The organism is Pigmentiphaga humi, from assembly GCF_900606115.1.
GTDB lineage: Bacteria > Pseudomonadota > Gammaproteobacteria > Burkholderiales > Burkholderiaceae_B > Pigmentiphaga > Pigmentiphaga humi.
Genome location: NZ_UWPJ01000039.1, coordinates 113,676 through 286,411, shown reverse-complemented (window position 1 = coordinate 286,411; position 172,736 = coordinate 113,676). Strand labels below are relative to the sequence as shown.

165 protein-coding genes and 3 pseudogenes (1 of these 168 only partly in view) are annotated in these 172,736 nt (G+C 64.3%); 59 read left to right on the top strand and 109 right to left on the bottom strand.

What is annotated here, in order from left to right:
* The 8 genes from PIGHUM_RS23015 to PIGHUM_RS22980 all read right to left on the bottom strand — a co-directional run.
* The coding region (locus PIGHUM_RS23015) for a copper-binding protein (RefSeq protein ID WP_124082018.1) at positions 1–290 on the bottom strand (290 nt) is incomplete at its 3' end.
* 17 nt (positions 291–307) lie between these two features.
* Positions 308–1,693, bottom strand: a complete 1,386-nt coding sequence (locus PIGHUM_RS23010) for a multicopper oxidase family protein (RefSeq protein ID WP_124082017.1) — start codon at positions 1,691–1,693, stop codon at positions 308–310.
* Positions 1,694–1,709: 16 nt separating this feature from the next.
* Entirely contained in the window at positions 1,710–3,113 is a 1,404-nt protein-coding gene (locus PIGHUM_RS23005) for a TolC family protein (RefSeq protein WP_124082016.1), read from the bottom strand.
* Entirely contained in the window at positions 3,110–3,508 is a 399-nt protein-coding gene (locus PIGHUM_RS23000; RefSeq protein ID WP_124082015.1) for a hypothetical protein, read from the bottom strand. Before PIGHUM_RS23000 ends, PIGHUM_RS23005 begins: the two co-directional genes overlap by 4 nt.
* Positions 3,509–3,615: 107 nt before the next feature.
* Positions 3,616–4,074 carry a hypothetical protein gene (locus PIGHUM_RS22995; RefSeq protein WP_124082014.1) on the bottom strand — a complete coding sequence of 153 codons (459 nt, stop codon included), beginning with the start codon at positions 4,072–4,074 and terminating at the stop codon, positions 3,616–3,618.
* Between the two features lie 46 nt (positions 4,075–4,120).
* The gene (locus PIGHUM_RS22990; protein ID WP_124082013.1) at positions 4,121–6,526 is read right to left on the bottom strand and encodes a heavy metal translocating P-type ATPase; all 2,406 of its coding nucleotides are present in this window, start codon (positions 6,524–6,526) and stop codon (positions 4,121–4,123) included.
* Between the two features lie 98 nt (positions 6,527–6,624).
* A complete protein-coding gene (gene ftsH, locus PIGHUM_RS22985; protein ID WP_124082012.1) occupies positions 6,625–8,649 on the bottom strand; it encodes an ATP-dependent zinc metalloprotease FtsH in 2,025 nt (674 codons plus the stop codon).
* A gap of 50 nt (positions 8,650–8,699) precedes the next feature.
* Positions 8,700–9,626, bottom strand: coding sequence for a LysR family transcriptional regulator (locus PIGHUM_RS22980; protein ID WP_124082011.1), 927 nt, complete (start codon positions 9,624–9,626; stop codon positions 8,700–8,702).
* Between the two features lie 112 nt (positions 9,627–9,738).
* On the opposite strand from PIGHUM_RS22980, the gene PIGHUM_RS22975 reads away from it, so the two are divergent.
* The 3 genes from PIGHUM_RS22975 to PIGHUM_RS22965 are packed head-to-tail and all read left to right on the top strand — an operon-like array spanning position 9,739 to position 12,704.
* The gene (locus PIGHUM_RS22975; protein WP_187697818.1) at positions 9,739–10,731 is read left to right on the top strand and encodes a Bug family tripartite tricarboxylate transporter substrate binding protein; all 993 of its coding nucleotides are present in this window, start codon (positions 9,739–9,741) and stop codon (positions 10,729–10,731) included.
* A 47-nt stretch (positions 10,732–10,778) separates the two neighbouring features.
* The gene (locus tag PIGHUM_RS22970; protein ID WP_124082010.1) at positions 10,779–11,840 is read left to right on the top strand and encodes an isocitrate/isopropylmalate dehydrogenase family protein; all 1,062 of its coding nucleotides are present in this window, start codon (positions 10,779–10,781) and stop codon (positions 11,838–11,840) included.
* 3 nt (positions 11,841–11,843) lie between these two features.
* A complete protein-coding gene (locus PIGHUM_RS22965; RefSeq protein ID WP_246013452.1) occupies positions 11,844–12,704 on the top strand; it encodes an amidohydrolase family protein in 861 nt (286 codons plus the stop codon).
* 20 nt (positions 12,705–12,724) lie between these two features.
* Here PIGHUM_RS22965 and PIGHUM_RS22960 read toward each other — a convergent pair whose 3' ends face one another.
* From PIGHUM_RS22960 to PIGHUM_RS22940, 5 genes are read right to left on the bottom strand one after another with little or no spacing between them, the layout of a single operon-like run.
* Complete coding sequence (locus PIGHUM_RS22960; protein ID WP_124082009.1) at positions 12,725–13,555, bottom strand: ABC transporter ATP-binding protein; 831 nt, start codon at positions 13,553–13,555, stop codon at positions 12,725–12,727.
* Positions 13,552–14,610, bottom strand: coding sequence for a FecCD family ABC transporter permease (locus PIGHUM_RS22955; protein WP_222929320.1), 1,059 nt, complete (start codon positions 14,608–14,610; stop codon positions 13,552–13,554). The genes PIGHUM_RS22960 and PIGHUM_RS22955 overlap by 4 nt, the downstream gene beginning before the upstream one ends.
* A 12-nt stretch (positions 14,611–14,622) precedes the next feature.
* Positions 14,623–15,630 (bottom strand): FecCD family ABC transporter permease, encoded by a 1,008-nt coding sequence (locus tag PIGHUM_RS22950; RefSeq protein ID WP_124082007.1) that lies wholly within the window; start codon positions 15,628–15,630, stop codon positions 14,623–14,625.
* Positions 15,627–16,562, bottom strand: coding sequence for an ABC transporter substrate-binding protein (locus PIGHUM_RS22945; RefSeq protein WP_124082006.1), 936 nt, complete (start codon positions 16,560–16,562; stop codon positions 15,627–15,629). The genes PIGHUM_RS22950 and PIGHUM_RS22945 overlap by 4 nt, the downstream gene beginning before the upstream one ends.
* Before the next feature lie 44 nt (positions 16,563–16,606).
* A complete protein-coding gene (locus tag PIGHUM_RS22940) occupies positions 16,607–17,605 on the bottom strand; it encodes a helix-turn-helix transcriptional regulator (RefSeq protein WP_124082005.1) in 999 nt (332 codons plus the stop codon).
* A gap of 122 nt (positions 17,606–17,727) precedes the next feature.
* Between PIGHUM_RS22940 and PIGHUM_RS22935 the strand changes: the two genes are divergently transcribed.
* Positions 17,728–19,803 carry a TonB-dependent receptor domain-containing protein gene (locus PIGHUM_RS22935; protein ID WP_160142398.1) on the top strand — a complete coding sequence of 692 codons (2,076 nt, stop codon included), beginning with the start codon at positions 17,728–17,730 and terminating at the stop codon, positions 19,801–19,803.
* Positions 19,803–20,759 (top strand): alpha/beta hydrolase, encoded by a 957-nt coding sequence (locus PIGHUM_RS22930; protein WP_160142397.1) that lies wholly within the window; start codon positions 19,803–19,805, stop codon positions 20,757–20,759. Before PIGHUM_RS22935 ends, PIGHUM_RS22930 begins: the two co-directional genes overlap by 1 nt.
* 45 nt (positions 20,760–20,804) lie before the next feature.
* On the opposite strand, the gene PIGHUM_RS22925 is transcribed toward PIGHUM_RS22930, so the two are convergent.
* The gene (locus PIGHUM_RS22925) at positions 20,805–21,377 is read right to left on the bottom strand and encodes a DUF6306 domain-containing protein (protein ID WP_246013450.1); all 573 of its coding nucleotides are present in this window, start codon (positions 21,375–21,377) and stop codon (positions 20,805–20,807) included.
* A 173-nt stretch (positions 21,378–21,550) separates the two neighbouring features.
* On the opposite strand from PIGHUM_RS22925, the gene PIGHUM_RS22920 reads away from it, so the two are divergent.
* Genes PIGHUM_RS22920 through xth form a run of 3 tightly spaced genes read left to right on the top strand, consistent with a single transcriptional unit; the run spans position 21,551 to position 22,895 of the window.
* Positions 21,551–21,799 (top strand): type II toxin-antitoxin system Phd/YefM family antitoxin, encoded by a 249-nt coding sequence (locus tag PIGHUM_RS22920; protein ID WP_124082002.1) that lies wholly within the window; start codon positions 21,551–21,553, stop codon positions 21,797–21,799.
* Positions 21,789–22,070: a type II toxin-antitoxin system RelE family toxin gene (locus PIGHUM_RS22915; RefSeq protein ID WP_124082001.1), complete on the top strand. Its 282-nt coding sequence runs from the start codon at positions 21,789–21,791 to the stop codon at positions 22,068–22,070. Before PIGHUM_RS22920 ends, PIGHUM_RS22915 begins: the two co-directional genes overlap by 11 nt.
* 45 nt (positions 22,071–22,115) lie before the next feature.
* Positions 22,116–22,895: an exodeoxyribonuclease III gene (gene xth, locus PIGHUM_RS22910; protein WP_124082000.1), complete on the top strand. Its 780-nt coding sequence runs from the start codon at positions 22,116–22,118 to the stop codon at positions 22,893–22,895.
* A 33-nt stretch (positions 22,896–22,928) separates the two neighbouring features.
* Here xth and bioD read toward each other — a convergent pair whose 3' ends face one another.
* The 3 genes from bioD to PIGHUM_RS22895 are packed head-to-tail and all read right to left on the bottom strand — an operon-like array spanning position 22,929 to position 26,178.
* Positions 22,929–24,362: a dethiobiotin synthase gene (gene bioD, locus PIGHUM_RS22905; RefSeq protein WP_124081999.1), complete on the bottom strand. Its 1,434-nt coding sequence runs from the start codon at positions 24,360–24,362 to the stop codon at positions 22,929–22,931.
* Positions 24,359–25,012, bottom strand: a complete 654-nt coding sequence (locus PIGHUM_RS22900) for an alpha/beta fold hydrolase (RefSeq protein ID WP_124081998.1) — start codon at positions 25,010–25,012, stop codon at positions 24,359–24,361. Before PIGHUM_RS22900 ends, bioD begins: the two co-directional genes overlap by 4 nt.
* Positions 25,009–26,178 (bottom strand): aminotransferase class I/II-fold pyridoxal phosphate-dependent enzyme, encoded by a 1,170-nt coding sequence (locus PIGHUM_RS22895; protein ID WP_124081997.1) that lies wholly within the window; start codon positions 26,176–26,178, stop codon positions 25,009–25,011. Before PIGHUM_RS22895 ends, PIGHUM_RS22900 begins: the two co-directional genes overlap by 4 nt.
* 100 nt (positions 26,179–26,278) lie before the next feature.
* Between PIGHUM_RS22895 and PIGHUM_RS22890 the strand changes: the two genes are divergently transcribed.
* Both PIGHUM_RS22890 and PIGHUM_RS22885 read left to right on the top strand, forming a co-directional pair.
* Positions 26,279–27,571 (top strand): adenosylmethionine--8-amino-7-oxononanoate transaminase, encoded by a 1,293-nt coding sequence (locus tag PIGHUM_RS22890; RefSeq protein ID WP_124081996.1) that lies wholly within the window; start codon positions 26,279–26,281, stop codon positions 27,569–27,571.
* A 113-nt stretch (positions 27,572–27,684) separates the two neighbouring features.
* Positions 27,685–28,596 carry a ZIP family metal transporter gene (locus tag PIGHUM_RS22885; protein WP_124081995.1) on the top strand — a complete coding sequence of 304 codons (912 nt, stop codon included), beginning with the start codon at positions 27,685–27,687 and terminating at the stop codon, positions 28,594–28,596.
* A 33-nt stretch (positions 28,597–28,629) separates the two neighbouring features.
* On the opposite strand, the gene ntrC is transcribed toward PIGHUM_RS22885, so the two are convergent.
* The 6 genes from ntrC to rph form a co-directional block, all read right to left on the bottom strand.
* A complete protein-coding gene (gene ntrC / locus PIGHUM_RS22880) occupies positions 28,630–30,147 on the bottom strand; it encodes a nitrogen regulation protein NR(I) (RefSeq protein WP_124081994.1) in 1,518 nt (505 codons plus the stop codon).
* A 51-nt stretch (positions 30,148–30,198) separates the two neighbouring features.
* Positions 30,199–31,266 (bottom strand): nitrogen regulation protein NR(II), encoded by a 1,068-nt coding sequence (gene glnL / locus PIGHUM_RS22875; protein ID WP_124081993.1) that lies wholly within the window; start codon positions 31,264–31,266, stop codon positions 30,199–30,201.
* A 96-nt stretch (positions 31,267–31,362) separates the two neighbouring features.
* Entirely contained in the window at positions 31,363–32,775 is a 1,413-nt protein-coding gene (gene glnA / locus PIGHUM_RS22870) for a type I glutamate--ammonia ligase (RefSeq protein WP_124081992.1), read from the bottom strand.
* Positions 32,776–33,101: 326 nt separating this feature from the next.
* A complete protein-coding gene (gene hemW, locus PIGHUM_RS22865) occupies positions 33,102–34,337 on the bottom strand; it encodes a radical SAM family heme chaperone HemW (RefSeq protein ID WP_124081991.1) in 1,236 nt (411 codons plus the stop codon).
* A complete protein-coding gene (gene rdgB / locus PIGHUM_RS22860) occupies positions 34,337–34,933 on the bottom strand; it encodes an RdgB/HAM1 family non-canonical purine NTP pyrophosphatase (RefSeq protein WP_124081990.1) in 597 nt (198 codons plus the stop codon). The genes hemW and rdgB overlap by 1 nt, the downstream gene beginning before the upstream one ends.
* 14 nt (positions 34,934–34,947) lie before the next feature.
* Entirely contained in the window at positions 34,948–35,703 is a 756-nt protein-coding gene (rph, locus tag PIGHUM_RS22855; protein ID WP_124081989.1) for a ribonuclease PH, read from the bottom strand.
* A gap of 189 nt (positions 35,704–35,892) precedes the next feature.
* Between rph and PIGHUM_RS22850 the strand changes: the two genes are divergently transcribed.
* The 4 genes and pseudogenes from PIGHUM_RS22850 (at position 35,893) to PIGHUM_RS22840 (ending at position 38,164) form a co-directional block, all read left to right on the top strand.
* Positions 35,893–36,810, top strand: coding sequence for a YicC/YloC family endoribonuclease (locus tag PIGHUM_RS22850; RefSeq protein WP_124081988.1), 918 nt, complete (start codon positions 35,893–35,895; stop codon positions 36,808–36,810).
* Positions 36,811–36,938: 128 nt separating this feature from the next.
* Positions 36,939–37,595: pseudogene (locus tag PIGHUM_RS22845) on the top strand (IS3 family transposase); the annotation flags it as partial.
* A gap of 24 nt (positions 37,596–37,619) precedes the next feature.
* Complete coding sequence (locus PIGHUM_RS23980; RefSeq protein WP_160142396.1) at positions 37,620–37,769, top strand: hypothetical protein; 150 nt, start codon at positions 37,620–37,622, stop codon at positions 37,767–37,769.
* Positions 37,770–37,771: 2 nt separating this feature from the next.
* Positions 37,772–38,164, top strand: coding sequence for a BrnA antitoxin family protein (locus tag PIGHUM_RS22840; RefSeq protein WP_124081987.1), 393 nt, complete (start codon positions 37,772–37,774; stop codon positions 38,162–38,164).
* On the opposite strand, the gene PIGHUM_RS22835 is transcribed toward PIGHUM_RS22840, so the two are convergent.
* A complete protein-coding gene (locus tag PIGHUM_RS22835) occupies positions 38,161–46,755 on the bottom strand; it encodes a glycoside hydrolase family 94 protein (RefSeq protein WP_124081986.1) in 8,595 nt (2,864 codons plus the stop codon). The two genes, PIGHUM_RS22840 and PIGHUM_RS22835, sit on opposite strands and share 4 nt — an antisense overlap.
* A gap of 546 nt (positions 46,756–47,301) precedes the next feature.
* Between PIGHUM_RS22835 and PIGHUM_RS22830 the strand changes: the two genes are divergently transcribed.
* Entirely contained in the window at positions 47,302–48,315 is a 1,014-nt protein-coding gene (locus tag PIGHUM_RS22830) for a trypsin-like serine peptidase (RefSeq protein WP_124081985.1), read from the top strand.
* A 42-nt stretch (positions 48,316–48,357) separates the two neighbouring features.
* Here the strand turns inward: PIGHUM_RS22830 and PIGHUM_RS22825 are convergent, their stop codons facing one another.
* Genes PIGHUM_RS22825 through PIGHUM_RS22795 form a run of 7 tightly spaced genes read right to left on the bottom strand, consistent with a single transcriptional unit; the run spans position 48,358 to position 53,791 of the window.
* A complete protein-coding gene (locus tag PIGHUM_RS22825; protein WP_281279093.1) occupies positions 48,358–49,140 on the bottom strand; it encodes a 3-hydroxybutyrate dehydrogenase in 783 nt (260 codons plus the stop codon).
* Positions 49,141–49,177: 37 nt separating this feature from the next.
* Positions 49,178–49,918, bottom strand: a complete 741-nt coding sequence (locus PIGHUM_RS24295) for an SDR family NAD(P)-dependent oxidoreductase (protein ID WP_124081983.1) — start codon at positions 49,916–49,918, stop codon at positions 49,178–49,180.
* A 29-nt stretch (positions 49,919–49,947) separates the two neighbouring features.
* Positions 49,948–50,919, bottom strand: a complete 972-nt coding sequence (locus PIGHUM_RS22815) for a Bug family tripartite tricarboxylate transporter substrate binding protein (protein WP_124081982.1) — start codon at positions 50,917–50,919, stop codon at positions 49,948–49,950.
* Positions 50,920–50,969: 50 nt separating this feature from the next.
* On the bottom strand, positions 50,970–51,743 hold the full coding sequence (locus PIGHUM_RS22810) for an HpcH/HpaI aldolase family protein (RefSeq protein ID WP_124081981.1): 774 nt from the start codon (positions 51,741–51,743) through the stop codon (positions 50,970–50,972).
* Positions 51,740–52,555, bottom strand: coding sequence for a short-chain dehydrogenase/reductase (locus PIGHUM_RS22805; protein WP_124081980.1), 816 nt, complete (start codon positions 52,553–52,555; stop codon positions 51,740–51,742). Before PIGHUM_RS22805 ends, PIGHUM_RS22810 begins: the two co-directional genes overlap by 4 nt.
* A gap of 1 nt (position 52,556) precedes the next feature.
* Positions 52,557–53,282: an SDR family oxidoreductase gene (locus PIGHUM_RS22800; RefSeq protein WP_124081979.1), complete on the bottom strand. Its 726-nt coding sequence runs from the start codon at positions 53,280–53,282 to the stop codon at positions 52,557–52,559.
* Positions 53,283–53,293: 11 nt separating this feature from the next.
* Positions 53,294–53,791 carry a cupin domain-containing protein gene (locus PIGHUM_RS22795; protein ID WP_124081978.1) on the bottom strand — a complete coding sequence of 166 codons (498 nt, stop codon included), beginning with the start codon at positions 53,789–53,791 and terminating at the stop codon, positions 53,294–53,296.
* Between the two features lie 120 nt (positions 53,792–53,911).
* Here PIGHUM_RS22795 and PIGHUM_RS22790 point away from each other — a divergent pair, with 120 nt between their 5' ends.
* The gene (locus PIGHUM_RS22790; protein ID WP_160142395.1) at positions 53,912–54,805 is read left to right on the top strand and encodes a LysR family transcriptional regulator; all 894 of its coding nucleotides are present in this window, start codon (positions 53,912–53,914) and stop codon (positions 54,803–54,805) included.
* Between the two features lie 16 nt (positions 54,806–54,821).
* Here the strand turns inward: PIGHUM_RS22790 and PIGHUM_RS22785 are convergent, their stop codons facing one another.
* Positions 54,822–58,031, bottom strand: a complete 3,210-nt coding sequence (locus PIGHUM_RS22785; RefSeq protein ID WP_246013446.1) for a DEAD/DEAH box helicase — start codon at positions 58,029–58,031, stop codon at positions 54,822–54,824.
* 27 nt (positions 58,032–58,058) lie between these two features.
* A complete protein-coding gene (locus PIGHUM_RS22780; RefSeq protein WP_124081976.1) occupies positions 58,059–58,991 on the bottom strand; it encodes a LysR family transcriptional regulator in 933 nt (310 codons plus the stop codon).
* A 104-nt stretch (positions 58,992–59,095) separates the two neighbouring features.
* On the opposite strand from PIGHUM_RS22780, the gene PIGHUM_RS22775 reads away from it, so the two are divergent.
* The 10 genes from PIGHUM_RS22775 to PIGHUM_RS22730 all read left to right on the top strand — a co-directional run bounded on the left by PIGHUM_RS22775 (position 59,096) and on the right by PIGHUM_RS22730 (position 69,047).
* Positions 59,096–60,073: a Bug family tripartite tricarboxylate transporter substrate binding protein gene (locus PIGHUM_RS22775; RefSeq protein ID WP_124081975.1), complete on the top strand. Its 978-nt coding sequence runs from the start codon at positions 59,096–59,098 to the stop codon at positions 60,071–60,073.
* Between the two features lie 13 nt (positions 60,074–60,086).
* Positions 60,087–61,343, top strand: coding sequence for a CaiB/BaiF CoA transferase family protein (locus PIGHUM_RS22770; protein ID WP_124081974.1), 1,257 nt, complete (start codon positions 60,087–60,089; stop codon positions 61,341–61,343).
* Positions 61,344–61,367: 24 nt separating this feature from the next.
* A complete protein-coding gene (locus PIGHUM_RS22765; protein ID WP_124081973.1) occupies positions 61,368–62,273 on the top strand; it encodes an SDR family NAD(P)-dependent oxidoreductase in 906 nt (301 codons plus the stop codon).
* 15 nt (positions 62,274–62,288) lie between these two features.
* Entirely contained in the window at positions 62,289–63,476 is a 1,188-nt protein-coding gene (locus tag PIGHUM_RS22760; RefSeq protein ID WP_124081972.1) for an acetyl-CoA C-acyltransferase family protein, read from the top strand.
* Between the two features lie 2 nt (positions 63,477–63,478).
* Positions 63,479–63,991 (top strand): MaoC family dehydratase, encoded by a 513-nt coding sequence (locus tag PIGHUM_RS22755; protein ID WP_124081971.1) that lies wholly within the window; start codon positions 63,479–63,481, stop codon positions 63,989–63,991.
* A gap of 61 nt (positions 63,992–64,052) precedes the next feature.
* Positions 64,053–65,441, top strand: coding sequence for an ATP-dependent RNA helicase DbpA (gene dbpA / locus PIGHUM_RS22750; protein WP_124081970.1), 1,389 nt, complete (start codon positions 64,053–64,055; stop codon positions 65,439–65,441).
* 61 nt (positions 65,442–65,502) lie between these two features.
* Positions 65,503–65,805 carry a type II toxin-antitoxin system Phd/YefM family antitoxin gene (locus PIGHUM_RS22745; RefSeq protein WP_124081969.1) on the top strand — a complete coding sequence of 101 codons (303 nt, stop codon included), beginning with the start codon at positions 65,503–65,505 and terminating at the stop codon, positions 65,803–65,805.
* 16 nt (positions 65,806–65,821) lie between these two features.
* Entirely contained in the window at positions 65,822–66,208 is a 387-nt protein-coding gene (locus PIGHUM_RS22740; RefSeq protein WP_124081968.1) for a type II toxin-antitoxin system RelE/ParE family toxin, read from the top strand.
* Between the two features lie 49 nt (positions 66,209–66,257).
* The gene (locus PIGHUM_RS22735) at positions 66,258–66,608 is read left to right on the top strand and encodes a nucleotide pyrophosphohydrolase (protein WP_124081967.1); all 351 of its coding nucleotides are present in this window, start codon (positions 66,258–66,260) and stop codon (positions 66,606–66,608) included.
* Positions 66,609–66,629: 21 nt separating this feature from the next.
* Positions 66,630–69,047, top strand: a complete 2,418-nt coding sequence (locus PIGHUM_RS22730; protein WP_124081966.1) for a DNA/RNA helicase domain-containing protein — start codon at positions 66,630–66,632, stop codon at positions 69,045–69,047.
* Between the two features lie 101 nt (positions 69,048–69,148).
* Here the strand turns inward: PIGHUM_RS22730 and PIGHUM_RS22725 are convergent, their stop codons facing one another.
* Both PIGHUM_RS22725 and PIGHUM_RS22720 read right to left on the bottom strand, forming a co-directional pair.
* A complete protein-coding gene (locus PIGHUM_RS22725; protein ID WP_124081965.1) occupies positions 69,149–70,129 on the bottom strand; it encodes an EamA family transporter in 981 nt (326 codons plus the stop codon).
* Positions 70,130–70,285: 156 nt separating this feature from the next.
* On the bottom strand, positions 70,286–70,882 hold the full coding sequence (locus tag PIGHUM_RS22720) for a carboxymuconolactone decarboxylase family protein (RefSeq protein ID WP_124081964.1): 597 nt from the start codon (positions 70,880–70,882) through the stop codon (positions 70,286–70,288).
* Between the two features lie 231 nt (positions 70,883–71,113).
* On the opposite strand from PIGHUM_RS22720, the gene PIGHUM_RS22715 reads away from it, so the two are divergent.
* The 3 genes from PIGHUM_RS22715 to PIGHUM_RS22705 all read left to right on the top strand — a co-directional run bounded on the left by PIGHUM_RS22715 (position 71,114) and on the right by PIGHUM_RS22705 (position 73,519).
* Positions 71,114–71,707 carry a LysE family translocator gene (locus PIGHUM_RS22715; RefSeq protein WP_124081963.1) on the top strand — a complete coding sequence of 198 codons (594 nt, stop codon included), beginning with the start codon at positions 71,114–71,116 and terminating at the stop codon, positions 71,705–71,707.
* 109 nt (positions 71,708–71,816) lie between these two features.
* Complete coding sequence (locus PIGHUM_RS22710) at positions 71,817–72,773, top strand: alpha/beta hydrolase family protein (RefSeq protein WP_124081962.1); 957 nt, start codon at positions 71,817–71,819, stop codon at positions 72,771–72,773.
* Positions 72,770–73,519, top strand: a complete 750-nt coding sequence (locus PIGHUM_RS22705) for an SDR family NAD(P)-dependent oxidoreductase (RefSeq protein WP_124081961.1) — start codon at positions 72,770–72,772, stop codon at positions 73,517–73,519. The genes PIGHUM_RS22710 and PIGHUM_RS22705 overlap by 4 nt, the downstream gene beginning before the upstream one ends.
* 9 nt (positions 73,520–73,528) lie before the next feature.
* Here PIGHUM_RS22705 and PIGHUM_RS22700 read toward each other — a convergent pair whose 3' ends face one another.
* The 63 genes and pseudogenes from PIGHUM_RS22700 to PIGHUM_RS22395 form a co-directional block, all read right to left on the bottom strand.
* Positions 73,529–74,434: a LysR substrate-binding domain-containing protein gene (locus tag PIGHUM_RS22700; protein WP_124081960.1), complete on the bottom strand. Its 906-nt coding sequence runs from the start codon at positions 74,432–74,434 to the stop codon at positions 73,529–73,531.
* A gap of 465 nt (positions 74,435–74,899) precedes the next feature.
* Positions 74,900–77,152 carry a DEAD/DEAH box helicase gene (locus PIGHUM_RS22695; RefSeq protein ID WP_124081959.1) on the bottom strand — a complete coding sequence of 751 codons (2,253 nt, stop codon included), beginning with the start codon at positions 77,150–77,152 and terminating at the stop codon, positions 74,900–74,902.
* An 18-nt stretch (positions 77,153–77,170) separates the two neighbouring features.
* A complete protein-coding gene (locus PIGHUM_RS22690; RefSeq protein ID WP_124081958.1) occupies positions 77,171–78,475 on the bottom strand; it encodes an ATP-binding protein in 1,305 nt (434 codons plus the stop codon).
* Positions 78,472–80,880, bottom strand: a complete 2,409-nt coding sequence (locus PIGHUM_RS22685) for a tellurite resistance TerB family protein (protein WP_124081957.1) — start codon at positions 80,878–80,880, stop codon at positions 78,472–78,474. The genes PIGHUM_RS22690 and PIGHUM_RS22685 overlap by 4 nt, the downstream gene beginning before the upstream one ends.
* 419 nt (positions 80,881–81,299) lie before the next feature.
* On the bottom strand, positions 81,300–82,913 hold the full coding sequence (locus PIGHUM_RS22680) for a Fic family protein (RefSeq protein ID WP_124081956.1): 1,614 nt from the start codon (positions 82,911–82,913) through the stop codon (positions 81,300–81,302).
* A 293-nt stretch (positions 82,914–83,206) separates the two neighbouring features.
* Positions 83,207–83,632, bottom strand: a pseudogene (locus tag PIGHUM_RS22675) (type IV toxin-antitoxin system AbiEi family antitoxin domain-containing protein); the annotation flags it as partial.
* A pseudogene (locus PIGHUM_RS22670) lies at positions 83,631–84,323 on the bottom strand (tyrosine-type recombinase/integrase); the annotation flags it as partial. The pseudogenes PIGHUM_RS22670 and PIGHUM_RS22675, both read right to left, overlap by 2 nt.
* A 397-nt stretch (positions 84,324–84,720) precedes the next feature.
* The gene (locus PIGHUM_RS22665) at positions 84,721–85,803 is read right to left on the bottom strand and encodes a reverse transcriptase domain-containing protein (RefSeq protein ID WP_124081955.1); all 1,083 of its coding nucleotides are present in this window, start codon (positions 85,801–85,803) and stop codon (positions 84,721–84,723) included.
* Positions 85,804–86,103: 300 nt separating this feature from the next.
* Entirely contained in the window at positions 86,104–86,433 is a 330-nt protein-coding gene (avd, locus tag PIGHUM_RS22660; RefSeq protein ID WP_246013442.1) for a diversity-generating retroelement protein Avd, read from the bottom strand.
* Positions 86,434–86,453: 20 nt separating this feature from the next.
* A complete protein-coding gene (locus PIGHUM_RS22655; RefSeq protein ID WP_124081954.1) occupies positions 86,454–87,518 on the bottom strand; it encodes a reverse transcriptase/maturase family protein in 1,065 nt (354 codons plus the stop codon).
* Positions 87,519–87,816: 298 nt separating this feature from the next.
* Positions 87,817–88,203 (bottom strand): diversity-generating retroelement protein Avd, encoded by a 387-nt coding sequence (avd, locus tag PIGHUM_RS22650; protein ID WP_222929318.1) that lies wholly within the window; start codon positions 88,201–88,203, stop codon positions 87,817–87,819.
* A 4-nt stretch (positions 88,204–88,207) separates the two neighbouring features.
* Positions 88,208–88,507 (bottom strand): hypothetical protein, encoded by a 300-nt coding sequence (locus tag PIGHUM_RS22645; protein ID WP_124081953.1) that lies wholly within the window; start codon positions 88,505–88,507, stop codon positions 88,208–88,210.
* Between the two features lie 64 nt (positions 88,508–88,571).
* The gene (locus PIGHUM_RS22640) at positions 88,572–89,672 is read right to left on the bottom strand and encodes a hypothetical protein (protein ID WP_124081952.1); all 1,101 of its coding nucleotides are present in this window, start codon (positions 89,670–89,672) and stop codon (positions 88,572–88,574) included.
* Positions 89,673–89,705: 33 nt separating this feature from the next.
* Positions 89,706–90,041 carry a hypothetical protein gene (locus PIGHUM_RS22635; RefSeq protein ID WP_116802428.1) on the bottom strand — a complete coding sequence of 112 codons (336 nt, stop codon included), beginning with the start codon at positions 90,039–90,041 and terminating at the stop codon, positions 89,706–89,708.
* Positions 90,042–90,061: 20 nt separating this feature from the next.
* Positions 90,062–90,979, bottom strand: coding sequence for a hypothetical protein (locus tag PIGHUM_RS22630; RefSeq protein WP_124081951.1), 918 nt, complete (start codon positions 90,977–90,979; stop codon positions 90,062–90,064).
* Between the two features lie 11 nt (positions 90,980–90,990).
* Positions 90,991–91,371: a phage tail protein gene (locus PIGHUM_RS22625; RefSeq protein ID WP_116802426.1), complete on the bottom strand. Its 381-nt coding sequence runs from the start codon at positions 91,369–91,371 to the stop codon at positions 90,991–90,993.
* 86 nt (positions 91,372–91,457) lie between these two features.
* A complete protein-coding gene (locus tag PIGHUM_RS22620; RefSeq protein ID WP_124081950.1) occupies positions 91,458–93,047 on the bottom strand; it encodes a hypothetical protein in 1,590 nt (529 codons plus the stop codon).
* Between the two features lie 3 nt (positions 93,048–93,050).
* Positions 93,051–94,547 (bottom strand): hypothetical protein, encoded by a 1,497-nt coding sequence (locus tag PIGHUM_RS22615; protein WP_124081949.1) that lies wholly within the window; start codon positions 94,545–94,547, stop codon positions 93,051–93,053.
* Entirely contained in the window at positions 94,531–94,839 is a 309-nt protein-coding gene (locus PIGHUM_RS22610; protein WP_124081948.1) for a hypothetical protein, read from the bottom strand. Before PIGHUM_RS22610 ends, PIGHUM_RS22615 begins: the two co-directional genes overlap by 17 nt.
* Positions 94,840–94,889: 50 nt before the next feature.
* Positions 94,890–97,970 carry a VgrG-related protein gene (locus PIGHUM_RS22605; RefSeq protein ID WP_124081947.1) on the bottom strand — a complete coding sequence of 1,027 codons (3,081 nt, stop codon included), beginning with the start codon at positions 97,968–97,970 and terminating at the stop codon, positions 94,890–94,892.
* A complete protein-coding gene (locus tag PIGHUM_RS22600; RefSeq protein WP_124081946.1) occupies positions 97,970–98,887 on the bottom strand; it encodes a hypothetical protein in 918 nt (305 codons plus the stop codon). Before PIGHUM_RS22600 ends, PIGHUM_RS22605 begins: the two co-directional genes overlap by 1 nt.
* Before the next feature lie 2 nt (positions 98,888–98,889).
* On the bottom strand, positions 98,890–100,452 hold the full coding sequence (locus PIGHUM_RS22595) for a hypothetical protein (protein ID WP_124081945.1): 1,563 nt from the start codon (positions 100,450–100,452) through the stop codon (positions 98,890–98,892).
* 58 nt (positions 100,453–100,510) lie between these two features.
* Positions 100,511–100,924, bottom strand: a complete 414-nt coding sequence (locus tag PIGHUM_RS22590; protein ID WP_116802419.1) for a hypothetical protein — start codon at positions 100,922–100,924, stop codon at positions 100,511–100,513.
* 10 nt (positions 100,925–100,934) lie between these two features.
* Positions 100,935–107,387 carry an SNF2-related protein gene (locus tag PIGHUM_RS22585; protein WP_124081944.1) on the bottom strand — a complete coding sequence of 2,151 codons (6,453 nt, stop codon included), beginning with the start codon at positions 107,385–107,387 and terminating at the stop codon, positions 100,935–100,937.
* Positions 107,388–107,399: 12 nt separating this feature from the next.
* Positions 107,400–111,815, bottom strand: a complete 4,416-nt coding sequence (locus PIGHUM_RS22580; RefSeq protein ID WP_124081943.1) for a defense against restriction DarA-related protein — start codon at positions 111,813–111,815, stop codon at positions 107,400–107,402.
* Between the two features lie 48 nt (positions 111,816–111,863).
* Positions 111,864–112,055, bottom strand: a complete 192-nt coding sequence (locus PIGHUM_RS22575) for a hypothetical protein (protein WP_116802416.1) — start codon at positions 112,053–112,055, stop codon at positions 111,864–111,866.
* Positions 112,052–112,540, bottom strand: a complete 489-nt coding sequence (locus tag PIGHUM_RS22570) for a defense against restriction DarA-related protein (protein ID WP_116802415.1) — start codon at positions 112,538–112,540, stop codon at positions 112,052–112,054. Before PIGHUM_RS22570 ends, PIGHUM_RS22575 begins: the two co-directional genes overlap by 4 nt.
* Before the next feature lie 75 nt (positions 112,541–112,615).
* The gene (locus PIGHUM_RS22565; RefSeq protein WP_124081942.1) at positions 112,616–112,903 is read right to left on the bottom strand and encodes a PAAR domain-containing protein; all 288 of its coding nucleotides are present in this window, start codon (positions 112,901–112,903) and stop codon (positions 112,616–112,618) included.
* Positions 112,887–113,369 (bottom strand): hypothetical protein, encoded by a 483-nt coding sequence (locus PIGHUM_RS22560; RefSeq protein ID WP_124081941.1) that lies wholly within the window; start codon positions 113,367–113,369, stop codon positions 112,887–112,889. Before PIGHUM_RS22560 ends, PIGHUM_RS22565 begins: the two co-directional genes overlap by 17 nt.
* 1 nt (position 113,370) lies before the next feature.
* Complete coding sequence (locus PIGHUM_RS22555; protein ID WP_124081940.1) at positions 113,371–113,787, bottom strand: hypothetical protein; 417 nt, start codon at positions 113,785–113,787, stop codon at positions 113,371–113,373.
* A complete protein-coding gene (locus PIGHUM_RS22550) occupies positions 113,787–114,692 on the bottom strand; it encodes a hypothetical protein (RefSeq protein WP_124081939.1) in 906 nt (301 codons plus the stop codon). The genes PIGHUM_RS22555 and PIGHUM_RS22550 overlap by 1 nt, the downstream gene beginning before the upstream one ends.
* 9 nt (positions 114,693–114,701) lie before the next feature.
* Positions 114,702–115,088 carry a hypothetical protein gene (locus tag PIGHUM_RS22545; protein ID WP_116802411.1) on the bottom strand — a complete coding sequence of 129 codons (387 nt, stop codon included), beginning with the start codon at positions 115,086–115,088 and terminating at the stop codon, positions 114,702–114,704.
* The gene (locus tag PIGHUM_RS22540) at positions 115,088–115,609 is read right to left on the bottom strand and encodes a hypothetical protein (RefSeq protein ID WP_116802410.1); all 522 of its coding nucleotides are present in this window, start codon (positions 115,607–115,609) and stop codon (positions 115,088–115,090) included. Before PIGHUM_RS22540 ends, PIGHUM_RS22545 begins: the two co-directional genes overlap by 1 nt.
* Before the next feature lie 108 nt (positions 115,610–115,717).
* The gene (locus PIGHUM_RS22535) at positions 115,718–116,320 is read right to left on the bottom strand and encodes a hypothetical protein (RefSeq protein ID WP_171943354.1); all 603 of its coding nucleotides are present in this window, start codon (positions 116,318–116,320) and stop codon (positions 115,718–115,720) included.
* On the bottom strand, positions 116,320–116,943 hold the full coding sequence (locus PIGHUM_RS22530; RefSeq protein WP_116802409.1) for a glycoside hydrolase family 108 protein: 624 nt from the start codon (positions 116,941–116,943) through the stop codon (positions 116,320–116,322). Before PIGHUM_RS22530 ends, PIGHUM_RS22535 begins: the two co-directional genes overlap by 1 nt.
* On the bottom strand, positions 116,943–117,215 hold the full coding sequence (locus PIGHUM_RS22525; RefSeq protein ID WP_116802408.1) for a hypothetical protein: 273 nt from the start codon (positions 117,213–117,215) through the stop codon (positions 116,943–116,945). Before PIGHUM_RS22525 ends, PIGHUM_RS22530 begins: the two co-directional genes overlap by 1 nt.
* The gene (locus tag PIGHUM_RS22520) at positions 117,212–117,442 is read right to left on the bottom strand and encodes a hypothetical protein (RefSeq protein ID WP_116802407.1); all 231 of its coding nucleotides are present in this window, start codon (positions 117,440–117,442) and stop codon (positions 117,212–117,214) included. The genes PIGHUM_RS22525 and PIGHUM_RS22520 overlap by 4 nt, the downstream gene beginning before the upstream one ends.
* Positions 117,426–118,211: a hypothetical protein gene (locus tag PIGHUM_RS22515; RefSeq protein WP_116802406.1), complete on the bottom strand. Its 786-nt coding sequence runs from the start codon at positions 118,209–118,211 to the stop codon at positions 117,426–117,428. Before PIGHUM_RS22515 ends, PIGHUM_RS22520 begins: the two co-directional genes overlap by 17 nt.
* 8 nt (positions 118,212–118,219) lie before the next feature.
* Entirely contained in the window at positions 118,220–119,041 is an 822-nt protein-coding gene (locus PIGHUM_RS22510; protein WP_116802405.1) for a hypothetical protein, read from the bottom strand.
* 65 nt (positions 119,042–119,106) lie between these two features.
* Positions 119,107–119,799, bottom strand: a complete 693-nt coding sequence (locus PIGHUM_RS22505) for a hypothetical protein (RefSeq protein WP_116802404.1) — start codon at positions 119,797–119,799, stop codon at positions 119,107–119,109.
* Between the two features lie 22 nt (positions 119,800–119,821).
* Positions 119,822–121,477, bottom strand: a complete 1,656-nt coding sequence (locus PIGHUM_RS22500) for a hypothetical protein (protein WP_124081938.1) — start codon at positions 121,475–121,477, stop codon at positions 119,822–119,824.
* 13 nt (positions 121,478–121,490) lie between these two features.
* Positions 121,491–122,057, bottom strand: a complete 567-nt coding sequence (locus PIGHUM_RS22495) for a hypothetical protein (RefSeq protein WP_116802402.1) — start codon at positions 122,055–122,057, stop codon at positions 121,491–121,493.
* 18 nt (positions 122,058–122,075) lie between these two features.
* Positions 122,076–123,743, bottom strand: a complete 1,668-nt coding sequence (locus PIGHUM_RS22490) for a hypothetical protein (protein WP_116802401.1) — start codon at positions 123,741–123,743, stop codon at positions 122,076–122,078.
* Between the two features lie 105 nt (positions 123,744–123,848).
* Positions 123,849–124,430, bottom strand: a complete 582-nt coding sequence (locus PIGHUM_RS22485) for a hypothetical protein (protein ID WP_116802400.1) — start codon at positions 124,428–124,430, stop codon at positions 123,849–123,851.
* A 3-nt stretch (positions 124,431–124,433) separates the two neighbouring features.
* A complete protein-coding gene (locus PIGHUM_RS22480) occupies positions 124,434–125,513 on the bottom strand; it encodes a hypothetical protein (protein WP_116802399.1) in 1,080 nt (359 codons plus the stop codon).
* Between the two features lie 2 nt (positions 125,514–125,515).
* Complete coding sequence (locus PIGHUM_RS22475; protein WP_116802439.1) at positions 125,516–125,854, bottom strand: hypothetical protein; 339 nt, start codon at positions 125,852–125,854, stop codon at positions 125,516–125,518.
* Between the two features lie 11 nt (positions 125,855–125,865).
* Positions 125,866–126,354, bottom strand: a complete 489-nt coding sequence (locus PIGHUM_RS22470; protein WP_116802398.1) for a hypothetical protein — start codon at positions 126,352–126,354, stop codon at positions 125,866–125,868.
* Positions 126,351–127,124 (bottom strand): hypothetical protein, encoded by a 774-nt coding sequence (locus tag PIGHUM_RS22465; RefSeq protein ID WP_175606809.1) that lies wholly within the window; start codon positions 127,122–127,124, stop codon positions 126,351–126,353. The genes PIGHUM_RS22470 and PIGHUM_RS22465 overlap by 4 nt, the downstream gene beginning before the upstream one ends.
* 6 nt (positions 127,125–127,130) lie before the next feature.
* Complete coding sequence (locus tag PIGHUM_RS22460; RefSeq protein ID WP_124081937.1) at positions 127,131–127,958, bottom strand: hypothetical protein; 828 nt, start codon at positions 127,956–127,958, stop codon at positions 127,131–127,133.
* Between the two features lie 66 nt (positions 127,959–128,024).
* Positions 128,025–129,602, bottom strand: a complete 1,578-nt coding sequence (locus tag PIGHUM_RS22455) for a hypothetical protein (protein ID WP_124081936.1) — start codon at positions 129,600–129,602, stop codon at positions 128,025–128,027.
* 2 nt (positions 129,603–129,604) lie between these two features.
* A complete protein-coding gene (locus tag PIGHUM_RS22450) occupies positions 129,605–130,828 on the bottom strand; it encodes a terminase small subunit (RefSeq protein ID WP_124081935.1) in 1,224 nt (407 codons plus the stop codon).
* Positions 130,829–130,832: 4 nt separating this feature from the next.
* Positions 130,833–131,465 carry a helix-turn-helix domain-containing protein gene (locus PIGHUM_RS22445; RefSeq protein WP_124081934.1) on the bottom strand — a complete coding sequence of 211 codons (633 nt, stop codon included), beginning with the start codon at positions 131,463–131,465 and terminating at the stop codon, positions 130,833–130,835.
* 2 nt (positions 131,466–131,467) lie between these two features.
* Complete coding sequence (locus PIGHUM_RS22440; RefSeq protein WP_222929316.1) at positions 131,468–131,908, bottom strand: hypothetical protein; 441 nt, start codon at positions 131,906–131,908, stop codon at positions 131,468–131,470.
* 214 nt (positions 131,909–132,122) lie between these two features.
* Positions 132,123–132,425: a Ref family recombination enhancement nuclease gene (locus PIGHUM_RS22435; RefSeq protein ID WP_124081933.1), complete on the bottom strand. Its 303-nt coding sequence runs from the start codon at positions 132,423–132,425 to the stop codon at positions 132,123–132,125.
* Positions 132,422–132,895, bottom strand: a complete 474-nt coding sequence (locus tag PIGHUM_RS22430) for a DUF1367 family protein (protein WP_124081932.1) — start codon at positions 132,893–132,895, stop codon at positions 132,422–132,424. The genes PIGHUM_RS22435 and PIGHUM_RS22430 overlap by 4 nt, the downstream gene beginning before the upstream one ends.
* Positions 132,895–133,032, bottom strand: a complete 138-nt coding sequence (locus PIGHUM_RS23975; protein ID WP_160142394.1) for a hypothetical protein — start codon at positions 133,030–133,032, stop codon at positions 132,895–132,897. The genes PIGHUM_RS22430 and PIGHUM_RS23975 overlap by 1 nt, the downstream gene beginning before the upstream one ends.
* Positions 133,029–133,808 (bottom strand): ATP-binding protein, encoded by a 780-nt coding sequence (locus PIGHUM_RS22425; protein ID WP_124081931.1) that lies wholly within the window; start codon positions 133,806–133,808, stop codon positions 133,029–133,031. The genes PIGHUM_RS23975 and PIGHUM_RS22425 overlap by 4 nt, the downstream gene beginning before the upstream one ends.
* Positions 133,805–134,749, bottom strand: a complete 945-nt coding sequence (locus tag PIGHUM_RS22420; protein ID WP_124081930.1) for a hypothetical protein — start codon at positions 134,747–134,749, stop codon at positions 133,805–133,807. Before PIGHUM_RS22420 ends, PIGHUM_RS22425 begins: the two co-directional genes overlap by 4 nt.
* Positions 134,742–135,968: a site-specific DNA-methyltransferase gene (locus tag PIGHUM_RS22415; RefSeq protein ID WP_124081929.1), complete on the bottom strand. Its 1,227-nt coding sequence runs from the start codon at positions 135,966–135,968 to the stop codon at positions 134,742–134,744. The genes PIGHUM_RS22420 and PIGHUM_RS22415 overlap by 8 nt, the downstream gene beginning before the upstream one ends.
* Complete coding sequence (locus PIGHUM_RS22410; RefSeq protein WP_242633048.1) at positions 135,965–136,471, bottom strand: phage N-6-adenine-methyltransferase; 507 nt, start codon at positions 136,469–136,471, stop codon at positions 135,965–135,967. Before PIGHUM_RS22410 ends, PIGHUM_RS22415 begins: the two co-directional genes overlap by 4 nt.
* A complete protein-coding gene (locus tag PIGHUM_RS22405; RefSeq protein ID WP_124081928.1) occupies positions 136,468–137,337 on the bottom strand; it encodes a hypothetical protein in 870 nt (289 codons plus the stop codon). Before PIGHUM_RS22405 ends, PIGHUM_RS22410 begins: the two co-directional genes overlap by 4 nt.
* Positions 137,334–137,561 (bottom strand): helix-turn-helix domain-containing protein, encoded by a 228-nt coding sequence (locus PIGHUM_RS22400; protein WP_124081927.1) that lies wholly within the window; start codon positions 137,559–137,561, stop codon positions 137,334–137,336. Before PIGHUM_RS22400 ends, PIGHUM_RS22405 begins: the two co-directional genes overlap by 4 nt.
* A complete protein-coding gene (locus tag PIGHUM_RS22395; RefSeq protein ID WP_124081926.1) occupies positions 137,558–138,022 on the bottom strand; it encodes a phage regulatory CII family protein in 465 nt (154 codons plus the stop codon). Before PIGHUM_RS22395 ends, PIGHUM_RS22400 begins: the two co-directional genes overlap by 4 nt.
* Before the next feature lie 261 nt (positions 138,023–138,283).
* Here PIGHUM_RS22395 and PIGHUM_RS23970 point away from each other — a divergent pair, with 261 nt between their 5' ends.
* The 21 genes from PIGHUM_RS23970 to PIGHUM_RS22275 all read left to right on the top strand — a co-directional run bounded on the left by PIGHUM_RS23970 (position 138,284) and on the right by PIGHUM_RS22275 (position 153,675).
* The gene (locus PIGHUM_RS23970; RefSeq protein WP_160142393.1) at positions 138,284–138,997 is read left to right on the top strand and encodes a helix-turn-helix domain-containing protein; all 714 of its coding nucleotides are present in this window, start codon (positions 138,284–138,286) and stop codon (positions 138,995–138,997) included.
* 103 nt (positions 138,998–139,100) lie between these two features.
* Entirely contained in the window at positions 139,101–139,856 is a 756-nt protein-coding gene (locus tag PIGHUM_RS22380) for a hypothetical protein (RefSeq protein WP_124081923.1), read from the top strand.
* A gap of 424 nt (positions 139,857–140,280) precedes the next feature.
* Positions 140,281–140,613, top strand: a complete 333-nt coding sequence (locus PIGHUM_RS22375) for a hypothetical protein (RefSeq protein ID WP_222929314.1) — start codon at positions 140,281–140,283, stop codon at positions 140,611–140,613.
* Between the two features lie 38 nt (positions 140,614–140,651).
* On the top strand, positions 140,652–141,125 hold the full coding sequence (locus PIGHUM_RS22370; RefSeq protein ID WP_222929313.1) for an SPFH domain-containing protein: 474 nt from the start codon (positions 140,652–140,654) through the stop codon (positions 141,123–141,125).
* A gap of 25 nt (positions 141,126–141,150) precedes the next feature.
* A complete protein-coding gene (locus tag PIGHUM_RS22365) occupies positions 141,151–142,116 on the top strand; it encodes a hypothetical protein (protein WP_124081922.1) in 966 nt (321 codons plus the stop codon).
* A gap of 403 nt (positions 142,117–142,519) precedes the next feature.
* Positions 142,520–142,915 carry a hypothetical protein gene (locus PIGHUM_RS22360; RefSeq protein WP_124081921.1) on the top strand — a complete coding sequence of 132 codons (396 nt, stop codon included), beginning with the start codon at positions 142,520–142,522 and terminating at the stop codon, positions 142,913–142,915.
* A 10-nt stretch (positions 142,916–142,925) separates the two neighbouring features.
* Positions 142,926–143,624, top strand: a complete 699-nt coding sequence (locus PIGHUM_RS22355) for an ERF family protein (protein ID WP_160142392.1) — start codon at positions 142,926–142,928, stop codon at positions 143,622–143,624.
* 6 nt (positions 143,625–143,630) lie between these two features.
* Positions 143,631–145,664 (top strand): KTSC domain-containing protein, encoded by a 2,034-nt coding sequence (locus PIGHUM_RS24040; RefSeq protein ID WP_187697817.1) that lies wholly within the window; start codon positions 143,631–143,633, stop codon positions 145,662–145,664.
* Entirely contained in the window at positions 145,664–146,038 is a 375-nt protein-coding gene (locus PIGHUM_RS22335; protein ID WP_124081920.1) for a hypothetical protein, read from the top strand. Before PIGHUM_RS24040 ends, PIGHUM_RS22335 begins: the two co-directional genes overlap by 1 nt.
* A 21-nt stretch (positions 146,039–146,059) precedes the next feature.
* Positions 146,060–146,959: a recombination-associated protein RdgC gene (locus tag PIGHUM_RS22330; protein WP_124081919.1), complete on the top strand. Its 900-nt coding sequence runs from the start codon at positions 146,060–146,062 to the stop codon at positions 146,957–146,959.
* Between the two features lie 19 nt (positions 146,960–146,978).
* Positions 146,979–147,482 carry a hypothetical protein gene (locus PIGHUM_RS22325; protein WP_124081918.1) on the top strand — a complete coding sequence of 168 codons (504 nt, stop codon included), beginning with the start codon at positions 146,979–146,981 and terminating at the stop codon, positions 147,480–147,482.
* Positions 147,479–147,673 carry a hypothetical protein gene (locus PIGHUM_RS22320; RefSeq protein WP_116802370.1) on the top strand — a complete coding sequence of 65 codons (195 nt, stop codon included), beginning with the start codon at positions 147,479–147,481 and terminating at the stop codon, positions 147,671–147,673. The genes PIGHUM_RS22325 and PIGHUM_RS22320 overlap by 4 nt, the downstream gene beginning before the upstream one ends.
* The gene (locus tag PIGHUM_RS22315) at positions 147,670–148,197 is read left to right on the top strand and encodes a hypothetical protein (protein WP_116802369.1); all 528 of its coding nucleotides are present in this window, start codon (positions 147,670–147,672) and stop codon (positions 148,195–148,197) included. Before PIGHUM_RS22320 ends, PIGHUM_RS22315 begins: the two co-directional genes overlap by 4 nt.
* 2 nt (positions 148,198–148,199) lie before the next feature.
* Positions 148,200–149,126, top strand: coding sequence for a phage Gp37/Gp68 family protein (locus tag PIGHUM_RS22310; protein ID WP_124081917.1), 927 nt, complete (start codon positions 148,200–148,202; stop codon positions 149,124–149,126).
* A complete protein-coding gene (locus PIGHUM_RS22305) occupies positions 149,126–149,695 on the top strand; it encodes a hypothetical protein (protein WP_116802367.1) in 570 nt (189 codons plus the stop codon). The genes PIGHUM_RS22310 and PIGHUM_RS22305 overlap by 1 nt, the downstream gene beginning before the upstream one ends.
* Positions 149,696–149,716: 21 nt before the next feature.
* Complete coding sequence (locus PIGHUM_RS22300; protein ID WP_116802366.1) at positions 149,717–150,022, top strand: hypothetical protein; 306 nt, start codon at positions 149,717–149,719, stop codon at positions 150,020–150,022.
* Positions 150,015–150,248, top strand: a complete 234-nt coding sequence (locus PIGHUM_RS22295) for a hypothetical protein (protein ID WP_116802365.1) — start codon at positions 150,015–150,017, stop codon at positions 150,246–150,248. The genes PIGHUM_RS22300 and PIGHUM_RS22295 overlap by 8 nt, the downstream gene beginning before the upstream one ends.
* 28 nt (positions 150,249–150,276) lie before the next feature.
* A complete protein-coding gene (gene ssb, locus PIGHUM_RS22290) occupies positions 150,277–150,786 on the top strand; it encodes a single-stranded DNA-binding protein (RefSeq protein ID WP_124081916.1) in 510 nt (169 codons plus the stop codon).
* A gap of 18 nt (positions 150,787–150,804) precedes the next feature.
* Positions 150,805–151,245 (top strand): hypothetical protein, encoded by a 441-nt coding sequence (locus PIGHUM_RS22285; protein WP_124081915.1) that lies wholly within the window; start codon positions 150,805–150,807, stop codon positions 151,243–151,245.
* 71 nt (positions 151,246–151,316) lie between these two features.
* The gene (locus PIGHUM_RS22280) at positions 151,317–153,317 is read left to right on the top strand and encodes a DNA cytosine methyltransferase (protein ID WP_124081914.1); all 2,001 of its coding nucleotides are present in this window, start codon (positions 151,317–151,319) and stop codon (positions 153,315–153,317) included.
* A 79-nt stretch (positions 153,318–153,396) separates the two neighbouring features.
* The gene (locus PIGHUM_RS22275) at positions 153,397–153,675 is read left to right on the top strand and encodes a helix-turn-helix transcriptional regulator (RefSeq protein WP_124081913.1); all 279 of its coding nucleotides are present in this window, start codon (positions 153,397–153,399) and stop codon (positions 153,673–153,675) included.
* Here the strand turns inward: PIGHUM_RS22275 and PIGHUM_RS22270 are convergent.
* From PIGHUM_RS22270 to PIGHUM_RS22250, 5 genes are all read right to left on the bottom strand, one after another.
* On the bottom strand, positions 153,617–154,864 hold the full coding sequence (locus PIGHUM_RS22270; RefSeq protein ID WP_124081912.1) for a tyrosine-type recombinase/integrase: 1,248 nt from the start codon (positions 154,862–154,864) through the stop codon (positions 153,617–153,619). The two genes, PIGHUM_RS22275 and PIGHUM_RS22270, sit on opposite strands and share 59 nt — an antisense overlap.
* A 301-nt stretch (positions 154,865–155,165) precedes the next feature.
* Entirely contained in the window at positions 155,166–156,797 is a 1,632-nt protein-coding gene (gene guaA / locus PIGHUM_RS22265; protein WP_124081911.1) for a glutamine-hydrolyzing GMP synthase, read from the bottom strand.
* A 67-nt stretch (positions 156,798–156,864) separates the two neighbouring features.
* A complete protein-coding gene (gene guaB / locus PIGHUM_RS22260) occupies positions 156,865–158,325 on the bottom strand; it encodes an IMP dehydrogenase (protein WP_124081910.1) in 1,461 nt (486 codons plus the stop codon).
* A 139-nt stretch (positions 158,326–158,464) separates the two neighbouring features.
* Positions 158,465–158,806, bottom strand: a complete 342-nt coding sequence (locus PIGHUM_RS22255; RefSeq protein ID WP_124081909.1) for an RnfH family protein — start codon at positions 158,804–158,806, stop codon at positions 158,465–158,467.
* A complete protein-coding gene (locus PIGHUM_RS22250; protein WP_124081908.1) occupies positions 158,799–159,230 on the bottom strand; it encodes a type II toxin-antitoxin system RatA family toxin in 432 nt (143 codons plus the stop codon). The genes PIGHUM_RS22255 and PIGHUM_RS22250 overlap by 8 nt, the downstream gene beginning before the upstream one ends.
* Before the next feature lie 79 nt (positions 159,231–159,309).
* Here PIGHUM_RS22250 and smpB point away from each other — a divergent pair, with 79 nt between their 5' ends.
* Entirely contained in the window at positions 159,310–159,765 is a 456-nt protein-coding gene (smpB, locus tag PIGHUM_RS22245; RefSeq protein ID WP_124081907.1) for an SsrA-binding protein SmpB, read from the top strand.
* A gap of 52 nt (positions 159,766–159,817) precedes the next feature.
* On the opposite strand, the gene PIGHUM_RS22240 is transcribed toward smpB, so the two are convergent.
* From PIGHUM_RS22240 to PIGHUM_RS22230, 3 genes are read right to left on the bottom strand one after another with little or no spacing between them, the layout of a single operon-like run.
* On the bottom strand, positions 159,818–160,258 hold the full coding sequence (locus tag PIGHUM_RS22240) for a lipocalin-like domain-containing protein (RefSeq protein ID WP_124081906.1): 441 nt from the start codon (positions 160,256–160,258) through the stop codon (positions 159,818–159,820).
* Positions 160,255–161,109, bottom strand: a complete 855-nt coding sequence (locus tag PIGHUM_RS22235; RefSeq protein ID WP_124081905.1) for an alpha/beta fold hydrolase — start codon at positions 161,107–161,109, stop codon at positions 160,255–160,257. The genes PIGHUM_RS22240 and PIGHUM_RS22235 overlap by 4 nt, the downstream gene beginning before the upstream one ends.
* Positions 161,110–161,152: 43 nt before the next feature.
* Complete coding sequence (locus PIGHUM_RS22230; RefSeq protein WP_246013437.1) at positions 161,153–161,815, bottom strand: GntR family transcriptional regulator; 663 nt, start codon at positions 161,813–161,815, stop codon at positions 161,153–161,155.
* Positions 161,816–162,055: 240 nt separating this feature from the next.
* Here PIGHUM_RS22230 and PIGHUM_RS22225 point away from each other — a divergent pair, with 240 nt between their 5' ends.
* The 5 genes from PIGHUM_RS22225 to PIGHUM_RS22205 are packed head-to-tail and all read left to right on the top strand — an operon-like array spanning position 162,056 to position 167,225.
* Positions 162,056–163,021 carry a Bug family tripartite tricarboxylate transporter substrate binding protein gene (locus tag PIGHUM_RS22225; RefSeq protein ID WP_124081903.1) on the top strand — a complete coding sequence of 322 codons (966 nt, stop codon included), beginning with the start codon at positions 162,056–162,058 and terminating at the stop codon, positions 163,019–163,021.
* A gap of 14 nt (positions 163,022–163,035) precedes the next feature.
* Positions 163,036–164,706: an FAD-dependent monooxygenase gene (locus PIGHUM_RS22220; protein WP_124081902.1), complete on the top strand. Its 1,671-nt coding sequence runs from the start codon at positions 163,036–163,038 to the stop codon at positions 164,704–164,706.
* A gap of 39 nt (positions 164,707–164,745) precedes the next feature.
* Complete coding sequence (locus tag PIGHUM_RS22215) at positions 164,746–165,786, top strand: DODA-type extradiol aromatic ring-opening family dioxygenase (protein WP_124081901.1); 1,041 nt, start codon at positions 164,746–164,748, stop codon at positions 165,784–165,786.
* Positions 165,787–165,798: 12 nt separating this feature from the next.
* Positions 165,799–166,209 (top strand): RidA family protein, encoded by a 411-nt coding sequence (locus tag PIGHUM_RS22210; RefSeq protein ID WP_124081900.1) that lies wholly within the window; start codon positions 165,799–165,801, stop codon positions 166,207–166,209.
* Complete coding sequence (locus tag PIGHUM_RS22205) at positions 166,206–167,225, top strand: amidohydrolase family protein (RefSeq protein WP_124081899.1); 1,020 nt, start codon at positions 166,206–166,208, stop codon at positions 167,223–167,225. Before PIGHUM_RS22210 ends, PIGHUM_RS22205 begins: the two co-directional genes overlap by 4 nt.
* A gap of 31 nt (positions 167,226–167,256) precedes the next feature.
* Here PIGHUM_RS22205 and PIGHUM_RS22200 read toward each other — a convergent pair whose 3' ends face one another.
* From PIGHUM_RS22200 to ppsA, 3 genes are all read right to left on the bottom strand, one after another.
* Positions 167,257–168,195, bottom strand: a complete 939-nt coding sequence (locus PIGHUM_RS22200; RefSeq protein WP_124081898.1) for an SPFH domain-containing protein — start codon at positions 168,193–168,195, stop codon at positions 167,257–167,259.
* A 58-nt stretch (positions 168,196–168,253) separates the two neighbouring features.
* Positions 168,254–168,694: an NfeD family protein gene (locus PIGHUM_RS22195; protein WP_124081897.1), complete on the bottom strand. Its 441-nt coding sequence runs from the start codon at positions 168,692–168,694 to the stop codon at positions 168,254–168,256.
* A gap of 295 nt (positions 168,695–168,989) precedes the next feature.
* Complete coding sequence (ppsA, locus tag PIGHUM_RS22190) at positions 168,990–171,353, bottom strand: phosphoenolpyruvate synthase (protein ID WP_124081896.1); 2,364 nt, start codon at positions 171,351–171,353, stop codon at positions 168,990–168,992.
* On the opposite strand from ppsA, the gene PIGHUM_RS22185 reads away from it, so the two are divergent.
* The 3 genes from PIGHUM_RS22185 to PIGHUM_RS22175 form a co-directional block, all read left to right on the top strand.
* Positions 171,352–171,555 carry a hypothetical protein gene (locus PIGHUM_RS22185; protein WP_124081895.1) on the top strand — a complete coding sequence of 68 codons (204 nt, stop codon included), beginning with the start codon at positions 171,352–171,354 and terminating at the stop codon, positions 171,553–171,555. The genes ppsA and PIGHUM_RS22185 overlap by 2 nt on opposite strands.
* A 44-nt stretch (positions 171,556–171,599) precedes the next feature.
* Positions 171,600–172,448, top strand: coding sequence for a posphoenolpyruvate synthetase regulatory kinase/phosphorylase PpsR (ppsR, locus tag PIGHUM_RS22180; protein ID WP_124081894.1), 849 nt, complete (start codon positions 171,600–171,602; stop codon positions 172,446–172,448).
* Positions 172,449–172,516: 68 nt separating this feature from the next.
* Positions 172,517–172,736 carry the 5' portion of a VOC family protein gene (locus tag PIGHUM_RS22175; RefSeq protein WP_124081893.1) on the top strand. 194 nt of this gene lie beyond the right edge of the window, so the window shows 220 of its 414 coding nt (coding positions 1–220); its start codon is at positions 172,517–172,519; its stop codon lies off the right edge, out of view.

The following is a 172,736-nucleotide window of genomic DNA, read 5'->3' as shown; positions in this document are numbered from 1 at the left end:
ACCTTATCCCCCACAGCCACCCCCTCCAACACCGCCAGCTCCTTCACCCCAAACACCATCGTCATACCCGGCATATCCAAATGCGCAATCTCGCCATGCCGAATCGTCACTCGTCCATTGGCCTTGTCGATGCGCCGGATCTCTCCTTGCGCCGTCCCCTTCACCGCGGCCGGCGCTTCGGCGCCATGCCCATGATGATCATGCCCCTGAGCATATGACCCAACCGGCCCCGAAACCGCAGCAACCACGCAAGCAACCGGCACCACAACACGTCGAATGATCTTTTCCATAACTCTCTCCTAGCTATTCAATGCCCACCATGGGCGTTAGGTTTACGCACTTTCAACGCCGCCCCGCCAGCTCCCGCCGACGCAGCCGCATCCGCCGCGCCACGCGCCGGCTCATCGACCTCCCCTCCCCACTCATAAGCCACCGTCCCCGCCGGATGCCGAAACCACCCCGGATCCGAGTAATCCCCCGGATTCTGTCCCTTCCTCACCTTGAGCACGCTGAACATCCCACCCATCTCCACCGACCCGAACGGTCCCTTCCCGCCCATCATGGGCACGGTGTTGTCGGGCAGCGGCATGCTCATCTCTGCCATGTCGCCCATGCCGCGCTCCCCCATGACCATGTAGTCGGGCACGAGGCCGACGATCTTGCGGGCGATGTCGCGGTGGTCGATGCCTATCATGTTGGGGACGTCGTGGCCCATGGCATTCATGGTGTGGTGGCTTTTGTGGCAGTGGAAGGCCCAGTCGCCTTCTTCGTCGGCGAGGAATTCGATCTGGCGCATCTGGCCGACCGCCACGTCGACGCTGACGTCGGGCCAGCGCGCGGCGGGCGGCACGGGGCCGCCGTCGGTGCCGGTGACGGTGAATTCGTGGCCGTGCAGGTGGATGGGGTGGTTGGTCATGCTGAGGTTGCCGACGCGCACGCGCACGCGGTCGCCCTGCCTGACGTTGAGGGTGTCGATGCCGGGGAAGATGCGGCTGTTCCATGACCAAAGGTTGAAGTCGGTCATGGTGGACGTGCGCGGGGTGTAGCTGCCGGGGTCGATGTCGTAGGCGTTGATGAGGAAGATGAAGTCGCGCTCGACGTCGGCGATGAGCGGATGGCGGCCGCGCGGGTGGGTGACCCATGCGCCCATCATGCCCATGGCCATCTGGGTCATTTCGTCGGCATGGGGGTGGTACATGAAGGTGCCCGGCCGCCTCGCGGTGAATTCGTAGACGTAGGTCTTGCCGGGCGGGATGGCGGGCTGGGTCAGGCCGGCGACGCCGTCCATGCCGTTGGGCAGGCGCTGGCCGTGCCAGTGGATGCTGGTGCGCTCGGGCAGGCGGTTGGTGACGAAGATGCGCACCTGGTCGCCCTCCACCACTTCGATGGTGGGCCCGGGCGATTGGCCGTTGTAGCCCCACAGGTGGGCCTGCATGCCGGGCGCCATTTCGCGCACGACGGGTTCGGCCACCAGGTGGAATTCCTTGACGCCGGCGTTCATGCGCCACGGCAGGGTCCAGCCGTTGAGGGTCGCGACGGGGCGGTACGGCCGTCCGGTCGCTGGGTGCAGCGGCGGCATGGTGCCGGCCTGGTCCTGCATGACGAGTTCGGGCAGGCGCGCGAGCGCCGCCGTGGCCACGGGGAGCGCGGCCATCGCGAACGCGCCGCCCAGGAAGTGTCTTCTCGAGTTCATGGTCGTCCTCGTTCGTTCAGTCCGCGGCCGCTGCCGATGCGGCCAGGGCGGGCAGCGCCGGCCGGCCCAGCATGGCCTGCTCCAGGTCCGCCTGGGCGATCCAGAAGTCGCGCAGGGCCGCGATGTAGCTCTCTACGCTGGCGATCTGCGCGCGCGCGTCGGCCAGCAGTTCGAATACGCCGATCAGCATGCCGTTGTAGCGAAGCAGGTTTTCTTCGGCGATGCGCTGGCGTATGGGGACGATCTCGTCGCGCACGTGGCGGGCGATGTCGTAGGCCGAGCGGTAGGCGGCGTAGGCTTGCCGGACTTCGGAGCGGGCGTCGATGGCGATCTGCGCCGCGCGCTGCAGCGACTGCATGTAGACGGCCCGCGAGCGCGCCACACGCGCCTGGCCCCAGTCGAATAGGGGAAGCTCCACCGCGACCTCGAATCCGCGCTTGGCAGGTTCCTCGTTGGAGGTGTTGTACAGCGCGCCGAGTTCCAGCACGTTGACGACGCGCGTCGCGCGGGTGAGGCCGAGGTCGTCGGCCGTTCGCAAGGTCGTCAGCCGGGCGCTCTCGACGTCCAGCCGCTGCGCCAGGGCGAACCGCTCCACGCCGGGCCGGTCGCTCACCTCCCCGGGCAGGTCCGGCAGGCGCTCGGGCAGGCGGAAATCCAGCTGATCGCCCCACAGCCCCAGCAGGCGCACCAGGCGCTCGCGGCTCGCGGTTTCGGCCTGCTGGGCCTGGGCCAGGTTGAGCGCCGCGTCCGCATAAAAGCCCTGCTCGCGCGCCTGCAGCAGGCGGTTCCAGTTGCCGGTGGTGGCCATGCGGCGCGCCAGTTCGGCGCCCGCTTCGGCGGCTTCCATCACCTGTTTGCGATAGCGCACGGTTTCGCGCGCGGCCAGCGCCTCGTAGTAGGCGATGCGCGCGCTGCCGGCCAGTTCGACCACCCGCAGGGCAGCATCGCGCTGGGCCTGCTGGAATTGCCGGGCGGCGATGCGCTGCCGCATGGGCAGCGTCAGCAGGCCGGCGAGGTTGAATTGCACGCCGCGCTCCAGTTCGATCTCGCTGCCGCGCGTCGTGCGGCCGAACGAGAAACCCGGGTTGGGCAGCCGGCCGGCCTGCACCAAGGCCGCTTCGCTGATGCCCAGTTCGTAGAACGAGGCCTGCAGCGTGCGATTGTTCAACAAGGCCAACTGGACCGCGTCGTCCGCGGACAAGGGCCGCGCCAGCAGTTCGGCCACGCGGCCGTCCAGTTCTTGCCTCTCCGCATCGGTGCGGGCCCAGGCCACTTCTTTGCTCAGCCTCTCCGAGGCGATGCCTCGTACCGGACCGAAGCCGCCGTCGTCGCTGAACGAGGCGCAAGCGCCCAGTCCGATCAGGCAGCCCACGGCCGCGGCGACGCGCAACGTGCGCGCCGCGCGATGAACGCGACTCATGGCTGCCCTCCTTCCGGCAACGGCGCGTCGTCGCAGCCGGGATGGTCAGCCGAAGACGGAAAGGACGGCGCGGCTTGCGCCGTCTCGCGCGCATAGGCGCGCCAGCCGCCGATGCGGCCGACTTCGTCGTTGGCCTCGCGCCAGGACGCCACCGTGGGCTCGCCCAGACGGCGGTAGGCGGCGAAGGCGGACTCGTAGCGCAGGCGCGGCACGGGTGTGGCGGTGTCGAGCGGATCGCTGCCCTCGGCGGCGCACCGCACCGCGGGAGGCCGCGGCAAGGCCGTCGGCGCGGCGCCTGGCGGCACCGGCTCGGCCGCGTGCGCGGCCGCCTGGACCGCTCCCGCGGCCAGGCATAGCGCCGCGTACCCGCGGCGCCAGATGATGAAACGCAACATGGAAATTCCTCTCGTATCGCAATCGGGCGATCCGCGCGTGGACGGATCGCGCGCGCTCGTCGCCGAGCGGCGCATGCAGGGCAGGAACGGAAACGGGCCCTGGGCCTTTAGGAACGAGGAGGACGATCGAGGCGATCGGCCGCCATGCGCGCGGGACGCGCGTCGGCGGTGGGGAAATACGCGCCGTCAGCGGCCATGGGCCGCTCCGGCAGCGCCAGCGGCGTGAACCAGCTCATGCAGGCGGCGCAGGCCGCGCAGTGGGACCCGCTGTGAAGATCGGCGGACGCGCCGCCAGAGCAATCGTGAACCGACGCAATATCCGGGGCATGCGTCGCGTCCAGGCCGCCATGCGGCGACGCATGGTGCGCGCCGGGATCCGGCGCATGCGCGTCATGACTCGCCACCGCCAGTTCCTTCATGCCGTGCACCGGCCCATGCGCTCCGGCATCGGCCCGCTGCGCATGGCCGTGGCCCTGCATCGCCTCGCACAGCGACATGCGCGCGGCGGCCAGCGCCTGGGCCGGCAGGGCCAGCACCAGCACGACGAAAACAGCGATTCTCAACACGCTCGACATGGCCGGAGTATAGCGTCGGGCGGCGGATGCGGCGCCGTCACGCCCGCCCCTTCCAGCGCCGCAGCAGCAGCGCGTTGGACACCACGCTGACGCTGCTGAGCGCCATCGCCGCGCCGGCGATGATGGGGCTGAGCAGGCCCAGTGCCGCCAGCGGCACGCCGACCACGTTGTAGGCGAAGGCCCAGAACAGGTTCTGGCGGATCTTGGCGTAGGTGCGCCGGGAAATGTCGATGGCGTCGGCCACCAGTGCGGGGTTGCCGCGCATCAGCGTGACGCCGGCCGCGTGCATCGCCACGTCGGTGCCGGTGGACATGGCGATGCCGACGTCGGCTGCCGCCAGCGCGGGGGCGTCGTTGATGCCGTCGCCCACCATCGCCACGACGCCGCTGCCCTGCCGCAATTCGGCGATGACCTCGGCCTTCTGTTCGGGCAGCACTTCGGCGCGCACGTCGTCCATGCCCAGTTGCCGGCCGATGGCCTGCGCCGCGCCGCGGTTGTCGCCGCTCACCAGCACGCTGCGTATGCCCTGGTCGTGCAGACTGCGCACGGCGGCGGGCGCGGTTTCCTTGAGCGTGTCGCCGAAGGCGAGCAGGCCGACCAGCGCCGGAGCGCCGTCCACCCGCGCCACCCACGACACGGTGCGGCCTTCGTTCTGCAGCTCGGCCGCCTGCGCGGCCAGCGCGCCCAGGTCCACGCCCAGCTCCTCCATGAAGCGGCCGCTGCCCAGCCGGACCTGGCTGCCTTCCACGATCGCCGCTACGCCGCGCCCGGCCACCGCGCGCACCTGGGAAGCAGGCGGCACGGCAATGTCTTCGCGCCCGGCCGCGACGATGACCGCGCGTGCCAGTGGATGCTCGCTGCCGGATTGCAGGGCGGCGCTGAGCGCCAGCAGCCCGGCGCGGTCGCCCTGCGCGGGCTCGGCCGCCACCAGCTCGGGTTTGCCTTCGGTGAGCGTGCCGGTCTTGTCGAAAGCCACCACCTTAATGTTGTGCGCGACCTCCAGCGCCTCGGCGTCCTTGATGAGGATGCCGTGGCGCGCGGCCACGCCGGTGCCCGCCATGATCGCGGTGGGCGTGGCCAGCCCCAGCGCGCACGGGCACGCGATCACCAGCACGGCCACGGCGTTCAGGATGGCGCGTTCCCAGTCGCCGGTGGACAGCCCCCAGGCCGCGAGCGTCACCAGCGCCGCAGCCACGATCACGGGCACGAACACCTCGCTGACGCGGTCCACCAGGCGCTGGATGGGCGCCTTCTTGGCCTGCGCCGACTCCACCAGCCGCACGATGCGCGCGAGCATGGATTCGGCGCCGACGGCGGTGGTGCGTACCAGCAGCAGGCCATCGGCGTTGACCGCGCCGCCGGTGACCGGATCCTGCTCGCGCTTGGCCACGGGCAGGCTTTCGCCGGTGATCAGCGATTCGTCCACCTGGCTGGCGCCTTCCACCACGACCCCATCGACGGGAATGCGCTCGCCCGGCCGCACCACGACGAGGTCGTCCACGCGCACCGCGGACAGCGGCACTTCGCTTTCTTCATTACCGCGCCGCACCCGCGCCACCTCCGGCCGCAGCGCGTTGAGCGCGCGGATGGCCTCGGTGGTCTGGCGCTTGGCCCGCCCTTCCAGCCACTTGCCCAGCAGCACCAGCGTGATGACCACGGCCGAGGCTTCGAAGTACAGATGGTGCGCCGCGCCGCTGCCGTGCCGCAGCAGCTGGTAGAGGCTCAGCCCATAGGCCGAACTCGTGCCCAGCGCCACCAGCAGGTCCATATTGCCGGCGCGGGCGCGCAAGGCCTTCCAGGCGGCGCGGTAGAAGCGCGCGCCCAGCCAGAACTGCACCGGCGTGGCCAGCGCGAATTGCACCCAACCATCGGGCATCCAGTGGATGCCGAAAGGCATCAGCAGCATGGGCAGCACCAGCGGCGCGGACAGCACCACGGCCGCCGCGATGGGCCACCATTCGGGCCAGCCGCGCGCTTTCTCGGCCGCAGCCGCCGCCAGCGCCGGGCTCGCCTCGTAGCCGGCCCGCTCCACCGCGGCGATCAGCGCCGCGGTATCGACGCGCGAGCCCAGCTGCACGCGCGCCGTCTCGGTAGCCAGGTTCACTTCTGCGCTGCTCACGCCCGGCACGCGCAGCAAGGCTTTTTCCACCCGCGCCACGCAGGAGGCGCAGGTCATGCCGGCGATGCGCAGGTCCACGCTCTCTTGCGGCACCTCGTAGCCGGCCTTCTCGATCGCGGCGCGCAGGGCCGCCGCGTCGGCGGGCGCGTCGGCCTCTACCTGGGCGGTCTCGGTGGCCAGGTTGACGGTGGCTTCACGTACGCCCGGCACCGCGCGCAGCGCGCGTTCGACCCGACCCACGCACGATGCGCAGGTCATGCCTTGCACGGGCAGGGTCCAGGTGGCCGGGGCCGAGGCGGCGCCTGATGTCGACGGGCTGCTCATGATCGTCCTTCGTCCATGGGTTGCTGATGCAGGACAGTATCAGGCTTCCCATGGTAGGAAGGTCAACGCCCCCGCGCCCGCAGCGCGGGAGGCGCCCGTCAGAGCGGCGGCACCGAGTCGGTGCTAGCCGCCACGGTGGGCAGTTCGTCCAGCTTGGGCGCCGGCGGCAGGCCGGTGGCGGCGAGGATTTCCTTCTCGTCCAGCGTCTCGCGCTCCAGCAGCGCCCGCACCAGCGCATCGAGCTGGGCGCGATGCTCGCGCAGCAGGCTCAAGGCCTTGTCGTGGCATCCGTGGATGATGTGCTGCACCTCGGCGTCCACCAGCCGCGCCGTCTCCTCGCTGCACGCCAGGCTGCCCTGGCCGCCGCCCAGGTAGGGATTCTGGCGCGGCGCAAGCTGGACCATGCCGAGCTTGTCGCTCATGCCCCAGCGCACGACCATGTTGCGCGCCAGGTTGGTGGCCTGTTCGATGTCGCTTTCCGCGCCGGTGGTGCGGGTGCCGTAGACCACTTCCTCGGCCGCCCGTCCTCCCAGCATGCCGACGATGCGCGCCAGCAGATAGGCCTCGGGGTAGTTGTAGCGGTCAGTCTGCGGCCGCTGGTAAGTCACGCCCAGGGCCTGGCCGCGCGGCACGATGGTGACCCGGTGCACCGGATCCGCGCCCGGCACCAGCAGCCCCAGGATGGCGTGGCCGCCCTCGTGGTAGGCGATGCGCTCGCGGTCGGCATGGCTCAGGATCAGCGGGCGCTCGGGCCCGAGCACGATTTTCTCCAGCGCATCGTTGAAGTCCTTCTGGCCCACCGTTTCCTGGTCGCGCCGCGCCGCCAGCAGCGCCGCCTCGTTCACCACGTTCTTCAGGTCCGCACCCGACAGGCCCGGCGTGGTGGCCGCGAGATCGGCCAGGTCCACGTCGGCGGACAGCGGCACCTTGCGGGTGTGGACTTTCAGGATGGCCTCGCGGCCGTTCTTGTCGGGCAGGTTGACCACCACGCGCCGGTCGAAGCGGCCGGGGCGCAGCAGCGCCTTGTCGAGCACGTCGGGCTGGTTGGTCGCAGCCAACACGATCACCCCTTCCCGGCCGGAAAAGCCGTCCATCTCGGTCAGGATCTGGTTGAGCGTCTGCTCCTGCTCGCTCGATCCGCCCAGCGCGACCTGGCCGCGCGCGCGGCCGATGGAATCGATTTCGTCGATGAAGATGATGGACGGCGCCTGTTCGCGCGCCTGCTTGAACAGGTCGCGCACCCGGGCGGCGCCCACGCCGACGATCATCTCGACGAACTCGGCCGCGCTCATCGAGAAAAACGGCACGCCGGCTTCGCCCGCGACGGCCTTGGCCAGCAGCGTCTTGCCCGTGCCCGGCGCGCCCACCAGCAGCACGCCCTTGGGGGCCGAGCCGCCCAGCCGGGTGTACTTGGCCGGATTCTTCAGGAAATCCACCACTTCGACCAGTTCGTTCTCGGCCTCGTCGATGCCGGCCACGTCTTCGAAGGTGACTTTTTCCCCGCCCTCCAGGTCGTAGCGGCGCGCCTTGCTCTTGCCCAGCCCGAACATGCTGCCGCCCATGCCGCCCTGCTTCGCGGCGCGGCGGTAGAGCCAGACGTAGAAGGCGATGATGAAGATGGCCGGGCCGAAACCGAAGATCAGGGTGGACAGCCAGTTGCCGGTCTGGATGGGCTGCGCGCTGATCTCGACCTTGTGGTCGATCAGGAACTGCTCGAAACCCGGATCCACGAATACCGGCAGCGTGCTTTCGAAGGTGGTCGAGGTGCGCGGCTGGGCCGGCTGCGCGCCGCTCTTGGCGGGCGCCTCGGTCGTGGCGCGCGGCCAGGTCACGGCCTGCACGAAACGCCCTTCGATGCCCTCGCCCTGGCTGTAGATGGCGGTGACGTTGCCCTTGGCGACTTCTTCCTTGAAGACCGTGTAGGGCACGGTGATGGGCTCGTCGGCGCCGCCCGAGAGATAGCGCGCCACGACGTAGTTCACCAGCAGCACGGCCAGGAAAATCAGCCACATCCGGCGCGGCGGCATGGCGGCCGGACTGCCTCCGCGTTTATCGGGGGCGGGACGCGTTCCGCCCGGGACATTGCCGTTCCTCTTGGGTTCCTGCTGGCTAGGCCACTTCATGAAAACTCCCGCGCATGCATTCCACAGGGGACAAGCATACTCCGGCGGCGCTACGGCTTGCGGCGGCGCGAACGCGCCGCGGAACGCCGCGTCCGGGCCTGCGCGACGATCACGTCGCGGAATGCCTGCACCGCCGGCGTGGGAGGCTGGCCGCGCCGCGAGATGATGCCGACCTGCCTGCCCAATACCGGTTCGACCAGGTCCACGCCCACCAGCGCCTGGCCCGAACCTCCCGACAAGGCGTGCTTGGGCACCGCGCCCACCCCCACCCCGGCCTGGATCAGGCTCAGCAGCGCGGGCACGTGCAGCACCTCGCCTATCCAGTTGGGCCGCCTGGCCAGGTGTGCCAGGCCCTGGTCGATCAGCAGGCGATTGCCGCCGCCCGCGGCCAGGCCTATGCATTCCACCTCCGCCAATTCCTCCCAGCGGACCTGCGCGCGGCCGGCGAGCGGGTGATCGGCGCGGCAGGCCAGCACGAACGGCTCGCTCGACAGTTCTTCGAATTCCAGGTCGGGTTCGCGCGTGCCGAGGTAGCCGATGCCGAAATCCGCTTCCGAACGCGAGACCGACAGCAGCACGTCGGGCGCGGGCTGGTCGAGCACGCGCAGCCGGATGCGCGGGAACCGGGCATGAAAGCCCCCCGCCGCCTGCGCGACGAAGTTGTCCACCGCCGACGGGATGCAGGCCACCGTCACCAGCCCGCGTATCCGTTCGGACAGCTCGGTCATGCCCAGCAGCGCCCCTTCCAGTTCGGACAGCACGTGCTGGGCGCGCGGCAGGAAGGAGCGCCCCATGGCATTGAGTTCGACCTTCCGGGTGCTGCGTTCGAACAGCCGCATGCCCAGCGCCTGTTCGAGTTTGTCGACCCGCCGCGACAAGGCGGGCTGGGACACGTGCAACGCCTGCGCCGCCGCGCGAAAGCTGGCCAATTGCGCCACCGACACGAAGGCCCGCAAATCCGACAGGTCGAAATTCATTCGATTATCGTATCAATTGAAAGGATTTTTGCAATTTACAGCAAAAGGCATATCGCGGACGATCCGGGGCAAGGCACCCATGAGTGCCGTCCATCGATCAGGAGCAGACACCATGAGCATTTCCCACTCCCTTTCCCGGCGCGACTTCGTCCGCCTGGGTGCGGCCACCGCCGCGCTGGCCGCCGGCGGCGCCGGCCGCGCCGCCGAGAAGTATCCGACCAAGCCCGTCACCGTGATCGTGCCCTACGCCCCTGGCGGCCAGGGCGACGTGTTCGCCCGCTTGATCGCGCCCGACCTCGGACAGGCGCTGGGCCAGTCGGTCATCGTGGAGAACCGCCCGGGCGCGACCGGCGCGCTCGGCACGCGGCAGGTCGTGCGCGCCGAGCCCGACGGCCATACGCTGCTGATGGGCCAGACCGGCGAAATCGCCATCAACGGCTTCGCCATGAAGAGCCCCGGCTACGACACGCTCAAGGACTTGCGCGCGATCGCTCTGGTCGGCAACGCGCCGCTGGTGCTGGCCGTGCCGCAGAACTCGCCGTTCGCCGACGTGGCGGCGCTGCTGCAGGCCGCGCGCGACAAGCCCGGCAGCGTCGCCTATGCGTCGTCGGGCACGGCGACGCCCGGCCACCTGGCCGCGGCGGCACTGGCAGCCGGCTCCAAGACGGAGATGACCCACATTCCCTACAAGGGCGCGGGGCAGGCGATCTCCGACCTGATCGGCGGACAGGTGCAGCTCTTCTTCGCCAGCGCCTCGTCGATCATGCCGCACATCCAGGGCGGACGCGTGCGCGCGCTCGCCGTTTCGTCGCTGGAGCCGGTCGCCGCGCTGCCCAAGGTGCCGACCATCGCGCAGACGCTGCCCGGCTTCGAGTTCAGCCTGTGGGGCGGCTACTTCGCGCCGGCCGCGACGCCGCCGGCCATCGTCGAACTGCTAGCGGGCCACATCAACCGCATCGTGCAAAAACCCGAGCTGCACAAGCGGCTCGAATCCGAAGGCAGCGCGGTGGCGCCGATGACGCCCGATCGCTTCGGCCAGTTCGTGCGCGCCGAAATGGACAAATACGCCGCCCTGGTCAAGAGCACCCAGGCGCACGTCGACTGACGCCCACAGCCCTTGGCCTTTTTCCTCATTCCCTACCGAACACCATCATGAAAATCATCGTACTTCCCGGCGACGGCATCGGCCCCGAAACCATGGCCGCCACCGTCGAGGTCCTGCGCGCGGCCTCCCAGCGCTTCGGTTTCGACCTGGAACTGGAGCAAGACGTCGCCGGCCACGACAGCCTGCTGCGGCATGGCGCCACCGTCACGCCGGCCTTGCTCGACAAGGTCCGCGCCGCCGACGGCCTGATGCTCGGGCCGATGGCGACCTTCGACTTCAAGGACGAAAGCAAAGGCGAGATCAACCCCTCCATGTTCTTCCGCAAGGAGCTGGACCTGTACGCCAACATCCGCCCGGCGCGCACCTGGAACGGCGTGCCGCACAAGGTCGACGCCTTCGACCTCGTGGTCGTGCGCGAGAACACCGAAGGGTTCTACGCCGACCGCAACGTGGCTTCCGGCGGCAGCGAAATGCTCATCACCGAAGACGTGGTGGTCTCCCTGCGCCGCATCACGCGCATGTGCTGCCGGCGCATCGCCCGCGCCGCCTTCGAGCTGGCGCGCAACCGCCGCAAGCGCGTCAGCATCGTGCACAAGGCCAACGTGCTCAAGATCGGCGACGGCATGTTCATCGATGAATGCCGCAAGGCCGCGCTGGACTTCCCCGACGTCGCCGTGGACGACTTCATCGTCGATGCGATGATGGCGCACGTGGTGCGCGCGCCGCAGCGCTTCGACGTCATCGTCACGACCAATATGTTCGGCGACATCCTCTCCGACCTGACCGCCGAGCTGTCGGGCAGCCTGGGGCTGGGCGGCTCGCTCAACATGGGCGCGCGCCACGCGATGGGCCAGGCGGCGCACGGGTCTGCGCCCGACATCGCCGGCCAGGACATCGCCAACCCGTTCTCGCTGATCCTGTCGGCCGGGCAGTTGCTGGAATGGCACGGCCGCCGCACCGGCCAGGCGGCCTGCATCGCCGCCGCCGAGGCCATCCTCCACACCGCCGCCGCGGTGGTCGAGGCCGGCGAATCCACGCGCGACGTGGGCGGCAACCTCGGCACCGCCGCCACCGGCCAGGCCTTCGCCCGGCGCCTGTTGGACGCCTGAGCCATGGCGCACGAGGCGGTAGCCGCCATCCGGCAGGCCATGCCGCCGCGGGCCTGCGATTGCCACACGCACGTCATCGGCGCGGCCGAGGCCTACCCCATGGCGCCGGACCGCCACTACACCCCGGGGCCGGCGTCGGCCGCCCGGTTGCGCCGTCACCTCGAGCAGACCGGCATGGCGCGCGTGGTCGTCGTGCAGCCCAGCGTCTACGGCACCGACAACACCTGCCTGCTCGATGCCTTGCGCGAACTGGACGGACGCGCGCGGGGCGTCGCCGTGATCGATTCCGGCTTCACGCCCGCGAGCCTGCGGACGCTGCACGACGGCGGCGTGCGGGGCGTGCGCGTCAACCTGGAAAGCGGCGGCCTGCAGGATGTCCGCGACGCCGAGCGCGCGCTGGCGGCGATCAGCGCGCAGGTCGCCGATCTCGGCTGGCATGTGCAGCTCTACGCCGCCTACGGCGTGATCGAGGCATTGGCGCCCGTGCTCGCCGGCCTGCCCTGCCCGGTCGTCCTGGACCACTTCGCCATGGCGCCCTGGTCGCCGGCGGCAGGCGCCGTGCTGGCCGATCTTCTGCGGTCGGGACGCGTCCACCTCAAGCTCTCGGCGCCCTACCGGCTGGCCAGCCAGCCGGACGCCGCGCAATGGGCCCGCATGCTGGGCGAGCAGGCGCCATCGGCCCTGCTCTGGGGCAGCGACTGGCCCCATACCGCCCGAGCCCCGGGCAAAGCGGCCCATGAAGTCAGCCCGTACCGGAAGATCGGCCCGAAGCGATTGCTGGCGGACCTGGCGCGCTGGCTGCCCACCGAGGCGCTGCGGCAAGCCGTGCTGGCGGACAACCCCGATCGTCTTTATTGGCGCTGAATCGGCAATCGGCCTGGCGCTCAGGCCCGTTCGACGCCGGCGACGATGGGCGTGCCGCTGGCCGGATCGCGCAGCAGCACGCATTTCACGCCGTACAGAGACCGCACCAGTTCCGGCGTAACGACCTGCGCCGGCGCGCCTTCGGCCACGATACGGCCGTCCTGCATGGCGACGAGATGGTCCGCGTAGCGGCAGGCGCTGTTGAGGTCATGGACCACCATGACGACGGTCTTGCCCGCGGCGGCCAGTTCCCGGATCAGTTCGAACACTTCGATCTGGTGCCCCAGGTCGAGCGCCGAGGTGGGCTCGTCGAGCAGCAGCAGCGGCGTGGCCTGGGCAACGGCCATCGCGATCCAGGCACGCTGCCGCTGGCCGCCGGACATGGAATCCAGCGGGCGATCGGCCAATTCCTCGAGATCCGCGGCGGCGAGCGCGGCGGCGACCACGTTCCGGTCTTCTTCCGACCATTGGCGCAGAATGCCCTGGTGCGGCTGGCGGCCGAACCGGATGAGTTCGGCCACGGTCAACCCGTCGGGCGCCGTGGCGTCCTGCGGCAGCAGCGCCAGGCGGCGCGCCACCTCGCGCGTGGGCAGGCGGCCGATGTCCCGTCCGTCGAGCAGCACCGCGCCGCCGGCCGGCTTGTGCAGGCGCGCCAGCCCCGCCAGCAGCGTCGACTTGCCGCAACCGTTGGCGCCGACGATCGCGGTCACGCAAGCGGGCGGAATGCGCAGGGAAAGCCCGGCGACGACCGTGGTGTCTCCATAGGCGAGGCTCAGGTCGCGCGCTTCCAGTTGCGCGCCGGCATGTTCCTGCGCGGCGAGCGCCTCGGCGCGTACGGATCGATGGTTCATAGCGAATGCCTCGCCGGCCGGCGCAAGAGTATCCATAACAGGTAAGGTCCGCCCACCACGGCCGTCACGACGCCTACCGGGATCTCGATAGGCGCGAACCAGGTGCGGCCCGCCCAATCCGCCCCGAGCATGAGCATGGCGCCCGCGAGCCCCGACGTGGCGATGGGCACGCCGCGCCTGCCGCACAGATAACGGGCGGCCTCGGGCGCCGCCAGCGCCACCAGGCCGACCGGCCCCGCCACGCTGACCGACAGCGCGCTGAGCAGCACTGCGGCCGCCAGGGTGGCCGCGCGCGTGCGCGCCACCGGCACGCCCAGCCCTTTGGCCACGGCTTCGGAAAACCGCATGGGGTCGAGCCGGCGCGCCAGGTACTTGGCCCATGGAAAAGCCAGGGCCAGCCCGGCCGCGAGAATCCACACGGCCGAAGCCGGCCGGGCGTTGAGGCTGCCGACGGTCCACGGGTAGGCCTGATTGGCGGCGTCTATGCCGGTACGGGCCAGCATCAGGTTGGTGAGCGCGGCGAAGACGGCGCCCACGCCTATGCCGACCACGACGAAGCGATAGCCGCGCGTGCCGCTGCCGCCGCCCAGGCCGAAGGCCAGCGCGGCCGCCGTCGCCGCGCCCATCAGCGCCATCGCGGGCGGCGCGAGACTGGCCGGCACCGCCACGATGGAAGCGACCGCGAACGCCGTCGCGCCATTGTCGAGGCCGATGACGCCGGGCGTGGCGAGCCGATTGCCGGTCAGCGTCTGCAGCAGGCACCCGGCCACGCCGAAGGCGAACCCCGACAGCAGCGCCGCGGCGATGCGGGGCAGCCTGAGCGCCTGCACCAGGAACACGTGCATGGGATCGCCCTGCCCCCAGGCCGCGCGCAACGCCGACCACGGCGTCAAGCCTTCGCTGCCCGCCGCCAGGATCGCGCTGCCGGCGGCCAGGAGCAATATCAGCAGCGCCGCGCCGGCCGCCCAGGCCCGCCGGTGGAGCAGCACGCGCCAGCCTTGCCACGACAGGAGCGCATATCCCGGCGGTGCGAGCGCGCCACGACTGGTTTGCACGCCGCCCATCGGTCAAAACCTCGGCAGGCGCTCGGTGCGCACGATGGCCACCAGCACCGGCGCGCCGATAAAGGCGATGACCACGCCCACCGGCAATTCGTAGGGCTTGATCAGCAGCCGGGAGAAGATGTCGGCGGCCAGCACCAGACAGGGTCCGGCCACGGCGGCGACCGCGAGGCAGCGCGGCAGGCTGGGGCCGACCAGCCGCCGGGCGACGAAGGGCACGACCAGCCCGACGAACACCAGCGGCCCCGCCGCCGCGGTTGCCACTCCGACCAGCACCGACACCGCGGCCAGCGCGGCCGCCTGGATGCGCTCGGGCCGATGCCCCAATCCGCGCGCGACGCCCTCGCCCAGCATCAGCGCCGACAATGCCCGCACGCAAGGCAGCAACGCCAGCACGCCGGCGGCGATGCCGGGCACGGCCCAGTACAAGGTTTCGATGGGCCGGCCGCCCAATGCGCCGACAATCCAGAAGCGGATCTCGTCGGCGCTGCGCTGATCGGCCAGCAGGATGAGCGTGCTGGCCGAGTTGATGATGCCGGAGAACACCACGCCCGCCAGCACCAGCCGGACCGGGTCGTCGGCGACCTGTCCCAGCCGGGTCGTCACCAGCACCAGCATGCAGCCGGCGAACGCGCCCAGCACGGCGATCCACGGCACTATGCCGGCGGCGCCGCCCAGGTACAGCGTCAGCACGACCGCGAACGCCGCACCCGCGTTGACGCCCATCAACCCCGGCTCGACCAGCGGATTGCGCGTGGCTACTTGCAGCACCACGCCCGAGATGCCCAGGGCCAATCCCACCAGCACGCCCAGCGCGGTGCGCGGCAGCCGCAGGACTTCCACGACGAAGCGGGCCTCGTCGCCCCCGCCACCGGCCAGCACCGACAAGGCCTGCACCGGACTCACCTCGCCCGCGCCCAGGGCGAGGCTGGCCAGACACAGCAGCGCGAACAGGCCCGCCAGCGCGGACAGGACGGCAGGCAGCGGGCTGCCGCGGCGGCTCGTCCGGCTCATCGGCCGAGCAGCGTTCTTTCGATGTCGTCCAGCACGATGTGCGCCGCGAGCACGCCCGACCCGCTGGTCCAGACCTGGCCGTCGACGGCGGCCACATGGCCGGCCTGCACGGCCTGCAGGCGGCGGAAGGCGGGCTGGGAACGGGCCTGCTCCAGCGTCCGCCCGCCCTGGGCGTTGAGCGTGGCCACGAGCAGCCAGTCCGCGTCGATGCGGACCAGGTTCTCCATGCTCAGGGTATCGCTGTGCGGCTTGGCGGTCAGGCTGTCGGCCAGCGGCGTGGCGGCCAGGCCCGCCTGGCCCAGCAACTGGCCGGCGAACAGGCGGCTGGACATCACCACCGGGCCTTGCGGGTTCCAGCGCACCACCGACACGCGCTCGCCAGCGGGCAACCTGGCCTCGATCGCCGCGGTGCGCGCATCCACTTCCTTGAGTGCCGCATCGATCTCGGCGCGCCGCCCCAGCGCATCGGCATACAGCAGCACGCTATCGCGCCAGGGCCGCAGTGCATCGCCCTTGGGCACGATGGTCGGCGCCAGCGCGCTCAGTTTCGCGTAGACGTTCTGCGTCGTGCCCGACGGCGCCAGGATCACGTCGGGGCGCAGCTTGAGCACGGCTTCGAGATTGGTCTCGCGCGCCGTGCCGACGATGGCGATGTCGCCCGCGCGATGGGCCAGGTAGGCGGACACGCCCTCGCCGCCCCGGGTGGCGAGCGTGCCCAGCGGCCGGGTTCCCGCGGCCAGCGCGGTGTCCAGGCCGTTCTCGCTCAAGGCCACGATGCGCTCGGGCCTACCCTTGACCGTTACGGCACCGAACGCAGTATCCAGCGTGCGCGCCTGCTGCGCCTGCGCGGCGCCCAGCGCGCAGCAGGCCAGGATAAAAGCAACGGCGGACGCCAGCCAACGGCGAGCCGCGAAGAAACGACGAACATCCATCTTGGAATCTCTCGTAGAAGCGATCCTGCCGGCTCAGACCAGCGTTACAGCGTGTCGCGGGCCTGGCCCGGCGTCACGCCGAAATGCCGCCGGAAGGCGGTGGAAAAATTGGCCGTGCTCGAATAGCCGGCCAGCGTCGCCGCCAAGGCGATGCTGGCCCCGTCCTGCAGCAGCGCCCGGCGGGCGCGCTCGAGCCGGACACGGCGTGCGTATTCGGCAACGGACACGCCGGTCAGTTCCCGGAAGCCCCGCTGCATCGCGTTGACGTTGATGCCGACCGCGCGCGCCAGCGCGCTCAGGCCGAGCGCATCGCCCTCGCCGCAATCGAGCAGTTCGCGCAACTGGCGCAGCCGCGCGGCGATGCGCGCATTGACCGGCACCGCCGGCATACGCTCCTGCTCTTGCTCCTGCATCCCTCCCAGCACCGTCGCCAATGCCTCGCTCGCGAGCGCGATGCAGCGGCTTTCCTGGTGCAGGGCAAGCAGCCCCGGAACGAACATCGCCGGCCGCGAGACCTCTTCGGCCAGCGCCATCATGCGCCGCGAGGGCCGCCAGCAGGCCGCGGCCAGGTGGGTGCGGATGAACGACTGCAGGCGCGGCCAGGCGCCGTCCTGCGCCAGCGCGCCGCTCTCGAACCATTCCTGCGTCAAGGTCAGCGTGAGCGAGCGCTCGGCATTGCCCGCCGTCGCGCGGCGAATGAATTGCTCGGGTTCGGCCAGCGCCACGACCGCGGCCTCTCCTGCGCGCGCCGGGCTGGCCCCCTGCCAGGCCAAGCGGCGCCGGCCGAACGACACATCGGTGCTGCCGCCCAGCAGCACGACCAGCTTGAGCGCCGGCTTGAGCTCGGCTCGCGTGGTGTTGCTGCACAGGTCGCGCGTGTCGGCGCAGCGCAGGATCATGCCCGGCCGCAGCTCGGAGACCTGAAAATGGCCTTCGAGCACGGCTTGGTTTGCCGTCCTGGGCAGGACGTCCATGCGATGGTTGGAGCCGACGAGGCTGGAAAACGAAGAGAGCCGGTCGGAAGAAATGGCCTGTCGAGGCACGGTCGGCCCCCGAAATGAAAAAGTACGTACGGCAAACAAAAACGTGTTGTTTGCAAAACCCCGGCTAGGGGCTGCATGTAACACTTTGCTCAGTCATAATGTAAATGAGAACCATCCTTATTATGCCCGAAATCGCCAACATGTTCCGGCCCACTCCCGTCTGCCAAGCGGTGCTCGCCCTGTGCGCTGCCCTCGCCGCGCCCGCCCTGCATGCCCAGGCCGCCACGCCCGAAGCCCAGCGCCTGGCCCCCGTCGTGGTCACCGCCGGCGGCTACGAGCAGGACATCAAGGAAGCGCCGGCCAGCATCAGCATCATCACGCGCGAAGAACTGGCCAAGCAGCCCTTCAACAGCGTGCAGGATGCCGTGCGCTACCTCGAGGGCGTGAGCGTCGTCGGCGCCAGCGCCAACAAGCAGGACATTTCCATACGCGGCATGCCGGGCAAGTACACGCTGATCCTGGTGGACGGCAAGCGCCAGGGCACCCGCGAGATGCTCAACCGCGAAGAACTGGGCATGGTCCAGGCCAGCCAGATCCCGCCGCTGTCGGCGATCGAACGCATCGAAGTCGTGCGCGGCCCGATGTCCTCGCTATATGGCTCGGACGCCATCGGCGGCGTAATCAACATCATCACGCGCAAAGTGCCCGACGCGTGGCACGGTTCGCTCGACCTGGACGCCACGCTGCAGCAGCATTCCGACCTGGGCAACAGCCGCGGCGCCGGCTTCTACCTGGCCGGCCCGATCAAGGACGAAATGCTGGGCCTGCAGATCTATGGCAAATCGTCGGACCGCAGCGAAGCCCAGGTGGTGGACGGCGCCTACCGCACGCGCGACCAGAGCCTGACCGCCAAGCTGAGCCTGAAGCCCACCGCCAACCAGGACATCGAGTTCGAGGCCGGCCAGCAATCGTTCAAGCGTTCCGGCACCGCCGGCAAGACCGTCGCCGCGGGCGGCGCGCCGCTGGACCTGGAAACCGAGCGCACGCACGTCGCGCTGTCGCATACCGGGCGCTGGGATTTCGGCACGTCCAACCTCAGCCTGTACCAGGAAGTCGGCAAGGCCGACAACACCGCCAGCGGCGTGGCCACGACCTCCTATCCCAACACCAAGCTGACCAATACCGTCCTGGACGGCAAGCTGGCCATGCCGTTCTCGCGCCAGATGGTCACGCTGGGCGGGCAATTCATGCAAAGCCGCCTGGAGGGCACGAACAAGGAAGCGGCCGACGCCAGCGGCGGACTCAATACCGTCAGCGAGCTGAAGAGCACCTCTTGGGCATTGTTCGGCGAAGACGAGTTCAGCGTGACCGACAAGCTCACGCTGACCGGCGGCCTGCGGCTGGACCACCACAGCAGCTACGGCGCGCACTGGAGCCCGCGCGGCTACGCGATCTACAAGCTGAGCGACACGCTGACCCTGCGCGGCGGCGTGGCGCGCTCCTTCCGCGCTCCCGAGCTGCGCCAGATCTCGGCCGATTACATCCAGGCCACGGGCGGCGCCACCGGCGCGCCGCGCGGCACGATCGCGGGCAACCCCGACCTCAAGCCCGAAACCAGCACCAATACCGAACTGGGCATCCGCTACGACGCGCCCAGCGGCCTGGCCGCCGCCTTCACCCTGTTCCGCAACGACTTCAAGAACAAGATCTTCAGCCAGTGCGTCAGCGGCTGCAGCGGCAGTTCGGGCGCGGTCTATGAATGGGCCAATATCGGCGAAGTCACGCTGCAGGGCGTCGAAACCAGCCTGACGTGGCCGCTCGCCCGCAACCTCAGGCTGGTCGGCAACTACACTTACACCGACTCCGAGCGCAAGTCGGACGACGAATTGGCCTTCGACGGCACCTCGCTCAAGGGCAAGCCGCTGGACCGCACACCGCGCCACGTGCTGAACCTGAAGACCGAATGGCAGCCGATGGAGAAGCTGATGGTGTTCGCCGGCATGAACGTACAGAGCGAGCAATACTGGGCCAACTTCCGCAATGGCTCGACCACCACGCGGCGGCGTCCGGGCGCGACCACCTACGACCTGGGCGCTTCCTACGTCGTCAACAAGAACATGACGGTGCGCCTCTCCATGCTGAACATCACCGACAAGCGCGTTCCCGTGGACTACCGTGCGCGCACGGCGGGCCTGGACGGCAACTGGATGGTGGACGAAGGACGCCGCCTGTGGCTGAGCACCAGCATCTCGTTCTGATGCCACGCGCCTTGAGCTTCACAGAAACCCGGCGCGGACGCACCGTACGCCTGGCCGGCTGCCTGCTGCTGGCTGGCCTTGCCGGCGCGGCGGGCCAGGCGGCGGCGCAGCCGCGTCCCGACCTGCCGCTGGCCGAACAGCCGGCCGCGGAGGCGGTCGGCATTTCGGCACAGCGCATCGACCGCTTCGTGCTGGCCAGCCCCCTGCGCTCCACCGGCTACCGCATCCAGGTCTGGCAGCCGCTGGGACCGCCGCCGCCCGGCGGCTATCCCGTCATCTACGCGCTCGACGGCAACGCGATGTTCGAGAGCCTGGTGCAGGCCGGGCTCAGGCAAGGCACGCCGCAAGCCGCCCCGGTAGTCATCGTAGGCATAGGCTACGACGTCGACGACCGCTTCAACAGCGACGCCCGGGCGTACGACTACACGCCCCCCTCGCCCGGCGCCGACGCTCCAACCGGCGCGCCCGGCGACCCGGCGGCCAGCCGCCGTGCGCGACCTGGCGGCGGCGCGGACATTTTCCTCGATTTCATCGAGCGGCAGCTCAAGCCGGTCATCGCCGCCCGCTATCCGGTCGATGCCCGCCGCGCCACGCTGTATGGCCATTCCTACGGCGGCCTGCTGACGCTGCATGCGCTGTTCACCCGGCCCGGTACATTCCAGTCCTACGTGGCGGCCAGCCCGTCGCTATGGTGGAACCAGCGCTACATCCTGGAAGAAGCGCGGGAATTCGCTCGGCGGCACCGGCAAGCCTCGCCGCTGCGGCTGCTCGTCATGCACGGCGGCAGCGAGCCGGTCGATGCCGCGGACCCGGAGCGCATCGACAGCCTGGCGGCAATGCTGCGGACCGTGCCCGGCCTGCAAGTAGGATTGCGCACCTTTCCGGGGCTGGGCCACGGCCCCATGCTCCCGGCCTCGCTGGGGCCGGCCGTCCGCTTCGCCGCGGATGCGCCCTGAAACCCGCCCGCGCGCCGTCCCGCCGGCCTGGGCCGGCGGGCTCGATCAGCGCTTGCCCAGCCCTTCCAGCCGCACGTTGACCTGCTCGATGTTCTCGCGGTGCGCCGTCAGCATGGCCAGCAGTTGGTCCTGCAAACCGGCGTCGCGCACGCGCGGCACCAATGCCTGCAAGCGCTTGACCACCCATCCCTGGCCACGATTCAGGAAAGCCATGCGCTGCGGCAGGTCGTCGATGGCCATGGCCTTCTCGTAGAAAGCGCCGACCTGGCTGGACGGCTGCGCGCCCAGCGTCTTGATGGCCGCGATCAACATCCCGCACCAGCGGATCTCGTCGTGCCGGACCTGCGCAAGCAGGGCCTGGTCGGTCGCCTGGTCGGCCTGCTTGCATGATTCGTCCGCCACGCGCGCGCCCGCGCGCTCGGCCTCCAGCAATTCGCCCAGCGCCGCCGCCAGTTCGTCGTCGGAGGCGTATCCCATATAGGCCGGATCGGCCTGGTCCGCATAGCAGACCGGCGAGGCGGACTCCCTGCGGCGCTGCCCGCCGCCAGTGGCGCCAGCCTGCGTACCCTCGGCCTGCTGGCCGGTACCGCCCAGCGGCTCGGCATGATCGTGCGTCATGATTGCTCCCGGTAGAAGCGACCCCGCGCAGTGGGCGAGCGTGGGGAGCTTTTTCTTGTTATAGCGCAGGCGCCGGGAGCGACCAACCCCTGCCCGGCACGTTCAGCACCTTGAAAAGCACCTTTAAAGACACTAATATCGACACCATAAAGAATCTTGCTTGGAGCCATGCCATGGCCCATACCCTATTGGCCGAAACCACGGCCAGCATCTCCGAACTCAAGCGCAACCCCATGGGCACGGTGGCGGCTGGCGAAGGTTTCCCGGTCGCCATCCTCAACCACAACGAGCCTGCCTTCTATTGCATTCCCGCCAAGGCCTACGAAGCACTGCTGAACCGCCTGGAAGACCTGGAGCTGAACGCCATTGCCGACGCCCGCCAAGACCAGGCGGAAGTCGAGGTGTCGCTGGATGACCTATAGGCTGAAGTTCAAGGACGAAGCCTTGAAGGAATGGCGCAAGCTCGACGGCGCGCTGCGCGAACAGTTCAAGAAGAAACTGGAAGAACGCCTGCATACGCCGCGCCTGCCGGCCGCCAAGCTGGCCGGTCACGCCGACCGGTACAAGATCAAACTGAAGACCAGCGGCTACCGGCTGGTCTACGAGGTGCGCGACGGCGAACTCGTCGTGCTTGTCGTCGCTGTCGGCAAACGCGAACGCAACGCCGTCTACATGGCTGCCGCCAAACGCTGAGCGCGCCAGGCACGGCCCGATCGAATCCATCAATCAATCGAATCTATGAAACTCAGCACCTGGAACGTCAACTCGCTCAACGTGCGGCTGCCGCAAGTCCTGGCCTGCCTGCAGGCGGACCCGGTCGATGCGCTGTGCCTGCAGGAACTCAAGCTCACCGACGACAAATTCCCCCTGGCCGCCTTCGAGGAAATCGGCTACCACGCCGTGTTCACCGGCCAGAAGACCTACAACGGCGTCGCGATCCTGACGCGCGCGCCGGCCGGCGACGTGGTCAAGAACATCCCCGGCTTCGACGACCCCCAGCAGCGCGTCATCGCCGCGACGCTGGACACCGAAGCCGGGCCGCTGCGGGTGATCAGCGCGTACTGCCCCAACGGCCAATCCGTGGGCAGCGACAAATACGCCTACAAGCTAGCTTGGTTCGCCGCGCTGCGCGGCTGGCTGCAAGAGGAACTCGCGCGCCATCCGCGCCTGGCCGTCCTGGGCGACTACAACGTCGCCCCCGACGACCGCGACGTGCACGATCCGGTCAAGTGGGAAGGCAGCGTGCTGGTCTCCGAGCCGGAGCGCGAGGCGTTCCGCGGGCTGCTGTCGCTGGGCCTGCACGACGCCTTCCGGCTGTTCGAACAGCCGCCGAAGCTATTCAGCTGGTGGGACTACCGGCAATTCGCCTTTCGCCGCAACGCCGGCCTGCGCATCGACCACATCCTGCTGTCCGATACGCTCAAGGCCGTTTGCAGCGCCTGCACCATAGACAAGGCGATCCGCAAGAACGAGCAGCCCTCCGACCATGCGCCGGTCATAGCGACGCTGGAGATCTGAGGCCGGCGCCGGGCCCGATGGCCTTTGCCTGGCCTATCGTGCGGGCGTCGGCGCGGCCATCTGCGCGAGCACCGCTTCGAACCCGGGCATGGCTCGCGCCAACTCCTCGACGGCGTGGGCATCGACGCGCGGCAGGAGCGGAATCTCGGCCAGCACCCTCACCTTGCCGAACTGCTCGATGCCCGTGCGATTGCCCGGCGAGCGTTCGCCGCTCATGACCACGCCGGCCACCGGAATCCCGCGCGCGCGCAAGGCCTCCAGCGACAGCAGGGTGTGGTTCAAGGTGCCCAGCGCGCTGCGCGCCACCAGCACCACGGGCAGGCCCAGCCTGGCGATCAGGTCGATCATCATGGCCTGGTCATTGATGGGCACCAGCAGGCCGCCCGCCCCTTCCACGACCAATGGCGCATCGGTGCTCGGCGGCACGATGGCGTCCAGGTCCACGTGCGCGCCCTCTTCCAGCGCCGCCGCCCAGGGTGACAGCGGCGCCTGCAGGACCGCATGCGGCGGATGGATGCGGCTGTCCGGCAAGCCGGACAAGGCGGCCACGGTGCCGCTGTCGTCGGGTTCGCTCGCCACGCCGGTCTGCAGCGGCTTCCAGTAATCGGCGTTCCAGGCATGTGCCAGCACGGCCGACACCAGCGTCTTGCCGATGCCGGTATCGGTGCCGGTCACGAACACGCCGCGCGGCGCGGACGGCCGCTGCCAGGTGCCATAGGCCAGGTGATAGGTCACGCTTGCTCCCATTTGCTCGAAAGTCTCCAGGACGCGCCGGAAGGTGCCGGCCGGCAGCGGCCGGGCCGCCGCCGGCGGCGTATCCGCGCCGATGGCCCGCAGCTCCCGCAGAAACGCCATGGCGCCGGCATGCCGCTGCCGCCGATGTTCGCCCTCCACCGTCCGCCTGCATGCGGGCAAGGCCGTGCCGATGTCGCGCAGGCGGGGATAGCCGGCCACGGCCGGATCGACGCCATGGGCGGCATGGGCCGCCCGCCACTCCTGGAAAGTGTCGGCCGCGAGCGTCGCCACCGCGAGCCAGCCGCCGGGCGCCAGCATGCCTGCCAGGCGCGCGAGGCCGGCATCCAGATCGCCGAACCACTGGACCGCCATGCTGGAACAGACCAGGTCGAACTGCCCGAGTCCGGCCTCCGGATGCTCCCCGTTCATGATCGCAAAGCGGCTCTCGCCGGGCAAGTCCAGGCGCCGCTGCGCCATGGCCAGCATGTCGGCCGAGATGTCGGTCACCAGCCAGCGCGCCGGCCCGATGCGGCGCGCCAGCTCGGCGCTGAGCGCGCCTGTGCCGCAGCCGATTTCCAAAATACGCGGATAGGCGGGCAAAGGCAGTTTCGCGATCCGCTCGGCGAGCTGCGCGGCCACGTCGCGCTGCAGGCCGGCGTGGCTGTCGTAGCGATGCGCAGCGGTGCCGAAGCGCGCGGCGATCCGTTCGTGCGATCCTGGGCCTTGCCTCATGTCTTTCCCGCCGCCAGGCCATCCGTGAAGCGGCGGATCTGCCCGGCGCACCACTCGGCATGGGTCAGCGGCAGCAGGTGTCCGCCGCCGCACCACTGGATATCCTCGCCGAACGACGCATGCGACAGCGCCGGCCCTACCAGCGCATCGGCCTCGCCGGCCAGCACCAGTGCGGCCACCGTCCGCGCGGCCCAGGCCTGCCGGACATCGCCGTCGCGCAGCCGCAGCAGGCCGCCTGCCAGCGCATCGCTGTCCAATTGTGCGTGCGGCACGGCAGTCTCGGCCCCGCAGCGCCGCCGGAACTCCGCCACGACGGCAGCAGGATCGGCGCGCAGGCGCGCGATCATCCTGTCGAGCACGCGCAACGGCGTCCCCTGCGGCCAATCCTCCGCCGCCGAAAAGCGCGTGAAGCCGTTGATCAGCACCCATCCGCGGCAGCGCGGATCGCGTTCGGCCATGCATCGCATCGCGCCCAGCGAATGACCCACCGCCACGTAGGCATCCGGAAGCCCGGGCTGGCATGCCGCGCCGAAGTAGCCGGCGTCCATGGCATGCACAGGCCAGTCGCCCAGTTGCGCGCGCAGCGGCTCCCATACCGAGGCATCGAAACCCCAGCCGTGGCAGAGCAGCAAAGGCGGCCGCGGGTTCATGTCCACACCTCCCTGATGGCCTGGAGCAACCGGTCGACGTCCTGCTCGCCGTGCGCGGCGCTCAAGGCGATGCGCAGACGGCTGGCCCCCTGCGGGACCGTGGGCGGGCGGATGGCGACGGCCAGCAGGCCGCGGTCGCGCAGCGCTTCGCTGACGGCCAGCGCCCGGCCGGCTTCGCCCAGCATGGCGGGCACGATCTGCGTCGAAGAGTCGCCGGTGCCGATGCCCAGGCCGGCCAGCCCCGCGCGCAGGCGCGTGCCCAGGCGCACCAGGTGCGCGCGTTCGGCCTCCATGCCGGGAACCAGGTCGAGCGCGGCATCGATGGCCGCCAGCAGCGGCGGCGGCAGCGCGGTGGTGTAGATGAAGCCCGAGCAGGTGTTCACGAGGTAGTCGCACAAGCGCCGCGAGCCGGCCACGTAGGCGCCGAAGCTGCCCAGGGCCTTGCTGAAGGTGCCCATGGCCAGATCTACCCGTCCGCCGCCCAGGCCGGCCAGGCCCGCGCCCGCGGGTCCCAGCACGCCGGTCGCATGCGCCTCGTCCAGGTAGACGAAGGCGCCGTAGCGCTCGGCCAGTCCGCACAAGGCCGCGACGTCGGTGCGGTCGCCGTCCATGCTGAAGACGCTCTCGGTCGCGATCAGGCGCAGGCCGGGCTGGCCCGCCCGCGCGGCCAGCAGCGATTCGAGATGGTCCAGGTCGTTGTGGCGGAAGCGGATCTGGCGCACGCCCGCCGCCTGGCAGCCGTGGTGCAGGCTGGCATGGTTGAGCCGGTCGCAGAACACCATGGGCTCGCCGCCGGGCAAGCGCAGCAGCGCCGGCAGTACCGCCGCGTTGGCCTGCCAGCCGGAGGCGAACAGCAAGGCGGCCTCGGCGCCCTTGAAATGCGCGAGCTTGGCCTCGACCGCTTCGTGCAGGTCCAGATTCCCGGACACCAGCCGCGAGGCGCGCGCGCCCACGCCATGGCGCGCGCTCCATTGCGCCACCCGCTGCGCGAGTTCGGGACGTTGCGCCAGGCCGAGATAGTCGTTGCTGGAGAAATCGATGACCACACGGCCGTCGACGACGAGCCGGCCGCCGGCGGCGCTGGCCGCGGTGCGCAGCCGCCTGCGCATCTGGCGCTGCGACGCCCCCGCCAGTTCCTGTTCGAACAATGAATCGAATATCGACATGGATACGCGGCGCTGCACCGGGCAGCCGCCGCACCGTAGAATGCGGGCCATTGTAGTGGAACGGCCGGCGCCGCCTCCGGGGCGGCAGGCCCGCAGAACGATGATCTCGACAACTCCCTCCTGGATGGACGATGGCGCCCGCCACGTCTGGCTGCCCTACGCGCAGATGAAAACCGCCGCGCCGCCCCTGCCCGTGGCGCGCACCCACGGCTCCCGCATCGAGCTGGCCGATGGCCGCAGCCTGGTCGACGGCGTCGCCTCGTGGTGGACCGCCTGCCATGGCTACAACCATCCCGCCATCGCCGCGGCCGTGCGCCGCCAGCTGGACGCCATGCCCCACGTGATGTTCGGCGGCCTGACCCACGAGCCCGCCGCCCGGCTGGCGCAGCGCCTGTGCGCCTTGTTGGGCGGCGGGCTGGAGCGCGTGTTCTATACCGATTCGGGCTCGGTCGCGGTGGAAGTCGCGATGAAAATGGCGGTGCAGTACTGGCTCAACCGCGGCGAGCGCCGGCGCACGCGCTTCCTCGCATTTCGCGGCGGCTACCATGGCGACACGCTGGGCACGATGGCGGTGTGCGATCCGGAAGAAGGCATGCACAGCCTGTTCCACGGGCTGCTGGCCGAGCACGTCATCGCCCCCTTGCCGCGCGACGCCGGCTCGCTGGCGCAGCTGGAACGATTGCTCGAGAACCATGCGCACGAACTCGCGGGCATCCTGGTCGAACCGCTGGTCCAGGGCGCCGGCGGCATGCTGATGCACGGCCCCGAAGTGCTGCGCCGTCTGCGCGCGCTGGTCGACCGCCACGGCCTGCTGCTGATCTACGACGAGATCTTCACCGGCTTCGGTCGCACCGGCACGCTGTTCGCCTTCGAGCAGGCCGGCGCCGCGCCGGACATCGTCACCCTGTCCAAGGCGCTGACCGGCGGCACGCTGCCGCTGGCGGCCACGGTCGCCAACCGGCGGGTGTTCGACGGCTTCTGGTCCGACGACCCCGGCCACGCGCTGATGCACGGGCCGACCTTCATGGGCAACGCGCTTGCCTGCGCCGCCGCCAACGCCTCGCTCGACCTGTTCGAACAGGAACCGCGGCTGGCGCAGGTTCAGGCGCTCTCCCTGGCGCTGGAGGCCGGCCTGGCCTCTTGCGCGCATCTCCCGTGGGTGCGCGATGTACGCGTGCTGGGGGCGATCGGCGTGGTCGAACTGGACGGCGCTTTCGATAAAGAAGCGCTGCGCGCGCGCCTCGTGGAGGCCGGCGTCTGGGTCCGCCCTTTCGGCAATATCGTCTACCTGACGCCCGCCTTCACCATAGACGCGGACGATCTGGCCTTCCTGCTCGACGCCGTGGTCCGCGTGGTCCGAGGCATGGGCGATCTGGCGCGCCGCGCGCCCTGATCCGCAGGGGGCTTTTTTCTTCGCCGCAACTCGCTACTATAGCGAGGCATGGACGTCACACGGCCCGGCGGATATCCGTCCTCCGGCCGCGCGGCGCGCCCCAGGGATCATGGATGACGACACACGATACGCCGCCCCCTCCTTCGTCCATCGGCCTGCTGCGCAAGCTGATCGGCATTCTGATCGCGCTGGGCGGCCTGTTCGTGCTGGCCCACGGGCTGATCGAAGCCCTATGGGAAGGCCAGCCCCACATCCAGCAAGCCTTGATCGGCGGCGGCGTGGCCGCGGCGGCCACGGCGCTGGGCACGGTGCCGGTGCTGTTCTCCCAGCAGTTGTCCGAGCGCCTGCAGGACACCTTGTTCGGCTTCGGCGCCGGCGTCATGCTCGCGGCCAGCGCCTTTTCGCTGGTCATCCCGGGCCTGGATGCCGCCGAGGCCCAGGGAGCGGGCCGCTGGGGCGCCAGCCTCACCGTCGGCGGCGCCATCCTGCTCGGCGCGGCTCTGCTGCTGCTCATGGAACGCTATCTGCCGCACGAGCACTTCATCAAAGGGCTGGAAGGCGTCCCCGCCCACACCCGCTCGCGCATCCGCCGGACCTGGCTGTTCATCTTCGCCATCGCCCTGCACAACCTGCCCGAGGGGCTGGCGATAGGCGTGGCCTACGCAGCCACGGACCCGGTGCGCGCCGGGGCGCTGACGACCGGCATCTCGATCCAGGACATCCCGGAAGGTCTGGTCGTCGCGGTGGCGCTGGTGAGCATAGGCTACAGCCGCCTGACCGCCGTGACGCTGGGCATCCTCAGCGGGCTGGTCGAACCCATGGCGGCAGTGATCGGCGCCGCCGTGGTGAGCTTCTCGTCGGCGCTGCTGCCCTGGGGCCTGGGCCTGGCCGCCGGCGCGATGCTGTTCGTCATCAGCCACGAAATCATCCCCGAATCGCACCGCAAAGGCCATGAAGTCTTCGCCACCGCCGGATTGATGGTCGGCTTCGTGATCATGATGGTGCTGGACACCGCGCTCGGCTGAACACGGCGGCAGGCTCTGGCACAGGCGGCGGGCCTAGCCCTCCAACTCCAGGTCCTGGATCTTGCGGGTGATCGTATTCCGGCCGATACCGAGCTTGAGCGCAGCCTCGATGCGGCGGCCGCGGGTAGCGCGCAATGCCGCGGCGATCAGCGTGCCCTCGAATTGCCGCGTCATGGCCTGCATGATGTCCGGCTCGCCGCGCCGCAAGCGCTGCTCCACGTCGCGCCGCAGGCCGTCCAGCCACAGGGCCGAGCCATCCTGATCCTCGGCCGGCGCCGCCCGCGCGATGGCCTCGTCCAGACTGGCCGCGGCCACCAGGGCCCGCTCGTCCGGCGATGCCGGCACGTCGCGCATGCGGCCATCGACGGCCTCCTCGGCATGGGTGTCTGACGGCCTCTTCTCCAGCAGCTCGGGCGGCAGTTCCTGCACGTCCACGGTCTGCCCCGGCGCCATCACCGTCAGCCAATGGCAGACGTTCTCGAGCTGACGCACGTTGCCGGGAAAAGGAAACCGCAACAGCACCGCCAGCGCCGCGGGCGTGAAGCGCTTGGGCTCCACCCCGAGATCGCGGGCGCTGCGCGCCAGGAAATGGCGCGCCAGCAACGGAATGTCCTCCGCGCGTTCGCGCAGCGGCGGCAGGCGCAGGCGGATCACGTTGAGCCGGTGGAACAGATCCTCCCGAAACAGTCCCTGCTTGACGCGCTCTTCGAGCGGCTGGTGAGTCGCCGCGATCACGCGCACATTGGCATGGACGGGGTTGTGACCGCCCACCCGATAAAAGCTGCCATCCGACAGCACCCGCAGCAGGCGCGTCTGCAGTTCCGCCGGCATGTCGCCGATTTCGTCCAGGAACAGGGTGCCGCCGTCGGCCTGTTCGAAGCGTCCGCGGCGCATGCTCTGCGCACCCGTGAAGGCGCCGCGCTCGTGGCCGAACAGCTCCGACTCCAGCAGGTCGCGCGGAATCGCGGCCGTGTTGATGGCCACGAAGGGGCCCGATGCCCGTGCGCTGTGCCGATGCAGCGCGCGCGCGACCAGCTCCTTGCCGCTGCCCGACTCACCGGTGATCATGACAGTCACCTGCGACTGCGACAGGCGGCCGATGGCGCGAAACACTTCCTGCATCGCGGGCGCCTGGCCGAGAATCTCGGGCGTACCCACCAGCGTATCGTCGGCCGACGCTTCCTCCCGCAGGCTTTCCTCCACGGCGCGCCGGATCAGCTCGGTGGCGTGATCGACGTCGAAGGGCTTGGGGAGGTATTCGAAGGCTCCGCCCTGGAAGGCCGAAACGGCGCTCTCCAGGTCCGAGTATGCGGTCATGATGATGACCGGCAGCGCCGGAAAACGCCGCTTGACCGCCTGCAGCAGCTCGATGCCGCTGGCGCCCGGCATGCGGATGTCGGTCACCAGTACCTGGGGCGCGTCTTCGTTCAATGCGTCCAGGGCCTCGCGCGCCGTGCCGAAACTGCGGCTGGGCAGGTTTTCGCGGGCCAAGGCTTTCTCGAGCACCCAGCGGATCGACCGGTCATCGTCCACGATCCAGATTGGTTTCATCGTTGGTTTCCTAGGTACGCTGGCAAAAGGCACTCCATCCGTTTCATTGGTTCAGGGAAGCGGCAGCAGGATCCGGAAATCGGTCGCGCCGGGCTTGCTGTCGCACTCGATGATCCCCTCGTGCTGCTGCACGAAAGTCTGCGCCAAAGTGAGCCCCAAGCCGCTGCCCCCTGCTCTTCCCGAGACCAGCGGATGGAAGATCCGGTCGAGCAATTCGGGAGGAACGCCCGGGCCGTTGTCCAACACATGCAATTCCAATGCCAGCCTGAAGCGCTGCTTGGCCAGCGTGACCTGGCGCACCACCCGCGTGCGCAGCGTGATTTCCGCATCGCCGGCGGCGATCCGCGGCGCCAGCGCCTCGGCGGCGTTGCGCACGATGTTCAGCACGACCTGGATCAGTTGCGACTTGTCGCCCCGGAACTCCGGAATCGCCGCGTCGTAGTCGCGGACGATCGTCAGACCGCTCGGATATTCGGCCAGCACCAGCGCGCGCACGCGCTCGCACACTTCGTGGATGTTCACGTCGCCGACGATGCGCGGCGCGCGGTGCGGCACCAGCAGGCGGTCCACCAGGGTTTGCAGCCGATCGGCCTCCTGAATGATGACCTGCGTGTATTCCGTCAGCGCGGGATCGCCCAGCTCGGCCTCCAGCAGCTGCGCCGCGCCGCGCAGCCCGCCCAGCGGGTTCTTGACCTCGTGCGCGAGGTTGCGCAGCAACTCGCGATTGGCTTGCGCCTGCTCGAGCAGGCGCTCCTCCCGCTCGACTTTCAACTGCTGCTCGATCTCCTGCAGTTCGATCAGCGCCGGCCAAGGCTGTCCGTGCAGCGTCACCACGGTAGCCGACACCTGGGTCGGTTCCCGCCCCAGGCGGTCGATCTCCAGGATCTGCCGCTTGTCGGCGAACACCTGCGACTTGGCCTCTTCCAGCGACATGCGCAGTTGCTCGCCGTCGCGGAACAGGTCGCATACATGCAGCGACATCAATTGGCGCACCGATACTTCGAAGAGATCTTCGGCAGCGGCGTTGGCATAGCGGATGCGCCGCTCGCCGTCCACGACCAGGATGGCGCTGGAGAGCAGTTCGAACGCCGCGAAGGCGCCAATGAAAGGATCGTCCATGTCAGCTATCCATCGCCCCGCGGTAGCGGTGGCCCAACGGAAACGGGGCGATTTTCACGCCCCGTTCTCCTTGCAAACGACAGTTCCCGGCCTGGATCAGAGACCGTAGTACATGTCGAACTCGAGCGGATGGGTCGTGGCGCGGAAGCGCGTGACTTCATCCATCTTCAGGGCGATGTAGGCGTCGATCATGGCGTTGCTGAACACGCCGCCGCGAGTCAGGAACTCGCGGTCCTTGTCGAGCGCTTCCAGGGCCTGGTCGAGCGACGAGCAGACGGTCGGGATCTTCGCGTCTTCTTCGGGCGGCAGGTCGTACAGGTTCTTGTCGGCCGGATCGCCCGGGTGGATCTTGTTCATCACGCCGTCCAGGCCCGCCATCATCAAGGCCGAGAATGCCAGGTACGGATTGGCCAGCGGATCCGGGAAGCGCGTCTCGATGCGGCGGCCCTTGGGATTGGCTACGTAGGGGATGCGGATCGAGGCCGAGCGGTTACGGGCCGAATAGGCCAGCTTGACCGGGGCTTCGAAGTGCGGAACCAGGCGCTTGTACGAGTTCGTGCCGGGGTTGGTGATGGCGTTCAGCGCACGGGCGTGCTTGATGATGCCGCCGATGTAGTACAGCGCGAATTCGGACAGGCCGGCGTAGCCGTTGCCCGCGAACAGGTTCTGGCCGTCCTTCCAGATCGACTGGTGGACGTGCATGCCGGAACCGTTGTCGCCGACGACGGGCTTGGGCATGAAGGTGGCCGTCTTGCCGTAGGCGGCGGCGACGTTCCAGATCGTGTACTTCATGATCTGGTTCCAGTCGGCGCGCTGCACCAGGGTGGCGAACTTGGTGCCGATCTCCAGCTGGCCGGGGCCGGCCACTTCATGGTGGTGCACTTCGACCGGCACGCCCTGCTGCTCCAGCAGCAGGCACATTTCCGAACGCAGGTCCTGGAAGGAATCGGTGGGAGGCACGGGGAAATAACCGCCCTTGACCGACGGACGGTGGGCCAGGTTGCCGCCATCGTAGTCGATGCCGGTGGACCACGAGGCCTCTTCCGACTTGATCTTGACGAAGCAGCCGGACATATCGATGTTCCAGGTCACGCCGTCGAATACGAAGAACTCGGGCTCGGGGCCGAAGTAGGCAGTGTCGCCCAGGCCCGAAGACTTCAGGTAGGCTTCGGCGCGCTTGGCCAACGAACGCGGGTCGCGGTCATAGCCCTTCATATCGGACGGCTCGACCACGTCGCAGGTCATGATCAGGGTCGATTCCTCGCGGAACGGATCCATGCGGGCGGTCGACGGCTCGGGGATCAGCAGCATGTCCGAAGCTTCGATACCCTTCCAGCCGGCGATCGAGGAGCCGTCGAAGGCATGGCCCGTCTCGAATTTGTCTTCGTCCACGGTGTGGGACGGCACCGACACGTGCTGTTCCTTGCCGCGGGTATCGGTGAAACGGTAATCAACGAACTTGACCTCGTTGTCCGCAATCATCTTGAGGACGTCTTTGGGCGTTGCCATTAGGGCTCCTGATAGTCTCGTAAAGCTTGCCGCCGGTTCGGCCGGAGGCTCAAGCGTTCTCGTCGTGCTTACAGCCCGCACCGGAAGAAAAAGAACGGGCTGGACGGCTGCGGGTTTCAATAAGCATCTTCCGTGCCAGGGTTCGGTGCGAAGCATGCACTCCAGCGCTGGCACGGGACAGCGCTGAATTCTCGCACATTGCCGTGACACCGGATTTCAGTCTACGCACCATAAATGGGCATAACAATACGGAGTGGACACTAAATTGGTGCATCCGAGGTTCGAAGCACGAATATGCCCGATATTGGTGCGCCGGCTTCCTGAACTCAGAGGAACAGTTCCTGCAAATCGTTCAGAAAGCGCCGGCCCAGCTCGGTCGCACGGATCCGGGTCGGATCCTCGTCCAGCAAGCCCTTCTCCACAGCCTTGGCCAGCGGCCGGGCGATGGCGGCCAGGTTCAGCCCGGTCCGCTCCGGAAAAAACGCCGCCGGCACGCCATCCGCCAGGCGCAGCGCGTTGAGCATGAATTCGAACGGCAGCTCCTCCGCTCCGACCTGGCGCGATTCGGCCAGCCAGCCCGTATCCGCGACGGAATCCAGCAAGGCGTCCATCCACGATTGCGGATTGCGCACGCGCGCCTCGCGCAGGATGCGGTCGTGGAACGACAGCTTGCCGTGCGCGCCGGGGCCTATGCCCAGGTAATCGCCGAATTCCCAGTAGTTCAGGTTGTGGCGGCAGCGGGCGCCCGGCTTCGCATAAGCGGAAATCTCGTAGTGCTCGTAGCCGGCCTGCGCCAGGCGGGCTTCGATGCGATCCTGCATCTCGAACGCATCGTCGTCGTCCGGCAGTGGCGGCGGATACTTGGCGAAAACGGTATTCGGCTCCAGCGTCAGATGGTAAAGCGAGAGATGCTCCGTGCCGAAAGCCAGCGCGGTTGCCACGTCGTCCAGGCAGCCGTCCGGGGTCTGGCCCGGCAGCGCGAACATCAGGTCGAGGTTGACGCGGTCCACATGCCGCTGGGCGATCTCGATGGCCTGGCGCGCGGCCCTGCCGTCGTGGATGCGGCCCAGCGCCTTCAGGCTGCGGTCGTCGAAACTCTGTATGCCCAGCGAGATCCGGTTCACGCCGCTGGCGGCATACGCCGCAAAACGGCCGGCCTCCACCGTGCCGGGATTGGCCTCCATCGTGATCTCGGCATCCGGCAGCAGCGGCAGCCGCGCGCGCAGCATGGCCAGCATCGCATCCAGCGTCGCGGCCGACAGCAGGCTGGGCGTGCCCCCGCCGATGAACACCGATACCACCTTGCGGCCCCAGACCTGCGGCAGGCTCTGGTCCAGATCCGCCGCCAGCGCTTCCAGGTAGCGTTCCTCAGGCAGGGTTTCCGGCGCCGCGTGCGAATTGAAATCGCAATACGGACACTTGCGCACGCACCAGGGCACGTGCACGTAGACGGACAGCGGCGGCAGGCTCGTCAGCAGACTGGGGCCGGGCGCGAACGGCATGGCGACGCGCCGCACCGCTTCCTGCTGCCCCGCCGGCACGATGGAAATGGCCCGCGGCATCAGAACGTATCCAGCTTGCCCATCAGCACCGCCAGCGCCTGGGCGCGGTGGCTGATGCCGTTCTTTTCCTCGGGCGCCAGCTCGGCCGCCGTCTTGCCGAGCGCCGGCAGCAGGAAATGCGGGTCGTAGCCGAACCCGGCCGAGCCGCGCGGCTGCTCGACGATCTCGCCCCACCAGAGGCCCTCGCCGATGAGCGGCTGCGGATCGTCGGCCGAGCGCACCAGCACCAGGGCCGCATAGTAATAAGCGCGGCGGTCCGCGGCCTCGCGCAGCCGTTCGACCAGCAGCGCGTTATTGGCCGCATCGGATTTCTCGCCGCCGTTGCGGGCGGCAAAGCGGGCCGAATACACGCCGGGCTCGCCGCCCAGCGCCACGACACAGACGCCAGAGTCGTCCGCCAGCGCCGGCAGCCCGGTCAGGCGGCTGGCGTGGCGCGCCTTGGCCAGCGCATTCTCGATGAACGTGACGTGCGGCTCCTCGGCCTCGGGCACCCCCAGGCTGCCCTGCGGCACCAGTTCGAAGCCGCGCGCGGCGAGCAGCGACGAAAACTCGCGCAGCTTGCCGGCGTTATTGGAGGCCAGGACCAGCTTCCTCATGATCGGCTTCCCGCTCAACGGCCCGGATACGGCTGCGCCAGCGCCTCGCGCTGCAGGCGCACCAGATCGGCGATCCCCGCCTCGGCCAGCCCCAGCAGCGCATTCATCTCATCGCGCGAGAACGGTACGCCCTCCGCCGTCCCCTGCACCTCCACATAGGCGCCGCCGCCGGTCATCACCACATTCATGTCCGTTCCGCACGCCGAATCCTCGGCGTAGTCCAGGTCGAGCACCGGCAGGCCTTCATAAATGCCCACCGACACCGCCGCGACGTGCTCGCGTATCGGCGAGGCGAGCAGCTCGCCGCGCGACATCAACAACGCCACCGCATCGCTGGCCGCCACGAAAGCGCCCGTAATGCTCGCCGTGCGCGTGCCGCCATCGGCCTGGATCACGTCGCAATCCAGGTGCAGCGTGCGCTCGCCCAGCCTGGACAGATCGAACACCGCGCGCAGGCTGCGCCCGATCAGGCGCTGGATCTCCTGCGTGCGGCCGGTCTGCTTGCCCTTGGCCGCCTCGCGGCCGCCGCGCGTATGCGTGGCGCGCGGCAACATGCCGTACTCGGCCGTCACCCAGCCCTGGCCCTGCCCCTTCAGGAAGGGCGGCACCTTGTCCTCGATGCTCGCGGTACAGATCACCTGCGTATTGCCGAAACTCACCAGCACCGACCCTTCGGCATAGCGCGTATAGCCGCGCTGCAGCGAAACCGGGCGCAAGGCAGCCGGGGCACGGCCGGACGGACGCGCGAACGAAGAGGGGGTGGCACTCATGGGGAAACTCCGTCGTAACTGATAAGCGGATGAGAAAGCCGGCGCGAACGCCGGCGCGCCTGGGCGGCGCGATGCCCTCCATTGTACGGTCAAGGTTCCATCGGCCGGCCCGCCGCTTTATCATGCAGCTTCACGCCGACACACGCCCAGGCCCGTCGGCCGCCTCGTCCCTTCCCTACAGGCCCCGCCATGATCCGTAGCATGACCGCCTTCGGCGCCGCCCGCGCCGACACCGACCACGGTTCCGTTTCCATCGAACTGCGCAGCGTCAACAGCCGCTTCCTCGACCTGCATTTCCGCATGCCCGACGAACTGCGCGCGCTCGAAACGGCGCTGCGCGAACTGCTCACCAAGACCGTGGCGCGCGGCAAGGTCGAAGTCCGCGCCAGCATCCACCGGCGCCAGGCCACCGACCCCGACTCCATCAACCTCGCCGCGCTCGAACAGGCCGCCGCCCTGTTCCGCAAGGTCCAGGCCGTCTTCCCCGACACCGTCCCGCCGCGCCTGTCCGAACTGCTCGCCTGGCCCGGCGTGCAGGCCGTGGAAGAAGACGAAGACACCTGGCGCGAAGCCGTCCAGCGCGCCGCCGCCGAAGCCCTCGCCCAGATGCAGGCCGCGCGCGACCGCGAAGGCGAACGCCTGGCCGCCATGATCGCCGACCGCGCCGACGCCGTCGCCGCCATCGTGGCCGAAGTCGAACAACGCATGCCCCAGCTCGTCCAGGAATACCGCGACAAACTCGCACGCAAACTGCGCGACACCGTCGAAGCCGCCTTCCCCGGCGGTTTCCAGAACATCCGCGGCGAAGAACTCTCCGAACGCCTCGCCCACGAAGCCACCCTGTTCGGCCTGCGCATCGACGTCGCCGAAGAACTCTCGCGCCTGCACTCCCACCTGGCCGAACTGCGGCAATTGATCGGCAAGGGCGGCAAGAAGGCCGAGAAAAGCGGCAGCGCGGGCAAGCGGCTGGATTTCCTGTTCCAGGAAATGAACCGCGAGGCGAATACCCTGGGGTCCAAGGCGGGGGGGCTGGAGGTGACGCGGGCGGCGATGGATCTGAAGCTGTTGATCGAGCAGATGCGGGAGCAGGCGCAGAACATCGAATAGTGGATCACGACGTTTCACAACGTCCCACATACCCCAGAGATGCCCGTATTTACGGGCTTTTTTCATTTCAGAAGGGATCATTCAACACTAAATATCACCATTTTCGTGTGCTCAGGCGTGTTCGAGGGCCGCGCAAGCGGCCACGGCGCCGGATTGCGGGAAGTCGACTGCGACCTGCCACGCCCGAAGCGGTCAATCAGGTATGGACATACGACTTCGTATTCGATGCCTGCGCCAACGGTCAGCAATTGAAATGTCTGACCGTCGTGGACGAGTACACCCCGGGAATCCTTGGCTATCGATGTCGCGGGTTCGATCCGTTCGAATCGGGTCATCGAGGTCCTCAGCCAGTTGATAAGTGTGCGGGGTGCGCCGCGCGTTCTTCGGTCCGACAATGGCCCGGAATTCGTCTCACGCGCACTACTGCACTCGGCTACCCAGCAAGACCTGGGCATGGCATTAATCGATCCCGGCAAACCCTGGCAGAACGGAACAGCGGAGAGTTTCAACGGAAAATTTAGGGATGAATGTCTGGCGATGGAGTGGTTCCGCAACCGCATTGAAGCCAAGGTCGTCATCGAAACCTGGCGACGACATTACAACGAGGTCAGGCCGCATTCCAGTCTGAAAAACCTAACCCCCTACGCATTTGGATCACAGTGCGGCCTGAGCGCCGCTTAACCGAGGCCGTTCTCCAAGTATTCAGTGGTCCGAGGAAACCCGGCAGGTCAATAGGTCGGCATCGTTCACGACCTATGCCGAGAACCCAGACGCTGGCAACGTGATCCCCGGCGCCGACGGCGCCCAAGGTGCGCTGGTCGCGCCCAGGCATGGGCAAGCGCGGCGACGCTCGGGTGATCGACTTCCACTTGGTGGACGATGAAATCGTGCTGCTGGTGATGGTGTACGCCAAGGCCGAGCGCGCCAACGTGAAAGCCAAGGACATCAAGCGGAGCTGACCATGAAGACCCTGAAGAAACTGGACGTGGACAAGGTGGCTAAGGCCATCGAAGCCGACGCTGGCCAGGCGCTGCCTGGGCTGCGCGAATCGCTGGCCGAGGCCAAGGCGGGCAAGTTCGCCCAGGGGCATACGCCGGAGCAGATCGCCAAGCGCCGGGGGCGCCCCGTGGGCAGCACCCAGGCCGTGACGAAGGAAGCGGTGAAGCTGCGCCTGGACGCCGACGTGCTGGCCGCGCTGCGCGCCAGCGGCGACGGCTGGCAGACCCGTATCAACGACACCCTGCGGGCGTCGCTGGCGCTGGGCGGCAAGGTCAAGGCCCACCCGGCCGGCCTACTCCCGATTCAGGCGCATCAGGATGGCCGCCAGCGGCCAGGGGATGGAGTTTTCATCTAGACGGTCAACACCAAGCAGTGCGTCCCGCCATCGAGCGGAACGCTCACGCTCCCCGACTCGCATCGAACCGCCCGACCATCCAGCATCGCTTGCAGGGCTGTGCGATCCTGCGCCAAAGAAGCACGCTGCACCTGAATCGAGCAGTCGGTCGAGCCCACCTGCAGCCTGGCCTCGAAACCCGGCCACGCCGAAGGAATGCAAGGGCTGACGCGAAGCCAGTCCCCTTCGCGCCGCAGGCCCAGAATCCCTTCCACGCCCGCGCGGTACATCCATCCGGCCGAGCCCGTGTACCAGGTCCATCCGCCCCGCCCCACATGGGGCGCCACGGCGTAGACGTCGGCGGCGACCACGTAAGGTTCGACCCGGTAGCGCGCGACCGCCTCCGGCGTGCGCGCATGGTTGATGGGATTGACGAGATCGAACAGCGCCGCGGCGCGATCGCCGTCGCCCAGCCCGGCAAAGGCAAGAATGGCCCACATGGCCGCATGGCTGTACTGGCCGCCGTTCTCGCGCAGGCCGGGCGGGTAGCCTTTGATGTAGCCGGGGTCCTGCGCGGTCTTGTCGAATGGCGGCGCCAGCAGCAGCGCCAGTTGCTCGCCGGGACGAATGAGATGCCGCGCCAGCGAATCCATTGCCATGGCCGCGCGTCCTGCGTCGGCAGCCCCGGAGAGCACGGCCCACGCCTGGGCGATGGCATCGATGCGGCACTCGTCGTTGCCGCTGGTCCCCAGCCAGGTTCCGTCGTCGAAGGTCGCGCGGCGATACCAGGCGCCGTCCCAGGCCTCGCGCTCGATGGCCACCCGCACTGTTTCCGAATGCGCCCGCCAGCGGCTTGCGCGCGCCTGGTCCCGCTCCGGCGCCAGCGGCGCCAAGAGCGCAATCGTGCGCACCAATAGCCAACCAAGCCATACGCTCTCGCCCTGGCCACCGGCGCCTACCCGGTTCATTCCATCGTTCCAGTCGCCGGTGCCTATTAGAGGCAGGCCATGGGGGCCAGTCAGCGCGATGCACTGATCGAGACCGCGCGCGCAGTGCTCGAACAACGAGGCGGATTGTCCCGCGGCAGCGGGCTGGAAGAAGGCGTCGTGCTCGCCCGGCCGCAGCGCCGGGCCGTCCAGGAACCCGGCCGCCTCGTCGAGCACCGCGGCATCGCCCGTGGCGTTGACATAGGTCGCGGCGGCAAGGGCCAGCCAGACGCGGTCGTCCGAGATGCGGGTGCGCACCCCCTGCCCCGAGTGGGGCAGCCACCAGTGCTGCACATCGCCTTCGACGAACTGCCGCCCCGCCGCGCGCAGCAAGTGGCGCCGGGTCTCCTCTGGCTGCGCAAAGGTCAGGGCCATGCCGTCCTGCAACTGGTCCCGGAACCCATAGGCGCCGCTGGCCTGGTAGAAGGCCGAGCGTGCCCACAGCCTGCAGACGATGGTCTGGTACAGCAGCCAGCCATTGAGCATGATGTCCATGGCGCGGTCCGGCGTCTTGACCCGAACGGCGCCAAGTGTCTGCTCCCAATAGGCGGCGACGTCCGCCAGCACGGCATCGAGGTCCGCCGCGCGGTAGCGGCCGACCAAGGCCCTCGCGGCCTCCTCGGACGCGCTTTCGCCCAACAGGGCGACCACCTCGACCGACTCGCCGGCGGCCAGTTCCACGACGCATTGCAAAGCCGCGCACGGATCCAGCCCCGCTCCCGTGGCGCCGGAAAGCGGCTGGCGCCCCAGCAAGGCCGCAGGCGCTCCCGGACCGCCATGGCGTCCCAGGAACTCGGTGCGGTCCCCGGTCCAGGCCGTTTGCCGGCCTCTCAGGTCGGCGAAGGCGACTCGGCCCGGGAAGGCCACCCCCCAGGGCCTGCGGGCCAGCATCGCGCCGCTGGCGGTGTCGATGGCGGTCACGATGAAGGGCGCCGATGCCCCCCTGGATGTTCCCAGCACCCATTCCGCGTAGGACGTCACCGAAAGGCGGCGCGTCCGGCCCGATAGATTGCGCAGGGTCAGGCGCGAAATCTTCACCGGATCCTCCAGCGGCACGTATTGCAGCAGCTCCAGTGCGATGCCGTTCGCTTCATGCGCGAAGCGGCTGTAGCCCCAACCGTGCCGCGCCTCGTAGTCGCCAGCGCCACGCCTGGGCTGCGCCGTGGGCGACCACAGCACCTCGCTTTCAAGATCCTTCACGAAGAAGGCTTCGCCGGACGGATCGGTCACCGGGTCGTTCGACCAAGGGGTGAGCTGGTTCTCGCGGCTGTTCTCGCACCACGTGCTGGCGCTGCCTTCCGCCGAGACCTGAAAGCCGAAGCCGGGATTGGCGACCACGTTGATCCAAGGTTGCGGCGTCGTCTGTCCGGCCGAAAGGCGCACCACGTATTCTCGGCCATCCGTCGCAAAGCCCCCCAGGCCATTGAAAAACTCCAAGTCTTCGGATGGCGGCGGCTGCGTCGGCCGAGGAGCGGCGTCCCGCGGCGCCCGTTGCAGCGCGGGCAACACCGGTCCGACCGCGCTTCCCGCCTCCGTGGGCGCCAAACGCGCCAGCCGATCGGCGATGGTTCCCTGGCTGGCGATGAGTTCGACCCGCGCGGCCGACTGCAGCAAGCCGCGCGCCTCGAACCCGATCAGGTCCGCACGCAGCGCGTGGATCGCCCCCTGCGCCAGCCCCGCCTCGAAGCGGGGACCCGACTGGCTGCTGCGCACCGCCGTCTCGATCGCGATCTGCAAGTCCTGCACATAGGAAGAAGCGCGTTCGTTGAGGATCACCAGATCGACGGCGAGCTGCTTCATGCGCCAGTACTCATGTGCCCGCAGCAGCTGGTGCACCTGGCCCATGTCCTCGATGTCGCCGATTCGCAGCAGGACGATGGGCAGGTCGCCGGAGACCGCATAGGCCCAGAGGCCGGACTGCGCCGCGGCGCCTTGCCGGACAAGCTCCGGCAAAGCGCGCATGCGCCGGTCGGCGTAGATGATCGGCGCCGCCAGGCGCTGGAAATCGGCCGCTTCGTCCGAGTCCATGCCCAGATGGCGCAACTGGACCTGGGCCTGCGTCCACGCCAAGGTGGCGGCCCGGTCGAACGCGCTGCGGTCATGATGCCGATCGATCAATTCCAGCAGTTCCGGGCGGCTCGGCGCGATGACTGTCCAGAACGCAACGCTTGCCGCCCCGCCCGGCGGGATCAGCACACGCTGGCGCAGCGAGAACACCGGATCGAGCACACAACCCGCGGTGTTCGACAGCGGCAGGCCATCCTGGATGGCGGAAGCCGACGCCGCATCCCGGCCTCGGCCCAGAAAGCGGGCCCGATCGGACTCGTATTGCGGCTCGGCCGTGATCTCGCCCTCCACGACCGCGAAATGCGCGGCCCAGACCGGCGGCTCGTCGGGCGCGCGGGGGCGGCGGCTGGCGATCAGCGCGCCGAATTCCGGCAGGTATTCCGTCAACACGAAGAGCTTGGAGAACGCGGGGTGGGCTTCGTCGGCCGACGGCGCGGCCAGGGCCAGTTCGGCATACGACGTGACATCCACCTCCCTCGCGCGCCAGCCGCTATTGGCCAACGCCAGGCGGCGCACTTCGCAATCGTCCTCCCCTGAAACGAGCACGTCCAGCGTCGTGGCCAGGCTCCCGTCGCGGCGGACAAAGCTGGCCCTGTCCTCTCCGAACAGGACTTCGCCTGGCCGTGCGGCGTCCGCCATCGGTTGCGGGCTGGCGGACCAGGTCTGACTGCTGCGCACGTCGCGCAGATAGACGAAGCTTCCCCAGGGGTCCCGGGTCGCGTCCTCGCGCCAACGCGTCACGGCCAGGCCCCGCCAGCGGCTATAGCCGCCGCCGGCCGCCGTCAGCATCACGCTGTAGCGCCCGTTGGAGAGCAGATGCGTAACCGGCGCCGGGCCCGGCTGCACCGAGGACATGCGTCGCACTGTCGGCGTCGGCGTATGGCTGTCCTCATGGGAAGCCCTCACTTCCTCAGCGCGCGGGTGCTCGGCCACGACATCGCGCGGCATGCGCTCCTGCAGCAGAAGTTCGCTGGCGTGGATCATCGGTTCGCGGTGAAAGCGCGCACGCATGCCGCCGTCCAGCAGCACGTTGGCCAGCGCCACGATGGTCATGCCCTGATGATGGGCCATGTAGCTGCGCACGACCGCCACCACCCTGCCCTCCGGGACGCGCGCCGGCGTGAAGTCGAACGCTTCATAAAAGCCGTGCCGGCCGAGCCCGCCCAGCGCGGCAAGATGAGCGTAGTTGATGCACGCTGCCGCTGGATCCACCATTGCCGCCAAGCCGGTCGCGTACGGAGCGATCACCCTGTCGTCGGCCAGTCCGCGCTTGAGCCCGAGGCCGGGCACGCCGAAATTGGCGTACTGGTAGGTGAACTCCAAATCGCGGGCGTTGTACGCCGACTCCGACATCCCCCACGGAATGCCCAGGGAACGGCCATAGGCCACCTGCCGCTGCACGACGAGGCGATTGGTCTGTTCGAGCAGGCTGCCGGCCGGGGCGCGCATCACCAGCGAGGGCATCAGGTACTCGAACATGGATCCGGACCAGGAAATCAGCGCCGCCCTTCCTCCAATCGGTACGGCGGCGCGGCCGAGCCGGAACCAATGCCGCGTCGGCGCATCGCCCTTGGCGATGGCGAACAGGCTGGCCAGGCGGGCCTCAGACGCCAGCAAGTCATAGCAACTGGGGTCCAGCCGCTGCTCGGCCAGCGAATAGCCGATGGACAGCAGACGGCGCTCGGGATCCAGGAGAAATGCGAAGTCCATGGCGAGCGCGATCTCGCGCGCCGTATCGGCGAGGGACTGCAGCCTGCCCGCCAGCGCCTCGGGCGTCTGTTCCGGCCGCCGATCGCGCGCATGCGAAGCGGCGGATCGAGCCAAGGCGTTGAGCCAGAACGCCAGGTCTCCCGCTTCGTCCTGTCGCGCCGGCCACAGCTCGTGCGCGGCGTCAGCGGCTTTCTCCGCCAGACGCTCCAGCACCGGCGCGATGGCCTCCACGCTCCGAGGTCCCTGCAACTGCGCCGCCATGTCGTCCATCAACATGGTCAGGCGCGCCGACGGCGCGCCCGGCTGCCCGGTCAGAGCCGCCAAGGCCTGCAGGGCGAGTTGCAGCGCATCGTCCATGCCGGCCCTGGCCGCTGCCGAGGGAACGCCATCCCGCCACTCCTCGCAGGCATTGGCCAGCGTCAGCAAATGACCCGCCAGGTTGCCGCTGTCCACGGACGAGACATAGGGCGGGTCGAGCACGCGCAGGTCCGCGGTGCCGTACCAGTTGAAGAAATGGCCCTTGTGCCGCGGCAGCTCGCGCAAGGTGGCCAATGTGGCCTCCAGGCGTTCGACCGTGTCCAGCGTGCCGGTCCAGCCGAAATCGCGCGCCGCCACGGCGGACAGCAGGTAGAGTCCGATGTTGGTCGGAGAAGTGCGCCGCGCCAGGGCGGGCTTCGGGTCTTCCTGGAAATTGTCCGGCGGCAGCATGTGATCCGCCGGGGTCACGTAGGTTTCGAAGTAGCGCCAGGTGCGCCGAGCCGTCGCGCGGAGGGCGCGTACATCCTCTGGCCGAAGCTCGTGCCGCCGCGCAATCGCGGGGGGCTTGCTGGACCACAAGGCCAGTGCGGGCGCCGCCAGCCACAGCAGCGCGAACGGCCAGACAAGCATTGCCGCGCCCACCGGCGCGAAGACCAGCGCGCCGGTTGCCAGCACCAGACCTGCCGCCGCGCCTGGGGCCATGTAGCGGTAAAAGCCCGCCAGATCGGGATGATCGCGCTTGCCCGACTGAGCCGTGCTCGTCCACTCCAGCAAGTGCCGCCGCGTAACCAGCAGGCGCACCAACGTACGTCCGACGGCGTCGCCCATGCGCCATGCCTGATCCGCCAGGAAGGCCAGGCTCAACCCCGCCTGGAGGGCGGCCAGCCTCAGGTCGGCCGTCAACGCGCCGTCGTGGCGGCGCAGGCGGGACCCGGGGCGGCGCGGCCAGCCGGACAGCAACGGCAGCAGCGCCGGAAAGACGGCGCAAGCCAACACCAGCAGCACGGCGACGGGCGCGGCCCCCGCGGGCAGCAGCCAGGCGCAGACCAGGGCCAGCAGCATGGACGGCGCCAGCAGCGAGCGTCGCAGGTTGTCGAACATCTTCCAGCGGCCGACGGCGGGAATCGCATGCACGCCGTCCTGCCGCCCGAACATCCACGGCAGAAGCTGCCAATCGCCCCGGGTCCAGCGATGCTGGCGCGCGGCCGCGACGTCGTATCGCGCTGGCGCCTGCTCGACCAGCTCGACGTCGGTGGCCAGCCCGGCGCGCGCGAATACGCCTTCGAACAAGTCGTGGCTCAACAGGGTGTTGTCGGGCACCCGGCCCCGCATCGCCGCCTCGAAGGCGTCGATGTCGTAGATGCCCTTGCCGGTATAGGAACCCTCGCCGAAAAGGTCCTGATAGACGTCCGACACCGCCATCGCGTAAGGATCCATCCCGGCCGGGCTGGACGATATCCGCTGGTATACCGACCCTTCCCGCCCCATGGGCAGCGCCGGGGTGATGCGCGGCTGGAGAATGGCATGGCCGCCCACGATACGCTTCGACGCGGCATCGAACCGCGGCAGATTCAGCGCGTGGGCCATCTTCCCGACCAGCCTGGAAACCGCATCGCGCGGAAGCCGCGTGTCGGCGTCGAGCGTGAGCACATAGCGCACGCCATCCGGGACCTCCGGCGAGCCGCCGCCAGCCGCCATGAAACTGGTGTCGGCGGCGCCACGCAGCAGCCGGTTGAGCTCGTGCAGTTTGCCCCGCTTGCGCTCCCAGCCCATCCACACGCCTTCGGCCGCATTGAAGATCCGGCGCCGGTGCAGCAGCATGAAACGCGGGCCGGCGGGCGCCGGACCATGGCGCCGATTCAGCGCTGCGATGCCGTCGGCGCCGACGGCCAGCAGGTCCTGGTCCGAGGCCGGAAATTCGCTGTCGGCATCCATGCCGTCGGTCAGCAAAGCCAATACGATGTCGCCGCCGCCACTGGCCAGATAGTGGACCTCCAGCCGCTCGATCTGCTCCAGCAGATCGGCCTTTCCGGTCAACAGCGTCGGCACGGCCACCAGGGTGCGCAACGATCCCGGCACGCCGTCCGCGAGTTCCAGCCCCGGCAACGCCACAGCGCCGAAGCGCCAGGCCGCCAGCCGGTTGACGAGCGCCGATGCCAGTTCCGATGCCGGCAGCAGCAAGGCCGCGAGCCATAGCGCCAGGATGCCGGAATGGCCGGCGGCATGCCCGTTACCTGATGCCAGCGCCCATGCCGCGCCGAGCAAAATGGCCGTGACGCCCACGATCGCACCGACGTAGGCCGCGATACTCTGAACGCCCTGCCTGCTCCGGAGGCGCACGCGCAGCGATGGCTTGAAACCGACCGATTGCGCCAAGGCGGCGCGGCCTTCGGCAATCAAGTGATAACCCGGATCCCGGACCCGTGCCCGCTCGCGCGCATCGACGCGTGACGCCCCCGCGGCGCGCCCCGCCGCCAGAGCCCGCTCGGCGATCTCAAGCTCCGAACAAGGCGAGCCGCGTGCCAACTGCTCGATTGCGCTGCGATAGCGGTCGCGCGTCGGGAAGTCCATGGCCGCGAATCCGCTGCCCGCGCGCAGTCGCGCATCCACCAGGCTGACGCTCTCGAACCATTCCTGCCAGTCGATGTCCGCCATCAGCCTCAGGCTGGTGATCACATTGCGCACCGTGACGTTGGAAGCGCCCTGGCGTTGCTGTGCATGCGCCACGGCGTCGTCGATGGTGGCTCCCTGCCGCGCCAGCCGCTCTTCCAGCCATCCCAGCGCCGGCATCGCCAGCGGATCGCGGTCCCTCAGCCGCTTAGCCAACTGCGCGGCGAACAGTTCCGACAGCGGCAGCGGCGAACGCGAAGCGATGTCTTCTTCGAGCGACGCGCGCGCGCCGCCGGATACGATCAGGCGGTTCGCAAGCTGGTCCGCGTCCGCGCGCGCGGTACGGCCTGCCGTGATCTGGTCGTCGAGGCGGCGCAAGTTCTCTATCAGCACGATGCGCAGCGTGATCGCAACCGCCCATAATTCGCCGATGGTCAGCGGCTGGACCTGCTGGTAGGCAGCGATGAAACGCCGCAGGATGCCTATGTCGAGATGGCTATCGGTATGCGCAATGAAGGCCCAGGCCAGCCCGAAGACACGTGGATAGCCGGCGAACGGGCCCGAGGCCAACTTGGGCAGTTGCCGGTAGTAGTTCGCCGGCAGGTCGGCGCGAATCTCGCTGATCTGCTTCTCGACCAGATGATAATTGTCGAGCAGCCATTCGGCGGCCGGTACGATCCGCCGGCCAGTCTCCAGTTCGGCGGCGCTGGCGCGGTAGCTACGCAACAGCAGGCGGGCATTCGCATCCAGGCGCCGCCGCAATGAAGGGACACGCGAAGGCTTCGTCGTGACGGATTGGGCCGAGGCCAGGCTCTTGGCATGCTGTTCGAGACGCTCGGGTCCGAATAGCTCCTCCCGGACAGGAGCCTTGTCGGCCCAGAAGGAAGGCGCCCTGCACGAGCCGGGAATGCAAAATAGAAAATGCCGTTGCGAGGAGGCGCTTTTTGCCTTGGGACGCCCCGGCGGCCAAAAAAATTTCATAGATATCCAGTGCGGCTGTTCTTGCGCAACGGGTGAGTTCGCATAGGTGCCCGCCGGTGCAGCATTCGGGTCGAAGCCCGACACAGGCAGTGCCGGTACGGCGGCCAGGTATGCGAAGCGTGTCGATCCAGACGCGGAACCTCGCGGATTGCGAGGTCTCGCGTAAAGGCTTGCTTCGATGGAGAAAGATCCAGTGGAGAGGTCGAGTCGCTTTCGGCCGCCGTCGCGGTGACCGGCCCTCGCCCATCGGGAGCCGGGCGATGTGAAAGGCGGCATCGGGTGGACATGCTTGGCCGCGGGAATGTTCGCTCAACCGCCTGCCCAAGCACACTGGAGTGCGTTGCGACAGACTACACCCAATTGGGCCGCCTGTCCGCGCGGCACGACGTGCTTGACAATCTGAGACACATCTCTGCAGAGAATCCGCATGGAGGGTGCAAAACATGTACGATGGTGTGCCAGGCCAGATAGGCCATCCGCTTTGGCCTGCCCTCCCAAAAAGCGCGGTTCGTCCGCGCTTTCTCTTTTCAGGAAGGCATCGTTGCAATGAAAAATCTGCAAGAGGCCACCGAGCGCATCTGCGAGCTCCAAGGAAGTCTGATCGCATCGGACGCCTTGTTTTCCGCGTTCCTTGAAGCGTGGCTGCCCGCTACCCGCGATACCCTGGCACGTTCGTTCGAAATGCATACCGACGCGGCTCGAACCGTCATGCTGAACACCGCCGTTTCGGACTCCGCGCTCGCCGCGTTCGAGCGCGACGTTGCCAGAATGCGCGCGGTGCTTGCCGAGCCAGCGCCGACGCAGGCCCCCCTGGAGCCACGCCATGCGATCGAGCCGGTGCTGCTGGCCACGACGCACATTCGCACCTATGCCGGATCGCAGCTCTCGACCAGCGCAAGCGGTTTTTTCTTTCGCCGCGACGATCGTTTATTCCTGGTGACGAACCTGCATGTCTTCGCCGACGAGCCAAGCGGCCACTTTCCGGACCGCGTCGAGATCGAGCTGCACACCGATACAAGCGACCTGACGCAGTACGCGACCTTCTCGATCCCGCTGTACGGCAACGGGATCGCGCTGTGGCGCCAAGCCACGGACACCGCCGGGTCAGTCGACATCGCCGCCATCGAGATCCAAAGCGACCGCTTGCCCGAACGCACGATGCTGCAGGCGTTCGACACGTCGCATCTCGCCCCCCAGGGCGAGGACGTGGTCATTGGAGACAACTTGACGGTGATCGGCTTCCCGCTAGGGTTCCACGACACGGTCCACCATCTCGCCGTCGCCCGCAGCGCCTCGATCGCATCGGCGTATGGCGTGCGCTTCCAACAGCAGGGCTATTTCCTGACCGACGCCAGGACGCACCGCGGCAGCAGCGGCTCTCCAGTACTACGGCGCAGGAGCGGCGTCCAGAGCCGCGACTCCTTGCTGCCATGGCAGTTGCTCGGGGTGCATTCGACTCGCATGGACATGCGTACACGCGACTTGGCGCAAGACGAGTCGCTCGGCTTGAACTGCGCCTGGTACGCAGATGTCCTCATGGTACTGACCCGCCCGGCGTAACCATCCTCCGACACGCCGCCCCTCGCGCGACCGCCAACGCTATCACGCCCGGGCCTGCCATCCCCCATCGATCGGAATCGGCGTTCCGGTGATATCGCAGGCCTCGTCGCTGCACAAGAAAGCCGCCAACGCCCCCACCCGCTCCGGCGTGACGAAGCGCCGGGACGGCTGGCGCGGCTCCAGGAAAGCCGCCGTGGCCTGCGCTTCCGTCTGGCCGGTGGAAGCCATGCGGTCGGCGATCATCCTGCGGATGTGCGGCGTGTCCACCAGCCCCGGACAGAGCGCGTTGCAGGTAATGTCGAAACCGGCGCATTCGAGCGCCACTACCTTGGTCATCCCGACCAACCCGTGCTTGGTGACTACGTAATCCGTACGTCTGGGCGTGCCCTCGACGCCGAAGATCGAAGCCAGGCTGATGATCCTGCCCCAGTTGCGCTGCTTCATGCCGGGTAGCGTGAGCCGGATCAGATGATAGGCCGCCGTCAGGTTGACCGCCAATGCGTAGGACCATTTCTCCGGCGGAAGATCCTCGATGAGGGCGTCGCAGCGGGTCACCGCGTTGTTGACCAGAATGTCCACCCGGCCGAAGCGCCGGTTCGCCGTGGATACGAGATCCTCGATCTGCCCGGCGTCGGAGATGTCGGCGCCGTGATAGTCGGCGTCCACCCCCAATTCGCGCAGCGCGGCGACGCGTTCGCGGATCAGCTCGTCCGGGCCGAACCCATTTAGCATGACCGCGCACCCCTGCCGCGCGAGCGACGTGGCGATGGCATAGCCGATGCCGTCCAGCGATCCGGTCACGATAGCGCCCTTTCCTTTCAACACGTCGGTTCCCCTAGTTTCTCGATGATTGGCCGCACCGTCATTGGCCGTGGCGGATGCGCGTGCCCAGTATTTGCCCGGTGGTATAGGCGCCGCCCGTGCCCGCCAGGAACAGGATGGTCTGCGCGATCTCCTCCGGCAGGCTGGCCTTGCCCAGCACGTCGGCCGCGACCTTGGCATCCCAGCTTAGCGGATTGGCGCCGCGCGCCAGCGGCGTGTCGGTCATTCCCGGGTTCAGGCCGTTGACCGTGACGCCGTGCTTGCCCAGCGCCAGCGCCAGGCTCCTGGTCAAGGCGATCATGCCGCCCTTGGACGCGGCGTAATGGGCATAGTCGATCGAGCCGTAGACGCCACGGTCCGAGGTCAGCAGGATCATCGTGCCCGAGCCCCGCGCCGCCATCGCGCGGCCGACGTCGCGGGTCAGGAAAAAAGTGCCGTCCAGGTTGATCCGCAAGGTCTCTCGCCACTGCTCGTCGCTCAGGTCGAGCAGTGGCGCGGCGCGGCAGATGCCCGCGGCATGGACCAGCACGTCGATGCGTTCGTACTGCGCCAGCGCGCGCCCGACCAGGGAGCGAATCTGGTCCGCCTCTCCCAGGTCGCATACCGCCCAGCCGGCCCGGCCGCCCTGCGCCACGATGGCATCGCAAACATTCTGGGCGCCGGCGGCATCGCTATCGGCGATCAGCACGTCGGCGCCTTCCCGCGCAAGCAGGAAGGCCGCGGCACGGCCGATGCCTGAGGCCGCGCCTGTCACGAGAGCTACTTTATTCTGAATCGACATGAAGGACGTTCCCTTGGACGTGAGCCGGTCTACTGCGCCCGGATCGACGCTGCGTCGGCCACGCCTTTCCAAAGCTCGTAGTCGGTCTTGAGCAGCCTGGCGAAACTGGCGGGATCGCTCTGCCCGTCGAGCTCGTTGCCGGTCGGTGCGATGCGCTTGCGGATGTCCTCCTGGGCCAGGACCTTGTTCACCGCGGCGGCGATCTTCTTCGCGATCGGATCGGGCAGCCCCTTGGGCGCCAGGATGCCGTTCCAATAGGCGCCGTCGACGTCCTGGATGCCGAGTTCGTCGAGCGTGGGAATGTCGGGCGCGATGGCTACGCGCTGCTTGCTGGCGACGGCCAGGATCTGCACCTTGCCGTCTTTCGCCGGCGGCAGCGCGGTAGAGGTAACGGCGAAGTGATAGGTCACGCGGCCGGCGATCTGCTCCATCATCGCCTGCGGCGAACCTTGCGTGGGCACCGCAGTCGCCTGGATGCCGGTCCGATTGGCGAACAGCTCGCCCACGAAATGCGATGGCGCGCCGATGCCCGAGGTCGAATAGAAGAGTTTCTCTTTCTTGGCGAGAGCGATCAGGTCCTGGGGACTCTTTAGTCCCAGTGCAGGATTGGCGACCAGCGCGAGCGGCGAGAAGAAGACATTCACGACAGGCGTGAAGGAATCCGGCATCTTGTACGAGGTCTTGGTCTGCATCGCGGCCACCATGTTCATGGCGGCCGAGCTGAACAGCAGGGTATAGCCATCGGGCTGCGCCTCCGCCACGAACTGCGCGCCGATCACGCCAGCCGCGCCGGCGCGGTTGTCCACGACGATCGTCTGCCCGAGCTCCTTGCTCAGCGCGTCGTTGATCGTGCGCATGAATACGTCGACGCCGCTGCCGGGCGGCCAGGCCACGATCATGCGGATCGGCTTGGACGGGTAGGTGTCGGCTGCCATCGCCGGCGCCGCACACGCGGCAGTGCAGATCAAGACAGCCAGGATTCCGGGCGCGTTGTGCCTCATGATGTGTCTCCTCACTTTTTATAGGATCGAATGGTGGTGCCGTCTCTCTTTCATCCTCGAAGCACGTCCGCCGCCTTGCGGGCGGCGGAGATGAGATAGCCGACGTCGGTGCCGCCCAGAAAGATGCGCGCGCCGTGTTGCGCCAGCTCTGCCGCGATTTCGCCGCTCGCCACGAACTGCTTGCCATGCTTTCTCGCCGCCTCGCACGCCGCGAGGTAGGCCGAGCGGATGGCCGGATGATCGAGCTGGCCCGGCGCGCCCATCTCCGCCGACAGGTCGATCGGACCGATCATCAGCGCGTCCACGCCCCTGACCGCGGCGATCTCGTCCGCTGCCGCCACGCCATCAGCGGTTTCCAGCATGGCAACCATCATGGACTGATCGTTCATCAACCGCACGATTTCGCCTGCCGGCAAGGACCGATAGCGCGTCGCCGGGCCAAGGGCTGCCAACGACCGTTCGCCCCAAGGCGGATATTTGGCCGCCCGCACCGCCGCCTCGGCCTCGGCGGCGCTGGAGACGTGCGGCACGATCACGCACTGGGCCCCGGCATCGAGCGCCGCGCCGATGTCGGCGGGCGTGTTCTGCCGTACCCGCAGCGCCGGCAACAGCCCCGCCATCAGCGCGCTGGCGCACAGCGCGGAGGCCTGCTCCCAGGTGAACATGCCGTGCTCGCAGTCCGCATAGAAGCCGTCGAAGCCGCATGCGTGCACGATCATGGCGGCGTCCGGCCCGCGCAGCTGGCGCAGCGACATCAGCAACACGCGCTCGTCCGCTTCGAGCTTGCGCTGGAAATGATTGACGATGAGCATCGGATCGATCATTCCGGCAGCTCCTGCTGCGGCCGTTCGGCCATGTGGGGATATCCGCGGGAGACGAAACCGGCATCGACAGTCACGATCGTCCCGGACATGGCGCTCGCGCGCGGCGAGGCCAGGAACGTCACCACATCGGCCACTTCCTGCGGCTGGATCAGACGGCCGCGCGGCCAGTCGCGCACGAGTTCGGGCCAGCGCTGCTCGTCGCCCAGCTCCGCCGCCGCGCGCCCCATCAGCGAGCGCCGGGCCTTGGCGGTCTCGACCCAGCCCGGATGCACCCCCAGCACGCGCACGCCGTAGTCCAGGCTGGCGCTGCCGACGATGCGCGTCATCGCGGCCAGTGCGGCGTTGCCCGTGCCGCCGGCGGCGTACGCATACTCGTACTTCTCGGCGCCTATGCCGATGACGTTGACGATGACGCCGGCGCCGCGCGCCTGCATGTGGCGGTAGAACTCGCGGGTCAGGTTGATGTAGCCGAACACCTTGAGTTCCCAGCCTTGCCGCCAGGTTTCTTCGTCCACTGCGAGAATGTCGCCGCGCGGCGTATTGCCGGCATTGTTGACGACGATATCGGCCTCGGCATACTGCGCGGCGATCTCCGCGGCCGCGCCGCGCCGGGACAGATCGGCGGCATGGACGCTCACCGCCACTCCGTGCCGCCCTTCGATCTCCTCGGCCACCGCACGCAGCTTCTCCGCATCGCGCGCCACCAGCCGCAGCGCGCAGCCCTCGCCAGCCAGCGCCTCGGCGACGGCTCGCCCTATGCCCTGGGAAGCCCCGGTCACCAGCGCCCGCCTGCCCTGTAGCAGCATGTCCATGTCAGTTGTCCGTGGGACGCAGTTCGATCAGGTCCGGACAGCAGCCCTCGCGCGTCGAAACCGCATACACGATCGCGTCGGCCACGTCCTCCGGCATCAACGGCGCGAACTTGCGCGCGGCGATGGACTTGAGCACCTCGGGATGGGTGCTGTCGTCGCGGATGTGGGTATCGACCATGCCCGGCGCCACTTCGGTCACCTTGATGCCGAACGATTTCATTTCGACCCGGAAACCCTTGGCGTAGGCCGAGAGCGCGTGCTTGGTCGCTGCGTAGGAAGCGGCCATGGAATTGACGTTGCGCGCCGACAGCGAGGTCACGAACACCAGGTGTCCATGCCGACGCTTCATCATGCCGAGCGCGATCTCCTGGGCCACCGCGAACGCCGCCACCACATTGGAGCGGAACATTGCCTCGCAGTCCTCTACCGAAGCGTCGCGTATCGGCGCATAGGTAAGAATGCCGGCGTTGTTGACCAGGACGTCGACGCCGTTGGCCGCCTGGCCGAGCTCGCGCACGAAACCCTTGTCGGTGAGGTCGCCTCGCAGCGCACGGCCGGCGCCGCCCGCTCGCGCGCACAAGGCGGCGACTTCGTCCAGTTCGGCCTGCCTGCGCCCCGTGACAAGCACGTCGGCACCCGCCCGCGCCAGCGCAAGCGCGGTGGCACGGCCGATGCCGGCGCTGGCTCCAGTCACCAGGACCGAGCGCCCCTTCAATATGCCCGCCATATCGACCTCCTTCAGGAAGCCGAAGCTTCATCGGGCTGCGGCACGCCTTCCACGTTGACGGTGTCGTAGCGCGCCGGGATGATGACCTCCAGAATCTCCAGGTCGTCCGAATAGTCGAGCACGTTGTGCTTGATCATCGGCGGCTGGATCCAACAGCTGCCCTGGCGCATCTCCAGCACGCCCTGACCTTCGAACTCGCTTTTGACCCAGCCCTTGAGCACATAGACCATCTGGAACTGCGTGTTGTGAAAGTGCGGGTGCGAGACCTCGGCGGCGTTGTACGGCCGGGCGCGCCGGTTGACGTGCGCCTGCACCATGCCGCCCGTGGCTTTGGCGAAGCCCAGATCGCGCGTCAGGGTATAGGAACGGAAGCCATCATTGGTGAAGTCTTCCTCGCGCAGATGACTGACGTGGAAGGCCTGCTCGGGCCAGCCGCTCAACAGGTGCTGCGATTGTTCGGGGTCGAATTCGGCCTCGGCGACCAACCGGGATGATTTCTCCTTCTCCATCTACTTCGCTCCTTGTGACATCGCGGATTTCACGGCACGTTTCCTTGACATGTACTGAGTGTGCCACCCGGGAATATGCATGTATATTGCATTTATCTGCACGATTATGTCGATTCCCTAATGAATATTTCAGGCCGCCTGCTGGATGCCTTCCTGGCGCTCGCGGAGACCCGGCGGTTCGCCACGGCGGCTGAACGCTGTCATGTCTCACCTTCCGCGTTCAGCCAGATGATCCGCCGGCTGGAGGAACAGGTTGGCGCGCGCCTGTTCGACCGCGATACGCGCAATGTCTTCCTCACGCCCGAAGGCGAGGTGTTCGCGCGGGGCGCCCAGCGCGTCTCCGTCGAGATGGCGTCGGCGATGGCCGAGTTGAAAGATCGCAGCCTGCTCAACACCGGCCGCATCTCGCTTGCCGCGCCCCCTTCCCTTTGCGCGGAATGGCTGCCGGGGATGCTGGCCGCCTTCCGCAACGAGCATCCGGGCATCGCGCTGCAGTTGCACGACGTGGTATCCGACCGCTGCCTGGCCATGATCTCCTCGGGAATGGTCGATTTCGGCCTGAACGCCCGCAGCGGCAACAAGCAGGAATTCGAGGCTTACCTGCTGTTCAACGAGCCCCTGTTCCTCATCTGCCGCGATACCGATCCCTTGGCCGGAAAGGGCAGCGTCCGGCTACGCGACCTGCGCGGCCGCGACTTCATCCACACGATACGCACGGGCAGCGTGTGGCAGCATCTGCAGCCGATGCTTGGCGTCGCGGAAATTCACGACAGCGGGTTCGAGGTCTGGGAGCTGGGCACGATGGCCGGGCTGATCGCCCATGGCTTCGGCATCAGCATCGTGGCGCAGTTCGCGCTGCAGCTATGCCGCAGACAGGGATTGGCGGCAGTGCCGATCACCGACCGCCATGCGGTGCGCCCCATATTCATCATCAAGCGCCGTCACCGCAGCCTGTCGCCGGCCGCGCAGGGCCTGTGGGATCGGCTGGTGAGGGACAAGCCCAAGCTGAAATGAGGCTGCCGCGCGCCTCTCATTCTTCGCGAGAATCTGCTGCGGCAGCCCGGCCCGCATGTTGGCCCGCCCATGCGCCCAGCATCGCGAGCGCGGTATCGAAATATTGCCGTCCGCCCCACAGGTCGCGGTCGCCAACGAGATACAGATGGCTTTTCGCACGTGTGACGGCGACGTTGAGCAGGTTCGGAGCCGCAGCCGCCCACGCTATCGCTCCGGTCTGCTCCGCATCGCAACCTAGAACGAAAAAGACGGTTTCGCTTTCCTTGCCCTGGAACGTGTGGGCCGTCCCGACCCGCGTCTTTATCCACTCCGCCAGCTTGGCCGGCATTCCCCGTCCGGTTCCGAACAGTGCGCTGCGCCACGCGTCGTGATCGCCCAGAAGCGCACTCAAGCCCCGTTTGACCTGGCGGAACGGCGTGATGACGAACACATCGGGAAGTTGCGGCCGCTTCGGATCGGTCAGGTCCGGCTCCTCGACGTACATCTTGACTAGCGCCTCGAATACGCACCGCCCCTGTTCGGCGATGTACTTAGTTCCGTCGCTGCCGTTGCCGGTCACGTGCCACCATGCGCTATGCCCGAGCACCCGATGCGGGGAAGGCATGCCCTTCTTCGCATGTTTCATCCGCCCATCGTACGCAATCGTGTTGGCGATCTCGAACATCGGGCTTGCGCACCGCCTGTGCACGACAAGCGGAATACCGATGAACCGTTCCCGTTCGAGCGGATGCCGCACTCCGTATGGATAGCACCGGTCGGCCAGAGTCTGGACAGACTGCGCATCCACCGCATAACGTGGCCGCGCCTCCTGTAGCCAGTACTCGCCAAGGCGCATCAATAGTCGGGTCGACTGCGTGACGACCGGCTCGATCTGGAGAGGGTCCCCCACCACGACGACGCGCCGCGCACGCATCATCGCTCCGACAGCCGCCTGAGGCACCGCCTGTCCAGCTTCATCGACGATCAGCCAGCCCAGTCCCTCCGGCCCAACCCCGGCGAACTGCCGCCGAAACGATGCAAAGGTGCTCGAGACCACCGGCACCAGCATGAAAAACCATTGCCAGAGCACCTTTCGCGCCTCGCCGATCGAACCTCGCGTAAGCATGTTCGACAGCGCGAAGACCAGATCCCTCGTCTGAACCTCTTGAAAGAATGCTTCATGCAGCGTCATGGCCGCTGCAAAAAGTTCATTGCGCAGGCCGTTCAGTTTCTCGCTCTGCCAAAAGGCCCGGGTCTGGCAGGCGTCCTCTGCAAGCCCGGCGCCTTCCCAGACGGTCACACCCGTCTGCGCAAGCAATGATCTCGCCGTCCGCAACCTGTCGCACACGACGCGAAGGGTAAAGGCGGCTTCCGCCGTCTCGCGCCAGCGTCGATACGAATCGGGGCGAAACCATCTGGACAGCCAGCGGATGAACGGCGGCCCCAGGCGTTGCCCGGTCAGTTCCGTTTCCGTATCCAGTTCGCGCACCATTCCGCTCAGTCGATCCAGCGTCCCGTCGCTCGTATCCGCATGAGGAAGATCGGGGCACCGCCGCGCCACCGCTGCCCACCTGCCCTCCAGCTCGGTCAATGCGGCATCGAGCGCTTCGAGACGCCTGGACTCCGCCTGCCAGACTGCATGCGCCGCCTTGAAGCGGTCTTGCGAAGTGCGGAAACTGCGTCGCGTGCCACGCGTCTGTTCGCGATATCGCCAGTAGGTCTGTGCGCCCACCGCGTCCCAGCTCGGGAAATCAACCTCGCCGTTCGAAAGAAACCGGTCGCCCGGCCGCTCGTCCGGTTTTGCGGCGCGGTTCGAAAACACGTCGACGAACCGGATGCGGTTGGCGCGCTTACCCAGCGCAGCGGAAACCAGTCCCCACACGGGCTCCTTGGGAGCCGTCCATGGCTTCGTCGCATGGCTGCCGGCATAGCGGGTTGCCACAGGCTGAAAGTAGCCCAGCGTATCGCGCTGCGCGGGATCCAGATGCCGCATCTGCGGCAATTCGAGCGACAGGTTCTCTACCGCTCCGTTGTTGCTCGAGGCCACCACCATTTCGAATCCCGTCAGCGCCGGTGACAGGACAGGCAAGGTATGGGACTTGCCGCCCGGGAGGACAGCCTCGACCATGGCGCCGGACAGGCCGTCCTTGGCGCTGTCGAGCGATGCCAATACCTTCGCCCGCTCAACCACGAGATGCGCGATAAGATCCCGCAGCAGCGTGGTCTTTCCTGTACCCGGCGGCCCGTTCACTGCAAGGATTTCGCCGTCTCCGAGCGTCTTCATCCGGTTCAGCGCGTATTGCTGCATCAAAGCCTGGAAATGGCCGGCGGACGAGGGCCAGCGCCCGTCGATTCCGTTGCGGGGCCGCAGCGTTTCGAGAATGGCCCGCTGGCCGGCGGGAGCATCCAGATCGAGCTTCGATGCGTCGCACAAGGAGAGATAGGCCTTCAGCGCCCGCGGTGCGTGCGGCCCACCCAGCTCACGCTGCGCCTGGAGCAGATCATGAACGTAGAAACTGTTCAGGATCGGCAAGTCCCGCTCCTCCTCAGCCTCGTGTTGGTCTTCGCTTGCGGCGCACGCTGAGCGTTTTGCCCCGGAGTCCTCGTTCGAACGGCGGGCCTGTTCCATCGGCTGCACTCGGGCAGGCGATATCACTATCCAAGCAAGGCCATCGCTGGCGGGTTCGTAGCGCGCCCACTCATGAAGCCGCTGCACCATCGCCATCAGCTGCGTTGCATCGAAGGGTTTGTCTTCGGCTGCAAGCGCCGCCAGGTCATCTCTGAGCCCTGTCAGACTCGACTCGAACGAGTCGGCGCAAAGCCCCTCCAACTCGCCACTTTTCAGGCGACCCAAAGCCCAAGGCAAAGCCGACACGCTCAGGCTGTCGGCATTCACCCTGCCGCCTTGCCCCAGCTTCATTTTCGCAAAGCACGTCAAACCCTCCGGGGCCATTTCATCGTCGCGAATCTGCTCGATCGCGGATCGTGCTTTCGATCTTGCCGCGACGTGCTGCTCGACCACAGACGCCGCCTGCGCCACATCGAACGGAACAAGGTACAGTTCTCCCGCATGCCCGGACACTTCATCCCAGCCATGGCTCGAGCCCGCAGCCGCCGTCCGGATGCAAACCGTTTTCCGGTTCGACTCTCTGGCCTCCTCGAGTTGATCATCGAGACTGTAGCTGTTGAAAAATTCGACGCTGTGCCAGTAATCGAGGATTCGGGACATCTCTTGAATCGTCGCCATGGAATACGCAACATTGCCGGGAAACGGTTAGGTTAACTGAAGCTCCAACGCTTCCTTCAACAAAACCACCCGGGAATTGACCGGCCCTTTGCGGACGATCAAGGCCACCACGCTGGCCGGCGGCTCGGGCGCGACGCGTATCTGCTTGACCGTGCCCGCCCGCAATGCGCTGTGGTGCAGCAGCTCCACGTCGGGGATGATGCCTATGCCCAGGCCCGCGCCCACCAGTTGGACGCTGGTCGTCGGACTGGTCGATTCGATCGCGGGCAAAGGCATGGGCAGCCCGGCATGCGTGAAGCAGTCCTCGATGAGCTTGCGGCCCATCGATCCTTCGGTCGGCATCACCCATGGCTCCCGCGACAGACGCGCCCAATCCACGCGCCGCGCGCGCACGAGCGGATGCCCGGGCGGCGCGACGACGGCGAACTGAACCTCGAACAGCTTGACGTATTCGAACGCCGCGGCATCGGACTCCAGCATCTGCAGCGGGAAGGTCGTGATCAGCGCATCGAGCTCGCCTCGGCGCAGCGCATCGATCAGCGGGGGAACCCGGTCTTCCAGCAGTTGCACCCGTACGGGCAATGCCTGGTTCACCAATCTCGCAATCACGCCGGGCAAGTAGGTCTGCGCCAGGAACGGGGGCGCGCCGATCCGGATCTGGGCCGCGAAACGATCGACGGCAACGGCCTCCGAGCGGAGATGGTCGAGTTCTTCCAGCAGCAAGGTAGCGCCGCGCAGCACCACCTTCCCCTGCTCGGTCGGCGTCAGGCCGCGCGCCGTACGCACGAACAGAGCGAAGCCGAACGCGTTCTCGATCTCGGTCAGCGCCTTGCTGATGGCCGGTTGCGTCAGGTTGAGCGCCTGGCCCGCTGCCCGGAGACTGCCCGTGGCCTGTACTTCCTTCAACAGGCGCAGATGGCGAAAGCGCAGCTTGGCGACCAGATGATCAGGTGCGATCACTACTCCTCCCAAGAGATCAAAAATAAAGCTATCACCATATGAAAATATATTACTTTTTATAGATGGTGCCGTTCGCTATGCTGCAGGCAATACAAGGAGACACCATGCAACGCCGCACATTCTGCCTGGGCGCCTTGGGCGCCGGCCTGACGCTCCACGCCGCGGCGCGGGCCGCTCAACCCTACCCCGCGAAAGCGGTGCGCATCGTCGTCCCGTACGCCGCCGGCGGCGGACCCGACATCATGGTGCGGCAGTTCGGTCCTGTTCTGGGCGCGGCGCTGGGCCAGCCCATCGTGGTCGACAACAAGGTCGGCGCGGGCGGGGTGCTCGCCGCCCAGCACGCCGCCCAGGCGCCGGCAGACGGCTACACCGTGCTGCTGGGTTCGAATTCGCATCTGATCCAGAAGGCCTTGCAGCCCAGCCTGATGTTCGATCCGGTGAACGATTTCGTGCCGGTCACCGTCATCGCCACCTCCCCTACCGTGCTGGTCGTGGCCGCCGACTCGCCCTACCGCACGGTGCAGGACCTCGTTGCCGCGTTGCGCACTCAGTCCAGGAAGCTGAACTACGCGTCGGGCGGCATCGGGTCGGGCGCGCATCTGGGCGGCGCCACGTTCGTGTCGCTGCTAAAGGCCGATGCGGTGCACATTCCGTTCAAGGGCTCGGTGGAAATCCCCATTTCTCTCCAGCGCGGCGACACGGACTTCTCCTTCACCATCGCGGGAACCGCCATTCCGCAGGTCAAGAGCGGCAAGCTGCGCGCCCTGGCCGTGACCAGCCGCGAGCCCCTGCCCGAGCTTCCCGGCATTCCGCCGCTGTACGACATCCTGCACAGCGAACTGGCGGTCCAGGAATTCTGGTTCGGCCTCTGGCTGCCCCGGAAATCGCCCGCTGAAACGGTCGCCAAGCTATTCGAAGCGACGACGGCGGCGCTTCAGGACGCCTCGGTCAAGAGCCTGTTCGAAGCGACCGGAAACCGCGTGATCCGGAGCGACAGCCCGCAGGCCGATGCAGCGTTCGTGCGCAGCGAATACCGCAAGTGGGCCGACATCGTCAAACTCACCGGCATCACCGCCGGCTGACCGGGAAGCATTCATGGCCAAGCCACTCGAAGGCGTGCGCGTGCTGGATCTGTCGCACGTGATCGCCGGGCCCCTGACCTCGTTCTATCTGGCCCAATTGGGCGCCGAAGTCATCAAGGTGGAACCGCCGCTGGCGGGCGAAGTCCTGCGCTCGATGAAGAACGGGGCGGACACCGATACACCCACCGGATTCGCCGCCCTCAACGCCGGCAAGCAGTCGCTGGCGCTGGACATCCGCACCCCGCAAGGCGCCGAACTGCTGCGGACGCTTGCCGCATCCGCCGACGTATTCATCGAGAACTTCCGGCCCGGCGTGGTCGCGCGCTACGGGCTCGACTACGCATCGATCAAGGCAGTCCGGCCGGACATCGTCTACTGCTCCATCTCGGGCTTCGGCCAGCAGGGAGACTGGTCCGGGCGCGGCGCCTACGACCACGTCGTGCAGGCACTGACCGGCATGATGATGATGTCCGGCGAGGGAGACGACGCGCCACCGCTCAAGGTCGGCTTCCCCGTCATCGACGTGGCGGTCGGCATGCTGGGCGCGCTGTCCATCGTCGCGTCGCTGCACCGCAGGTCCCGCGATGGAACCGGCCAGTACATCGACGCCTCCATGGTCCAGGCTTCCCTGATGCTCATGTACACCAACGCCTGCGCATTCCTGACCGACGGCGCGCCGACGCGCCGGGTCGGCAACCGCGGCTATACGGGCAGCCCGGCGGCCGACACCTACCCATGCGCGGACGGCTGGCTGGCGGTCGCCGCGAACACGCCGGCCCAGTTCCGCAAGCTCGCCGCCATCCTCGGCATCGAGGAACTGTGCGGCGACGCCCGGGCGCTCGACCTCGCGGCGTTCAATGCCCCCAACGGATTCGTGGTGCCGAACGATCGTGACTACGTCGCGCAACGCTTGCGCCAGGCCTTCGCGGCCCGCGGCGCGGCACGGCTGGAGGAACTCCTGAGCCATGCGGGCGTGCCTGCAGCCAGGGTGAGGAAACTCGAGGAATTCCTCCAAGAGGCCGATGCCACCGGCTGCGTGAACTTGCCCGACTACCGCTTCCGCCAGGGCGACGCCGAAGTCAGGACCCGGGGGATCGGTTTTAATGTGGACCAGGACGGCGGCCCCAGCCGGGCCGGCGCGCCTGCGCTGGGCCAGGACACCCGCGCCGTGCTGGCGGAAACCGGCCTGGATGACGAAGCCCTCGCCGAACTCGAGCGTGCCGGGGTCATCCGGACATGCGACGAGGCCCCCACCCCTTTGGCACCCTGAGCATTTCGACAACCTAGAGAACCTATGACACAACTTCTGCAAGGCCGCATCGCCATCGTGACGGGGGCCGGCCGCGGCCTGGGTCGTTCCCATGCGCTCGAACTCGCGCGCCATGGCGCCAAGGTGCTGGTCAACGACATGGGGGCCGACCGGCCGGACTCCGCAGCGCAAGCCGTCGTAGGCGCGATTCGCGCGGCCGGCGGCGATGCTTTCGCACACGGCGCCGACGTGACCGATCCCCGGCAGGTCCAGGCGATGGTGGAACACGCGGTCGCCCAGTGGGGCCGCGTCGACATTCTGGTGAACAACGCGGGCATCCTGCGCGACAAGACTTTCGCCAAGATGAGCCTGGAGGATTTCCGGCTCGTGATGGAGGTGCACCTGATGGGTTCGGTGCACTGCACCCACGCGGTGTGGAACGCCATGCGCGAACAGAACTATGGGCGCATCGTAATGACGACGTCCTCCTCCGGCCTCTACGGCAACTTCGGCCAGGCCAACTACGCCGCGGCAAAGATGGCGCTGGTCGGCCTGATGCAGACCCTGGCTCTCGAAGGCGAAAAATACGGCGTGCACGTGAACTGCCTCGCGCCCACGGCCGCCACCGCCATGACCGAAGGCCTGCTCGAACGGGAAGCGCTCGACATGCTCGCGCCCGAGTCGGTCAGCCCCGCCGTGGTCGCCCTGGTTGCGGAAAACGCCCCGAACCGCACCATCCTGCTGGCCGGCGCGGGAAGTTTCGAGCAGGCGAACATCACCATGACCCAGGGCATCTGCCTGGACCAGGCGGAATTGTCGGCCAACGCCCTGATCGACCGGCTGGACCAGGTGGCCGATCGCCGGGGGGAAATCGTCCCCGCCACCGGCTTCGACCAGTTGCGCCACGAGATCGCCAAGGCCCAGGCTCGCCGCCAACCCAGCCCCGCTTAGCCCTGAGTGCACACCATGGCAACTAGAGAAGTCGTCGTCCTATCCGGCGTCCGCACCCCCATCGGGAGCTTCGGCAAGGGCCTCAAGGACGTTCCGCCCGTCGCGCTCGCCACCGAGGTCCTCCGCGCCGCCGTAGCGCGCGCGGAGATCGACCCAAGCCAAGTAGAGCACGTCTGCTTCGGCCAGGTCATCAATACCGAACCCCGCGACCTGTATCTATCGCGCGTCGCGGCCATCGAAGGAGGCTGCGGCGAGCACACGCCGGCCTTCAACGTCAACCGCTTGTGCGGGTCGGGCCTGCAGGCCATCGTTTCCGCCGCGCAATCCATCCTGCTCGGCGACTGCGCCACGGCGGTCGCCGGCGGGGCCGAAAGCATGTCGCGCGCTCCCTACGCCAGCCAGGCCATGCGCGTGGGCGCGCGCATGGGCGACACCGCCATGGTGGACACCCTGCTCGGCGCGCTGCACGACCCTTTCCACCGCATCCACATGGGCATGACGGCGGAAAACGTCGCCAGGAAATACGGCATTACGCGCGGCGAGCAGGATGCGCTCGCCGTCGAAAGCCATCAGCGGGCGGCACGGGCGGTCGCCGAAGGCCGCTTCGCCTCGCAGCTCGTCCCGATTACCGTGCCGGGACGCAAGGGCAGCACCGTGTTCGCCCAGGACGAGCACCTGCGCAGCGACATCAGCCTGCAGGATCTCGCCGGCCTCAGACCCGCGTTCGCGCCTGACGACGGCACCGTCACGGCGGGCAACGCATCGGGCATCAACGATGGCGCGGCCGCGCTCGTGCTGATGGAGCGCTCCCGCGCGCAGGCATGCGGCGCCCGGCCGCTGGCCCGGCTGGTGGCCTATGCCCACGCAGGCGTGGATCCGCGCTACATGGGCATCGGTCCCGTCCCCGCCACGCGCACCGTGCTGGACAAGGCCGGCCTGCGCGTGGACGATATCGACGTCATCGAAGCCAACGAAGCCTTCGCGGCCCAGGCCTGCGCGGTCGCCCGCGAGCTCGGGTTCGACCCCGGCAAGGTGAATCCCAACGGATCGGGCATCGCCTTGGGCCATCCGGTGGGCGCGACCGGCGCCATCATCACCGTCAAGGCCTTGCACGAACTCCACCGCATCGGCGGCCGGTATGCGCTGGTCACCATGTGCATAGGCGGCGGACAGGGCATCGCCGCCATCTTCGAACGGATCTGACCATGGCAAGCCATCCACCGCTCTCTTCCGCAATCCGGCAGTTCGACTCCGTGCAGGCGCTCGTGGATTTCGTCGGGCAGCCGGCCATCGTTTCCGACACCGTTGCCGTAGACCAAGAGACGATCGACCGGTTCGGCCAGGTCACGCGCGACAACCAGTGGATCCATGTGGATCCGGCGCGCGCACAGGCCGAATCCCCGTACGGCCGGACCATCGCCCATGGCTTTCTCGTGCTGTCCCTGCTGACGTACTGGCAGGCGAGCTGCGTCGCTTTTCCCGGCGCGGCCATGGTGTTGAACTACGGTTTCGACAAGATCCGCTTCACGGCCCCCGTGCCTTCCGGGGCGCGTGTATCGGCCAGGTTCGCACTGGCCGAGGTGAAGGAAATCCGGCCCGGCGAGGCGCGCTGCACCTGGAGCATCACCGTCGAGGTCGAGGTCGAGGGCGCGCAGCGGCCGTCGGTGCACGCGGATTGGCTGATCATGGTCCGCTACGAGGGCGCGGAGCCGGCTTGACACCGGAGGGCATACACTGTCGGTCGATCCAGCTTTCGCGGTTCCTCCGATCCGTGCCATCGTGACCACTACGCCCTTCTCCTCCCTGCCCCTCCTCCCCGCCTTGCTGGACAACCTGCAAGGCCTGGGTTTCGAACAGATGACGCCCATCCAGGCGCAAAGCCTGCCGCTCATCCTGGAAGGCCGCGACCTGATCGCGCAGGCCAAGACCGGCAGCGGCAAGACCGCGGCGTTCGGCCTGGGCGTGCTGCAGACGCTGGACGTCAACCGCCTCGTTCCGCAGGCCCTGGTAGTCTGTCCCACCCGCGAACTGGCCGACCAGGTCGCCCAGGAAATGCGCCGGCTGGCCCGACTGATCCCCAACGTCAAAGTATTGACGCTGTGCGGCGGCGCCGCCGCGCGCCCCCAGACCGAATCGCTCGCCCGCGGCGCCCATCTCGTGGTGGGAACGCCCGGACGCATCCAGGACCACCTCGAGCGCGGCAGCCTGGACCTGTCCGGCCTGAACACGCTGGTGCTGGACGAGGCCGACCGCATGGTGGACATGGGTTTCTACGACGACATCGTCGCCATCGCCTCGCACTGCCCGGCCAAGCGCCAGACCCTGCTGTTCTCGGCCACCTACCCCGACAACATCCGCAAGCTCAGCGCCCGCTTCCTGCGCAACCCGGCCGAAGTCAAGGTCGAGGCCCAGCACGACGCCAGCCGCATCGAACAAATCTTCTACGAGATCGACGAAAGCGAAAGACTGGACGCCGTGGTCGCGCTGCTGGCCCACTTCCGCCCGGTATCGACGCTGGCGTTCTGCAACACCAAGCTTCGCAGCCACGATCTGGTGGAACGCCTGCGCTCCGAAGGCATCAGCGCCCACGCGCTCAACGGCGATCTGGAACAGCGGGAACGCGACGAAATCCTGATCCAGTTCGCCAACCAGAGCTGCGCCGTCCTCGTCGCCACCGACGTCGCCGCCCGCGGCCTGGACATACAGAACCTGAACGCCGTCATCAATGTAGACGTGACCAAGGACACCGAGGTCCACGTGCACCGCATCGGCCGCTGCGGCCGCGGCGACCAGAAGGGGCTGGCGCTCAGCCTGTGTTCGCCGGAAGAAATGCGCTGGGCCAACCTGATCGAGCAATACCAGGGCTCACCGCTGAAATGGGGCGATCTCAAATCGCTGCGCGCCAAGGCCGACCGTCCCCTGCGGGCGCGCATGATCACCTTGTGCATACAAGGGGGCAAGAAGGACAAGCTGCGGCCGGGAGACCTGCTGGGCGCGCTGACTGGGGATGGCGGGCTGACTTTCGAGCAGGTCGGGAAGATCAATGTCGCCGAATTCAGTTCTTATGTGGCGCTGGACCGTCAGGTTGCCAAACAGGCGTTCTCGCGGATATCCAACAGCAACATCAAGGGGCGCCGGTTTCGGATGCGGTTTCTGGAAGAGTTCTGACGTCGCAGAGCCGCACCGCATCATGTACACTATTTTGTACAAACATGAAGCGGAGTGAGCCATGCCCATCACAGCCAGCGATGTGATCCCGCTCTCCCAAGCTCGGGCCAATCTGTCCGAACTGGCCGACCAGGTGAAAGCCGGGGCAGAAAAAATCGTCACGAAAAACGGCGAAAGCTACGTTGCCATCATCGATGCCCAGCGGCTGGACTACTACCATCAGCTCGAGCGCGAGCGCATCCACTTATTGCTGGTAGAAGACGCCAGCAAGGGCTTGGCCGACGTCGCTGCGGGCAAGATCAAAGACGCTCGCAGCACCCTTTCCGCCATCAAGCGCCGCCGAGCCCCCAGAACAACCGGTTGACTGGCTGATTCGCCCCGTGACAACTCGCCATACCGTCAAACTTACCGCCAACTTCGAGCACAACCTTGAAGAAGTCGAAATATTTCTTCAGGAAACCGACGCTGCGCAATCGTTCGATGCGCTGCTGAGTGAATTGACGGATACCGTCATTCCCAATCTGGAGCGCTTTCCCGACATGGGGCGCTCGTTCCTTGCGCGGCCTGCCCGCTCGGTAGAGGCAAGCAACGGCATTGCTCGCCTGACCCGACAACTCGACACCATTGCCGAAGGCAGCGAATTGCGCGAGTACGTCATGACGCACTATCTGCTGCTGTATGCGCAGATCAGGGAAACGGTGTATCTGCTTTCGATTCGTCATCACCGGCAGTTGTCGTTTGATTTGAAAAGTCACTGGCCGGCATGAACAAAAGCAATGTAGGCCGTAGCGGGCCTTTCTTTCCGGATTAATCGCGATGACCGATACGCTCCACGACCTTTCGCAGCAACAGTTTCAGTTCGCCCAAGAACGGGACTGGGAACAGTTTCACTCGCCCAAGAATCTTGCCTCGGCGCTGATCGTTGAAGCGGGGGAACTGCTCGAACATTTCCAGTGGATGACCGAGGCGGAAAGCCGTGCGCTTGCTCCGGAGAAACTCGAAGCAGTAGGCGCGGAGATCGCTGACGTTCTGCTCTATCTTGTCCAATTGAGTAATGTGCTGGGCATCGACCCCGTTGAAGCCGCGCAGGTCAAGATCAAGCTAAATGCCCGAAAATACCCCATTGACCGAGCCAAGGGGACCAATAAGAAATACGACCAGCTTTGATCGAGCGAGACAGGTACGGACGTGATCATCTACCAGGCCAGCAAGACTGAATTCCTGCAACATGCGTTGCGGGAAGATATCGAAGACATCCTGCTTCGTCATGTACGTCATGCCGGGGCCAAAGGCGGCGGGCCAGGCGAGGTCCGGTCCTGGAAGAACTCCTTGTTCGAAATGGCCAAGGTCTTGCAGGACGAAGAAATCCCCGACGATGCCGGGGTCGCCATCGAGTATCAGTTGCCCAGTAGTTCCCTGCGCATCGACTTCATGATTACCGGCGAAGACGCGAAAGGACAACCCAAGGTAGTCATCGTCGAACTGAAGCAGTGGTCAAGCTCTCGCTATAGCGGCAAGGACGGTGTCATATGGGCTCGACGCGGCGGCCATACAGGTGAGGTAGAAGGCCCCCACCCGTCCTACCAGGCCTGGTCTTATGCCGCCCGCCTGGAGGACCTCAATGCCGCTGTGCACGAAGGCGGCATGCGCCTGCAACCCTGCGCCTACCTGCACAATCATCCAAGCGACGGCGAAATCGACCATCCCCACTACAAAACGCATATCGAGCGGGCCCCGCTGTTTCTCAAGAACGACAAGGAAAAACTCAGTCGCTTCATCAGCGCCCATGTACGCCGCGGCGATCGCCTGAAAGCGCTCTATGCGATTGAGAACGGCCGCATCCAGCCTTCCAAGAGCTTGATCGACCATGTGGCCAGCCTCATGCAAGGCAAGCATGAGTTCATACTCATCGACGACCAGAAGGTCGTCTACGAAACCATTCTGCAGGTAGAAACGCGGACTGAGGAAAAAAAGCAAGTACTGATCGTCCAGGGAGGCCCGGGCACCGGTAAATCGGTACTTGCCATCAACCTGCTTGCCGAACTGATCAACCGCCAGCGCAATGCTCGCTACGTATCCAAAAACAGCGCGCCACGCGCGGTCTTCCAGGCCAAACTGACCGGCACCTTTACCAAGACCCGCATCGGCAATCTCTTCAGCGGATCCGGCTCCTTCACCAAAGACGAAGAGAACACCTATGACGTCCTGATCGTCGATGAAGCGCATCGGCTCAACGAGAAAAGCGGCATCTTCCGCAATCAGGGCGAAAACCAGATTCTGGAAATCATCCGATCCTCCCGATGCACGGTATTTTTCACCGACGACGATCAACGCGTGACGGTATTCGACATCGGCCATACCGATGAGTTGAAACGCCACGCCACAGCGCTGGGTGCCGAGATCACAGAGCTGGAATTGACGTCGCAGTTTCGCTGCAATGGCTCCGAAGGCTACCTTGCGTGGCTGGACAATACCTTGGAGATCCGCCCGACAGCCAATCCCACACTCGACCAAGCCGAATACGATTTCCGTGTATTCGACGACCCTGCCGAGATGCACGCCCTGATCGAGCAGAAGAATCGCGCTAACAACCGGTCGCGCGTCGTGGCCGGGTACTGCTGGCCCTGGCCAAGCAAGCGCAACCCCGATGCCTGGGACATCCAGCTTCCCGAATTCGACTACCGCCGGCGCTGGAACCTTAGTGAAGACGGCAGCCTTTGGATCGTGAAGCCGGGAACCGTGGAGCAAGTCGGGTGCATACATACATGCCAGGGGCTGGAGCTGGACTATGTGGGCGTGATCATCGGTGACGACCTTGTCTATCGAAACGGTCAGATCGTTACCGATGCAGCCCAGCGCGCATCGTCGGATCAATCCATACGTGGGCTGAAGAAGATGATGCGAGAAGATCCGCTGCGGGCGCAGGCGCTTGCCGATCTTATCGTCAAGAATACCTATCGGACGCTCATGACACGGGGGATGAAGGGTTGCTATGTGTACTGCACGGACAAACCTTTGGCCGAATACTTCCGCAGCAAAGTGAGGGCATTGCTCGAACCGGAGAATGCCAATGAACAACCCGCGGAACTCGGGAATCTCGTCCCTCTTCGGCTGATTACGGACGAAGAACGGAAACGCGGTGTCGCAGCTGTCCCACTTATCGACATTCGGATCGCAGCGGGAACGTTCTCCGATGTACAAACCCTTGAAAGCTCAGCGGAGCAGTGGTTTGAGCTTCCCGATTGGATAAATCCTCAGCCTGGATTGTTCATTGCGCAAGTAATCGGCGAATCCATGAGCCGCCGCATTCCCAATGGGTCATGGTGCCTGTTCCGAGCCAATCCGGGCGGAACCCGTCAAGGAAAGGTCGTAATCGCCCAGCACCGCAGCATTGACGACCCGGAAACAGGGGGAAGATACACGATCAAAGTCTATTCGAGCGAGAAAATCGCCGCCGAAGACGGTAGCTGGCGACATGAGCGCATCGTGTTAAGACCGGATTCGATGCAAGCCGGCTATGAGCCTATCGTGATTGAGCAAGGCCCGGAAGATGAAAGTTTTTCGATCATGGCAGAGATGCTGATTGTGCTTGAAAAAGAGAGTTGATTTCTCCGCTGACGAAGCGTTCTCAGCGTCCCCGATGGCTGTAAGAGCCGGACCGATATAACGATCCGGCAGCGTGTTCGCCGCCGTCCGACGAAGCCCCCCTACTTCATCCCGAACCAGGCGGGATCCGCCGCCAGCGCGACCGCGCCGACCAGCGACAGGGCGGTCGCGAGCAGTACCGGGCCATCGAATGACTCGAACTCCGGATTGAGCAGGCGCGCGAACCACACCCGCATCACCAGCGACGTGCGCTGTATCGGTATCACGACCGACGCCGGGGCGATGGAAAGGGCCATGTAGACGAAAACCTGCGATGCCGCGGCCGTCACGCCCGCCGTGGAATACCAGCCGAGCGTCGGACGCGACATGGTCAGCGAGCGGGCCAGGCCGCCCTGGCAGATGACGATGGCGATCACGGCCAGAGTCGCGGCGGAATAGGCCACGGCGGCGCCGGTAAGGCCGCCGGCCATCCCGCTGCCCTCCACCATGCCTTCGCGGACCAGGATGGGGCTCGAACCGTACGCCAGCGCGGAAAGAACGGCGAACAGATAGCCTTCGCCCAGCTTGGGCTGGAAACTGTTGGCTGCGGGCTTCGGCTTGGGCTTGGCCGGCTCGGCCCCAGGCGTGCGCTTGAGCCAGCGGAAGGTCGATGGGGTATGAGCCCGGGCGGCCAGCATCGGCGCCACCATGATCAGCGCGATGCCCGCGATGTGCAGCATGGTGAGGCGCTCGCCGAGGAGAAGAATGGCCAGCACCAGCGTGATCAGAACACTGGTCTGCTGCACGGGTCCGACCAACACAGTGCCCATGGCCTGCGTCGCGCGGTAGTTGCAATAGCGGCCAAAGCCGAAGTGCAACAGGCCCGCGCCGCAGAAGAACAGCGTCGAGCGCAGCGGAAACTCCCGCAGCTGGCCCGCCCCGCCGACCGCCAACGCCACGATCCAGACCAGCACCGCGCCGAGCAGCAGCGTGACGACCATGGCTTGGGACAGCGTGCCGCCGACGACGCCGCGGCGAAGCGTGGCGTTGTTCGCGGCGAATGTGAATGCGGCGAGGAGTGCGAGCACTGTCGGCAAAATCATGTCGTCTTCCAGGGGTGGGCTGAGCGAAGCTTGCTATTAGACGAGATTTTCGATCGGATGATGGATTTTTCTCGTTTTTTTTCGCCGAAGCCCGTTCGCAGAGCTCCTCGTCCCACACGAAAGTTTTTTCTCAGTCATGGAGCCGACATAGATGTCTCAAGCCGGGAACCCCGTCAAAGCCGTCGCGCCGCTAGGTGCCGGCGTCCGAGCGATGTTCATGATCCAGCACACACAGGCGAAATAACCAACGAGCGCCCCCATCTCGACTACGCCGCATTCGCCCCATCGTCCAAGCGCCGCATCGTACGTCAGGTCGCTCACGCCATGTCTATGCAATAGCTCGAACGTGAACGCCCAGGCATCGGCCTCTTCGTCAGACATGGCGCGCGGGCGCGCGCCCTGCGCGAGATCTTTCAAGGTCTCCTCTGAAACCCCGGCTCGAATCGCCAATGGATAATGGGTCGCCCATTCGAATTGATTGCCCATTTCACGGGCAACGACCGTCATGACAAACTCGTTGATGTTCGCGGGCAGCGTCGACTCAAAGCGCAAATACTCTCCGACACCGGCCAGGCGCTCAAGCAGCACCGGGCTGCGCATCAATGGGATGAAAGGCCCTTTGACACCCTGTCTAGGCCCGGCGATGAGTGCTTCGCCAGCAGCGCGCTGGGCATCGTTCATGCTGTCGGGAAGCGGCAAAGGCAGACGCTCGGAAGTTTCTGCGCCAAATCCCTGAGGAATGGACGTAGTCATGGGTGCTCTCCTTGGTGGGCAAAAGCGAACGCAGCAGTCATTGCCGCAGCAGCGCCGGGCAATACCCTCGAAGTCTGCTGTACGCTGGTGTTCCTGCCCAAGCGCGAATATCTCAGGTGCGGGTGAATATTTCTCGCTGGCGCTGGCGCGAGCCCTAGGCCAGAATCGATTCGCGGACGATTTTTTCTCATCCACGAACGCCGCACCACTGCCTCATCCCCGCTGACGCCGATGCAACAAACCGCCTTCGCGGCGCTGATCGTCTACGCCTTCGTCATGTCGATTACGCCTGGCCCCAACAACGTGATGCTGATGTCCTCCGGCCTGATCTTCGGCCTGAGACGCACCTGGCCGCATTTGCTGGGCATCCTCGCAGGCGTCCTTCTGCAGATCTGGAGCACCGGCGCAGGGCTCGGCGCGCTATTCGCCCTCGAACCTCGTCTGCAGGTCGCGTTGAAGATCGTAGGCAGCCTCTACCTGCTCGGCCTGGCGACACGGCTGTGGCGCGCGGCGGAACTGGAGGAATCCCATGCCGGCCGCCCCATCGGCTTCACGCAGGCGCTGGCCTTCCAGTTCGTCAACCCAAAGGCTTGGCTGATGTCGGTAACGGTAGCCTCCACCTTCCTCCCGCCCGGCGACGGCTACGCGCTCCGCCTGCTGACGGTCAGTCTGGTCTTCGCCGCTGTCGGCCTGCCCTGCATCGTGGTGTGGGCCGCCTTCGGCGCCGGCCTGCGGCCATGGCTGCGAGATCGGACCATCGCACGCCGCATCAACCGCGCCATGGCCCTTCTCGCCGCCTTGACCGTTCTTCTCTTCTGGATGTGAGGCCATGACGACACTCGCCACCAATCCGCGCCTGCCCATGCTCGAGCATGGACCGTGGCCTGGAATCGCCGTAACGCTATGGTGCCGTTTGTCCGGAGCTTCCCTTCAAATGGCTGAACCCGTCGACATTCGGGCCGCTGACGGCCATGCCCTGGGTGGATACGTCTGGCACCGGCCCAGCGATCCGCCGCGCCTCCATCCCGTTGCGATCATCAACGCGGCCACCTCGGTGCGCTGCCGGTACTACGCACGCTTCGCCGATTGGCTGCATGAACAGGGATGGGATGTGGTGAGCTTCGATTACCGCGGCATAGGCGAATCCCGCCATGGCTCGCTGCGCGGGCTCGAGGCCGACTGGATCGACTGGGGACAGCACGACTTCGAAGGCGTTCTGCAGTATGTCACGCGGCGTTTCCCCAACCAGCCGATCGACGTGGTCGGCCACTCCGCCGGCGGCTTCGTGATCGGCCTGGCGGAATCCGCGCACCGGATACGGCGCATCTTCACCATGGGGGCGCAGTACGCCTACTGGCGCGACTATGCACCCCAGGCTCGCAAGGCCATGCTCCTGCGCTGGCACGTGGCGATGCCGCTGCTCGCCCGGCTGTTCGGCTATGTGCCGGCCAAGCGCCTGGGCTGGATGGAGGACACCCCCAAGGGCGTGGCGCTGGACTGGGGAAGAATGGGACCTCGCTTCGAAGGCACAGTGCGACGCGGCAGAAAAACCCCGGAAGGCAAGCCAGAGGCCGAGATGCTGGCCCGGCGCTTCAGCCAGGTGCGCGCCCCCATCCTGGCGTTGGGCATCGAGGACGACCCCTTCGGTACGGTGCAGGCGCTGGACCGCCTGCTGGACTACTACACCCGCAGCGAGCGCCATCATCTGCGGCTTGCGCCGGCAGCCATCGGAAAGCCCGAGATCGGCCATTTCGCCTTTTTCCACGAACGCTTCCGCGATACGCTCTGGCCGCTCGCGCTGAACTGGTTGCGTACCGGCGAACCGCCCGCCACACCGCCAGGCACACTGACGTATCGGCCCGTGGAAAACTTGTCAGAGGAAATGCAATGAATAAGAGGCATGGCACCGTTCTCGTGACCGGCGGCAGTCGCGGAATTGGAGCGGAAGTGGTGCTCCTTCTCGCCCGGGAAGGTTATGACGTCTGCTTCACCTACCTGGAACAAGCCACGGCGGCCGAGGAAGTCGTGAGCCGAGTGCGGCAACTCGGCGGCCTTGCCTGGGCGATCCAGGCTGACTTGGGTCTCCCCGAATCGGCGGCATCGATTCTTTCCCGGATCCCGAAGGAAGCGGCGCCCTTGGCAGGGTTGGTGAACAACGCCGGAATCACCGGCCGACTCGGCTCATTCGTTGAAGCGGACTTGGCCACCATGAAACGCGTCTTCGAGGTCAACGTGCTGGCGGTATTCGCCTTGACGCAGAAAGTAGTCGCCAAATGGCTGGCGGAGGCGCGGCAAGGTGTCGTTGTGAATGTCTCCTCCATCGCGGCGACGCTCGGCTCCCCCGGCGAATATGTGCACTACGCAGCGTCGAAAGCCGCCATTGAAGCCTTCACGATCGGTCTCGGAAAGGAACTCGCCCCCAAGGTCATCCGAGTCAGTTGCGTTTCGCCGGGAACCAGCCTGACGGACATCCACGCTGCGGCAGGAGACGCGGACCGGCCGGCCAGAGTATCGTCCAAGATACCTATGGGCAGGGCCGGAGAGCCCAAGGAAATCGCAGAGGCGATTGCCTGGCTTGTATCGAGCCGGGCATCCTACGTGACGGGCACCGTCCTGCGGGTCGCCGGAGGGCTATGAACGCGAGCGCTATGCGGCCGCCGCCTTCTGCGCGAGTTGCTCCCTGATCCGACTTCGCAACCAGCCACGCAGATTGTCCAGGCGCCGGTCCTCGCGCAGCGCGTCGGGATAGACCAGCCAGAAACCGAGACCCGCGCTCACGGGATGACCGAATACCGACTCCAGGCGCCCCTCCCGCACGACACTCTCGGCCAGTTCGCACACGGCGATCGACACACCGCCGCCATCGGCGGCCGCCTGCACCGTCAGGCCACTCGAATCGACACGGGTAATGACAGCAGGCTCGATCGGCCCGCCCGGCAGACTGTCCATCCAGCGGCGCCAGCTCAGGCAATGGCGCGATACGAACAGGTTGGCCCGGGAAAGCTGCTCGATTCGCTCCCAGCGTGTGCCAACGGCAAAACCCGGGCGCGAATACAGATCGATAGTGGCCTCGAACAACAGATCCGCCTGCAGGCCCGGCCACTGCCCATCGCCGTACCAGATGCCGGCGTCGGCCACGCCCGCGGCAAGATCCACATTGTCCTGCGTGGTGGAAATCTGCAGCGAAAAGCCGCGCTGCTCGAACGGATACAGGTTCAGCCGCGGCGCCAGCCAGTGGGTCGCGAACGCCGGCAATATGTTCACGCGCAGCGGACCATCCCGCCGCGCCTCGCGCAAGGCGCCGACACCCTCGGCAATCAGCGCGAAGCCCTGGTTGAGGCTGGGCGCCAACCGGCAACCGGCGTCGGTCAACTCCAGCCGCGTGCCGATGCGGCGCAGCAACTCGACACCGAGCATGGCCTCCAGCGTGCGCAACTGATGGCTCACCGCGGACGGCGTGACCGCGAGTTCGAGGGCAGCGTCCTTGATCGAAAGATGACGCGCCGCCGCCTCGAAGGCGCGCAGAGCATTCAATGGGACAGGGATGCGCATGAGAGACTCACCCTCTGGAAGTCATCGGTCGGCAAGTCGGCTTGCGCTTCGGCAATGGCCGCTGGCGTACGGCAAGGAACTCTTTCCCCCCACTCGGTCATCAATGAGACTCGCAAGTCCGCATGGTTAAAGGGATTTGCGGTGATCGAAATGGAGCCTTACCGTCGCTTTTACCGTCTGCATCGGACACCTTTTGCTGGCGCGGGAGATGGCCCGATTGGCGTGCAATGACACTTTTCGCCCCGATTGTCAATCACAATACATCTTAGCGCGCTTATCCAGCCTTGGAACGATCGAGTTTTCTCTCGCTTACGGCACCATCCCACCGAGTTCCTTTGCTGCCTGCTCGACCCGCCCATGACGGCATCAACGGCACGCGGTCAGAAATCTTGCGTCATAGTCGCTACTCGGAATTCAGGTAAACGCAAAATATCTGAATTACAACTAAACGACCGCTACGCTGCACTAGCCTCCATCCTCATCCACCCGATTCAACGGTGACTCACTGCTAGGTAATGCGTGATCACCAGGAAGTGCCCTTGCCCAGGAGAGAGCCTCTTCAAGGTTCAGGTACAGACTTGCATACGCCTTGCGTAGGAGTCCATCGGGCAAAGCCCAATCCCACTTCTCGCGCTGCAGGTTGCGGACGTCGGCCAGAAGCATGTCGAGCGGCGGAGGCTCATCCACCGCCGCATCGATAAGGGCATCGACGATGCTCTCGATACCCGAAGCCCCCTTGACGACTTCGATGCCCGGGCCGGCCGCATTGGCCGAATAGCCTCGCCGGCGGAGCAGGCAAGCCAGCGCTTCGTTGGCAGCATCCCCAAGCCAGGTCAGAAGCACCACTTCCCGCCCTTGGTCCACCACGCATCCGTTCGCCAGATTTCGCTCGGCGTAGTTCGCCCTGCCCTCGGCCAGGAACCGCCTGGCCACTTCATCCAAAAACGGCGGCACCTCGGAGGACTCGAACAATTGGCGCATTCGCTGGTGAACGCGCGTGTGCGTGCGCCCTGCTCCGCCCGAAAACAACGGCGGCGCCCCGCCACCAGAGCGGACGACGAATATGGTTTTTTGCTCCTCGTCGACATCTTCCACCAGCCAGGTCCTGCCAGCAAACAGAATGCGCTGGCCCACACTGAGCATCTGCGATACCGGCAAGGTGCCGAGCGTTTTACCGCCGCAGACAATGCGGAACTCCTCGTCAGCGGCAAACGCGGCATAGAAGGTGTAGTGGTTGACGAACTTCTCGCCGACACGGCCATGCAGCAGGAGACCGCTGGACTCCTGCATCAGCAGCTCCTTCTGGCCGAGATGGCGAACGAGTTCCACAAACTCACCTTTGTCCAGCCCCGTGAAAGGGGCTCCGTAGGCACAGAACATCGCGTGGAGTTGTGCGATGGATGCTCCGCCGTTCTGTGCCACATAGGACAGCATCTGCTGAATCAGCGTCGACAGGTGAACGCCATGCGCCATGGGTGGTTCGAACCAGCCCTCCAGGAGCAGCGAGATCATCGCCGTCACCTTCACCGTCTCCAGCCGAAGTTCGTCGGCGAGCGACGGCTTCCCGCCAAGCGCGTTCTCCACGCTGTAGCCTCGCAAAATGGCCGGCTCTCCCTTGCGGCGACCCGACCGCCCCAGGCGCTGTCGCAAGCTGGCTACCGACGGTGGCGGGCCGATCTGTGCCACGCTCTTGACGGCGCCAATGTCGATGCCCAACTCCAGCGTGTTGGTACAGATGGCCGTCGCGGGGAATTCCTTCTGCTTCAGGGCCGCCTCGGTCTCCGAGCGGATCTCCTTGGACAAACTGCCGTGGTGCGGCCAGAACTCATTGGGCACCTTCTCTTGCGCGCAAAGTTTGTTGAGGAGGTGGGTGTAGCGTTCGACCTCACGGCGCGAGTTCGGGAAGACCAGATTGTTCGTGCCGCGCAAGCCCTGGAACAGATGCAGGGCAATCTTGGCCGGGGTGACAGACTCCGGCTCCTCGTCGCCATCCTCATTGCGCACGGCCAGAGGCTCCTCGTAGCCTTTGACCAGGATTCTCAGTTCACTGTGGGAGGACTTCGACTCCACCAATGCGACCGAGCCTCCTTGCCCCGGGCGCAGGAAATCGGCAGCCAGGCGCATGTCACCCAAGGTCGCGGAAAGGCCGACACGCGGCACCTGTCGACCGATGACCCGCTCGATGCGATGCATCAGGGATTGAAGCTGTTTGCCGCGTTCCGATCCGATGAAGGCGTGAAGCTCGTCAACGACGAAGAATGCCAACCGGTCGAACACCGCACCGATCGACGTGCCTCGATGGCACAACATCGCCTCAAGAGACTCCGGCGTGATGAGCAACACCCCTTGCCGCTTCGCCAGGAAGCGCGCCTTGGCCGAGGAAGAGATGTCACCATGCCAAGGCCAGACCGGAATCTCCAGTTGCTCACACAGTCGGTCGAGGCGACCGAACTGATCATTGATGAGCGCCTTGAGTGGACTGATATAGACGATGAGCCCCAGCGGCTCCGTCTGAAGCAGATGCGTCAGTGCCGGTAGGAAAGCGGCCTCTGTTTTGCCTGCGGCCGTGGCGGCTGCCACGATGACGTCTCGATCCGCGTTGACGATCAGTGAGATGGCCGCCTCCTGGGCGTCTCTCAGCGACTCCCAGCCTTCAGCCCATATGAAGCGCTGAATGCGCTCATCGAGAAGAAAGAAGGATGCGCTGTCGCCAGACATGCGTTCAGGCCAAGCCCGTCACATCTTGAACGAGGCGAACTCATCGCCCTCGTCCGCGTCAACCTGCTGATCAGCCGCGCCACCCGTGTCCACCGTGATCTCTATGCCGCCCAGCAAGCCCTGCCACGCTGTACCCGGGTTCTGATCCAATACGGCGAGCATGTTGATGAAGGCCGTGATGGTCGTACGCGGCGTTCGGAAGTAGGTGTCCCCGATGCGTTTGGAGCAGTGCTCCATGAAGCTGAAGATGCCTTGGTCCGGAACGAGAAACTTGTCGGCGTCGCCGAAGGCGTAGACGGACCGAATTTTCTGCAGCAGGACGTAGAAGTCCTCGGGCGTGAGACTCGACAGCCGGACCACTGGTCCGCTGAAGTCGACCAGGCCATCCGAGGCGAAGGTGTTCTGCGCGAGACGACTCTGCAACGCGGGATAACTGTAGAGTCCACGCCGGGTGTCCAGCAGAAACTCCGGCGTCCCGCCGAGCACGAACCCGAGGCCCACGGCTGTGCCTTGCAGCGAGTCGTTGAGGATGCGCAGGATCTGTTCGTAGTTCGCATTGCGGGCCTGCGTGTTGGCCAGCTTGTAGAGATTGACCAGTTCATCCAGGCCAACTAGCAGGCCCGAGAAGCCAGCCAAGCGCACGAAGCGCGCCATGAGCTTGAGTTGGTCATAGACCTCAGAATCATCGACGATGCTCCGTACGCCGAGAGCCTGCCTGGCATCGGTCTTGGTTGCGAATTCCCCCCGCAGCCAGCGGATGGCATCGGACTTGAGCTTCTCGCTGCCCTCCTCATAGCCACGACAGTAGGCAGCAATGACGTCCGCGAAGTCGTAGCCGTTCACCAGTTCGGTCAGTTGGTCGAGCTTCTGGCGCAAGACCGCCTCGGTCGATTGGCTGGATGCCTTGGCCTCCGTCTTGGCCGTGGCGATGAACTTCTCGACGATGCCCGCAAGTGCACCCCCATCCGGTTTCGTTCGGGTCGACAGGTTGCGCATGAGTTCGGCGTAAAGCGAGCGAGCCTGTCCACCACTGGCGTGAAGACGCCGGTCCGGGTTCAGGTCGGCCGTGGCCACCACGAGCTTCTTCTCCAGTGCCACGGCGCGCACCAGGTTCAGGAAGAAGGTCTTGCCGGCGCCGTACTCGCCGATGACGACACGGAATGCCGAGCCCCCATCGGCGATGCGGGCGATGTCGGCTACCAGCGTCTCAATTTCCCGGGCACGGCCGACCTGGATCAGGTGCTGGCCGCTGCGGGGCACGACACCCGCGCGCAACGACTGGATGACCGCATCGCGGTCTCGGGGACGGATCGGTGCGTTCATGCTTCCAGCTTCTCCAGGAGTTCAGGGTTCACGGTCACGACATCCTCGCCCTCGGTGAACGGTATGTCGTGCAGGTCGAAGGCCGCCTCGTTGAGGGCTTCGATGGCTCCATCGACCATCAGGTCCAGGTCGGCGGCGGCATCGCCGAGCTCGTCCTTTGTCCATTCCGGCCGCGACAGCAGCAGGCGCGCGAGCGCGCTGTGCGCCTCGTCCAGGCCAAGCAGTCCAGGTGATGTCGCCTCGGTATCACCTTCAGGCTCGGGTTCGACGAGCACCGGCTCGGGCGAATTTTCTTCCTTGAAGATTCCCGACAACAGCGCCGACACGGCTTCGGTATCCTTCTGGAGGGCGGCAATACGTGCGGGATCGAGCTTGAACCCGGTCTCCTCGACTTTCGCGACGGTCGTCGCCGTTGACTTTGCCCCTGCCGCCACGGCATGCACGTCGGAAAACACCTTTTTGGGCTCGACGCCGAGGGCTTTATAGACCTTCTCCAGCATCTTCACTTCCGTTGGCGAAACATCTCCATCGGACTGCGCAACCGTGGCCATGAATGCGGCAATGGTCTCCTTGGAAGCAGCATCCAGCGGTTCCAGCTTCTTTCTGAGCGCGGTCAGTGATACCGGCGTCGTCATCAGCAGGCGCAGGTGCGCAAGAAGCCGGCGGACATGGTTCGGCGTGAGGTGCGCCCAGGACTGCACCTGTGCCCGGAGATGTGCCATTTCCTGGACACTGAATTCGCCATCGGCCGCAGCGACGGCCGATGCCAGGTCCAAGGTCAATACAGCGGCCTGGTAAGACGGCGTCGAGCGGCTGGCCGCCTCGCCCGGCGGAACGGCGAACAGCACAACCTTCTCGTCCGGCTTGGGCAGCTTGGCTCCACCCAGGACATCGGGCTCGATACCGATGTTCAAGGATTCGAGCGCTCGCGCCAACGCCAGCGTCCGGTCCCGCGTCAGCGTCGTCTTCGCATCCAGGCTGCCAAGCAGTTCCTGGAACGACATGGCGATCATCCCCTCGCCCATGCGCGCCTTCAGGTCATGCAAGGCCTTCTGGGCACCTTCGGGCCACAGCGTGGCAGGCAATTGCAGCAGCCCCTCCAGCGCATGCCTGCCATCTGGATTCCGCCCCACATAGCGGCTGAACGGCTCCAGTTCCTTCGTAGCTGCCTCGACAACCTGGCGCAACTTGTTGATGGGCGCGGTCAGCACGGTGACGTCGGGCGTATTGCCAAAGGACAGGGTCAGATCCGTGTATCCGCGAAATCCGGCAGAGGCGGGGCGATGAACCAGCTTGATCTTGGTTTTGTTTCTCGGAAGGGCCAAGCCCTGCTCGAATATCTCGTGGTACTTCGACACGAACAGCTTGTCGAACTCTTCGGGGCAACGCGTTGCAGGCGTTCGCAGGTAGTTGGTCGGATCCAGCTTGGCCCAGGCCAGTGCCAGTTGCGCCGGCACCGGCACGCCATCGACTGCCGCCTGGCCAAGGGCGACACGGATGTAGAGCGGCAGTTCGTAGGTCTTGGGAAAACTCGGAATAGGCTTGAGATAGGCCTTTTCGGGGTGCTCGGCCAGAGAGACCCAATCCAGCAGCGAGCCCGCGTAGCTTCGGAATGAGCCCGACTTGTCGCCGTAGATGTCCAGCAACCGGCGCAGTTCCGCTGCAATCACGGGCCAGTCGGCCTTGGCCGCATCGTCCTTCGAGGCATCCAGAATGGCGCGGCGCTCCAAACCGTAGAAGAAGATGAAGACGTACCCAACATCGGCCTCGGGATCCTGCCTGCCGCCTGCCAGCCAGTTCAGATAGGCGCGCCGGGCGGAAGATGAAATCTCCGAGTAGCTCGGCCAGTAGCCCATCCGCCGCTCTGTGTAATCGCCATTGGATGCGACAGATTTCGACGGATCGATGAGGCATGGATCGTTGCCACCCGAGGGAGTGGGCAGCGACGTGCCGACATAGATGAGGCCACCGGGAATCGAGACGCCTCCGACCTCAACCGCCTCTCCGGCAGAAATCCAGGCTCCGGGGCCGAAGCGCTTGGGCGCGGCCGGAATGCGAAACGACGGTGTGGCGGGTGCTGGGCTGGCCACAACCGATACAGGCTGCTCATCCTCATGGAGTCGGCTGGCCGCGCGGGAACTGACCGCCGGGCTCGGCGCAACCGGCGCACGCCTCTCGGGACGAACAACAGCGCGAGCAGGACGAGCAACCTCCTGAGGTACCTCCTTCGCACCGCCTTTGGACTTGAGGTAGAGATAGATGCCGACACCGATGGCGGCGAGCACGCCGACACCGATCCAGATCTCGCGCGGAATGGCAGCCAACAGCACCAGCAGTCCCACCAGCAGTCCCACGACGACTGCACCAATGCCCCCACCCGCTCCTGATTTCTTTCGTCTCGCCATGCTTTGCACCCTCCTACCGCCGCAAACATCCGTTACGAATATTGTGCACGGTAACCAGAAACACCCTACCTCTTTACTCGCATTTGGGAAGAAGTGCAATTTTGATGTGAGCGGGCTAGGCTGCGTACTCGGGAGCACTCCGCCCCCGTGCTCTGGGATATCAGCAATATGGCGCCGATTACGATGGCCCCCATAGCCGCAACGAGTCGATACCGCCAGTCCAGAGGATGAAGCAGCGGTCAGTGGCGAGGCGCCAGTTGGGCCGAGGATGATCTTCGACCGCGGTATCCCAGCCGGATCACGGCGAGCGATAACACCCAATCCTTGGGCAGGAGGGGCGCGACTGAGCTCACCTTCACGTCGTCCTCCGGATTGGCCAGCCTTTTGCCGTGCAGTGGCGCAAAGCTATAGACCCACCTTCAGCGCCCCACTGGTTTTTCTGGACGATAGCGCTCGACCACCGCACCGTCCGCAGCGCCACCCTCCTGATAAACCCGCGAAACGGCTTCGACAATCTCCGCCCACACCCCGGGCTGCAGCAACACCGGCATTTCCTTGGCAAGCACATTGCTGAGCTCGCCACGATTCTGCTCCAGCGACCGCAGCACCCTATCCGCCTGCGGGTCGGGCATCTCGACCACTTCCTTTAGCGCCACACGTGCCCGTGCATGGCTGCGCAGGTAGCGCGACTCCTCACGCATCTGCTCGGTCAAAGTCCGGCCGATGATGTTGGCCAGAAACACCACGTGAGGCCCCAGATCGGGATAGCGCCACAGCGGTCTGGCCCGTTCCGTGGCAGAAAAAGCGAAGTTCGACACCACGCCGTCCGGGTACGTAGTTTGCAGCGGCTCGAAGGCAATCTGATCACGAACAGCCTGCACCAAGGGCTTGGACACCCGATCCAGTACTTGGTCGTAGCCTCGCCGCTCACCTACGTCGTCTGTGATCACGGCCGATATGGGCAGTATCACGGGGTCCGGGGTCACTCCGTCTCTGCGAAGGACATCATTGACCAGGAACCGATGCACGCGGCCATTGCCATCGGCCAGGGGGTGGATGTAGACGAAGCCGAAGGCCGCTACCGCGCTGCGCATCGCGGACGACTGGCCTTGTGTTCTCTCCAGGAACACTCGTAGCCCATCCAGCATCGCGGCGACGTCCTCGGCCGGAGGCGCCACATAGTGCACGACCTCGTGGTACCGCACTGTCTCGCCAACGAACACGGGCGACTGGCGTACACCGAAGCGTGTGATCGTTGTCCGGTCACCCAGGATGTCCCGCTGCAGCTCGGCCAACACCGCATCGCTCAGCGGCAACTCGCCCTGCCCGGTACGCCGTGCCATCACGTCCGCAAAACGCTGCACGCGCCCCACCCGATCGGCCTCGCCTTCGATGGCGAAGCTGGCCTTGCTCTCCCGCAGGGTCATCCACACCGCCGCCCGCATCAGAAGGTCTTCGCCAAACTCGGCCTTCAATGCTCGGAACAGGTGCGGCACGTCCAGCCCAGAGGCACGAGTCACGACGTCAGTCTTGACCACCATGGGGCAAAAGTGCCGAGTGCCAGGCAGGTTGTCGTTCACCCGCCAGCGCTGCACCTTGATGGCCCGATCGGCAGCAGCCGCGACCAGCTTGGCACTATCAATGGCATCGACGTAGTTGCCGCCCAGGCGCTCCGGCACCTCCAGTGTCTGTCCCGTCAGCCACTCGTACAGGAATGCCGCCCGGCGGGCATATTGGCCAGTGGGTTCGGCCGTGACCCAGGCTTGGACGAAGTCCGGCCCGGTCCGCTCAAAGAGGCGGGCCAGGAACTCCAGATGAGGAACCTCATGCCGCAAATGGAACTGTAGATGTGCGGCTGGATCGGCGGCCGGCCGCATCGCCTCCGTATAGGTTTCCAGACGGAACCCCTCGTCCACCCGCGTGGCGCGCCGGCCTCCCACCTGGCTTGTCACAGGGGGGCGGCCCAGGGGCCGCACGTCATAGGCGTGCGCTAGCCAAGCGGCGCCGATCGGCTCTGAAGGTATATCAATCATGAGGCATCTCCTGAAAACGGCTTCTGCCTGCTCAAAAATGATGATGAACGCCCATAGTCCCTCCACTAGGGATTACAGGCGCTTCAAAACGATTAAAAAACAACAATATTGCTCAAATATAATTTTGAGCCAATTTGGAGCATTCTCCAAGCCCTTGAAACGCCCAAGAGGCAGAAAACAAGGGCACCTTCGCCCCTCGCCCGTTGACTACAACACAGGCACCTCCGCGTTCTCCGGCAACTGAGCAGCCAGCCGTTCTCCTTGCTCAGCGAGCTTCCTCGCATCGGTCTGATTCAAGGCTTGAGCACCAAAAGGCCATCGGCCGAGCGAGACACCCAAGGCCTATCGCTGCCCGTCGGCAGCGTGGCCGGGTCGAGCTTGGCCGCCCAAGGCAATGACGCCTCGCGCCCGAGTTGCAGGCACAGCCGCACGGTCTTGACGTTCGTGCAGTGCTGCAACAACTCGCCCAACACGTCGGCGCGTAAGCTGTACGCACCCTCAACGAGTTCGCGTGCTTCCTGCAAGGGCTGACGCACCCCAACCTCGCTCAACAGTTCCAATAATGCGCGCTCTGGCGCCGATACCTGCGGCGCCCCGTTGCGCTTCTCGAATGGGCCGGCGTGGAGCAAGGCATCCGGCTGCTCATCGAACAGCCGCTTGCGGTGGTACTCGGCCGGGAAACGTTCGGTAAACCAATCCGGCAAACGCCCTGCCGTCCAAGCGCAGCGCCAGTTTGATGGCCGGATAGGTCGCCACGGACTCCAATTGCTGCACCGTCAGCCGGATTTCCAGCGGCGACAGGGAGCGGCCCTTCGGTACGAAGGTGGCGATCGAGGCCGCCCCCACGCTGTCGGCGGGGTTGGCTACCTTTTCACCGTGGGCGGTGGCATAGACATAGACCTGCTTCACGATGTTCCGGATCTGAACCGCGGTGGCCGGTGCGCCTCGTTCCTTGACCTTGTTGCACAAGATCCGGAGGTCTTCGGCCTGGATTTCGGTCAGCAGGCGATTCTGGAAGACCGGCAGGATGTCCCGGTCGATGATGTGCTTGCGCACGGCGCGGGTGCTGTCGGCCCATCTTGTATGGGTGAGGTACGTCTCCATCGCCGCGCCAAAGGTCTTGATGGCGCGAACCCGGCGCTTGTCGCGTTGCTTCTCCAGCGCGGGCGATATGCCCTGGAGAACGGTCTTGCGCGCCTCCAAGAGCAGTTCGCGCGTCATCGCCAGCGAAATGCCACTTGGCTCATAGCGGCCGATGGTCAGGGTCTCGCGGCGGCCGTTGAGACGGTAGTCGTAGCGGAAGGTGACGGTACCGGAGGGCGATACCGTCACGTACATCCCATCCCGGTCAGAAACCTTATAAGTCAAAGACTTAGGCTTCAGGTTGCGCAGCGCAGTGTCGGTCAGCATCGAGGTTTTCTCCTGCTTTTTTGACGGCTTTTACTGTCAGGGACCAGGAGACCCGCTGATGCCCGGAAAGCCGCATGAAATAAGCTTTCCTGAGGAGATTTTTACCGTCAAAGACGGTAAAAAGTCTGAATAGTGAACGAGAGTGTCTTAATTCCGCCTCAATTCTTACCGTCAGCTCTACCGTCAACCGTTTTTGCTGGTCGGCGATAGCCTCCGAAGCTGCCGTAACGTATTTCGTTCTAAATCAACACGTTACGGCAGTTTTTCCGATAGCTGGCGATAGTCCTCAAAGGACCTAAATTCACTCCCACTCTATTGTTTCATGCTTTGTAGTGGCTTGATTTGTAAAGGTTTTATTGCTCTCTGCGGGATTCGTACCAGCACACGTACCATCATATTATCTTGATACAAATTGCCTGTTATTTCCTGCATTTGCGGCAACAATACCACGTAAGCCAGGCACAAGCACCAAGTCGCCCAGAACGCCCTCCACTGTGCGCTGCGCGTTGCAGTGTTTCGCATACGCCAAGAACGACGCCACCCTCTGGCGAACGTGCTCCAGCTCCACCTCTCCGTGATAGAACTGGCTTGCCAGATCCCGGAAGTCTGCGCGCGCCCGCTTGATGTTTCTCTTGCGCGGCAGGATATGCGTCGGCCAGATTCTGTATCCGCAGAAGTCCACGCCACGCTGCCACGGATGAACAGCCGTCTTCGGATTCAGATGCAAGCCCAGATCACCTACCACCGCCTCCATCACCTGCATAACCTCTTGGGCTGCATGCTTGGTAGGCAAAACGGCAATAAAGTCGTCCATGTAACGGACGTAGTGCCGCAGGCCCATATCATCTTTGGCGACGTGATCGAGCCTGTTCAGAACGATGTTCGCGCCGAGCTGACTGGTCAGCGCACCCACCGGCAAGCCCACGCCGTTCTCGTGACCGTAGCCCGCCACGATGCGCCGCCACAGCCAGAGCACGTCCGGGTCGGAAATGACGCGCGCGGCCTCACGCATGAGCACGTCATGCCGGATGCTGGCGAAATACCTGCTGATGTCGGCCTGCATGACGTAGATCCCGTCGCCATGGTTGCGCTTGGCTACCCGCAGGAAGTGCTGCACACGCGCGACCGCGCGCTGGGTTCCCTTCCCTTGGCGGCAGGCGTATGAATCGGAAATGAACCGGCGCTCAAAATGCGGGCCGACGACGCCCACCAGGGCGTGATGCACCACGCGATCAGCGAACGGCGGCGCTTGGATGGCGCGCAGCTTCGGCTCCCGCACAACAAATTCGCGCTGCGGGCCGGGCGCCCAGGTTTTGTCGATCAGCGCATCCTGAATATCGAACAGGTTGGCTTCCAGGCTCTCGGTGAACTGCAAAACGTCTGGCCGGTATCGCTTGCTGCGGCGGGCCTCAAGGTAGGAGCGGTGAAGGTTATCGAATTGAGTGACGTGCGGCCATAGGCCGGTGATGGTCTTCGGCATGAGAATCCTGTTGGGGTGGGTGCAGACGCCACCACGTTCTCCGGCTTGCCGGATACTGGCCGTGGCGTCCTGTTCATCTTTGACAACATGGTCAGGACACAGGCCCCAAAGGAAAAGCGCTGGACGGCAGCCCGTGAGCTGCCCGCCTTCTGGCTGAATCGTTTGCGAGACGACCACCGATGATCGGGTTGGAGATCTCCGCGCCGTTGTTGACGTTGAGATGGAAGAGGCCAGCGTTGCCGCCGTTGCCCCAATTGCCGCCGGAATAAGCCCATGCCCATTTCTTTGACGGTGCAGGCGCTATTGCATGGCCTTCCCTCCCTCGTTCTTTATCCAGGCACCGACCATCCGCCCTATTTCATTCGTATGGCGCATCCACACCTCAAGACGCTCGGTGTTGATATAGCCAAGCCGGTGGGCCTTTCTGATGAGGCCGCGAAACACCTCTACCTCCACGTCCAGATCGAAAAGCGCGGCTGACTTCTGCTTGCGCTTCCAGGCCACAACCACTTGTCGCATCACCTTGTTCATGGCTCCCCGCATTTCGGCACTCAACAGGTGGCGCTCTATCCTGGGGAACTGGTGAAGCACGGTATGCGTGTATGCGTCCAGCTCTTCCAGCTTGGTCATCAGCCTCATGTGTGCGTCGCTCACGGCTCCCTACCCTCGCTGCGGCTAAATGAAACACTGGCCAGCAGCTTGTTGCGCAGGCCGAAGGTTTCCGCGTGGCTGGCGTGGGCAATCCACGAAACGACGGACTCGCGGATTTTCGACAGCTCAACCTTGCCCGCTGCGTATCGCTTGCGCAGGTACTTGAGCGTCCGCGACATGCGAGAAATTGAGCTTTTTCTGATACGCCGGTGTGTCGTCCATATCCGGTAGCCAAGAAAATCCAGCGCGCGGCCACGGCGCTCACCAACCGGGAACACCTGGGTTTTCGCATTCGTCTTGAGGCGCAAGGTATCCCACAGAAACGCCTCGATCTTCGCCCGGAGCCGGTGCAGGTGCTCCTTGTCGTGGCTGGCAATCATGAAATCATCCATGTAGCGCACGTAGTATTTTTCGCGCAGCCCGTGCTTCACGAACTCATCCAGCTCATGCAGATACAGGTTTGCAAAAAGCTGCGATGTCAGATTCCCAATGGGCAGCCCAACCGGATTCGGGTCGCCCGGCACCGCCGTCGAGTCGATGATGCTATCCAGTAGCGTCAGCGTCCGCTTGCACCGGATGCGACGGCGCAGCAAGCGTTTCAGGATGCCGTGGTCGATGGAGTAAAAGTATTTGGCGATGTCAGCTTTCAGCACGTAGACATGGCCGTGCTCCCGCTTCACCTTGCGCAGCATCTGCTGGGCGCGGTCGGCGCCGCGATGCGTCCCCTTGCCGGGCCGACACGCAAAGCTGTCATGGATGAACCGCCGCTCCCAGATCGGCTCAATGGCCGCCACCAGCGCATGCTGAACCACTCTGTCGCGGAACGGCAGCGCGGCCACCGTCCTTTGCTTCGGCTCATACACCTCGAAGGTTCGATACCGTCCCGTCTTATACATGCCCCAGATCAGCTCGTTCTGGAGCTGAATCAGGTTGCCCTCAAGGTCAAGCTCGAATTGCTGAACTTCCCTTCTGTCACGCTTGCCGCGCCTGGCGCGGATATAGGCCGCGTGAAGAGCCTCGAAGCTGTAAATCTCTGGATAAATGTTGCTGTACGTCTTAGCCATAACACCACAAACCAGCCCCGAAGGGCGGCGGCTGCTAGGGGTCGCTTACAAAGCTACTGTCTAGGGCCGCCTGTTTAATCTTTCGGCTTCAGGATTCCTGTTGCCGGGGGATATGCGTCCTTTTGAGGGGTGTGCTGTCACCAGGCCCGTGAGCCTGGCGCTTCTGACTTTCCCCAAGAGCGGGCCGACCGCCGATGTTCGTGTTGGAGTTGCCCCGCGAGTTGTTCAAGTTCACGGCGAACACCCCGGCATTCGCGCCGTTGTTCCAGTTGCCGCCACGATACGGAAGACGTCGTTTTCAACGCACACCCCCACCGCCGCCGTCTCCGGCGATGGATTTGACCCAGCCGCCTACCATGCGGCCTATTTCGTCGTTCAGCTTGGCCCAGTTTTCGTACTTGCCGAAGTCCAGATAGCCAAGGTTCTTTGCGGTTCTGATTTGTGACCGAAGCAGGTCAAGCTCTGCGTCCAGTTCCTGAAGGGTCGTTTTCTTGTGATAGCGCTTATTGCACACCACGATCAGCCGCAATAGCGCCCACATCGTCGTGCGAATCTCCGCGCCCAGCACATGGCGCTCGACCTTCGGGAAGTGGCGCAGCACCGTATATCCATAAGCGATCATCGCTTCGCATTTTTGGCGAATTAACAGATCGTTTTTCTGAACCTGCTCAACCTGCTCCGACACAAGCCTATGCTCCGATCACCAGCGAAACCACGTACAGCACAATGGCCACGACAATCGGAATAACCCAATCCAGCAGGCCGTCCATATGCCACGCCTTCGGGTCGAAGCCGCCCCACCATGGCATGTTCGCGCGGCGGCCTTGGCCGAACCGGCCAACCCAGCGATCTTCAGCTTGCGCATGTTCGCGGCCCATCCACCAGCAGCAAGCCATTACACCGCCGATAAACCAGTTCCCGAACGCAAGGCCAAATAGCGCCTGAACGATGAGCGTGACGACCGCATGCTCAAGATGCGTGATATTCATTGCAAAGCTCCTGTTTAAATGGGGCGTGCTACCGCCCACCCCATCAGATTGCACACCACAGATTTCAGATCACAAAAGCGGGCCGACCGCCGAAGCCCGAGCTGGAGTAGCCCCGCGAGTTGTTCAAGTACACGGCGAACACCCCGGCAACCGCGCCGCTGCTCCAGTTGCCGCCACGATACGGAAGACGTTCGCCATAGTTGCGCATATAGGCGCTGTCGCTTTTCATCGTTTCAGGCACAGCCGGATACAGGCCCAGCGCCTTGACGATGGCAGGAACATTCATGCCAGCCTTGGCCGTCATGCTCTTCAGCGCACCGGACGCCGAGTTACCGGAGTTCGCGTCGTCGCCCAGCTCGCCCAGACGGTTGGTAATGGCGTCGGAAAGGACGATGCTGCCGCCGGTCGGGCTTGAGGCGTCGTATTTGAGGGTGCCAGCGGTGCCGGGAGCCACCAGGGCGCCGTCGCTTGCGCGGATAGCGCGCCAGGCATTGGAAGTACGCGCCAAGTCAGTGGTATGCAGCGCAGCGTCGTTGTTGGGGATGACTTGAATTTCACCGTCCATCAAGCGCATGCCAGGCGACCATTCCCAGATATTCCCGCACAGGTCGGAAATACCGTTCGGGGTATTGTCATGACGCCACGATGCGGGGCCGGAGCCAGTCAAAGTGCGGGCGGTGCCGCTGATGGCGCCGGGGGTGCCACCATCCTGACGGCGGCCAGTTTCGTGCGTGGCTTCGTGGGAGCGACCGTAGTTGCTGTTGCCGCGCGGCTGGAAACCGTTTTTCTGGCACCACAAGGCCAACGCGGCGTACTCCGCATTCGTGGTGAGGTGAAAGCCAGGCCCGGCTGCCCGCGCTGCATTCACGAATGTGTCGTGATTGGCGGAGGCGCTGGGGTCAACACCGGCCAGCGAAACCAGCTCACCGTTCTTGATGATTCCCTGATACGCGCCGATGAAAAGCTCGCTTTTCTCGACGCCACCGACGATGAATGCGGGGTGGACGCCGGTGCCAAGGCTGACATCAATGTCTTCCAGATTGAACTTCGGCACGACGTTCATGATGGACGGCTGTCCACCGGCGGTATACAGGATGGTCTGCTTGCCGCCGCTGGCGGCCTCGACGGATGCGCGTAGCTCGTCTTTCACGTAAATGCTGGGCATGAATTTCTCCAATAGTTGCGGCTACCCTGGCGATCAGTTCGCCAGGGGCCAGAGGGTTACTTCGATGGCGTTGGGGTCAAGCTCCTGGGCCACGCGCTCGACGCCTTGACCCTCTTCGCCCTCGTCTTCCTCGCCGCCTTCGACCGGAATCTCTTCGTAGACGCGGGCCGGAATGACGATGTGCGCCAGGTACGCGCCATCGCCACCGATATGGGCGGTGCTGCCGGACTGGCGCACCTCAACGACTTGCATGCTGTCCTGCTGCAATTCGCGGCAGTCCACCAGGACACCGGCCACGGTGATGACGTGGCCGTCCACCGCAAAATCAGCCACGGCCTGGCCGGGCTGCTTCAATTGAATACGTGCCATTGTTTTCTCCTTCGAGGGGGTTAGTTGCTCAAGCGCGAGAGCTTCCAGCGCAGGCGCACGTTATCTGCTGCGCTGTGCAGCTCAATGGAAAAGCCATTGGTGGCGCGGCTATGCGCAACCACGGCGTCAGCGCCGCAGGGCGCGCCTTGAGCGGACACCACATCGAACGCAAGCTGGTAGTCGGAAGCGCCAAGGGTGTTGATGGCGACCGTCTGAGTGGGCGGGCTATCGAGCAGCAGAGGGAACTGCGGCTCAAACCGGCGCACGCTGGTCAGCGTGACGCCGCTCAAATTGGGGTCTGTCGCGTCGGTATTACCGGCGGGGATGGTCAGTTGGTAGAGCGTGATAGCGCCGTCCGGTACGTCGGTGCCGACCGGCGTCACTGCGGGCCGCCACGAGCCGTTGGCATCCTGAAACAGATACGCGCGCACCGTGACGGAAGAGCCGGACGGATTGCTGGGAACGCTGGCCGCGTTATCGGTGCCGCTGACGGCAAACGCGCGGCCCTGCGCAAAGCAGGCGCCATCGGTGAAATTCAGGTTCCGCGTGGCGGTCGTGGACTTGCTGGCCGCGCAGCCGCGAATCAGGCCACGGTTCGTAATGACGATTTCGCCTTCCTGTTGGGCGACCGTCTTCAGGGTGTTGACGCCTGAATTTGCCAGCGCTGCTTGTTGCAGCGCAAAGAGCAAAACGGCGATCTTGTTGTTGTCGGCCTCCTCCGACTGGCCGGACACACTGGATTCCAGTTCATTCAGGCGGATGCCAAGATTCGCTTTCCCGCCGCGCGCCGCGTTCAGTTCATTTTCACGAGCGACAAGACGGCCATCCAGATCAGCGAAGTTCGCATCAATCTCGTCATAGCGGGTGTTCCACAGGGAAGGAACCGCGTCGGGTTCATTGTTGGGAAGCGGGGTAATTTTCGGGTGGGGCAATGCCATTTGAAGGCTCCTTAAAAGCGCAGCTTGATACTGATTTCGTAACGCTCGTCGTTCTCCTTGAACTTCGGCGCAAACGTCTTCAAGCCGACGAGGTTTCCATTGGCGTCAATAAGGGCCGCTTCGGAAATTCCCGCACCGACAACCTCATTGGCTTCAATCGCCCCCTTGCCCGTTACCGAATACAGGTCTTCTTGCGTGATGGCCGCCAGCGGCTTGCGCAGAATCTCGTTATTCAGTGAAGTGGCGTTGGCGGACGGCGCTTTCGGCGTCAAGTCCGCGTTATGCCCGCCGTCGCCGAACGCCATAAAGGCAATGGGCGCGATGTTTGCGCCACCGGCCATGCGAGCGGCGATGCGGCGGCGATAAATATTGGCTACCACGGCTTCGGCCATGCCAGTCCTCCTAGAACGTCGTGATGCCAGCCATTCTTGCTGCCCGGAACTGCCCGAAACGGCGGCATTTTCCGAATCCAAGAGGGTTAACCCACCTTGAACGCCTCAAAAGTGAACTCGGGTGCCGCTGGGCTGCCGATTTGCCACCCACCATCCAGGCGCAGGCGTCGGACGGTGCCGGACACATACTGTTCTTCGCCCGGTATGTCGGCGGCCACCTTGAAGTGGCCCAGGCGCGGATATTTGGTCATCTTCATGGCCCGCAGGCGGCGGCCATTCAGCCGGAAGCGCCCCAGCTTGTTCTCTGCGCCCAAGTACCAGGAACCATTGAGCTGGCGCGGTGTGCCTGTCACCTTCGTTGCCGCCGCGCGCGTCAGGCGCTCCGGGAAGGCCCACATAGAAGCCTCGGATGCCATGGTCGTGCTGCTTTCAATCAGGAAAGGTTCGCCGCGCTCCAGGGTGAAGCCGAACGGACGCGGAGCCAGAAGGCCGCCCACTTTCCAGCGGCCATCCAGGCGACGCCAGGATGACAGGCGCACACGCGCGCCCAGACGCGCGGGGTTGGCCGGATACTTGATCTGGTGGTGTTCGTGGAATGTCGTCAGCAGGTCAGCGGGAACATCCATGTTGACGCGCTTCTGCATGAGCGCACGGCTGCCCACGTATATCGACCGCCCACCCAGCCGCCAGGTGCCGTCCAGTCGCCGGTCTTTTTCTCCAATCGTGGGCAGCCGGTAGGCGGACGCGCTGGCGTGGCTTTCCATCAGCAGGTCGCTTTCGATGCGGCAGCTTTTCAGCCGCCACACCGACTTGCCGCCTCGAATCTCGCCCAGGCGGAAGGTGCCGAACGGCAGGCCAAGCTTTACCATCTCACCGTCGCGGCCCAGTTTCCAGCGGACATCATCGGATTCGCCAATGACGCGCCCGCACCACGGGTAACGCATCTTGGCGTTCTTTTCCATGAACAGGCTGGACGATGCAAGGATCTCCAGGTGCAGCACGAAAGTCAGCCAGAATCGGAACAGCGGCAGCAAGCGCGCCGGTATCACCGAACGGATAATGTGCATCAGGCTTGCCACCGAACGCACGTTCACGCTGAAGTCCAGCACGATTTCCACGCGGCTGGTCAGATACATATTGTCGGTATCGACCTCGCGGTCGGCGCGACTTTCGTCCGCATCCTGGATGCGTCGCCCAACACCCCAGGAACCGTCCAGCTTCAGGCCCGGCTCACCAAGCTGGTGCAGCCACCACGAAAACCGGGGCTTGGACGAATACAGCCCGGTCGGGTACGGCATGTTCTTGTCGTGCCAAAGCTGATCGACTTGACACAGATTCGGGAACAGCATCTGAAGGTACGTGCGCAGGAAGTGCAGCCCGCGCCCCTGAACATCGCCCGACTTCCAGGCCCGGTACAAGTAGCGGGTAGCCGCCTCTTCACGGTCGCCCTGCATCAGCACCAAACCATCGGTGTTTACCGCCCGGCGCACCAAGTCGAAACTGCCAAGGTGCGCGGCACCCAGCACGTTCACGTCGAACGTGTCCGCCGCCAGGTGCTGGTTGAACAGGTCAAGGAATAGCTGCTTGAGGTCGGCTTCGACGCCGTTCTCCGCATAGCTGTTTTCCAGCGGCAGCAGGCGCGGCAGCTCGGCATTTGAGAAGTCGAAGGAACCCATGGCCTACCCGCCCCAGGACGGCGTAACGATGTTGACCGTCTCCACGTTCACGGCCAGCGTGTCGTGATCGAGGTAGCGCCACATTTCTGGCCGCGCCAGCAGCGATTCCGGCTCCACGATGTTCACGGTCAAGTCCGCCTCACCATCGGACAGCGCCTGAACCTTCTTGCGCAGCAGCGCGTAGACGCGCTGGTACAGCGGGCGCTGACGCCCACGCCGGGCCGCCGCCGAATCCTGGCCGAACTCCGCCAGCAGCGCCTCGGTGATCTTCTCCTTTACGTCGGACGCCACATAGGACGTGGACACACGGGCATTGATGGTCATGCGGATCTTCGAGCGCACCGGCGTGAAGAAATGCACCCGGTAGCTGTCGTCGGCGGCCAGGATGGCAGCCTTTATTTCCTGCTGGGTGGCGGTCAGTGAATCGCCTTCGATCACCAGTGGGGCGACCGGCGTACCAGGGTCATCCTCATGGCGCACCTGCTCACCGCCGTCGCTCGACAGGCAAGCCACGAACAGGGCGTTGATGTTGTCGAAACTCGGGCCGCGCGCCTGTTCCTCTGCGGACTCATTCCAGACGGATAGGAATTTCAAAGTCGGGAATTTGCGCCGCACCAGAAAATCGAACTCGCCCAGGAACACTGCGTTGTTGTCATAGACGGACGGATAGCGGGCCAGGTCGCGCAGCACGGCCATGGGCATGGGGTTCTGCCCTGCCACCAACAGCGCATCCATGCTCATTGTGATGGCGGCCTCGGCGGGCGCGCCCAGGTACTCGAAAGAGAACGGACTGCCGTAGGCCGGGCTAACCTCGCCCGCCGTATAGAACACGGTCAGGTCGATTTCCGCGCCATCCTTCGGCTGCACCCCCACGACACCATCAAAGCCGAAGCGCACGTACACGCGCTGCTGATCGTCGGCCTCGACGTGGAACACCCGCTCATCAACATCGGTATTCACGTAGCGGTCGCGGTGCTCAAAGGCGCCATCAACATCACTGACAGCAATCGCGCACAAATACGAGTCATCGCCCGGCGCCGGAACCTGGATGGCGTAGAACGGCTCCGTTCCACTGACAATGTGCCGCACACGGGTTGAGCTGATCTGGCTGGCCTCAAAGGTCGCCGAACCGCCAGGCTCGACCGTCGCCGCCGTCTCTACGCGCCAAGCCAGGCCCGAAGCATCCAGCAGCGTCCGCGCGGACTCCACGGTGAAAGGGTCGCTGCCCGTATTGACGGCCCGCAGCCTCACGCGCGCGGGCTTGCCCTTGCGCACAATGCCGCGCATGGCGGCGTCTGCCAGAACGGTTGAATCCCGCGCCTTCTCGAACGGCTCGGCCTGGGCCGTCTCCACCTGGGCCGACAACATGGAAAGCATGGTCGCCATGGCGTCCAGGTGCTGCATGATGCGAGGATCGCCCGCCTGGAAAAGCGGCGCGACATTCGGATACGCATTGATCGAGTCGCGGATAGCCTTCTGGAAATCAGCCTTGGTTAGCATTGACCCCTCCGGTAATTTCTATGGCCTGGCCGAAGACCTCCACCACCAGGTCAAGGCGGTCTGGGGCAGACGGAACCCCGTACAGGTTCAGCGAACCGACAGGCAGAGCCTCCAGCACCGGAACGTCGCTGCGCATCTTTGCCAGGAACGAATCAGCAGCGCCATCAGCATGCGGGCGCTGCAAAAGTGATTTCGTGTCCTGTCCATAGTCAGAACCCAGATAGCCGCCAACCGGCGTATTCAGCCAGTGGCGAACCATCCCCTGAACGTCGTTTCCATTGATCTTTGCCATGCTGGAAAGAGTAGACTTCAGGCAGCACCAGGAAGCGGTCAGTTTTCCGTTTAGCCCTTGCCCAGCCCGCCGGTGGCAATGTGCGCAATACCGCGCTCACGCAAGTCTTGGCCCACCTCGGTCGGCGCAGAAACCACGGCCACGGGCTTGCGCGTATCGCCGGACGCCATTGGCACGGACACCGGCGGCGCGTCAGCGATAGGTGGCATGGTGGGGGCGCTCGGAACCGCTGGAACGGATGCAACGGCCACCACCGGCGCGGCGGGGGCGGCCAGGCTGATGGCTTCTGGCATGGTCGCACTGGCAACTACGGGAGCCGCCGGGGCCGCAGGCGGCGCGACAGCGGCCACTTCCGGCGATGCCATTGGAGCAGTGGTCGATGGCGACGACGCGGGCGCAGACGACCCAGCGGAAACCGGCCCCGTCGTACCCTCGCCCTGCGCCACTGCTAGCGCCCGCTCTCCACCCTCGCGCCCTCCGCCCTCATTTCGCGGACTGGCCTCAACTCCACCCCCAGCTTGAACAGGGTGCTCCGCTGGCGTTGCGGCAGCCAAAAGCGCCTCCCCTGTCGATGCGGCAAGGGTAGATCGCTCGTCAGGCCGCGCCTGAATATCGGCCTGGGCAAGCTCAAGAAGGCGCTCTTTCTCTTGATGCGCGCGATTAAGCGTTCCCCTTCTCACTGCATCTGAAGAGCTTGCGAAAAGCCTATCGTTATTCTGAATCTTGTAGTCCTGAATAGTGGACACGATTTCAGAATCCGACATTTTCTCAACATCGCGTCCAGCCAGGGCTTTCTCGATCAGGCTGCTGTTTCCACCAAACTGGACTGACGTGCTCCATACGGAATCCTTTACGGCGGCACCACGACCAGACAGGTCAATCCCGGCCTTATTCAGCCTCTCAATCTGTGGGTCAAAATGTGTCTGCTTGATGAACTCATGCTGGGCATCGCCAAAATTCGGGTCATCCCTGGCAACCTGTTTCCACTTGTCATTGAACTCTCTGGTTCCGGGCGTCATGCCCTTGAATTGCTCGCCATAAGAGGTTGAGTCAAGAAACTTTTTCAGGGTTCCTGTATTCGATGCGAGCTGATAGGTTCCATAGGATGCGCCGCCGTGGTCGCCGCGCCCTGTAGACACCGTTCCAGCGCCCCCGCTCCCAGACTCGAATAGTTTGGATGTTTTGCCGAGCACCCAATCCTTGGCAGCCGTCGCCCTATCACCCACCCAGGCAGCGCCATCCTTGGCCGCAGTCACGGCGCGACCGGCAGATGCTTTCACATCCACACCAGTCCAGTCCTTTACTACCTCATTGGCCGCGTTGCCTGCGCTCCTGACTGATGCGATTGCGGTAGCAGCCACCTCTCTGGTGCTGTTCACGGCAGTTCTGGCGGTTTCCTTCACGTCCACGCCGGTAACGGACTTGATGTAGTCGTTGGCTTGGTCGCCCTTGCTCTTCACCCAATCAAACGCATCATCGGCTGCGCTGGTGATGTCGCCCCACAGACCCTTCAGGTCGCCAACCAGCCCATCCCACTTACTCTGCAAGCCCTTGGTCAGCTCATCCCACTTGGAGCTGAAGCGTTCGGACACTTCATCCCATTTGGACGTAAACCGCTCCGAAACTTCATCCCATTTCGAGCTGAACCAGCCCGAAACCTCATCCCATTTGGAGCTGAAACGCTCGACAGCCGCATCCCATTTCTGGGCGATCATCCCGCCAATGTCGGCTTCCCGAAGGTCGGACACCCAGCCGCCCACCGTTTCGCCCACCACCTGCCCGGCCTTGTCGCCAAAGAACAGGCCAGCAGCACCACCCACCACGCCGCCAATCGCAGCGCCAATAGGCCCACCCAGGGCGCCTACGGCAGCGCCCAGCTTTGCGCCAGCCCACATACCCCCCACGGCACCGGCCAGGCTCCCGGTTCCGCGCCCGGCCAGCCGGTCTTTATCTCGGCGCGTCAAAGTCTCGTCGTTTTCGGAACTGTAGAGGTCGTAGGCAAGGCCAGCACCGCCAATCAGCGCCCCCAGAATCGGAACGCGGCGCAGCATGCGGCCAATGCCGCCGCCCTTGGCGGCCTTCCCCATGCCTGCCGCAGCGCCCGCCGCGCCAGCGGCACCGGCGACACCTGGCAGCAGCTTGCCAATGCCGGGAATCTTTGCGAACAGGCCGCCCAGCAAGCCCAGCAGCCCGCCAATGAAGCTCATTCCCATGCTGTCGCCGTCTGGCACCGGCTTCTCTTCGATGGCCTTCAGGCGTTTGGCCGCAATCTTGTTGAACAGACCTTGCTCTTTCCGGGAGCCGGTCAGCGTGTTGAAGATGCGGCGCAGCCAGCGTTCCTGCTTTTTCTGCTGGTCGCCGCCCCCCGTTATCAGCTCGAATCCACGGGCCATCGGCTGCGCGACTTCAGACAGCGCCTTTACAGCCGGGTCGGCTTCCTCAAGGCCGGTGCTGGCCTCCCGAACCGCTCCAGTCACACGGTCAGTCAGCGACCGAACCAGGCTTTCATTCTGCTCTTCCTCTTCGCGTGGCGAAGATCCATCGGGGCGCTGGCCGGGTTTCGACTGATTGGCTTCCTGCCCCTTCACGAACCTACCGCGACCATCCCGGCGCGGCGGCTCCACCGGCGCGCGTAGCGTTGCCGCCCGCGTGGCGCGCAGCTCGGCGACCACCCGGTTTACGGCGGCATCTGCCGCCCCCTCTCGCCCGCCCCTGGCTGCATTCGCCTGCGGCGTGGCCGGTGTACGCAACAAAACGGGGATCTGCCGCACGTCTCTGGACGCGGCTGGAGCGGACGCCACCGATGGCGCAGGGCGGGCAGATTCTGGCTGCTGGTGCTGCACTGGCGCGCTGGCGCTCTCAACCGGCTGGATGGAGATCACCGGCTGCGCGACTTCAGACAGCGCCTTTACAGCCGGGTCGGCTTCCTCAAGGCCGGTGCTGCGACCAGGCACAGCCACCGCCACCGGCGTGGACTCCGGCGCTATGCGGCTCATGGCCTGCTCAATCCCAAGCACCGCTTGGCGAATGGCCCGCACGTCCTCACGGATGCCAGCCCATTCGGCCACCAGGGCGCTCAAGTCGATAGGGTCGCCAACCAGGAACCCTTGGGCGTCATGCTTCAATGCCATCACGGCCTCATGAAAGTATCGAGCTGCGAGAACGTCATCTGCACCTCTTGCAGCCCGTCTTCCCTACGAGAAAGCGCCACGTCCAGGTTGACCGGCCGGAACAGGCCGATGTCCTCGTATCCGCCCCGGTTGCTTGCAGCCGTAATAAATGAATGAACCACCTTGACGGTGATGGCGTAGGAATCCGGCTCGCCAACGGTGCCGTCGCGCGCGGACGCGGCGCCATGGTGCGCAGCAAACCACCGCTTGATTGAACCGGCCTCATCATCAAGCGTCGTCATACGCATTTCGACAGGCTCCGTGCCTTGAATTGCATCGACCACGGAACCGCCTACGCGCACCTTGTCGCCCGCCATGATGAAGGGCGAATACTCGACCTCGGTAGCGAACAGGTTGAAACGGTCTGGCATGTTCATGCCGCCGCCGCCCAGCCTGCTTGTCACCTCCAGCAGCCACAGGTTCTTTTTGGAAAGCCGCTCTCCGCGCACTTCGTCGTAGATGCGCTTGGCTTCGCTCGGGCTGATGCCGCCCAGCAGCGGCGTAGCGCCGCCCCAGTAGGCGGTTTGCGCCATGATGCCGCCGCCAAACCCTGGCAGCATTTCATTCAGGATGCCGGAGTTCAGGACGCGCATGCCCGCGCCATCCCAGTCGCCGCGCATGATGTCGCCCACCACGCCGGTTCCCAAATTGACGGCGCGCTGAGCCTGCATGGGAACATGCTTGTTGACGACGTTCACGGCGGCATTGACCGCTGCGCTCTGCCCCATCTTGGCGACCGTCTGCGCCACCTGGCCGCCACCCATGGCCTGGGCGGCTGAATTAGCAACTCCACCCAGGGCAGCGTTCATGCCGGTGCGAATCGAACCAATCAGGCTTCCGCCCGACAGGCTTTCCGCGACGTTGTTATACAAGGACATGCCTACATCCCCCCGCCGAACCCGCCCATGTCGTTACCCTGCGGCTTGGCGTCCACGATGGTGGCGTAGAGCGCGGCCTGGTCTTCGTCCAGAAGCATGGTCTTTGCCAGAAACTCGGCCATGATGTCCTTGGAAGCCCCCATTTCTTTGAGCATCTGCATGGACTGCACAAGCAGCATGCCGGAGTTCATGGAATCGGTGCGGGTGCGCTGTTTCTCTGCCTCCAGGGCGGATATGGAGCCAAAGAAGTTGATTTCCCAAGGACGTTCGCTCTCATGGAACACCACGCCATAACGGCGGGCAGTATGAATGTCGATAACGTGATGGAAGAAGCCGGACAGCGCCACGCGGATGACCCGCGCGCGCTCCGCCGCCTGCGCGGACACACGGAAGAAGCCGCCTTCGCCCAGGCCACCGGAAAGCTGGTCGGCAAAGCCCAGCATGGAAAGATCGACGCCAAGGGCGCCGGACAGCAAGCGAGCATGCAGCAGCACGTCCTCAATGCTGATCGTCGCGGCGCGGCCTGTCTGGCCGCCGTTGCCGGGGCCGATATTCGTCAGTTGCTTCTCATTGAAGACCGGGATGATGTGCCGGATGCGCTCCATGATCGGGCGACCCCGTGTCACTGCCTGCTCGGCATACTTCTTCGACGCCATGAGCATGCCCTTTACCGACTCCACGAACCGCTCTTGCTGCTCCAGCGTCATGGACTCCAGGTTGACGGCCACCATCTGCTCATCAATCGAATCCATCCACCGCTGCCCCACCAGGCCCAGCAGCGATGCCGACAAGTTGTCATAGGGTTCTTCGGCGTTGTAGAGCATCGAGCCGCCCACCATGCTCGGCATGATAGGCAGGTTGTCGATATTGTTCTCTTTCAGGGCGACTTTCAGCGACTTCTCGACTACGCCGAACTGCGGAATCCACTGGGTACGCGGCATCTTCAGACGCGCGAGCTGGGTCACGTCCAGGCGCTCGAAGTTTCGTTCACCAATGGACACGGCAAAGCCGATGGTACGGCTCCCACGTTCGAATGGCTGCACCAACTGCGGACGCACCATTTCGTCAGAGTGAAGATCCACAACGCCGGTGGCGTCGGTATAGATTCGAGCGTAGGAGTCGCCGTAAGCCGACCCCGTGTAGGCCATCTGAAAAGCCACCCGGTTGAACAGGGGCGACAGCTTTGCGGAAACCTCGTCGGCGATAGCAGCAAGGCGCTTGTCCTTTTTCGCTTCTGCTGTTTTTTCAACGAACACCAGGTCACCGCTGGTTTCATGGCCGCCCAGCGCCGAAGTCACCAGCAACTGCAATGCGCTGCTGATGATCGGGTCGCCCTCCATGCGCATCCACTTCTCGTAGATTATCTGGCGCGACCGTGCGCCACGGTTTCCAGACCCCAGCAAGGAGGCGACCGTGGTTGTTCCGGCTCCGTACAGGTGCGTATCGGAAGCCCGAATCTCTCTGGATGGCGCGACGTGCGTTGACTGCCATCGCTTGCGCGACAGGCCAAGGCGGGCCAGGAAGCCTGGCCGTGTCGAATCGGCGGTGTTGGGGGTATCGTCCATGCGGAACAGAGTATGTTCTGCCGCAACGATGCCCCCGCCTGATTTTCCGCCCTACGCTTTAGGCTGCCGGAAACTCCATGTCCGCGTCGAACAGCTCATAAAAGTCCGCGCTACCCGCATCAAGCTGGAACTGGTTTGCATAAACCATGTGCGTTTTCAGGTATTCGGTGCGGAACTCATCGGCCATGATGAGCGTTTCCGCCTCGCTATCGCCCTGGTATACCCGCTTCACCAGAGGGTCAGTCTGGTCGCCCAGGCTGTAGCCACCGGCTTTCATGGCGTCCTTGAGCGCCCACCAATAGGGGCCGTAATCCCGGTAGCGGCGCGGATCTTTGTTCAGGCGGTCGGCCACGACACCCAGCCCAAACGCCAGCAGGTTGGAAAACCCCCGGTTGGCGCGCAGGGCGGCGGCGCGCTCGGCCACCAGGCTCTTGATTGCTTCCTTGTCGAACTTGTATTCGGTGTATGCCATGTCTCAATCCTTACAGTGAACGGGTCGCGCCGATCAATTCGAGTTGCTCTGCCGCCTTGGGGTAGTTGGCAACCAGGTAATCCCAGGTGGAACGGTACACGTTCCATGACAGAGAGCGCTTATCCCACTTGTACTTGCCTGCTCCCGCGCGAACGGCGCAGCTCTTGATCGTGTCTTTCCAGGCCATGGTGTTGCCCCGGATGCCCACCACGTCATTGGGCGACTGGCTGGAAGGCTGCTCGGTTCCGGCCATGGCCTTGCGCCCGGCGTTGACAATGGCGATGCGGAACTCATACGGCAGGTAGTCGCTGGTATCCTTCCCTTCCCAGTCAAACCAGCCCGTCGCGCCACGAACGAACGCGGCGGCCTGCTCACGAATGTCGTGCTCAGTGTTGCCGGTCAGCGCAGCCTTCAGGGCGTCCACCGTAACCGTTTCCTCAATCTGCCGCTGCACCCACATAGGGCTACCGTCAAAGTCGGCCACGGTCAGCTTCATGCCATGGGCAACAGCGTATTCGCGCAGCAGCTTGAACCGATCATCCGAACGGCTGTTCGCCCGCTCCACGGCCACGTCGCCCGCCACGACGAAAGAACCCCCATCGAACGACCGAACCACGGCCTTCTGCGACTCAAAGATGCTGCGCTGCACCTCCGACTTGTCGGCATCTGTCGGCACAACCACATACGGGAAGTACGGCTGCGGCAAGCGATACTCGAACACCCGATAAGCGGCCAGCGCCTCCACCTTACGGCGCTGCGCCACCTCCGGCACGACCGTATTGAAGCCGTTTTCAATCCGGCCATCGCCGTTGATTATGTCTTCGATCTGCGCCGCGTCCGTCAGGCACGAGTCGTAGCCAGCCGTGCCACGATAGATCCACTCCCCGGCCATAACTGCCGACGTATCCGCCGCCAGCGGCGAGCCGTCCATAGATCGACCGAAGGCGCGCGGGCGGCCATTCTCAAGCGCCAGCACCGCCAGCCCACCAGCCACGCGCACAAACGTGCCGTGAGTCAGCGGCTTGCCGTTGTAGACAACCCCATCGCCTCGGGCAATGGCTTCGGCCACGTCAGCGGGGTATCCACCCGCTTCCTCGGCTTGGCGGGCGAACGCGGCCTTGGCCTCTTCGATCATGGATTCCGCCATATCGACTTCAGCCTGCCATTCGTTGGTGATCGGGCCGCCCTCGACAATCTCAAGCCCGAACGACGGGTAAGAGCGCCCGCGCAGCATGGCCTCAATATCATCATCCTTCTGCTTCTTACCGCTACGCACAGCAGCAAAGAAGCTATCCAGAGTCGCAGGCTCCCTGGTTTGCCCGCCTCCGCTCCATTGCGAGCGGTGCAGCGTGGCCGATTCCTCGATCTGGCGCCGCAGGCCGCCTATGCTTGCCATCAGCTCGGCCAGCAGGCTTTCATTGCGAGCAACAGCGGTAGCCGTTGCCTTCGGGTTGGCAATACGATCCCGCAGCTTGTCGGCCTGCCTTTCCAGCCCGAACAGGCCGATGATCTTGCGAATCACGAAACTATCGGCAGCCCGGTTGTCGTTCAGGAAGGTATTTTGCTTGCGGATGGTATCCAGGTTGATCATTTGCCGGTCGCGGTTGCTGGAGGCCCGCGATTCGGCCTCTTTGGCGGCAATCGTCTCCTGCATCCGGCGCATGGCGTCAACGTCGCCCACCACATCAATGAGCGCTTCCATCTGCTCCCTGGACAGCCCGCCAGCCACGGACACGCTGCCGGTTCCGTTCACGTCCATAACCTGCCCAATCCAGTCAGCCTTCTTGTTCACCATGGAACGCTTGCTGGTGTCAAAGGTGCCGTCAGCATCGTAATAGTAGAGATTCACTCGCTCGGTCGCATTGCCCTGCCGAACACCGCGCCCGTTGCGCTGCTCCAGACTGTCCGGCGTCCATCCGATGGTCAGGTGGTGAATCGCTTGCGTTCCTTTCTGAAGGTTGATACCGACTTCCGCCTTTTCGTTGGCGATCACCGTCTGATACTTGCTGTCCTCGCCCACGCCGTTGAAGCCGTCCTGAACGGCCAGGATTTCGTCCGGCGTGTTGTTGGTGCGGCCCGTGATAATGGCAATGGCGCTGCTTGGCACACCGGCACGGCGCGTCAAAAGGCGCTTGATCTTGTTGTGCAGCGGCAGGATGTCGCAAAACACGATCTGCTTGACCACGCTGGTCGCCTTGCCGCTGGCGTCGATGCCACGCGGACTGGCCTGCTCGTTCTGGAAGTTTTCGAGCATGGCGGCCAGCTTGGGCGGCACGGACACGTCCAGGTCAAGGCCGATCTTGTCCGCGATAGCCTCGAATGCGCTCTGCACGTCCGGGTCAATGCTGTCGATCACCACGCGCCCGCCATCAATGGCTCTTGCCCGCACCTCGATCTTCAGCAGTTCGGTTTCGTTGCCGCCGGAGTCCTTCACCTTCTTCTTCCCGACAATGGCGCTTTCATCCGTCATCGGGCCTGGCCGGGGGCGTTCCTCGGTGATCTTGCGGGCGTTGAACTGCTCGATGGCCTGCTTGGCCTTGTCCGCCTGGGTGGACAGGTAGCTATAAAAACTGGCCCGCTGGTCAAGCTCTGGGTCAGCAATGAGCATGGTCATCTTATTGATGAGGTTGAAAGGATGCCCAATCAGGTTCAGCTCTTCGCCGAAGTGCTGGGCAACCTGGTCGTAGGCTTCGGGGTCGCCACGGTTCGGCGATTTCTCGGCCAGCTCATCAATGGCGTACCGGAAGGCGCTCTTGTAGAGCTTCAGACGCTCCACAACGGCATCAGGCAGCGTGACGGGCGTGGGCTTTTCCTCACGCTCCGGCACAATGATCTGCCCGCCAACGTCAGCCGCACTCTTGATGGTCGCCACCTCGCCGATGGACTTGCGGAGCACCCCGACGTTATTCAGGCCGACAAAGACGTCGGTAGTGCGCGCTACGCCGTCCATGGTCACATCGTCCTGGTTCTCCTTGACGCACATCATTTCCATGAAGTTGTCGGCGCCCTTGATGCCCAGGCAGAGGTCGTTCACGCGCTCATGGCCGACCGCCAGCGACAGCATGGCGTACATTTCCAGCGGGCTGTTCGTGATCGGCGTCGCCGTCAGCATCAGAACGCCGTCCTTCAGCGGGGATTGCCCGCGAATGAACCATGCTTTGGCCTGGGCGTCGATGCCACGCTTGGATGCTGGCGACATCGAAAGGAACTTGGCCCCCTTGAAGTCCACGGTCTGCGCGGAGTTCTTGAAAACGTGGGCCTCATCAAAGACGACGCTATCCACGCCCATGTCCTCGATGTAGGGGGCGCTGCCACGCTTGCCCGACAGGATGGACAGCAGGCCCGCTTGCTTGCTCTTGGCGCGCTCGTCTTCCTTCTTGTCCATGCTCTCCGAGAAACTGGCGTCAGCCCGGCGCATGAACGTCTCGTACTCGCTGATCGTCTCATCACGCATGCGGATGCGCTCGAACGCCTCCAGCGTCATGAAAATCTTGCTGTGCCGGTTCTCCATCACCGCAGTCAGGTCGGCGTCGAAGTTGCTGGAACTGATCGTGGCGCGCCCATCCTTGGTAATGCGCAGGCCCACAAACAGGCAATCATCCGTGCTGGAATAGGCCCGCATGGCTTCCTTGCGCCAGTTGGACAGCACGGAGTTGGGAACGACGAACAGCGTTTTCTTCTTGACGCCGATGCTCTGCGCGTACTGCGTAGCGGCCAGCGCAGTGAAGGTTTTGCCCAGACCCACGCCAAACCCGTTGATTCCGCCGAACTCCCGGCTGGTCTTGCGCACATAGGCGTTCTGGTAGCCGTGCAGGGTCAACCCCTCGCTCATGCCCGGTATCGGCATGGGTGCTTCATCCTCAACTTGCCGGAAGCGCAGGCGCTCCGGGTCAGAGGCGGTCGCCTCCAGGCGCGAGATAACGGCACGGTTGCCGCGCGCCCAGCCGTTGAACTGCTCATTGGCGGTATTCACCATGCGACGCAGCTCTTGCAGCGCCTGGGCATCCGGCATATCCAGCTTGGCCCCGCCCAGCGTGATCGTGCCGTTCTTCAGGTAGTCGCCAATGCGATTCAGCAGCTTTTCACGGTCTGTCAGCCTGCTGCCCGGCACGTCGATGTCCACGCGCTTTACGCCGGTTTTTTCGTCGTACACAACAGCGGCGGACGGATGCACGAAGCGGCGCAGGAACTCGGCCTTTTCCTCATGCGTGACATGCGGGCTGAACAGGTTGAACGACAGCTTGGATACGTCCACCCTGTCGATTCGGCTTTCGGCGTCGATCTTCTGGCGCAGCAGCTTGGCCCGGATGTCCTCGTTCTCCGCGCTGGCAATGTCGGCATCTACGCGGCGCAGGAACTCGGCATAGTTGCCGATGTAATAGTCATCGGCGCGCGTGACGCTCTTGCCGTCGGGCGAAACGCACCAGTCAGCATCGGCGTATGGGTCGAACCCGTCGCCGTAGATGGCGCGCGCATCCTCCATGCTCACCCATATGGATTTCGTCTTGTAGCGCAGCCCTTCAAAGCTGGCGTCGGCAGTGATCTCAACTGTAGGCGCTTCCTGCTGCACGTCGCCGCGCCAGACGGCAGAAAAGCCGGTTTTCTTTTGGTAGTGGTTGCCGATGAAGGCCAGTCCGTCGCGCAGCTTGCCGCCGATGGCCGCCGGTCGCTTCCTGGCCGTGACAGACACGCGCTGCATGGCATCAGACAACGCCGGGTATTCTTCGGCGAAGTTCACGCCGGTTTCTTCACCCATGCGCTCTTCAAAAACCTGATCGGCGGCCATGCCGACGACCCCGGCATTCCAGAACTGCGCCCGCTGGCCCTCATCCTTCAGGTGGCGCACCTCTGCCACCGCACCGCGCAGCCACGCGGGAATATCGAGCGACTGCGACGTTTCAATCATGTGCTCGACGCACTGCACGGCGTCGGCCCACTGTACGCGGCCCTCGAACGCGGCGTAAGGCGTTGCCAGCTTGCCGACCAGTTCGGCCATGCTGGCGCTGCTCTCGGTGCGGGCTATGGGAACCCATCGGCCATCCTGCATCTGCAGGGTCTGCCCGGATTGCGTGATGGTGTCGCCATCCCGGTACACGATAGGCGTGGTTTCGACCGTGCCAAGCATTTCCCAGTCAACGCGCGAGCCAGGGAAGCGCTTGAGCATCCGGGCGATCTCGGAAATGGGCTGGCGCGTCACCACGCGGTCAACGTCGCGGAACTTGTTGGGGTCTTTCGGCACGAAATCACCCAGGATGAACCGCTTGCCTTCCCCATCGAAGTACCGGCCATTGATAAACGGCTGCCACTGAACATTGGCATCCACCAGCGCCGTTGGCGATTGCTCCCGAAGTTCGGCGATCTTGTCCAGGGCTTCACGGCTGTATTTGCGGAACGCGATCACGTCGGTCATTGTGTCCGCGCTGGCCGTGCCGAACACGGCATTCGGCAATCGGTACGCCCCCAGGAACTCGGCCATGTAGCTGGCCTTCACGCGCAGCTCTTCTTCCTTGCTGCCCTTGCCAGTAACGCACCGGGGCGGCGTGATGAACACGGCCAGGCCGCCGGGCTTCAGCTTCTCAAGCGTCCGCAGGATGAAATAGTTTTGCAGCGGCTCTTTCTGGTATCGGCCATCCAGCAGTTGATTGCCGCCACGGTCAGCCACGCCACCAAACGGCACGTTCGTCACCACGGCGTCGTACTGCTCATCGGGCGTTGCAGCGGCCACTCGCTCAAATGGCGCTACCGTGGCGCTGTAGCCTGGGCCAGCGTTCACCAGGCCATTGATACGGCCCGAAGTCTCGTTCAGCTCCACGGCGTCGATGGCGGCGTTCAGCGGCGCGGTGGCACCAAAGATGCCCACGCCCGCGCACGGGTCAAGCACCTTTCCGCCAGCAAAGCCCAGCTCCTCCATGAGCGACCAAATGCCTTCGGCAATCGGCTTGGGAGTGTAATACTCGTAGGCGCTTCCCTTCTTGCCGTCTGCGCCGATCAGCGCGCCGCCGGTGCCGGAGTATTTCGCCAGGGCCAGCTTTTCCTCTGGCGTCAGGCTGGACGCGGCCACCTCGCCCGCGTCGATGCGCGCCAGCAGGGCCATGGCCTCGGCGTTATCCTTCTTGCGCTGCGCTGGCTTGCGGTTCGGGTCGAACTCGTAATACTGCGCAGTCTGGTTGCGCGGCTCCGGCACCTCTTCGGGGCCGCCTTCCGGTTGCGGTTCAGGGGCGGCAGCGGCTTGCGGCTCCACCACCGGCGCGGCTTCTGGTGCCGCACTCGCCTGGGGTGCTGCCGCACCAAGCGATGCACGGATCTGGTTCGCGCGCGAAACCAGCTTCAGACGTTTCATGGCCGCGACCGGCCCCGCACCTACATCGTTCAGTTCGCCCTTGATTCGGGCCAGCTCCCCCACCAGCTTCAAGCGGGCCAGCACACCGCCAGCCGCATCATCAAGGGAATTTCGGTTCAGCATTTTCTCTTTTCCTTACGCAAGGCTGGACGTGGCTGCCATCATGGCGGCCTGGTAGGCGATAACGGCTTGCTCGAACAGCGCCGCCAGCTCGGGGTCGCTCTGGTTGCGCAGATAGGCTATTTCCAGCTCGTCGGCCAGTTCGGGAGCCAGCATGTTCGGGGCTGTGCCGTCGATCACCGACTGAAACAGCGCGCGATCCACCGCCTTGGTTTCAGACTCGGAAGCGGCTGGCGGCGCGGCCTCGGAGGGCTTCTTGCGCACTTCGCGCACGGCCTTCGGCGTGAAATGGAAGTCCAGCTCCACGCCCGCTTCGCGCAGTTCCTGGATGCTGATATACCCAAGCTCCCCGCCATCGCCGTACAGGTCGGCCAGGCCAAAGGCTTGCTCGGTGCCTACGCCCTCCATGTCCTTCTCGGTGATGTACCAGTCGCCGGAACCCCTGAAATAGTGCAGATGCGCGATTGCCTCTTCGCCCTTGCCATCCTGGTCATAGGTCTTCGGCATGTTGGCAATAGTGGCGGCAAGCTCTTTCATCTTGTCAGCGAAGAACTGCCACTCTTCGCCCATCAGGCCGTCGATAACGGCCTTGTTCTGGGCCTCGGACATCCATTTGTTCATGCCGGTATCAGTCAGCACCTTGAGCGCGTCCGCGCGGGTTTTCGCCTGGCCTGTCGATTCCGCAGAAGGCGCGGCATCCGGTTCCTGCTTGGCCGCGAGTAGCGCCGCCACCATCCTTTCAGCGTCATCCTCGGAATACATGAACGGCTGCCCCTCGCTGTCTTTCACGCGCTCATCACCGGATTCCCCGACGTAAATCATGGCCTTGCCATCACCGGCAATGTCGATACGACCCATAACCTTTCCGTCCTGTTTGATGACACCGACATGGCTGGCGCTGCTGGTGGCGTCAAGCGTGGCCGAATGGCCCAGGAATGCCCGCAGCGATTCCAGAAGTGCGGCCACTGGTCGCTCTCCGGCTTCGTCGGCGCTGTCCATGGTTGCCGCTTCCGTCTCGGGGTCGAACGTGCCGCCCATTTCCTCTTCGCTGGGCGAATACTCGTCCTCGGACAGCTCTTCTATGGCCTCGCGGATGCTGGCGGCGGTATGCGCCTCCAAGTCGGCCTGCTCGTCGTTGCCCTCGGCGCGGTTGATCGGCTCATTGTTCTCCAGCACCGCCAAAGACTGCTCAAGGGCCACGACCGCAGCGCCGGTGTCGTCCATGGCCGCGCCTGCCGCAAGCGCCCAATCGACCGAAGCACCATGCGCCTTGACGGCGGTATCCATGGCCTTTGCAGTCACGAACGGGGAATATTCCTCATCGTTCAAGGAGGAATGCAGCCAGAGCTTGAATCCTTCCGTTGCCCCCTCAAACTGGTATGCGGCATCCACGGCGGCGATCTTGTCCGCATCGCTCATTTCGCCTTCACCCGGCTGCCCTGCGCTCTCCGGCGACTCAATTCCGCCCACAAGCTCCAGGGCTTGGCGCAGCCCGCCATAGGCCAGCGCGGCCTTCATGAACCCGTTGAATGCCTTGTTACGCAAGCCGGTAAAGCTGTCGCCATTGCTGGCGTAATAAGCTGTCGCAGCACCACGCTTGCGCGCGACTACCTCTTGAAACCCCTGGTTGAAAATGTGCGCCAGGAATCCTTGCCCGCTCTTCACGGAGCCATCATTGACACGCACATTCATGTGCTCAAGGTCGCGCCAAGCCCATTTCAGACTATCTTCGCGCTTCTCACGTTCGCGTCGCTCGGTGCGCTGTGCCTCAATCTCTGCGCGGCGCTCTGGCGTGATGCCCGCCCACGCATCGAGCTGCGCGCGGCGTTCGCGCTGCGTACCGGCCAGCTTGATGCCGGTGGCGCGTTCGAAAATGTCGGCGCTGGCCTTGTTCTCCAGGTTCCGCAGAAAGCCCCAGGCCCAATCAACGTCCTTGCCTTCGATGGCCTGGACAATCGCCGGAACACCGCCGCCAGCGTCGATTCCATGGCTGGCGAACACCGCGCGCGCTACGTCTACCAGCGGCGTATCGGCATCCAGCCCGGCCAGGGCCGCCCTGCCCGACTCAATCAGTTTCTCCTTGGCTACCGCCTGAATCCGGTCAACAGCCTGCCGGTAGGCTTCGATGGCAGCGCCCTGCGCCCTAAATCCGTCGGTTTCAGCAAGCCCCGACAGGCGTTCATCCCATGTCTTGATACCGGCGGCCTCCAGGGCCACGCTGGCTTTTTCCACGGGCCGGTCAGTATTGGCGGCAGCATGCAGGCGCTCGATTTCGGCCTTGGCCGTTTCGCCATCTACAATGGCATCCCAGTTCACAGCCTCGACCGCCGTATTTATTTTCGCAGCCTCATCGGCCCACGCGCTCATATAGGCGTCAATCAGGTGGCGCTGCTGTTCTTCGAGTTGCTGGGTGGATGCCTCCAGCTCGGCGGCAACTTCTTCAATTGACGGCAACGGCTTGGTGTCCTCCGCCACGACGTAGCCCGCATCACGGATTTGCTGAATGACGGCCTCGGTGTGGACTGCCATAACCTTGCCGCCCTCACTGCCCTGGGTTGCGTTCATGGTGGCCCACGCCTTTTCGCCCTCCGGGGTGTTGGGCAGGAACGTGGTGAACAGTCCATCGGCGCTGCGGCGATAGCTGATATCTGGCGCACCAGTTGCCGGGTCTTCTTGGGTTGTAGATGAACTGACAGGCAGCAGCCCGTCGATATACTTGGCAAACTCGTCGGTTGTCATGGACAGGTCGTCACGAACCGCCTCCTTCGTGTGATTGTCCAGCTCTACAAAATAACCGACGACATTCTTTCCTGCCCCGACATACTCCCAGTTCCAGGACGCGGTGACACCGGCCTTGGATAGCGATTTTGCGTAGGTGGGTCCACCCCACCCAAGCTCGCGCATGGCATTGCGAACAGCGACCGCCCTGGATTGAAATAATGCATCCAACCGATCCTGCCAATACGCCTTGGCATCCTCACCGCCAAGACGAATTTTTTCGTATCCATCAGCGGTAGTCGGATCTACGCTCATCCAAGCTGGCATCACGCCGTTTGCGATGTCGCGCAGGCGCTGCACCTTGGCCGCCTGTCCGTCTATCTGGGCGGCCAGAGCCTCCTTGGTCTGTCCGGTCTTTGGGTCGGTGCCGCCGTTCTCGGTAGCGCGCAGGTATGCGTCCTGCAAGCTGCTGACCTTCTGCACCTCCTCGGCATACGCCCGATTCTTCCGCCCTTGCGCTTCCTCGGTCTCCACCCTTGCCACCTCCAGCTCATGTTGGGCGGCGGCCAGCTCGGTTTCCAGTTCGCTGATTTCGTTTTTCAGCGATTGAATGGCCCCCATACGCTCGGCGCGACGGGCATTCACGCGCTGGAACGCCGCGCTGTTCTTCTCGGACAGGCGCATGATGCGGCGGGCCACCTCGCGCACGTTCAGGTCGGAGCCGCGCTCGGGCGCCACCACAATGGTGATGTCCTTCTTGTTCAGCAGCCACTTCCACGAGATAACCTCATCGGTCGGGGCCATCTTGCCCGGACTCCCGTCGGGGTTGTGAAAGTAGATGGAAACGGTCTGGCCGTCGGACAGCTCGAAGATGACCGCAACGTGGGCCACTCCGCGCTGCTTGAACGGCTCGGTGATCTGCATGGCGACCGGCTTTACCTTATCCCCGGCTCGTTCCATGATGCCGCGCAACAGCTCCATCTTGCGTTCCAGGCGGGCATAGGGCGACACCAGGGCGTCGAACGTCAGGATGCCGTCCGAGTCCTCGGTTATTTCCTCGGGCGTCACGGCGTCCATCAGCAAGCCTTCGCCAGCATCCGCGCAACGAATTTGATACAGAATTTGGTCAAGCGTGCTGCCAAGCGGCTGCGCATCGTTGTTCCATTGAACTTTTCGAGTCATGGTTTCCAGTCCTTCAGGTGGGAGGTCGCGGAGCGGGCGGCTCGTGTCGCCACGCTTGAGCCACCACTTGAGTTGAGAAATTGAGCATGGAACGATGCTGGCAAGCCCGTTCCACCCTCTGTCATAGCTGTCCAGGTAGGCCCGGCGCGCGGAATCCTCATCGGGAAACCCAAGCATTACCTTGTGCTCATCGAAGCGCCCGCCGATGTTCTGGTTGATGACAAAAACCCGCTCGGATTGCGGGTAGAAGCCGATGAAACAATCCACCGCGTCGCCATCGTTTCCCTTGGTTCCGCTGATGTAGCCGTAGTGCGCGGCCATGCGGTTGACCCAACACTTGCCGTTGGCGTCTTTCCCAGTGCGATACGTGCCGCGCGGCTGCTCGATGGCTACCGGAAGGCCGTGGAAGCTGGCCCGCCCTACCTTGTAGTTACCGGCGGCACACTCTGCCTCGCTGGGCCTGGGAAGGTCGTTATCCCCAAAAGCCCCGCTATGAGCGGCGTTCTCGATATGAGTAAATAGATTGTCCATGCAGGCATGGTATGGCTGGGCATCGCAGGAAAAGGGCCGCTTTTTCCGCTACTCGCCCGTCTTGGCGGACTCGATTTCTTCAGCCCAATCACGGGCAATTCCGGCAGCGCCAACCATTTCCCGGCCATGGCGCGCCATGCGGCCATTGAATCCGCCGTAATAGTCCATGGCCGCACCCAACTGCTCCATTTCGGCAGCCACTTCGCGCAGCCGCCGGGCGATTTCTTCAGCCGTCATCATGCTGCCGCTGCCGCGCCCCTCAAGGACGCTATCTGCTGGCGAACATCATCAATGGCGCTGCGCAGAGCATCTCGCTTTTCGGTCAGCACCTGCTCCATGCGCGGGGCAGCAGTGCGAATGCCCGCCGGCGGGCGAACCTTGGCGGCGGCCATCAGTTTCTGGAACCGGGAGCGGCCCGCATCCATAGCCTTCACGATTTCGGCGATGGCCTTGACGTGATCGTCCTGGCTCTTGATCGGCAGGGGCTTGCCGTTCAGCACCACCTGGAATATGTCGCCGGACTGCTTGATGCGCAGCAGGACGCGCTGGGAGTCCGCGAAAGTCAGCGCCATTTCACGGTACGAGATACCGGAAGTGCGTTTGACGGTCGGGATAACCTCTTGCTGAACGACGTTCGCGCCCGCGCGGGAAAAGTAGCGGGCGGCCTGCTTGACGGCCTTATCCTTGGTCGAAAGGTCTTCAAAACTAAACAGTAGGTTTTTCATGTTGCCCCCAGATAATCAGACTGAAGGCATTATGGGAGCCTGGCCCCGCCCGGAGCCGCCCGGTTTTCCGGCAGGTCAGCCACCAGCGAACACGTTACCGGAGCCGGTGGCTACGGCGCTGCCACATGCCACCGAGTCGCCTATACGGCCCAGGGGCTTGCCGTTCACGAACACGGTGCTGGAGCCGGACGCCAGGGCAGAATCGTGGCACGACGGGCCGCAGCAGTGCGTTACCCAGTGATCGCCCTGCCGGTGGGCGCCCAGACCATTCACGAACACGTTGGCGGACGCCTCATCATTGGCGCGCGCGGGAAAGCAGCCGTGTCCGGTGCAGGTATCACCAAATCTAGCGACGGCGGGCATTGACGGCCTCCTTGAGTTGGTCGCGGCCTGGGTCGAAGTTCGCCCAAACGCGCAGCACAAAATCCCCGGTGTGCGTTGAGCCGTCGCTGCACTTCGCGCTTACGCGAATCGTCCAGTCTTTCGTGTTGGCCGGATTCGGGATATAGCGGATCACCTCATCGGCCTCTTCGGGCAGCTCATCGAAGTTGGCGCAGAACCCCGTGACGCCCTGTATCTGATATTCGATTTCCACAGGAGGGAACACATGGGCCAGAGTATTCGGCGCAGACAGCGTAACGCCTGCTGCGCCAGCATCCACCACCAAGCCTTCCAGCGGCTCCGGCCCGACTATCTCGCAGGAGTACCCCACGACAGTCAGAAGCGCCTCTGGGTCTACGGCGGTTATCGGGCCTTCCGTCCAGACCTCATCAGCCTGTACGTCATGCCATGGCACGGTAGCGGGGTCAGGTGTCCAGGTCAGCGGCATATCAGTTCAGGTCGATTCGCGGGGCATTCATCACAATGCCGCCGGGCGTTATCACGATTTCAGACGGCCCGACGGCCAGGCGCATGGTGCCGTCGGCCAGCAGCTCCATATTCGGATGGTGCCAGCGCCGCCAGTCGGCGGAGTTGCCAGCCTCCGGGTTTCTGTAGCCGGTGATGATCGGATAGCGCGGGTCGCCGCCAATAAATGCCACCCATACCGCGTCACCAGCAAGGATCTCCAGCTCTGTGGTATTCGCCCCCGCCCGCGACTTGTCGCCTATGGGGTATTCGATTTCGGCTTCCGGCAGCACGTCGCCGCCATCGGTCAGGCCCGGTATTTCAACGCGGCATGTCCGCTTGGCCTGGTCGTAGGAGCGCACGATAGCCGGATAGCGCCCCGGCATGGTTCCGTATTGCATCATTCCTCCAGTGCGCCCAGCCATAGACGGGTGTAGGTTTCGCTGTCGCCGCCGTCGTCCGTTCCGCTGCTGAAGAAGTGCGCAGCGGTGATGACGGCGAGCTTCAGCCCACCCGTGAAGGCGATCAGGTCGCCAGCGCCCAAGCGAGCGTCATAGTTGATTTTCACAGTCTTGCGATGCACCAGGCACCGCGTCATGTTCCGTAGCCGCTGCACATTCTTATGCGGCGAGAATCGAACCGCGCGGGGCTTGTCGCGCGCACCGAATACGGCCTGCCCTGCCGCATCCAGGGAAAAGAACCACGGAACCTCGTGGCGCTCCAGGAAGCCGCCGTCTACATCATCCGAAGCGTTATCAGGAAGCGTCAGTACAGGCTCTTGCGTGAACAGGTCAGGCAGGCGGATGAATTGGAGCTTGCCATTACGCCAGCGCACAACGCCGCCCTCTTCTTGCAGGGCGCGGGAGATATGGAACGTCGGCGTTTCACCCACCGGGCAATAAAAACGAGGAACAGGGAAGTCAGCATCTACCGCCTTCAGGGTCGCGCCCGCCGCCTTGTAAATGGCGGACAGCGCGGCATCTTCTTTGATAATGGCCCGGCTACGGACGTAGGCCGCACCAAGGCAGGAATCCAGCAGCGCCGTGATGCGATACGCAGCCACTTCGCGCTCGGCTTGAGTTGTCCGGCCAGCAGTGCGGACGGACTTGACGATATGCAGCTTGTCGCCGCCGCTGATTTCCAGCGTCTTGCCCTCGGCCAGCATCTTGTCCAGCTCCAGGCTATCGTCACCGGCCCGAATGTCGGCCTCCAGAGTCACAGGTACGGGAGCCATGTCGGAGCGCAACGTGGCGGACTTGATAAGGTCGCCGCGTACCTGCTTGCCGTTTTCCAGGAATAGGAGCATGGCCGCCCCTTATATAGTGATGATCGGCTGATAAAACGCCTTGCGCGGCATTTCCGATTCGAGCTGCGTGATTTCGATGGCGACTTCACTGGATGAGCGCCCGAATGGGTCGGCGCCCATGCCGCGCGATGCCTCCAGTTGCAGCGCCGTCTCCCGCTCCATGTAGAGCAAGAACAGCGGTCGTATCAGCGCCCACTCTGACGTGGTGATGCCGGTATCGCCTTCTATGGACTGCTCCGGCGGCTCCTTGCCTTCATGGTCGCGCAAAGCTGCAAACCCGGCGTAGAACCGGGTTGCAGCAATGGCTTGAGCCAAAACAGACTCATCGTCCAGCAGGTTGCCCGCTGGCCGCTCATCCTCTGCGAAGGATTTCGCCAAGTCGGCCAGCTTGGTCATCAGCGGTAGTCACCCGAGTTGCCAGGGATGAGTTCACCGAAGTAGTGGTAGAAGATCGTTCCGCTGAACAGGAGCGGCTGCGAACGGTTCTCCCAGTCACGATCAGGGATGTCCATCTGGATGAACGCATCAATGATGCGCTTGGCCCGCAGGAACTTCTGGGGGGTGCCTTCGTAGATCTTCGCATTGAAGGTGCCGCCGCCGCTGGGGTACGTGCCGCCACGGGTAATCAGCTCGACCAGCATCTGGTCGATGTTACCGGCGACCGTCTCCATGAGGGAGATTTGGCCCTGCTGGGCGACCTTCAGTTGCTGGGGCTGCCACAGGGTAGCGCCAAGCGGAGTGGGAACCTCGATTTCACCGGCGGGCGAAAGCTCGGGCCAGGGAGCCTGCTTGCACAGCAGGTAATTGCCCTCGAAACCTTCGATTTCAAAAGTGAAGTCGCTGGAAATGACCTTCGCGCCCAGGGCGGCGGTCTGGTCATAAAAGCCCTTGAGATAGGCAGCATTGGAAACAGTCATTTCGTGTCCTTATGGTGTGTGAAGTCACCCCTGCACTGTACGGGTGCGCCGCCACGCCGCACCCCCTTGTTTTCCGGCTGCCAGCAGGGGGAGCGGCAGCCGGACAGGCTATTTATTGCCCGGTACGGAGTCGATGGTTACGGAGCCGGGCGTAACGGCAAAACGCCGGACTTCCTCGTTCGCATGCTGCGATTCGCCAGTAGTTCCGAACCAGAACGCCAGCACCTGCTTCAGTTCGTTGAACCAGTAGCCGATGATGGTGCCGATGGTCAGGCTGGCCGTGGCGTCTTTCAGCAGGCCGTCGGCCATGCCAGAGAAAACGAACCAGACAATGACGCCCGCCCCCATGAGCAAGAGCACGGTCACTGACGGGCGTACCCAGTCCTTCGCCTGCTGCGCGGCCAGTCGCCGGGCGCTGTCGCGGTCAGCCGCCTCCGCCGCGTACTGCACGGCAGCCGCCTGGAGCCGGTTGTTTTCGGCAGTTACGGCCAGGGTCTGGAGCTGCGTCTTGGAATTGACCTCCAGCTCCTTGAGCTTTACAGCGGCCTGCGGGTCAGTTTCCAGCGCGCGAGAAATGGCGTCAGGCGTCGCCTCGGTTCCCAAGGCAGAGGCCACCAAGCCGCCCACGGCAGCCCCAGCAGGGCCGCCAATCAGCCCGCCCACGATGGGGGCAGCCTTGCCGACTATCCCCGCAATATCTTTCCATTCCATTACGAATCCTCCGCTGCGTATTGCAGATTGCCAGCCACACGGCGCGCCCAGCCACGGCCAAACGAACCCCAGGTTGATAGGTTGGTGTAGAAAATCAGTCGCTCGGCATTGAACCGGGCCAGAACGTCCGTCACGCTCATCGCCTTCACTGCGGCCAGGGTCACGGGGCCGATAGCGCCATCGTCCGCCACCTCGGCAGCGCGTTGCAGGAACCGTACAGCGTTGCCGATACCGTGGTTCACGGCAGCATCGAACACCTGGAACGCAATTGCGCCATCCAGCTCTTCGCTGCGCGCGCGGCTCCAATATTCGGCCCGGTAGATTTCCTTGGCTTGCTCCCGCGTCAGGTCGCGCATGCTGCCGGTGTACCCGGCAGAACGGGCAGTGCGCAGCGTGATTCCCCAGTTCGTCTCTCCACCAGGGTCATCAGGGTGGTTCACATACCCGCCCTCATGGCCTATCAGGCGCTCGAATGCCGCCTCGAAAGTCACCACGGTGCCGGGCGCAGGCGGATTGCTCACAACGGGTTCGGCCTGGCCCGACACGACGACGGGTGCAGGCGCTTGGGCTGCTGGCCTGGCAATTGCGACAAACAGGTTGCGGAACAGGTCTTCGATTTTCATCAGTTGCCCCCGGAAATCTTTGACACCACGCCAGCCCAGATTGCGGCGGCTAGCGCAGCAGCCACGATGCCTATGAACGCCAAGGTTCCATGGTCAGCAATCCGGCGTAGCTTCCTGCCAAACCGCAGATCGGCGCGGAACTCTTCGACGCTCTCCGGTCGGTCAATGTCCACACCGAGAATGGCAAAAACTTTTTTCACTGCGCGGTCAGCAGCACGAGCGGAAACCGCCTCTGCTGGCAAACAGCGCTCATCACTTACTTTCTCGGTCATAGTTGTCGAGTCCTTGAAATGGTCTTGGCGACGATCACACTGGCGCGTATTACGTCATTCAGCCGATTCACAATTGCCGCTTGCATCTTCAATTCGGACTCCCTTCCTTTTTTCCAATCGTTGAACGGTTTGCCCTCAAAGAATTTCCTTGCCACGCTCGGTTGCATTTGCATGGCTTCGGCTAGGGATGTTGATGAATATAGGGTCAGGCTAGACGCCAGACTCATCAGGTTTTCCGACCAGTTCGAGCGCGACGCGAGAGAGGCAGGTACGCACCGGAAATCGCGCTGGCGGCAGGTTCGCTGCCGCCCCTCCTTTCGGCATAGCCACGACGCCGCCGGGTGAAAACTCGATCTTGAACAGGTGATTCAGCTTCTGGCGGCCCGTCAGGTACATACCCATCAGCGCCTCGAAGTCGCTGCCAGGGAAAGCCGCCATCACGCGCATACGCTCCACAAGGTATTCATCGAAGGCACCATCGGCCATGGCCGTATCCGGCGCTTCCTCGCTGGCGCGTACCAACTGTGCTGCCATGCCGCCCAGAATCCAGTGCAGGCGGCCCGTGAACGGCTGGCCGGAGGCGCTCTGTATCTCACCCTCCATGCGCTCAATGGACTCCACCATGCGCCCGGTCAGGTTCTGAATCTTCCAGGTGTCGCCGCCCAGCTCACCCAGCTCAATCATGGGTGCCTGGGTCTGTATATCGGTCGCACCGTCCAGGTAGTCCGAGTAATGCCCGCCACCGACGGCGAAATCCGGGCCATCATCGGACGTGGAGGCCAGGTAGTGACAGACAGCCAGCATCCGCTCCTGCACCGTCCAGTGCGCAGGATCTTCAATGCCCTTGGCGGACTGCACGGCAGCTCGCAGGAAGGCCGTACACTCGGCTTCCTCAAGGTGGGGCGGCATGGCGGCGATGGCGACCGACTCGCTGATACTCAGCTCACGCAATTGCACCGTCAGGCGGCGTGTGCGCAGTGGTGGAAAATGAATCACGCTCCCTCCTACAGAGAAGCAAACGACGCATTGCTCCAGTCCTTGCGGTCGAGCGCAGTCAGGGTACAAAGCGTCATGGGTACGGCAAGCTGGACGAATTGCCCGCTGCTGTTCACCGGCGAACTCAATGGCATGCCGATGGATTCGATAACCAGGGGAGAAAACACGCGGCCCTTGTACTTCATGGCTATCCGCGTCGGAGACTTCGATGGCATCAGGGCTTCGATGTAGCCCATGTCGCCCTTGGCCGTCTCCACGGCCCGCGCCAGCACAGACCCATCCTCAGACAGCTCCACGGGAAGCGCCCACTCCATCAACTTGTTGAAAGGCGCTTCGACCTCGCTGGCCGCATTGCGCCAAGCCCGGAACAGCGCCACCACGGTAATCTTGACCGGCGGCATACCGTTGAAAACCTGGGTGCTGTTCAGCTTGGTGATGCCGGTACGGCCCTCAAACTGCTTCAGGAACTCCCCGGACTTTGACTGCGCATCGCCCTCACCTTCCTTTTGCTTGCCCATCACGGCATCCACCACCGGCTGCAACGCGCCGGACTGGAGCATCGCCATCAGCGCGGGGGCGCGCGACTCGGGGCCGGATTGCTCGAATGGCGATTGCCAGTTGAGCACCATTTCCAGATTGGCTTCGGTCAATGGCGCAAGCACCGTCACCGGGTCAGTGCCGCCCTCGCCCTCGATGCGGCCCCATGTATGTTCGCCCGTTTTGGCAACCTCGTAGAACGACGCTATGAGGTGTGGCGACAGGCCATCCCACAAAGACGTGAGAACAGGGCCGGTCAAGCTGGCGGGCATTCCGATAGGGAAGTTGTTCATGGCATAAAAAAACGGCGCCACCGGCTATTGCACAGCGGCGCCTAAAGCCCCTCGGCAGCGGTTATTTACAGACCGGACTTACGGCGCAGACGCATGGACTTCATGCGTCGCATCATGGCTCCGGCGGAATGGCTCTTCATGCGCGCCTTGCGGATGGCGACCTTCTGCTTGGGAGAAAGCCGAACCACGCCGGAAATGCGCTTGTTGACGCGAACCTTCTTGCCGTTGCGCACAACCAGCTTCTTCCGGTACACGGCGTCCAGAACAGCATCCAGGGCGGATTCCTGGTCTTCTTCCGAGAACACGAAACTGTCAATCTCGGAACCGGCCTCGTCCTCGCCCTCGGGCAGCACAGACGCCACCAGGTCGCGTACACGGTCAGCGGCTTCATCATCCCAGTCGTTCAGCAGGGAACCGGCGTCCTCTTCAGTGACGCCCAGCTTGACCAGGTAATCCCAGCCCGCATTGAGTGCCACATTCAGTACGCCCTGCTCTTCCTCGGTGATGTCGCCATCCTTGTTGGCGTCAGCGATGCCCACAAAGAGCGCCATCAGGCGGTCGGAGTAGCTTTCGCCATCGTCCAGGTCGTCGGTTTCCGCCCACTGCTGCACGGCAGCGACCGCCGCCATGCTGATGTCGTGGATGGTGTAGTCATCCGCGCCGGACAGCGCCGGGCCTTCACCAGCGTCATCCAGCACCGGCTTTTGCTTGCTGCCCTGCTGCTTCATGGCAGCGCGCAACATTTCGCTCATGCTCATAATGTTTCCTTGTCGATGATGGTTAGCGGGTCAGCGTCTGGGTCACAAACGTCTGGCGGTTGGTGCCGTCGTAGCGGAGCCAGTACGACACATCCATGGAGTCGTAGGGGCGTAGCTCATTGGGCTGCACCTGGTAGGCCCACGCCTTGCCGTTCATCATTGGATCAGCCGATGGAACCAGCCACTTGGACGCCTCTGCGCCTTCAAACAGGAAGGTCAGGTAGTCGCGCATACGCTTCACGGAGGTTTCCATCGGCAATTGCAGATAGTCCTTCGCGGCGCGGGTCACGGCATCGTCAATGTGGGTGGACATATCGGCCACCGCAATGAGCTTCTTCAGGCTGGATTCCACCAGGGCGCAAGTCAGCGAATCGCGGAACACGTAGCGACCGCCGCCGGTGTACGTCTCGTAGATCACCGGGTTGATCTTGGCGCGCGCCAGCAGATTCAGCTCCTGATTGGTCGGCGAGTACACCTGCACGATGCGGGTGCGCTGTACCGGCCACTCGCGGCCCGCAATCGGGTAATTCTTCGGTGCGAAGCCCTTGGCGTTCTTCACCGCGTTACGCCCGCAGGCGTAGGCGATGTTGAGCGTTTCGGTGCCGATGAACCCGTGCGGGTTCACGCCGGTCGGGTCGTCGGTCTTGAGCGGCGACCAGAAAGCGTGCATCAGGTGCGCGGTCGGGCTGGCTCCCATATTGAGCTGATTCACGAACGCAACAGCCGCTTCCGGCGACAGATTGCCCGGAACACCAAAGCGGAGCTGACGGTTGGTGTCGAATGCCAGTTGCGCCAGTTGCGCCAGCAGGGCGGGCGCTTGGGTGCCGCCGGACGACACATAGGCGTAATCGAGCTGGGTGTATTGCAGCTTTTCACGCGCAGCCATGTAGTTTTGCGTGGTGTAGGCGGTGCCGCCTTCGCTGAAGCACACCAGAGCGTCCGACTTGGCCCATTTCTGCTGGCCGTTGGAGTTGTAGCCGTAGGCGTCGGAGCCAGCGGCGATCACAGCGTCATCACCAATGGAGCCAACAAGGATCTCCACCTCGTCCGTTTGGCTCAAAACCACGTCAGGCAGATATGCGGAGTTGCCGTAATCGTCCTTGGCGTCGCTCTTCAGCGAACCGTAGAACTCGTACAGCATGTTGCCTTCCTTGTCGCGCAGGCGCAGGGTCAGCTTGTCGTTGTCGGCGGGCAGGCCGCCCTCTTCGACTTCCTCAGCCCGGAACTCCAGCACGATACCGTCGTTAAAGCAGCCCAAGTGCTTGACCGCAAACAGGTAGCTGCCCACCGGCTCATCGTCAGAAACAGTGAATTCGAAGGCGCCCGTGGGTGTGGTGTCGTCCAGTTCAGGCTTGACGACTGCCCACTTGATGACGGCAGAGTCCGTCACTAGGCGTTGAATGACGGCCTGGTATGCGCCCTTGTTCAGAGCTTCAACAACGTGTACCCAGGCTTCGTTCAGGGCATTCAGACGAATCTGCTCGCCACTGCCCAGCTTCTTGAACACGTTGCCACGATCAACGGCAAAAGGCTTGTCGATGCGGCCACGAGTGGCGCGCATCATGATGCCGAAAACCTGATCGGAGTTATCACCGGCGGGAATCTCGGATGCGTCGCGCAGCGGGTTAAGCTGCACCCCAGATTCCGCGCCCAGTTGTCGCACGAATGCGGTGCTCATGGCCTACCCCCTATTAAGCGTTCTCACCAGCACCGGCTGCGCCAGTGCCTTCCGTGCCGCCAGTATTGGCTGTGCCGGTGGTGTTTTCGGTTTCAGCAGGAGCGGCGTCCAGCAGCGCGGCAAGCTCATCCTTCTTAGCGTTGGATGCGAACTTGATGCCCTTTTCCTTCAGCAGCTCCTTGATCTGCTCGGCATTCAGCCCATCAGACAGTTTTGCGGCGCCTTCCGTGCCGCCAGTGGCGGCGTCGGTTTTGGTCGGGCCTGAAGAGGCTGCGACCGCTTCCGAAATGGTCAAGGCCAGCTCATAGCCATTCAGCTCGGCCACCTGCTCAATGCTCGATGCCAGGCGCTGGAACAGGTCGTGGCTGTCGATCACGACGGACGCTTTGCTTTCCTTGGGATTGGCTACGTGGCGCAGGAAAAGACCTTTCGCCTCGGGAAACACCACGTCGCGCGGCATGTGGTTCTGTACCAGCACGTTGAGCGGATACTTGGCGTCAGCGAACGTCTCGGCTACAAGGTCGTTGCAATCCTTCCCGGTAAGGGAAGGAGCACCCAATTGGACTTTACGAATTGTCATGGCTCCATCCATCCTTGATTACATGTTGGTGACTTCGATCATGGCGAAGCCACGCGAAGACGGGTCGTGAGGGTTGACCGCCGTGAAGTTGCGGGCGTAGAAGCCAGCGCCTTGACGAAGGTCGGCGTTGACCGCCAGCGGGATTACGGTGGGCGGCACGGCATCACCCAGCACCACGGGGTTGCGCGTCACGTCAGTAGCGCGGCCCACGCACAGGATTTGTGCGGTGGTTTGGGTTTCGTTCAGACCCTTGGGCGTGTAGTACACCTCGTACATGCCGAACAAGCGGCCAAGGCGATAGATACCAGGGCGCGGCGCGATGCCGGACGGCTGGAAGATGGTCGAAGGCAGGCCCAGGAACTGCGCAGCGATACGCTTGCCGACGTACAGGTGGGTCACACCATGATTGATGGTGTCTTCCGCCATTTTCTGAGAAACGATGCCCAGCGGGTAGGCGAAGTCGGCCCAGATAGCGGAACGGCCACCGTCGTTGTAGCTGGCGGCGTCGCCGAAGTCGAACGTTTGCGTGTTCATCGCGGCCAGGCGGCGGCCCTTGCGCAGCACGTCGTAGTGGCGCTCATTGGCAAACTGCGCCTGGATGGCGATCACACTCTCGCTGTACGGGTCGAGGCCCAGTTCGTTCGCCATCTGGGTGCGGCTGTCGATGGTCTGGTGCGTGGTTACGCGCCAGGGCTTCGCATACAGCGGGAAGGTATTGACGGCAGAAATGATAGAAGGCGTCAGCTCGGGCGCGCGCTCGAAGTCGATAAAGCCTTCAACCACGACAGGAACCGTATCGGGCAGCTTCGGCGTGGTCGTCAATGCGTAAGCGCCGGTATCGGTGTTGATCGAACCGCCGATGGCATAGTCCACACCAGCAACCTTGATGATGCCGGAAATGGTGGAGTTGCCGCTGCCGGACGAATCCACTTCGCGGGCGGCCACACGGCCATCGACATAAACGATGGTGCGCCCGCGCAGCAGTTTCAAGTCTCCGCCAGCAGGATTGCAGGTGTCCTCGGTTGCCTGAATCTTGGTGATCTTGCCGGTTACGGCGCCGTCGAGAGCGTCAGGCGTCGAAGTATGGACGCGGCTGGAGCTGATGTAGGTGTCACCAGAAGCAATGCCATCCAGCAGTGCGTTCTGGCCGTAGGAGCCGAATGCGCTGCCAGCATGGTGCGTCATGATTGCCAGCTTGGCTTCGTTGGAACCGATGTCGGCAGGCAGGTAGTGCGCGAACGGAATAGCTTCGCCCATGGCCGCCAGAATGGCGATAACTGCCCTGTTGGGCTGAAGCGACATCTGGTCGTGGTGGGTCGAGTTCGCCGAATCCAGGGAGAACTTCTTGCGGGCGTGTTCGGTGGTGGCGTATGCGGTGTGCAAAGCCAGCTCAATCACGTCAGCAGGGGCTTGGCAGCCGTGCTGCGCTTCATACACGTCCACGCCATCCAGAATGGCGCGGGTAATGAGGGAGGAATCTTCATCGCCCGCCTCATCCAGCACATGCTGAAGCTTCTCGGGCACTTTCACGCCCGCTGATTGGTTGGTGGCCGTCACGATGAAATCGGCTGCGGCTGCGGAATCGAAGGTGCCGCCCTTGATGGCGTTGTCCTTCAGGTTGTCTACAAAATGGGCTACTTCGGCAGTCTCGCGCTTGAAGTAATCCTGGCGGGTGCGCTTGGTCATGTTTTCGTGTCCTTTCGGAAAGTTCAGTCACGGACGCCGGTCAATACCGACTGACGAACATTCTCAAGGCCCACGTCGCACCCTAAATGGGCTGTTTTCCGGGTTTTAGCCCCCGCCGCCCGGCGGCACGTCATCACCGCCGGGCGGCGGCGTCTCCTGGTCGCCAGAATCGCCCTCATCAACCAGCGCGCCAGCAGGTATATGCAGGTCGTCACGCCGGTTCATGACGTAGCGAGTCGTGTAAGGCGGGATGTTGGACGTGGTTTCAATGGCCACCACCTCAAACGCCAACATGGGGGCGGACGCTTCTAGGCCCAGCAGCAGATAAACAACGTCATGGCTGCGCAGGTCGAACCACTCTTCATGGCCGGACGGGTGTTCAGGCTCAACCATGAACAGGAACTCATCGTTCGCCCCAATGTTCGCGTCGCCCCGCTTGGTCATGGGGGCCGGTGAAAAGCCCTCGGCGGGCAGCGCATGGCCGTTACCCAGGAACTGGTATTCGTATTTCTCTTCGTCCATAGAGTCCAGAACACCCAGGCCGCCCATCGTCGGGGCGCCCCCCATGTTGTCCGGCGCGGTGCGCGTGACGCCCTTGCGGAACACCTGGCAGTTGAACGAATTAGGGTGATTCATCACCACATTGCGCGCCATTCTATTGATGGCGGCAGGAACATTGGTCAGCATCGCTTACCCCTTTTTTGCATGTTGGGCCAGCAGCGCAAGCACCTGGTCGGGCGTCATGCCGAACTGGTTGCCCAGCGTGGCGGCTGCACTCTTTGTTGATCGGCGTGTGGCGGGGTCTGGCCTGCTTGGTCGCTTGGCCGAAGCCCGCTTCGCGGAGCGCGCCAGCGCCCGCTTCTCGCGCACACGCGCGGCCTCGGCTGCCCGCTGCTCACTGGTTTTGATGCGCGCGGGCGTCCTGGCCTTCAGCGCGTCCTCCGCCTCCATCTGCGTGAGCTGGGTGCGGGCCTTGTATTCAGACACGCTGGCAAGGTGCTTTTCCAGGAACCGCAGAACTGCCGTGGATGATTCCAACTCGGTCATGACGCGCAGGACATGCTTGCAGGCCACGCCAATCAGTCGCGGGTTGCGGATCTTCGGATAGCCGGTTTCCTTGCGCCCGGCAGCGAACCCGCCGATGGTGGCGACGTACCGGAAGAAATAGCGGTGGCGCTCGCAATCACAGTCGAATGACAGTTTCTGCTTGCGAAGCCAGCTTGCCACCTGCTTTGGCGTCTTACCGTCCTTCCGGGATGCGGCAGCCAGTTGAGCTGCCGCCCCCTCAAATTCGTGCAGGTTGACCACGACATGGTGGCGACTCACCTTGGAGTCCGGCCCCGCGTTGGTCATGAACCGAATCGTGCCGTTCAGCGCGGATACCGGCGCGGCCATGGTGATTTCGCGGCGGGCCTTGTCGATGTCGCTGGACGGCTGGCCGGGCGACACGTAACGCAGCGGCGTCGAGGATGCCAGGTCGATAACCTGGCGCGCGGTGATTCCCTTCCCGCCCTTGAACCGCCTTTCCGCCTGCCGCATATTCTGGCGGAACGCGGCCAGGTCATCAGCGGTAATCGGCCTGGCCTGCCCGCCCAGGGTCGTAAACAGAACCCGGCCTGCATCCCATTCGCCCTGTACCTCGCGCTCGGTCAGGATGATGTTCTTGTCAGCAGGCGCACGGCCAGCGGCTTCACGCTCGCGCCGGTCAGTCTCAAAGCGCCCTTTCTGTTCTCCGACATGCCCCCGGACTTTGCCAAGCCAGTCATTCATGGCTACGGCTCCATCCAGGTTGGTGCGAAGTCTCGGCGGTACTGCGCCACGGATTCAAAGCCGGTACGCCGCTTGATACTCATCAGCAGCCCGTCGCTGGGCAGCGCTATGCGCTTCTGGGGAAGCGGCTGGTACGGTGTATCCAGGCCAGCAGCAGCCATAACGGCCAGAACCTCATCACGACGCCCGTACACGCGCTGGGAAACCAGCGTCAGGTCATGCGCTTCGTCGGGCTTCGTTTCGTACCATACCGCCGTGGCATCCCACGACTTGACGCTTTCCGCGAACTTACGCACCTCGCGGTAAAAGCTCTTGGCGGCGCGGGTGTCTCGATCAAGCATGACGACCCCTTTCAAATGGTCATGATCCCGCCGCCCAGCAGGTCGCGGAACGACTCTGCCAGCTTGACGGTGCGCTCTACGGTGTCTGATCGGGCGGCATGCAGGCACGTCGCCAGCGCCGCGATCTGCCCGCAGGTGATTTCCGGGTTGACTCGGTATTTGGGGCCATTGGTGTCGATGCTGTCGCGCTCGATGGACTGCTCCGGGTTCGCCCGTGCGGCCCGGTTGCCGAACACAAGGCGGGCGCTCTTGCCGTCGGACGCAATACCCGCCTTCAGCGAATAGAACGCCTCAATGGCGTCCATCAGGCTGTCGTTCGTGAAAAGGCCGTCGCGGGCTATGTCCTGGTCATTGGTCAGCACGATGCAGCCTTCCCGGCGCTCGGCACGGTAGGCCGCTTCCGCGCTCACCACCAGGACGCGGGCAGCAGGGTCATACGCGGAGAACAGAGAGCAAGGCCGCCCGCCGTAGCCGGTGATCGTCGCCTGGAACTGAATCACGGCTCGCCCCCTTCGCCGGTCGATACCTCGTAGCTACGAATCGTCATGGCGTTCCCGTCCATGCTGTCTACGCTCACGGACTGCACCAGCGGGTAGCCTGCCGGGTCATCCGTGCCAGGAACGCCCTTGCCGTCATTCGGCTCGCCATCCTTGGGCGCATCGAACAGCGGGATTTCCGCCCGCAGCGTGATGTCCATGGCAAGCACAGTCAGATTCTTGGAGCCGGTGGCAATGGACATGGCTGGAACGTCCGGCGATTCAATCTGCACCGGCCAGGCCGTATCTATGCCAGCGAACCGATAGGACGCCTCAAACCGGCGGCTGCCGGTTTCATCCAGGAACAGCAGGAATTGAGCGGCCAGCGACCGGGCCGACGGCTCATCCGTAGCGAATATCACGATCTGCACCCGCACATCACCGGCCAAGGCCCGCAAGCCGAACAGTCGCTCCTTGTCGTCGCCCGGAATCATCACCATCTGCCGGTCGGCCACCTGGCGGGTGTAGTCCCGGCCCGTGGGCGTGTAGTCCTTCGCCATCGCCACGATAATGGCGGGCAGCTCTGGTGGCGTGGTGGGGGCATTCTCCATGTCGGTACGCATCCACAGCGCCAACATGTCTTCAGCCGCATCTACCATGCGCGACGGCGCCCAGGCGATGGCCTTGGAAAGCGGACGCGCCACAAACCCCTCCAGGGGCTTCGTGGTAGGCACGACGGAATCGAAGTAGCGGCTCAAATATCCGCCGAATGCAACTTTGACTGGTTCTAGCATGTGTGATTACCGGCGCATGAACTGGCCCAGGAGGCGGCCATAAAGCGGTTGGTCGGTCGGGTCTTTCTCCGGCCCGCGCGGCTCGATAAACTCGGGCAGCGCATCAGCGCCATGGAACGCGGCAGCGTCGCGCTTCATGCGCTCAACCGGGTCGGCAGACACCGCTATCGGGGCAATGGCGACGGAATCCAGGGCCGCCAATGGATCTTTGCCGCTGGCCGCCACCATGGAAAGCAACTGCTCGTTCTCTGCTCGCAGGCGCTCAATAACCTCGTTCGCCTGCTCACGGGCCGTATTGGCAGAGTCCAGCAGCCGCATAACGCCGCGCATCTGCTCGTCGTAGATAGCCGCCTCAATGTCATCCAGCGTCATGCCGTTCACATCGTCCAGCGTGTAGCCCCGGTTGGTGCTGTAATTCGGCTCCAGCACGTAGTCGAATCCAAAGAACTCCGGGCGGTGCTGGTCGATAGCGGAGCTGAAACCGCCCGCGCGGCTGGTGTAGAGCTTTGCCGCCACCTGGCCGGGGTCGTTGTTCAGGAACTCTGCCTGATGCTCAATCGTGCCGTCCGGGTGCGCGCGCAGCAGCGTCGTGACAAGCGCAGGCTCGACCAGCGACGGGCGGCCACCATCCATGCCGCCCTCTGCCGGGTTCATGCCGAACTTGATGCGCGGCCAGTGTCCGTAGTAGCCCAGCATGTCGCGGTTCTTGACTCGTTCCTGGCAGGCCGGGCTATTGATGGCGTCACAAATGGCGCGGATGTTGAAATGGCGCTCTTTGCCGCGAAACTGGCGACCGCGTTCTTTCAGGTTGTAGGTGATTACCTTGGTTTGCATGGTGGAAACCTCCTTGATGAAAGGATGGTATGCGCGCGACAGCATGCAAAAGCGCCCCGTTTTCCATTACTCGACATCAGCGAACATATCCTCGGCCTTGTCCAGCACCGCTTCTGTCAGGTTGGTGGCCTCGCTGGCGGCCCCACCGGCCACCATGTAGGTCGCGCCCTCCAGGAACACGAAACTCATGGCGTCAATCAAGTCGGGCGACTTGATGCCAGCCTTGCGCATGTCTTCCTTGCTCTGCATCACATAGCGCAGGCCGCCCGCCTCACTGAAGTAGTACGGCAGCCGGGAACCCTGGTCGATGATCTTCTCGACCAACTTCTTGGGAAGCCCCTGCGGGAGCACTACGCGCCCCTGGCGTATGGCATCGCGGAACCGCACCATGGCGCAGGCCCGCAGGTTGTAGAACCGCTGCTTGTATTCGTTCTTGAAACACGGCGCACCCCAGTTCACCCGCGTCACCGTCGCGCCGGAACGCTCGATCAGCTTGCAGACGGTCGCGCCCACGCCCCCGGCATCCACGTACAGGGCGGCGTTCGATAGCTTGCCCACCAGGTTGACCAGATCCCCGGCCAAGTCGATTTCGTTCTTGTCGTTGGAGCAAATCGGTATCTCGATGAACTCCACGCGCCGGGCGTCCGGGCCGTGGTCGGCATCACCAATTACTTTGGCGACAATCGCCACCGAGTCGTCGCGGTACTCGCCCAGGGCCACGTCAGACAGCACCACCAGGCCGAACGGCTCATCGTCTTGGATGATCTTGCGCGGCTTGAACCCTTCCTCGATGTCGGCGCGGGTCAGCAGGACGTTACTGCTGCTCTGCGCGAACAGGCCCAGAACCCGTATCTGGTATTCGACCGAATTACGCCCACCGGACTCGTTCGCCCGGTCAAGCAGCCACTTTGTCGTCACGAACGGCGACCGCTCGGAGCTGAAGCGCAGCGGCAGCCAGCTCCCGCCGTTCTTTATGCTCAACGTGTGGTGCGAGTCGTAAAACCGCCCAGCGCTCCGGGCGCCCTGCGACGCCATCAGCGTCCGGTTGCCCGGCTGGGTCTGGGTGCCGTCGATAACGTCGAAGTGGTCATCGCCGACACCGGCGGCTTCGTCAATGATGATGAGCTGCCAGTAGCGGTGCTTACCTGCTACCCCGATGGCCTCGCCCTTCTTCATGGCGATCTGGGTCACAAACCACTGATCGGCGTACCCGTTGACGTGGACGCGGGTCTTCGTGATGGTGAAGAAATCCAGTATCCAGGCATGCGGCCCGTTGCCGATAGCCACCCTGGCGTCCTGCATTTCCTTCCAGATACCATCAGCCACCTGCTGGATGAACGGCGCACCTATGTACGTGTTGCTGCCGATCTCCACCTTGCCCTCATAGAAGGCCAGCGGGAAGCACAGCAGGTGCCACAGGGCAATCCGGGCGAACGCCGCCGTCTTGCCGGTGCCGGTGCCGGACACCACGGACACCTTGGCGTTCGGCTCGGTGATTCCCTGGAACAGCGCCTCTTGGTCTTCGCTCGGCAGGAACCCCGTCACCTCAACTGCAAAGCGCAGCGGGTCGGCGTGGTAACGCTCCACGAAATCACCGTAGCGGGGATCTTCAAGCAGGTTCCGGTTTTTTCTACGGCGGGCCATTCCTACTCGCCCCCTCCCCGGCCATCCTCAAGCATGCCGCGCTCTTCCATGATTCGCGCCTGGCGCTCGCGGGCGGCCTGCATCTTCTCATCGAACACGCGGTACAGGTCTTCACTGGCAACCATGTTGATGTTGACCTCGGCTTCCTTGTCTTTGAACAGCCCCAGCGCGCGGGCAAGGTTGTCAGCTGCCTTCTCCTTGCTCATGGTCAGCACCTCGATGCCGTCACGGCCCACCTTCACGCCGGAGTACGCCAGACGGGCGGCAGGCGACAGGTGGCGTGTATCCGCGAACCAGACTTCTTCCACCCCCTCGCCGTGGCACTCTGGGCAATCCTCGGCGGGCGGCAGGCGCTTGTCGTACCACTCCCCTTCATATTCCGGGAAGTCGCCGATGTCGTCGTTCTGATCGGCCTTCAGGCGGCGTTGACGCTCCCGCTCGTGCTTCAGCCTGGCCCCTTCCAGTCCAGACGGCGTGTACTGGCGCTCATGGTTCTCGCCATGGCAGTACGGGCAGCACACCCGGCGCAGTTGCGAAAGCTCGTTGGCGTCCAGCTCGATGATGGCCGCCCACATCATCATCACCCCGTCCGCGTCTATGCCAAGACGGCGGGCGCGCACTGACGCCAGCGCCTGTATCGCATCCCTCACTGGAGTTTTTTGTAGGAGCTGGTAAGCAATCTCTGATGCGCTCTTCGGGCTGTACCCGGCCCTGATCGCGGCCTTGGTGCCATTCCAGTCCACCATGTATTCCCTGACGAAAACTTCCTGCATATCGGTCAGGTCTTCCAGCATCCCAAACTGGTCAGGGTCTTCCTCCAGGGCGTCCATGGTTGTCGTGGGCAAGGTTTCTATGGTTTTCGCCTTGTCCATGGTTTCGGAAACCTTATGGTTCTCGGAAACCTTGGAAACCTTGCTTGCCTGCTTGGTCGCTCTCTGGGTGCTGGTGGCCTTGGTGGCTGTCTTCTTCGCTGCTACCTTCTTTGCTGCCACCCTCTTGGTGGCTGGCTTGGCCTCTACCTTGGCTGGTGCCTCTGGCTTCTCTGCCGCTACCGCCCCTTCCGCCTTCGTCCATCCATCACGCAACGCCGTCTTGCGCACGGCTGGCCCCGACACGGGCAACTCCAGCTCGGCAATCAGCCATGCGTATCCGTCGCGTGAATCGTTCTCCCAGTGCTTTCGCGCCTTCGCCCACTCTTCGGGCGTCAGCTTTGGTTTTGCTGCCATACAATCAATCCTCATCCCACAGGGGCAGGCTTTGCTGTAGGGTATCGCTTGCGGCCATCTTGCATTCCATCCTGAACCGCTCCAGCTTGACCTTCACCCCCTTTGCCGCGCCGTTCGCCCGCCCGACGGAACTCATCAGCCGCGCGCCGCCGGGCATGTCCTCGAATCCTGGGTTCAGTTCAATGAACCGGGCCAGCGCCGCCGAAGCATCGCCCGTGGTTTCCAGCATCATCGCGGTGGACTCCCCCATGGCTTCGAGCTTGTCGTGTAATTTTTTCAGAGTCGCCACGTCACGCAGCCGCGCTTTTTCCATCGCCTCCCACAACCAGGCGGAAACCTCGCGCTCTTGCGTCATGCGCGCACCGACTTCCCAGTCATCGTTCACGCCGAAAAGAAAATCCACGGACACGTCGTACACCTTGGCGGCCCTCGTGATGAGCCACAGCGGTACGCTGTTGGTGTCCGTCGCCCCCTCCACCTTGGACAGCTTCGAGCTGTTGCTGTAGCCCAGACGCTTGGCCGCCGCGCTCTGCGACAGGTTGCACAGCTCTCTGGCCTGCCGCATCCGCGCTCCGATGGTTCTCACCGCTGCCGCCTGCTCCATGCGCGTGCTGGGTGCCGATTTTCTTTCTGCCATTCCTAAATCCTCTTTATCGACCAGCCGCCGCCATCCTTCTTTTCCGCCTTCTGGCACAGAAAAAAACGGAACGGGAACATGGATGCCGCCATCTTCAGCTTCAGCCAACCATCCTCACGAATGAAACCGCCCTTGGTTTCGTGGAACTCCAGGGCGCCATCAGCCGCCACAACCATGAAATCAGGCGTGTAGCGGGTGTTGTGCGCCAACTTGAGCGTGACAGCCTCGTACTGCCACGCCAGAACCGAACCGGCCAGGCGCTGGGCTTCCAGCATCCCGGCGTATTCGGCCTCTGTCTTGTTCATGGCCGGGTTTTCCGTGGGCGCCGTGTACGTGCAGGCCGCCTCCGGCTGGGCCTGGGGCAACGGTGCAGTCTCCGGCGCCGGATTGCGGCGCAGGTGGGCGGCCAACTGCTCTTCGCTCCATCGCAATGCGTTCGCCATCGTCACCCCCTGCACCCGTTGAGCCAGTCCAGCCTGGCAGCCTTCACGTTTTCAGCCGCCGGGCCGAACATCGGACACTGCCGGGGATACGTCGAACTCTCGAACGTGGCCGTGCTGGTGCTCTTGGAGCACAGACCGAAACCGAGACGCCCCATTTGCCCGGCGTCCTTCATTCGGCAGTGGGCGCAGTCGATACAGCGCACGGTGGTCGCTTCTACCTGCATTTCGCCCCCAGTCGCTCCACGACCATCGCCAGCAAGTCCAGCTCGGACAGCCCATAGGTGCGCTCGAAGGCGTTGGTTCCCAGGCCGTGCAGGCCGCTTTTGCCCGTATGGTGCTCTGGGCAAAGGCCCACGGTCAGGTAGTTGCTGGCGCGCTGGCTCATGCCCTGTCCCTCGCGTATGTGGTGAACCTGCGCCGGGGTCGCGCCCAGGCCCAGGTGATCGCACAGGATGCAGCCCAAGGCGGCCACGCGGCCCATGTGGCGCTTCTCGGCGGCAGTGGCGGCGCGGCTCATTGGTCAAACCTCAGCAGCTCTTCAATGACCTCTTCCACGTCCTCGACGCTGGCGTACCCAGCGGCCTTGAGCACCCGGCTCCAAACGACATTCAGCACCGCGTTGAACACTTCCTCGAACCGCTCTTCGCTCATGGACGAAAACCGCAGGCTCTCCGCCTCCAGGCGCACTTCGCCGCGCGCGTTGTAGACAGCCTTGTAGAACCCGGCCAGGATCGTCATGTCTTTGCGGAACCGCTCGAAGTCCTTGGCGACCGGCAGCCCTTTGTATTCCAGCGGCGTCAGCGGCTCCCACACGTCGTATGCCAGGCGGAACAGGGCCATGCCCTTGCGGTGAAACCGCACGTTGCGCGCGCGGCGCACACTTGCCTGGATGCCTTGGCCCAGCTTCAGCTTGTCAACCATTTCCCGCGCCTCGGCATCCACCGGCGCCAGCGCACCGCCAGGCGTTTTCACCAGCATGATGTCCATTACCGACCCTCCCGCTCTTCGCAGTCACGGGCCAAGGTCGCCAGGGCCAGCGCTGCGGCCAGGGAAGCCGCCGCCAGCGCCACCAGGCCGAACACCAGGAACATGCAAACACCAACCAGCAGAGCTTCCAGCATCACACCACCTCCTTACCGCGATGGCTTTCCCATCCGAACGCCACGAACTCGCCGCCGTCCTCGCGCAGCCGGTCGAACACGCGCTCGCCCAGGCAGCTCTTAACTTCGTCGGTCGTCAGGTTCGATAGGAACAGGGTCGGCTTCCGCTTCTCGTACCGCTCGTTCAGGATGTCGAACAGAATCAGGCGCTCGGCATCGCTGGCGAACTGCACCCCCACCTCGTCCAGAATCAGAAGGTCGGGGAACACCAGGGCCGCAATCGCCGCCGTTTCGCTCTCCGTGCTGTCGCGCCTCCAGGTGTCCTTTACCCTGCGAATGGCCCGCATAACGGTCTGGAACAGCGCGGTGTAACCGCTCTCCATGATCTGCATGCCCACGCCTACGGCCAGGTGAGTTTTGCCCGTGCCGGGGCGGCCAATAAACAGCGCGCAGCGGCCAGACGCCAGAACTTCATCGAACGTGTCGGCGTAATCCTGGGCAAAGGCCAGGGCGCGGCGCTGGTCGTCGTTCTTGGCGATAAACGTACCCAGGCGGCGATCAAGGAACCGCTCGGGGATACCCGCGCCGCCGATCTTGTTCTGCCACGCCATCACGCGCTTTGCCCGGTCGCGCGCCTCTTCCTCGCGGCGCCGCTCCTCCTTGTCGTTGGCTTCGCAGACGGGGCATTTCGTCCAGACGCGCCCGAAAACATGGCGGCTCTCGTACTCGCCGTGCTCGTCGCACATGGCGACTTGGGTTTGTGGTGTGCTGCCAGGCAGCAAGTCGGTCAGTGCTTTCACAGTCGGCCTCCAGTTCCGTAATTTCGATCTTCAAATCCGGCAAATCTGCCGCTTGCCGCTGGCTGGCGCGAACGGTCGCCGTCAGGCTGATCCAGCCATTTCGCCTTGAACCCGGCCCAGTTCGAGCTGGCCGCATGGGCGATTGCCTCCGCCAGCGTCATCCCGGCCTTCGCGGCCTCTCGTTTCACGATGTCCAGGGCGGTTTCGGTCAGCGGGGCTTTCTTCGCCCGACGGATCTTCAGCCAGTCCTCGGCGTGTTGCCGGTCAACGCCCTCGGCCACCAGCTCCCGGATGCCCAGGGCGCGTTTTGATTTTTCGTCATCAGCAGGGCCACTGGGCGGATTTTCAGGCGCATCAGGGCCGTCAGGGTTTCCAGGCTCATCGCCGCCAGGCGAATCCGAACCAGACACACCGGGCGCGGCAGCGCCTTGTTTTTCTTTCTCCTGTTCTTGTTCCTGTTCCTGTTCCTGTTCTTGGCTTCGATGGGGCTTGGAAGGGGCTTCGATGGGGCTTTGTTTTCCCCTGCATACGGACATGCAGAAAGCGTCCTTGTATTTCTCGTAAAACCGCACCAAATAAGGGTTATCGGGCAGTGATCCGTACTCGTTCTGCACCCCCTTTACACGCAAATCATTGGGTTTGAGTGCGTCCCCGATCTGGTACGAAGCCATTTCGATTACCCACACCACCTCCGAAGCCTCGTCATACTCACAAAACCCCGCTTCGATGGCCCTTTGAAGCCCCTTTGAAGCCCCTTCCAAGCCCAGTCCAGTTTCGTGCGCAATGAACATTTCGGGGCAGTAATACAGGCCCAGCATGTTGGCGTGTGGGCTGGTCAGCAGGTACATGGCGACGATCTGCGCCTCCACGCCCGCTGTCCGCAGCCGCTTGCCAGTGGCTCCAATCCAGAACTTCGGGCCGACCTTTGAGTAATCACGCATTGCTGCACTCCATCGGCGAATAGAAGCCAGGGGCATCCCTGAAACGCTGCGCAGCAGCCATCAGGTATTCCCGGCATCGTTCGGTGACAAGCCAGCGCCTGCCATTCAGCTCGGCGCCACGGCCCGTTGTGGCCCAGCCACCGAACGGGTCAACAATCAAATCTCCTGCTTCGGACAGGAATCGAACAAAGTGCTCCGCCAGCCTCACCGGCATCAGCGCCGGATGGGCTTGCAGGCCATTGGCAGAGGCGAAATCACGCGCGGGCTGCTGGTCAGGGCATCGGTGCGGGATGGTCAGCACGTTCCGGGCTATTGCGCCCTCGGTGTGCGCGCCAAAGCTGCCCTCTCGCAGCGTGTATGCGCCGCCGGTATTCCTCGTGTACCGCTTCACGCCGCCAGACCCAACGAAGCGCCGGTGCTTCTCCGTGTGCTCTTGCAGGCACCGGCGGTTGTCGGCCAGCACCAGCTCCGGGTCATTGGTGAACCACAGGACATGCTCGTATGCCGTGTTGTGATGCACTCGCTTGATGGACGCCCACTGGACGGGGCCAGGCGGCTTCGTCGGGTTGTGCCAGACAAAGCGCTCCATCAGGTGAAGCCCCAGGCTGTCGTGCAGCGCCAGCGTCAGCCGCTCGACGTACAGCGATCTTGCTGGGGAGCCGGGCATGAAAATATCGTTGCCGACGTTCAGAACAATGCTCCCGCCTGGTCGCAGGCTCTTTACGACCGGCTCCATGATCGGTAGCAGCCAGTCGATATAGGCAGTCTGGTCAACATTGCCGTATGCGCGCTGCTTTGCCAACGGGTACGGCGGCGACGTGAACGCGAGGGTTATCTCTTCCCCCAGGCCGCTGAAAACGTCTTCCGCACTTGCCCACAGGGCGCACCCCAAGTCCGTTGAAAAGGCCAGCAAGACGGAACGCTTGGGCGCGGGCGTCAGCTCTTTTTGCGCCTCCCCGCTCAACCTCCACGTTCCACGATCCACTCGCTCCAGGACACCCAGGTGCTTCAGCGTCTGCTGGTGCCAGCGCACCTTGCGCTCGAACAGGTTGCACTCTTTGCCCGACTTTCCAACAGGCGCACGGGAATCAAGAACGCTCTCAGGCAGGTCAAGCTGTAGCGCAAGCTGGCCGAACAGCTCACGATTCGTCAGGTGGTCGCGGCCAACGAACGGTGCCATGACCGCTTCAGCCGACAGGTGTTTGATTTGTTCCGTCATTCCCTGGCCTCCCGCAGCGGTACGAATGCACCCGCCAAGCCGCAGGAAGCCAGAGCGTCAGCGTTGGCCTTGCCGAACGCGACCAGAACGGACGGCGCGCCCGCATTGCTGACTGCCCGCCGCCCACCAGGAAGATGGAATTTGATTCGCCCGCGCAAGAACAGCAGCGCGTCGGCCTTGGGCCAGACGTGCTCGTGAAAGGACGCGGTTTCGGTACGGGCGAACACCAGGGCAATCGCATCGCCATGGGCTGCGCACCGCGCCAGCCATTCAGCCGCATGCGGGCCGTATGGCGGGTTGCACCAGACGCGGCCAGCCCATTCATGCGCCAAGCCGTCGTCGCGGATAGTGAGCTGCTGCTTTGCCGTGCGCCACGGCTGAAACTCGCTGGCGCAGGGGTCAAGGTCAAATTCACCAAGGGGGGCCAGAATCTCCGGCGGCGTCAGCCAGTCGTGCGTCGTCGCAACAGACCCGGCAGCACCCGTTTCAAACAACACATTCACGCTGTCTGCCCTCCATCGGTAGCCAAGGCAGGCACAGACAGTCCGCCGGTCAGCGCCCGCTGGGCCATTGACAGGGCGTGTCGCAGCTCTTGAATTTCGCCATCTTTCGACAGACGGTAGGACTGGCTTTCGGCAGCCGCACGAATGCTGCGCACGGAGGAATTGGCGGGCAGGCCCAAAGCCTGGGCCAGCTCCGCGCGTACTTTGTCGATTTCCGCCGCGTCGCGCTCCACCCGCTCCCTGATGCGCCGCTCATGCTCCCGAACCTCTTCGGTCATGCCGTCGGCGGCATCACAAAGGCGTTTTGTCTCCAGCGCGTACCGGCTTTCCGCATACCCCCTTTCCACAAGGATCTGGGAAACTTCGCTACCCAGCTTCTTCCCTACGGTGCGCCGCGCCATCCATTCGTCTGACAGGCCGGGGCGGCTTTCACGGATTAGCCGGTCAGCTTCACGACCCATGCCGTCAATGAACAGCTTGACCCACGCACTATGAGGCAGCGTTTCAATGGCCCGCAGCGTGGGTGCCTTCACCGTCCGCCAGCCATCTGCATTGCGCACAATCAGGCCGCAACCCTCCGGCAATGACGAACGCTCCACCAGGCCAGCGGGGGCAGCAAACACCACGCCCGCAGCGAACGGCAGGTATGTCTGCCACTTGCCAGCAGTAATGTCGCGCCGGTAGTCGGACTGCGACACCTTGACCTCATAGGCAATGGGTCGGAATTTTGTATAGGACGGTTCGATGCTGTAGACATCAGGGCGCGGCGAACCGACCGGGCCAAGCTGCATGTCAGTCCAGACAATACGCCCGGTTCTCTCGCGCAGGTGGCGCGCCAGGTCGAGCGCCAATTCATCGTGCGTCATTGGGCAGCCCTCCCCTGACGGCGCAGCAGGGTGTATTGCGCCACGCGGCACTCTTCACCCATACGGTTGGTGACGGAAACCAGCTCCTTGGTGATTTCGTGGCCCTGCTCTTTCAGGTCGTAGACCCGCGCGCCCAGGCGATAGATACCCAGCTCGCTCCACGCTTCCAGCGGCGTAATGGGGCCGCGCTTCAGGCGCGCCAGAAGTCGTTCGCACTGGCTCATAGGGCGCCCCCACGGATGGATTGCAGCAGTTCGCCGGTCGCCTTCATCAAGGCGGTCAGCAGTGGCTCCAGCGCGCGGCGGTCGTCGGCGCAGAAATAACCATCCTTTGCCCGCTCCGAACCGGCGGCCAGCGACTGGCTGGCCGAATTGACCAGCGCCATGAACAAGCGCACGGCGTCGGCTGGGTCGCGGTCGTCAAGCTCGAAGTCCATGGGAACCTGGCCGACCAGGCGCGCCAGCGCAAACACGGCGCGACGGGCCTGGGCCAGACTGATGATTTCAAGGATGACGCCGAAGCTGGGGGGCGGCGCGTCGTGGTCGGGATTGATGCCGTTGGCCAGCGTGTTCCCGTTCATGCCCATGCTTTCCGCAATGGCCCGGATACCGCCCGGAAACTCTTTGGCATCGGCTTGAAGCGCCAGGAAAAGCGCACGGTGAATTTGCTTGATTGGTCTACGCATGACGAACGGCCTTTAACTTTCGCCTACCAGCTTCCCGACTCGGGGCAGACAATGGAGGCATGGAAAAAATGATTGAAAAGAACAGCAGCTCAAACGTCGGTCGGGCCGATCTGTACCCGTTTTGCGTCTTGAGCGGACTCAGTAGGATGGTCATCGCCCTTGGGCGACGGCTTGGCGGGAGCCAGCGGCGGCGCCGATTGCAGCTCAACCTGTGGCCGCTTGCTCGTTGGCGACTCGTTCTCACACATGGGAGACTCCTTTATGGTTACCGACCTCTTGGGCCGCGATTTGCTTCGCCTCCCACGCCTCGAAAACTTCCCGTTTCGCCAGTCGCAGGTACATAAGACGCGCTTGCGGGATGCCTTCGTTGCGCCACTTGGAGACAGCTTGAGACGTGACTTGGCAGAGACGGGAAACCTCGACGGTTCCGCCAAGCTCATCAATCAGACGGGAGTGGGCTTCGTTTTTCATGCCTGCCATTGTAACTATAGTTACCATGAGAAAGCAAACCATAGTTTCAGCGTTCCGTGTAACCATGCTTACATGGAGTCGCTAGACAAACGAATACAACGATTACGAGAGTCCAGAGGGATGTCTCAACAGGCCGTTGCCGACAAGGTAGGGGTAAGCCGTGTCGCCGTCACAAAATGGGAAAGCGGCATGACGGCCAACCTCAAACTGGGCAATCTCTTGAGCTTGTGCGACCTATTCGGCGTGTCAGTTGAAGAGCTTGTGCGCGGTGTTGGCGCAGCCAAGCCTGGCGTCGAGCGCGAAGCCGCCAAGCCTGGCGCCATGGAGTCTGCGTGGAAAGCATACAGCGACGCCAGCGACGCAACCCGCGCCGTCGTTGATCTTGTGCTGCTGCCAAAAGAGGAACGAGATGGGCTAGAAAAACAAGCGCTCCTTTCTATCGAAATCCTCGAAGAAAGGGCCGCACAGCTCCTACGGGAGAGAAAAAAGACAAATGTTGCCTAAGCCAAAAGAACGTCCTCGGCTTGCGCTGGTATGGTCAAATGGTCAAAAAATTTTGCCATCCCAGTAACATTTCAATTCTTTTGAAAGAAAATAAATCACCAAAATGAAACGCATTTTCTGTGTCGTCGTCGCCGCCTGCTCAATCGTCTTTCTTTCTCCATTGAATGTTATGGCGCAGCAGTGCCATCGCGGATGGAACAACAGCATATCCAGAGATGACTTGAGGATGCTCGACTACAAGCAGATCCCTACGGTCGAAGCGTTCTGCCAAGCTCTACGAGCATCAAACTGGTGCGGCGAAGGGTGCGAAGAGTCGGCTGGACTAAGACGGCTCTTTGATGAGGCAAAAGCCGAGCGGGAAGCCCGCCAGGCCGAGCAAGAACAAAAGCAAGTCAGAGAAAAAGTCCAAGCCTCCGCACTGGCAATTCGAGAAGCCGAAATGCGTGCCAGAACCTCCGTACCGGAGAATTTGGGAGAGGCCGTCATTTACTACGAAGCCGAACATGGTGGCCAGCTTGCAAGCGCCCCCAAAATAAAGCCAGATGGGGGCATGTATTACATTCACGGAAAGATCAAGATGGCAGGGGAATCGCCAGAGTTTCTTGCTGCCTTATCATCGTCCAAAGACAATGAATTGCTCGCCAACGCACTACGGAGATCGCGCGGGCTTGGTGAAAGCACCGACTATTTTGCCGTTGTAATCCCGGATCAATTGCAAAACTACTACTTCGATAAAGCAAAGATTGAGGGCGGATTCGACCTGGTTGGACGATATATCTCAAACACGAAGTACACGACAGTATCAGGGCAAGAAAAATCCGCCCCGGTCTTTGAGGCCGTTTACTTCAAGGTATGGTAACAACGCCCCCCCACATAGGCGATAGACGACTGCGATGTAGCCCCCCCGCCGTCCTTTCGCTTCGAACAAGCCCGCCCTTTCCGGCGGGTTTTTTTTCGCCTTGAGGTAACCATAGTTGACAACTCTTTCTACGGTAACTATAGTTACGACTATCGCAGCACCGGGCAACACCCGGCAACGCACCTGCTCTTTAACAACGAATCCGCCGATGTTGCTCACCCTCCTACGTGGGTGTTCGTCCGGCACAAATAGCGCCGCCTGGGCATGGCCGGTCGGCGCGCGGTGTCTCTGCCGTACCCAGCCGCCAAAGCGCGTACACGGGCAAACAGAGTGAGGCGAAGACGGCCAAGACGAGAAACGGTTACGCCGGTTGGAATCCCGGCACCCCACCCAGGCCCGGCAACGGGCCTTATCCGAAACCGGATTGCCCAAACACCCCATCCCACCAAAACCAACAACCGCCCCGGCCAGCAAGCCGATGGAGATCCCCAATATGCGAGTGAATGTCTATAGCCAAGAGCTGACGGACGAAGTTTTACGCATCGAAAAGCCAAGCAACACCGGCATTACGTACAGCGCCGTCCAGTTCATCCTGCACAGCAGCGAACGACTACACCACCCGCCAGAAGACGACGACCGCAGCGCCGTCACATTCTGGCTCCCCAAGTCGGTAAAGCGCAGAGAGCGGCTGGCCCAGGCTTTCGAGGAAGCAGCCCGGCTTGTCCGCACCGCGCCCCGAGAAACCGGACTCGACTGAATCACCAACCGCCCCACCACCACAGGAACCACCCCCCCATGCTTATCACCATCGTCATTCTCATCATTGGCCTCATCGTCGGCTTTGTCGGCTACGTCCTGGCCGACTCGCTTCGCAGCTCAACACCAGGGCTTATCACCATCGCCGTCGGTGTCATCATCGCCATAGCCGGGCTGCTGGCCTACCCCTACACCAACGTCTGGCAGCGCTCGATGTCCGGCAAGGCCCAACTGGCCGAGGCCGAGTTCAACCGCCAGATCAAGGTGCGTGAAGCGGCGGCAATCAAGGATTCGGCCCAGGCGCTGGCCGACGCCGAAATCACCCGTGCGCTTGGCGTGGCCGAAGCAAACCGCATCGTGGCCGATGGTCTGGGCGGCCCCGAAGGCTACCTGCGCTACCTGCATATCGAAAGCCTGAAAGAAGCCCGCGCACAGGGCGCCCAGGTGATCTACGTTCCGACCGAAGCCGGTTTGCCGATCCTCGAAGCAAGCCGCCTCAAACCCCAGCAGTAACCCTCCCCACAAAGGAATCCACCCCATGAGCATTCAAGGAATCATCGTCGGCAAGAAGCTGACCGACTGGCAGCGCGTTGACGCCGACGGCAACAGCGTAGAAGTCGAGCCGGGCGCATTCGACGCGCTTTATGCGGGCATCAAGCCCGCGCTCTTTGACGATCAGCACATGATCGAGATCCCCGCCTACTACTACCGCTCCGCGACCATCGAGCACGGCGACAACGCCGGGAAGAAGGCAATCTGGTGCAGCCCCGAGCGGGAAGACGGCTTCAAGCTGCACCCTGCGTTCCGCCACCAGGGCGAAGACCTTGGCCGGTTCTGGTTGGGCGCGTACCAAGGCACCCCGGACGGCGACATGCTGGGCAGCCAGCCCGGACATATGCCGCTGACCAATATCGACTTCCCGACCATGCAGGCCCGCGCAGCCGCGCGCGGCGACGGCTGGATGCTGTGGAGCGCCCACCAGCTTGCGGCGGTGCAGATGCTGGCACTTATCGAGCTTGGCACCCCGGACGCCCAGGCCGCTATCGCCCGTGGCCATGTTGACGGCGGCGGCGTACAGCCGGTGGACGACCCCCGCGTAATGAGCGCTTCGTGGCGCGGCATTACCGGCCTCTGGGGAAATGTCTGGCAAATGCTGGACGGCCTGCGCACTGACAACGAAGGCCGCTACCTGGTCTGGGATGAAGACGGCAGCCGCGAGTATCGCAGCACCGGCGTCCAGGCTCCCGACAGCGGATGGTTCCGCCGCCGCTCGAACAAAAGCGGCGAAGGCTTCGACCTTGGCGCGATGTTTCTGCCGAAGAAAACCCACGACGACCGCGACAAGAGCGCGTTCGGTGACTACTTCTGGGCCTACCGCAACGCCGTGGCCTACCACGGCGGCGGTTGGGGCGTCGGCGGCGGCGCTGGCCTCTTCCCTCTCATCGTCTACGACGGCGCGGGGATCTCCGGCCCGTTCGTCGGTGGTCGTCTCGCAAAGGTGTAGTGCCTTTTGAGACTTGTGTCATGACCGGGAAGGCCCGCCGAGCGGGCCGCACCCAAACGCCCCGCCAGGGGCGTTTTCTTTTTTCAGACAAAGGAGCGCGATATGGGCGCCACGACATTGAAAAGTGCGGCATCCCCTGCCGCGCGTCCCGCCACCCGGCTTATCCCCTGCCAGGTGAACGTAACCACGGCATCCGGCGACCGCCATAGCTACACCGCCCTGCACCGCAGCACCTGCGGCGCGGCGATTGACGCTTTTGAGCGGTTCGGGTTCTGCAAAGTCAGCGTGAGGGCCGCGCGATGAAGAGAATCCGCAAGACGCTGAAGCTTTTTGCCGACTACCGGCACTACCGCCGGTGCGGCTATGGCCGCCGCCGTTCCTGGGGCTTGGCAAAGGTGACGCTATGAACCTGACATCCATGCCCGGCTTCGGCGACGAAGCAACATGGCCGCCATACAGCGGCCACCCCAACGACCCCAGGGCCGACGATGACGGCCCCAGCGACTCCGCCATTGGCGACCGCGCCGCCGAGCTGATGGAGACGCCCGGCTTTACGCCATTCGACCCGCAGAACCTATGCGAAGCCCTGTGCGAAGCCGACGACCAGGCGGTGACGCGCCTGGCCGACTTGCTGCGCGAGGGTGACACGGCAGCAGCGGGCCAAGCGCTGGAAAAGCTGACGCGCGATTACTGGGAAGCCGCCGCCCGCAGCGAAGCGGAACGGCAGATCAACAAAGAGGCAGAGAACCACCCCTGCGCAGGTTGCAGCAGTCGGCGCTGCTCAAGCTGCGATGCATGAGGAATCAACCATGAGCACCATCCCGATCATTGAAAATCGCACCACGATTGCAGATCACCCCGGCAGGAATGCCCTGTTTGCCGCGCTGGCCGTGGCCCAGGGCGCTTTCCCCGAAATCAAGAAGAACCGTCTGGTTCAAATCAGGCCGCGTGACAGCGCGCCGTACTCATTCCGCTACGCCGACCTGTCTGTCATGCGTGAATCGGTCAAGCAGCCGCTGGCGGACAACGGACTGTTCGTCATCCAACCCATCAACGACCTTGAGGGCCGGGTTCCAGAGGCCGTCATCGAGACGATTCTCGGACACAAAGACGGCGGAACAGTCACGTCACGCCTGAAAGTTGCGAACGACTTCCACGACCCCAAGGCGTTCGGCGCCGTCGTGACATACCTACGGCGCTATGCCTACGGCGCAATCCTGGGTCTCACGTCCGACGACGACTTGGACGAGGACGGCGCGCCTGTTCAGGATGCGCCAACCAAGGGCAAATCGAACGACGCGGCCCGCTCCAACAAACCCGCCACCCGCACGGAGCCAGGCGGACTCCCTGAATGCACCCCCGACACCTTCGCGCAGAAAACCGAAGGCTGGAAGCGGCTGGTCACGGCTGGAAAGCCGGTGGCCGACATGATCGCCATGATCGAAACCAAAACCCTGCTGACCGACGAGCAAAAAGCCGAAATCGCGTCCTGGGCAAAAACGGAGTAACACCAAATGAAGATCCACAATCTTGTCCAGGGTAGCCCGGAGTGGCAGGCATTCCGGCTGGAACACCACGGCGCCAGCGAAGCCGCCGCCATGCTGGGCCTGTCGAAAAAAACGACCCGCTCCGAGCTGCTGCGCATGAAGCACACCGGCACCCCCAAGGAGTTTTCGGACTGGGTGCAGGAGCACATCCTGGACTACGGCCACAAGGTCGAAGCCAAGGCCCGCCCGCTTGCGGAAGAAATCGCCGGTGACGACTTGTACCCGGTAACGTGCTCGAATGAAGACGAAGGCGGCCACCTGTCCGCGTCATGCGACGGTCTGACCCTGGACGGCGACACCGCCTTTGAGCACAAACAATGGAACGCCGCGCTGGCCGAATCGGTGGCCGCAGGCGTCCTGCCCGAAGAGCACATGCCGCAGTGCCAGCAAATCCTGCTCATCACCGGCGCGCGCCGGGTGATCTTCGTTGTGTCGGACGGCACTCCCGACAAGATGGAGTGGATGGAGGTCTTCCCAGACCCCGACTGGCAAGAACGAATCAAGGCGGGCTGGGCGCAGTTTGACCGCGACCTGGCAGGCTACGAGCTGCCCGAGGTCGTGCCGGTGCTGGTGGCCGAGCCGGTGCAGTCTCTGCCCGCAGTTTCGGTACGTGTGTCCGGCCAGATCGACGTGATCGACAACTTCAAAGTCTTCGAGCAAGCGTTGCAAGACTTCCTGGACAACAAGCTGATTCGCAAGCCGGAGAGCGACCAGGATTTCGTTGACCTCGACCGACAGATCAAGGCCATGAAGGAGGCCGAGGAAAAGCTCGACGCCGCCGAAGACATGATGCTGGCGCAGATCCAGAGCGTGGACGAGGCCAAGCGGCATAAAAACATGCTGGCGAAGCTGGTGCGCGACAACCGCCTGATCGCTGAACGCTTGCTGGAGGCCGAGAAAAAGCGCAGGCGCGAAGAGATTGTGCGCAACGCAGCGCAGGCATTCACCAGCTACGTTGCCGACCTGCAAAAAGGCATCCAGGGCGTCCGCATCGACGTTAGGGCGCCCGACTTCGCCGCCGCCATCAAAGGGCTGCGCACGTTCACGAGCATGCAGGACAAGCTCGACACCGCCCTGGCAAACGGCAAAATCGACGCCGACAAGATCGCCGCCGAAGTCCATGAAAAGCTGCTCTGGGTGGAAGAGAACGCATCGCAGCACCGCGCCCTGCTGGCCGACTTGCAGCAGCTCATCGCCAAGCCGCTGGAAGACTTCGCCCTGACGATCACCACCCGCATCGAGGCGCACGAAAAGGCCGAAGCCGACCGACTTGAAGAGCAGCGTGAACAAATCCGCAAGGAGCTTGAGCAAGAGGCGCAGCAGCTCCCGGCAGAAGCAAAGGCCAATACAGCTATCGAATCGCCCGCCGCCACAGTCATTGAAAACAACGGCCCGGCCAGCCTAGCGAGCCAGTCGCCCGCCTTTGTTGGCACCAGCACCTTCAGCGGCCTGCTGGATGAGCAGCCAACACCGGAGGCCGCTGACTCCGCGCCCACGCTCCGCCTGGGCCAGATCAATGAACGCCTGTCGCCCATCACGCTGACCGCTGACGGGCTGGCGAACATTGGCTTTGCGCATGCGGCCACCGAGAAGTCCGCAAAGCTCTATCACGAGAGCGATTTCCCCCGAATCTGCCAAGCCCTGATCGCGCGCCTCACGTCTGCTGCGCGCGCCCATGCAGCGCAGATCAACCAACCCCAAGAAAGGAGCCACGACATGGCACGTACCCCAGCAGCCGCTTTTGATGACGCAGCAACCTACCAGCACATCCCCATGGAGCCGGTGGAATCCAACAAGATCAAGGCTATCGGCTACGACGAAGCCACCCGCACCCTGGCCGTGACGTTCACACGCGGGAACGGCGCGATCTATCACTACCCGGACGTAGACCCGCAGACGCATGCCGACTTCATCGGGGCCGAATCCGTCGGCACCTACTTCGGCAAGCACCTGCAAAGCCTGCCGTTCAAGAAATACCACCCAGAAGAGGTAGCGGCGTAATGGACGGCCAGCATCACGGCAGCCCCCCGGCCAGCCCGGCGCTGGCCGGGCAAAATCCCGCCATTCGTTTTTGCCCGTCATGCGGAGGCATCGAATCAATCACATTGGATGATGCGGACACTAGGCCGATTGTTGCCTCCTTAAAAGCAGCGATAGAAGAAGCGTGTCGCATAAAAGATTTCCCCAAGCTGCGCCCCATTCCGGCGATTGAAAAAAGCCAGGAAGTTGGCGCGGAGGCGGCCCTAACCCAAATTTCCGCCGTCATTCAAAGACATCAGGCAGAAGGCGGAATCAGCACACGCGAAGCCATGAGCGAAATCATCGCCATTGTCGAATCCACCCCTATGCAGATCAACACGGGCCACGCCGAATAGGCCCAACAAAAGGAATTCATCATGTGGTTCAAAAACCTAAGAATCTTCCGGCTTTCACCCTCCTGGAGCCTGGACGCCACTGCCCTTGAGGATGCTCTGGGGGCAACGGCGTTTCGCCCTGGCGGTGCAACTGAAATGACGGCAATGGGCTGGGTTCCACCTCGCCCTGAATCCGGCCTGGTGCATGCCATCGACGGCAACTACCTGCTGACGCTGCGCGTGGAGTCGAAGATTCTGCCAACGACCGTCATCAACCAATTCACCGCCGCCCGCGCCAAAGAGGTCGAAGAGCAGCAAGGCTACCGGCCTGGCCGCAGGCAGATGAAGGAAATCAAGGAGCAGATCACCGATGAGCTGCTTCCCAAGGCATTCAGCCAGTACCGCGACACCCGCGTGTGGATTGACATCAAGAACCGCTGGCTGGTGATCGACACGGCCACGGCAGCAAAGAGCGATGAGGTAATGGGCGCTCTTGCCAAGGCGCTTGACCCCTTCCCCGCCATGCCGCTCTACACCGAGGTGTCACCGGCGGCAGCCATGTCCAACTGGCTTATCAGCGATGAACCGCCAGCCAACTTCACCATCGACAGCGACACCGAGCTGCGCTCCACGTCAGAAAGCGGCGGCGCGGTGCGATATGTCCGCGAAACCGTGGAGCTGGACGACGCCCGGCGCCACGTCGAAGCCGGTAAGCAATGCACCCGCATGGCGCTGACCTGGGCGGATAAGGTTTCTTTCATGCTCACCGACGGCATGGAGCTGAAGCGCATTGTGCCGCTGGACGTGCTGCAAGAGGGCCGCGCCCCTGCCGAAGACGAAACCGAGCAATTCGATTCCGATTTCACCCTGATGAGCGGCGAGCTTTCCCGGCTGATTGATGACCTGGTGGAAGGGCTTGGAGGTGAACGCCATGCGGAGTAGCAGACTGACAGAATCTTATGTGGCACTACACGCCGCCCAGCAGTCGCTGAAGAGCCTGGATAACGAATACAACGCCAACCGCACCGCCATTCGGGAACGAATCTCCAAGATCAGGCAGTCCATAAACGAGTCTGTCTCTGGCCTTGATAGCGACCAGATTGCCCTGGCAGAAACCGTGTTGCGCGTTCATGGCAGCTACGCCAGCGCCGGGGAGGATCGCGCCAGCGCCCTGCATGATGCCATCAAGGAATTATCCCTGCACGGCGGCGGCAAACTGTGGGAACAGCACTTCAGCACGAAGAGCTACGACCGCTGGCACGGTCAACGATCAGACCATGGCTACGGCTACGGCCCGAAGCATGGCTCCTTGATTTTCTCCATTGGCCTACTGGACGAAACCCGCAACCGCGACCCTCAGATATTGATGCCGGAAGAGGTGGAAGCCGCCGTCTACTACCTGACGCACTTGAGCCGAATTCAGGACGCCAAGCAACAAGCCGCCCTGTCCGGCGCTGAAGCATGACAGCGGCCATCATCAACCTTTCCCACGAAGCCCTGGAGCGATGGAAGAAAGAGCACACCGAGCTGGTGGAGCAATTGACCATCGCCGCACTGGAAGACGGCCAGTGCGGGCGCGCGCTGGGGCATCACCCCGTCACCGAGTCCGCCGAGCGTGATGTCCTGGAACACATGAACCAATTGAGGTCGAAATGACAGAAGAAAGCAAAACACCAGCCGCCGACAGCCCCACCAAGGGCATGACGCTGGCGCAGCGCGTGGCCCACGTCGGCGGCAGAATCAACGCCCAGGGCTACGTGGAGTTCGGCAGCGAAATGGCCGTTGATGCCTTGATTCAGCAGATCCTGCGCGACCGAAGTCACGCGCTTGAGAACGAAGTAGCCAGACTCAAGAGCGTTGGCAACGACCTGGGCAAGATCATCCACGACATGGTGGTAGCCAACCAGGCAGCATGGATTGAGTGGCAGCACGGACGGGGTGCTGATGCGGCCATGGTCTGGATTCAAAACGGCCTATTCGGCCCCGGCCACATCCCTGACGAGGATGAGCCGTATGGAAAAGAGGCGCAAGCATGGTTTGACGCCAACCGCGCCGACCCATTCCCTGTCTGCTTCTGCGGTCGCCCATCACACCATCTATGGATGGGCCAAGGCTTTTGCTCCGAAGCTCACTACCGACAGGCGAAGGCGGAGCACGACGCCAAGAACAAGGATGATTGACCATGGCCGAGAACACGAAAATCGAGTGGGCAAATCACACCTTCAACCCCTGGTATGGTTGCCAGCGCGTGGGGCCGGGCTGCGACAACTGCTACGCCGAAGGCTGGGCAAAGCGCAGCGGGCTTGTTGAGTGGGGTTCTGGAGCAGAGCGGCACCGCACCAGGGATTCATACTGGCGCAAGCCCTTGACCTGGAACGCCAACGCCGAGCGCCAGGGCATCCGCTACCGCGTCTTCTCCGCCTCATTGGCGGACGTATTCGACAACGCCGTACCGGCGTCCTGGCGGGCCGACCTGTTCCAGCTCATTGAGCGCACCCCTCACCTGGACTGGCTGCTTGTCACCAAGCGCGTCGGCAACGTCGCCGCCATGATGGCGGAAGTTGCCCAGCGCCTGTTCTGGCTCGACCTGCTGGATGAGCCGCGCCTTCCCAGCAATGTCTGGCTGGGCATAACGGTAGTGAACCAGCAGGAAGCAGACCGCGACATCCCCAAGCTTCTCTCGCTACCGGCTGCCATTCGCTTCTTGAGCATGGAGCCGCTGCTGGGGCCGGTGAAGCTCACCGACATCCCCGTTCCGACGAAGGACGGCGCTTCCCCGGCCAGAATAAACGCGCTCCGAACGATGGACGACATGCTGCGCCCGCGCATTGACTGGGTGATAACCGGCGGCGAAAGCGGCCCAGGCTCACGCCCCATGCACCCGGAATGGGCGCAAAGCCTGCGCGACCAATGCGAGGCTGAAGGTGTGCCGTTCCTGTTCAAGCAATGGGGCGAGTGGGTTCCGATGATGGGCCACGCGGAGGGTGTACCCGTCAACGGAAAGAAACACACATTTCCAGACGGCACGATCATGGGGCGGGCCGGGAAGTCCGCCGCCGGTCGCCTGCTCAACGGCATTGAACACAACGGATTCCCGGAGGCATCGTAATGGGTCACGTAGAGTTTCTGGACGCGCTGGCCGCCAAGCTCAAAGAGCAGGATAACGCATACACCGCCAGCCCCGTGTATTGCATTCAGGAGCGCGTGTTGGTGACGGGAATCGACCCGGATTACGCCTCCGATGTAGGCTGGTTTTGCGAGGGCGACTTGGCCGACCCTCAAAAATCCCGCGCCCTTGACCGCTACTACACCCGATTCGGCAAGGAGCCGGAGAACTGGACACGCACCGGCTACGAATGGAGTTGGCGCTACACCGGCCAGTTCTATCTCACCAAGGAAGCGGCTGACGCTTTCGTGGGCGCCAGCAAGTACCACCGGGTCTACGTCGATTCAGCGTACAGGAATCATGAGCTGAAGGAAGTGCGGCGCCTGCTGTCCGGGCCGCTGGCACAGTGCGTCAGGGCGCTTCAGCAGGCAGACCAGTTCATCAGCAACGGCATTGAGTTCGGCTTCATCCGCATGCCGGACAGGGATTGCCCCGACCCGGCCAGGCTCGTGCCGGAGGCCATCAAGTGCGCCCTGGCTCACCTTGCCACAGCACGGGAGCCGCATTCATAACAAACCTTACAGGAGGCCACCATGGGCGACATGGGAGATTACTGGCGCGACGTGCGCCCAGCCATGAAAGAGGAAAGCCAGCGCAGGCGCAGCAGCAATCGTGAGTCATCATCAAGGCTGCTGACCGAGGCTGGCATTTCTTTTGAATCGAAGAACGAAGGATCTCACTTGATCGTTTCCGGCCAGGGCGCGGTCGTGGATTTTTGGCCCGGAACGGGGCTTTGGATTGTTCGCGGCAGCAAAGAGCGGCGGCGCGGCGTCCGGCAGCTCATCACACGCCTGGGCGGACGCTGGCCGGTACAGGCAGAGGAAAGAGCAAATGAGTGAATACAGCCCGCTTTCCACCGCCGCAGAGCTGGCGTTTCTGGATGACGACGAGTGCGTTGCAGGATACCGGGCGGGCCTTGGCGGCGCACCCGAGCCTGGCAGCGACAAGAGCAAGTCCTACTGGCACGGCTGGCGCAACGGAATGATGGACACAGGGCGGCTACCGATTGACGGGGCCGCAAGGCAACTGGCCGCCGAGGTCGTGCGCCGCCAGCGCGCGCACTGACGGGCCACCAACACAAGAAGGAATCAATATGGCTTCAGTCAACAAGGTGATACTGGTTGGCAACCTTGGGCGCGACCCGGAGGTGCGCTACACGCCGGACGGCAGCGCAATCTGCAACATATCCATTGCCACCACGTCGCAATGGAAAGACCGCAACACCGGCGAACGCCGCGAAGACACCGAATGGCACCGCGTCGTTTTCTATAACCGCCTGGCCGAGATTGCGGGCGAATACCTGCGCAAAGGCCGTTCGGTCTACATCGAGGGCCGCCTGAAAACGCGCAAGTGGCAGGACAAGGAAACCGGGCAAGATCGCTACTCCACGGACATCGTGGCCGAACAGATGCAAATGCTGGGCGGCGGACGCGACGGCGACGGCGGCAGTAACGGCGGTCATTACCAAGGCGACGGCGGCGCCCAACGACGGCAACCACCAGCACGACAGGCTCCGCCAGCGAGCAGCGCAGCTCCCGCGCAACGACCGCCAGCGCCACCGGCCACCAGTTTTGCCGACATGGACGACGACATTCCCTTCTAGCGGTCACTGGAGGACACAATGAAGACATGCTTCGCCTGCAAGAAAGTTAAGCCACTGAACGAGTTCTACAGGCATCCCAAGATGGCCGATGGACACTTCAATAAATGCAAATCGTGCTCCAAGGCCGATGCAAAGAAAAATCGCGCTGACAACATCGACCAATACCGTCAGTACGAAAGAGATCGGCGGGCCGAGAAAAAGCAGGTGGAAGCACGGTACAGAAAAACTCCTGCTGGAAAGGCCGCACATGACAGGGCAACAGCTCGCTATTCCTTCAACCACAAGAAGCACCGAGTTGCCCATAACGCAGTCTCCAATGCGCTACGCGACGGGCGACTGACAAGAATGCCTTGCGGGGTATGCGGCTCCGAATTGACAGAAGCTCACCACCCTGACTACGACAAGCCGCTGGAAGTGATTTGGCTTTGCCGCGAGCATCACATGCAGATACATAGATAGCCCTCCACGAAGGGCATTCACCAACACCCAGGGCGCCATCGAGCGCCCTATTTTTTTGAGGAAATCATCCGATGCGCCCGCAACTTGCCTTGCCGTTCCATGGCGAACTCATCATCGACAACTTCGCCGGTGGGGGTGGAACCTCGACCGGCCTGGAGGCGGCTTTCGGACGCCCGGTAGATATCGCCATCAACCACGATCCCGAAGCCCTTGCCATGCACGCCCTCAACCACCCGCACACCAAGCACCTGTGCGAAAGCGTGTGGGATGTTGACCCGATCAAGGTAACGAACAGCCAGCCAGTGGGCCTGGTGTGGCTCTCCCCGGACTGCAAGCATTTCTCAAAAGCCAAGGGCGGCACCCCGGTATCGAAGCATATCCGTGGGCTTGCTTGGGTTGGAATGCGGTGGATAGCTCTCACCAAGCCGCGCGTACTCATGCTGGAGAACGTGGAAGAGTTCCAGACCTGGGGGCCGGTAGTCGTAGGAAGCGATGGCAGCATGCGCCCCTGCCCGGCCCGCAAGGGGCGGACGTTTGAATCCTTCGTTCGACAGCTCCGGCAGCACGGCTACACCGTGGACTGGAAAGAGCTTCGGGCCTGCGATAACGGCGCACCCACGATTCGCAAGCGCCTGTTCCTGGTTGCCCGGCGCGACGGGCTGCCCATCATCTTCCCCGAGGCCACCCACGGCGAACCGGCTTCCCGTGAAGTCCTGGCTGGCATGCTGGCGCCGTATCGAACGGCCGCCGAGTGCATCGACTTCGGCCTGCCCGCGCAAAGCATCTTCGACAGAAAGAAGGCGCTTGCCACCAACACCCAGCGGCGCGTCGCCAAGGGGCTTTGGCGGCATGTCCTCACCAGTGACGCGCCCTTTATCGTCACCAACACCAGCGGCCACCCAGGCGCAGGAATTGAAGATCCACTACCGACCGTCACGACCGGCAATCACCACATGCTGGGCGAGCCGATTCTGACGCCGTTCCTGACTGGTGCGGGCGGCCCGGCCTACTCTGGCAAGCCAGTTGCAGCAGACAAGCCGTTCGGAACCCTGACGACAGAGAATCACCGGGCCGTGGTGATGCCCGTCCTGGCCCCGATGCGCGGAACCAAGGAAGATCAGCTTGGCGGGCATAGCGTAGAGCGCCCTCTTTCCACTATATCCGCCGGTGGCATTCACCATGCCGCCGTCGGGGCGCACCTGGTCACTATCGGCTACGGCGAAAGGAGCGGACAGCGCCCGCGCACCCACGACCTGGAGGCACCGCTTGGAACAGTGGTCGCCGGAGGCATCAAGCAAGCCCTGGTGGCCGGTACGCTGGTTGACATGGGCCATGGCGAATCATGCAGCACCGGCGCGCGGCGATGGAGCAACGGCATACGCCACATCGAGACGCCGCTTAATTCCGTGACGGCCAGCAGCGTACCGAGCGCCCTGGTAACGACGTTCTTTGAGCAAGCCAACGGCGGGTTCTACGATGGCGATGGGCGGCCAGCAGACGCCCCGCTGTCTACGATCACCGCCACCGGCAGCAATCAGCGCATGGTCACGGCCTACCTGGTGAAATACTACGGCTCCGGCGGCCAGTGGCAGGCGCTTGATGAATCCATGCACACCATCCCGACCAAGGCGCGCATGGGTCTGGTTTCCAGCGTCCAGGTGCCAGCAGAAGCACTTACCCCAGAGCACCGGCGCAAGGCCAAGGCTTGTGCCGCCCTGCTGCAAGAGCACCTGCCAGAGCACTTCTCTGGAGAAGCCGAAATGGTGCTCATGGAGTACGGCGAAACCTGGTGGGTGCTGGTGGACATCACGCTGCGGATGCTCAAGCCAAGGGAGCTATATCGCGCCCAGTCGTTCCCGGATGATTACATCATCCACGAGATACCAGACCCCCGGCTACTGTTCAAGGACGGGGTGCAGGTTCCAGGCGACCCACGCCAAATTCCCCGCATTCCGCTCACGATCACCGCGCAGGTACGCATGTGCGGCAACAGCGTGGCCCCCGCCCAGGCCGAGGCGCTTGTACGCGCCAACTTCGCCCACGAAGCGGCCTTTATGCAGCGCCGGGCTTGATCGGAAATTCCCATGCTGCCAGCCCTTGCCAAACGGCAATCATAGAGGCTGGCGCTTTTGCATATACAAGGACTTGAAGATGACGACAAGCGAAACTACCGCCGACGCCGCCATTAAGGCGCCCGGCACAAAACTCATCAACCGAAAACAGCTTCTGGAAATGGTGCCGCTATCCGACCGCACCATCCTCGACATGGAAAAGCGCGGCGAGTTTCCCCGCCGCTTCTCGATAACCACGCGCCTTGTCGCATGGGATTTACATGAGGTGGAAAGGTGGATAGAAGAGCGGCGCGCCGCCGCTATTCAACAAGCAGCGCCGTTTCATAGGAACGCTGAACCGTCTCATCATCCGGCGTAGCCTCCCATCGGTCGATCATGTCCGCCCAGTCCTGCAACATGGCCGTGCGCTGCTCGCGGTACTCTGCCTTGTTGTAGACGGCGCGGACACCCTTTTGCTCATGCGCCAGGCACTTCTCTATCCAGTCTGTGTTGTACCCTGCCTCATGCAGCAGGGTGCTGGCCGTGCGGCGCAAGTCGTGCGGCCCAAACTTCCCAAGCGGCTGCCCTTCCTTCTGCGCCAGCTCGTAGACTTGCGTCAGCACCCGATTGAGCGTTGCGCTGCTCATTGGCGTATCAGTGTCATAACGTGACGGCAGCACGTATTCAGAGCCGCCCGCGAAGGTCTTCAGCGCCACGAAGTATTCAAGCGCCTGCTTGGACAGGTAGACGACGTGCGGGTTGCGTCGTTTCATGCGCTCGCCCGGTATCGTCCAGAGCGCATTCGTGAAGCTGATTTCCGACCAGGTGGCCTTGGTCAGCTCGCTCTTGCGAACCATGGTCAGCAGCAACAGCCTTGTCGCCACCTTGAACTGCGGCCCAGCAGCCACGCGGTCAAGGTATCTGCACATCATCCCCACCTCTTCCGGCGAAAGCGACCGGCTGCGCGGCGCGAACGTGGCAATGGACGACGGCCTGATTTCCGTGGCCGGGTTCTTGCCGCTGTAGCCTCGCTCAATGGCGAACCGGAACACCAGCATGACAATCTCCCTGACGTGAACCGCCGTAGCCGGGGCGCCACGATCAACAATCTCACCGCAAAGAATGCGAATATCCTCCGGCGTGATTTCTGGCATTTTCAGCCTGCCGAACTTCGGCTCCAGCTCACGCAGATACACCGAGCGCCGCATATCCCTGGTCGATTCGGCCATCGCGTACTCTTCGAGCCACCTCTTGGCCCATGCGCCAAACGTCCCCATTTCCCCCATCCGCTGCTTCACCCTGGCCTTCTGTCTCGCAGGAGACGTTCCAGCCGCCAGGGTCTTCTTTGCCTTCGTCAGCAGCTCTCGCGCCTCGGACAGCGAGATACATCCCCCAGTCGCCCCGTACTTTCCCAGCACCAGCGTTTCTTGTCGCCCGTTGATCCGGTAGTTGTAGCGAAACGAAATGCTGCCGCTAGACAGCACCATGATGTACAGCCCATCACGATCAACGACCTTGTAGGGCTTCTCTTGCGGTTTCAGCGACCGCAGCTTTGCGTCAGTAAGCATGGCTCTTTTCCTCGACTTGATACCATCATTGAAAAGGGGCATTTTTTGCCCGTTTTCTCTTTAATAATCAAACGCTTATCGAATTTTGATACCATCATCCAACCTGAAAAGCCGTGATGGTACGAGCCGTTCAATGATGGTACGGGGATGAACCGTACCATCAAAAATGCCATCATTTTCTACTGCTTGTTACCGCCCGCCATTGCCAGACGATGCGGGGCTATAAAGCAAAAAACCCTGACGAATCAGGGCTTTATACTTGTTTCTTGCTTGTTGTTGCGCGACGTTGCGCGTTATAAAATCACTCCCACTCAATCGTAGCCGGCGGCTTCCCCGAAACGTCATAAACCACCCGATTCAACCCCCGAACCTCATTGATAATCCGGTTCGAAGTCCTTCCCAACAACGCATAAGGCAAATGCGCCCAATGCGCCGTCATGAAGTCGGTGGTCTGCACCGCCCGCAGCGCGACGACGTAGTCGTACGTCCGCCCATCCCCCATCACCCCTACGGACTTCACAGGCAGGAAGACCGCGAACGCCTGGCTGGTCAGGTCGTACCAGTTCATGCCGACTTCGTCGGCAGCACATAGCCCCGCCGCGGCGTCCTGCTCGGTCGCAATGGTGCCGCGCAATTCTTCGATGAAGATCGCATCGGCCCGGCGCAGCAGGTCCGCATATTCTTTCTTCACCTCGCCCAGGATCCGCACGCCCAGGCCAGGCCCCGGGAACGGGTGGCGGTAGACCATGGCGGGCGGCAGCCCTAGCGCCACGCCCAGTTTGCGCACTTCGTCCTTGAAGAGTTCGCGCAGCGGTTCGAGCAGCTTCAGGTGCAAGGTGTCCGGCAAGCCGCCCACGTTGTGGTGGGATTTGATGCTGACGGCCTTGCCGGTCTTGGCGCCGGCGGATTCGATGACGTCGGGGTAGATGGTGCCCTGCGCCAGCCATTTGGCGCCTTTGAGCCTGCCTGCTTCGCGCTGGAAGACTTCGACGAATTCCTTGCCGATGATCTTGCGCTTGGCTTCGGGGTCGGCGACACCCGCGAGCTTGCCCATGAAGTCGGCCGTGGCGTCCACGTGGACGATCTTCAGCCCCATGTTTTCGGCGAAGGTCTGCATGACCTGTTCGCCTTCGTTCAGGCGCAGCAGGCCGTGGTCGACGAAGACGCAGGTCAACTGGTCGCCGATGGCCTTGTGGATCAGCGCGGCCGCGACGGAGGAATCGACGCCGCCGGACAGGCCAAGGATGACTTCATCGCTGCCGACCTGTTTGCGGATGGCCTCGACGGCCTCGCTGACGTAGTCGGGCATGTTCCAGTCGGTGCCGCAGCCGCAGATGTCGTGCACGAAGCGCGACAGCAGGGCCTGGCCCTGGACGGTGTGGGTGACTTCGGGGTGGAACTGGACGGCGTAGTAGCCGCGGTCCACGTCGGCCATGCCGGCGATGGGGCACGAGGCGGTGGAGGCCATGAGCTTGAAGCCCGGAGGCAGTTCGGTGACCTTGTCGCCGTGGCTCATCCAGACCTTGAGCATGCCGTGCCCTTCGGGCGTGGCGAAGTCCTGGATGCCGTTCAGGAACGGTGTGTGTCCGTGCGCGCGCACTTCGGCGTAGCCGAATTCGCGGTGGTCGCTGAAGCTGACCTTGCCGCCCAGCTGCATGGCCATGGTCTGCATGCCGTAGCAGATGCCGAGTACGGGCACGCCGGCTTCGAATACGGCCTTGGGAGCGCGCATGGAGGCTTCGTCGTAGGCCGAGGCGTGGCTGCCGGACAGGATGACGCCCTTGAGGCCTTGGGCCTGCTGTTCGCGGATGAAGTCGTCCGAAACGTCGTACGGATGGATTTCACAGTAGACCTGCGCTTCGCGCACGCGGCGGGCGATGAGCTGGGTGACCTGAGATCCGAAGTCGAGAATAAGTATGCGGTCGTGAGACATATGCTACCCGAGCGACAAGCGCCCCCTGCGGGGCCTCGAACGCGGAGTGTGAGTGGCGGGGACCATATCAGTCCATCCGGTAGTTGGGAGCTTCTTTGGTGATCTGCACGTCGTGGACGTGGGATTCGCGGATGCCGGCCGCGGTGATCTGGACGAATTCGCTCTTGGTGCGCATGTCGTCGATGTCGGCGCAGCCGCAGTAGCCCATGGAGGCGCGCACGCCGCCGACCAGTTGGTAGATGATGGCGATGACGCTGCCCTTGTAGGGCACGCGGCCTTCGATGCCTTCGGGGACGAACTTGTCGGAGTTGTTGGCCGGGTCCTGGAAGTAGCGGTCGGCCGAGCCGTCGGCCATGGCGCCGAGGCTGCCCATGCCGCGGTAGGATTTGTACGAGCGGCCCTGGTAGAGGACGATTTCGCCGGGAGCTTCGTCGGTGCCGGCGAACATGCCGCCCATCATGACGGTGTAGGCGCCGGCCGACAGGGCTTTGGCGATGTCGCCGGAGTAGCGTACGCCGCCGTCGGCGATCAACGGTACGCCGGTGCCTTCGAGCGCCTCGGCGACGTTGGAGATCGCCGTGATCTGGGGCACGCCCACGCCCGCCACGATGCGGGTGGTGCAGATGGAGCCGGGGCCGATGCCGACCTTGACGCCGTCGGCGCCGGCCTCGACCAGCGCCAGCGCGGCGGCGCCGGTGGCGATGTTGCCGCCGATGACCTGCATTTGCGGATAGTGCTTCTTGATCCAGCGCACGCGCTCGATCACGCCGGCCGTATGGCCGTGGGCAGTGTCGACGATGAGCACGTCGACGCCGGCGGCCACGAGTTTCTCGACGCGTTCGTCGGTGCCCTCGCCCACCCCGACGGCGGCGCCGACGCGCAGCTTGCCGTGCTCGTCCTTGCTGGCGTTGGGGTTCTCGGTGGTCTTGATGATGTCCTTGACCGTGATCAGGCCGCGCAGCTCGAAGGTGTCGTTGACGACCAGCACGCGCTCCAGGCGGTGTTTGTGCATCAGGGCCTGGGCCTCGTCCAGCGAGGCGCCCTCGCGCACGGTGATGAGGCGCTCGCGCGGCGTCATGACGGTGCGGATGGGTTCGTCGTAGCGGTCTTCGAAGCGCAGGTCGCGGTTGGTGACGATGCCCACCACCTGGCGGCCCTCGACCACGGGCAGGCCGGAGATGCCGTGCTGGCGCTGCAGTTCGATGACTTCGCGCACCTTCATGTGCGGGGCGATGGTGATCGGATCCAGCACCACGCCGGCTTCGTAGCGCTTGACCTTGGCGACTTCGCGGGCCTGTTCTTCGGCGGTGAGGTTCTTGTGGATGATGCCGATGCCGCCTTCCTTGGCCATGGCGATGGCCAGGCGCGCCTCGGTGACGGTGTCCATGGCGGCGGACACCAGCGGGATGTTCAGCGAGATTTCACGGGTCAGGCGGGTTCGAAGACTGGTGTCGCGGGGCAACACCGCAGAGTATGCGGGCACCAACAACACGTCATCGAAAGTAAGAGCTTGTTGTACGAGACGCATCGGAGCAACCCCTGCCGGAATAAACCGAATATTGTAAATCACGGCAGGCCTTTGCGCTGTTCGGCCCTGATGTCAAGATGGGTTATATGCGGGGAAACCCACATACTCGAGCCGGCGCGCATTCGCGCAGCCGGCCAGGCTAGCCGACGCCCTTCCCGGCTGGGCCTGCGCTCTTTCGCGGCGCGCGTCCGGACACGGATTGCTTGTGCTCGGCCCGGCGGCGGCGCGATTCCTTGGGATCGAACACCAGCGGCCGGTAGATCTCGACCCGGTCGTGCTCATGCAGGACGTGGTCCAGCGACCTTCGGCGGCCGTACACGCCGGTGCCTGCCGCCTCGGGATCCACCTCGGGAAAATCTTCCTGGAAACCGCTCGACGCGATGGCCTGGGCCAGCGTCGATCCCGCTGGCAGCGTCACGCTGCGCTGCCAGACCTGCCCAGGCGGGGCATAACAGACCTGGACCGTGATGGCCTCAGCCATAGACGACTTCGGCCCGCTGCGTAAAGGCATCGATGAAGCTGGTGGCGATGCGGTTGAACACCGGCCCCACCAGCGCCTCCAGGGCGCGGCTGGAGAACTGGTAGTGCATGGTGAACACGACCTTGCAGGCGTCTTCGGCCAGCGGCTGGAACTCCCAGATGCCGTCCAGCGCGGAAAACGGGCCGTCCACCAGGTCGAGGCGGATCTGGCTCGGGTAGTCGTGAGTGTTGCGCGTCGTGAAGCGCTGGCGCAGGCCGGCGAACTGGATCACGACCGAGGCCGTCATGCCTTGCTCGTCGCGTTCGAGCACTTCCGCCCCGCCGCACCAGGGCATGAACTTGGGATAGTCCTCGACCTTGGCCACCAAATCGAACATCTGCGCGGCGCTGTAAGGGACGAGCACCGAACGTTGCACTTTATGCATGCGAGTCTGACCGCTTGGGCAATTGCTAGAATGTTTGATTTTACCGGCCTGGCGCGCAGGGCAACGGAGCACTGACGTAATGAGCATCATCGAGAACCGCAAGGCATTCCACGACTACTTCATCGAGGAGCGCTTCGAGGCGGGCCTGGTCCTGGAAGGCTGGGAGGTCAAGGCGATTCGCGCCGGCCGCGTGCAGCTCAAGGAAAGCTACGTCATCGTACGTGATGCCGAGCTTTACCTGCTCGGCATGCACGTCAGCCCGCTGGAAACCGCCTCCACCCACGTCAAGCCCGATCCCACCCGCACGCGCAAGCTGCTGCTCAAGGCCGACGAAATCAGCAAGCTGATCGGCAAGGTCGAGCAGCGCGGGTTCGCCCTGGTGCCGCTGAACCTGCACTACAAGAACTCGTTGATCAAGCTGGATTTCGGGCTGGCGCGCGGCAAGAAACAATACGACAAGCGGGATACCGAGCGGGAACGCGATTGGCTGCGCGAGAAGGCGCAGATCATGAAGCACGACACCCGCAAGGGGTGATCGTGCGAGGCGCGGCGGAACGTCTGCGCGGCCGCGCCCGGTCGGCGCTATTTCACACCGCGGGGACGGGTGCGCGCTTCCAGACCAGAACGACCTGCCGGGACTCGGGCGTGCCGGCCTCGAGCGAGGCCGCCACCGAAAGCCGGTCGCCTTCGAGGGTATAGCGGCGTTTCTGGACCTGCCCCACCCAATTGGGGAACAGGCTCACTTCCACATGATGCAGGACGGTATCGCCCTGCACTTCGTACCGGCCGCCATAACTGAGCACGGTGTCGTAGGCGGCGGCTTTCTCCTGCCCGGTGCCGCCGAACTGCAGCCCCGAGGCAAAGGGTTTCCGGCCGCGCGTGCAGATGAACACGCTCATGTAGCCGGCCTCGGTGTACATCAGATAGCCGTCCAGTTCGGAGCCCATGGGCTCGACGATGCGGCCGTCGTCGTAGCGCTGTTCCCACGAGACGATGTTCCAGCGCCCCGGCAGTGCGGATGAGGTCATGCTTGCTCCTTGGCGGGCGCGGCCAGGAATTCCAGCACGGCGTGCACGAACTCCCTGCGCTTTTCGATCTGGGTCCAGTGGCCGCAATTGCCGAACACGGTCAGGTCGGCGTTTTTCAATATCCGCAGCAGACGCAGCGAGGCCTCGAGCGGAATCACCTTGTCGTCGCGGCCGTGCAGAATCAGCGTGGGATTGTCGATGCGGGCCAGTTCCTCCTCCGGCTGGGCGAGCATGTCGACCCAGCGCTGCCGCGGGGCGGGAAACAGCGACTCGTAGACTTTGTCCATGCCGCGCTGGATGCTGGCCTCGTAGCGCAGGCGCACCAGGCTTTCTGTGGTCAGGCTCTGGTCCCACGCAAAGACGCCCATCAGGCGGCGCATGTTGTCGATCGAGGGGGTGTAGCCCCAGACCATGTCCAGGCCTTCGGTAAGCGGGAAGGACACGCTGACCGCTCCCATCAGGACCAGCCGGCGGACGCGCTCCGGGTGGCGGCGCGCGACGTGCAGCGCGATGCCGCCGCCGAAGGAATTGCCCAGCAGGTCGACCTGCTCCAGTTCCAGGGCGTCCAAGACGCCGATCACCTGTCCGACCCAATGGTCGATATCGAAAGAGGTGCCCGGATCGAAAGCGGTATAGCCGAACCCCGCCATGTCAGGCGCGATCACGCGGTGATGGCAGGACAGTTCGTCGATGACGCCGCGCCAGTTGGCCCAGGCCGATACGCCCGGGCCCGACCCATGCACCAGCAGCAGGGGCCGGCCCTCGCCGCGGTCGTGATAATTGACTCGCAGGCCGGGCAGCGCAAGGCTCTTGCCCAGCTCCGGCGAGGAGGATGTCTCCGTTGTATTCATCGTCGTTGCGGACCTCCGGCCCGGGTGTTGGATGGCTGTGTTCCTAGGTCAATGCCCGCAGGCGCTCGAGCGCCGCAGTGCCGGTGCGTTCGCTGTGCGTGCGCAGCAATTCGCAGGCGGTGTCGGCGTCGCGCTTCAGAATGGCATCGATGATGGCTGCATGCTCGGCCGCCACGTCCCGCTGCGGCGGCATGTCATGCGAGAGATAAATGCGGCGGTAGCGGTCGCTCATGTCGTGCAGGTTGCTGCAGAACTGCAGCAGCAGCGGCATCTGACAGCCGCCGATCATGCACAAGTGGAATTCGCGGTGGGCCCGTTCCCATTCGTCCAGGAACGGCACATAGCCGTCTTCTTTCTCGATCCGCGACAGACGGTAGAAGATGCCCACCAGCTTTTCTTCCCACGCCCGGTCCTGGCGCTCGATGGCGATGCGCAATGCATAGGGCTCGAACTGGGTCCGCAGCGCGGTGACTTCGGCCAGGTTGGCGGCGGAGGTCTCGACCACGCGAAAGCCGCGCTGGTCCTCCCCCACGACGAAACCCTGCGAGCTCAGCACCAGCAGCGCCTCGCGCACCGAAGAAAGGCTGACGCCAAAGGCCTGTCCCAGCTCCTGCAGCTTGAGCTTGGTATTGGGGGCGAAGCTGCCGTTGGCGATGAGATCCCGCAGTTGGGGCACCAGTTGGGTGGCGACGGTTTTTGTACTCACGATGGCTACCTGGATTTTTCGAGCATTCTAGCAAGATTTTCGTAAAAACCATTAATTCCGAAATTTTTATATATTTACGTAAATCTCGTGATAGGATGGCCGCCATCCTGGACACAGCGTCGTCCGCCCTAAGGCAGGCGCCTCACCTCGCCTTGTCCAGGAACGCCAAGCGCCTCGCCGCATGCGGCTGGGCACAGCAGTTCCGCATCGACCGGGATTCGCCATACACAGGAGACAACATTGAGACACGCCCTATTCGCCATGGCCGCCGCCGTGGCCGCCGCGCCGGCCCACGCACAGCCCCAGGCCTTCCCCGCCCCCGTCGTCACCATGGTGGTCCCCACCTCTGCGGGCACCTCGTCGGACATCGTCGCGCGGGCCCTTTCCACCCGGCTGTCGGGCAAGTGGAACAATTCCGTGGTGGTTGACAACAAGACCGGCGCCAGCGGCTCGATCGGCATCGGCTATGCAGGCAAGGCCGCCCCCGACGGCAACACCATCCTGATCGTGACCAACACCATCAGCATGTTGGGCGCGATCAATAAGAACCTGCCCTGGACTCCCGGCGATTTCGCGCCGGTCGCCCTGATGGGACGCACCGTAACGGCACTGGTGGTCAACGCCGACCTGCCTGTCTCCAACGTCAAGGAACTGGTTGCGCTGGCGCAGAGCAAGCCCGGCCAGATCAACTACGCGACTCCGGGCGTGGGCACACCGCATCACCTCTACACCGAACTGTTCAAGCTCATTACCAAGACCGACATCGCTCATGTGCCTTACAAGGCCACGGCCGGCGCCACCGTCGACATTGCCGGCGGCCGCGCCCAGGTGGGCTTCTTCCCGCTGAATTCGGTGATGTCCCTGGTCAACGCCAAGAAGATCAAGATCCTCGCCACCGCTGGCGACGAACGCACGCCGCAGGCGCCGGACGCGCCCACCTTCAAGGAGGCGGGCATCGCCGACGTCCACGCCAGCAGCTGGATAGGCATTTTCGTGCCCAAGAACACGCCGCAGGCCGTGGTGGACAGACTCGACCGCGACATCCGCTCCGTCATGGCGGACAAGACGTTCCAGGAAGAATTGCAGCGCCAGGAGGTGGCGCCCAATACCAAGCTGGGCGGGCCGGCCGAACTGGGCTCGCTGCTTGCCAGCGACATCGCCCGCTGGAAGGACGTGGTCGAGAAGGCCGGCATTACCGAGCAATGAAAGGAAAAGGAAAGATGATCGAAACCGAAGTCCTGGTGGTCGGCGCCGGCCCGGCGGGCCAGACCCTGGCCATCGACCTGGGCCAGCGCGGCATCCGCGTCATGCTGGTGGAAAAACTGGAGAAGCACGGCATCCACCCCAAGCTGGAGCGCGCCAACGCCCGCACCATGGAGATCTTCCGCCGCCTGGGGCTGTCCGAGCGCATCCGCGACGCCGGCTTCCCCCGGGACTGCCCGATGGACGTATTCATCGTCACCAGCATGACGGCGCCCGCGGTGCTGCATTTGCCCTATGCCTCGGTGGCCGAACTGCAGGCCGACATCCGAGCCCACAACGACGGCACCCGGCCGCTCGAGCCGTACCAGTTGATCTCGCAGTACACGCTGGATCCGCTGCTGCGCGCGCAAGCCGAAGCCACCCCCGACGTAGACGTGCGCTTCGGCCACGAGATGCTCGACTTCGAGCAGGACGCGGCCGGCGTGACCGCGCGCATCCGCTGCCCGGACGGCAGCATTGAAACCGTACGCGCAGCCTACATGGTGGGCTGCGACGGCGGCTCGAGCCCGGTGCGCAAGGCGCTGGGCATCCAGCTCTCGGGGCGCGGCCGGATCCGCCACATGCGCGCGGCGCTGTTCCGCGCGGACGACCTGTTCGAGCGCATCCCCGTAGGCAAGGGACGCCACTACCACATCATCGGCGATTCCGACTTCACCTCTATCACGGTGCAGGACTCCACCCGCCATTTCCGCATGAATACCATGTACCGCGAAGGCGAGGACGTGGAGGAGAAATTCCGCCGTTCGGTGGGCCACGACCTCGACTTCGAATTCGAGACGCTCTATACCGGCGAGTGGTACCAGCATCTGCTGTGCGTCGACAGCCTGGGACGCGGCCGTGTCTTCATCGCCGGCGATGCCGCGCACCTGGTGATCCCGACCGGCGGGCTGGGCATGAATACCGCCGTGGGCGACGTGATCGACCTGGCATGGAAGCTGGCCGGCACGCTGCGCGGCTGGGGCGGCCCGGAGCTGCTGCAGTCCTACCTGACCGAACGCCTGCAGATCGACCGCCGCAACGTGCAGGCCTCGACCAACGCCGCCGAAGGCCGGGTCGACTGGCGCGGCGCCTACAAGCCGGACATCAACGACGACACGCCCGAAGGCCGCGCGACGCGGGCCGAGGTGGCGCGCATCGCCGACATCGAGCAGCGCAAGACCAATGAGATCCTCGGCATCGAGATGGGCTATCGCTACATCGATACCACCATCATCTGCCAGGAACCCGGCGAGGGTCCCGATCCCGACAGCCGCGCCTACACGCCCACCACGTGGCCCGGCGCACGCATTCCCCACGTCTGGCTGGAAGACGGCAGCGCGCTCCAGGACCACATGGCGCAGGGCTACAACCTGATCAAGCTGGGCCCCAAGGGCAGCCACGACACCCGCGCGCTGGAAGAGGCGCTGCGCGGCTTCGGCGCGCCGCTGGCGGTGCACGAGTTCGAGGACGAGGCGCCGCTGCGCATCTACGGCCACACGCTGTTGCTGCTGCGGCCGGATCTGCACGTGGCCTGGCGGGGCAACGCGCCGCCCGACGATCCCGCCCGGGTGGCCTCCATCGCGACCGGCCATGGCGATCCGGCAGCCGCCGGCGGCCAGGAAACGGCGCGAGCGGCCGCCGCGTCCTGAGATACGTCCCCAGCAACCACCACGAATCGGAGTCAGAACATGGCAGAAGTACTCGGGCTCGGCATTTCCCACTGGCCGCGCCTGCACGACCTGGACGATACCTTCGCCAAACGCCTCAGGGCCAACCTGCAGCACCCGGACATCCCGGCCGACGTCAAGGACATGGCCAACTGGCCGGCCCCCATGCGGGCCGAATGGGAAGCCGGCATGGATGCGGCCGCGGCCCACCGCGAGAAGCTGCTGGCCGGCATACGCAAGGCTCGCGCCGCGCTCGACGATTTCAAGCCGGACGCCATCGTGGTCTGGGGCGACGACCAGTACGAGAATTTCCGCGAGGATATCGTTCCGCCCTTCTGCGTGCTGGCCTACAAGGAAGACCTGCACGTCCAGCCGCATGGTCCCCACGGCAATCCCTGGGACGAGCCGACCGACCACAGCTTCCACGTGCGCATGGCGCCCGAGGTCGGACACTACCTGACCTCGCGGCTGATCGAATCCTCGTTCGACGTGGCTTACGCCTACAAGCCGCTGCACCGCAAGGATCTCTCGCATGCCTTCATGAACGTCGTGCTGTACCTGGACTACGACCGCAAGGGCTTCGCCTATCCGATGGTGCCGTTCACGATCAACTGCTACGGCAGCGACGTGATCTGCAATCGCGGCTCGGTGCCCAAGATCAAGGCCACGGAACGGCACCTGGACCCGCCCGCGCCATCGCCGCTGCGCTGCTTCGATCTGGGCCGGGCAACGGCGCGCGCGATGCGCGCCAGCCCGTGGCGCATCTGCCTGATGGCCTCGTCGAGCTGGTCGCATGCTTTCCTGTGCGCCAAGTACTGGCAGATGCACCCCGACGTGGAGAACGACCGCCGCCTGTACGATGCCCTGGTCAAGGGCGACTACGAGGCGTGGCGGCAGACCCCCTTGGCTCAGGTGGTTGACGCGGGGCAGCAGGAGGTGCTGAACTGGTTCTGCCTGATGGGCGCCATGTACGAACTCAACGCCCACTTGTCGTGGTCCGATTACGTCGAGACCTACATCTTCAACTCCAACAAGGTCACGGTCATCTACGACCCCGTCTAGCAAGGAGATCGCATGGCATCCGCCTCTTCCGCCCGCGTCAGCATCCAGGTCGACGGGCTCGAACGCAAATCGCCGGCGCCCACGGCTTGCCGCATCGGCAAGCTGGTGATGTCGGGCGGCATCTACGGGCGCAATCCGGCCACGCGCGAGCTGGCGGAAGATGCCCAGGCGCAGACATCGCAGTTGTTCGAGAACATCCACGCCGTGATGCAGGCAGCCGGCGGCACCGTCGCCGACATCATCAAGATCGAGTTCGATGTGTCCGACATGACGCTCCGCGCCATGGTCAACCGGGCCTGGGAAACGATGTTTCCGGATGCCGGCTCGCGCCCGGCGCGCCACGTCGTTCCGGCCGGCCACCTGCCCGAAGGCGCCCACGTGCGCTGCGAGCTCTATGCCGTGCTGGACGAGGTGCGTCCATGAGCGGCGGCGGCCAGGCCTGGCGCCGCAGCGTCGACGTCCATACGCATTTCGTTCCGGAAACGCTGGCGGCCATGCCCCCCGGGGGCCCGTCCCGCATGTGGCCGACGATGGCGCCCGCCGAGTGCGCGTGCCACCGCCATGTCATGATAGACGGCAAGAACTACCGAACCGTCACGGACCAGTGCTGGGACGCCGGCAAGCGCACCGCGGACATGGACGCGATGCGCATCGGCATGCAGGTCATCTCGCCCATGCCTGAACTGCTGTCGTACTGGATGCCGGGCGCAGCCTGCGCCGTGCTGCACCGCGATCTGAACGAGCAAATGGCGCGGCTGGCAGCCGGCCACCCTGACCGTTTCCTGGCGCTGGGCGCGGTGCCCATGCAGGACATGGACCGTGCGGTCGAGGAATTGGAATACATCGCCGGCACGCTGGGTTTTCCCGGCGTGGAAATAGGCAGCAACGTCAATGGCGAACCGCTGGGCCTGCCGAAGTTCCAGCCCTTCTTTGCCGCCGCCGAGCGTCTTGGGCTGTGCGTGTTCGTCCACGCCATCCGACCCGCCGGGGCCGACCGGCTGGTCGGGCCGGCCTCGCTGCAGCAGGCGTTGGGCTTCCCGTCGGAAATCGGCCTGGCCGCGGCCTCGATCATCACCGGCAACGTGCTGGAACGGCACCCCCGGCTGCGGATCGCCTTCAGCCACGGCGGCGGCACGCTGGCCATGCTGCTGCCGCGGCTGGAGAACGCCTGGCAGCGAGCGGCGGAGATCAAGGAGTCGATGCAGACGTCGCCCACGCTGCAGGCCCGTCGCATGTTCTACGACGACCTGGTCTACGACGCGCCGACCATAGGTTTGCTGCTGGAGCGGTTCGGATCCGCGCAAGTGATGATAGGCACGGACTACCCCTTCCGGGTCATGGATCGCGAGCCGGTCGAACGGCTGGAGAGCCTGGGCCTGGATCAGGCGTTGCGCGACGCCGTATATGGAGAGAACGCGCGGCGCTTCCTGGCTCGATGAACCCCGGGCCGCATTGCGCGGCCCGCCGGTGTCAATTGGGCGCCTTGGGCGTCGCTTGCGTACCTTTGACCACCGTCAGCGCGGACGCGATCAAGCCGCTGATATCGCTGACGTTGGCCGGCACGATGAGGGTATTGTTGGTCTTGGCCAGGTTGCCGAAGGCATCGACGTAGCGCTCGGCCACCTTGAGGTTGACCGCCTCCATGCCGCCGGGGTGATTGATGGCCTCGGCCACCTGGATGATGGCCTTGGCCGTGGCGTCCGCCACGGTGACGACGGCGGTCGCCTCGCCCTGGGCCTGGTTGATCTGGGCCTGCTTCTCGCCCTCGGAACGGGCAATGGCGGCTTCGCGCTCGCCGGTGGCGATGTTGATCTGCTCCTGGCGCCGGCCTTCGGAGGCCGCGATCAGCGCGCGCTTCTCGCGCTCGGCGGTGATCTGCGCCTGCATGGCGCGCAGGATTTCGGCCGGCGGGGTCAGGTCCTTGATCTCGTAGCGCAGCACCTTCACGCCCCAGTTCAGCGCCGCCTCGTCGAGCGCGCTGACGATGCTGCTGTTGATCTGCTCGCGCTCCTCGAAAGTCTTGTCCAGCTCCAGCTTGCCGATGACCGAACGCAGCGTGGTCTGCGCCAGCTGGGTGATGGCGACGATGTAATTGGACGAGCCGTACGAGGCGCGCATCGCGTCGGTGACCTGGAAGTACAGGATGCCGTCCACCTGGAGCTGGGTGTTGTCGCGCGTGATGCAGACCTGGCTGGGCACGTCGAGCGGGATCTCCTTCAACGAATGCTTGTAGGCCACGCGCTCGATGAACGGGATCACGAAGCCGGCGCCGGGCTGCAGGACGCGGTCGAACTTGCCCAGCCGTTCGACGACCCAGGCATGCTGCTGCGGGACGATCGCGATCGCCTTGACGACGATCAGGATGGCCAGGACGAGGATGACCAGCAGGACGATAGTGGATTCGTTCATGACGCTCCCTTGTGATGATGAAGCCGCCGCGCGCTCGCGCCGCGGGCGGGGTCCGGATTCAGGCGGCGGCGTGCGCCGGCGATAGCACCAGGCTGCTGCCTTTCAGTTCGGTGATGACGTACAGGCCGGGCACGGGCGACACGCCTGGCGCCGCTTCCGCCCGCCAGTGCGCGCCGCGGTACCAGACCCGGGTGGCGCCGTCGGCGTCCCAGGCCTCGACCTTGACGGTCTGGCCGATGTCCATGTTCAGGTCGGCATTGCGCGACGGTGCGCTGCTGCCGCGCTTCTTGAGGATGTTCAGGCGCTTGAGCACCAGCACCGCCAACAGCACCGCCGCCGCGCAGACGACCAGTTGCCAGGCGATATCCACGCCCGCCCACGCCACGATGCCCGCGGCGGCAAATCCGATCGCGACCATCAGCAGGTAGAACGTACCGCTCATGACCTCGCCGATCAAGGCCAGCGCCATCAAGCCGAACCACACCCAGGCGGGATTCATCGATGCCTCCTTCATGCAGCAGCCCGCAAGCCGCCCAGCCGCCACGCCCAAGCGCGGCATTCATTTCCCCTATTATGCCCTGCTCGCCTGCAGCCCTGCCGTGAAGGTCGATATGCAGGACAAAGCCGCTGCCGGACACACGAAAGAAAAAAGCGAGAAGCCCGCAAGCCCCTCGCTTTCTCAATCGCAACGTCGACCCAGCGCGCCGCCCCACCTCGGCGCAGCGGATCCGGCTCCGCCGGTCCGCCAGTACCGCCCCCCCGGGAAGGGGGACGCGTCAGCGCGCAGGGAAGCTTTACTTGGCCAAAGCCTTCCAAGTGTCGACCACCGTATCCGGATTCAGCGAAATCGACTTGATCCCCTGCTCCTTCAGCCAGACGGCGAAATCCGGATGGTCGGAGGGGCCCTGGCCGCAGATGCCGACGTACTTGCCGGCCGCGAGGCAAGCCTCGATCGCGCGCTTGAGCAGCGCCTGGACGGCCGGGTCGCGTTCGTCGAAGTCGGCGGCCAGCAGCTCCAGGCCGGAGTCGCGGTCCAGGCCCAGGGTGAGCTGGGTCAGGTCGTTCGAGCCGATCGAGAAGCCGTCGAAGTATTCGAGGAACTGCTCGGCCAGCACCGCGTTGGACGGCACTTCGCACATCATGATCAGGCGCAGGCCGTTCTCGCCGCGCTTGAGCTGGTTGTCGGCCAGCAGGCCCACCACGCGCTCGGCCTGCTTGAGCGTGCGCACGAAGGGCACCATGATCTCGACATTGGTCAGGCCCATCTGTTCGCGCACGCGGCGCAGCGCCTCGCATTCCATGCGGAAGCACTCGGCGAACTCGTCGGCGATGTAGCGCGAGGCGCCGCGGAAGCCCAGCATCGGGTTCTCTTCCTCGGGCTCGTAGCGCGAGCCGCCGATCAGCTTGCGGTACTCGTTCGACTTGAAGTCGGACATGCGCACGATCACGGATTTCGGATAGAAGGCCGCGGCGATGGTGGCGATGCCCTCGGCCAGCTTGTCGACGAAGAACGCGCGCGGGCTCGCGTAGCCGCGGGCCACCGATTCCACTGCCTTCTTCAGCTCGCCGTCGACGTTCGGATAGTCGAGGATGGCCTTGGGGTGGATGCCGATGTTGTTGTTGATGATGAACTCGAGGCGGGCCAGGCCCACGCCGCCGTTCGGGATCTGCGCGAAGTCGTAGGCGAGCTGCGGATTGCCCACGTTCATCATGATCTTGACGTCGATGGCGGGCATCTCGCCGCGGCGGACTTCTTCGACTTCGGTCTCGAGCAGGCCGTCGTAGATCCGGCCTTCGTCGCCTTCGGCGCAGGACACGGTGACCATGGCGCCGTCCTTCAGCACTTCGGTGGCGTCGCCGCTGCCCACGACCGCCGGGATGCCCAGCTCGCGCGCGATGATGGCCGCGTGGCAGGTCCGGCCGCCGCGGTTGGTGACGATGGCCGAGGCGCGCTTCATGACGGGTTCCCAGTTGGGATCGGTCATGTCGGTGACGAGCACGTCGCCAGGCTGGACCTTGTCCATCTCGGCCAGGTCGGAGACCAGGCGTACCGGACCCGAGCCGATCTTCTGGCCGATCGCGCGGCCGGTGACCAGCACGTCGCCGGTGGCCTTGAGGCGGTAGCGCTGCTGCACGTCGTTGCCGGACTGCTGCGACTTCACGGTTTCCGGGCGCGCCTGCAGGATGTAGATCTTGCCGTCGTTGCCGTCGCGGCCCCACTCGATGTCCATGGGACGGCCGTAATGCTTCTCGATAATGACGGCATAGCGCGCCAGCTCGATCACGTCTTCGTCGGACAGCGAGAAGCGGTTGCGCTGCTCGGGCGCGACGTCGACCGTGCGCACGGCGCGGCCTTCGGTGCGGGCCGGGTCGAATTCCATCTTGATCAGCTTGGAGCCGATGCGGCGGCTGACGATGGAATAGTGGCCGGCTTCCAGCGTAGGCTTGAAGACGTAGAACTCGTCGGGGTTGACTGCGCCCTGCACCACGGTTTCGCCCAGGCCGTAGGACGAGGTGATGAAGACGACGTCGGGAAAGCCCGATTCGGTGTCGATGGTGAACATGACGCCGGCCGCGCCGGTGTCGGAGCGGACCATGCGCTGGATGCCCGCGGACAGCGCCACGTCGGCATGGGCGAAGCCCTTGTGCACGCGATACGAGATGGCGCGGTCGTTGTACAGCGACGCGAACACGTGGCGGATCTTGTCCAGCACGTCGTCGACGCCGACCACGTTGAGAAAGGTTTCCTGCTGGCCTGCGAACGAGGCGTCGGGCAGGTCTTCGGCGGTGGCGGACGAGCGGACGGCGAACGAACCCTTGCCGTCGGCATCGAGCCTGGCGAACGCTTCACGGATCTCCTTCTCGAACCTGGCCGAGAACGGAGCATCGACGATCCATTGCCGGATTTCCGCGCCGGTCTCGGCGAGCGCGCGCACGTCTTCCGGATTCAAGGAAGACAGGCGGTCGTTGATCCGGGCATCCAGGCCCGAATCCTTCAGGAAATCGCGGAAAGCCTCCGCCGTGGTGGCGAAACCGCCCGGCACGCGGACTCCGGCGCCGGTCAGCTGGCTGATCATCTCTCCTAGTGAGGCGTTCTTTCCTCCTACCGAGTCAACATCCGTCATGCGGAGTTGCTCGAACGGTACGACATAAGACATGGAAGTCCCCTATTACAATGGCAAGAAAGCTTGTTTGGCGAGCGCACACGCAAAGCTACGGGGTCGTGGTGATGCGCTGGCCAAACCCGCCTTCGCCTCGGCCCAGGGCCTTCTCGAGCCTGGGACGACTGCCGGCGTAACCGGGGGAATCCCGGAATTGTACGACGGCTGGCGCCTGTTCTGCACCACCGGTCTTTCTTGAGCCTTCCCGGCCCCCCGGGAACCCCCTGTTTTTGCGAGAACTTCATGCCTCAACCCGCCCCCGCGCAGAACAACTACCTGCGCACCGTGTTCGTGGTTTCCGACGGTACCGGCATCACGGCCGAGACCTTCGCGCATTCCGTGCTCGCGCAGTTCGAGAGCGCCCGTTTCCGTCATATCCGGCTGCCCTTCATCGATTCCGTGGACAAGGCCGCGGACGTCGCCACGCGCATCGATGCGGCTTTCGCAACCGACGGCCAGCGCCCCATCGTCTTCAGCACTCTGGTCAACTCCGAGATCAACACGCGCGTGAGGCAGGCCAACGGCTTGTTCCTGGACCTGTTCTCGACCTTCGTCGAGCCCATCGAGCAGGAACTGAACATCAAGTCCAGCCACTCCATCGGCCGCTCGCACAACGCCGCGAACACCAAGCAGTACCAGAGCCGGATCGAGGCGATCAACTTCAGCCTGGCCCACGACGACGGGCAGTACATGAAGGGGCTGGAGCAGGCCGACGTGATCCTGGTCGGCGTGTCGCGCTGCGGCAAGACGCCGACCAGCCTGTACCTGGCCATGCAATACGGCGTGAAGGCCGCCAATGTTCCGCTCATCCCCGACGATTTCGAACGCGGCGGCCTGCCTTCGGCCATCCTGCCCTATCGCAGCAAGCTGTTCGGCCTGACCATTCAGCCCGAACGGCTCTCGGAAGTGCGGCACGAGCGCCGGCCCGACAGCCGCTACGCCTCGCTGGAGCAATGCCGCTACGAAGTGGCCGAGGCCGAGAAGATGATGCGGCGCGAAAGCATCCGGTGGCTGTCGACGACGACCAAATCCATCGAAGAAATCTCCACCACGGTGCTGCAGAAGATCGGGCTGGAAGGCCGGTTCTACTGAGCCGCCCCACCGGTTGCCCGCGCCGGCCCGACGCTGGCGAGCCTATACCCCCTTTTGCCCACGACGCCATGCAATCGATCTTCCATCTCGCTTTCAACGTCACCGACCTCGCCCAGGCGCGCCGCTTCTACGGCGACGTCCTGGGCTGCGCCGAAGGCCGCAGCACCGACACCTGGGTCGATTTCGATTTCTTCGGCCACCAGATTTCGCTGCACCTGGGCGAACCCTTCAAGACCGCGCGCACCGGCCACGTGGGCGACAAACTGGTGCCCATGCCGCACTTCGGCA

Coding starts and splice junctions, on each gene's coding strand:
- PIGHUM_RS22480 (WP_116802399.1), bottom strand. CDS start 125,513: ATGAATGACTGGCTTGGCAAAGTCCGGGGGCATGTCGGAGAACAGAAA.
- guaB (WP_124081910.1), bottom strand. CDS start 158,325: ATGCGTCTCGTACAACAAGCTCTTACTTTCGATGACGTGTTGTTGGTG.
- PIGHUM_RS22200 (WP_124081898.1), bottom strand. CDS start 168,195: ATGAACGAATCCACTATCGTCCTGCTGGTCATCCTCGTCCTGGCCATC.
- PIGHUM_RS22585 (WP_124081944.1), bottom strand. CDS start 107,387: ATGCTGAACCGAAATTCCCTTGATGATGCGGCTGGCGGTGTGCTGGCC.
- PIGHUM_RS22935 (WP_160142398.1), top strand. CDS start 17,728: ATGCCCGAAATCGCCAACATGTTCCGGCCCACTCCCGTCTGCCAAGCG.
- PIGHUM_RS22280 (WP_124081914.1), top strand. CDS start 151,317: ATGCGCCCGCAACTTGCCTTGCCGTTCCATGGCGAACTCATCATCGAC.
- smpB (WP_124081907.1), top strand. CDS start 159,310: ATGAGCATCATCGAGAACCGCAAGGCATTCCACGACTACTTCATCGAG.
- PIGHUM_RS22970 (WP_124082010.1), top strand. CDS start 10,779: ATGAAAATCATCGTACTTCCCGGCGACGGCATCGGCCCCGAAACCATG.
- PIGHUM_RS22830 (WP_124081985.1), top strand. CDS start 47,302: ATGAAAAATCTGCAAGAGGCCACCGAGCGCATCTGCGAGCTCCAAGGA.
- PIGHUM_RS22570 (WP_116802415.1), bottom strand. CDS start 112,540: ATGAAAAACCTACTGTTTAGTTTTGAAGACCTTTCGACCAAGGATAAG.
- PIGHUM_RS22580 (WP_124081943.1), bottom strand. CDS start 111,815: ATGGACAATCTATTTACTCATATCGAGAACGCCGCTCATAGCGGGGCT.
- PIGHUM_RS22930 (WP_160142397.1), top strand. CDS start 19,803: ATGCCACGCGCCTTGAGCTTCACAGAAACCCGGCGCGGACGCACCGTA.
- rph (WP_124081989.1), bottom strand. CDS start 35,703: ATGAGTGCCACCCCCTCTTCGTTCGCGCGTCCGTCCGGCCGTGCCCCG.
- PIGHUM_RS22415 (WP_124081929.1), bottom strand. CDS start 135,968: ATGACGGAACAAATCAAACACCTGTCGGCTGAAGCGGTCATGGCACCG.
- PIGHUM_RS22215 (WP_124081901.1), top strand. CDS start 164,746: ATGGCAGAAGTACTCGGGCTCGGCATTTCCCACTGGCCGCGCCTGCAC.
- PIGHUM_RS22725 (WP_124081965.1), bottom strand. CDS start 70,129: ATGATTTTGCCGACAGTGCTCGCACTCCTCGCCGCATTCACATTCGCC.
- PIGHUM_RS22475 (WP_116802439.1), bottom strand. CDS start 125,854: ATGCTTGATCGAGACACCCGCGCCGCCAAGAGCTTTTACCGCGAGGTG.
- PIGHUM_RS22950 (WP_124082007.1), bottom strand. CDS start 15,630: ATGAGCCGGACGAGCCGCCGCGGCAGCCCGCTGCCTGCCGTCCTGTCC.
- PIGHUM_RS23005 (WP_124082016.1), bottom strand. CDS start 3,113: ATGAGTCGCGTTCATCGCGCGGCGCGCACGTTGCGCGTCGCCGCGGCC.
- PIGHUM_RS22295 (WP_116802365.1), top strand. CDS start 150,015: ATGAGTGAATACAGCCCGCTTTCCACCGCCGCAGAGCTGGCGTTTCTG.
- PIGHUM_RS22565 (WP_124081942.1), bottom strand. CDS start 112,903: ATGCCCGCCGTCGCTAGATTTGGTGATACCTGCACCGGACACGGCTGC.
- PIGHUM_RS22320 (WP_116802370.1), top strand. CDS start 147,479: ATGACAGCGGCCATCATCAACCTTTCCCACGAAGCCCTGGAGCGATGG.
- PIGHUM_RS22450 (WP_124081935.1), bottom strand. CDS start 130,828: ATGGCAGCAAAACCAAAGCTGACGCCCGAAGAGTGGGCGAAGGCGCGA.
- PIGHUM_RS22240 (WP_124081906.1), bottom strand. CDS start 160,258: ATGACCTCATCCGCACTGCCGGGGCGCTGGAACATCGTCTCGTGGGAA.
- PIGHUM_RS22195 (WP_124081897.1), bottom strand. CDS start 168,694: ATGAATCCCGCCTGGGTGTGGTTCGGCTTGATGGCGCTGGCCTTGATC.
- PIGHUM_RS22850 (WP_124081988.1), top strand. CDS start 35,893: ATGATCCGTAGCATGACCGCCTTCGGCGCCGCCCGCGCCGACACCGAC.
- bioD (WP_124081999.1), bottom strand. CDS start 24,362: ATGAGGCAAGGCCCAGGATCGCACGAACGGATCGCCGCGCGCTTCGGC.
- PIGHUM_RS22510 (WP_116802405.1), bottom strand. CDS start 119,041: ATGAACAACTTCCCTATCGGAATGCCCGCCAGCTTGACCGGCCCTGTT.
- PIGHUM_RS22640 (WP_124081952.1), bottom strand. CDS start 89,672: ATGCCCAGCATTTACGTGAAAGACGAGCTACGCGCATCCGTCGAGGCC.
- PIGHUM_RS22255 (WP_124081909.1), bottom strand. CDS start 158,806: ATGGCTGAGGCCATCACGGTCCAGGTCTGTTATGCCCCGCCTGGGCAG.
- PIGHUM_RS22610 (WP_124081948.1), bottom strand. CDS start 94,839: ATGGCAAAGATCAATGGAAACGACGTTCAGGGGATGGTTCGCCACTGG.
- PIGHUM_RS22485 (WP_116802400.1), bottom strand. CDS start 124,430: ATGCTGACCAATGTTCCTGCCGCCATCAATAGAATGGCGCGCAATGTG.
- ppsA (WP_124081896.1), bottom strand. CDS start 171,353: ATGTCTTATGTCGTACCGTTCGAGCAACTCCGCATGACGGATGTTGAC.
- PIGHUM_RS22705 (WP_124081961.1), top strand. CDS start 72,770: ATGAATAAGAGGCATGGCACCGTTCTCGTGACCGGCGGCAGTCGCGGA.
- PIGHUM_RS22770 (WP_124081974.1), top strand. CDS start 60,087: ATGGCCAAGCCACTCGAAGGCGTGCGCGTGCTGGATCTGTCGCACGTG.
- PIGHUM_RS22685 (WP_124081957.1), bottom strand. CDS start 80,880: ATGGCGAGACGAAAGAAATCAGGAGCGGGTGGGGGCATTGGTGCAGTC.
- PIGHUM_RS22370 (WP_222929313.1), top strand. CDS start 140,652: ATGCTTATCACCATCGTCATTCTCATCATTGGCCTCATCGTCGGCTTT.
- PIGHUM_RS22420 (WP_124081930.1), bottom strand. CDS start 134,749: ATGCGTGATTACTCAAAGGTCGGCCCGAAGTTCTGGATTGGAGCCACT.
- PIGHUM_RS22990 (WP_124082013.1), bottom strand. CDS start 6,526: ATGAGCAGCCCGTCGACATCAGGCGCCGCCTCGGCCCCGGCCACCTGG.
- glnL (WP_124081993.1), bottom strand. CDS start 31,266: ATGGACGATCCTTTCATTGGCGCCTTCGCGGCGTTCGAACTGCTCTCC.
- PIGHUM_RS22395 (WP_124081926.1), bottom strand. CDS start 138,022: ATGCGTAGACCAATCAAGCAAATTCACCGTGCGCTTTTCCTGGCGCTT.
- PIGHUM_RS22785 (WP_246013446.1), bottom strand. CDS start 58,031: ATGGCGACGATTCAAGAGATGTCCCGAATCCTCGATTACTGGCACAGC.
- PIGHUM_RS22275 (WP_124081913.1), top strand. CDS start 153,397: ATGACGACAAGCGAAACTACCGCCGACGCCGCCATTAAGGCGCCCGGC.
- guaA (WP_124081911.1), bottom strand. CDS start 156,797: ATGTCTCACGACCGCATACTTATTCTCGACTTCGGATCTCAGGTCACC.
- PIGHUM_RS22980 (WP_124082011.1), bottom strand. CDS start 9,626: ATGAATTTCGACCTGTCGGATTTGCGGGCCTTCGTGTCGGTGGCGCAA.
- PIGHUM_RS22800 (WP_124081979.1), bottom strand. CDS start 53,282: ATGGCGGGCATATTGAAGGGGCGCTCGGTCCTGGTGACTGGAGCCAGC.
- PIGHUM_RS22315 (WP_116802369.1), top strand. CDS start 147,670: ATGACAGAAGAAAGCAAAACACCAGCCGCCGACAGCCCCACCAAGGGC.
- PIGHUM_RS22590 (WP_116802419.1), bottom strand. CDS start 100,924: ATGGCATACACCGAATACAAGTTCGACAAGGAAGCAATCAAGAGCCTG.
- avd (WP_246013442.1), bottom strand. CDS start 86,433: ATGACCAAGCTGGAAGAGCTGGACGCATACACGCATACCGTGCTTCAC.
- PIGHUM_RS22765 (WP_124081973.1), top strand. CDS start 61,368: ATGACACAACTTCTGCAAGGCCGCATCGCCATCGTGACGGGGGCCGGC.
- PIGHUM_RS22455 (WP_124081936.1), bottom strand. CDS start 129,602: ATGGCCCGCCGTAGAAAAAACCGGAACCTGCTTGAAGATCCCCGCTAC.
- PIGHUM_RS22270 (WP_124081912.1), bottom strand. CDS start 154,864: ATGCTTACTGACGCAAAGCTGCGGTCGCTGAAACCGCAAGAGAAGCCC.
- PIGHUM_RS22745 (WP_124081969.1), top strand. CDS start 65,503: ATGCCCATCACAGCCAGCGATGTGATCCCGCTCTCCCAAGCTCGGGCC.
- PIGHUM_RS22310 (WP_124081917.1), top strand. CDS start 148,200: ATGGCCGAGAACACGAAAATCGAGTGGGCAAATCACACCTTCAACCCC.
- PIGHUM_RS22355 (WP_160142392.1), top strand. CDS start 142,926: ATGAGCACCATCCCGATCATTGAAAATCGCACCACGATTGCAGATCAC.
- PIGHUM_RS22495 (WP_116802402.1), bottom strand. CDS start 122,057: ATGACAATTCGTAAAGTCCAATTGGGTGCTCCTTCCCTTACCGGGAAG.
- ftsH (WP_124082012.1), bottom strand. CDS start 8,649: ATGAAGTGGCCTAGCCAGCAGGAACCCAAGAGGAACGGCAATGTCCCG.
- ppsR (WP_124081894.1), top strand. CDS start 171,600: ATGCCTCAACCCGCCCCCGCGCAGAACAACTACCTGCGCACCGTGTTC.
- PIGHUM_RS22895 (WP_124081997.1), bottom strand. CDS start 26,178: ATGTCGATATTCGATTCATTGTTCGAACAGGAACTGGCGGGGGCGTCG.
- PIGHUM_RS22250 (WP_124081908.1), bottom strand. CDS start 159,230: ATGCATAAAGTGCAACGTTCGGTGCTCGTCCCTTACAGCGCCGCGCAG.
- PIGHUM_RS22440 (WP_222929316.1), bottom strand. CDS start 131,908: ATGGCGAACGCATTGCGATGGAGCGAAGAGCAGTTGGCCGCCCACCTG.
- PIGHUM_RS22645 (WP_124081953.1), bottom strand. CDS start 88,507: ATGAATATCACGCATCTTGAGCATGCGGTCGTCACGCTCATCGTTCAG.
- PIGHUM_RS22840 (WP_124081987.1), top strand. CDS start 37,772: ATGAAGACCCTGAAGAAACTGGACGTGGACAAGGTGGCTAAGGCCATC.
- xth (WP_124082000.1), top strand. CDS start 22,116: ATGAAACTCAGCACCTGGAACGTCAACTCGCTCAACGTGCGGCTGCCG.
- PIGHUM_RS24040 (WP_187697817.1), top strand. CDS start 143,631: ATGAAGATCCACAATCTTGTCCAGGGTAGCCCGGAGTGGCAGGCATTC.
- PIGHUM_RS22205 (WP_124081899.1), top strand. CDS start 166,206: ATGAGCGGCGGCGGCCAGGCCTGGCGCCGCAGCGTCGACGTCCATACG.
- PIGHUM_RS22925 (WP_246013450.1), bottom strand. CDS start 21,377: ATGACGCACGATCATGCCGAGCCGCTGGGCGGTACCGGCCAGCAGGCC.
- PIGHUM_RS22535 (WP_171943354.1), bottom strand. CDS start 116,320: ATGGAATGGAAAGATATTGCGGGGATAGTCGGCAAGGCTGCCCCCATC.
- PIGHUM_RS22720 (WP_124081964.1), bottom strand. CDS start 70,882: ATGACTACGTCCATTCCTCAGGGATTTGGCGCAGAAACTTCCGAGCGT.
- PIGHUM_RS22520 (WP_116802407.1), bottom strand. CDS start 117,442: ATGAGTCTGGCGTCTAGCCTGACCCTATATTCATCAACATCCCTAGCC.
- PIGHUM_RS22635 (WP_116802428.1), bottom strand. CDS start 90,041: ATGGCACGTATTCAATTGAAGCAGCCCGGCCAGGCCGTGGCTGATTTT.
- PIGHUM_RS22300 (WP_116802366.1), top strand. CDS start 149,717: ATGGGCGACATGGGAGATTACTGGCGCGACGTGCGCCCAGCCATGAAA.
- PIGHUM_RS23000 (WP_124082015.1), bottom strand. CDS start 3,508: ATGTTGCGTTTCATCATCTGGCGCCGCGGGTACGCGGCGCTATGCCTG.
- PIGHUM_RS22695 (WP_124081959.1), bottom strand. CDS start 77,152: ATGTCTGGCGACAGCGCATCCTTCTTTCTTCTCGATGAGCGCATTCAG.
- PIGHUM_RS22775 (WP_124081975.1), top strand. CDS start 59,096: ATGCAACGCCGCACATTCTGCCTGGGCGCCTTGGGCGCCGGCCTGACG.
- PIGHUM_RS22460 (WP_124081937.1), bottom strand. CDS start 127,958: ATGCAAACCAAGGTAATCACCTACAACCTGAAAGAACGCGGTCGCCAG.
- PIGHUM_RS22380 (WP_124081923.1), top strand. CDS start 139,101: ATGAAACGCATTTTCTGTGTCGTCGTCGCCGCCTGCTCAATCGTCTTT.
- PIGHUM_RS22760 (WP_124081972.1), top strand. CDS start 62,289: ATGGCAACTAGAGAAGTCGTCGTCCTATCCGGCGTCCGCACCCCCATC.
- PIGHUM_RS22435 (WP_124081933.1), bottom strand. CDS start 132,425: ATGAGCCGCGCCGCCACTGCCGCCGAGAAGCGCCACATGGGCCGCGTG.
- PIGHUM_RS22680 (WP_124081956.1), bottom strand. CDS start 82,913: ATGATTGATATACCTTCAGAGCCGATCGGCGCCGCTTGGCTAGCGCAC.
- PIGHUM_RS22185 (WP_124081895.1), top strand. CDS start 171,352: ATGGAAGTCCCCTATTACAATGGCAAGAAAGCTTGTTTGGCGAGCGCA.
- PIGHUM_RS22755 (WP_124081971.1), top strand. CDS start 63,479: ATGGCAAGCCATCCACCGCTCTCTTCCGCAATCCGGCAGTTCGACTCC.
- ntrC (WP_124081994.1), bottom strand. CDS start 30,147: ATGAAACCAATCTGGATCGTGGACGATGACCGGTCGATCCGCTGGGTG.
- PIGHUM_RS22505 (WP_116802404.1), bottom strand. CDS start 119,799: ATGAGCATGAGCGAAATGTTGCGCGCTGCCATGAAGCAGCAGGGCAGC.
- PIGHUM_RS22525 (WP_116802408.1), bottom strand. CDS start 117,215: ATGACCGAGAAAGTAAGTGATGAGCGCTGTTTGCCAGCAGAGGCGGTT.
- PIGHUM_RS22715 (WP_124081963.1), top strand. CDS start 71,114: ATGCAACAAACCGCCTTCGCGGCGCTGATCGTCTACGCCTTCGTCATG.
- PIGHUM_RS22330 (WP_124081919.1), top strand. CDS start 146,060: ATGTGGTTCAAAAACCTAAGAATCTTCCGGCTTTCACCCTCCTGGAGC.
- PIGHUM_RS22235 (WP_124081905.1), bottom strand. CDS start 161,109: ATGAATACAACGGAGACATCCTCCTCGCCGGAGCTGGGCAAGAGCCTT.
- PIGHUM_RS22700 (WP_124081960.1), bottom strand. CDS start 74,434: ATGCGCATCCCTGTCCCATTGAATGCTCTGCGCGCCTTCGAGGCGGCG.
- PIGHUM_RS22365 (WP_124081922.1), top strand. CDS start 141,151: ATGAGCATTCAAGGAATCATCGTCGGCAAGAAGCTGACCGACTGGCAG.
- PIGHUM_RS22305 (WP_116802367.1), top strand. CDS start 149,126: ATGGGTCACGTAGAGTTTCTGGACGCGCTGGCCGCCAAGCTCAAAGAG.
- glnA (WP_124081992.1), bottom strand. CDS start 32,775: ATGGCAACGCCCAAAGACGTCCTCAAGATGATTGCGGACAACGAGGTC.
- PIGHUM_RS22595 (WP_124081945.1), bottom strand. CDS start 100,452: ATGGACGATACCCCCAACACCGCCGATTCGACACGGCCAGGCTTCCTG.
- PIGHUM_RS22795 (WP_124081978.1), bottom strand. CDS start 53,791: ATGGAGAAGGAGAAATCATCCCGGTTGGTCGCCGAGGCCGAATTCGAC.
- PIGHUM_RS22900 (WP_124081998.1), bottom strand. CDS start 25,012: ATGAACCCGCGGCCGCCTTTGCTGCTCTGCCACGGCTGGGGTTTCGAT.
- PIGHUM_RS22540 (WP_116802410.1), bottom strand. CDS start 115,609: ATGACTGTTTCCAATGCTGCCTATCTCAAGGGCTTTTATGACCAGACC.
- PIGHUM_RS24295 (WP_124081983.1), bottom strand. CDS start 49,918: ATGTCGATTCAGAATAAAGTAGCTCTCGTGACAGGCGCGGCCTCAGGC.
- PIGHUM_RS22615 (WP_124081949.1), bottom strand. CDS start 94,547: ATGCTAACCAAGGCTGATTTCCAGAAGGCTATCCGCGACTCGATCAAT.
- PIGHUM_RS22490 (WP_116802401.1), bottom strand. CDS start 123,743: ATGACCAAGCGCACCCGCCAGGATTACTTCAAGCGCGAGACTGCCGAA.
- ssb (WP_124081916.1), top strand. CDS start 150,277: ATGGCTTCAGTCAACAAGGTGATACTGGTTGGCAACCTTGGGCGCGAC.
- PIGHUM_RS22835 (WP_124081986.1), bottom strand. CDS start 46,755: ATGAAATTTTTTTGGCCGCCGGGGCGTCCCAAGGCAAAAAGCGCCTCC.
- PIGHUM_RS22810 (WP_124081981.1), bottom strand. CDS start 51,743: ATGATCGATCCGATGCTCATCGTCAATCATTTCCAGCGCAAGCTCGAA.
- PIGHUM_RS22210 (WP_124081900.1), top strand. CDS start 165,799: ATGGCATCCGCCTCTTCCGCCCGCGTCAGCATCCAGGTCGACGGGCTC.
- PIGHUM_RS22735 (WP_124081967.1), top strand. CDS start 66,258: ATGACCGATACGCTCCACGACCTTTCGCAGCAACAGTTTCAGTTCGCC.
- PIGHUM_RS22920 (WP_124082002.1), top strand. CDS start 21,551: ATGGCCCATACCCTATTGGCCGAAACCACGGCCAGCATCTCCGAACTC.
- PIGHUM_RS22890 (WP_124081996.1), top strand. CDS start 26,279: ATGATCTCGACAACTCCCTCCTGGATGGACGATGGCGCCCGCCACGTC.
- PIGHUM_RS22945 (WP_124082006.1), bottom strand. CDS start 16,562: ATGGATGTTCGTCGTTTCTTCGCGGCTCGCCGTTGGCTGGCGTCCGCC.
- PIGHUM_RS22405 (WP_124081928.1), bottom strand. CDS start 137,337: ATGACGCACGATGAATTGGCGCTCGACCTGGCGCGCCACCTGCGCGAG.
- PIGHUM_RS22885 (WP_124081995.1), top strand. CDS start 27,685: ATGACGACACACGATACGCCGCCCCCTCCTTCGTCCATCGGCCTGCTG.
- PIGHUM_RS22915 (WP_124082001.1), top strand. CDS start 21,789: ATGACCTATAGGCTGAAGTTCAAGGACGAAGCCTTGAAGGAATGGCGC.
- PIGHUM_RS22530 (WP_116802409.1), bottom strand. CDS start 116,943: ATGAAAATCGAAGACCTGTTCCGCAACCTGTTTGTCGCAATTGCCAGG.
- PIGHUM_RS22575 (WP_116802416.1), bottom strand. CDS start 112,055: ATGATGACGGCTGAAGAAATCGCCCGGCGGCTGCGCGAAGTGGCTGCC.
- PIGHUM_RS22625 (WP_116802426.1), bottom strand. CDS start 91,371: ATGGCCGAAGCCGTGGTAGCCAATATTTATCGCCGCCGCATCGCCGCT.
- PIGHUM_RS22550 (WP_124081939.1), bottom strand. CDS start 114,692: ATGCTCCTATTCCTGGAAAACGGCAAGCAGGTACGCGGCGACCTTATC.
- PIGHUM_RS22465 (WP_175606809.1), bottom strand. CDS start 127,124: ATGCTAGAACCAGTCAAAGTTGCATTCGGCGGATATTTGAGCCGCTAC.
- PIGHUM_RS22285 (WP_124081915.1), top strand. CDS start 150,805: ATGAAGACATGCTTCGCCTGCAAGAAAGTTAAGCCACTGAACGAGTTC.
- PIGHUM_RS22960 (WP_124082009.1), bottom strand. CDS start 13,555: ATGAACCATCGATCCGTACGCGCCGAGGCGCTCGCCGCGCAGGAACAT.
- PIGHUM_RS22805 (WP_124081980.1), bottom strand. CDS start 52,555: ATGGACATGCTGCTACAGGGCAGGCGGGCGCTGGTGACCGGGGCTTCC.
- PIGHUM_RS22965 (WP_246013452.1), top strand. CDS start 11,844: ATGGCGCACGAGGCGGTAGCCGCCATCCGGCAGGCCATGCCGCCGCGG.
- PIGHUM_RS22815 (WP_124081982.1), bottom strand. CDS start 50,919: ATGAGGCACAACGCGCCCGGAATCCTGGCTGTCTTGATCTGCACTGCC.
- PIGHUM_RS22560 (WP_124081941.1), bottom strand. CDS start 113,369: ATGCCGCTGACCTGGACACCTGACCCCGCTACCGTGCCATGGCATGAC.
- PIGHUM_RS22600 (WP_124081946.1), bottom strand. CDS start 98,887: ATGTCCTTGTATAACAACGTCGCGGAAAGCCTGTCGGGCGGAAGCCTG.
- PIGHUM_RS22975 (WP_187697818.1), top strand. CDS start 9,739: ATGAGCATTTCCCACTCCCTTTCCCGGCGCGACTTCGTCCGCCTGGGT.
- PIGHUM_RS23970 (WP_160142393.1), top strand. CDS start 138,284: ATGGTTACCGACCTCTTGGGCCGCGATTTGCTTCGCCTCCCACGCCTC.
- PIGHUM_RS22400 (WP_124081927.1), bottom strand. CDS start 137,561: ATGAGCCAGTGCGAACGACTTCTGGCGCGCCTGAAGCGCGGCCCCATT.
- PIGHUM_RS22430 (WP_124081932.1), bottom strand. CDS start 132,895: ATGGACATCATGCTGGTGAAAACGCCTGGCGGTGCGCTGGCGCCGGTG.
- hemW (WP_124081991.1), bottom strand. CDS start 34,337: ATGCCGCGGGCCATTTCCATCGTGCCGGCGGGGCAGCAGGAAGCGGTG.
- PIGHUM_RS22220 (WP_124081902.1), top strand. CDS start 163,036: ATGATCGAAACCGAAGTCCTGGTGGTCGGCGCCGGCCCGGCGGGCCAG.
- PIGHUM_RS23010 (WP_124082017.1), bottom strand. CDS start 1,693: ATGAACTCGAGAAGACACTTCCTGGGCGGCGCGTTCGCGATGGCCGCG.
- PIGHUM_RS22710 (WP_124081962.1), top strand. CDS start 71,817: ATGGCTGAACCCGTCGACATTCGGGCCGCTGACGGCCATGCCCTGGGT.
- PIGHUM_RS22620 (WP_124081950.1), bottom strand. CDS start 93,047: ATGGGTTCCTTCGACTTCTCAAATGCCGAGCTGCCGCGCCTGCTGCCG.
- rdgB (WP_124081990.1), bottom strand. CDS start 34,933: ATGAGGAAGCTGGTCCTGGCCTCCAATAACGCCGGCAAGCTGCGCGAG.
- PIGHUM_RS22335 (WP_124081920.1), top strand. CDS start 145,664: ATGGACGGCCAGCATCACGGCAGCCCCCCGGCCAGCCCGGCGCTGGCC.
- PIGHUM_RS22630 (WP_124081951.1), bottom strand. CDS start 90,979: ATGGCATTGCCCCACCCGAAAATTACCCCGCTTCCCAACAATGAACCC.
- PIGHUM_RS22655 (WP_124081954.1), bottom strand. CDS start 87,518: ATGGCTAAGACGTACAGCAACATTTATCCAGAGATTTACAGCTTCGAG.
- PIGHUM_RS22445 (WP_124081934.1), bottom strand. CDS start 131,465: ATGGCAGAAAGAAAATCGGCACCCAGCACGCGCATGGAGCAGGCGGCA.
- PIGHUM_RS22690 (WP_124081958.1), bottom strand. CDS start 78,475: ATGAACGCACCGATCCGTCCCCGAGACCGCGATGCGGTCATCCAGTCG.
- PIGHUM_RS22360 (WP_124081921.1), top strand. CDS start 142,520: ATGAACCTGACATCCATGCCCGGCTTCGGCGACGAAGCAACATGGCCG.
- PIGHUM_RS22605 (WP_124081947.1), bottom strand. CDS start 97,970: ATGGCATTGAAGCATGACGCCCAAGGGTTCCTGGTTGGCGACCCTATC.
- PIGHUM_RS22500 (WP_124081938.1), bottom strand. CDS start 121,477: ATGAGCACCGCATTCGTGCGACAACTGGGCGCGGAATCTGGGGTGCAG.
- PIGHUM_RS22555 (WP_124081940.1), bottom strand. CDS start 113,787: ATGCAATACGGAACCATGCCGGGGCGCTATCCGGCTATCGTGCGCTCC.
- PIGHUM_RS22665 (WP_124081955.1), bottom strand. CDS start 85,803: ATGCCGAAGACCATCACCGGCCTATGGCCGCACGTCACTCAATTCGAT.
- PIGHUM_RS22790 (WP_160142395.1), top strand. CDS start 53,912: ATGAATATTTCAGGCCGCCTGCTGGATGCCTTCCTGGCGCTCGCGGAG.
- PIGHUM_RS22545 (WP_116802411.1), bottom strand. CDS start 115,088: ATGACCAAGCTGGCCGACTTGGCGAAATCCTTCGCAGAGGATGAGCGG.